The sequence below is a fragment of the Sphingomonas nostoxanthinifaciens genome (assembly GCF_019930585.1).
GTDB lineage: Bacteria > Pseudomonadota > Alphaproteobacteria > Sphingomonadales > Sphingomonadaceae > Sphingomonas_I > Sphingomonas_I nostoxanthinifaciens.
The window spans coordinates 2,206,672-2,430,299 of record NZ_CP082839.1 but is presented as its reverse complement, the minus strand read 5'-3'; the positions used below and the strand labels follow the sequence as shown (position 1 = coordinate 2,430,299).

The window sequence follows — 223,628 nt, the reverse complement described above, 5'->3', positions numbered from 1 at the left end:
ATCCTGTTCCGTCCGTTGGAGCGCGTGTGGCCGAAGCTCGCCTTCGAGCATAAGACGTGGGGCGCGGCCGAGCCGACCGATCCCAAGGCCGAGCACAAGCAGACGCTCGATCTCGGGAAGTGGAAGGCGACGGTCAGCTTCGGCCAGGGCCAGTTCGGCTTCGATCCGCCCAAGGGCAATCCCGAGTCGTCGGGCGGTGCGGTGATCGCCGAGCTTGGCCCCGACGAATATCTTATCACCGGCTATCATGCGCGCGTGTCGCTCGATCTCGCCGCGGCGAAGCCGGGCGAACACATGATCATCGATCGGATCGAGGAAGGCCATTATGACGAGGCCGGCCACTGGGTGTTCGATCGCCTGTGGAATGGCGACCAGACCGATTACGGCCTCAACTTCACCTCGGTGCCGCAACTGCTGAAGGTGAAGCTGGCGACCTATCGCTGAGCGCTCCCTCTCCCCTTGGGGGAGAGGGTTGGGGTGAGGGGTCGCGAGGCGTAGCCGAGCTTCCCTTGCTGGCGGCGGTTCACCCTCACCCAACCCTCTCCCCCAAGGGGAGAGGGCTTTCGGCGGCTCACACCAGCCCGCGGCCCTCGATGCGGAGGCCGGGTACGAACGCATCCGCCGCCGGCGCGGGCAGGGTGAGTATGAGCGTGTCGTCGCTCTGCTCAAACGGCACTGTGCCGCCGCCGTTGAGCGTCACCCGCTCGATCACGCCGCCAGCGGTCGCGCGGCGGCCGAGGCAGGCGATGCGCGTCGGGCCCGACGGCCAGTCGAGCAGGAACAGGTTGAGCCCGCCGCCGCCGGCGGTGATGCGCACGTCCTCGGCCGTGTAGGGCTTCATCGCGTCCTCGCTCTGCATCCCCTTGGGGGGCACGTTCGGCCCCTCGCCGAAGACGCGCCACGGCCGCGTGCCGTAGATGCCGTCGCCATTGATCGCGAACCAGCGCGCCAGATCGGCGAGGATCGCCATTTCGTCGCTATCGTGGGTGCCGTCGGCCTTGAGCGGCACCGACAGCATCAGGTTGCCGTTCTTCGACACGACATCGCACAGCCGCTGCACCACCGCCTTGGCCGATTTGTAGCCGTGCCGCTCCGCCAGCGGCCGATCGTAGAACCAGCTGCCGATGCAGGTATCCGTCTGCCACGCATGCGGCTTGATGTCGGCGGCGAAACCGCGCTCGACATCCTCGACGATGCCGGAGCGCTGATAGTCGCTGAGTTGTTTGGCAGTGACGACGACGTCGGGCGCACCATGCCATTCGACCGCGCGATTATAGAAATCGGCCGTCGCGTCGATCCCCGCCTGGCCGAGCGGCAGGCCGTAATCATCGAAATAGACCATGTCGGGCCGGTATTTTGCGACGAGATCCTTTTGCCGCGCGAGCCACTTGGCGGTGAAGGCCGCCCCACGCGGGCCGGGTGGGCTCCATTCGCGCCACACGCCGTCGCGCGCCTCGTGCCAAGCGTTCATCGCCTTGATCGAGCGGATGCCGTCGGGCGGCACGTCATAGGGGCCGGTATAGAGATCCTGCGGGTCGAGGCCCTCCCACCACGTGCCCGCGCCCTGATCCTTGCGCAGGCGAGCGGCATCGTAACGGACGCCGCGCATCGGCCCCTCGGAATCATAGCCATAAGCGGTCTGCCACCAGTGCCACGCATGCGAGCTGTGGTTGGAGACGCCGAAACGCAGACCTGCCGCGCGCACGACCTTTTCCCAGCCGCCGACGATGTCGCGCTTGGGCCCGACCCGCAGCGCGTTCCATTCGTGGTGCGCGCTGTCGAACGTATCGAGATTGTCGTGGTGGCAGGCGAGGCTCATGAAATAGCGCGCGCCGGCCTTCTTGTAGAGCGCGACCAAGGTCGCGGGTTCCCAATGCTCGGCCTTCCAGAGATTTTCGATCTCCATGAAGCCGGTCCGGCTGGGATGCCCGTAGGTCTTGACGTGGTGATCGTAAAAGGGGTTGCCCTGAACATACATCAGCCGGCCGTACCAGTCGCCGAACTGCGGCACGGCTTGCGCGCCCCAATGCGCCCAGATTCCGAACTTGGCATCGCGAAACCAGTCGGGAATGCGGTATGCACCCGCCAGCGAGCGCCAGTCGGGTGCGATCGCAGCCGACGCTGCCGATCGGATCAGCGCCGCGGAGGAGGTGGACGCGATGATCTGGCGGCGGGTGAACATGGCATCCTCGTTATGGCTTGGCAGTCGCGCGGCCGTAGCATAGGTGAAAATCAATATCACATGTGATTGATCGAGGATGGTAGGGGAGGTTAGTATGATCCGTGGGCTGGCCCTGCTGGCGGCCGTTTCGCTTGTCGCCGGTGCGGCGCATGCGCAGACCAAGGTCGATGGCGATCCTTATGAGGGCGATCCGGTCGGCATTGTCGAGAATCCCTGTCCGGATCATCCCAAGCCGACCGATCAGAACGGCTGGCACATGTGGAATCTGCACATGCTGACGCGCGATTTCGGCCAAATCTGCCGCTATCATGCCGCGAACGCGGCACTGAAGGCGTCGGGCACGCCGGTTCGCGTGGTCTTCATGGGCGATTCGATCACCGATAATTGGATCGGCAAGGATGCGTCGCTGTTCGCCGGCGGCCTCGTCGATCGCGGCATCAGCGGCCAGACGACGTCGCAGATGGTCGTTCGCTTTCGCGAGGACGTGATCGCGCTCAAGCCGAAAGCGGTGCACATCATGGCCGCCACCAACGACGTCGCCGGCAATACCGGCGCGGCGACGATGGAGACGGTGCAGGGCAATATCCGTACGATGGCGGAACTCGCCCGCGCGCACGGGATTCAGGTGATCCTTGCTTCGGTGCCGCCGGCCGCGGCCTTTCCGTGGAGCCCGGAGAAGAAGCCCGCGCCGACGATCATCGCGCTCAACCGTTGGCTGCGTGCCTATGCGGCGGAAAACGGCTTCGCCTATGTCGACTATCATGCCGCGCTTGCCGATGCGAACGGCGGCATGAAGCCCGGCCTGTCGAGCGATGGCGTCCATCCGGTCGAGGCCGGTTACGCCATCATGCGCCCGCTGGCGCTCGCTGCCATCGCCAAGACCATCGGCCAATAAGGAAGCAAGCATGAAGACTCGTTTCGACCGCTGGCTGCGTGCGGCTCTGATCGGCAGCGCGACCGCATTGTGTGCCGGCAACGCGCTCGCTGCTCCTCTTGCAACGCTGGACCGCTACGGCGCGCAGGTCGCGATCGAGCCTTATGCCCCCAACATCGTGCGCGTGACGATTGCGCTTGAGAAGGAGCGCGCCAACGCTGCCCCCGGCTATGGCGTCGTCGCGCAGGCCGATGCCGCCGGCTGGTCGCATCGTGCCGATGCGGGCGGCGACACCTTCGCGTCGTCGGCGATCAGCGTCACGGTCGCGCCCGGCCCGACGCCGCATTCGCCGAGCCAGATGGAGCGCTATTTCGCGCCGGCGCTGCCGCCGGTGTCGGTCACGGTGCGGGGTGCGGACGGGCATACCATCCTCGCCATGACTGGCTGGGACATGGCGCCGCACGACGTGAGCGGCGAGAAGACCTTTCGCATGGGCGCGAGCTTCACTGCGGCGGCGGACGAGCATTTCTACGGGCTCGGCCAGAACCAGGAGGGCACGCTCGACCTCAAGGGGCGGACGATCGACTGCCGTCACTGGTATGATGCACCGGCGGGCGAGCAGGTGTGCGTGCCTTATATGGTCAGCAGCCACAATTACGGCGTGCTGTGGGACAATCCTTCGGCGACCACCGTCTCCGCCGGCATGTTCGGCAGCACGCATTTCGCGTCGGAGGTGGGCGAGCGCGTCTCGTTCTTCGTCGTCACCGGGCCCAATACGGACGCGCTCTATGCGGGCTATGCCAAGCTGACCGGCGCCACGCCGCTGCCGCCCAAGGCCGCGTTCGGCCTGATCCAGAGCAAGGCGCGCTACGAGACGCAGGCCGAGCTGATGGCGGTGGCCGACGGCTATCGCCAGCGCAACCTGCCGCTCGACATCATGGTGCTCGACTGGTTCTACTGGACGCGGATGGGGCAGCTCGACATCGATCGCACCGCCTTTCCCGATCCCAAGGGCATGAACGACAAGCTCCATGCGATGGGGCTGCACAACATCATCTCGGTATGGCCGCGGTTCGAGCGCGAGGGGCGCTATTTCGACTGGCTGGCGTCGAAGGGCTGGCTGCTGCACGACAAGGACGGCAATCCGGTCGACGGCCTCGCGGTCCGTTTCGATCGCGCCGGCGGGCTGATCGACAGCACCAACCCCGAGGCGCGCAGCTGGTTCTGGGGCAAGATCCGCGACAATATCGCCAGCCAGGGCTTCGACTATTTCTGGCTGGACGAGACCGAGCCCGATCTGGTGCCCGACGGCGCTTTCTATTCGATCGGCTCGGGCGACCGCTATCACAACCTGTTCCCGCTGCTCCACACCAAGAGCGTGGCCGAGGGATCGGCCAAGGACCGGCCGGGCTTCCGCAACGTCATCCTGTGCCGCGCCGCCTATCTCGGCGCGCAGGCCAATGGCTGCCTGTTCTGGTCGTCGGACGTCCATTCGGACTGGGATGCGCTGAAGCGGCAGGTGCCCGCCGGGCTCGGCTTCACCGCCACCGGCATGGCCTATTGGAGCAGCGACACCGGCGGTTGGCAGACGCCCGGCGCGCACACGCCCGAACATGCGCCCTTGCTCGATCCGGCGGGCGCGACCGCGACCGGAAACGCGAACTACCCCGATTATCCGGAGCTGTTCACGCGCTGGTTCGAATATAACGCCTTCACGCCGACGCTCCGCATCCATGGCCAGCGGCCGGGCACGGCGCTGTGGGATTATGGCACGGCCGCGACGCCGGTGCTCGAGAAGTTCCTGCGGCTGCGTTACGCGCTGATTCCCTATCTGTACGGCCTCGCACGCGAGACGAGCGAGACCGGGGCGCCGTTCATGCGCGCTCTGTTCATGGATTTCCCGAAGGATCCGGCGGTCGCCACGATCGGCGACGAATATATGCTGGGCCGCGCCTTCCTGGTCGCGCCGGTGACCGAGCAGGGCGCCACCAGCCGCCGCGTCTACCTGCCCGCAGGATGTGACTGGTATGATTGGTGGACGAACCAGCGCCTGCCGGGTGGCCAGTGGATCACGGCCGCAGCGCCGATCGATCGCATCCCGCTCTACGTGCGCGCGGGCTCGATCGTCCCGCTGGGCGCGCAGGTGCCGAACACGATGACGCACCAGCCGATCGCGGAAATCCGCGTCTATCCCGGCGCCAATGCCAGCATGACGTTGTACGACGACGATGGAGTCAGCACCAAGGCCGGTAAGTCGGCGACATTGCGCTGGGACGATGCCGGCCGCCGCCTGAGCGCCAGCGGTGCGCTGCCGACCGGGCAGGATCCGGCCAAGCTGATGAAGGTGATGTGAGTGACGGCCGCCCGCTTTGCGCCGGGTCGTTTCGGCATTATCATCGGCCGCGGTCCAACGAGACCAGCAACGATAACGAATAGGTGGGGATGATGGCACAGTTTAACCGGCGCGACATCGGCAAGGGTCTCGGTCTTGCCGCCACGACCCTGGGAATGCCCGCGGCTGCGCGGGCGGCGATGCCGCGCGACGCATCGTTCCCGAGCGACTTCCAATGGGGCTGCGCGACCGCATCCTACCAGATCGAAGGCGCTGTGAACGAGGATGGGCGCGGCCCGACGATCTGGGACACCTTCTCCCACACGCCCGGCAAGGTCGCCAACGGCGAGAATGGCGACGTCGCCTGCGACAGCTATCACCGTTATGCCGAGGATATCGCGCTGCTGAAGGCGATGGGCGTGCGCACCTATCGCATGTCGGTGGCATGGTCGCGCATCTTCCCCGAAGGGCGCGGCAAGCCCAACCCGAAGGGCCTCGATTATTATAATCGCGTGGTCGACGGGCTGCTCGCCGCCGGGATCGAACCCTATGTCACCACCTTCCACTGGGATCTGCCGCAGGCGTTGCCGGGCGGCTGGCAGAACCGCGACACCGCTTACGCGCTCGGCGACTATGCCGGCTATCTGGCGAAGTCGCTGGGCGATCGCGTCCATAACTTCATGACGGTGAACGAGCTGCGCTGCTTCACCGACATCGGCCATATCGAGGGGCGCCACGCACCGGGGCTGAAACTGCTGCCGGCGCAGGGCAATCAGGTACGCCATCACGGCGTGCTGGCGCACGGGCTGGCGGTGCAGGCGATCCGGGCGAATGCGCGGCCGGGCACGCGGATCGGCCTCGCCGACAATACCAGCTTCTTCGTGCCGGTGATCGAGACGCCCGAGCATATCGAGGCGGTGCGCCGCGCCACGCGGGAGGAGAACGCCATGTTCCTCACCGCGATCATGGAAGGCAAATATCTCGACAGCTATCTCGCCGAGCAGGGCGCCGCCGCACCCAAGGTGCAGGCGGGCGACATGAAGATCATCTCCAGTCCGCTCGATTTCGTCGCGATCAACGTCTACACGCCGTCCTACGTTCGGTCGGACAGCGGGCCAAAGGGCTACAAGATCCTGCCGCATCTGCCGCAGAGCCCGCGCATGGCCTCGCCCTGGCTCTATGTCGGGCCGGAGGTCGGCTATTGGTCCGTTCGGATGGTGAGCGAGCTGTGGAAGCCCAAGGCGCTCTACATTTCCGAAAATGGCTGCTCAGCCGACGACGTGATGGCCGACGGGCGGCTCGATGACGCGGATCGCGTCATGTACCTGCGCAACTACATGACGCACTTCCAGCGGGCGGTCGCCGAGGGCTATCCGCTGAAGGGCTATTTCCTGTGGAGCCTGATGGACAATTTCGAGTGGGCCGACGGCTATTCGAAGCGCTTCGGCGTCCATTATGTCGACTTCGCGACGCAGAAGCGTACGCCCAAGCTGAGCGCGGCGTGGTATCGCGAGCTGATCCGCCGCAACGCCTTGGTCTGATGCATCGCCCGTGCCCCCGCATCGGCGGAGGCACGGGCAGCAGCGGTCAGCGATCGACCTGGAACATCGGCGAGCTGGCGACGATGTAGATGCCGGTCTGGGCTCGGCGGCGCGCCTGGAGCGTCGGCGACGGATCGGTCACCAGCATCATCGCCTTGCTGAGCGCGGCACGCTGGACGGTGGTCATCTGGTTGGCGAGCATCAGCAGGTTGATGCGATCGATGATCCCGTCGACATTGCTGCCGTACGCCTCCCACGACGACCAATCCTCGGCGGCGACGCCGGCACCCGGGATCCACGTCGGCGTGATATATTCGGCATGCGTGCTGTCGCCGCTCATCGTCCACTGCCACACGAAATTGTGGCGCTCGAGCACGAGGTTGACCGTCATCAGCTTGGAGGCCGGGCTGATGACGTTCTTGACGCCGGGCAGGGGGAAGTCGGGCGGATAGTCGCCGAACACCGATGCGGAGCGGAGATATTGCTGCCCCATCTGCACGTCGCGCAGCGTGAAGGCATAGCCGTCGCTCTTCATGCCGACCATGCGCGCGAGTGAAAGCGCGAGCATGATCGGATCCTTCAGCCGGCCGCCCAGCGTGGTGGTGTCGGGCGTGCGCGCCTCGGCATCGGTCAGCACAGCGCGGACCACCGCCTGCAGATCGCCCGTCACGCCCTTGCCGTTGTTGACGAAGACGTTGGCGACGCGGTTGATATAGTGCGCCGACGGGTTGGACTTGACCAAGGCTTCGATCAGGATGCGCGAGACGCGCGGCGCGGTCGATGGATGGCTGACCAGCCGCGCGACGACCGCATCAAGGTTGGCCTGCTGGCTGGCCCCTGCCGGGATCGTGGTGCCGAGGAAGGTCTTGGCGCCGCTGTCGAACGCGGCCGGATTGGCGACGAGCGCGGGGACGAGATCCCAGCTTTCATTCTGCGCCGGGTTGACGCCGGGCCAGCGGGCATAGGTCCAGCCGGTCAGCGCGCGCGCGACCTCGGTCACGTCCTTGGTGGTGTAGTTCGGCACCGTGGCGCCGGTCGAATCCTTGCGGATGTTGCCGCTGCCGTCGAGGCTGTTCGGCCCGATGCTGAATAGCTGCATCAGCTCGCGCGGCAGATTTTCGTTGGGCGCCGATTTGTCGCTGTCGGCAAGGTCGAGATAATAGGCCATCGCACCGCTGGTGATGACCGACTTGAGCAGATCGCCGAAATTGCCGAACGCGCCATCGAGCATGATCTGCTCGTAGCGGGCGAGGGCGGGGGTGTTGGTCACCTTCACGGCCGATACCGGCATCATATTGAACAAGGCGAATGCCACGCGCTGGCGGAGCTGGTCGTCCTTGCTGAGCGCGTCCGAGTAGAACCGCATCGCCGGCAGCAGCGAATCCCGATAGAGGCGGACGCAACTCGGCACCGACTTGCCGTCGGTGTCGCAATAGCTTTTGCGCTTGTCCATCGCGATGAGGTCGGTGAAGCTCGACGACTTCGTGGCGAACTGCTCGTCCAGCCAGCCATTGACGCCGAGCGTCTTGATCCGGGTGAATACCGCCGGCGTCGCACCGAATGTCGCCTGACGAGCCAGCCGGGCCGCATCCGCGTCGCTGACCGCCACCACCGTCGTCTTGGGCGCCGTGCTCGTCGTGCTGGGACTGGTTGTCGCGGTAGCCAGCGTCACCGCCGCCCCCACTGCAAGTACGCTCGCGGAACTGGCCGCGAACACCGTATTGTTTGCCACTATCTTTACGCCACGCTACTGGAGAACACCCGCACATCGCGCGCGGATGGAAGGCGAAGCGTCAGTTCTTTGCGGCTGATCGTCCCGGCTTCATCTGTCATGGAATGTACGGCCGGCGCGTTGACGCTTGTGAAAGCGGGTTGGTAAATGCGCCGGCAAATCAGAAGTATAGACAAAGGTCTAGGAAGAGGGCGTGTTGACGGCAAATCGGGAGAGCAGTCTTGCCCCGGTCGTAAAGACGATCCGGCGGCAGCATGCGTCGCCTAAAGTGTCGGAATGCGGATGAATGCGCGCGGCTCGATGGGGCTCGTCATCGATAGGGGCTTGCAGCGCGGCACCATCGGCCTCACCCTGTTCGCAATGATAGCACTGGGGGCAGCAGTGATTGGGGTGGGTGCGAGGCTGTCGTTCGAGCCGGTCGTCGAACGAAAGACGGGCGCGCGGGGCACATTTGCGACGTCGTAGGAATGTCGCGCCGATCGCCGCGGCGGTGCGCGTTCGGCTGAACGGTACAGCATGAGCCGGCGCACGCGCGACGCCCGTAGGATGCCGACGATCGCCGATGTCGCGTTGCAGGCAGGCGTGTCGCAGATGACCGTCTCGCGTGTCGTCCGTGGCGAGCCGAGCGTGCGCCCGGCGACGCGCGATGCCGTGACGCACGCGATCAAGGCGTTGGGCTACACCCCCAACCCCGCGGCGCAGATGCTTGCGGGCTCGCGCTCGATCCGTATCGGCCTGCTCTACAGCAATCCCAGCGGCGCCTATCTGAGCGAACTGCTGGTCGGCGGCCTCGATCAGGCGGGGCAAGCGGGCGCGCAGGTGGTGATCGTCAAGTGCGAGCCGGATCATCACGAGGGCGACGTCGTTCGCCAGCTGCTGGATAGCGGGGTCGACGGTCTGCTGCTGCCACCCCCCTTGTGCGACTCGCCCTTCGTGCGAGCGGCGCTGGCGGAGGCCGACGCGCCTGCGGTCGCCATCGCCACCGGCGCGGTCGCCGATCGGCTGTCGTCCGTCAGGATCGACGACTTCAAGGCGGCGCGCGTCATCACCGATCATATCGTGACGCTGGGCCATCGGCGGATCGGCTTCATCGTCGGCAATCCGAACCAGAGTGCCAGTCAGCAACGGCTCGAGGGCTATCGGGCGGCGCTGGAGGAGCATGGCCTGCCGTTCGATCCCGCTTTGGTGTCGCAGGGTCTGTTCACCTATCGCTCGGGGCTCGACGCGACCGAGCATCTGCTGGACCTGCCGCATCGCCCGACGGCGATCTTCGCCTCGAATGACGACATGGCGGCGGCGGCGGTGGCGATGGCCCACCGGCGCGGGCTGGACGTGCCGGGCGATCTTTCGGTCTGCGGGTTCGACGATACCGCGCTCGCGGTCACGGTCTGGCCCGAGCTGACCACCGTGCGGCAGCCGATCGCGGAGATGTCGCGCGCCGCCGTCGACATGCTGATCGCGCAGATCCGTCAGAGCCGTGCCGGCCAGGTCGTCGATGCGGAGCATCGCGTGCTGGATTTCACGCTCGTTCGCCGCCAGTCGGACGCCGCACCGCGCAAGGCAACGGCACCGGATTGATCGCTCGCCGGCTCATGCGCTTGGCCGCGGATGAATGGTGGCGCGGTTCGCACGGGAGCGCGGGCGGCATTGCCGCGTTCGCCTCTCCGTGATCTCATTCTGGAAGAAGCTCGCGGCCTTTTCGGGGCCCGGCTACCTCGTCGCCGTCGGTTATATGGATCCGGGCAACTGGGCGACCGATCTCGCCGGGGGGTCGGCCTACGGATACTTGCTGCTCAGCGTGGTATTGGCCGCGAGCCTGATGGCCATGCTGCTTCAGGCGCTTGCCGCCAAGCTGGGCATCGCCGCTGGGCTCGATCTCGCGCAGGCCTGCCGGCTTCATTATCGGCCGTCGGCGCGTGTCGCGCTGTGGTTGCTGTGCGAGATCGCGATCATCGCCTGCGATCTTGCCGAAGTGATCGGCACCGCGCTCGCACTGAAACTGCTGTTCGGAATTCCGCTGGTGATCGGCGTATGCCTTACTGCGGCCGACGTGCTGCTCGTGCTGGGTCTTCAGCGCAGCGGGTTCCGGTGGCTGGAACGCTTCATCATCGCATTGCTCGCGCTGATCGCCGGCTGCTTCATCGTCGAACTGGTGCTCGCGCGGCCGGAATGGGGCGCCGCCGCGGCCGGGCTGATCCCGCACCCGGATATCATCGCCGATCCCAGCAAGCTCTACCTTGCCATCGGCATCCTTGGTGCGACGGTGATGCCGCACAATCTCTATCTGCATTCGTCGGTGGTTCAGGCGCGCCGCATGAAGGAGGAGATCGGCAAGGCCGAGACGCTGCGCCTCGCGACGATCGACAGCACGGTCGCGCTGACGCTCGCTTTCTTCGTCAATGCCGCCATCCTGATGCTGGCGGCCGCGACCTTCCACGCCGCCGGCCGGACCGACATCGCCGATATCAGCCAGGCATTCCACATGCTGACCCCGATGCTCGGCGCGGGTGTCGCGAGTACCTTGTTCGCGGTGGCGTTGCTCGCCTCGGGCCAGAATTCCACGCTGACGGGAACGCTGGCCGGCCAGATCGTGATGGAGGGATTTGTCGAGCTGCGCATCCAGCCCTGGCTGCGACGGCTCATCACACGGTTGCTTGCGGTCGTTCCGGCCGCGTGCGTGGCGATCTGGTATGGCGACGGCGGCGAGACGCGGCTGCTGGTGTTGAGCCAGGTCATCCTGTCGCTCCAGCTTCCCTTCGCCGTCGTGCCGCTCGTGCGTTTCACCGGCGATCGCGCCATGATGGGCGAATTCGTCAACGGCCGCTGGCTGGGAATTGCCGCCCATGCGGTGGCGGCGTTGGTGATCGGCCTCAATCTGATCCTGCTGTGGAGCCTGCGTTAAACCGGCTCGGGCGCGCAAACGGAAACGGGCGACCGATTGCTCGGCCGCCCGTCCCACGGCGTGCAGGCGGGAAGGGGGAAGCCCGCGCTGCACAGCCAACCGTGAACGTCATGCGTCAGTTGCAGTAACGGACCCGCACATAGCGTCCGACATAGCCATCCCACCGCCACTGGCTGCGGCAATAGCCGGGTGCGTAGCCATAATAGCCGGGCGGCGGCGCATAATAAGCCGGCGCGTAGCCGTAATTGGGGGCGTAATAACCCCGGCCGTAACCGTCCGCGAGCGCGGCTCCGACTGCCAGGCCGGCGATACCTGCGCCGAGCGCCCAGCCGCCACCGCCGCCGTGCCAGCCGCCGCGATAGCCATAGCCACCACCGCGCCAACCGCCGCCGCCATGCCAGCCACCGCCACCGCCGTGCCAGCCGCGCGCTTCCGCCGGGGTCGTAACCGCCAGGCTGCTGCCCGCAAGCGCCAGCGCTGCTGCGCCGGCCGTCAAGATCTTGCCCATCGAAGCCTCCAAATCCGTCGGTGGAGTTTTCTCCATCGTCATCGACGCTGCTACGCCGATTCGGCTGAACCGCGTGGAAACTAGACGTTTATTTTCAGTTCAGTCGCCATGGCCTACCGGTCGCTGCGGGGTAGCGATCCGTGACACGATCCTGTACGGGTCGGCCTGCATGCCGATGTCGTTGGTCCCATCGCGCCCCTTCTTCGAAGATCGCAACCACGCCTTCTGGGTGCTGCAGTCGGCCGGATGGTCGGGCTATTTCGTCCTGCGCGCGCTCAGCGGGATCGCCAATGCGATGGGCTGGCTGTTCGTCGTGCCGACTGCGCTGACAACCGCGACCGGCTATTCGCTCACCCTGCTGATGTCGGCGGCCTATCGGCGGCTGTTCCGCATGCGGCCGGCGGTCACCTGGACGGTCTCGATCATCATCCTGTGTACGGCCTCCGCGGTTTTCTCGTCGATCGAGACGTGGGCGCATGCCACCTTCTACCGCACGGGGGCGATGCCGGAGGGGATTCAATTCCTCTCGGCGATCCTGCTCGATTTCTCGCTGCTGGCGGCGTGGTCGGCGCTCTACTACGGTATAAAGTTCTACATGCTGGTCGAGGAGCAGCGCATCCAGCTGCTGCGGCTGGAGAGCCAGGCCTCCTCGGCGCAGCTGGCGATGCTGCGCTATCAGCTCAATCCCCACTTCCTGTTCAACACGCTCAACTCGATTTCCACGCTGGTGCTGCTCAAGCATACCGAGCGCGCCAATGCGATGCTGTCGCGGCTCGCCTCGTTCCTGCGCTACACGCTCGTCAGCGAGCCGGAGGGCGAGACCCGCATCCGGCAGGAGATCGAGACGCTGAAGCTCTATCTCGACATCGAGAAGATGCGCTTCGAGGAGCGGCTGCGGCCGAGGTTCGACGTCGATCCGGCAGCGGCCGATGCGCTGCTGCCGTCTTTGCTGTTGCAGCCGCTGGTTGAGAATGCCGTGAAATATGCCGTGACCCCCAAGGAGGAGGGGGCCGACGTTGCGGTGATCGTACGCCGAATGGGAAATCGCGTTCACATCACGGTCAGCGACACCGGTCCAGGATCCAATGTAGGCCAGAACGACGGGGGCACGCGCCCCGTCCCTTCAACGGGCGTCGGTCTGGCGAACATCAGGGACAGGCTGGCTCAGGCATATGGTGGCGATCATCGGTTTGAAACCCAGGCCCGGCCCGATGGGTTCGATGTGACCATCGATATCCCTTACGTCGCCTGACGAGCCGAGGAACAGAAACTCCATGACGATCCGTACCATCCTGGTCGACGACGAGCCGCTCGCGATCCAGGGACTGCAGCTTCGGCTGGCGAAGCATGAGGATGTCGAGATCGTCGACACCTGCCTCAACGGGCGCGAGGCGATCCGCGCGATCAAGACACACAAGCCCGACCTGGTCTTCCTCGACATCCAGATGCCCGGCTTCGACGGCTTCTCGGTCATCCAGGGCCTGATGGAGGTCGAGCCGCCGCTGTTCGTGTTCGTGACCGCCTACGCCGATCATGCGCTGAAAGGCTTCGAGGCCGGTGCGGTCGATTATCTGATGAAGCCGGTCGACGACGATCGCCTTGCCGACACGCTGGAGCGTGTGCGCCAGCGCCTGTCCGAGAAGCGCGCGGCCGAAGAGGTGGTCCAGCTGAAGGAAGTGCTGGCGGAGCATGCGCCCGACGCGGTCGATGCGATGCCGGAAGGCGTCGAGGCGCCGGCCTCCAGCCGCTATGAAAAGCTGATCAACATCAAGGATCGCGGCCAGATCTTCCGGGTCGACGTCGATTCGATCGAGCGGATCGATGCCGCTGGCGATTATATGTGCATCTACACCGGCGACAACACGCTGATCCTGCGCGAGACGATGAAGGATCTGGAGAAGAGGCTCGATCCGCGCCGCTTCCAGCGCATCCATCGCTCCACGATCGTCAACCTCGATCTCGTCAAGCAGGTGAAACCGCACACCAACGGCGAATGCTTTCTCGTCCTCGATTCGGGCGCGCAGGTGAAGGTCAGCCGCTCCTATCGCGAGGTGGTTGCCCGCTTCGTGCATTGATTTGCATTAGCGCGGAACGTAAGCGCGGCCGATCGTTTCTACCTCTCGCACCGGGCGGCCAATGTGCATGCCGGGTCGGGGATGAACATCGGATCGATAGTGCAGTACGAAGACGTGACCGCCGAACAGTCGCCCCCCTGGGACGAATCGGAGCGGCTGGAAGCGCTCGTCCAGAGCGGTATCCTCGATACCGAGCCGGAGCAGGCATTCGAGGACGTCGTCCTGCTGGCCAAGACGATCTGCGACGTGCCGATCGCGCTGGTGAGCCTGGTCGATGCCGAGCGGCAATGGTTCAAGGCGCGGATCGGGGTCGATGTCCGCGAGACGCCGATCACGACATCGGTCTGCGCGATCGCGATCCGCGGCGCCGGGCTGTTCGAGGTGCGCGATCTCTCGATCGATCCGCGCACGGCCGACATGGCGCTGGTCTGCGGCGATCCCGGCATCCGCTTCTATGCGGGCATGCCGCTGGTCACCGGGGGCGGCATGCCGCTTGGCAGTCTGTGCGTCATCGACGTGGTGCCCCGTCCGGAAGGGCTTACCGGCCCGCAACGTGACGCGCTCGCCGCGCTCGCGCGTCGGACGATCGCGCAGATCGAGCTGGGCGCGCTGTTTCGCCAGCGCGAAATCGCACTCTCCGCCTCGCAGGGCATCGGCACCTGGGACTGGGACGTGCAGCGCGACCGCGTGGTGGCCGACGAGCGTTTCGCAAGTATCTATGGGGTTGATCCGGCGGTCGCGATCAACGGCGCGCCGATCGCCGAGTTTTTCGGGCGTGTCCATCCGGACGATCTGGAGCGCCTGAAGCGCGAGATCGACGCGGTACTGCGCAGCGGTGAGCCGTTCAGCAGCGAATATCGCCTGGTGCGCGCCGATGGATCGCCGCAGTGGTTGATCGCGCAGGGGCGGCCGATGCTCGACGGCGACGGCAGGCCGGTCCGCTTTCCTGGCATCAGCTTCGACATCACCGATCGCAAGAGCGTCGAGGCGCGCGCCGCCGCACTGCTGGAGCTCAGCGACCGCATTCGGGACGCCAAGGAGCCGGGCGATATTGCCGGTGTCGCCTGCGAGATCATCGGCAAGACGATGGGCGTCAGCCGGGTCGGTTATGGGACGATCGATCGCGCCGCCGAATTGGTGCGGATGGAGCGCGATTGGAACGCGCCCGGCATCCAGAGTCTGCCGGACGTCATGGAGTTCCGCGATTATGGCAGCTACATCGACCAGCTGAAGAAGGGCGAGACCGTCACCATCGCCGACGTGCACGACGATGCGCGCACGCGCGATACCGCCGAGATGCTGATCGGCGTGGCGGCGCATTCCTTCATCAACATGCCGCTGACCGAGCAGGGGGGCTTCGTCGCCTTGCTGTATCTCAATAATGCCGTCCCGCGGCATTGGCGCCCCGAAGAGGTCGCGTTCGTTCGCGAGGTCGCCGAGCGCGTGCGCAGCGCGACCGAACGCCGGCGGGTGGAGCAGGAACTCGCCGCGCTCACCGCCTCGCTCGAGGCACAGGTCGAGGCGCGCACCCACGATATGATGCGGATGGAGGAGCAGCTCCGCCACAGTCAGAAGATGGAGGCGGTCGGCCAGCTCACCGGCGGTCTTGCCCACGATTTCAATAATATGCTGACGGGTATTTCCGGCGCGCTGGAGATGATCCAGATCCGCGTCAAGCAGGGTCGCACCGGCGAGCTCGATCGCTACGCCGTCGCTGCGCAGGGGGCTGCCGCGCGCGCGGCGGCGCTCACCCACCGCCTGCTGGCCTTCTCGCGCCGTCAGACGCTCGATCCGCGCCCGACCGACATCAACCGGCTGGTCGTGGGGATGGAGGAGATCGTGCGCCGTACGATCGGCCCGCAGATCACGCTCGAGGTGGTCGGCGCGGTCGGCCTGTGGCCCGCAATCGTCGATCAGAACCAGCTCGAAAGTGCATTGCTCAATCTCTGCATCAATGCGCGCGATGCCATGCCCGACGGCGGCCGGTTGACGATCGAGACCGCCAACAAATGGCTCGACGAGCGCGCCGCGCGCGAACGCGATCTGCCGCCCGGCCAATATCTGTCATTGTGCGTGACCGACACCGGCACGGGCATGTCGATCGAGACGCAGGCGCGCGCCTTCGACCCTTTCTTCACCACCAAGCCGCTCGGCGAAGGCACCGGTCTCGGACTGTCGATGATCTACGGCTTTGTCCGTCAATCGGGCGGCCAGGTGCGGATCTATAGCGAGATCGGGCAAGGCACGACCATGTGCCTTTATTTCCCGCGCCATTATGGCACTGCCGATCGCGAGGATGAGCGGCGCAGCGTCGGCGACCTGCCACGCGCCGATGCCGGCCACACCGTCCTGATCGTCGACGACGAGCCGACCATCCGGATGCTGGTGACCGAAGTGCTGGAGGAACTGGGCTGCATCGCGCTGGAGGCGGGCGACGGCCCCGAGGCGCTGACGATGCTGCAGGGTCATCCCGAGATCGACCTGCTCATCACCGACGTGGGGCTGCCTGGGACGATGAACGGTCGTCAGGTCGCCGATGCGGCGCGGGCCCAGCGGCCGGAGCTGAAGGTGCTGTTCATCACCGGCTATGCCGAGAATGCGGTGATCGGCAACGCGCAGCTCGAGCCCGGCATGGAGGTGCTGACCAAGCCCTTCGCCATGGAATTGCTCGCCGCGCGCACCCGCGCGATGCTCGACGGCGAACGATAGCGCCGTCGCACCATGCTCCCTTTCACGGCAGCATGGTGCGATCGATCAGCGTGCCGGTTCAGCCGAAGCGTCCGGTCACGTAATCACGCGTGCGGCGCGAGCGCGGGCTGGCGAAGATTTCGGCGGTGGGGCCGAACTCGATCATCCGGCCAAGGAACATGAAGCCGGTATAATCCGAGATGCGGCTCGCCTGCTGAAGGTTGTGCGTGACGATGACGATCGTCAGATCCTTCTTGAGCTCGACCAACGTCTGCTCAAGCTTCGCGGTCGAGACCGGATCGAGCGCCGAGGCGGGCTCGTCGAGCAGCAGGATTTCCGGCTGGACGGCGATGCCGCGTGCGACGCACAGCCGCTGCTGCTGGCCGCCCGACAGGCCGAGGCCCGACGTGTGGAGCTTGTCCTTGACCTCGTCCCACAAAGCCGCGCGGGTCAGCGAGCGCTCGACGATCTCGTCCATCTCCGCCTTGTTGCGCTTATGGTAGAGGCGCACGCCGAACGCGACATTGTCGTAGATCGACATGGGGAAGGGCGTCGGCTTCTGGAACACCATGCCGACGCGCGCGCGCAACGCCGCGGCGTCGCCGCCGTCGAGCATGTTCTCGCCGTCGAGCAGGATCTGGCCCTCGGCCCGCTGGCCGGGATAGAGCGCGTAGATGCGGTTGAGGACGCGCAGCAGCGTCGACTTGCCGCAGCCCGACGGGCCGATCAGCGCGGTGATCTTGTTGCGCTCGATCGGCAGGTCGACGCCGTGGAGCGCGCGGTTCTGGCCGTAGAAGAACTCCAGCGCACGCGCCTCCAGCACCAGCCGGTCGGCAGGAGGCGGCGACATGAACAGCTCGTCGTCGGCCGAAGTCGACGGGGGCGTGGTGCCGATGGTCACGGTGTCGGTCATGGGCGGGTCTCCCGGGCCAGCGCGCGCCCGACGATGTTGATGGTGAGAACGGCGACGGCGATCAGCAATGCGCCGACCCAGGCCAGCCGCTGCCAGTCGTCATAGGCCGACAAAGCGAACTGGAAGATGGTGGTCGGCAGGCTCGCCATCGGTTGGGTGAGCTGGCTGTAATTGTTGTTGAGGTTGCCGAGGCTGGTGAACAGCAACGGCGCGGTCTCGCCCGAGATGCGGGCGAAGCCGAGCAGGCCGGCGGTGAGCAGGCCGGTGCGCGCCGACTTCCAGATGATCGTCCGGATGACGAAGGCGCGGCTGGCGCCCAGCGCCATGCCCGCTTCGCGCAATGCGCCGGGCTGGAGCGACAATATGTCCTCGGTCGTGCGCACCACGATCGGCGTGGCGAGGAAGGCCAGCGCCACCCCGCCGGCGAGCGCGGAGAAGCCGTGGAACGGCGCCACCAGCAGCTCGTAGACGAACAGGCCGATCAGGATCGACGGGGCCGAGATCAGCACGTCGTTGAGGAAGCGGATCACCGCGCCGTAGCGGGTGCCCGCGCCATATTCGGCAAGCCAGGTGCCGGCGAGGATGCCGACCACCAAGGCGATCGCCATGCCGAGCGCGCACATGATGATCGAGCCGACGATGGCGTTGCGCAGGCCACCGGGCGACCCGGGCGGCGGCTGGTCCATGGTGAAGATCTTGGCATCGATGCCCCCCACGCCCCGGGTGAGCAGGGTCCAGAGGATCAGCGCCAGGAAGGCGAGCGCGATCAAGGTCGCGATCCCGCACAGGACGACGAAGATGCTGTTGCCGATGCGGCGGCGCGCGGCGCGATCCATCAGTGCTTCTCCTCGCGCAGCAGGAGCCGGGCGATCGCCAGCACCACGAAGGTGATGACGAACAGCACGAAGCCCAGCGCGATCAGCGCCGAGGTGTGCATGTCGCTGGTGGCTTCGGCGAATTCGTTGGCGACGGTCGAGGCGATCGTCGATCCGCTGTCGAACAGCGAATGCGGGAAGCCGTGGGCGTTGCCGATGATGAAGGTGACCGCCATCGTCTCGCCGAGCGCACGGCCGAGGCCGAGCATGACCACGCCGATCATGCCGCGACGGACATAGGGGATCACGACCGCACGGATCACCTCGAACGGCGTGCAGCCGAGGCCGTAGGCGGCCTCGCGCACCTGCGGCGGCACCGTCATGAACAGCTCGCGGAACACCGCCGCCATATAGGGCAGGATCATAATCGCGAGGATCAGCGAGGCGGTGAAGATGTTCGCCCCGTTCGGCGTGCCGGCGAAGAGCTTGTCGACCCAGCCGCCGGGCGTCGCGTGCATCGCGATCGGCAGCTGGACGTGCGCGGCGAACCACGGTGCCAGCACGAACAGGCCCCACATGCCGTAAACGATCGAGGGGATGCCCGCGAGCAGCTCGACCGCGATCGCGATCGGCCGCGAAATCCGCGCGGGGCAAAATTCGACGAGGAACACCGAGACGCCGAGCGCCAGCGGCAGCGCGATGGCGAGGCTGAGGAATGCCGTGACCAGCGTGCCGGCGATCGGGCCGGCGGCGCCGTACACTTCGGTCACCGGGTTCCAGGTGGTCGAGGTGAGGAAACCGAAGCCGAACTGGCGGAAGGCGGGCAGCCCGCCGATGAACAGGCTGACGATCACGCCCGCCAGTGCCGCCATCAGCAGGGTGGCCGCGGCGAGACAGGCGGAGCGGAAGATGATCTCCCCGGTGGCATGACCGGGAGGCGCGCCACGCGGCGCTTCAAGGGCGGTACTGGCCATCGGGGTTCCGTATATGCGGGCGCCGGATCGGGTGATCGATCCGGCGCCCATGACGCTTACTTACTTAGCGACGAAGACGGGCTTGCCGTCGGCCATGACCGACTTGGCCCACTGCTTCTCGAGCAGGGTCTTCACGTTCGCCGGCAGGGGCACGTAATCGAGGCTTGCGGCCAGCGCGTCGCCCTTCTTGTAGGCCCAGTCGAAGAACTTGAGCACTTCGGCGCCCTTGGCGGCGTCGCCCTGCTCACGATAGACGAGGATGAAGGTGGTCGAGCTGATCGGCCACGCGGCTGCGGCCGGCTGATCGAGCAGCATCACGTAATTGCCCGGCGAACGCAGCCAGTTAGCCGAGGCCGCTGCCGCGCCGAACGACGGTGCGGTCGGGAGCGGCCACTTGCCGGCCTTGTTCTGCACCAGCGCGTAGGTGGCGTTGTTCTGCTTGGCATAGGCATATTCGACATAGCCGATCGAGCCGGCGGTCTGCTTCACGAACGCCGCGACGCCGTCATTGCCCTTGCCGCCCAGGCCGGTCGGCCACTGGACGCTGTCGCTGGCGCCGACCTTGTTGGCCCAATCCGCATTCTTCATCGACAGGAAGGTCGTGAAGACGAAGCTGGTGCCCGAGCCGTCCGAACGGTGGACGACGGTGATCGGCAGGTTCGGCAGCGGCACGCCCTTATTAAGAGCCGCGATCTCCGGCGCGTTCCAGCGCGTGACCTTGCCGAGGAAGATGTCGGCGAGCAGCTCGCCGGTCAGGTGCACCTGACCCGGCTTGATGCCCGGCAGGTTCATGACGGGAACGATGCCGCCGACGACCGTGGGGAACTGATAGAGGCCCGAGGCCGACAGTTCTTCCGGCTTCAGCGGCTTGTCCGACGCGCCGAAATCGACGGTCTTCGCCTTGATCTGCTTGATGCCGCCGCCGGAACCGATCGCCTGATAGTTCAGGCCGGTGCCCGACTGCGCCTTATAGGCTTCGGCCCACTTGACGTAGACCGGTGCGGGGAAGGTCGCGCCCGCGCCCGAAATGTCTGCGCCAACGGCGGTGGTGGCGAGGGCGAGACCGCCGACGCCAACGAAAAACAGCTTCTTCATGTGGGATCCCCTGACAGGCTGACGACCGCGCCGCCTCGCGCGTGAGATATTGTTGCTGTGTTACCCTTCCATGACAGGGGTTTCGTAACCCGCGTCCGGCGGTAGAAGCACGGCATGAGCAACGACCTCCCCGACGACGACATGAATCTCGATCCGGGCTTCGCCGACCGGTTCGAGCGGCAGTTCCGACCGCGCTGCCAGCTGTACCTGATCTCGCCCCCCGCGATCAACGACGGCTTCGTCGATCGGCTGGCCCGCGCGCTGGATGCCGGCCCGGTCGCGGCGTTCCAGCTTCGGCTGAAAGATATGGACGACCATATGATCGCGCGCGCGGCCGAGCCGCTGCAGCGCCTGTGTGCCGACGCCGACGTGACGTTCATCGTCAACGACAGCATCGCGCTCGCCAAAAGGCTGGGCGCCGACGGGGTGCATCTGGGCCAGGATGACGGCGATCCGCGCGAGGCACGCGCATTGCTCGGGCCGGCCGTGCAGATCGGCGTTACCTGTCACGACAGCCGCCACCTCGCGATGGATGCGGGCGAGGCGGGCGCAGACTATGTCGCGTTCGGCAGCTTCTATCCCACCACGACGAAGGAGACGCGGCACCAGCCCGAGCCGTCGATTCTCGGCTGGTGGTCGACCCTGTTCGAACTGCCTTGCGTGGCGATCGGCGGCATCACGCCGGCCAATGCGGCGCCCCTGGTCGCGGCGGGTGCGGATTTTCTGGCGGTCTGCGGCGCGGTGTGGAATGCCGCCGAGGGCGAGGAAGCGGCGGTCAAGGCATTTGCCGAGGTTCTGGCGGCCTGACCTATTCTACGTCATGCCGGACTTGTTCCGGCATCCACACCGCGACACATCATACCGATGAGGCAGCCCGTGCGGTGGACCCCGGAACGAGTCCGGGGTGACGTCTCTATGCTCTATAGCTACCGGTAGCTCACCACAGGCGAACGCGGCCGGTGTCCATGTGGACGAAGCCGTCCTTGGGATAATAGCCGACGCCGCCCGCCTGCATCGACAAAGCTGCCGAGCGCAGCGTCTCGAGCGCGACCCCCGGCATGCGGATGTCGGTGGCCTTGCCCAGCATGTGCTGGCTCTTCGAGGCGACGCCCGTATGCTCGCCGCCGCGCGCGCGCAGCGACGCATTGGTCTGCGGCGAGCGATAGCCCGAGATCAAGTCGAGCCTGGCCTGCGGCGCGAGGCCCAGCTTATCGCGCACGCCCGCGAGCAGCAGCATCAACGCCGGGTCCATCTGCGTGACCTCGTTGTTGCGCCAGTCGCGCAGGCCATGGTTCAGCTCGGCGAGCCCCTGATCGTCCCAGCCGTTCGCGCCATAGAAGCGCGCGTCGAACGTCTCGTTCGTATGGATGTTGCGAAAGGCGAGGCGCCGCTCGGTCGTGGCGGCAAACGCGCATTCGGTGATGAAAGTGGAGGCCGCAACCATCGCCAGCGCGCCGCCGATCAGTCGGCGGCGGCCGATATTCGTATCCAGCATTCGCAGTCCCGCTCCGTGTCGGAAAGAAACGCTTTCGGGAGCGTTCCAATCTTCGTGCCCGTGAACAAGATAAAGGATCGCACGCGTGAAAACATTAAGGGTTGCCGGCGTTTACCTTATGCTTGCCACGGTCTGTCCTGCTTCGATCGCGCAGAAGCCGGCGACGACGCCGATCGATCCCGATATCCTTAACCAGCAGGTGCTGCTCGATCGGCTGGGCTTCACCCCGGGGGTAATCGACGGTCATGCCGGCATGTCGCTGACGAAGGCGATCAAGGGGCTCCAGACCGCGCGCGGCGTGACCCCGTCTGGGACGATCGACGACGACACGCGCAAGCTGCTGGATGCCTATCACGATACGCCGGCGACGATCGACGTGACGCTGACGGCCGACGATCTGGCGGGCCCGTTCGTCGGGCCTATCCCCAAGAGCGAGGCCGCGCAGGCGAAGCTACCCTCGCTCGGCTATTCGGACGCGATGGAGGAGCTGGCCGAGCGCTTCCACACCACCCAGCCGACGCTGATCGCGCTCAACAGCCGCGATACCAAACTGGCGCCGGGCGTGACGATCAAGGTGCCGAACGTGCGCCCGGCCGCCAGCGCCTATCCCGACACGCTCAAGCCCGAATGGCGCGCGATGCTGGCCCAGCTCAGCGTCTCGTCGGATCAGCCGCAGGCGGCGAAGGTTGTGGTGAGCAAGAGCGAGGGCGTGCTGCGCGTCTATGACGATGGCGGCAAACTGGTCGCGCAATTCCCCGCGACGATGGGCAGTACGCACGACCCGCTGCCGATCGGCAATTGGAAGATCCTCGGCCGATCCTATCTGCCGAGCTTCCACTTCAATCCGAAACTGTTCTGGGATGCCAAGGCGGGGGAGACCAAGCAGACGCTCAAGGCCGGCCCGAACGGGCCGGTGGGCGTGGTGTGGATGGATCTCGACAAGCCGCATTACGGCATCCACGGTACGCCCATGCCGGAGAATATCGGCCGCACCGAAAGCCATGGCTGCATCCGCCTGACCAACTGGGATGCCGCGCGGCTGTCGCTGATGGTGAAGCCCGGCACGCCCGCGGTCTTCCAGGAATGACGCGGCTCGGCTGGATGCTGCTGCTGGGGTTCGCGCTCGTGATCGCGATCTTCGCGGCGTTGGTGCGCCACGGTCGCGCGCCGGTCGGGGTTCGTACGCCGGCCCCTGCGCCGGTCGCAGCGGCGGGTGGGCTGGTTGTCCCGGTCGCAGGCGTCAAGATAACGCAACTTGCCGATAGCTGGGGCGATGCCCGAGGCGGCGGAACGCGCGCGCATCACGCGATCGACATTCCGGCGGCGAAGGGTACGCCGGTCGTCGCCGCGGCGGCCGGAACGGTCGAGAAATTGTTCGAGAGCAAGGATGGCGGCCACACCGTCTATATCCGGCGCGACGACACAAGCTGGCAGGATTATTACGCGCATCTCGATACTTATACGGCAGACCTGCGCGAAGGCGTGAGGATCCGGCAGGGACAGCCGATCGGCACGGTCGGATCAAGCGGCGATGCCGACCCGAGCGCACCGCACCTCCATTACGAGATCCAGCGCATGGCGCCGGGCGAGCCTTGGTGGAAAGGCAGCGAGATCAATCCGTTCCCGATCCTCGCTCACTCGGCTTCATAAACCGGCGACGTCGCGCAGGTGGGTGATGCGGGCGGCGAACGTCGCCTCGAAGCCATGCGCGCGGCCGATCGCGGCGGCGTCGCGCGCCATACGGGCGAGGCGGGGGCGATCCGCATTCAGCGTGGCGATCGCCGCAGCCGCCTGCTCTGGGCGATCCATCGGCGTCGCGATCCCGGTCTCGCCGAGCGCCAGCACGCCGGCGAAGGCGGCATTGTCGTAGCCGACGATCGGCACCCCGCAGCCGATCGTTTCCAGATAGGTGCAGGATGGGTCCGCCTGCCGGTGCAGGCACAGGAACAGGTCGGTCCGATCCTTCAGCAGCGGGACCAGCTCCTCGTCGAACGGCACCCCGCCGTGGATGCGCACGGCATCGGCGATGCCCGCCGCAGCCGCTGCAGCGGCAATAGCGGGCTTGAGCGATCCCTCGCCATACAGGTCGAAGGTGAAGGCGATGCCGCGCTTCGCCAGCGCGGCGAGGGTCGGCACGAGATGGTCCGCGCCCTTCATCCGCTCCAGCCGGCCGGAAAAAGCCAGTCGCAGCGGACGGCCGGCGCGGATGGCGTCGGCCTTGGCGTCAACCTGTTCGGGCGTCGGCATCTGGTCGAGGCGCAGCCGGCTGTCGAAATACAGCATCGGCGATGGCGACATTGCGCGATAGGCGTCGAACGCCGGCGTGCCGTTTGCCTGCAGCCCGGCCGAGGCGCGGAACGCACGGCGTCGGCGGCGCTCGGTCTTGAGCGTCCACAGCGCCGATTTGAGCGCACCCAGCGACCAGCCACGGTCGAGCTGCAGGATGCGCAGCCGCGTCGCGAGCGTATATTCGATGATGAACACCAACGGCGTCGCGGTCCGCGCCGGAAGGTCGATGTCGAGATGGCTGTCGCCCGCCGCCAGCACCACCGCGCCCTCGTCCAGCAACGCGGTGGGCGGTAGGTCGCCCTCGAACGGTATCACTTTGAACGGCAGCTCCGATGGCAGATAGCTGCGGCCAAACGCGATCGCGCTTCGATCACCCACGCGCATCAGGCAATGGACCGGCCCCGGCCACAGATCCGCATAGAGGCTCAGCCCCTCGACCGCCTTGATGTCCATGAACAGGCGCTCGCCGTCATGCGCGAGCGGCACCGAGGGCAGCACGATCAGCGTGGGGTTCAAGGCGTGGGTCTCCGGTGCGTTGCGGTGCTACCCTAGACGCGAAATAGCTTCCAGCCGGCAAACATCCGCTCAACCGCGCTCAGTAGGGCGCGTCGTCGCCCGCTCCGACCGTCTTCGCCTCCGCCTCCGCGGTGCGCCCGCTGGCGAAGCCGAAGCGCAGAGGCACCGCCGTGCCGGGCGCGACCGCGCGATCGAGATCGAACAGCATCGCATGCCGTCCGCCCGGCGCGAACGCGACCTGCCCATGCGCCGGCACCGCGACGTCGGCGAGCGGTGCCATTGTCGTCATCGCTCCCATGCCTTTCATACTCTGGTGCATCTCGGTGCGGCGCGCGAGCGTACTCTCGATCTTGACCAGCCGTTCGTCGGCGCTGCCGCCCTCGATCGTGAAATAGCCGGCGGCGGGCAGACCGGCGACGGCGGGCAGGCGCACCCAGGCGCGCACCACCTTCGGGGCCGCGGCCTCGCGATGGCAGGCGCCGAGCAGCAGCAGGGCGACAAGGGCGGTACGCGCGATCATCATGGCCGGGTCTAGCGCCTCGGGAGGGTGCGTGGAACTCCCCTCGGTGGTACGCTTGCGATGGCCCGCGCCCACCCTATATCGCCCCCGTAACCGCTGCTGTCGGTCGTGCATTCGCCTGTTGAGGGGGTGCGTGCGCCAGCGGCTGGGTAGGGCAGAGACAAGAGGAAGATTATGGCCAAAGTCATCGGCATCGATCTCGGGACGACCAATTCGTGCGTCGCGGTCATGGAGGGCGGCAAGCCCAAGGTGATCGAGAATTCGGAAGGCGCGCGCACCACGCCGTCGATCGTCGCCTTCGCCAAGGATGGGGAGCGGCTGATCGGCCAGCCGGCCAAGCGCCAGGCGGTCACCAATCCCGACAACACGATTTTCGCGGTGAAGCGCCTCATCGGCCGCCGCTTCGACGATCCGATCACCAAGAAGGACACCGAGCTGGTGCCCTACCACATCGTGCGCGGCCCGAACGGCGACGCGTGGGTGCAGGCGGGTGGCCAGGATTATTCGCCGTCGCAGATTTCGGCCTTCACGCTCCAGAAGATGAAGGAAACCGCCGAGAGCTATCTCGGCGAGACCGTGACGCAGGCGGTCATCACCGTGCCGGCTTACTTCAACGACGCGCAGCGCCAGGCGACCAAGGATGCCGGCCGCATTGCCGGCCTCGAAGTGCTGCGCATCATCAACGAGCCGACCGCGGCCGCTCTGGCCTATGGCCTCGAGAAGAATGACGGCAAGACGATCGCGGTTTACGATCTGGGCGGCGGCACGTTCGACGTGTCCGTGCTCGAGATCGGCGACGGCGTGTTCGAGGTGAAGTCGACCAACGGCGACACCTTCCTCGGCGGCGAGGATTTCGACGCCAAGCTGGTCCAGTATCTCGCCGACGAGTTCAAGAAGGCCGAGGGCATCGATCTCACCAAGGATCGTCTCGCGCTCCAGCGCCTGAAGGAAGCGGCCGAGAAGGCGAAGATCGAATTGTCGTCGACGCAGACGACCGAGGTCAATCTGCCCTTCATCACCGCCGACGCGACCGGGCCGAAGCATCTCGTCAAGTCGATCACGCGCGCCGATCTGGAGCGTCTGGTCGACGACCTGATCAAGCGCACGATCGAGCCGATGCGCAAGGCGCTGGTCGATGCGGGCGTGAAGGCGGCCGATATCGACGAGGTCGTGCTGGTGGGCGGCATGACGCGCATGCCCAAGGTGCGCGAAGCGGTGAAGAGCTTCTTCGGCAAGGAGCCGCACACCGGCGTCAACCCCGACGAGGTGGTGGCGATCGGCGCGGCGGTGCAGGCGGGCGTGCTGCAGGGCGACGTCAAGGACGTGCTGCTGCTCGACGTGACGCCGCTCTCGCTCGGCATCGAGACGCTCGGCGGCATCATGACCAAGATGATCGATCGCAACACGACCATCCCGACCAAGAAGTCGCAGACCTATTCGACGGCCGACGACAACCAGAATGCCGTCACGATCCGCGTCTTCCAGGGCGAGCGTGAGATGGCGGCCGACAACAAGATGCTCGGCCAGTTCGACCTGATCGGCATCCCGCCCGCGCCGCGCGGCGTGCCGCAGATCGAGGTCACATTCGACATCGACGCGAACGGCATCGTCAACGTCTCCGCCAAGGACAAGGGCACCGGCAAGGAGCAGCAGATCAAGATCCAGGCTTCGGGCGGTCTGTCCGACGCCGACATCGACAAGATGGTGCGCGACGCCGAATCCTTCGCCGACGAGGACAAGAAGCGCCGTGCCTCGGCCGAGGCCAAGAACAATGCCGAAAGCCTGATCCACTCGACCGAGCGCCAGCTCGCCGACAATGGTGACAAGGTCGACGCGGCGCTGAAGGCCGAGATCGAGGCGGCGGTGGCCGAGGCCAAGGCGGCGGTCGAAAGCGACGACGCCGATCGCATGACCGAGAAGACCAACGCGCTGATGCAGGTGAGCATGAAGCTCGGCCAGGCGATCTACCAGCAGGAGGCTGCCGCCGGCGGCCCCGGTGCGGCGGGTGCGGCATCGCATGGCGAAGGCGGCCATGGCGACGATGTGGTCGACGCGGAATTTTCCGAGGTCGACGACAAGTAAGGTTGGAGTAAAAATGACCCTTTCCGTCATGCCGGCGAAAGCTGGCATCTCCTGTGGCGAGGCAAAGCCTCTGCTTCACGAGACCCCGGCGTTCGCCGGGGTGACGGCCGAGGGGGCGAAGCGGGGCGGGAATGGCTGAAGTCGATTATTACGAGCTCTTGGAGATCGAGCGCACCGCCGACGACAAGACGATCAAGACGTCCTATCGACGGCTCGCCATGCAATGCCATCCGGATCGCAATCCGGGCTGCAAGGATTCAGAATCCAAGTTCAAGGCGATCAGTGTCGCCTATGACGTGCTGAAGGATCCGCAGAAGCGCGCCGCTTACGATCGCTACGGCCACGCCGCCTTTCAGAGTGGCGGTGGCGGTGGCGGCGGACCGGGGTTCGAGGGCTTCTCCGACATTTTCGAGAATATCTTCGGTGAGTTCATGGGCGGCGGTCGCGGGGGGCGCGGCGGATCGTCGGTCCAGCGGGGCGCCGACCTGCGCTACGATCTCGAAATATCGCTGGAAGATGCCTATCACGGCAAGAGCGAGCAGGTACGGGTCGACGTCGCCGCCACGTGCGACGTGTGCGACGGCAGCGGCGCCAAGGCCGGCACCGCCGCGCGCGGCTGCCCGACCTGCCAGGGCCATGGCAAGGTGCGCGCGCAGCAGGGCTTCTTCGTGGTCGAGCGGACCTGCCCGACCTGTCATGGGCGCGGCGAGGTGATCGCCGAGCCGTGCACCGCCTGCCGCGGCGAGGGCCGGGTCGAGAAGTCCAAGACGCTCGAGGTTCGCATTCCGCCCGGCGTCGACGAGGGCACCCGCATCCGCATGTCGGGCGAAGGCGAGGCCGGCGCGCGCGGCGGGCCGGCGGGCGACCTCTACATCTTCCTCCACGTCCAGCGGCATTCGGTGTTCGAGCGCGAGGGCACGTCGCTGTTTGCGCGAGCGCCGATCAGCATCACTACCGCTGCGTTGGGCGGCACGATCACCGTCCCCGGCCTCGACAAGCAGCAGCACGAGATCCGCATTCCTGCGGGCATCCAGTCGGGCAAGCAGCTTCGTCAGCGTGGTGCCGGCATGCCGGTGCTGAATGGTCGCGGCCATGGCGACATGGTCGTGCAGATCGAGGTCGAGACGCCGACCCGGCTCACCTCGCGCCAGCGCGAGCTGCTGGAGGAATTCCGCGCCACCGAGACGGGCGAGGAATGCCCGCAGTCGAGCGGTTTCTTCGCGCGGCTGAAGGGCGTCCTCGGCGCGGACTGACCGCTAGCGATCGCCGGGCGAGCGCCACGGCACCAGTCGCGTGGTGAGCGAGACGAGCACGCGGGTATCGCCACCCTCCAGCTGTGAGTTGGTCCGGTGCAGCGGAACGGCCGCGCCCACGTCCAGCCGCGCGTGATCGCCCCACGCGATCCGGACGCCGCCGCCGGCCGACAGCAGCCGATCCCGCGCGAAGCCGCCGCCCTCGTTCGCCTGGCGGTTCCAAACCCAGGCGGCGTCGGCGAATGCGTAGGGCTGGAACGCAAAGCTGCTCGGCGATCGTGGGCTAAGCGCCCCCCGCCGCAATTCGACATAGCTGCCCGCACCGCTGTCGCCGACGATCACGCCGGGATCGTAGCCGCGCCCGACCGTGTAGGCGCCGCCCGAATATTGCTCGTAGCTGAGCAAAGGATTGAACGCATATTGCAGGCGCGGGCCCAGCGCGATCGTCAGGCGCCGCGTCAGGCGATAGTCGAGCAGGGCGGTAAGACGTACCAAAGTGGCGCTCGCATCCCCCTGCGGCCGGCTGGTCGCGGTGCAATTGCCGACGATCGGATCGAGGCAGGTCTGGCTCGCGCCGAGCACGCCGATGCCATGGCGTGCCTCCAGCGTGCCGATCGCGCGCCAGCGCGGCAGGCGCACGCCGTCGGGCGAGAAATCGTCGATCGATGCCGTCGCGCCGACGTCCAGCCGGCCATAGAGGACGCGCAACCTGTCGCGCGTATAGGGATCGCCGAACAGGTCGAGCTGCTGATCGATCAGGTCGACGCCCGCGACACCGCGCACGTCAAGGCGCTGCGACCGCTTGAACGGATAAGCGGCCTCCAGCGAGGCGACCAATGTCCGCGAACTCAGCGGATGGAAGCCGTCGCCGAGATCCGGTCGCGTCCAGGCGTAGGTGAAGCGGCCACCGACCGTCAGCCCCTCGCTGCCCAGGCGCATGTCGTAGCCGGCCTGCACGACGCTCTGTTCGTGAAACTGGGTGGTGTTGTAGAAGCCCAGTGTGAGGCGATCGCCCTGGCCGATCAGGTCGTTCGCCTGCAGGCTGAGCAGGCCGCCCCAGCGACCGACGGCGTGGCCGCCATAATCCTGCATGCTGGCGCTGATGATCAGCGGCAGGCGCGATGCGGTGACCTCGCCGATCACGTCGCCGGGCGCACCGCCGGCCGATCGCAACGTCAGGCGCACGTCGTAGCCGGGCAGGTCGCGCGCGAGCAGCAGGTAGCGTTCGGCCTGCTTCTGGTTGAATAACGGCTCGCCGACCAATTTGTCGAGATAGGCGGCGAGCAACCGCTCGGAGCGGCCCGCCCGCCCGCGCACCTCGATCCGCACCAGCCGCGCCATCAATACGTCGAACCGGACGACGCCATCGGTCACCTGTTGTGGCGGCACTTCCAGCGCGGCGACATAGCCCGCTTGTTGCAGGATCGCGGCGGCGGCGTCGCGGATCTCGCAGGCGGTGGACAGCGGCACCGTCTTGCCGAGGAAGCTTTCGTACGCCGGGCGCAGCGCCTCGGCCGGAAGCCCGCGAAGATGATCGAACGCGACGCCTTTCAGCGTCAGCGTCGTGTTGGCGAACGCCGGGCTCTCGAGCGGGCAGGGGGCGCGGGCGATGCCGCCGCGAACCGTCAGGTGCGACGGCGGCGTCGCCTGTGCGGGCGGCGCGGCGCGCTGGACCTGATCGCGCGTCGGCGGTGCGAGCGTGGTCGAGGGCACCGATTGGGCGGATGCGGAGCCGGACGCCGTTGCCGCCGCTATCGCCCACCATCGCATCGCCCGCATGCACAACCCTTCTTCGACCCGCTGTCGCGCGCGGTCCTCCCAACCGCCTGAGCCATGGGGTTACAGCATGTTGTGCGCCGCGTCTCCCGTCACCGACCGGCAAAGAGCATGGCGCAGGCGGCTCGCCGCGTCTATCTCGGGGCGATGCCTCGCCCCGCCGCTCACGGTCTGCCCACGCGCGACCAGATTCTCGACTTCATCACCAAGAGCGATGCGCCCGCGGGCAAGCGCGAGATTGCGCGTGCCTTCGGGCTGCACGGCGCGGACAAGGTGGCGCTGAAGGCGTTGCTGAAGGACATGGCCGACGAGGGGCTGATCGACAGCGCCCCCGGCCGCGCCTTCCACAAGATGGGCGGCGTGCCGAAGGTGACGGTGATGCGTATCGTCGATGTCGACGAGGACGGCCAGGCGTTCGCGGTGCCCGAAAGCTGGCATGGCGACGCCCCCGCGCCGCGGCTCCGCGTGATGGAGCGCGGCCGGCGGGAACCGCTCGGGCCCGGTGACCGCATCCTCGCGCGCACCGAGGAGGCAGGGCGCGGCCATGTCGCGCATCCGCTGAAGCGGCTCGCGCGCAACGCCGAACTGGTGCTGGGCGTGCTCCATGCCGAGGGCGATCGGCTGTGGCTGAAGCCGGTCGACAAGCGCGAGCGCCGCGAGCTGCCGGTGTCCGACGCCGGCGAGGCGCAGGCGGGCGACCTCGTGCTGGCCGAGAAGGCCGGCCGGCCGCCGCGCATCACCGCCAAGGTGACCGAGCGGCTGGGCGAGCCGTTTGCGCCGCGCAGCTTCAGCCTGATCGCGATCCACAAGTTCGGCATCCCCGACCGCTTTGCCGCCGAGACGCTGGCCGAGGCCGAGCGGATGGCGAAGCAGCCGCTAGGCGAGGGGCGCGAGGATCTGCGCCATCTGCCGATCGTCGCGATCGATCCGATCGACGCGCGCGATCATGACGATGCGGTGTGGGCCGCGCCCGACGATGATCCGGCCAATCCGGGCGGGTTCAAGGCGATCGTCGCCATCGCCGACGTCGGTTTCTACGTCCGCCCCGGCTCCGAGCTCGACCGCGAGGCGCGCAAGCGCGGCAACAGCGTCTATTTCCCCGATCGCGTCGTGCCGATGCTGCCGGAGACATTGTCGGCCGACATCTGCTCGCTGAAGGAAGGCGTCGATCGCGCGGCGATGGCGTGCCACCTCACCATTGCGGCGGACGGCAAGCTGACCGGCTGGCGCTTCACCCGCGCGGTGGTGCGGATCGCGGCGACCATCCCCTATGAGGAAGCGCAGGCGGCGATCGATCGCGCGAGCCCCTCGTCATCCCAGCGAACGCCGGGATCTCCCGAGGTAGAGAACCCGGCAGGAGATCGCGGCTTCCGCTGGGATGAAGGGCTGGTCGAAACCGCGCTCAAGCCGCTCTGGGCGTGCTGGGCGGCGTTGGCGAAGGCGCGCGATGCGCGCGCGCCGCTCGACCTCGACCTGCCCGAGCGGCGCGTGGTGCTGGACGAGAAAGGCCGCATCCTCTCGGTCGCTCCGCGCGAGCGGCTCGATGCGCACCGGTTGATCGAAGATTACATGATCGCGGCCAACGTCGCCGCCGCCAAGGCGCTTGAGGCGAAGAAGGCGCAGGTCATGTACCGCGTCCACGAGCCGCCGAGCCGCGAGAAACTGGTCGCGCTGAAGGAGTATCTCAAGACGTTCGGTGTCGAGTTCGCGCTGGGGCAGGTGGTGCGCCCGGCGACGTTCAACCATCTGCTCGAACGGATCGGCGAATCGGATTTCCGCCCGCAGATCATGGAGCAGGTGCTGCGCACGCAGACGCAGGCTTATTACGGGCCGGGCAATCAGGGCCATTTCGGGCTGGCGCTGGGCAGCTACGCCCATTTCACCAGCCCGATCCGCCGCTATGCCGATCTGCTGGTGCACCGCTCGCTGGCGGGGGCGTATCGGCTCGATCCGGCGGCGGATGCGACCCGTCTGTCGGAAAGCGACGCGGCCGACCTGTCGCGCGTGGGCGAACTGATCTCGGCGGCCGAACGGCGGGCGATGGAGGCTGAGCGCGAGACGATCGACCGCTACGTCGCCGCCTATCTCTCGGCGCATGTCGGCGAGGTGGTCGATACGCGCATCACCGGCGTGAAATCGTTCGGATTCTTCGCCACCGTGGTCGGCCTCGGCGGCGACGGGCTCGTGCCGGTGTCGACCCTGGGGGCGGAGCATTTCCGCTACGACGAGGGATCGCAGGCGCTGGAAGGCGAGACGAGCGGCGAGCGCTACACGCCCGGCATGCTGCTCAAGCTGCGGCTGGCGGAGGCCGACCCGATCGGCGGCGCACTGCGGTTCGAGCTGCCCGAGGGAGCGAGCCACATGCCGCTCCGTCGCGGAACACGCGATCGGCGCCCGGTCGGTCGTCGTGGTCGGCCGGCCAACATCCGCCACAAGGGCCGGCGCTAGGCGTCAGGCGAGCCGCGCCGGCAGCAGGCCGCGCACGGCATTGCCGACGTAGAAGCCGTCGCGCAGATCGTCGGCGGTGAGATCGGCCTCGATCGCCTCGCCCTGTTCGAGCAGACGCGCGCGCAGGATGCCGGGCAGCAGGCCGCGTGCTGCGGGCGGGGTGAGCAGCAGGCTGTCGCGGCGCACGAACAGATTGGTGAAGCTGCCCTCGGTCAACAGTCCGTCGCGGCGTGCGAACGCGACTTCGAACGTGCCAGCCGCCTTGCGCGCGTCATCGTAGAACAGGCGATCGTCGGTCTTGTGCGCGAGCCGGAAGTCGGACGGGTCCACCGGCAGCGCGACGATCCTGACATCGACCTCACCCGACGGAGGTGGCGGCAGCGCCGTCGATCCGACCTCGATCGCACCGCCGAAGGACAGGTGCAGGCGCACGCGCCGCCCCTCGGTGACGGCGGCGAGGTGCGCGTTCAGCGCCGCCACGATCCGTGACGGATCGAACGGCAGGCCGAGCAGGTCGGCGCTTCCCTGCATGCGGGCGAGATGCCGGTCGCGATCCACGATGCCTCGACCGGGCTCGAATCGCATCGTCTCGATCAAGCCGATCGGGCGCTGGCCGGCGGTCACGAACGCGCTCTTGGCGAGGCATTCGCGCCATTCGCGCTCGGCGGTCGAGTCCGCGACCACCGCCGAGCCCAGCCCGAACTTTGCCTCCTGCGATCCTGCCGGCATCGCCAACGTCCGGATCGCGACGTTCAAGCTGGCCGCCCCGTCGGGTGCGAACATGCCGATCGCGCCGGTGTAGAGGTTGCGTGGGCCGGTCTCGACCTCTTCGATCACCTGCATCGCGCGGACCTTGGGCGCGCCGGTGATCGAGCCGCATGGAAACAATGCCTCGACCAGATCGATCGCGTCGCGGCCGGGCGCCAGCGTCGCCGCGACGTCGGATGTCATCTGCAGGATCGTCGGATAGCGCTCGACCGCGAACAGCGACGGCACCCGCACGCTGCCGGCCACCGCGACGCGCGACAGGTCGTTGCGCAGCAGATCGACGATCATCAGATTCTCGGCGCGCTCCTTCGGGTCGCCGGCGAGCGCCGCCGCATAAGCGTCGTCCTCGGCCGGCGTTCGCCCGCGCGGCGCTGTGCCCTTCATCGGGCGGGTCAGCACCCTCCTGCCGTCAGTGCGGACGAAGAGTTCGGGCGAGCAGGAGAGGATCCAGCGCGCGCCGTCGTGGATCAGCGCGCCCCAGCGCGCCTGCGCGGCCATACGCAGCCGGCGATAGGCGGCGCGCGGATCGCCGAGCAATGCCGCGCGGCCGCGCACGCTCAAATTCGCCTGATAGATGTCGCCGGCGGCGATATAGGCCTGCACCCGGGCGAAGGCGGCTTCGTAGGCCGCCCGATCGGGTTCGATCTTTGGCGGGCCGATCCACGCTCCGGCAGGGTCGGGCAGCATCTGGTCGAGCGCGTCCGGCGGCAGTGCAATCGCCCGATCGAAGATGCCGAACCAGAGCAGTGGGTCCGCTTCGCTCGCCGCCGCCCGAGGCTCGAACGCATTGCCGGCGGCATAGCCGATCCAGCCCGCGGCATGGCGACCGCCGCGCGTTTCGGCGCGGATTCGCTGCAAAGCAGGCCCGATTTCGTCGCTGCGATGCACGGTGATGATCGCCACCGGATCACGAAACAGCGTCTGCCGGCCGCCCGCGCCCTGATCGTCGATGAGGACGAACGGGGCGTCGTGCGGGATCATCGCCGGCCTATGCCCGACGCCCTCCCGCCGCGCAATCGAGCCCGTCGGTCAGGCGCGGCGCGTCATCAGCGCATCATATTCGAGGATGCTGCCGCGCTCGGTGCGGCTGACGACGAACAGGTCGAGCAGCTCGAACCCCGCATCCTCATAGCAGGCGAGCGCATCGGTATAATGCGGCATACCGACATAGAGCGGCTCGACCGACAGCTCCGACTGGAGCAGGCGGATCCCCGGATGATTGCTCGCCCCGGCGAACACGCGCAGATCATAGCCTTGCGTGTCCATCTTCAGGAAGATGCGCGCGTCGCTGCCGATCCCCTCGGCATCCAGCACCTCCGCCACCGTCCGCACCGGCACCTCGGTCACCGCCGATGGCGCACCGTGGAGGAAGGTGAGGGCCGAGCTCAGCACTGTCTCCGGCCCGGTGCGGATCACGTTGAAGACGATCGTGCCGGCCGCTTCGCCCAAAGCGCAGTTGAAGCCGCGCCAGCCGGGATCGCCCGTTGTCTGCGCCTCCAGATGGGCGAAGGTGGCTGCGTCGGGCTCGAACGACAGGATCGTGCCGCGATAGCCGAGCATGCGCAGATGGCGAGCGTAGAAGCCGCGATTGGCGCCGACATCCAGCACGACGTCGATCCCGTGGCGCTTGATCTCGTCGATCGTGCGGGATTGCTGATGGACGTCCTGCAGGCGTCGGCTGCGCGGCAGCCTCGCCCCCATTGCCAGCGCCATATAGCCCGCGCGCACCGCGATCGATCCGGCCATGCATCCCCCCATCGCTGGCAGGCGGGCACCCCCGTGTTCCGCCTCCTGCAGCAACGAGGTAACATTAGTTGAAATACTCGCCCGCTGCGAGTCAAGAATATGCCTATATCTCCGACGGATGGTCTTGGCGCACGCCTGCGTTCGGCTGTCTGATGAAGTCGAGGAAGGCACGGAGCGGCGGCGGCACCAGACGGCGCCCGGGATAATAGAGGAACGGGCCCGAAAAGGGCTGCCACCACTCCTTCAAGACCGGCATCAGCGCCCCGCTTTCGAGATGCGGCCGCAGCCAATCCTCGAACAGGTGAACGATGCCGGTCCCGGCGATGGCGGCATCGACCACCAGATCGGCCGCGCCGCCGATCCGCACGATCAACTGCCCACTCGGCTCGACCCGCACGATCTCGCCCGCGCGCTCATATTCCCACGGGCTCGTCAGCGCGCCGCTGGTGAAGCGACCGAGGATGCAGGCGTGGTCGAGCAGATCGCGCGGATGCTGCGGCGTGCCGCGCGCGGCGAGGTAGCCGGGGGCTGCAGCGGTGGCGAAACATTGGACGCGCGGGCCGATCGGCACCGCGATCATGTCCTGCTCCAGCCGTTCGTCATAGCGAATGCCAGCGTCGCACCCCGCCTCGATCATGTCGACGAAGCTGTCGTCGACGATCACCTCCAGCTTGATGTCGGGATAGGTGGCGAGGAAGGGGGGCACGATCGCGGGCAGCACGAGCCGCGCGGCGCTGACAGGCACGTTGAGGCGGAGCGTGCCTGCCGGCCGATCGCGAAAGCCGTTCACGACCTCCAGCGCCGCGTCCACTTCGGCGAGCGCGGGCCCGAGCCGTTCGAGCAGACGCGCGCCTGCCTCGGTCGGCGTCACGCTGCGGGTGGTGCGGTGGAGCAGGCGGACGCCCAGCCGCGTCTCGAGCCGGCGCACGGCATCGCTCAATGCCGATGCGCTCGCGTCGCCGGTCCGCGCGGCGTCGCGGAAGCCTCGCGCACGGGCCACGGCGACGAAGGCATCGAGATCGCTCAATTCGGCCATTGTGCAATATTCCGTACAACCCGTGCAGATCATGCCCCGTTATCCAACAGGCGCTCAACACCCATTTGCGGCCGGCACTCAACAGGAGTTTCCGATGTCCAATCTCGATCAGGCCGGCACGTTCAACCTCGGCGACCGCGCGGTGAAACGACTCGGCTATGGCGCGATGCAGCTTGCTGGCCCCGGCGTATTCGGTCCGCCGAAGGATCGCAGCGAGGCGCTGGCGGTGCTTCGCGCCGCGGTGGAAAGCGGCGTCGATCACATCGACACCAGCGATTTCTATGGCCCGCACGTCGTCAACGAGATCATCCGCGAGGCGCTGGCGCCCTATGGCGACGATCTGACGATCGTCACCAAGATCGGCGCGAATCGCGGCCCGGACAAATCGTGGAACCCGGCCTTCTCGCGCGACGACCTGATCGGCGCGGTGCACGACAATCTCCGCAATCTCGGGCTCGACCAGCTGGCGGTGGTCAACCTGCGGCTGATGTTCGGTATTCACGGGCCGGCGGAGGGATCGCTCGAGGCACCGCTGACCGTGCTGGCGGAACTCCAGCAGCAGGGCCTCGTCCGCCATATCGGGCTCAGCAACGTCACGCCGACCCAGATCGCCGAAGGGCGGCGCATCGCCGAGATCGTGTGCGTGCAGAACCAGTATAATTTGGCCCATCGCGAGGATGATGCGCTGATCGACGAATTGGCGCGCGACGGCATCGCCTATGTGCCGTTTTTTCCACTCGGCGGCTTCACCCCGCTCCAGTCGGGCACTTTGTCGGCAGTGGCCGAGCGGCTGGGTGCGACGCCGATGCAGGTCGCGCTCGCGTGGCTGTTGCGGCGCGCGCCGAACATCCTGCTGATCCCCGGCACTTCGTCGCGCGCGCACCTGCACGAAAATCTCGCGGCGGCGGAGATCGACTTGTCGCCCGAGGTGATGCGCGAGCTGGACGGAATCGCCGGCAGCGCCGCCTGAGGCGCCTGCCTTAAAGCGTCGCCGCGATCGCGCGTGCGGCGGCATCGGGATCGGCCGCCTTGGTGATGGGGCGGCCGATCACGAGGATCGAGGCGCCATTGTCGAGCGCCTGGCGCGGCGTCATCACGCGTTTCTGGTCGGCCGTGCCCGCATCGACGGGGCGCACGCCCGGCACCACGAAGAAGCCGTCGCGCCAGCGCCGCCGCGCCGCCGCCACCTCGAACCCCGAACAGACGATGCCGTCGAGCCCCGCCTCGGCGCACAGATCGGTCAGCCGCTCGACCTGCGCGTGCGTATCGCCGGTGATGCCAGTGGCGGCGAGATCGCTGCCGTCGAGACTGGTCAGCACCGTTACGCCCACCACGCGGGTGCTCGGCGGCGCGGCCGCTTTCGCATCCTCGAGCATGGCGCGGCCGCCCGAGGCGTGGACGGTCAGGATCGACGGGGCGAGATGGTGCAGCGTCTGCACCGCGCTCGCGACGGTGTTCGGGATGTCGTGCAGCTTAAGATCGAGAAAGATCGGCAGGCCAAGCGCCGCCATCTCGCGCACGCCGTGATGTCCATGCGCACAGAAGAATTCGAGCCCGAGCTTGAGCCCGCCGACATGATCGCGCACGCGCCCGGCGAGCGCCACCGCGCGCGCAAGATCGGGCGTGTCGATCGCCACATAGACCCGGCTCGTCATCAGTCGGCCCGCGCCGGCGTGATGCCGGGTTCGGCGGTCGTATCCACCGGATTGTAGATGGCCGGCGGTACCGGCTCGATCGAAAGCGGAACGGCAGCCGGGCTGCGCCGCTGGTCGCGCCAGCGCATCGCCTTGTGCCAGATCAGCAACGGCAGGAACCCGGCGAGGAAGGCGATCAGCAGCAGCACCGGCAGCTTCACGTCCGCCTTCAGATCACCGAACAGACTGACCGTCACCGGCACCCAATTGTGGAACGAGAACACCACCACCACCACGGTGACCGCGATCCAGAAAAGGGTACGCAGGAAGCCCATGCGCGCCTGATTAGGCGGGATCGCGCGCGCGCGCCAGCACTCCCGTTACGCAGGCGGTTGTATGGTCGCTCCAACGGGGCTATGTTCCTGCTTCGTTCAACGCCGGAGGATCAGCTTGGCACGCGTCCAGCGCCGATATGCCTGTCAGCTTTGCGGGAGCGTCGCGAGCAAATGGCAGGGGCAATGCGTCGATTGCGGCGAGTGGAACACCTTGGTCGAGGAGGCCGGCGGCGTGGTGACCCCGTTCGCCGCGAAGCACGATCTGCGCGCGGGCGGCCGCGCGATCACGCTGTCGGGGCTCGATGCGGACGTCGCGCTGCCGCCGCGCCTCGCGACCGGCATCGCCGAGCTCGATCGCGCGCTGGGCGGCGGGCTGGTCGCGGGTTCGGCGACCTTGATCGGCGGCGATCCGGGCATCGGCAAGTCGACCCTGCTGCTGCAGGCTGCCGCGCGACTGGCGAGCGCGGGCACCCGCGTCGCTTACATTTCGGGCGAGGAGGCGGCGGATCAGGTGCGGCTGCGCGCGCGCCGCATGGGGCTCGGCCACGCGCCGGTCCAGCTTGCCACCGCCACCTCGGTGCGCGACATCCTCACCACGCTGGACACGGGTGCGCCGCCGGCCTTGCTCATCATCGATTCGATCCAGACGATGCATTCCGACCTGATCGATGGCGCGCCGGGCACGGTCAGCCAGGTGCGCGCTTCGGCACAGGAACTGATCCGCTACGCCAAGGAACGCGGCACCGCTTTGGTACTGGTCGGCCACGTCACCAAGGACGGCACAATCGCCGGCCCGCGTGTGCTGGAGCATATGGTCGATACCGTGATGGCGTTCGAGGGCGAACGCAGCCATCAATATCGCATCCTGCGCGCCGTGAAGAACCGCTTCGGCGGCACCGACGAGATCGGCGTGTTCGCGATGGCGACGCAGGGCCTGGAGGAGGTCGCCAACCCCTCGGCCTTGTTCCTCACCCAGCGCGGCGAGGCGATCAGCGGGGCGATCGTCTTTCCGGCGATGGAGGGAACGCGGCCGGTGCTGGTCGAAATCCAGGCGCTGGTGGTGCGGCTGGCGAGCGGGGCGACGCCGCGCCGCGCGGTGGTCGGCTGGGACAGCGGGCGACTGGCGATGATCCTCGCGGTGCTGGAGGCACGCTGCGGGCTCAGCTTCTCGACCTGCGAGGTGTATCTCAACGTCTCGGGCGGCTATCGCATCGCCGATCCGGGTGCCGATCTGGCCGTGGCAGCAGCTTTGGTCTCGGCGCTGGCGGAGCGGCCGCTGTCGGCCGACGCGGTCGCATTCGGCGAGGTCGCGCTGTCGGGCGAAGTGCGCGGCGTGGCGCATGGCGCGTTGCGGCTGAAGGAAGCGGCCAAGCTCGGCTTCGGCCGCGCGCTGCTGCCCGCTGCGATGCGCGAGGATGGCGGCGCACTCACGCTCAACGGCTTCACGACCGTAGGCGCGCTGGTCGATCACCTGCTGGGCCGCTGATTGCCACGGTGGCCCGGCGCGGCGTCTACGATCAATTGATCGGCGGCAGGCAGACCATCATCTCGCTCACCACTTCGGAATTGGCCCGATATTCGGCGACGAACGCGTCCCAGCCAGCGTCATGCTGGTTCTGCGGCACGTTGTGGGCGTGAAGGTGCAGCGTCATCACCTGATCCGACGCGACATGCGGCCCCTGCGGACCGGGGACCAGCACCGGCGCGATCACCTGGCGATCGGCGGTGAAGCCGTGATCGGCATACCATTTGCTGTGATCGGCCACCGCTTTTGCGAGGCCGGCCATCGAGCCGCCCGGCTTGATCTTGCTGATGCGCAGCAGCGCGGGGTCACCGGTCGGGCAGACGTTGTTTTGCGCGGCGACGGGCGCGGCGACGGCGATGGTCGCCAGAATGGCAAAACACAATGGCGTGCGAGGCATGATCCTTGCTCCTCTCCTGATGCGGCGACGTTACTTCGCCGCTATGACAAAGCCGCGTCTGCCGCGCTCGACCATAAGCCGGCTGCAAGCTAGACGCATGCCATGCTGACCGCGCTCGATATCTTCGTTCTGCTCCTGATCGGCGGGGGTGCCGTGCTCGGCCTGGTGCGCGGCTTCGTGACCGAGATATTATCGCTGTTCGCATGGGGCGCGGCGATGTTCGCGCTGAAGCTGCTTCACACGCCGGCCACGCATGCGCTGACCGGCTTCACCCACAGCGAGGGCGGCGCGGCGGTGCTCGCCTTCCTGCTGGTGTTCGGCGTCACCTTCTTTCTCGGCAAGATGATCGCTGCATCGCTCGGGCGACGCACGCGTCAGTCGGTGCTGGGGCCGGTGGATCGACTGCTCGGGCTGGGCTTCGGTGGTCTCAAGGGGCTGCTGGTGGCGACCGTGCTCTTCCTCGGCATCAATCTCGCCTACGATACCGTATTCGGCGGCACCTCGGCGCGGCCGCAATGGCTGCGCACCGCGCGCACCTATCCGTTACTGAATGCGAGCGGGCGCGCGGTGGTCGATTTCGTCCACCGTCGCCGCGGCGATCCGGTGCCGCAGTCCGGCTTCGGCAACGAAAGCGCCCCGGCGGGCTGACGCGGGCGCCACGGCTTCCTAGATAAGGCGCATGACGGCGGCGCTCTACAATCCGACTATCCTGCGGCTCGCGACGAGCATCCCCCATCACCAGCGCCTCGATGAAGCCCAGGGCTCGTCCGAGCGCCGGTCGCCGGTGTGCGGCAGCCGCATCACCGTCGACGTCGCGATGGACGATGCCGGTCGCGTGACGGCGCTGGGGCAGGAGGTGCGCGCCTGCGCGCTCGGCCAGGCCTCGGCCGCGTTGATGGGCGCGCATGCCATCGGCCGCGACCGCGCCGAGCTGGAAGCCGCGCGCGATGCGCTCGCCGCCTTCCTCGCCGGCACGCGCGACGATCCCGGCGATTGGCCGGGGCTCGAAATCTTCGCGCCCGCGCGCGCCCACAGCGCGCGCCATGCCTCGATCCGGCTTGCATTCGAGGCGGTGACGGAAGCGGCGGCGCGAGCGGAGGCCGTTGCGGGCCAGCAAAGCAGCGCGGTCTAGCGGCTCGACCTTCCGCCGTCGGCTCGGTACAGCCGCACGCATGCGCGACGATCACGACGAACGCCGCTTCGCCCGCCCGGCGGAGCAAGGCGCATGACCGGCACCCTGCTCAGCGCAGGCGTGGTGATGCTGGGCGCGGCGCTCGGCTGCGTGCTGCTGTTTCGCAAGTTCGGGCTGGGCGCCACGCTCGGCTATATCGTCGCCGGTGCGCTTATCGGTCCGCAGGCGCTGGGGCTGGTCGACGGCGCCGAATCGAAGCTTGGCATCGCCGATCTCGGTATCACATTGCTGCTGTTCATCGTCGGGCTGGAACTCAACCTCACCCGGCTGTGGCGGCTGCGGCGCGACATCTTCGGCTTCGGCCTCGTCCAGGTCGTGATCTGCGGTCTCGCGCTCGGCGGCGTGGTATGGCTGGTCGGATTCTCGCCGGCGGCGGCGCTGGCGCTGGGCCTGCCGCTGGCATTGTCCTCGACCGCGCAGGTGCTGCCGATGCTGCGTTCGGCCGGCCGGCTCAACACCCCGTTCGGCGAGCGCGCTTTCTCGATCTTGCTGTTCCAGGATCTGTCGATCGTGCCGCTCATCACGATCGTCGCCGCACTGAGCCGCGCGCCGGCCGATCCGGGTGCACCGCCCGGCTGGCTGCTCGGCCTCTACACGATCGGCGCCGTCGTCGGGCTGGTGGTCGCCGGCCGCTATCTGCTCAACCCCTTGTTCCGCCTGATCGGCGGCATGGGCGAGCGCGAATTGTTCGTCGCGGCCGGGCTGTTCACCGTGGTCGCGGCGGCGGCGGTGATGGAGAGCCTGCACCTGTCGACCGCGCTCGGTGCGTTCGTCGCCGGCGTGATGTTGGCGGATTCGCCCTACCGGCACGAGCTGGAGGTGGACGTCGAGCCGTTCCGCACCGTGCTGCTCGGCCTGTTCTTCATCGCGATCGGCATGAAGCTCGACCTTCATGCGATCGAGGCGCGGCCGATTTTCGTGCTCGGCCTCGCGGTAGCGGTGGTGGCGGTGAAGGCGTTCCTGATCTTCCTGATCGCGCTCCTGTTCGGGGTCGAGCGGCGACCGGCGCTCGCGCTCGGCCTGCTGCTCAGCCAGGGCGGCGAGTTCGGCTTCGTGCTGTTCGGCCAGGCGGCAGCGGCGCAACTCGTCCAGCCGCAGGCGGCAAGCCTGCTCGGCGCGGTGGTGACCTTGTCGATGGCGACCACGCCGTTCCTGATGATGGTCGCGCGTCGCTTCAACCGCGCCGCGATCACGCCGATGCGCGAGGATCTGGAGGGGCCGGATCATGCCGATCACGCCGCGGCGATCGTCGTCGGCTATGGGCGCTTCGGGCAGACGATCGTGCAGATGCTGCTCGCCGCCGACATTCCGGTGACGGTGATCGACAGCGATGCCGAGATGATCGACACCGCGGCGCGGTTCGGCGTCAAGGTCTTCTACGGCGACGGCACGCGGCTGGAATTGCTGCAGCAGGCCGGCGGCGACGAGGCGCGCGCGATCATCTTCGCGATGGACAAGGACCAGCTCGACCGCGACGAGCTCGAGACGGCGCTCAAGGCATTCCGTCAGGCCGCGATTTTCGTGCGCGCTTATGATCGGCGCACGCTCATCAGCTATCGCGGGCTCGATACGGCGATGGTGATCCGGGAATTGTTCGAGAGCGCGGTGGTGATGGGCCGCAGGGTGCTGGCGACGCTGGGCGTCGCCGAGGATCAGGTCGCGAAGATCGAGCGTCGCTATCGCGCGCGCGACAAGGAGCGGCTGCTCGTCCAGGCCGAAAAGGGCATCTTCTCGCCCGAGGCGATCGCCGCGTCGCGCGCGCCACTGGCGCTGGGTGAGCCCGAGCTGTGAGCCGTGCCATATTGCTGCGCGTCGCCGCCTGCTCGGGCGCGCTGGCGGTGATGGCGGGGGCGTTCGGCGCGCATGGCGCATCGGGCAAGGCGGCGGACTGGCTGCGCATCGGCGCGCAATATGAGATGGTGCACGCCGTCGCCGCATTGATCGCCGCACGGATCGCGCGCGGCCCGCTGGCGGCGTGGCTGCTGCTCGGCGGCTCGCTGCTGTTCGCCGCGACGCTCTATGCGATGGCGCTGGGCGGCCCGCTGTGGCTCGGCGCGGTCACGCCGCTGGGCGGTGCGGCGATGATCGCGGGATGGATCGTGCTGGCGGCAGGTGCGTTCGCACCGCCGACCGATCACGATCCGGAGACTAGGCCGTAGACTCATAAGCGCGTAGCCACAGTCGCATTGAAGCGAGCTGAACCATAGCGAGGAAGTTTGCGGCGAGCTTGTCGTAACGAGTGGCGATGCGCCGGAAGTGCTTCAGTTTGCTGAAGAAGCGCTCGACCAGATTGCGCTCGCGATAGAGCTGCTTGCTGAAGCATGGTTTCCATTTGCGATTGGATTTGGCCGGGATGTTGGGCACTGCGCCTTGGGCCTCGATAAGGCCGCGGATGCCATCGGCATCATAAGCTTTGTCCGCGAGTACGATGGTTCGCGGACCGAGACGGTCGAGCAGGTGATACGCGGCGGGGCTGTCATGCGCCTGCCCGGCGGTCAGGCCGAGCCGGATTGGGAGCCCTTGCGCGTCGACGACTGCGTGGATTTTGGTCGTGAGGCCGCCCCGTGAGCGACCGAGACAATGATCTGGATCCCCCTTTTTGCCGTCGCGGCCTGCTGGTGGGCGCGAACGGAGGTGCTGTCGATCATCTGGATGTTGCCGTCATGTGCGGCGGTGATGGCGTCCATCATTCGATCCCACACGCCCGCCTTCCGCCATCGCACGAAGCGGTTGTAGCAAGTCGTGCGAGGGCCGTAGCGCTCGGGCAGGTCACGCCACGGCGCACCGGATCGCAGCACCCAGAAGATGCCATTTAGCACGCGCCGGTCATCTACGCGCGGCACGCCTCGCGGTTTGTTGGGCAGCAGCGGCTCGATCACTCGCCACTCGAAGTCTGTCAGATCATATCGGCTCATGCCGAAGCTGAATCACAATCTGGCTCGGCGTGAAAGCGGGTCGGCGGCTCCGCCGGCACTAGCTTTTTCCGGTGTAGCTCATGAGGTAAGATCTGCGGATGGACACCCGATCGCGCACGCTGCCTGCTCATATCAGCGACAAAGTTCGTGAAATGCCAGAGACCTCTTATGGCAGCACCCGCGTGATCGTGACGCTCGATGACGGCAGTCGCGTCCGTGATGTCCATGTCGCTTGGGCAACGGAAGTGGTCAGGGTCGGCCAGCAGGATGATATTACGTTTGATGCCTCACGGGTCGTAAACATCGAACTTCAAAGCCCCGCGTAGATCACCCTTTTATGGGTTCACGACCTAGACGATGAAGATTCTTATGCTCGCTTTGGGTGCGGCGACGCTGGCCATGCCGGCAATGGCGCAGACGATCGACTGGAAGACGGCCGGCCATGTCGAGATCGCGATGACCAATCACGGCTTCACGCCGCGTAAGATCGTGCTCGATCCCGGCGCGCCGTACATCGTGCGTGTCGTCAATCCATCCGACCGCACGCACAATCTGGTCGCCAAGGAATTCTTCGCCGCTACGCGCGTCGATCCGCGCGACCGCGCCGTGGTCGATATGGACAATCTGAAGCTGGCACCCGGCGAGCATGTGACGATCCACCTGATCACGCCGAAGACGCACGGCGCGCGCTATCCCTTCCACAGCTCGCAGATCGTCGACGCGGCGAGCGACCTCGACGGCAATTTCTTCATCCGCTGACGGTTCAACGCTCCGCGTCGAGGAATCGCGCGACGTCGGCCAGCGCGACGTCGCGCGCCAGGAAGGTGCGACCGATGCCGTGCGCGAGCAGGAAGGGGAGGCGTCCGCCTTCCATCTTCTTGTCGTGCGCCATGTGGGCGACGAGCGTCGCGCCTGACGCATCGACATGTGCCTCGGCCAGCGTCGTCGGCAAGCCGGCGCGGGCGAGGTGGTAGCCGACACGCGCCGCTTCCTCCTCGGCGCACAGGCCCAGCGTGGCGGAAAAGCGGAACGCCAGCGCCGTGCCGCACGCCACCGCTTCGCCATGGAGCAGCGTGTCGGAGAAGCACGTCTCGGCCTCCAGCGCGTGACCGAACGTGTGGCCGAGGTTGAGCAAGGCGCGCGTGCCGGTCGTCTCGCGCTCGTCGGCGGCGACGACGCGCGCCTTGGCGCGCACGCTGTGTGCGATGGCGTGGGTCAGTGCGTCGGTGTCGCCGGCCAGTAAGGCGGGCGCGTTGGCCTCGCACCATGCGAAGAAAGCCGGATCGTCGATCAGCCCGTATTTCACCACCTCGGCATAGCCCGAGCGCAATTCGCGAGCGGACAGCGTCGCCAGCGTCGCCGGATCGATCAGCACCAGATCGGGCTGGTGGAACGCGCCGACGAGGTTCTTGCCGGCGCGGCTGTTGATCGCGGTCTTGCCGCCGACCGAGCTATCGACCTGCGCGAGCAGGCTGGTCGGCACCTGGACGAAACCGCAGCCGCGCTTCAGGATCGCCGCGGCGAAGCCGACCAGATCGCCGATCACGCCGCCGCCCAACGCCACGATGCGGTCGCTGCGCTCGACGCCGAGGTCCAGCAGCTGGTCGGTCAGTTCTTCCAGCACCGCCCAGCTCTTGGTCGTCTCGCCCGGCGGCAGCACGATCGCCTCGATCGCGATATCGCCGAGTCCGACGGTGAAACGTTCGAGCTGCGCCGCTGCGACGTTGGCATCGGTGACCACCACCAGCCGGCCGCCGCGGGTGAAACGGGCGAGGTGCGTCGCGGCGCGATCGAGCAAGCCATGCTCGATCAGGATGGGATAGGTGCGGGCGCCAAGCCCGACTTCGACCTCGATCATCGTTGCAGGATCTTCATGATCGCGTCGACCGTCGCCTCGTGCGGCAGCGGCCGACTGTGGATGTGGATGGGGGCCAGCGCGTAGATCGGATTGCGAACCGCCGCCAGTTCGGCCAGTCGGCTGCGCGGATCGCCGCCGGCGAGCAGGGGCCGCGATCCGGCGCGCCGTGCGACGCGCTCGGCCAGCACGTCGATATCGGCATCCAGCCAGACGGCGGTGGTGCGTTCGAGGATCAGCGCACGTGTCGCCTCGTGCATGAAGGCGCCGCCGCCGGTGGCGATCACCTTCGGCCGACCGTCGATCAGCCGGGTGATGACGCGCCGCTCGCCGTCACGGAACTGCGCCTCGCCATAGCGCGAAAACATCTCCGCCACGGTCAGGCCGGCGGCGCGCTCGATCTCGTGATCCGAATCGACGAACGGCAGATGCAGGCGGTGCGCGAGGCGCCGGCCGACGGTCGACTTGCCCGCGCCCATCAATCCGATCAGGACGATCGGCCTGCGCGGATCGTATGTCGGATCGGACGAGGCGGGGTGCATGGCGGCAGGGGCTATACACAGGCACCCCGGCTCGGGCAAAAGCCCGCCCGAGGGCCACCTGCGCCCGTCAGTCTAAGGATTTGTCTTTCGTGTCGCGACCGCTGCTGATCCTGCTCATCCTCGTCGTGCTGGTCATGGGCATCCTGTTCGGGCTGGCCTCGCTCGACCGTGAGGTGCCGGTCAGCCACGTGGAGCAGCCGGTGACGAATGTCGCCACGCACTAGACGCATCCTCGCAGCGCTGGGCGCTGGCGCGGGATTGTCGATCGCCTTGCCGGCGCTCGGGCAGGATGCGCCGCAATCGCTGCTGCCGCCCGGATTCGGCACGCCGGCGCCCGCGCCGCGCGTGCAGCCGACTCCGCCGCCGCGCCCCACGCCGGCGCGTCCGGATGCGGCCGTGCCGCCTGCGCCCGCGGCGCCGCCCGTACCGGCCGAGCCCGCATCGCCCGGTCCGCCGCCGGCACCGGGTGCGGACGAGGGTGTCGCCGTCTCCGATGCGACTGCCGGCCAGCTCGACGCGCTGGTCGACGCCGTCACGGCGCAGTCCGAGGAGATGCCCGACGCTGCCAAGCGTTCGCTCGACCTTATTGGCGTCGAGCCGGTCTATGGCGAGGATGCGTTCGGCGACGCCGATGGCCGCTATCTCGCGACGCTGATGCGGCGGCTGCAGGCGCCGATCGCCTCGCGCTGGGCCGAGGTGATGCTGCGGCGCGTGCTGCTGGGCGCGACTCCCGCGCCGCGCGGCGAGGGCCAGGCCGACTGGGTCGCCGATCGCGCTGCCCTGCTGCTGCGGCTGGGCGAGGCGGATGGTGCGCGGATGCTGGTGCAGGGCGTCGATATCGACGCGTTCAGCCCGCGTCTGCGTCGCGTGGCGATCGGCACCGCGCTCGCCAATGCCGATCCGGGCGGGCTGTGTCCCTTGCCCGATGGCAGCGAGCAGATCGGCGACCAGCCCGCCTGGCCGATGATCCGCGCAATGTGCGCGACGCTCGCTGGTGACGAGGCGACCGCCAACGCGACGATCGGCCGCGGCGTGCGCGGCGACTTCATCGATCATGCGCTCGCCGAGAAACTGGTGGCAGCGGGCGGTGGCGGCCGGCGCGAGGTGACGATCGACTGGACCGGCATCGATGCGCTGACCGACTGGCGTTTCGGCCTCGCCAGCGCACTCGGCGTCATCATCCCGCAGCCGTTGCTCGACGCGGCGCCGGCATGGTTCACCGCGTGGCTGGCGCGCGCGCCGATGCTGGCGGCGTCGGATCGTGTGGCGCCGGCACGCGTCGCGGCGGCCCTGGGCCCCGAATCGGCGGCGAACCTCGTCGATCTCTATGGCCGGGTGATGGACGAGAGCGGCGATCCCGATACGGCGAGCCCGGCGGGGCGGCTGCGCGCGGCCTATCGCGGCGACGACGAGGATGCGCGCCTGTCCGCGCTCCACAGCCTGTGGGATGCATCGCCCAAGGGCGTGGAGGGCGAGCGCGATCGCTACGCCGGCATGATCCTGACCGGGCGCGCCGCGGCCTTGATCGCGCCGACGAACGACCGGCGCGACGAGGTGGCGCCGCTGGTTTCGGCCATGCTGGCGGTGGGGCTCGATCGGCAGGCGGAGCGCTGGGCGCAGGTTGCGGCAGCCGCGGGGGGATCGGACGGCGATCGTGCCTGGTCGATCCTCGCGGTCGGCGCCGAGCGGCCGATGGCATCGACGACGCCGGCGCGCCTGAAATCGTTCGCCAAGCGGGCAGGCACGTCGGGCGCGGATCGCACCGCGATGCTGGCGGCAGCGCTGGCGGGGCTCGGGCGGCTCGCCCCGGCGGACGCTCAGGCGGCGGCGACGGCGGCGGGCGTGTCGCTGGGCGGAACGACGCCTTATGCCGCCGCGCTGCGCCGCGCTGTCGATGCGCACGAGGTCGGCACCGTCGCCCTGCTGGTGGCGGTCGGGATGCAGGATCCGCGCTGGGCCGCGATCCCGCCCGCCGACTTCTACCGCATGATCGCCGCTTTGCGCGCGGTCGGGCTGGAGCCCGAGGCGCGGATGATCGCCGCCGAGGCGATGACGCGGCTGGCGTGAGCGACCGCGCGCTCATCGACCGCTTCCTCGAGATGATGGCCGCCGAGGCCGGTGCCGCCGTCAACACATTGCTCGCCTATCGCCGCGATCTCGAGGGCGCATCAGAGGAACTTGGCGGCCGGCTGGCGGAGGCCGACGGCGCGGCGCTCACCCGGCTCGGGGCGGTATGGCTGCCGCTGGCGCGATCGACCGTGGCGCGCAAGGCGTCGGCGCTGCGCCGCTTCTTCGGTTTCCTCGCGGAGGAGCGGCTGCGCGACGACGATCCGTCGGATGCGCTGCCGCGGCCCGGCGGTGCGCAGACGCTGCCGCGTATCCTCGATCATGGCGAGGTCGACGCCTTGTTCGCGGTGCTGGAACAGCGGCTGGCCGACAATCCGACGCCCGCCGACCTGCGGCTGTCGGCGCTGGTCGAGCTGCTCTACGGATCGGGCCTGCGCGCGACCGAGTTGGTCTCGCTGCCGCGCCACCTGCTGCGCCGCGACCAGCCCTACGCCATCCTACGCGGCAAGGGCGGGCGCGAGCGGCTGGTGCCGATCTCCGATCGCGCGCGCGCGGCGGTGGCGGCCTATGCCGCGACCTTGCCGGCGGATGCGGCGTGGCTGTTCCCCTCGGGCAAGGCGCATCTCAGCCGGGTGCGGCTGTTCCAGCTCGTCCGCGCGCTGGCGGGTGCGGCGGGGATCGCGCCCGAGCGGGTGAGCCCGCACGTCCTGCGCCACGCCTTCGCCACGCACCTGCTGGAGGGCGGGGCGGACCTGCGCGCGCTGCAATCGATGTTGGGCCATGCCGACATCGCCACCACCCAGATCTACACCCATGTCGACAGCCGCCGGCTGGTCGAGCTGGTCAATCAGCGTCACCCGCTCGTTGACGCCGGGCGCCCACGCTCCTAACCGCCCGCAATGGTCGCATTCCTTGAATTCGAGAAGCCGATCGCCGAGCTTGAGGCGCGTATCGTCGAGCTGCGCGATACCGCCAGCTCCAACGAGGGGGCGATCGACATCGACGCCGAGGTCGGGCGCCTCGCCGTCAAGTCGGACAAGTTGCTGCGCGAGACCTATGCCAAGCTGACGCCGTGGCAGAAGACGCAGGTCGCGCGCCATCCCGAACGCCCGCATCTGAAGGACTATCTGGCGGGCTTCGTCGACGATTTCATGCCGCTGGCGGGCGACCGTGCTTTCGCCGACGATCAGGCGATCATCGGCGGCCTCGGCCGCATCGCCGGGCGCCGCGTGATGGTGATCGGGCACGAGAAAGGCGAGGATACTGCCAGCCGCATCCGCCACAATTTCGGCATGGCCAAGCCCGAGGGCTATCGCAAGGTGATCCGCCTGATGACGCTGGCCGAGCGCTTCGGCCTGCCGGTGGTCACTCTGGTCGACACCGCCGGCGCCTTCCCCGGTGTGCAGGCCGAGGAGCGCGGCCAGGCCGAGGCGATCGCGCGCTCGACCGAGCGCTGCCTGACCTTGTCGGTGCCGATCGTCGCGGCGATCGTGGGCGAGGGCGGTTCGGGCGGCGCGGTGGCGCTGGCCGCCGCCGACCGCGTGCTGATGTTCGAGCATGCCATCTATTCGGTGATCTCGCCCGAGGGCGCCTCGTCGATCCTGTGGCGCACCGCCGACAAGGCGGCCGACGCGGCCGAGGCGATGAAGATCACCGCGATCGACCTCAAGCGCCTCGGCGTGGTCGATCGCGTGGTGCCGGAGCCGCTGGGCGGCGCGCAGCGCGACCCGGCGGCGGCGATCGCCGCGCTGGGCGGCGCGATCGCCGAGGAGCTGGCGGTGCTGACGGCGGAGCCGCAGGCGGCGTTGATCGCGCAGCGGCGGCGCAAGTTCCTGACGATCGGCTGAGGCCGAGCGCAAAAAAAAGGGCCGGCACGCGGTCTGCGCGCCGGCCCGTTCAGGTCAACAGGACGTCAGATCAGCTGACGTTCATGTTGTTCGACACGTTGGTGAACGTGTTCTTGAGCTTACCACCCAGCGTGGACATCGCGCCGATCGCGGCAACCGCGATCAGGGCTGCGATCAGACCGTATTCGATCGCGGTCGCGCCCTTGCTGTTCTTCAGAAAGTTACGGATATACTGCATACTCGGTCTCCTCGCGACGTTCGATCGGTCCCTTACCCGGCGCCGGTTTCCGATGTTTGGACCAGCCCGAATCCTTTAGCGCGACGGGGTTTCCGAACACTTAATGATGTAAAATTCAGAATGGCTCGGCAGCGGCTACCTTGTTGGAAACGTTGCTCCACGCCCCGTGGGTCGAACTGCCGAGCGCGCTGACCCCGCCGACCATCACGACGAAGATCAGCGCGAGGATCAGTCCATATTCGATCGCCGTCGCGCCGTCCTGCGCGCGCAGCAGCTTGCCGATCAGCCGTGTGATGCCCATTGCGGTGCCGCCCCTCATGTCCCCGGTCGGCCTGCATAGGGCGCCGGTGTAAAGAAAGACTGTATTCCATGTTTTTGCTGCCGGTCGTCGCGGTCGCCCTGGTCGATGCCGACGGCCGCGTGTGCGTGCAGCAGCGGCCGGAGGGCAAGCCGATGGCCGGGCTGTGGGAATTTCCGGGCGGCAAGATCGAGCCCGGCGAGACGCCCGAGGCCGCGCTGATCCGCGAATTGCGCGAGGAATTGGGGATCGATACCGAGGCCGCCTGCCTCGCCCCCGCCACCTTCGCCAGCGCGCCGCTGGGCGAGCGGCATCTTCTGCTGATGCTCTACGTCTGCCGCAAGTGGCGCGGGCTGCCGCGGCCGCTGGAGGGCGGCGCGCTGCGCTGGCTGCGCCCGCTGGAGCTGCACGCGCTGGCCATGCCCCCCGCCGACCGCCCGCTGATCGGCCTGCTCGAGGCGCTGCTGTAGCGCGCCCGCCGCCGCGCCGGCTGCGCGGAAGGTGACAAAGGTGACACTACGTCAGGGGTGGGTACGCTCCCCGCGCGGGGTGAATGGCGTCGATCGAGCGAATGCCGGGCGAGGCGCAGGGCAGCCTTTGACGCGCGGGCGAAGCGGCGAGGGGATCGATCGGGCATGACGGCACGCTCCTCGATTGCAGCAGGAGCCTGACCATCTGACGCGCGAAATCCTACTTTGCAAGCGGAATGTTCGATATTTGTTCTGCTGCTCGTGGCCGCCGCTCAGGACGAACGGGCCGCTTGTCCAACGCCTATCCTGTCGCGGCCGGCCGGCGCCCACGTTACCCCCGCAGCGCCGCCATCACCTTGCGCGCCCGCTGTCGCGTGTGCCGCGCAACCTCGATCGACAAACCATGCGCCGACAACTCCGTGCGCTTGACGTCGATCAGCGTCACGTCGCCCGCGGCGGACAAGGTGTGGAGCCCCTCGACATAAGGCGCGAAGGCGGGCGGGGCCGTGATGCGCGTGCCGAGCTCGCATTCCACCCGGTCGGGGGTCAGGACAGGCAGGCGCAGCGCGCCAATCGCGCCGCCATAGGTGGTGCTGCAATCCTGCACCGGCAGCACCGGCACGCCGTCGATCACGCGGATCGTGCCGCCGGGCCGGGCGGAGGCATTGTCGACGCGCACCGGATTCTGCGGATGCGGGCGCCACGGGCCGCGCAGCCGCTCGGCATAGGAGATGTGGAGCGAGGCCATCTTGTCGGGCTCGCGCGAGGCGGAGGTGTAGAACAGCCACCACAGGCCGTCATGCCACAAAGGCGTCGCGTCGACCGGCACGTGATCCAGTTCGACGCGGTGGCTCGCCTCCCAGCGGCGCGGGAAATCGACCGCGCGATAGAAAGTGAGGCCGCCGCTGCGATGCGCCTCGGGCAGCATCCACGTCTCGCCCTCGGCCTCGAACACCTGCGGGTAGGAGAGGTGCCACGGCTCGGCGAGGCACAAAGCGCGGTCGCGCAGGGTGAAGTCTGCATCGTAGCTCAGCACCTCGATCGCGCCGATGCGCACGCGATAATCGTAGGTCTCGACGAAGACGTGGAGCAGCCCGTCGCGCCACAGGCCGAACGGATCGGCGAGGAAGCGGAACGATCCCATCGGCGGCAGCCAGTGGCAGGGCAGGCCCGCCACCGATCCGCGCGCGACGATCTGCTCGAACGGCGCGGCGATGATGGCCGGGCGCCAGATATCCTTACGAAGCGGCATGCCGCCCCCCTCGCACCATGGCCGGCTGGCGGCAAGATGGGCGGGGTCGGGCGGTCGTCAGGCGGCGGCCGCCGGCAGCGACGGCGGCGCCAGCGTGCCGAGGATCGCGCGCGCGGCGCGATCGGCCGACGGTTCGTCGGTCAGGTCGAAGCTGCGCTGGAACAGCTCGCGCTGCACCGGACAGTACGATTCGTGCTGCGCCAGCGCGCGATCCAGCGCCGCGCCGAGATCGTCCGGGTTCGCGATCACCTCGCCCGCGCGCCAGTGCAGGTAATTGGGATCGTCGGCATGATCGACGCCGTGGCTGTTGAGGAACAGGGCCGGGCGCGGGCGATAGAGGAATTCGTAGATCTGGCTGCTGACGTCGCCCAGATAGAGATCGGCCATCATCGTATAGGTCATGTCGGTCGAGGCGTTGCTGCCGAGATCGACATGGATGTTGGGCGCATCGCGGAAGCGATCCTCGACGATGCCCGGCCGATCGATGCGCAGCCAGTCGATCGTCAGCACGAAGCGGCGGTGAAACAGCATGACGTGCGGCGCGAAGATCAGATTGTAGCGACCGTCGCGCAGGAAGAAATCGAGCACCTGCCGGCCATGCCTGTACCATGACGACAGATGCGGCGAGGGGTGCGGATTGTAGAGCACCACCGGCTTCGACGGATCGGCGAACAGGGCGGGAGCGCCGGTCTGGCCGACCAGATCGAACTTGGGATAGCCGACCGTCGCCAGCTTATCGGCCGGGATGCCGGCCTCGTGGATCAGCCGCTCGGCGATCTTGGGACCGGAGACGAGGATCTGGTCGAAGCCGGCGCTGGCCTTGTCGAAGCCGATCGCGCGATCGCCCGCGCCGTGACGGGTGTGGACGATACGCAGCGCGTCGAGCCCGTAGCGCGTCTTGAGCAGCAGCGAGGTCTTCTCCGCGACCACCAGCATGTCGAGCCCGCGGAAGAAATCGAGATTGTCGCGATAGACGGCGAGCTTCGACACCGGGACGACCGCCTCCAGCCAGCGCGCGGCGACGCGGCTGGCGCGGCGGGTGAGGCCGAGCTGGACCAGCGGCACCGCCACGCCCGATTTCGCGGCGAGGCGGCGCACCTCGGCCGTCAGCCGATCGTTGGTGGTGGCGATCACCACGCCCACCTCGGGCGCGATCCGCATCAGCGCGAGCGCGATCGGCAGCGAATGCGCGACCTGATGCACCTGATCGTGGTTGAAGAAGAAGCCGATCTTCACGGGCCTATGACGCCATGATGGTGTGACACACGCAGCCCGTTACCGGAAAAGCCGCGGATCCGGAACGTGGCGCGGCCGGCGCTGGTGACGCGTGCATCCGCCGCGCCGAGCGGCTATCGCCACGCGCAATGTCCGTCGCGCAGAATTCGTCCTCACCGCAACAGCTTGCCGACCGCCCGGTGCGCGAGCGCTCGCCGGTGGCGCGCATCTTCCTCAATGTCGGCCACCTGCTCACCGGCAAGGCGGCGGCGGGGCTGCTGAGCCTGGTCTACCTCGTCATCGTCGCGCGCGAGCTGGGCGCGTCGGGCTATGGCGTCCTCGTGCTGGTCAACGCTTATGCGGTGCTGATCGGCAGCGTCTTCGCCTTTTCGGGCTTTCACGGCGTCGTGCGCTACGGCGCGCTGGCGCTGGAGCGCGCCGACCATGCGGGGCTGGCACGGCTGATCCGGTTCATGGCGCTGGTCGAGCTCGGCTGCGGCGCGGCGGCGGTGGCGGTGGCGGCGATCGGCGTGCCGCTGATCGGGCCGCGGCTCGGCTGGTCGCCGCAGGCGATGCGCATCGCCTTGCCTTATGCGTTCGCGGTGCTGGCGACGGTGCGCGCGACGCCGCAGGGCGTGCTCCAGCTCGGCGGCCGCTTCGATCTGGTCGGGCTGCACCAGACGGTCTCGCCGGTGGTGCGACTGGTCGGCACGCTGATCGCGTGGCGGGCGGGCGGGGGCCTCACTGCCTACCTGGCGGTGTGGCTCGCCTCCGCGCTGGCGGAATGGGTGGCGATGTGGCTGCTGGCGTGGCCGGTGTGGCGACAAATGCTCGACGGACAGCCGTTGTTCGGTCCATGGCGCGACGTGGGCCGCGACAATGAGGGCTTTCTGCGCTTCATCCTCACCACCAATTTCGACATCACGCTGCGCGAGCTGGCGCCCCAGCTCGTGCCGCTGACGGTCGGCTGGATGATGGGCCCGGCGGCGGCGGGGCTGCTGGCGCTGGCGCAGCGCGCGACCAACGTGCTGCAGCAACCCGCGGTGCTGCTGGCGAGCGGCAGCTATGCGGTGCTGGCCGATCTGGCGGCGAAGGGCGGCGGGCAACGCCTGCGCCGCGCGGTGTGGCGCAGCGTCGGGCTGACCGCGATCGGATCGGCGGCGGTGCTGACCGCGCTCGTCTTTGCCGGCGGCCGCCTGCTCACCGCGATCGGCGGGGGCAGCTTCGGCGGCGGCACGCGGCTGATGCTGCTGGTCGCGGTCGGGCGCGCTCTGTACCTCACCACCGTGCCGCTGGGCGCCGCGCTCACCGCGCTCGGCCGGCCCGATCGCTCGGTGACGGCGGCCTTGGTCGGCAACGTCCTGCTCTACCCGCTGCTGCCGCTGATGCTGCTGTGGCTCGGGCCCGAGGGCGCGGGCTGGCATGCGATGCTGCAGATGGCGGCGGCGTCGGCGCTGCTGGTGCGCTTCTTCACCTCCACCGTGCGCGAGGCGGCATGAGCGACGGCCTCAAAGCGGTCTTCCTCGCCGAGCAGCGCATGCTGCTGCGCCTGCTCACCGCGCGGCTGCGCGATGCCGATGCGGCGCAGGACGTGCTGCAGGATCTGTGGCTGAAGCTGGAGAGCCTGCCGTCGGGCCCGGTCGCCGATCCGGCGGCCTACCTGTTCCGCATGGCGAACAATCTCGCCTTCGACCGGCGCCGCTCGGAGCAGCGCCGCTCGGCGCGCGACGGGGCGTGGGTCGACGTCCAGTCCGACGCGTCGGATTTCCCGACGGCGGAGGAGGCGTTGCTGTCGCGCGAGACGTTGGGGCGGCTGCAGGCGGCGCTGGACGGGCTGCCGCCGCGCACCGCCGCGATCTTCCGCGCCTATCGGTTCGAGGGGACGCCGCGCAAGGACATCGCCGTCGCCGAGGGCATCAGCGTCAGCGCGGTCGAGAAGCATCTTCACCGCGCCTACAAGACGGTCCAGACCTTCGTCGCGGAAAACGGTGTGGACATCGCATGACAGCGACGTCTGCATTGGTGAAGGGGATTAGGACGTGAGCAACTCGCTCGAAACCGCGATGGACGAGGCCATCGCCTGGCATCTCGGCCTGGAGCAGGCCGGGGAGCAGGGCTGGCACGATTTCATCGTGTGGATGGAGGCCGATCCGGCGCATGCCGAGGCCTATGACCGCCTGACCTTGATGGACGGCGATCTGGTCGCACCGCCGCAGGAGGCTGCGCCGGCCGCGCCCGTGCGCGCGCTGCCGACGCCGATGCGGGGCCGCCATTGGCAGCGCTGGGGCGGGGCCGCGGGGGGGCTCGCCGCGGCCGCTGCGGTGGCGTGGTTCGCGATCATGCCCGCGACGGTCGCGCCTTATGCGCTGGAGACGATGCCGGGCATGCACCGCACCGTCACACTGGCCGACGGCACGCAGGTGCAGATGAACGGCGGCACGCGGCTGGTGCTGGACCGCAATAATGCGCGTGTCGCGACGCTGGATCGCGGCGAGGCGATCTTCAGCGTCGTGCACCATGCCGACCACCCGTTCGAGGTGCGTTCGGGCGGCGTGACGCTGCGCGACGTCGGCACCGTGTTCAACGTGGCGCGCTCGGGCGATCGGCTGCAGGTGGGCGTCGCCGAGGGCGAGGTGATGTTCCAGCCCGAGCATGAGGCGGTCTCGATCAAGCGCGGCATGCAGCTGGCGGTGAACGAAGCCGCCGGCGAGGCGAAACTGACCCCGATCGATGCGGAAAGCGTCGGTGGATGGTCGCATGGGCGGCTCGATTTCCACGACGCCGCGCTGTCGAGCGTGGCCGACGATGTCAGCCGCTCGACCGGCGCCGCGCTGAAGGTGTCGCCCGACATGGCGGGCCGGCACTTCACCGGAACGTTGCGGCTCGACCGCTCGCCGGAGGAAATCGCACGCAGTCTCGCGGCTTTGGCCGATGGCGTCGCGATGCGGGATGGACCGGGCTGGATGATCTCGTCTAAATCGGACGGTGCACCTTAGGTCTCTGCTACCGGTCATAATTGCCGCGATATCGTCGCAGACGGTGCTGGCAGCGTCGTCGCGTCATGATTTCGCGGTTCCCGCAGGATCGCTTGGCGGGGCGCTGGCGCTGCTCGCGCGGCAGGCCGGGATCGATATCGGCGGCACCGACGCGCAGCTCGATCGCATCGTGTCGCGCGGCGTTAACGGCAGCCTGACCACCGATCACGCGCTCGGCCGCCTGCTGGCGGGCACCCCGTTCGCGGCGCAGATGGTGGGGCCGGGCACGTATCGCCTCGTCGTGCGCGCCGCGCCGCGGCCGGCCGCCGCTGCGCCGCCGCCGCCGCCCGATCGGGATCGGGTGCGCCTGGCGCTCACATCGCAGCCGCGCGATTCCGGCAGCGGCGAGATCGTGATCCGCGGCGGCAAGCGCGACCTGCCGCTCGCCACCTATCCCGGCAGCGCGACCGTGATCGTGCTGGGCGGCGACGCGCTCGGGCCGCACGGGGTCGACAGCCAGGATTATCTGCTGCGCCAGTCGCCGATCCTGCAATCGACCGAGCTCGGCACCGGCCGCGACAAATATTTCATCCGCGGCGTCGCCGATTCGAGCTTCACCGGGCCCACCCAGGCGACCGCCGGCACCTATTTCGGCGAGGTGCGCACCGCCTATAGCGGGCCCGATCCCAACCTGAACCTCTACGACGTCGAGCGGGTCGAGATTCTCGAGGGGCCGCAGGGCGCGCTCTACGGCGCGGGCTCGCTCGGCGGCGTCATCCGCCTCTCGCCGCATCCCGCCGTGCTGGACGCGGCGGAGGCGTCGGCCGAGGTCGGCGTCAGCAGCACCGCGCATGGCGGCATCGGCTACGATACCGCGGGCATGGTGAATTATGCGCCGTGGCGCGATCGTGTCGCGATCCGGCTGGTCGCCTATCGCACGCGCACCGCCGGCTATATCGACGATCCGGGCCGTGGCCTCAGCGACATCAATCCGCTCACTGAAAGCGGCGGCCGCGCCGTGGTGCGCGTGCGGCCGGCCGACGGCTGGACGATCGACCTCGGCGGCATCATCCAGACGAGCCACGAGCCCGACCTGCAATATGCGCTGGCCGATCGCGCGCCGCTGACGCGCATGTCGGCGGTGCCGCAGCCGTTCGAAGACAATTACAAGATGGGCCGCGTCATCGTCATCAAGCAATGGAGCAACGGCCTGCGCTTCGTCTCCGCTACGGCGCGCGTCTCGCACGATTTCGACCAACGCTTCGACGCCACGCGCATCGGCCATTTCAACATCCCGATCGTCTATGACGAGCATGACAGCATCCGCCTGACGACGCAGGAGGCGCGGCTGTCGCGGACGATGGCCGACGGCGACGGCTGGCTGGTCGGCGTGGCCTATGTCCACGACACCACCGGCAAGTCGCGCCAGTTCGGCACGCTGACCAGCCCGCGCGAACTGATCGGCGTGACCGACCGCACGCAGGAGCGGTCGGCCTTTGCGAGCGGCACCTTCCATCTGTTCGACGGGTTGCTGGTCAGCGGTGGGCTGCGCTACACCAGCGCGCGCATGGACGGCGACCCGTCGACCACCTCGCGCGGCAATTATATCCGCGGCCAGACCACCTCGCGCGCCGATCCGCAGGTTGGCGTGTCCTATCGGCTGACGCGCCGCCTCGTCTCGTTCGTCCAGTATCAGCAGGGCTTCCGGACCGGCGGCCTTGCCGTCTCCAACAGCGTCGGCCGCGTGCAGAATTACGAGGATGACAAGCTATATGTCGGCGAGGCCGGCCTGCGTCTGGTGCGCACCGGCACCACCGGGCTGGCAGCGGTGGCGGCGGTCTCCTACGCCAAATGGAAGGACATCCAGGCCGATCTCATCTCGAACCAGGGTTTCCCCTACACCGACAATGTCGGCGACGGGCGGATCGTCGCGTTCGAGGGCACGCTCGACTGGGTGCCGGTCGCCGCGCTCCGGCTGACCGGCGGCCTGTTCCTCAATCGCAGCCGCCTCACCAATCCTCGGCCCGCTTACATCGCCTCGGGCAGCCGCCCGTTGCCGGACACGCCGCCGGTATCGGCCACCGGGAGCGCCACCTGGTCGCACCAGCTCGGCACGCGAACGCTGCAGCTGCGCGCCAACATGCGCTATGTCGGCAGTTCGCGGCTGGGGGTCGGCCCGGTGCTCGATCTGCCCTACGGCAATTATGTCGAGACCGGCGCGGCGGCGTCGCTGAAGCTGGCGCGCTACACATTGTCGCTGGGCGTCGACAATCTGGCGGACGTGCGCGGCAACCGCTTCGCGGTGGGCAATCCGTTCGGCATCGCGCAGCGCGACGAGGTCACGCCGCTGCGCCCGCGCACGGTAAGGCTTGGCGCGAGCGCGAGCTTCTGACAGTCAGGGCGCGACGAACCTGCGGGAGACGAGGATGAAGCGCCGTTCCTTTCTGGCCGCCGTACCGGCCGCCGCCATCGCGGCGCCGCTGCTGGCGCAGAAGGCGAGCCCGTCGGGCACCCCGTCGACCGAGGGTATTCCCGAAGGATTCCAGCCCCCCGACGCGACGCGCTTCCTTCGGCCCGACGTCCATGCCGGCGATCGGCCGGTCGGCGCGAGTTTCGGGTCGCGCTCGCCGGTCTGTGGCTGTTCGGGTGCGGCCGGATCGGCGCATCCGGTGGCGACGATGGTCGCGATCGAGATCTTGAAGAAGGGTGGGTCGGCGGTCGACGCGGCGATCGCGATGAACGCGGCGCTCGGCTTCCTCGAACCGACGTCGAGCGGCGTCGGTGGCGACTGCTATGCCCTGCTGTGGGATCCGAAGCTCGGCAAGGTCGTCGGCATCGCGGGATCGGGCCGCTCGCCGCAATCGCTGACGCTCGACATCGCCCGTTCGCGCGCGAAGAACGGCGCGCTGCCGCCACTCGGCGCGGTCGCGGTCTCGACGCCCGGCGCGGTCGATTGCTGGTGGTCGCTCCATCAGCGCTACGGCAAGCTCAAATGGGCCGAGGTGATGGCGCCGGCGATCGCGCTGGCCGAGCAGGGCGTGCCGGTGCCGCCGCTGATCGCCACCGCGATCCGCGCGTCGATCCGCAAATTCGCGAGCGCGGGTTCGGGGGTCGAGGATCCGACCAACGCGGTCAAGACGTGGGCACCCAAAGGCAAGACGCCCGATATCGGCGGGGTCTTCCGGAATCCCGATCTCGCGCGCACCTATCGCATGATCGCGGAGGGCGGGCGCGATGCTTTCTATGAAGGCCCGATCGCACGCACGATCGACGCTTACTTCAAGCGGATCGGCGGCTGGCTGTCGTACGGCGATCTCGCGCGCCATCGCAGCGAGTGGGTCGAGCCGCTGTTCACCACCTATCGCGGGGTCGGCGTCCACGCGATGGGTGCCAACACGCAGGGGCTCGCGACGCTGCAGATGCTCAACATCCTCGAGCATTTCGACCTGCGCGGCGCCGGCTTCCAGTCGGCGCTGTCGATCCACCTGCAGGCCGAGGCCAAGCGCCTCGCTTATGCCGATCGCGCGCGTTTCTATGCCGATCCGCACTTCTCCAAGGTGCCGTTCGAGTGGCTGGGCTCGAAGGATTATGCCGCGCAGCGCGCCAAGCTGATCCGGCCCGATCGCATCCTCGATCCGGTCTATCCGGGCGAGGCGCCGAGCCATGGCGACACGACCTATTTCTCCTGCGCCGACAAGGACGGGATGATGGTGTCGATGATCCAGTCCAACTTCCGGGGCATGGGCTCGGGGCTCGTCGCCGACGGGCTCGGCTTCATGTTCCAGGATCGCGGCCAATTGTTCAGCCTGCAGGACGGCCATCCCAACATCTATGCGCCCGGCAAGCGGCCGTTCCAGACGATCATCCCCGGCTTCGCCACCAGGGACGGCAAGCCGTGGATGGCGTTCGGCGTGATGGGCGGCGACATGCAGCCGATGGGCCAGACGCAGATCATGGTGAACCGCGTCGATTATGGGCTCGACGCGCAAGCGGCGGGCGACAGCCCGCGCTGGCATCATGAAGGCTCGGCGCAGAGCATGGGCGAGGATGCACCCGATCTGCCCAAGACCGGCCTGCTGCGGCTGGAAAGCGGCGTGCCCGACAAGGCGCGCAAGGCGCTGGCCGATATCGGCTGGACGATCGGCAGCCCCGAGGGCGGCTTCGGCCGTTACGAATGCGTCGAGCGCACCATGCCCGACGGCGAGCGAGTCTATGTCGGCGCGAGCGAGATGCGCGCCGACGGCTGTGCATTGGCATATTGAGGACGATTCCGATGTTTCGATCGATCGACGACACCATCTCCGTCAGCGTCCAGATCTCCCCCGGGGAGGTCGCGGCGGCGAAGGCGCAGGGCTTCACCACCATCATCAACAACCGCCCCGACGACGAGCAGCCCGGCCAACCCCGCGGCGCGGAGATTGCGGCGGCGGCGCAGGCGGCGGGACTGGCCTATGTCGCGATCCCGGTCGACCATTCGGGCTTTTCCGAGCCGCAGGTGGTGGCGATGGCCGATGCGCTCGCCGCAGCCGACGGGCCGGTGCTGGCCTTCTGCCGATCGGGCACGCGCTCGACCTTCCTGTGGGCGCTGGCGCGCGGGCGGATGGGCGACGACGGCGATGCGCTGATCGCGAAGGCGGCCAATGCCGGCTACGACATCTCGCCGCTGCGCGCGATATTGAGCGCGTAGGCAGCCGCCTGCTTCGACGGCCCTTCGCCGGCGTCGAGCGGGGTTCGGTCACGCGAGCGATGGCGTGTTTTCCGGGCGGCTCTGGCCGCACGGCGGCCTTGCCGCGCTCGGCGAATATGCCTCTTTCGTTTACAGATATGCGCGTCGCGGACGGCTGTCCGGGCGGCCGCGCCGGCGTGTTCCGGCAGGCCGTTGTTATCATGCGATAATATTACGGGCATTAGCCATTTAACCGTGAAAGTCGTGTTAACATCTTAATAATCCTGTTTATATCGATATGGTTATCTCTTTCCGTAAATAAAGTGCTCCCGCGGCGATATGCTTACCAGTATTACCAAAGGACAGATGACATATGGATTGGACAATCCATGACTATAATGGTCATCGTAAGTATCTTACAATTGAAGAGACCAAGCAATTTCTGGCGCAGGCTGCGCGATGCGATCCGCTCGTTCACAGTTTCTGTTGCTTTCTGGTTCGCACGGGATGCAGAATTTCGGAGGCTTTGTCGCTTACGGCGGAGAATATCGATTTTGCGGCGCAGCAGGTGATAATAAAATGTCTTAAGAAAAGGCAGAAGCAGGTCTTTCGCGCGGTCCCGCTACCGCGGATCTTCCTCGACAAATTGCGGGGATGGTTCCGTACGGGCGTATTGCCTACGCAGGGACTGCTTTGGCCATGGTCGCGCATGACTGGCTATCGGCGCGTTCGCGAAGTCATGGCGCGCGCCCGCATCGTGGGTGAACATGCTTCGCCCAAGGGATTACGGCACGGCTTCGGCGTGCGCGCGATCCAATCGAACGTTCCACTGAACCTGGTGCAGCGTTGGCTCGGCCACGCCGACATCAAGACGACGGCGATCTATACGAGCGTGATCGGGCCCGAAGAGCGGGCAATCTCCGCCAGGATGTGGAAGCCCTCGGCCGAAGCAGCGTCCGCCAACGGCCTGTAATGGGCCGGTCCAATCCGCGCTAGGCGGCATTCAGCGGCGGTGATGCGCCGATAGCCACCGAGCGGCATCGGCATCCCGCCACATTCAACGGCTCGGCGCGAGCGAGGGAATATCCTCGGTCGCCCGGCCGCATGCCCGTTGCCGGGCGTCCCGATCGGCGGCAACCGCCAATCCCTCGCGACCCCCGCTACGAGGTCGGCATCGCCCCGCGTCGACGCGGGCCTGCCCGATCGGCAATTCCCATTCCAGCCACCGCTTCCGCGCCGCCGCTTCGATGCCGCAGCGCCGCCGATCACTTGTCGCCGAAACGGATTTAACCTGATGGCGGCGCTAACCATTTTCGTGCAAAACCCACCATGCCCGTAACAAGATCGGGCGGGTCGCTGCGTCCTGGGGGGACGCGGCGCTGGATGGAGAGGAGGATTGGCAACGGAAGCAACTATTTAGCTTCTGGAATTTGATATCCGGCAAATCGCGCTGTGCCGCCAGCGTTTACAACGCCCCGGATATCGATCGACTCACGCTGACAAGGGGGTAAGCCAATGACTTATAATAGAAAGTCGTGTGACACTTTAACCAATTCTGTCTCAATCCGCAATAGGCAGATGTCTTTTCATTGACTTCCAATGAGATAGGCACTGGTTGGATGCCTTCGTCCATAGCCTTACTCGTTTGTTCATCATGTTTACTGCTTCGATCCGCGACCTCGAGCGATGGCCGGGGCGCTTCATCCATTTCGGTTTGAATGCTCCGAACCGGCGCAGGCCGCTCGTCTTCCCACATGCGCGCGGCGATCTCGCGCTCTTCGGGTCCCATCACGCTGGTATAGATCGCGGTGGTCTTGATGTCGGCATGTCCGAGCCAGCGTTGAACCAGGTTCAACGGCACCTGCGACTGGACCGCCCGGACGCCGAAGCCGTGGCGCAGTCCCTTCGGGGTCGCATGGCTGCCATGGACCGCAGCCTCCTCCATCACCTCGCGAATGCGGCGGTAGCCGGTCATGCGCGACCACGGCCAGAGGCGCCCCGAACGCGATACGCCCCTGCCAAGTAACTGTTTCAACTTGGTTAGTAGGCTCGACGGCAAAGGAACGGTGCGGAAGATCTGCTTCCCGCGCTTCTTCAGGCATTCAATGACGACCTGTCGCGCCTCGAAGTCGATATTGGTCGGGCGCAGCGCCAGCGCCTCCGAAATCCGGCAGCCGGTAACGGCCATCAGCCAGCAGAAGCTGTGGACTGCCAGTGGCCGGCGGCGGGCACACGCCAGGAAGGCGTTGGTCTCGTGCCGGGTCAGATATTTTCGCTCGGCGAGGCTGGTGTACATCGTCCGTTCCGACCCGCCGGCTTTCGGTGTCGGCGACGCGACGGCGACGGCGCGCCGGCCGCCGGCCGGCGCCCCGGCCGGCGCTGTTACAGAATTGGTTATTCCGTCTCGGACTCGGCGCGTGGGCACGGCGGGTGACGGGGAGTAGCGTATGCGAGAGAATGAACGTGGGCGAAGCGGCATCCACATGTCCGCGCTGCCGTTCCGCGCGAAAGGGCGATCGGTGCGCCGGGCCGTCCGCGACGGATCCGCTGGCCGAGCCGCGCTGCAGCCCGGCTGGCTGAGCGTCGCGCTCGGCCGACGCAGCCCCGGCACCAAAACCCGTCCGACCCGCAGCCCGCTGGCGATCGCGCGCGCCGCGTCGCCCTATTTGTCATCTCTCTGGGGGATCCAGTCGATGAATTACCAGTTTCCCGCCAATTCCATCAACGCCGAGCATTCGGCGTCCGCGCGATTGATCGAGGCGCAGTCGGCGGGCTTCGGCGCAGATATTGGGCGGGCGGGTCGCGGCGAAGCGCTCTCGCCGGCGTGGCTGTATGCCGATGACGGACGCGATGCCGCGCCGCTCGGGCCGCGTGGCGAACTCCGCTTCTTTCGTGGGGTGATGTTCGTCGCGCCCGGATGCCTGCTGATGTGGGTCGGCATCTACGCGCTCATCCGGTGGCTGGCGTGACATACGCCCTCCGCGCGATGGGTGAGGCTTACGCACCAGCAACGCGATCGTCGCCAGCGGCGCGGTTGCCGCGGCGGCGGCCGGAAGCCGTCGCCTCGCTGTCGCTCGACGACGCGCCCGATCCGTCGCGCGCAGGCAAGCGGGCGGCCGATCGGTCGGCGACGATGGCCGCGGACCTTGGCGTCGACCTGTCGGGCGCGAGGCGCTCGCAACTGGCGGATCTGGCGCTCGAGCTGCGCGGCGCAGTATCGCGCGGCGACGAGGCGGAGCGCCTCGCGACGATCGATCGGGTCGCCGAAGAGCTGTTCAAGCTGTCCGGCGATGCCGTGATCGATGGCGGCCGCGAGGCCTGGATAAAGGTCATCCAGCAGCGCCTCGGCCTCCGCCATCGCCGCGGCGCGGCGCTGCTGGCGCATCTGCTCGATCATCCCAACCAGACGCAAACGCCCGCCGCGATCGCGCGCGCATTGGGCACGAAGGGCACCACCTTCGCTGTCCAGAAGGTCTATGTGCACTGGCTGCGCGTCGCGCTGCGCGAGCGCGGGCTCGGCAATTGCATCGAGACGGTGCATCGGGAGGGATATTACCTGCCGGCGCGCGCCGTGCCGCCGATCCTGGCCCTGCTGGTATGACGCCATGCCCGGCCGCTGGATTGAGCCGGGGCATCCTCGCACTGGCGGCCATGCCTGCCGCGCTGGCCGTTCCCGGCGCCGCATCTGCCGGGACATTGGGAGTCCGTGTCGAGATCCAGCTGCAGGTCACGCCCGGCTGCAGCTTTTCGTCGGGGACGAGCGACGTCGCCATCGCGGATGCGACGCTCAGCTTCGGCTCGGCCACCGCCGAGGGCGACCAGCCCGTCGACAGTAGCGGCGCGTCGGCGTCCGGTGGATCGGTGCTGAGCGTGTCCTGCTCGAACACTTACACGCATGCGGCGGCGCCGAGCGTCACGGTCGATAGCGGCATGCACGGCGAGGGCGGCCAGCGCTACATGACCAGCCCCAGCGGTGCGCGCATCCCGTACCAGCTATTTCAGGATCAGGGCCGCAATATTCCCTACGATCCGACGACGGGGATGCAGTTGGCGATCCCGACCGCGGGATCGGCCGTGCCTATTCCAATCTATGGTCGTGTGACGCGGACTGCCGGTCTGCCCGATGGTCATTACACGGATATTGTCACGCTTACTCTCACTTACTGATCGGGGGATCGGGGCTCGTGCGTACATTGTTGTTTGGCGGCGCTGTGCTTGCAGCGTCGATCGGTACACCATTGCCGGCGGCGTCGCTTCGACTGTCGCCGATCGGCATCGAGATTCCGGCCGCGCAGCGTGCATCGTCGCTGACCGTCGCCAACATCGATCCCGACCCGGTGAGCATCCAGGTTCGCGTCTTCCGCTGGTCCCAGCCCGGCGGCAAGGATCAGCTCGAGCCGGCGACGGACATTATCGTCAGCCCACCGGTCGCGACCATCCCCGGCGGCGCATCCTATACCGTCCGCGTCGCACGGCTGGCGATGCGGCCGATCACCGGCGAGCAAAGCTATCGGCTGGTGATCGACGAGATTCCGAAGCCGTTCGACCCCAACAAGGGCCCGCGCGGCGTCGCGGTGGTGCTGCGGACGTCGATGCCGGTCTTCATCCAGACGGGCGAGGGCGCCAGCCATCTGGTCTGGTCGCTCTGGCAGGATGGCGCTGGCCTCCATGCCGAGGTCAGGAATGATGGCCAGCGCCACGCGCGGATTTCGGCGCTGGCGGTCGACGCGCAGGGCGTGCGGCTCGACGCCGACCAAGGCGGGCTCAATCCCTATGTGCTGACGGGGACGACGCGCCGCTTCGACCTGAAGCCCGCCGCCGGCCAGACCTTGCCGCCGCTGGCCGGCAAGACCGTCGCGCTCACGGCAAAGAACGGAGACGAGCCGATCAAGGAAGCCGCTCTTGTCGGGGCGCGGTGACGATGGCCGTGGCCGCATCGGCGGAATGCGAACGCGACGATGGGGCGCGCTGCTCATGGTCCTGTCCAGCGCACCGGCAGCGGGGGCGGCCGTGGGCAACGACCCGGCGGCCGCCCGCGTGACGAAGACGGAGATGCAGGCGGCGGGAGAGGCAGGCTCGGCCGAGCCGCGACCGCCGCCGAAGCCCGGCGCGCAGCCGGTGCTGATGGTGCTCGACGCGACCGTCAACGGCGTCGAGACAAGCCAGCTGCTCACCGTGCAGCGCCTGCCCGACGGCGCCTTCCTCGGACTGGCCGAGGAGCTTCGCAAGCTTCGGATCAAGCTCGCGCCGGCGACGCGCCCGACGGACTATGTTCCTTTCTCCGAACTGGGCATCGCCGCGCGCTACGACGAGGCGAACAGGCGATCGCGCTGACCGTGCCGGTCGAGCGGCTGCAGACCTATGTCGTCGGTCTCGGCGGCGACCGGACGCCGACCAATCTCGACGCGATCCACTCGCTGTCGGGGGTGCTGCTCAATTACGGGGTCTATGCCCAGCACGTTCCGGGCGCGACGAGCGTGAACGGCAATTTCGAGGCGCTAGCGATGACGCCGGCCGGCGTCGTCACGCTCTCGGGCATCGTCGACAGCCAGCGCAGCTATGGCAGCGGCCATGCGACGCGGCTCGACACAAGCTGGCGGCTGATCGATCCACGCGCCATCCGGTCCTACCTCGTCGGCGACTTCACCAGCAACGCGCTGGCATGGACGAGCAGCGTGCGCCTCGCCGGCTTCCAGATCGCGAGCGCGTTCGACCAGCGGACCGACATCGTCACCACCGCGCTTCCGCAATTTTCGGGGTCGGCGGCGTTGCCGTCGAGCCTCGATCTCTACGTCAACCAGCAGAAGGTCTATTCCGGGCAGGTGCCGTCGGGTCCGTTCGACCTGCGCGCGCTGCCGTTCGTGTCGGGCGGTGACGTCCGCCTCGTCACGACCGACGTCACCGGCCATCAGTTGGAGATCAGGAAGTCATTCTATTACGTCGCCCAGCAGCTTCGTAAGGGCATCCTGCAATATTCGATCGACGTCGGGGCGCCACGTCTCGATTACGGGCTGAAGTCGTTCGACTATGATCGCACGGTCTTCGCCTCGGCGGATGTCCGTTACGGCGTGGACGGCGCGCTCACGGTGGAGGGCCACGCCGAAACGTCGGCCGATGGCCTGGGCGAGGCGGGCTTCGGACTGGTCAAGTCGATCGGCGGCAGGGGCGCGCTGACCGGATCGTTCGCCGCCAGCCGGTATGACGGCCACACCGGCGCCAAATATACGATCGAAGGGCAGGCGCAGGTCGCCGGGCTTCGCCTGTTCGCCGGCACCGAGCGGACGATCGGCCAATATTTCGATCTCGCGCGCGTCTCGATCCTGCGCAGCGCGCGCAGTTCGGGCGCGTCGGCGGCAGACTCGGCCAGCTATGCGGCCAGCGCGCAGGCGACCATCCTCGATCGCGCCGGGCTGTCGTTCACGCCGTGGATCGATCCGACCGCGATCAGCGTCAGCTATAATCGCGTGGTCATGCCCGGATCGACGATGCGGACGGGCAGCCTGTCGCTATCACGCGAGCTTGGCAGCCGGCTCAGCCTCTACGCGAACGGCTTCATGGATTTCGGCAACCAGCGCCGGGTCGGGCTGTTCGCGACGCTCAATCTCCGGCTCGGCCGCAAGGTCAATGTCAGCGGCGGCCTGAACCGCGATGCCGCGCGCACCGGCTATCGCCTGCAGGCCACCAGCGCGACCGGCCAGCGCCAGGGCGATCTTGGCTGGGGCCTGTCCGACGAGGAGTTCGACCACGGCGGGGCGCAGCGCACCGGCTATGTCAGCTATCGCGCGCCGCAGGCGCTCGTCCGGGCGCAGGTCGACGACTATGGCGGCCAATGGCGCGAAAGCGCGCAGATCGAAGGCGCGATCGTCGCCGCGGGCGACGGCGTGTTCGTCGCCAACCGCGTGGGCGATGCCTTCGCGATCGTCCGCAACGCCGGCCCCGGCGTCGAGGTGATGCAGGGCGGCATGCGCATGGGCAAGACCGATGCCGGCGGCCATGCCTTGCTGCCCGAACTGATCCCTTATTACGAGCAGGAGATATTGATCGATCCGACCAGCCTTCCCGACGGGTGGGAGGCCGCCGCTACCCAGCGCACCGCCGTGGCCGGCTATCGCCAGGGCGCGGTGGTCGATTTCGGCGCGCGGCCGGCGCATGGCGCGGTGCTGACGATCGTGCGCCCCGACGGCGCGCCGATCGCCGCCGGCTATACCGTCCGCCTCGACGGGGGCGAGCAGGCGGTGGTCGCCTATGACGGCGAGGTCTATCTGCGAGGGCTGGGCGCACGGAACCGCGTGACCATCGATCTGGGCCCCGAGGGAATCTGCGCGGCCGAATTCGCCTACGACCCGAAGGGGCCGCCCCAGCCGCGGATCGGGCCGCTCACATGCCGATGATCGCGCGCCGCCGCCTCCTGCGCGCCCTGCTCGGTGGCGCTCTCGCCTGGGCCGGTGTGGCCGATGCGCAGGACGTCGTCCCGTCGCGGACTTTGGTGCCGTTGCTTTCGGGCAGCAGCGCATCGCATATGCTGGGCCCGGCCCGGCGCGGATCGCAGGGGCGGCCGCGCCAGATCGGCCGGCTGTTCGTCGAGATCGATCTCGTCTCCGCGTGCGACATCTCCACCGCGCACGGCGCGCCGCTGGTCCATTGCTCGCCCGGCATCCCGTTCGACGTCTCGACCCGCGCCGGATCGGCGCGCGTCGCGGTGACCTATTGATGCGCCTGCTCAACGTCCTCGCCGGCCTGTGCCTGTTCGGCGCGATGCTGCTCGGCGCCGCGCCGGCGGCCGCGCAGACCGCGACGCTGGGGACATGCTCGGCGACCCTGCCGGCGTCGGACGGCAGCTATGTGGACGCCACGCCGCCCCAGGTCGGCATGCAGGTGCAGATCAGCTGCAGCCCCGCGGCATCGTCGGACGCGCAGACGATCGACGTCTGCATGAAGCTGACCGGCGGCGGCTCACGCCAGGCGGTCCGATCGGGCACCAGCGATGCGATCGGCTATACGGTGACCTATCGCGACAATGGCGGCGCGTTCGATGCGATCGCGGACGGCAGTTACGTCCTAACCACGATCGTCGCGCTGTCCGCGACCGCGACGTCGCTGGACACCAGCAGCACGCTGCGCGCCGACCATTTCGCCACCCAGCCGCAGGTCGGGGTCGGGACATATGCCGACCAGCTTGCCGGCGCGATCTATCTGGCGACAGACGGGCATGGCTGCGACGGCAGCACGGGTCGGCTGACCTCGGACGTCGCCTTCACCGGCGCGCTCAGCGTCGTCTACGGGCCGTATTGCAGCATCGCCTCGACCTCGACGGTCGCGTTCGGGACGCTGCCGGGCACCGGCCGGGTTGCCGGCGACGTGGCGGGCCTTGGCGGCGTGTCGGTCGATTGCGTGCGCGGCACCGCCTACACCATCTATCTGGGCGATGGGGCGCATCGGATCGCCGGGGGCAACCGCCAGATGGCGAACGGCGATGCCCTGCTGCCCTATCAATTGTACAAGGACGACGGCACCGTCTGGGACGAAACCGGGATGGATACCGGGATCGTCGGCGGCGCCGGCGGCGTGAGTGCGACCGGCACCGGCAATGCCGTGCTGGCCAGCGTTCATGGCAAGATCGACGACGGCACGCTCCTGCCTGCGACCGGCAGCTACGCGGACACGGTCCGCGTCACTGTCGCATATTGAGATGCGCCTCCACCCCATCCCGGCCCATGCGGATCATCGCGATGGCCGAGATTTCGTCCGGCCGACGACCGTCCGGCGAACGCCCGCTCGCGCGCCCCGCGCCCGCGGTTCCTCAACGCAAAGGATTTGAAATGAAGAAGGTAATTGCGGCGCTCACGATCGCCGGATCAATATTCTCAACCGCCGCCAATGCGGTGTCGGCGACGTCGACGCTCAACATCAGCGCCACCGTCCCCAATAGCTGCACGCTGGCGACCGGGAGCAATGCGGCAGACATGGCTCTGGGCAGCATCGCGCCGGACACGCAGGCGGTTTCCGCGACGGCAACGACGATATCGTTCACCTGCACCAATGGCACCAGCTATTCGGTGACGGCGGACGATGGAGTGAACTCGGTCACCGCGGGTGCACGCCGGATGAAAGGCCTCGTCGCGACCAACTTCCTGGATTACACCCTCTTGCAGGGCACGACCGGCAATGTTGCCTTCGCCAATCTGACGGACCAGACCGCCGACGGCACGCAGAAGGATCTGAGCTTCCGCATCAGCGTCCCGGCTGCGGCGACCGGCACGTACCGGACGGCCGACACCTATTCGGACACCGTCACGCTCAGCATCGCCTATTGATCGCGCGGATCATGTGCGGGGGGCCGCTTCGGAAATGTCGGCGAGCGATGATGCGCGCATCGCCGGTACGTTGGTCGGAGATTCCATCGCGAGGGGGCGGCCCCCTCGCTTCTAGAGGTCGGGCAGGCGCTGCTGCGCGCGGCCCCAGTCGCGCAGCGGCCCGGCGGCGCGATCGAGCAATTCGGCCGCGTCGGCGATGGTGAAGCGCGCGGCGGTGTCGATCGTCTCCAGCTCGTCCCAGCCGACCGGCGCCGCTACCGGTGCGTTGGGCCGCGCCCGCGCGGTATAGGGCATGACCGCGGTCGCGCCACGCTGGTTGCGCAGCCAGTCGAGGAAGATGCGGCCGCGCCGCTCGACCTTCTTCATGTTGGCGGTGAAGCGTTTCGGATGCGCCTCGCTGATCGCGAGCGCGAAGCGGTTGGCGAAATCCTTCACCTCGGGCCATGCCCGGCCGGCGTCGAGCGGCACGACGACGTGGACGCCCTTGCCGCCCGACAGCATCGGCCAGCTCGCCAGCCCCATCTCGCCCAGCACGTCGCGTAACTGCATGGCGGCGTGGCGCACCTCGACGAAGCCCAGCCCCTCGTCGGGATCGAGATCGAACACCAGCCTGTCGGGCTTCTCCACATCGGCGACCTTCGAGCCCCAGCCGTGAAACTCGATCGCGCCCATCTGGACGCAGGTGAGCAGCCCGCGCGCATCGTCGAGATAGAGATAGGGCTCGTCATGCCCGTCCTTCTCGCGGATCGGCACGTGGCGCACGGCATCGCCGAAGCTGCCGGCATCGTGCTTCTGGAAGAAGCATTGCTTGGCGCGCCCCTGCGGGCAGCGGACGAGGCTGGTCGGGCGATCGCCCAGCCAGTCAAGGATCGGATCGGCGAGGCGGGCGTAATAGTCCGCCAGCGCGCCCTTGGTGATGCCGCTCTCCGGATAGATGACGCGATCGGGATTGGTGATCGTGACCCCAGCCATGTCGGGCGTCGTCGCGCTGGGGGCAGGCAGCGGCGTTTCGAGCACCACCTCGGCCTGCGGCTTGTCGTCACGCAGCGCGATGAAGCTCGGGTGGCGCAGCACGCCTTCGTCGGTCACCTCGGTGAAGGCGATCTCGGCGACAAGCTGCGGCGTGATCCAGTGCGCGCCGCGCACCGCCGCGCGCGGCGCCGCGACCGGCGCGGTCTTGCGCGCGAGCGGCGTCATGCGATCGAGCAGCAGGTCGATCGTCTTCATGTCGAAGCCGGTGCCGACCTTGCCGGCATAACGCAGCGCGTCGCCATCGTGCACGCCGAGCAGCAACGACCGGAAACCGCGACCCTTGTCACTCGGCGTCCAGCCGACGATGACGAATTCCTGCCGGCGCAGGCATTTGATCTTGAGCCAGCTCTGGGTGCGGCGGCCGACGCGATAGGGGGCGTCGGCGCGCTTGGAGATGACGCCTTCCATCCCTTCCTTGCACAGCCTTTCGAACAGCTTCTCGCCATTTCCTGTGATATGATCTGAATAATGGAGCGGGGCCACGACACCCTTCAACAGCGCCGCCAGCCGCTCCTTGCGCGCGACATTGGGGAGGGCGGTCAGATCCTCGCCGTCGAGCGACAGCAGGTCGAACGCGAAGTAAGCGAGCGTGCCGCTGCCGTCCTTGAGGCTCGCCTGCAGCGCCTGGAAGCTGGGTCGGCCATCCTTGTCGAGCGCGACGACCTCGCCGTCGATCAGCGCCGCATGGGGCAGGGCCGCCGCGGCGGCGACGACTGGGCCGAACCGATCCGACCAGTCGAGCCCGGTGCGCGTATAGGCTTTGGCCGTGCCGCCGCCGACCGCGATCAGCGTGCGGTAGCCGTCATATTTCACCTCGTGCAGCCATTCCGTGCCGGTCGGGACGTGATCCACCAGCGTGGCGAGTTGGGGTGCCTGGAAGACGGGCATGGCGCTGTTCTTCTCGTCAGCCCGGCGCAGGCCGGGATCCAGGACGGCGGCGTGGTCGCTTTTCCGGGCGCTCCGCGACCTGGATCCCGACGTTCGTCGGGATGACGAAGGAGGGGATGCCACAACTTCCGAAGAACCCAGTGCATCTCCCTGTTTCGACTGCCATTCGCGGGCGCCACCTTTGCCCTGTGCGATCTCCGCCATGGTGCGGCCGGTCGTGACCGAGGTGAGCGCGCGGTCGACCAGATCGCCGCTGCCGCCGGCATGGTCGTCGGCGATCTTCCGCAGCAGCCAGTTTTCGTGCTTCTCGTTCCCGCGCGGCTTCAGCCGGATCATCAGCCATTCGCCCTTCATCCGCGCGCCATCGAGCGTGAAGTGGAGATGACCCTCGGCGAGCGTCTTGCGCGGATCCTTGCCGGGCACCGGCGTCCACGTGCCGCGATCCCACAACATCACCGTGCCGCCGCCATATTGGCCCTTGGGGATCGTGCCCTCGAACGTGGCGTAGGAGAGGGGGTGATCCTCGGTCCGCACCGCCAGCCTCTTGTCGTCGGGATCGAGCGAGGGGCCGCGCGTCACCGCCCAGCTTTTCAGCACGCCGTCGAGTTCCAGCCGAAAATCCCAGTGGAGGCGGGTGGCGTCGTGCTTCTGCACCATGAAGAGGTGGCCGCCGTCGCTGGCGAGCGTGCCGGCGGGCTCGGCCGTCTGGGTGAAGTCGCGCTTGGCGTTGTAGGTCGCGAGCGGATCGGCGGCGGTGGTGGCTGCCTTACGGGCCATCAGCGCTCTCCCGTGGGGAGAGGGTTGGGTGAGGGGGTGCAACGGTGCAGCCGAAGTGCACGCTGGCGACGTGGGAACCCCTCACCCCGACCCTCTCCCTGTGGGAGAGGGAGAGGTTGGGCGAGGATCATCCCGCCGCTCGTTTGCGCGCAGCCGGCTTGCGTGCGGCGGGCTTCGCCGCTGCCTTCTTGGCAGCGGCCGGCTTGGCCGCACGCGTCTTCGTCGGCGCGGGCTCGTCGTCGCCATCATTCGCCGCCGCCTTCCCGCCCTTCTCGAGGCTGCGCTTGAGCGCCGCCATCAGGTCGACCACGTTCGAGCCGCGCGACTGCGCCGCGGGCTCCTCGTCGGCCTCGATCGTCTTGCCCTTGCGCTTGCGCTCGATCAGCTCCTTGAGCGCGTCGACATAGCGGTCGTGATAGTCCGACGCGTCGAACTTGGCGCTCTTCTTCTCGATCAGGGTCGTCGCCAGATCGAGCAGATCCTCTTCAGGCTTGGTGTCGGGAATGTCGCGGAAGTAGCTGACCGCCTTGTTGACTTCATCCGAATAGCGCAGCGTCTCCAGTACCATGCCGCGCCCGCACGGCTTGAGGCTGACGACATATTCGCGGCCGCGCAGCGCGAGCTGGCCGAGCCCGATCTTCTTCTGCCGGCGCAGCGCCTCGTGCAGTACGATGAAGGCCTCCTCGGCCAGATCGTCGGCGGGCACGACATAATAAGGCTTGTCGTAATAGATGGCGTCGATCTCGCTCTGATCGACGAACTGGGTCAGTTCGAGCGTCTTCTTGCTCTCCAGCTTGACCCCCTCGATCTCCTCGTCGTTGAGGAGGACATATTTGCCCTTCTCATATTGGAAACCCTTCACGATCTCCTCGGGATCGACCGGGCCGATGCCGGGCGCGACCTTCTCATATTTGATGCGCTTGCCCGACGGTTCGTGGATCTGGTTGAACGCGATCGACGCGCCGGCGCGCGTGGCCGAGTAGATCTCGACCGGAATGGAGACCAAGGCCAGCCTGATCTGCCCCTGCCAGTAGGCGCGCGCGGCCATGATGCGATCCCCGTCGTTGCGAACGTGAATCAAACCGCGAGATGCGCGGCGGTTCCGGCACTCGCGCTTTGTTCCTGCCGCTGCTAACCGGATCGGCGATGACCGACACATCCGACCAGATCGTCGACGCGCCCTTCGACAGTGCCCTGTCCGAGCGTTACCTCGTCTACGCGCTGTCCACGATCACCGCGCGCTCGCTGCCCGACGTGCGCGACGGGTTGAAGCCGGTCCACCGCCGGCTGTTGTGGGGCATGCGGCTGCTGCGGCTGGATCCGGCGTCGGGGTACAAGAAATGCGCGCGCGTCGTCGGCGACGTGATGGGCAAATATCACCCGCACGGCGATGCCTCGATCTACGATGCGATGGTGCGGCTCGCCCAGCCGTTCGCGTTGCGTTACCCGCTGGTCGACGGGCAGGGCAATTTCGGCAATGTTGACGGCGATAACGCCGCGGCGATGCGCTATACCGAGGCGCGGCTGACGCAGGCGGCGATCCTGCTGATGGAGGGTCTGGACGAGGCGACCGTCGCCTTCCGCCCGACCTACAATGGTGAGGAAGAGGAGCCGGAGGTCTTCCCCGGCCTGTTCCCCAATTTGCTCGCCAACGGCGCCGCCGGCATCGCGGTCGGCATGGCGACATCGATCCCGCCGCACAATCTGGCCGAACTGGTCGATGCCGCCGTCCACCTGATCGACCAGCCCGAGGGCGATCCGCGCGAGTTGATGCGCTTCGTTACCGGACCGGATTTCCCCACCGGCGGCATCGTCGTCGACAGCCCGGCGGCGATCGCCGAGGCCTATGCCACCGGGCGCGGCGGCTTTCGCGTGCGGGCGCGCTGGTCGATCGAGGATCAGGGGCGCGGCACGTGGGTCGCGGTGGTCAGCGAGATCCCGTACCAGGTGCCCAAGGCCAAGCTGATCGAGCAGATCGCCGGCCTCATCAACGACAAGAAATTGCCGATCCTCGCCGACGTGCGCGACGAGAGCGACGCCGCGATCCGCATCGTGCTGGAGCCGCGCAGCCGCACGGTCGATCCGCAGACATTGATGGACAGCCTGTTTCGACTGACCGAGCTCGAAACGCGCGTATCGCTCAACCTCAACGTGCTCGACAAGGAGCGCACGCCGCGCGTCATGTCGCTGAAACAGGCACTTGCAGGCTGGATCGATCACCAGTTCGAGGTTCTGCTCAAGCGCTCGCAGCACCGGATGGACCGGATCGCGGACCGGGTCGAGCTGCTCGACGGCTATCTCGTCACCTATCTGAACCTCGACCGGGTCATTCAGATCATCCGTGAGGAAGACGAGCCAAAGCCCGTGCTGATGGCCGAATTCGAGCTGAGCGACCGACAGGCCGAGGCGATCCTCAACATGCGGCTGCGCTCCTTGCGCAAGCTGGAGGAGATGGAGCTGCGCAAGGAGCGCGCGCAGCTCGACAAGGAAGCGCAGGGACTGGCGGAGCTGATCGGCAGCCCGGCGCGCCAGCGCACGCGGCTCAAGCGCGATCTCGCCAAGCTGCGCGAGCGCTATGCTCCCGAGACCGAGCTTGGCCGCCGCCGCACCACGATCGAGGAGCAGGGGCCGGCGCGCGAAATCCCGCTGGAGGCGATGATCGAGCGCGAGCCGATCACCGTCATCCTGTCGCAGCGCGGCTGGATCCGCGCGATGAAGGGCCATACCGATCTCGCTTCGGCCGAGACGCTGAAGTTCAAGGAGGGCGACGGCCCCGCCTTCGCCTTCCACGCGCAGACCACCGACAAATTGCTGCTGATCGCCGATACGGGCCGCGTGTACACCCTGGGATCCGATCGGCTGCCCGGCGGTCGCGGTTTCGGCGAGCCGGTGCGGCTGATGATCGATCTCGAGGCCGATGCGGGCGTTCTCGCTTTGCTGCCGCTGCGCGCGGAGGAGCGACTGCTGCTGGCGGCGAGCGACGGCAAGGGCTTCGTCGCCGCCGCGCGCGAGATCGTCGCGGAGACGCGCAAGGGGCGGCAGGTGGTCAACGTCCGCGCGGGCGCCAAGCTGAAGGTCGCGCGGCCGATCGCGACCGATCACGATTATGTCGCGGCGATCGGCGACAATCGCAAATTGCTGGTCTTCCCGCTCGCCGAGCTGCCCGAGATGGTGCGCGGGCAGGGGACGCAGATCCAGCGCTATCGCGAAGGTGGCCTCTCCGACGTGGTGACGTTCGTGTTCGCCGCCGGCCTGTCGTGGCCGATGGGCGGCGGTAGCGGACGGGTGCGGACCGAGGCCGATCTCAGCGCGTGGCGCGCGGCGCGCGGCGCGGCCGGCCGGATGCCGCCGACCGGCTTTCCCCGCGACAATCGCTTCGGAAGCCTGACCGAAGTTAGACAAACGGAAGCTTAACCTTTCCGCAGTAGCGAATATTGCGATGTATTACAGTCGGATCAGCCGCGGCGCCTGCGATCCGCCGCGCTGGCGGGCGGCGTTCCCCGCCTGCGCCGCCACAGCCGGCTCCGCAATTTCCGATCTTCGCCAATATTATCTCGATGCGATCCATATCCCCGCCGCGGTGGTGGTCTTGGAAGACAGCGAGCCACGGCTGCGCGCATCCAATGCGGCGTTCGATCGCGCTGTCCTGGGTTCAGCGGCCTCACCCGCGACCGACGTGCTGGCCTTCGCGCTCCAGCGGTTCCTGACCGGCGATGCCGAGCGCGAGGATCTGCTGTGGCAGCAGCCGGGGGTAGGGGGGCGCCACTTCCGGGCACATCTGTCGCGCATGCCGGAATATGGGCCGCACGCCCGGCGCGCGATGCTGAGCCTGGTCGATCGCACCGCCGAGGTCGAGACGGCGCGCTCGCTCCGCGCCGAGATGCTGCACGACAGCCTGACCGGCCTGCCCAATCGCCTTGCGTTCGGCGAGGCGATCGACGCCGCGATCGAGCCCGACGAGGGGCAGGAGACGTTCGCCGTGCTGGCGCTCGATCTCGTCCGCTTCAGCCGCATCAACGAGAGCATCGGCTCGCTGGCGGGCGACGAACTCATCATCACCGTCGCGCGCCGGCTGGTCTCGGCATTGCGCGAGGGCGACATGCTGGCGCGGATCGCCGGCAACGAATTCGGCGTGCTGATGAAGCTGGTCGATGGGCCGGGCGACGCGCTCCATGCCGCGCGCCGGCTGCAGGCGACGCTGGCGACGCCGGTCCGCCTCAACCAGCTCGACATCCGGGTCGACTGCGCGGTCGGCTGCGCGATGCTGAACGATCGCGCGCCGACCTCCGCCGACATCGTCCGCAACGCACAGGTCGCGCTCAAGCGCGCCAAGAAGACCGGTCGCGTCGAGGTCTACCAGCCCGAGCAGATCAACCAGGCGCGCCGCCGCTTCAGCCTGGAAACGGACCTCCGCAGTGCGATCGACAATGGCGACCTGCGACTGGTCTTCCAGCCGCTCGTCTGCCTCGAAAGCAACGCCGTTTCAGGTTTCGAGGCATTGGCGCGCTGGACGCATCCCGAGCATGGCGAGATCGCGCCGACCGAGTTCATCTCGGTGGCGGAGGATTGCGGCCTGATCGTGCCGCTCGGCCGCTGGGCGCTCGGCGCCGCCGCGCGCACCGTGGCGCAGTGGGACGCGGCAGCGGGGAGACGCCTGCCGGTCCGCGTCGCGGTCAACGTCTCGGCGGTGCAGCTGGCGCGCGATTCGCTCACCGACGCGGTGGCGAGCGCAATCGATGCCGCCGGCATCGGCGGCGACCGGCTGACGCTGGAGCTGACCGAAAGCTCGATCGTCGACGATCCCGATGGCGCCAACCGCGTGCTGAGCGCGCTGCACGAGCAGGGCTGTCGCGTGGCGATGGATGATTTCGGCACCGGCTTCTCCAGCCTCGCCTCGTTGCAGAAACTGCCGATCGACATCCTCAAGATCGACCGCAGCTTCGTCGCCGACATGCGCACCAACCGCGATTCGGTGGCGATCATCCGTGCCGTGCTGGGTCTCGCGCAGGCGCTCGCAATGTCCACCATCGCCGAGGGCATCGAGGATGCCGAGACGGCGCGGACGCTGGCGATGCTCGGCTGCACCACCGGCCAGGGCTATCATTTCGCGCGGCCGCTGGCGGCGGACGCCGCGCTGGCTCACCTGCTCGCGTCGACCGCCTGAGCCACGCGCTCGCGCGCGATCGCCAGCACGCGATCGACATCGGGAAAGCCCTCCGCGATCCATTGGCGCTCGATCGCCTGCAGCGTCGCCGCGACGAGCGGTCCGGCCGACAATCCCATGCCGACCAGCTCGCCGCCTTTCAGGGGCAATGACGGCGGCGTCCAGCCGGCCAGCGCCGCCAGCCCATGGCTCGGGTCGTCGGCGCGCAGCAGCAGCCGGTCGCGCGCGCCCTCGCTGCCGATGCGGTGGGCGAGCGCCTGCGGCGTCGCGCCGAGATCGGCGTCGGCAGCGACGACGAGGCGCTTGCGCTGGGCGTTGGAAAGGCGGAGCCGCGCCGCGACGCCGTCGACCAACGATGGGTCGGCTGGGAGCAACGCGGACAGACGGCGCAGCGCATCGCCGGGCGGGGCGAGCGCCTGTTCGCGGGCCACCAGCCGTTCGAGCCGCTCTACGCCGTCCGCGTCGATCTCGGGCAGGATCGGCGCGAGGATGCCGTGCCGCGCCATCGTCGCGATCGTCGGGGTGGGATCGTCCACCGCCAGCAGCTTGAGCATCTCCTGCGCGATCCGCTCGCGCGAGAGCGTCATCAGATCGTTGGCGCGCGCGGTGCAGGCGTCGAGCCCCGGCGCATCGGGCGCGCCGCGACCGAAACGGGCGTGGAAGCGGAAGAAGCGCAGGATCCGCAGATGATCCTCGGCGATGCGCCGGAGCGGATCGCCAATGAAGCGCACCCGGCCGGCCGCGACGTCGTCGAGACCGCCGAAATAATCGTGGATGGTGCGCGCGAGCGGATCGGCCGAGAGCGCATTGATCGTGAAGTCCCGCCGCGCGGCATCCTCCTGCCAGTCGTCGGTGAAGGCGACTTCGGCGTGGCGGCCGTCGGTCGAGACGTCGCGGCGCAGCGTCGTCACCTCGACCGGGCCGTCGGGCAGGACGGCGGTGATCGTGCCGTGGCGGATGCCGGTCGGCACCGCGCGGAAGCCGGCGGCGCGGATGCGCTGCTTCACCGTCTCGGGCACGAGGCAGGTGGCGAGATCGATGTCGGCGACCGGCAGGCCCAGCAACGTGTCGCGCACCGCGCCGCCGACGTAGCGCACGTGGCCATCCCGCGCGCCGAGCGCGTCGGCCAGCCGCGCGAGGCTGGGACGGGCGGCCCAATCGGCGGCGGGCAGGATCATGCGAAATTCGCCAGCCGCTGCGACAGATCGACGATCAAGGCGGCGGTGATGCCCCAGATGCGCCGTTCCTGCCATTGTATCTCGTGAAAGCGCCGCTCGCGCCCGCCGAAGGTGGCGCTGCGCTCGACCTGGTTGGCGGCGGCGGTGACGAAGGCGAGCGGCACCTCAAACACTGCCGCAACCTCTGCCTCGGACGGCATCAGCGCGAGATCGGGCGGCACGACGCCGACCACCGGCACGATCGCGTAGCCCGATCCGGTGAGATAGGGATCGGCGGTGCCGACGATCTCGACCGATGCGGGATCGAGCGCGATCTCCTCCTGCGCCTCGCGCAATGCGGCGGCCACCGGCGAAGGGTCGCCGGGGTCGATCCGGCCGCCGGGAAAGGAAATCTGGCCGGCATGGCGGCGCAGGTGCGGCTGGCGCAGCGTCAGGATCACACCCGGCTCGGGCCGGTCGGTGATCGCGATCAGCACCGCCGCCGGCGTGGGTTCGCCGGGAAAGTCCAGGTCGTCGCGGCCCATCACGACCCGATGCGCGGCATCATCCAGGGCGGTACGCAGCCGCTGCGCCAGCATCGTCATCCGGCCAGCGCCATGAATGAACCGTCCGACCACAGGCCGAGCGGATCATGCCCCTCGGCGATGGCGAACTCCGCGAGCTCGTAGAAGACCGGGCGTGCGACCAGCGCCTCGAGCCCATCGCGCACGGCGAGATAAGGGATGCCGTCCCGCATCGTCAGCAAATGGTCCGGCCCGGCGATCACCCACTCGTCGGTGTTGAGGCGAAAGGCGATGCGTCGCGCGACACCGTCGCCTTCGCTCCTGGCCTCGACGGCGACGAAGGCGGCATCCTCGACCGCGATGTCGAGCTTCTCGGCCGGCGTGACGAGGACGTGGCTGCCGTCCGCCTCGCGCCGCAGGATGGTCGCGAACAGACGCACCATCGCCGGGCGGCGGATCGGCGCGCCCTCGTGATACCAGGTGCCGTCGCGGGCGATGCGCATGTGGCTGTCGCCGCAATGCGTCGGGTTCCACGCGGCCACCGGCGGCAGCCGCCGCTCCGCCACGTCGCGCGCGATCTCGGCCAGCGCGAGGCCTGACGGATCAAGGGGAGGTGCGGTCTCCGGCATCGCCGCTGGCGTTAGCGCCTTTGCGCGGTGCGCGTCACCCCCGCACGACCCGCGATCAGCGGCGGGGGGTGAGCATGCCGGTGGCGGGCAGCGTGCGCCCGTGGGTGCGGGCGAGCAGCCGGTGGCGCTCGACCGGGCCGGGCACCTGCCAACCTCCGGTCGCCGCGTCGCTGAAGCCGAAGAAACGGCCATAATATTCGGGATCGCCGATCAGGACGAGCGGGTCGCCGCCCTCGGCGCGCGCGATCATCTCGTTCATCAGCGCGCGGCCGAGCCCGCTGCCCTGGCGTTCGGGCGCGATCGCGACCGGGCCGACCAGCACCAGGGGCGTCTGCGCGCCGTCGGCGGCGGTGAGCGCCACCGGCCAGCTTTGCAGCGAACCGGCCAGCTTGCCATGCTCGTCCAGCGCCGCCAGCGACAGCCGCGCGATCGGATGCATGCCGGCGCGGATGCGATAGGCGGTCCGGCGGTGGCGATCGATCCCGAACGCGGTGTCGAGCAGCCGCTCGACATCCAGCGGATGCGCGCGGTCCAGCGGGACGATCTCGGGCAAGGCGATGCTGTGGGCCATGAACGCGCGCGCCCTTAGCGGTTGTCGCGCGTGAGCGCCACGGCTAACGCCGCCGCCATGACGCCCGAATTCGGATCCCCGCGCACCGCGATCGTCACGGGCGGCGCCCGACGGCTGGGCAAGGTGTTCGCGCGCGCGCTCGCCGCCGACGGCTGGACGCTGCTGATCCACTATCACGAGTCCGCCGGCGAGGCGGAGGCGCTGGCGGCCGAGATCGGCAGCGGCGCACGCACGGTGCAGGCCGATCTTTCCAGCGTCGAGGGGCCGGCGCAGGTGATCGCGGCGCTTGCCGGCATGCCGCCCGCCGCGATGCTGGTGAACAGCGCCTCGCGCTTCGCCGAGGACGGGTTCGGCACGATGACGGCGGCGAGCTTCGACGCGCATGTCAGCGCCAACGTGCGCGGCCCGGCCTTGCTCACCCAGGCCTTCGCGGCGGCGGTGCAGGCCGGAGCCGGCGCACTGGTGGTCAATCTGCTCGACGCCAAGCTCGCCCAGCCCAACCCCGATTTCTACAGCTACACGCTGTCGAAGATCGCGCTGGCGGGTGTGACCGAGCTGTCGGCACGCGTGCTGGCGGGGCGCGGCATCCGCGTCTGCGGGATCGCGCCGGCGGTGACATTGGTCTCGGGCAAACAGACGCGCGAGGATTTCGAGGCGGTCCACCGCATGAACGCGCTCGGCCGGGGGGTCGAGGCGGACGATCTGGTCGCGGCGCTCCGTTTCATCGTCGCCAGCCCGCGGCTTACCGGCCAGACCATCACCGTCGATGCGGGCCAACGCTTCCTCGCGCTGCCGCGCGACGTCCAGTATATGAAACAGGATCAGGCATGACCGAGATACCACGCCTCGACGGGCTGGTGCCCGATGCGCTCGCACCGCGGACGCATCGCGTCTTCCTGCGGGGCTACGACGTGCCGATCGATATCGGCTTCCACGATTTCGAGGTGGGCACGCCGCAGCGCGTGCTGGTGACGGTGGAGGTGTTGCTGGACGCCGCCGCCTTTGCCGCGACCGACGAGGTGGCGGCGGCGTGGAACTACGATTTCCTGCGGACCGAGATCGGCCGCATCGCGCGTTCCCGCCGCTTCAACCTGCAGGAGACCTTCGTGCGCGAGGTCTATGCCTCGATCGCGGCACGGCATGGCGTGACGGGCCTGCGCGTGTCGGCGTGCAAGCCCGACATTTATCCCGATTGCGAGGCCGTCGGGGTCGAGCTGTCGTCGTTCTGAGGCCCTGACCGATCCAGGCTGGTCGGCCCGGATCGATCGGGTCCAGGCCGGTCAGGCGATGGCGTGGATCGCCTGCGCCGCGCCGGCGATGATCGCCGCCCACAGCGCCGCCGTCGTCACCACGATGAACGCGAGCGTCCGGCGCGGGGACCATTTCTCGATGTCCTGCATCGCGCCCAACTGGGCGTGACGCTCGATCCGATCCTGCAGGATGCGGGCGGGCGAGGCGATCGCCGTGGCACCGTCGGCGCTGCGCGGGGCAGGCCGGGCGTTGGATGTTTCATAGTCCGGGCGAAGTTTTGCGAGCGGCATTGGGCACCTCCAGCTCGTCTGATGCGCCCGTCATCGTTACGGGCTGTTCAAAACCTCTGGTTTACGCCCGGTTCACCCTAATGGCGTCGTTTGGAGGTCAGCCGATCGAAGACCACGCGCCGGCGATCTCGCCGAGCATGGTACGCGCTTCGTCGAGCGTGGCGGCGCGTTCGGGGCCATAGGTCGCGATCAGCCGGCTGGATTGGCGATAGACCCGGCCGAGGTTGCGGGCGATGTCGCCGCCGCGCTGGCGATCGAGCCCGGCCTCGAGCCCCTGGATGATCGAGACGACCTGCGACTGGACGCCGCCATGGCGCATGGTGGTGCCGGTGCGTTCGGCCGCGCGCAGCGTGTCCAGCCCTTTGAGCAGCTCGTCGAACAGGATGGCGACGAGGCCGTGGGGCGACGCGCCTTCGATGCGCGCCTGGACATCGACGTCGCGATAGCGGCCGGCCGGAGCGCCGTAACGGGAAGGGGCGCCGAACATCAGTTGGTGCTCTTGGTCCAGACGGCCACCTGCTGCGTCAGGTAGCTCTTGATCGAGTTGTAGTTGGACACGCGGGTGGTCATCGCCGTGAACTGGGTGGTGAGCTGCGCCGAATAGGCATCCTCGCTGGCCTGCAGCGTAGTGCGTTGCGTGGCGAGATCCTTCTGGGTGTCGGTCAGCTGCGTGCTGAGCGTATCGAGCGCGCCGTTGGTGGCGCGCAGCGCGTCGCGGATCGCCTTGAGCGCTCCGCCCAGGCCGGGATCGACCGTGATCGTCGCGCTGGCGACGTCGCCCTGCGGTTCGATCACCAGCCCGCTCGCGCTGGAGGTGACCGAGGCATAGACGGTCGAGCCGGTCGTGATGCCCTTGGTGGTGCCGAACGTCGCCTGCGCCGACGACGTGCTGGTCTGCGCCGTCACGCCGCTGACCGCATAGGTGCCGGGCGCGACCGCGCCCATCGCGCTCGTGATCTTGATGAGCGGGCTGCTGCTGTGCTGGGTCGGGTTGAACATCGCCTCGACCGCGTCGGGATAATTCTGGAGCGCGGTGGTGAGCGTGGCCGAGTTGAGCGACAGCGTGCCGTCGAGGTTGGTCGAGACGCCGATCTCGGCGAGGCTCGATGGGCCGCCCGACGAGTTGAGGACGGTGGAACTCAGCTTGGCGAGCTGGTTCATCATCTGCTGGATGGCGGTATTGCCGTAGAGCGGGCCGGCGGCGGCGGAGGCGGTGGGCGCGGCGGTGGCCGTGGCGATCTCCGCCTTCATCGTGTTGTAGGCGCCGACGAAGTCGCTTACCGCCTGGCTGATCGCCGCGGTGGGGACCGAGGCGCTGAGCGATATGGTGGTGCCGGGTTTGGCGGCGACCAGGCTGAGCGTCACGCCGGGGACGACGTCGGACACCGTGTTCGTCGCACGCGTGATGTTGACGCCATCCATGCGGATGATCGCGTCCTGCGCCGCCTGCGCGGTGGTCATGCCGGTCGTGCTGGTCGTGCCGTAGGCGAAGCGCGACAGGCCCGCCTGCGCATCGGAAGCGGGCGCCAGCGTGAATGACGGCGTGCTGCCGTCGGTGTTGGTCACCTCCAGATGCGCGCCGTTGCTGTCGGTGACGACATTGGCGGTGAGGCCGAGGCCGGCGCCGGTGATCGCGCTCGCCAGCCCATTGAGATTGTCGTTGCTGCTGTCGATCGTCAGCGTTTTTGACGTGCCGCCGTTGGTCAGCGTGAAGCTGCCCTGGCCGACCGACGCCGTAGTCGCGTCGGTGAGCGAAGCCGAACTGACCGTGCTTCCCGAGAGCGTCATGCCGCTTGCACCGCTGGTGAAGCGCTGCAGGCTCGCATCCGCGCCCGCACTGGCGGTCAGCGTGAAGGCGTTCGCCGCGCCGGTCGCGCCCTTCAGCACGAGGCGCGCGCCGGTCGAGTCCGTGACGATGCTGGCGGTGACGCCGCTCGATGTCGCGTTGATCGCGCGGGCGAGGCCGGCAAGCGTGTTGTTGGTCGAGTCGATCGTGACCGTGAAGTTGGTCGTGCCGTTGTTGAGCGTGAGCGTGCCGGTGCCGATCGCGCTGCCGCTGTTGGTGAGGTAGGCGGAGACGAGGCTCTGCGCCTGCGCGATCTGCCGCACCTCGATCTGCGACGAGAGGTTGGAGATGCTCGCGCCGGCCTGCGCGGTGGCGGTCAGGACCGTGCTGTCGGAGCTCGTGACCTGCGTGTTCAGCGTACCGCCCGAGACCAGGCTCGAGAGCGCGGACGCGAACGAATCGATGCCGCCGGTCAGCGTGCCGAGCGAGCTGATCTGCGCGGTGTTGTTGGTTTCCTTGGTGCTGAGCGCCTGCTCCTTGGCGGAGAAGGTGGCCTGCGTCAGGTTGGTCGTGAGCGACGAGGTGTCGATGCCCGATCCCGCATTCAGCGAGGTCAGGATCGAACTGCCGGCCGACGCGAGCGTCGACGTGGTCGTCGCCGCGGCGGTGCTGCTGGTGGCTGTGGTGCTGCTCGTCGTGGTCATGGCTGTGTCCGGTTAACGGCGGCGCACGGCGCGCGTTAAGTGCTTGCGCCGTCCATGGTTAAGAACGGGTTGCATTACCGTTCTCATCGAACCTAGCTGCCTCGGGCACGTCGATCTGCGGCTGGACGACGCCGTCGGCCATCGCGCGGTCGAGATTGAAGACGAACGCCAGGACGGTCGCGACGGCGATGTAGAGATCGTCGCGGATCAGCATGCCCTCGCGGCTGGTGAAGTAGATGGCGCGGGCGAGCTGCGGGTAGGACAGGATCGGCACGGCGTGCGCATCCGCCAGCTCGCGGATCGCTGCGGCGGTGGCCCCGCGGCCCTTGGCGACGACGATCGGCGCCGAATCGAAGCCGGGGCGATATTGCAGCGCCACGGCGAAATGGGTCGGGTTGGTGAGCACGACGCTGGCCTGCGCCATCGCCTTGCGCGCGCCGCCGGAGAGGAGCTGGTGCTGCTTGCGGCGCAGCGCCATCTTCACGTCGGGCGAGCCTTCGGTCTGCTTGTGCTCATCCTTCACCTCCTGTTTCGTCATGCGGAGGCGGCCGGCACGCTGGATAATCTGCGCGGGCAGGTCGAAACCGGCGATCAACGCCAGCGCCAGCGCCATGACGAGGATGGCGCTGGAAAAACCGTGGCCGATCGAACCGATGGCGCTGACGAAATCCTGCCGGCCCAGCCCCATGATCGATGGCATGCGGCTGCGCAGCAGCCACCACGCGACGAGGCCCAGCACCAGCACCTTGGCCAGGCCCTTGCCGAGCTCGATCAGGCCCTGCACGCCGAACACGCGCTTCATGCCGGTGAGCGGATTGATCTTCTCGGCCTTGAACCCGAGCGCGCTCCAGCGGAAGCCGAGCGAGCCGAGCATCGCGGGCGTGCCGATCGCCGCCACCAGCGTCAGCCCGAACAGGGTGGCGAGCGGCAGCAGGACGGGCAGCAGCAATGCGAGGAAGGCGCGCAGCGGATCGAAGCCGACGATGTCGCCGCTGTCGAAGGTGAGGCCACGGCGCAGCATCTGCTCGCACGATCCCACCATCCACGGGCCGGCCAAGGCGATCCACGCGGCACCGGCGAGAATGACCAGCGCGGTGCCCAATTCGCGCGACTGGAGGACGTCGCCCTGCTCGACGGCGTCGTTGCGCCGCTTGGCGGTCGGGGCTTCGGTCTTCTCGTCGCGATCCGGTGTATCGGCCATGCGCGGGGGATGCGCGAAGAAGGTTAACGCTACGTTAGGAGAGGTTGCAAATTTCGCACCGATGCAGGGCTTAACCTGTGCCACTCGGCGAGATAGAGCAGCATCTATGACCCATATCGCGCCGATCCGCTCCGCTTTGTTCCTGCCGGCCTCGAACGCGCGGGCGGTGGCCAAGGCGCGGACGCTCGCCTGCGATCTCGTCATCCTCGATCTGGAAGACGCCGTGGCCGAGGGGGACAAGGCCGAGGCGCGCGCCGCCGCGGTGGCGGCGTCGAACGAGAATTGGGGCGATCGGCTGCTCGCGGTGCGGTTGAACGGCGCGGAGAGCAACTGGCACGATGCCGATCTCGCGGCGGTGGCGCGCCTGCCCGGGCTCGACCTGATCGTGCTGCCGAAGGTCGACGATCCGCTCGCCGTGCGCCATGTCGGCGAGCGGGCGGGCATGCCGATATTGGCGATGATCGAGACCGCCGCCGGGGTCTATGCCGCGCGCCAGATCGCCGCGGAGCATGCCGTGGCCGGGCTGATCGCGGGGGTGAACGACCTTGCCGCCGCGCTGCGCATTCCGGTCGGGGCGGGGCGCGCGGCGCTGGAGCCTTCGCTCCACCTGATCCTATTGGCCGCGCGCGCGGCGGGCAAGCTGGCGCTGGACGGTGTCTACAACCGGCTGGACGATGCCGAAGGGTTCGCCGCCGACGCCAGGGCCGGGCAGCGCGCCGGCTTCGACGGCAAGTCGCTGATCCACCCCGACCAGATCGAACCGTGCAACCGGCTGTTCGTGCCGAGCGAGGCCGACATCGAGGAAGCGCGTGCGCTGGTGGCGGCGGCGACCGGCGGCGCGGAGCGGTTTCGCGGTCGAATGATCGAAACATTGCACGTCGATAGCGCCCGAACGCTGCTGGCACGCGCCGACGTGGCCTAGCGCCGCCGGGAGCGGCAGCCTATATGGCCGCGAATCCTTCTCGCCTGTCACCACGGGGATTCATGAACATCGAGCTCGGTTTGACCTTCGACGACGTGCTGCTTCGGCCCGGCGCGTCCGATATCGTGCCGAGCGGCGCCGACACGCGCAGCCGGGTAACGCGCGACATCGCCCTGACCATCCCGATCCTGTCGGCGGCGATGGACACGGTGACCGAGGCCGACATGGCGATCGTCATGGCGCAGCTCGGCGGCATCGGCGTGCTCCATCGCAACCTCGAGGTCGACGAGCAGGCGGCGGCGGTGCGCGCGGTCAAGCGGTTCGAGAGCGGCATGGTGGTCAACCCGATCACGCTGCGCCCCGACGACACGCTCGCCGATGCGCGCGCGCTGATGGAACGGCACCGCATCTCGGGCTTCCCGGTGGTGGAGGCCGACGGCACGCTGGTGGGCATCCTCACCCATCGCGACATGCGCTTCGCCGATGCGCCGGAACAGCCGGTGGCGGAATTGATGACGAGCCAGAACCTCGTCACCGTGCCCGCCGGGGTCAATACCGGCGAGGCGCGTCGCCTGCTCCACCAGCGGCGGATCGAGAAACTGCTGGTGGTGGACGAGGCCTATCGCTGCGTCGGCCTGATCACCGTCAAGGATATCGAGAAGGCGGTCACCTACCCGAACGCGACCAAGGATGGGTCGGGCCGGCTGCGCGTGGCCGCCGCGACGACGGTGGGCGACAAGGGCTTTGCGCGCACCGAGGCGCTGATCGACGCCGAATGCGACCTGATCGTGATCGATACCGCGCACGGCCATAATCGCGACGTGGCGCGCGCGGTCGAGCGGGTGAAGCGCCTGTCCAACTCGGTCCAGATCATCGCCGGCAACGTCGCGACGGCGGAAGCCACGCGCGCGCTGATCGATGCGGGGGCGGACGGCATCAAGGTCGGCATCGGCCCCGGATCGATCTGCACCACGCGGGTCGTCGCCGGTGTTGGCGTGCCGCAGCTTACCGCCGTGATGGAAGCAGCCGAGGAGGCGTGGAAATCCGGCGTGCCGGTGATCGCCGACGGCGGCCTGCGCACCTCGGGCGATGTCGCCAAGGCGCTGGCGGCGGGCGCGTCGTGCGTGATGATCGGCTCGCTGCTCGCCGGAACCGATGAGGCGCCGGGAGAAACCTTTCTTCATCAAGGACGTGCGTTCAAATCCTATCGCGGGATGGGAAGCCTGGCGGCGATGACGCGCGGCTCGGCCGATCGCTATTTCCAGCAGGACGTGCGCGACCAGCTCAAGCTGGTGCCCGAGGGCATCGAGGGGCAGGTGCCCTATAAGGGCCCGGCGCGCGAGGTGATCCACCAGCTGGTGGGCGGCGTGAAGGCGGCGATGGGCTATACCGGCGCGGCGACGCTTGCCGAGCTGCGCGAGAAAGCGCGGTTCGTGCGCATCACCAATGCCGGTCTGCGCGAGAGCCACGTCCACGACGTGACGATCACGCGCGAGTCGCCCAATTATCCTTCGCTCGGCTAGGTGGCCGCGCCGGGACCACGCAATTGACCCCTGCAGCACGGGTGCAGGCCGCGATCGAGATCGTGGATGCGGTGCTGGTCGCCGCGCGCACCGGGGGAGCGGCGGCCGACACGCTGATCGCGCGTTACTTTAAGGTCCGCCGCTTCGCCGGATCGACCGACCGGCGCGAGGTGCGCGAGCTTGCTTATGCGGCGATCCGTCGCGCGGGCCAGCCGCCTGTCAGCGGGCGGGCGGCGATGATCGGCCTCGCCGGCGATCGTCCGGAGCTGGCGGACCTGTTCGACGGCAGCCGCCACGGGCCGGCGGCGATCGATCCGGCCGAGCCGGTTGCCCCCGCCGGCGTGGCGCCCGACTGGCTGGTCGGGCGCCTGACCAAGGCGCTGCCCCCTGACGAATGGCCCGCGCTGATGGCGCGCGCGCCGCTCGATCTGCGCGTCAACCGGCTAAAGGCCGATCGCGAGGCGGTGCTTGCCCTGCTGCCGGACGCGGTGCCCGGCCTGCTCAGCCCCGACGCGCTGCGCCTGCCCGAGGGCACGGCGGTGGAGGCCACCGGCGCCTTTCGCGACGGTCTGATCGAGGTGCAGGACGAGGGCAGCCAGCTGATCGCGCTCGCCTGTGCCGCGCAGCCGCGCATGACCGTGGTCGATCTCTGCGCCGGCGCCGGCGGCAAGACGCTCGCGCTCGCCGCGATGATGGATGGCGAGGGGCGGCTGGTCGCCTGCGACGTCGATCGCGGCCGGCTGGCGCGATTGTGGCCGCGGGCCGAGCGGGCCGGCGTCGGCCGTATCGAGACGCGCCTGCTCGACGGTGGCCGCGAGACCGAGGCGCTGGCCGATCTGGCGGCGCAGGCCGACGTCGTGCTGGTCGATGCGCCCTGCTCGGGCACCGGCACGTGGCGGCGCAATCCCGAGGCGCGCTGGCGGCTCTCGCCCGCCCGGCTCGATCGGCTGGTGGCGATGCAGCAGCATGTGCTGGAGCTTGCGGCACCGCTGGTGCGCCCGGGCGGCCGGCTGGTCTATGCGGTCTGCTCATTGCTGGCGGAAGAGGGGCGCGACCGCATCTCGGACTTCCTCGCGAGCAATCCGCACTGGTCGGTGGTGTCGTCGGTCGCGGCGGGGCATCCGGCGGGCGCCGGGCGGCTGCTGACCCCGGCAAATGACGGCACCGACGGCTTTTTCGTCGCCGCCCTGACTGCGCCATGCTAGAGGTCAGGGCTTCGCCCCTCGTGGAGCTCCTGATGCGTTTTTCCCCTGCCGCGCTCGCCCTTGCCGCCACGCTGGCGACCCTGTCCAGCAGCAGCATGGGGCAGAAGCCCGATGCGCAGATCGATCCGCGCAGCATGGCGTTGCTGGCGCAGGGCGAGGGGCTGCTGAAGGCCGGCAACACCGCCGGGGCCGAGGATGCGCTGGAAACCGCGCTGGCGGTCGATCCGCGCAACCGCGCCGCCTTCGTCGCGCTGGGCCATGTCGCGACCGCGCAGAATTTGCCGGGCAAGGCGGTGCGCTTCTATCGCAGCGCGCTGACGCTCGACCCCAATGACGTTTCGGCGCTGGCCGGGCAGGGCGAGGCGATGGTGCAGAAAGGTGCGGTCGAGCGTGCCAAGGTGAACCTCGCGCGGATCAACCAGCTCTGCAAGGCGCCGTGCGCGGTCTCGACGCAGCTTGCGGCGGTGATCGCGAAGGGGCCGCCGCCGGCGGTGCAGACTGCGCAGGCGACCGCGACGGTTCCGCCCAAGGGCCAGGAACAGGCGACGCAGAAGCAGCAGAAGCCGTAAGGATCGCTCAGCGCGCCAGCGTGCGTGCGATCGCGACGAATTCCTCGACCGACAGCGTCTCGGCGCGGCGCGTCGGGTCGATGCCCAATTCGGCCAGCGCCCCCAGCGCGCCGGGCAGGCCCTTCAGGCTCTGCCGCAGCATCTTGCGCCGCTGACCGAAGGCGGCGCCGGTCAACGCCTCCAGCACCTTGGGCGTGACGCCGTCGGGCTGCTCGGCCGGCACGATGTGAACCACCGCCGACATCACCTTGGGCGAGGGTACGAACGCCGAGCGATGCACCGGCAACGCGATGCGCGCGTGCGTCCGCCACTGCGCCAGCACCGCCAGCCGGCCGTAGGCGCCGGTGTCGGGCCGGGCGACGATCCGCTCGGCCACTTCCTTCTGGAACATCAGAGTCAGCGAGCGCCACCAGGGCGGCCATGCAGTCGTGCCGAGCCAGCGGACGAGCAAAGCGGTGCCGACATTGTAGGGCAGGTTGGCGACGATGTGCGCGCCGCCGGCAAGGGCGAGCTCGTCGATCGCCAGCGCGTCGCCCTCGATCACGCGCAGCCGGCCCGGCGCGGCCTCGCCCAGCTCGGCGAGCGCGGGCAGGCAGCGGCGGTCGCGTTCGACCGCGATCACCTCGGCCCCGGCGCCGAGTAATGCGCGGGTGAGGCCGCCCGGCCCCGGCCCGACCTCGTAGACCAGGGCACCGTCGAGCGGCCCCGGCACGCGCGCGATCCGATCGAGCAACTGGCCGTCGAGCAGGAAGTTCTGCCCGAGCGATTTTTCGGCCGAAAGGCCATGGCGCGCGATCACCTCGCGCAGCGGAGGAAGGTCGGCGAGGGTCACGCCGTGCGCGCGCGATACTCCGCGCACTGGGCGGCAAGGCGGATGGCGGCGATCATCGCGCCCGGATGCGCGCGATCCTGCCCGGCAATGTTGAAGGCGGTGCCGTGATCGGGCGCGGTCCGCACGATCGGCAGGCCGAGCGTGATGTTCACGCCCTCGTCGAAATGGAGCGTCTTGATCGGGATCAGCGCCTGATCATGATACATGCAGAGCGCCGCATCATATTGGCGCCGTGCGCGATCGTGGAACATCGTGTCGGCCGCCAGCGGTCCGACCACGTCGATGCCCTCCTCGCGCAGCCGTTCGACCGCGGGCGCGATCACGTCGATCTCCTCGCGGCCCAGCGCGCCGCTCTCGCCGGCATGCGGATTGAAGCCGGCGATGGCGAGGCGCGGGCGGGCGATGCCGAAATCGCGCACCAGCCCGCGATCGGTCGTGCGTGCCTTGGCGAGGATCAGCTCGACGGTGAGGATGCCGGCCGCGTCGCGCAGCGGAATGTGGGTCGTCACCGGCACGGTGCGCAGCGACGGCCCGGCGAGCATCATCACGGCATTGTCGCGCGAGATGCCGCAGCGTTCGGCGACGAATTCGGTCTGCCCCGGATGGACGAAGCCGATATCGTAGAGCTGAACCTTGGCGACGGGCGCGGTGACGATCGCAGCCGCGGCGTTCGAGCGGGTGAGGCCGACCGCCAGCTCCAGCGAATCGAGCGAACAGCGCGCACCGGGCAGGTTCGGCTCGCCGGGGATGATCGCGCCCGCATCCTCGACCTGGATTACGGGCAAGGCCTCGGCGAAACAGGCGCGCGCGGCGGCGGGATCGGTGATCCGCGCGATCGGCCCGTCCCAGACGGCCGCGATCGACCGAGGATCGCCGACGGCGAAGAACGGCGGCAAGCCTTCCTCGACCCGCGCCGCCCACGCCTTGGCGGTGATTTCCGGCCCGACCCCGGCAGGGTCGCCGAGCGCCACCGCGAGCGGGGGGCCGGGATCAGCGATAGTCGATGATCGCATCGCGGCGCAGGTCGCGCAGGTAGCGGCGCGCACGCATGTTCACGCGCTCGTCCGACATCTGCGTCTGGATCTGCTCGAACGTGGGGATGCTCGCCGTTTCCGGGTCGTCGCGGCCGCACACCACCAGCGCGTGTACGCCGTCGGTCGAGGAGCCGAACGGCGGCGACGATTCGCCGACGCGCAGGTTGAGCATGATCGGCTGGAGCGGGGCGGGCAGGTCGCGCACCTTGACCGCGTCGTTGTCGATCACCTCGGCGTTCATCGCCTTGGCGAATTCGGCGACCTTGCCGCAGCCCTGCAGTGTCTTCAGCCCGTCGGAGAAAGCGGTGACCTTCGGCTGCGCCTGCTCGCGGCTGACATTGGCCGGGAAGGTGATCGTGAGCTGCTTCAGCGAAAGGACCGCATCGCGCGGATCGGCCATCAGCACCTGGCGCTTGTCGATCAGCGCGATGATCGAAAAACCGCCCGAAATCGGGATCGGCGCGCTGACCGTGCCGCTCTGCATCTGCGGCAGGACGTTGGCGAGCGCGTCTGGCAATTGCTGGGCACGCACCCAGCCGAGGTCGCCGCCGACCGCTGCGGTCGACGCTTCGGAATATTGGCGGGCATAAGCGACGAACGAGGCGCCCTGGCGGACCTGCTCGACGATGCGGTTGGCGTTGGCCTCGACCTGCGCCTGCGTGACCGGGGTCGCCGACAGATAGATTTCGCCGACATGATATTCGGGCTGGCCCTTGGCGGCTTCCAGCCGCTTGATGACCTGGGTCACCTCTTCGTCGCTGATGCTGACGAACGGCTCGACCTCGCGGCTCAGCACGCGGCGCCACGCGCTCTCGCCCTCGATCTGGCGCTTCAACGAGGCGGGCGACGAGCCCACCGAGCGGACATAGTCGGAAAACTTGTCGGGCGTCATCTTGAACTGCTGGCCGACGCGCGCGTAGCTGTTGTCGATCTCGCTCTTGTCGATCGTGATCTTGTTGGCCTTGGCCTCGTCGATCTCGAGCGTCTCGTCGATCAGGTTCGACAGCACCTGCAGGCGCAGCCGCTGCCGCTCCTCGTCCGAGACCTTGCCCTGATTGGCGACGAGCACCAGCGCGAGCCGCTGATCGATGTCGGTCTCGGTGATGATCGTGCCGTTGACGATCGCGGTCGCCTTGCGGATCGCCGGATCGGGCGGTGCCAGCAATTGCACGTCGTTGGGGAGATCGAGCGGACCCGTCGTCTCCTGCGCCATCGCCGGAAGCGGCGCCATCAGAATGGCCGCCCCCATCAGCGCGGCCAACGCACGCTTACCCTTACCGTCCACCGTCAAAACCCGCTCCGTCCCTGATCCGCCGTCGAGCCGCCCCCGCTAGGCTCGTACGGCTGAACCGCTGCTTAGCGGCCAACGTTCTTCAAGGCCAGCCGCAAGCTGAACGTGCTGCCGCGTCGCGCGTCGCCGGTGGGATCGTAATCCCGGCGCCAGGTGAGGCCGAGCGAGATGCACTCGTTTTCGTAGACGAGGCCGACGCGGTCGCGCACCGGCGAGAAGCCGTCCGAGAGCGAGGTGGGATCGTCGCTGCGCTTCGTGAGGTCGATCACCGTCGAGCCGAAGATCGACCAATAGCGCGCGATCTGGATGCGGCCGGCAAACCGTACTTCGCTATCGTCGCGCAGGTCGGCGATCGTCGGGTCGATGTCGCGGTTGAGGCGGAGATAGCCGACCAGGAAATAGGTGTTTCGCGTGCCGACGGTCGCGTCGAACTCGCTGCGGCGGACGGCGAGCGTGGACTTGTCGAGGCGGAACCGCTCGGTGAACTCGACGAAATTGCCGTATTTGACGGTGACGCGGCCGACATAGTCCGAAAATTGCCCCGAGAGCCCCGTGCCCGAGGGCAGGATCGTCGGTTCCGTGCTCAGGCGGTAGCTCTGGCCGATGACGCCGTGCACCTCGAATGCGGGCCGGGTGTAGTTCCACTCGGCACCATAGGTGACGCGGCTGGAATCGTCCCACCGGTCGTAGCCCGAGAAGCGGTTGAGCGCGAACAGGTTCGAATCTTCCAGATCGACCGCGCGGCTGTCTTCGTCGGGGATCGTGACGTTCTTGGTGTGCGGCTGGCCCACGAACTGCACGCGCGGGACGATCTGCTGCGTGCCGCCGAACAGCTCGCCCACGAACGGCCAACGCATGTCGACCGCGACCAGGCCGATGCCGCGCGTCTGCCAGCCATTCTGGCCGCGATAGGCGACGATGTCGGTCTCGCCCGCGCCGGCGGTATGGTAGACGTCGCCGCGGCCATAAGCGGTGAACGTCACCAGCTGGCCGAGCGGGGTGAGCTTGGTGAGATCCCAGCGCAGCCCGGCGAAGGCGCGCTGCGTATCCTGTCCCTCGGTGCGGGTGAGCGCGAGCGTGTTGAGCTCGGCCTGGAAGGTGCCGCCGAGCCACGGATCCTTGACCCGGCGGCGATAGTCGATCTCGGGCATCGCGATCGGCTGCTGGCCCTGCGAATAGCCGGCGCGGATTTCCTGCACGAACCAGCCGGCGATCGACAAATAGCTGTCGTCGTCGATGCGTTCGGCGCGAATGGTCGAGCGCAGCCGGTCGTCGTTCGAAATATCGAAGCGCTTCATGAAGGTGCGGTCGGTTTCGGCGCGGATGGCGGCGTGGATCGTCCAGTCCGGCCCGAGCTGCCACGTGCCGTTGGCGTCGATGAAGCCGCGCAACCCGTGATTCTTGTCGCCCGGCAAGGGGTTGATGCTGGCCGGCAGGCGCGAGCCGGCCGTCACCATGCCGCGGATCTGATAGGCACCGATCTGGTCGAGGTTGCGGTAGAGCAGTTCCAGCGCGGGGGGCACCGCCGAATAGACGTGCGGCGTCACCGTCAGGTCGCGGTTGGGCGCGAGCTGGAGATAATAAGGCAGATCGAGCTCGACGCCGGTCGCCTTGCTGACCTGCATGTTCGGCAGCAGCAGCCCGGTGCCGCCGCCGCCATTGCCCGATCCGTCGGGGTGCGAGAAGCCGGGCAGCGCCATCACCGTCAGCCCGAACAGGCGGAAGCGTGCATCGCGATAATAGATGCGGTGCTTGCCCTGATCGAGCACCACGCGCACCGCGGTGATCTGCCACGACGGCGTCTTCGGGCAATCGCTGGCATCGACCACGCGGCACGGCGTGTAGGCGGCGCGATCGAGGGTCGTGCGATCGCCGTCCTTCGTGCTGTGGCGCGCCGCCAGCCGGCCGCCGTCGGCCAGTACCAGCAGCAGATTGTCGGCAACGCCGTTCTTCATGTCGTCGGTCAAATCGATCTGATCGGCGTAGGTGGTGTCGCCGCCGGGGCTGACGGTCGCGACGTTGCCGCTCGCGACGATGCGCCCGGTCTTGCGGTTCCACACCACCTTGTCGGCGCGCAGGCGGCTGCCGGCGCGCAGCATCCGCACGTCGCCGGTCGCGGTGGCGATATCGTTGTCGTCGTCGTAGGAAAGGTCGGTCGCCGAGAAGGTGATCTGCTGATCGTCGGTCGGCGTCTCGGTATCGCCGCTGGTGGCGGGCGGCGCGACCGGCCGTGCGGCGAGATCCTGCGCGACGGCGGGCGCAGCCAACGCGATTGCGACCGCCAGCAGCGATGCATGCGCGACGTCCGTCCGCTTCCCCCTTGTTCCCCGCCGCATTGGCGGCCGATATCGCAGCCGCCCCAGTGTCGCAATCTTGTAAAATCGCCACGTTGCGCCGCTTTGCGATGCGCGTCCGCCGTCCTAGATAGAGCGTTCAATCGGAAAGGCTTCCTCCTTGATCAGCATCACGCTCAGCACCGGCCGCAGCGCCGGCACCGCCGCCCTCGCTTTTCCCGCCGCCGGCGGTGCCGTGCCCGAAGCGGCGCTGGGCGAGGCGGCGACGATCGCCAAAGCGGCGGCGTCGGGTGCGGCGTTTGCGGGCGAGCCCGGCGCGGTGGTCGGGCTGCACGCGCCGTTCGAGGGCGCGGTGCGGCAGATCCTGCTGTTCGGCACGGGCGACGCGGAGCGCGCCGGCAGCGCGCTCGCGGCGCGGCTGCTGACTTCGGGCACGACGGCGCTGACGGTGGACCTGACGAGCCTGCCGGCCGCCGATCGGCCGGCCTTCGCCGCCGGGTTGGCGCTGGGCGCGAGCCTGCGCAGCTGGCGGTTCGACACCTATCGCACGAAGCTGCCGGCCAAGCAGAAGCCGACGCTGACCTCGGTCGAGATCGTCGTCGGCGACCAGCTCGCCGAGGCCGAGGCGGCATGGGCACCGCTGGATGCCGTCGCGCAGGGCGTCGCCTTCACGCGTGGGCTGGTGGCCGAGCCGGGCAACGTCATCTATCCCGAAAGCTTCGTCGAGCGCTGCCAGGAGCTCGCCGCGCTGGGCATCGGCATCGAGGTGCTGGACGAGGCGGCGATGCAGGCCGCCGGCATGGGCGCCCTGCTCGGCGTGTCGCAGGGCTCGGAGCGCGAGGCGCGCCTGCTCGTCCTCACCTATGACGGCAGCGGCGGCATCAAGGAGCCGGTCGCGTTCGTCGGCAAGGGCGTGACGTTCGACACCGGCGGCATCAGCCTGAAGCCCGGCGCGGGCATGGAAGACATGAAGTGGGACATGGGCGGCGCGGGCGCCGTCGTCGGCACGATTAAGGCGATCGCCACGCGCAAGGCCAATGCGCACGTCATCGGCGTGTGCGGCCTCGTGGAGAACATGCCCGACGGCAAGGCGCAGCGGCCGGGCGACGTCGTCACCTCGATGTCGGGCCAGACGATCGAGGTGATCAACACCGACGCCGAGGGCCGGCTGGTGCTGTGCGACGCGATCACCTGGGTGCAGCGCAAATATCAGCCGAAGACGATCGTCGATCTGGCGACGCTGACCGGCGCGATGATCATCAGCCTCGGCCACGAGCATGGCGGCATCTTCTCGAACGACGACACGCTGGCCGAAGGCCTGCTCGCCGCCGGGCGCGGCGTCGGTGAGAAGCTCTGGCGGATGCCGCTGGGCGATGCCTATGACAAGATGATCGACAGCCCGATCGCCGACATGAAGAATATCGGCGGGCGCGAAGCCGGCTCGATCACCGCCGCGCAGTTCATCCAGCGCTTCGTCGACGAGGGCGTGAAGTGGGCGCATCTCGACATTGCCGGCATGGTATGGGCCGCCAAGCCCGGCACGATGTGGGAGAAGGGCGCGACCGGCTACGGCGTGCGCCTGCTCGACCGCTTCGTGGCGGACGTGCTGGAGAAGTAACTCCCGTTCTCTGCGACATGTATCGTCACCCCGGCGTAGGTCGGGGTCCAGGCAGCGGGCGTTGCGCGATCTGGATCCCGGCCTGCGCCGGGATGACGGCATGGGCTACAGATACGGCCTGACCGTGTAGCGCACGGTCGAAACCGCGCCGTCGCGTCGAATGCCGAGTGCCACTTCGCGCCCGGGCGGCTGGTTGGTCCGCACGATCGCCTCGGCAAGCGTCGGCGGATCGACCACGACGTCGCCGGCGCGCAGCCCGGCGGCCGCCGCCGGGCTGCCGGTGCCGACCACCGTCACCGCCACGGTGCCGTCGTCGGTACGGTCGAGCCAGATGCCCGCCGGCCGATAGCGGTCGGGCGGAACCGGCCGATCGTTGCGCGTCGCCCACACCTTGCGCAGGCGGATGTCGGTCGACAGCGCGAGCAGCTGAAGCAGCGACAGGCCGATCACGCCGTCATGGTCGCTGAACCGGCTGCTCTGGTCGGGATCCATCACCGTCACCAGCGGCCGGTCGATCGTCAGCGGCCCAAGCTGGACGGGCCCCATCCGCATGACGCGACTGAGCTTCGCGGCGCGCCCGCCGAAGCCCCCGGTGGGCTCGATCGCGAACGGCGTCGTGTCGTCGAACAGGCGATTGGCGCGCGCGGCGTGCGAGAAGAGCAGGATGCCGCCGGGCGCGCCGGTATCGCAGACGAGCCGGTACGGCTTGCCGGCGACGTAGGCGGTGACCTCGATCTTGTCGGACCACAGGCCGCGACCGTCGCCGCCGATGAAGCGCGAGTCGAGCAGGGTCATGTCCGGTGCCGTCGGCCGCCCGCTCGGCCAGAGCCGCCACTGGCCCGCAGCCAGATCGATATCGCAGTCGCGCCCGGTGAAGATGCCCGCCGCCAGCAGCCCCGCCGCATCGGGCGGCAGGCCCTGCTGGAAATCGTAAAGGACGAACAGGGTGAGGGGGATGCGGAGCGCGCCGCCGATCACCAGATCGTCCGCCGCGACGATGTCACCGGCCACCTGCCTCTTGCCGAGCCCGCCGACGACCTGCCCGCCCTTCACCGGCAGCTTCAGCGCATGTGCGATTTCGGGGCGCAGGAAGTTGCGCGGGGCGCCGGTATCGACACAGAACAGGCGCGGACTGTCCTTGCCGATCGTCGCCGCCACCCACAGACGCGCATCCTCGATGAGGATCCGGGTGGTGATCGGCGGCTTCGCCTCCGCGCGGGCAGGCGCTGGTGCCAGCAGGCCGGCGGCGGTCGCGGCGATCGCCTGTCGGCGCCCCAGGGTCAGCATGTCCGCCACGCCGCCATGATGGCGGCGGCGACGGACCCGGGCAAGCCCCGCTAGTCGCGCTTCAGCAGGAACACGGCATGTTCGGCGAGCAGGTTGGCGGCGGCGGTGCCGATGCGCTTGCTGCCGCGCAGGAACCACGCATCCTCGACGCGGATGCCGCTTTCCGCCACCAGCGCGCGGAAATCGTCGATCGTCAGATGATGGATGTCCTGCGTCTCGTACCACGACACCGGCAGCGCCTTCGTCACCGGCATGCGGCCGCCCCACATCAGCCCCCAGCGCACGCGCCAGTAAGCGAAATTGGGGAAGGAGACGAAGGCGCGGCGGCCGATGCGCAGCAGCTCGGCCAGAACCTGATCCGGGCGGCGCGCGGTCTGCAGCGTCTGGCTGAGGATCGCATAGTCGAACGCATCGTCGGGATAATAAGCAAGGTCGGCGTCGGCATCGCCCTGCACCACCGACAGGCCGCGCGCCACCGCCAGCGCGACGTTGGCCGGATCGAGCTCCAGCCCGCGCACGTCGACATGCGCCTTGCGCAGCACCGCCATCAGGTCGCCGTCACCGCAGCCGATGTCGAGCGCGCGGCTGCCGGGCACGACATGCTCGGCGATCAGCGCGAGATCGGGGCGCAGGTTCACGGCGCGCCGGCGCGGAGGAAGCCGTCGATCATGCCGAACAGCTCCGGCACCTCCAGCAGGAAGCTGTCATGTCCGAATGGTGCGGTCAGCTCGACGAAGCTGACGGCGCAGCCGGCCGCGTTGAGCGCATGCACGATCGCGCGCGATTCGGAGGTGGGGTAGAGCCAGTCGGTGTCGAAGCTGGCGATGCAGAAGCGCGTGGCGCTGCCGCGAAAGGCGTTGGCCAGCCGGCCGCCATGCTCCTGCGCCAGATCGAAATAGTCCATTGCGCGGGTGATGTAGAGATAGGAGTTGGCGTCGAACCGGTCGACGAAGCTGATCCCCTGATGGCGCAGATAGCTCTCCACCTGGAAATCGGCGTCGAAGCCGAAGCCGACCTGCCCGCGATCCTGCAGCTTGCGCCCGAACTTGTCGTGCATCGCCGCTTCGGACAGGTAGGTGATGTGCGCCGCCATCCGCGCGACGGCAAGGCCCGCGGCCGGCGCGGCGCCGGTGCCGTAATAGTCGCCGCGCTGCCAGTTGGGATCGGCCATGATCGCCTGGCGGCCGACCTCGTGGAAGGCGATGTTCTGCGCCGAATGGCGCGCGGCGCTGGCGATCACCACCGCGCTGCGCACGCGCCTGGGGAAGGTCGCCGCCCATTCGAGCACCTGCATCCCGCCCATCGAGCCGCCGACCGCCGCCGCGAGCACGGGCACCTCGAGGTGGTCGAGCAGCAGGGCCTGCGCGCGCGCCATGTCGCGCAGCGTGATGACCGGGAAGGCCATCGCATAAGGCTGGCCGGTCTTCGGATCGATCGTGGCGGGGCCGGACGAGCCCATGCACGATCCGAGCACGTTGGCGCAGATGATGAAGTGGCGTGCCGGATCGATCGGCTTGCCCGCGCCCACCATCCGCGTCCACCAGCCCGGCTTGCCGGTGCGCGGGTGGATCGAGGCGACATGCTGGTCGCCGGTCAGCGCGTGGCAGATCAGGACGGCGTTGCCCTTGTCGGCGTCGAGCGTGCCGTAGGTCTCGTAGGCGATCTCGATCCCGTCGAGCGTCGCGCCGCCGTCGAGCGCGAACGCGCCCGGCAGCCGCACGTGCCGCGCGAGGCCGAAGCGTTGATCGGTCGAGGCTGCGAGCGTCGCCATGGAAGGGGCAAGCCGCTAGGATCGGCGGCGATGCGTGTCAACGCGCAGCGGCCACGCCCGACCGGTTGCCATGGGCTGCCGATCCTCTAAACCGCAGCCCCCATGAGCAGCCCTTCGCCCAAGCCGTGGATCGACGCGATCGCACCCTACGTCCCCGGTCGTTCGACCACCGACGACGGCCGTCGCGTGCACAAGCTGTCGTCGAACGAGAATCCGCTCGGAACCAGCCCGGCGGCGCGCACCGCTTATGCGGCGCATGCGGCTTCGCTCGAACGCTACCCCGACGCGAGCGCGCATGATCTGCGCGCGGCGATCGCCGCCAAGTTCGGGCTGGATGCCGAGCGCGTGATCTACGGGCAGGGGTCGGACGAACTGCTCCATCTCGCCGCCGGCGCCTTCGCCGGGCCGGGCGACGAGGTGATGTTCGTGCGCTACGGCTTTTCGGTCTATCCGATCGCGGCGCGGCGGGTGGGGGCCGAATTGGTCGAGGTCGACGATCGCGATTATGCGACCGATGTCGACGCGCTGCTGGCAGGCGTGACGCCGCGGACGCGGGTGGTGTTCGTCGCCAATCCGAACAATCCCACCGGCACGTACAGTTCGCGCGAAGAGATTGCGCGGCTGCATGCCGGGCTACCGGCGGATTGCCTGCTGGTGCTCGACCAGGCCTATACCGAATATCTCGACCCCGAGGACGATGACGGCGCGCTGGAGCTCGCCAAGTCCGCGCCGAACGTGCTCGTCACGCGGACATTCTCGAAGATCCACGGGCTCGCCGCCGAGCGGGTCGGCTGGGGCTATGCCGCCGCGCCGATCGTCGAGGCGCTGCACAAGATCCGCGCGCCGTTCAACATCACCACCGGCGGACAGGCGGCGGCGATCGCCGCGCTGGCGTCGGACGATTTCGTCGCGGCGAGCCACGATCACAATCTCCGCTGGCGGACGTGGCTGGAGGCCGAGGTGGCGTCGCTCGGCAATGCCGGCCTGTCATCGGTGCCGAGCAAGGCGAACTTCATCCTCGTCCTGTTCGAGGGCAAGCTGACCGGCGAGGCGGCCTATCATGGCCTGATGGAGCGCGGCTACATCACGCGCTGGCTGCCGGGGCAGAAATTGCCGCACGCGCTGCGCATCACGATCGGCACCGAGGAAGAGATGCGCGGGCTCGCCGCCGCGTTGCGCGAACTGGTCGGGCAGGCGGGCTGATGCTGCCGTTCGCGCGGGTGACGGTGATCGGGCTGGGCCTCATCGGCTCGTCGATCGCGCATGCGGTGCGGGCCAACATGCCGACGGTGCGCGTGACCGGCTTCGACGGCGATGCGGACGTGCGCGCGCGCGCACGCGCGATCGACCTGTGCGACGATGTTGCCGACGGCGCCGGCGCGGCGGTGATCGACGCCGATCTCGTCATGCTGTGCGTACCGGTCGGCGCGATCGGCACGGCGGCCGAGGCGATCGCCGACGATCTGCCCGCCGATGCGGTGGTGAGCGATGTCGGCGGCGCCAAGGCGTCGGTCGCGGCGGCGATGCGCGCGGCGCTGCCGGCTGCGACGATCGTGCCGGGCCACCCGGTCGCGGGCACCGAGCAATCCGGGCCCGACGCGGGCTTCGCCACGTTGTTCAAGGGCCGCTGGTGCATCCTGACGCCCGACGGCGACACCGATCCGGCGGCGGTGATGCGCGTCTCGACCTTCTGGGAACGGCTGGGGGCCGAGGTCGAGATCATGGACGCGCGCCACCACGATCTGGTGCTGGCGGTGACGAGCCACGTGCCACACCTGATCGCTTACTCGATCGTCGGCACCGCTTCCGATCTGGAGGAAGTGACGCAGTCGGAGGTCATCAAATTCTCCGCCGGCGGCTTCCGCGACTTCACCCGCATCGCCGCGTCCGATCCGACGATGTGGCGCGACGTGTTCCTCAACAATCGCGAGGCGGTGCTCGAGGTGCTGCAGCGCCTGACCGAGGACGTGACGATGCTGCAGCGCGCGATCCGCTGGGGCGACGGCGACGCTTTGTTCGACCTGTTCACCCGCACCCGCGCGGTGCGACGTTCGATCATCGAGCAGGGGCAGGACGACGCCCGCCCCGATTTCGGGAGACCGCACGAATGAGAGCTTGGTCGATACTGCCGCTGCTGCTCGCCGCCACGCCGCTGGCAGCACAGGCGCCGACGCCGGTGCGCCCCGATTATCAGAGTTCGCCCGAGCGACGGACGGTGCAGGACAAGGATTGGGGCCAGTGGCTCGGGCCGTTCCGTGCCAAGCTGGTGCCGAGCCTGATGCAGGATTTCGGCGAGCGCTATCTTTACGCGCCCGCCGATGCCGCGCTCGCGCCGCCCAAGCCCGGCGAACAACGCGTGGTGTTCTTTGGCGATTCGATCACCGACAAGTGGGATCTGACGGCGAGCTTTCCCGGCAAGCCCTACGTCAATCGCGGCATCGGCAGCCAGGTGACCGCGCAGATGATCCTGCGCTTCCATCAGGACGTGATCGCGCTGGATCCGGCGGCAGTGGTGATCCTCGCCGGCGTGAACGACGTGCAGGGCTTCCTGCAGGTCCAGACGGCCGAGCAAATCGAGACCAATTACGAAACGATGGCCGATCTGGCCGATCGCCACGGCATCAAGGTGGTGTTCGCCTCGGTCCTGCCCGTCAGCAACTATACCGAGCAGTCCAAGGACGTGCTGAACGAACGGCACCCCGAGGAACTGCGCGCGCTGAACGCCTGGCTGCGGCAGTTCTGCAGCGAGCGCGGCTATGCGTTTGCCGATTATTATTCGGTGCTGGCGGACGATCACGGCCTGCTCGCGCGCGGGCTGAGCAAGGATGGGGTCCACCCGCTCGCCGAAGGCTATGCCCGCATGGCGCCGGTCGCCGAGGCGGCGATCGAGCGCGCGCTGGCGAGCCGGGCTTCGGACGCGCGCAAGCGGCGCTAGATCGGCTCAGTGCCCGATCAGTGCCGAGGCGCGTCGCAGCAGGAACTTGTTATATTCGCGGAGCAAGGCGACGAGGCCGGGCTCGCTCGGCACGGCATCGGTCACGATCCGCACGCCGCGCACGGTGTGACCCAGCTCGAAACGGGCGCGGCGCATATGCCAGTCGGTCGTGACCAGCCGGATCGAATGATAATCATGCTGGGCGATCCACGCGGCGGTCTCGGCCGCGTTGGAGCGGGTGTCGACGGCGGTGCGGCCGAGATCGACCGCGTCGCGCAGGTCGACGGGGATGCGATAGAGGCTCGCCATCTCCGCCTCGGTCACGCGTGGATCGACGCCCGAGATCAGCATCCTCCGCGCCTCGCCCGCTGCCAGCGCCTGCGTCCCGCGCTGGACCCGCCCCGGTCCGCCGGTGAGCACGACGATGCCGTCGGTGCGGTCCGGGCCGGCGGGGCGGGGCAGGTCGATCGAGAACAGCACGAACCCGCCGGTCCAGAGCAGCACGAGGGTCGCCAGCAGGCGCTGGATCATGGTCGCCGCGCGAGCGAGAGTAACGTCGTCGCCATCGCCGCGGTCGCGCACAACATCGTCGCGACCAATGCCGTCGTGACCAGGCCGCCGGCCATGCCCCAGCCGAGCTGCCCCGCCGCGCCGAGCAGCAGCAGGGCCACCGCAAGTGCGCCGCCGAGCCCCGCAAGCGTATCGAGCGCGGGATCGTGCAGCATCGTCCGCGCGATCCGCGCATCTTCCGCGCCAAGCTCGCGCAGCAAGGTGACGGTGACCGCGCGCCGCGACAGCCGATCGCGCGCGATGGCGACTGCGCCGCCGATCAGGCTCATGCCGGCGACCAATGTCGCGAACAAAGCGAGACGGTGCAGCGGCGACGGCGCGCTCGCGGGTCCGCGCGGTTGCATGGCGGCATCGCGCACCGGCGCCAGCGCGCGGCCAAGCGCGGCCTCGCTTGCATCGGCGGCGAGGGTCACCTCGATCAATGCCGGCAAAGCCGGCTGGTCGGCGGGGAGCGGCCCGGCCATGTCGGCAAGCGCGGACGGATCGACCTGACGCGCCGCACGGACGCCGGGCTGAGCGCGCAGGATCGCAATCGCCTTGTCCGCATCCGCCGCGCGCTCAGCGTCATCTGCCGCAACGACCTGAACCATCAGCCGCGGGGGTGCCGCTGCGGTGGCGTGCGCCAGCGCGGCGGCAAGCAGCAGGAGCAGACTGCATCCGCCGACCAGCAAAACGAGCGCGCTCGGCCTGCGCCGGACGGGCAGGAGTGGGGCGGCGATCCGCATCATGCCGTCGCCAGCCGCGCGGCGGGATGCCGCAGCGTGCCCACCGGATCATCGAGCCGGCCACGCGCCAGCCGGATCAGCCCGGCATCGCGCACCCGCCCGATCAGCGAGAGATCGTGCGTCGCGACCACCACCGTCGTGCCGGCGCGATGGAGCGCATCGAGCAGGTGGATCAGCCGCGCCGCCAGCTCGGCATCGACATTGCCGGTCGGCTCGTCGGCGAGGATCAGCTCGGGCCGGCCGATCACCGCGCGGGCGATGCCGACGCGCTGGCGCTCGCCGGCCGAAAGCGCCTCGGGCCGCGCGGCGGCGCGCGTCGCGAGGCCGACCCAGTCGAGCATCTCGCTCACCTGCGCGCTGATCTGCGCCTCGTCGAGCCCGGCGATGCGCAGCGGCAAAGCGATATTGTCGAAGCTGGTGAGGCCCGGAACCAGCACGGCATCCTGATGCACCATGCCCAGCCGACGGCGCAGCGCCGGCAGCCGCGCCCGCGGCACGCCCGCCAGATCCTCTCCGAACAGGCGGACGATGCCGCGGCTTGGCCGCACGCCGCCGCCGATCAGCCGCAGCAGCGAGGTCTTGCCCGCACCCGACGGCCCCACCAGAAAGTGGAATGAGCCGCGCGCCAAAGTAAGGCTCAGGTCCGAAAGCGCCTCGGCGCCGGTGCCGAAACGAAGCCCGACATTCTCGATCTGGACGATGCCGGCCATCGCCGTTTGCCTAAGCTCCTGTATCGGGGTGCAGCGACCGCCATGGCACGCGGCGGCGGCTCGCGTAAAGCGCAGGCCGGTGCGGCTCGGCGCGGGATCGGGTCGTCCGTCCCGATCAGCACTCGACGACGTTGACGGCGAGCCCGCCGAGCGCGGTCTCCTTGTAACGCTCGTTCATGTCGGCGCCGGTGCGGCGCATCGTCTCGATCACCTGGTCAAGGCTGACGCGGTGCGTGCCGTCGCCGAGCAAGGCGAGCCGCGCCGCCTCGATCGCCTTGATCGCGCCGACGGCGTTGCGCTCGATGCACGGCACCTGGACGAGGCCGCCGACCGGATCGCAGGTGAGGCCGAGATTATGCTCCATGCCGATCTCGGCGGCATTCTCGATCTGCGCGTTGCTGCCGCCCATCACCGCCGCCAGGCCGGCCGCCGCCATCGAGCAGGCAACCCCGACCTCGCCCTGACAACCGACCTCGGCGCCGGAGATCGAAGCATTCTCCTTGAACAGCGAGCCGACCGCGGCGGCGACCAGCAGGAAACGCGCGACGCCGTCTTCGTTCGCGCCGGGAACGAAGCGCTCATAATAACGCAGCACCGCCGGTACAATTCCGGCCGCACCGTTGGTCGGCGCGGTGACGACGCGGCCGCCGGCGGCATTTTCCTCGTCACCGCCAGCGCCCAGAGGTTGACCCAGTCGATCACCGACAGCGGATCGGACAGCATCCGCTCCTGCCGTGCGATCAGCTTCGCATGCACTTCGGGCGCGCGGCGGACGACCTTCAGCCCGCCGGGCAGGATGCCGCGCTGGCCGATGCCGCGATCGATGCAGGCCGACATCACGCGCGTGATCTCGGCGAGGCGAGCGCGCACGTCGGCCTCGGGCGTCAGCGCCAGCTCGTTGGCGAGCGCCACCTCGGCCAGCGACTGGCCGGTGCGCTCGGCCAGCGCCAGCAGCTCTGCACCGGAGCGATAGGGGAAGGGGATGTCGGCCAGCGCGCCGGGCGGGGCGTTGGCGGCGACCTGCGCCTCGTCCACCACCGCGCCGCCGCCCACCGAATAATAGACCCGTTCGGCGAGCAGCGCGCCCTCGGCATCGAACGCCGAGCAGCGCATGCCGTTCGAGTGGAAGGGCAGTTTCTCGCGTTGGTGGAACAGCAGGTCGGCCGCCTCGTCGAACGCGATCGGGTGGACGCCGCCGACCAGCATGCGACATTCCGATCGGATCGTTGCAAGCGTCGCGTCGGCCTCGTCCGGGGCGACCTGGTCCGGGCTGAACCCCGCGAAACCCAGCAGCACCGCGCGATCGGTGGCGTGCCCCTTGCCGGTCAGCGCGAGCGAGCCGTAGAGATCGCAGGTCAGTCGCGCGGTCGTTTCGAGCAGGCCGGCATCGCGCAACAGCGTGACGAAGCGGCATGCCGCCGTCATCGGCCCCATCGTGTGCGACGAGGAAGGGCCGACGCCGATCTTGAACAGGTCGAACACGCTGCAGGTCATCGCGCCTTCGATAGTCGATGCGCGAAGATACTCCAGACAAAGCGTGAATCATGTCGCATAAGGTAACAATGTTCGTCTGTTCGGGATCGCCTGTTGGCTGCGCCCCGTAGCGCCGGGGTGCTGCTCTATCGTCGGACCGGCGCGGTGCCGGAGGTGCTGCTGGTGCTGCCCGGCGGCCCGTTCTGGCGCGGCCGCGACGTCGGCGCATGGCAGATTCCCAAGGGCGCGATCGAACCGGGCGAGACGCCGCTCGCCGCCGCGATCCGCGAGGTGGGGGAAGAATTGGGCGTCACGCTGACCGACGTGCCACGCCCGCTCGCGCAGGTGCGACAGGCCGGCGGCAAGTGGGTGGAGGCGTTCACGCTCGAACAGGATGTCGATCCGGATGCGGTCGTCAGCATCACGTTCGAGCTCGAATGGCCGCCGCGTTCGGGCCGGATGCGGTCTTTCCCCGAAGTCGCCGCCGCGCGTTGGTTCACGCTGGATGCGGCGCGGCGGATGATTCTGTTGAGCCAGGCGCCGCTGGTGGAGGCGATCGCGCAAATCCTGCATTGAACGGACCTTACAGGAATTAATCATATCCGGATCGGCATGCAGTTCGCCTGCATCGAGCCGCCGCCACGGTCCGGATCGGACCAAGACCCTCGCGGAAGGAAGGAATTTGCGAACCGACCCCGTGGCTTAGCTGCCTGCATCAAATGCAGGGAAGTGTGGAACATGAGTGTTGAGACCCCCCGGACGCGCGTGACGGCGGCAGAGTTCGTCCGCCGTTTCGGCTGCTGGCAGGAAGAGGCCGTCCAGCGTCCCGTCTACGTGACGCATCATGGGCGTGATCGCCTGGTGATGCTGTCGGTCGCCTCCTATCAATCGTTGCGCGGGCGTTCGACCGGCGAGGCCAGCCAGCGGCCGCCGCTCGAGCCGATGCTCGAACATATGACCGAGGGCTTCTTCGCGGTCGATCAGGCGTTCCGTCTGGTCGAGATCAACGCGGTCGCGGCGGGTTATTTCCGTCTGGTGCGCGGCGCCGCGCTCGGCCTGCGCCTGGCCGACGAGGTATCGCGGCTCGACGGCTCGCTGCTGATGGGCCACCTGATGCGCGCGGTCGCGGCGGGCGAGATGGCCAATTTCTCCACGCCGTCGCCCTGCTATTCCGGGCGCGTGCTGCATCTTCGCGTGTTTCCGCATGGCGACGGCGCGGCGTGCCTGATGCGCGACATTACCGAGGAGATCGAAGGGCAGCGGCGCTGCGACGCCGATGCGGCCGGCATGGCGGCGTTGACGATCCATGGCGGCGTCGGCCGCGCTCGCCTGTCGGCGCGCGGCACCTTCGTCGAGGTCGACGAGGCGCTGGCCGGCATGGCGGGCTTCGCGTCGCAGATGCTGGTACGTGCGCGCCTGGTCGACGTGCTGCCGCTCGATCGCCGCGTCGCCGCGTCGAGCGAGCTGGAAGCCGTCATGAGCGGTGGCGGGGCACGCGCATTCGATACGGCTTTGCTGGTCAATCGCGGCGACGAACTGCCGGTGCGCATCGCGCTGGCGGCGCAATATGGCGAGCGCGACGGCGACGGGGCGGTGGTGCTGGTCTCGCGGCGGTAACGCAGCCAGCCGTCATTCCCGCGCAGGCGGGAATCCATTCGCGCAACCGCCGCCATAGTTCATCACGGCCGGACAATGGATCCCCGCCTGCGCGGGGATGACGACTATGGGGGGATGCGCCCGCCCAAAAAGAAAGGGCCGCCCGTCATGACGACGGGCGGCCCTTTCTGCTTTGTCGTCGGAGCGGGGCGTCAGCCCTGCGCCGGCTCCTCGGCTGCGATCTCGCCCGGCTCGGCGTTCGGATCGTAGGCCTCGGTGAAGCCGGCTTCGTCGCGCTCGAACATCTGCGCACGGACGTCGACGCCCTGCGCCTGCAGTTCGGCTTCCTCGGGCGAGCGGGCGACGTTCACCTTGATCGTCACCGACACTTCCGGGTGCAGCGAAACCTTCACCTGGAACAGGCCGATCGCCTTGATCGGCTTGTCGAGCACGATCTGGCTCTTGCCAACCTTGACGCCGTCCTCGGCAAGCAGTTCGGCGAGGTCGCGTGCGGACACCGAGCCGTAGAGCTGGCCGGTGTTCGACGCCTGCCGGATCAGCAGGATGGTCTTGCCATCGACGCCCTTCGACGCCGCCTGCGCGTCGCCGCGCCGGTTGGCATTGTCCGCCTCGATCTGGGCGCGGTTCGCCTCGAAGACCTTCTTGTTGGCCTCGTTGGCGCGCAGCGCCTTCTTGCGCGGCAGGAGATAGTTGCGGGCGAAGCCGTTCTTGACCGAAACGACGTCGCCGATGGCGCCGAGCTTCTCGACACGCTCGAGCAGGATCACGTCCATGGGCTCGGCTCCTTACTTAACGATGTACGGAAGCAGCCCGATGTGACGGGCGCGCTTGATCGCCTGGGCGAGTTCGCGCTGCTTCTTGGCGGAAACCGCAGTGATGCGGCTGGGAACGATCTTGCCACGCTCGGACACGAAGCCCTGCAGCAGACGAACGTCCTTGTAATCGATCCGGGGAGCGTCCTTCGCGGAGAAGGGGCAGCTCTTGCGGCGGCGGAAAAAGGCGCGGGCCATGGTTTCTGTCTCCCTTACGCGGCCATGTCGCGGTCGTCGCGGCGCGGACGATCGCCGCGCTGCTCGCGCTGGCGGTCACGCTCCTGACGGCGCATCATTGCCGACGGACCCTGCTCATGCGCATCGACGCGAATGGTCATGTAGCGGATCACGTCCTCGTTGATCGCGGTCTGGCGCTCCAGCTCGGCGATCACGCCCGCGGGCGCGTCGATCTCGAGCATCACGTAATGCGCCTTGCGGTTCTTGGCGATGCGATAGGCGAGGCCGCGCAGGCCCCAGGTCTCGGTCTTGACGACCTTGCCCTGTCCTTCTTCGACAATCTTGGTGGCGGTTTCCGCCAGTGCGTCTACCTGTGCCTGCGCCAGATCCTGGCGCGCAAGGAAGACATGCTCGTAGAGAGCCATGTATCTCGTCTCCATGCCGATCGCTGACACCGCCCCATGCGGTGCCCCTCCGGCCGTCGTTCAAAATGCGAAACGGGTGGAAGCACGAGGCTCCACCCGATCCGCGACCTATGTCGCATCGGCGCGCGAAAGGCAAGCGGGTTGCGTTGGCGCGCCCGCTGCCTCTAACGGCACATATCCGTCATGCTGGCGTGGGCCGGCATCTCCCGCGGCGGAGCGTGGGCATCGTCTCACGAGGCCCCAGCCTTCGCCGGGGCGACGCATTCGGATTGGAGAGAGCATGCGAGCCTTCATCTTTCCCGGCCAGGGCAGCCAGGCAGTCGGCATGGGCGTGGCGCTCGCCCAGGCGAGCGCGGCGGCGCGTGCCGTGTTCGAGGAGGTCGACGACGCGCTCGGCCAGAATCTGTCGCGGCTGATGGCCGACGGCCCGCCCGACGATCTCACGCTGACCGAGAACGCCCAGCCTGCGATTATGGCGAACGCCATTGCGACGTTGCGCATGCTGGAGATCGAGGGCGGGGTGCGGCTGGCCGACAAGGCCGCGTTCGTCGCCGGCCACAGCCTCGGCGAATATAGCGCGTTGTGCGCGGGCGAGGCGTTCGATCTTCCCACGACCGCACGCCTGCTGAGGCTGCGCGGGCAGGCGATGCAAGCGGCGGTGCCGGTGGGCGAGGGGGCGATGGCGGCTCTGCTCGGCGCCGACTTCGCGCTGGCCGAGGCGATCTGCGCCGACGCGGCGCAGGGCGAGGTCTGCCAGGCGGCCAACGACAATGGCGGCGGGCAGGTCGTGATTTCGGGGGCGAAGGCGGCGGTCGAGCGGGCGATGGCGCTCGCCAAGGAGCGCGGCGTCAAACGCGCGCTGCCGTTGCCCGTGTCGGCGCCGTTCCATTGCGCGCTGATGCAGCCGGCCGCCGACGCGATGGCCGAGGCGCTGGCGAGGGTCGCGATCCGCGCGCCTCTGGTGCCGGTCTACGCCAACGTCACCGCCGCTGCGGCGGTCGATCCCGACACGATCCGTGGCCTGCTGGTGGCGCAGGTGACCGGCACCGTGCGCTGGCGCGAGAGCGTCGAGGCGATGGTCGCGGCGGGCGTCGGCGAGTTCGTCGAGTTCGGCGCCAAGGTGCTCGGCCCAATGGTCAAGCGCATCGCGCCCGACGCGACTGCGACCAGCCTGGTGACCGCCGCCGACGTCGAGGCGTTCGCGGCCTCGCTCTGATGCCGACCGGTGCCCCGACTTGTTCCGGGGTGCAATTGACGGCTAGGCGCGATCCTCGAGATGGATGCCGGAACCAGTCCGGCGTGACGGGAGTGGATGGATGTTCGACCTTTCAGGCATGACCGCGCTGGTGACCGGCGCGTCCGGCGGCATCGGCTCGGCGATCGCCAAGGGGCTGGCGGCGCAGGGGGCGACCGTGGCGCTCTCCGGCACGCGCGCCGAGGCGCTGGAGCAGGTGGCCGCGGGCATCGATGGCGCGAAGGTCGTGCCCTGCAATCTTTCGGACAGCGCGGCAGTCGAGGCGCTGGTGCCCGCCGCGATCGAGGCGCTGGGCGGCAAGCTCGACATCCTCGTCAACAATGCCGGCATCACCCGCGACAATCTCGTCATGCGGATGAAGGATGACGAGTGGGATCAGGTGATCGCGGTCAACCTTGAAGCGGCATTCAGGCTGATCCGCGCCGCCGCGCGGCCGATGATGAAGGCGCGATTCGGGCGCATCGTCACGATCACCTCGGTGGTCGGTCACACCGGCAATCCCGGTCAGGCGAACTATGCGGCATCGAAGGGCGGCCTCACCGCCATGTCGAAGGCGCTGGCGCAGGAACTGGCCAGCCGGCAGATCACGGTCAATTGCGTGGCGCCGGGCTTCATCGGCTCGGCGATGACCGATGCGCTCAACGAAGCCCAGAAAGGCACCATTCTCAGCCGCATCCCGGCCGGCGCGCTGGGCACGGGCGAGGATGTGGCGGCGGCGGTCGCCTATCTCGCCAGTCGTCAGGCGGGCTACGTCACCGGCCAGACGATCCATGTCAACGGCGGCATGGCGATGGTCTGACCGGCGTGCGCGCCGATGTGCGCGCATGGGGCTCTTGCAGCGGCCAAGCGGCGCGGCTAGGGCGACGCGAAATCAAGACTAGGAAGGCTAATCCATGAGCGACACCGCCGAGCGCGTGAAGAAGATCGTCGTCGAGCATCTCGGCGTCGAGCCCGAGAAGGTCACCGAGGATGCGAGCTTCATCGATGATCTCGGTGCCGACAGCCTCGACATCGTCGAGCTGGTGATGGCGTTCGAGGAAGAATTTGGCGTGGAGATCCCCGACGACGCGGCGGAGAAGATCACCACCGTCAAGGATGCGATCACCTATATCGACACCAACAAGGGCTGAGGCTTTCGCCCGAGGCCTTCGAACGGCCCTCCGACCCGAAGGGTGTCGGGGGGCCGTTTCGTTTTGACGACGACCGATAACAGAAGCAGGAGTGTGCCATGCGCCGCGTGGTGGTGACCGGATTGGGGCTCGTGACGCCGGTGGGCGCGGACGTCGAGACGGCGTGGGCAAACATCGTCGCCGGTCGATCCGGCGCGGGCACGATCGCGCGCTTCGACGCGTCCGACCAGAAATGCCGGATCGCATGCGAGGTGAAGCCGGCCGATCACCCATGGGGTTTCGATCCGGGCAAGCGCGTCGACCACAAGGTGCAGCGCCAGGTCGATCCGTTCATCGTCTACGGCATCGATGCCGCCGGCCAGGCGCTCGAGGATGCCGGGCTGACCGAGCTGACCTACGAACAGTCGATCCGCGTCGGCTGCTCGATCGGCTCGGGCATCGGCGGCCTGCCGGGCATCGAGAGCGAATCGATCGTCCGCTACGACAAGGGGCCGAGCCGCGTCTCGCCGCACTTCGTCCACGGCCGACTCATCAACCTGATCTCGGGCCAGGTCTCGATCAAATATGGTCTGCGCGGTCCGAATCATGCAGTCGTCACCGCCTGCTCGACCGGCGCGCACGCGATCGGCGACGCCGCGCGCATGATCGCGATGGACGATGCCGACGTGATGCTGGCGGGCGGCTCGGAAGGCGCGATCTGTCCGCTGGGCATCGCTGGCTTCGCGCAGGCACGCGCGCTGTCGACCGCGTTCAACGACACGCCCGAAAAGGCCAGCCGTCCCTACGACCGCGACCGCGACGGCTTCGTGATGGGCGAGGGCGCGGGCATCGTCTGCCTCGAGGAATATGAGCATGCCAAGGCGCGCGGCGCCAAGATCTATGCCGAGGTGATCGGCTATGGCCTGTCGGGCGACGCCTATCATGTCACCGCGCCGCATCCTGAAGGCGACGGCGCGTTCCGTTCGATGCAGATGGCGTTGCGCAAGGCGGGGCTGGAGCCTAAGGACATCGATTATATCAACGCCCACGGCACCTCGACCCCGCTGGGCGACGAGCTGGAACTGGGTGCGGTCCGCCGCCTGTTCGGCGACGCCATCGCCGATGTCTCGATGTCGTCGACCAAGTCGATGATCGGCCACCTGCTCGGCGGTGCCGGCGCGGTCGAATCGATCTTCTGCATCCTCGCCATGCGCGACCAGATCGTGCCGCCGACGATCAACCTCGATCATCCGAGCGAGAGCTGCGAGGGCGTCGATCTCGTTCCGAACGTTGCCAAGAAGCGGCAGGTGCGCGCGGTGCTCAATAACAGCTTCGGCTTCGGCGGCACCAATGCCAGCCTCGTGATGCGCACGGTTTAAGCGACAGGCCGAGGGGTGTAGGCTTAAACCGATGGCCAAGCGTTCCCCTCGTCGTGGGCTGGGTTGCCTCGTCGTGATCCTGCTGCTCGTGCTGGCGGTGGCCGGCGCGGGCTGGCTTAGTTTCTATCGCAACTGGACCGGGCCCGGCCCGGCCAAGCACCCGACCGCGGTGGTGGTGCCGCCGGGATCGAGCCTCGCCGCCGCCGCGCGCGAGCTGGAGAAGCAGGGCGCGGTGCGCTCGACCACCGGCTTCCTGCGCTTCGCCCGCCATTTCGGCACGCCCGGCCCGATCCGCGCCGGCGAATATGAAGTTGCGCCGCACATGAGCGCGCGCGACATCCTCGATCTGCTGCAGAGCGGTCGCACGGTACAGCGGCTCGTCACGGTGCCCGAGGGGATGCCCGCGATCGAGGTCTATGAGCGGCTGATGGGCGAGAAACTGCTCACCGGCCGGATCGCGGCGCCGGCCGAGGGCTCGGTGCTGCCGGGCACCTACAGCTTCCAGCGCGGCGAGCCGCGCGCGGCGGTGCTGAAGCGGATGCAGCAGGCGATGACCAAGGCGCTCGACCAGCTGTGGATGACGCGCAAGGCCGACACGGTGGTGAACAGCAAGGAAGAAGCGGTGACGCTCGCCGCGATCGTCGAGAAGGAGACGAGCGTGCCGGCCGAACGGCCGATGGTCGCGGGCGTCTATTCCAACCGCCTGCGCAAGGGGATGCGGCTGCAGGCCGACCCGACGATCATCTATCCGATGACGCAGGGCAAGCCGCTCGGCCGGCGCATCAAGCTGTCCGAGGTGCGCGCGGTCAACGACTACAACACCTACGCCATGGCCGGCCTGCCCAAGGGGCCGATCACCAATCCGAGCCGCGAGTCGATCGCGGCGGTGCTGGCGCCGGCGACCACCGATGCGCTGTATTTCGTGGCGGACGGAAAGGGTGGCCACGTTTTCGCGACCGACCTCAAGGACCACAACGCCAACGTCCAGCGCTATTACAACCTGCGCAAGGCCCAAGGCGCGCGCTGAGCGATTTGGCACGGCATCGTGCTCCTGCGCAGGCAGGAGCCCAGGGTTGCGGCATGGATGTTTGCAGCTCTGGACTCCTGCTTTCGCAGGAGCACAGCAGATGTCGCTAAAGCCGCAGGCCGTCTGCCTCGGGCAACCCCGCCATCAGGTTGAGGCTCTGGACCGCGGCGCCCGCCGCGCCCTTGCCGAGATTGTCGAGCGCGGCGACGAGCCGCGCCTGCTGTCCGTCGGCACTCCCGAAGACGAACAAATCGAGCCGGTCGGTATTCGCCAGCCGCTCGACCGCCAGCGTGGCGGGATCGTAGGCGTCAATCACGCGCACCACCGGCGAGCCGGCGTAGAAATCCTTCAACGTCGCGCGCAATGTCGCGGGGACGTGCGTGCCCGGCATCGCGCCGAGCATCAGCGGCACCTCGACGATCATGCCGCGCAATGTATCGACCACCGCCGGCACGAAGAGCGGCGGATAAGTGAGCCCGCAATGCGCTCGCATTTCCGGCACATGCTTATGGCCGAGCCCGAGCGCGTAAGTGCTCCAGGCCGGCGCGGCCGCGCCAGCACTCTCATAGTCGGCGATCATCGCCTTGCCGCCGCCCGAATAGCCCGAGACGGCGTTACAGGTGAGCGGCCAGTCGTGCGGGATAAACCCGGCCCGCACGAGCGGCGCCACTAAGGCGATGAAGCCGGTCGAGTAGCAGCCGGGATTGCTGACGCGCGTCGCCTCGGCCACGCGCTGCCGCCCCGAAAGTTCGGGAAAGCCGTAGACCCAGCCCGGCGCGGTGCGGTGCGCGGTCGAGGCGTCGATCACGCGGGTGCGCGGATTGTCGATCAGCGACACCGCCTCGCGCGCCGCATCGTCCGGCAGGCACAGCACGACGATATCGGCATCGTTCAGCGCCTCGCGACGGGCCGAGGCATCCTTGCGCCGCTCCTCGGGCAAGGTGAGCAGCGCAAGGCCGGGCCGGTCGGCCAGCCGCTCGCGGATTTCGAGCCCGGTCGTGCCCGCTCCGCCATCGATGAAGATCGTCGTCGTCACTCTGTCAGTCTCCGGCGCGCGGAAATGGGGTGGTCGTGGAGCGGTTGCAAGCGCGCGACCACATCGGCCAGCGGTTCGACCGTCACCGCCATCCAGTAGGCATTGGCATGGATCAGGTGCGTCGCGTCGACCATCAACCCGACATGACCGGGGAAGAAGATTAGATCGCCGCGGCGCAGCGGCTCGTCGACGGTCAGCGCGTCGCCGAGCGCGTCGCGCTGCTGGTCGCTGTCGCGCGGTGCGGCAATGCCGGCGAAGCCGAACGCCACCTGCACCAGCCCGGAGCAGTCGATCCCGTCGCCGCCGCGCCCGCCCCACAGATAGGGCGCGCCGATCAGCCGTTCGGCGACGGCGACCGGGTCGTTTTCGATCTCGTCGAGCGGCGCTGCGTGGCGGCGGTGGACGAAGCCGCGCTCGACCCGCAGGAAATCGCCCTCGTCCGACACGGCCGCCAGCCGCGCGCCGATCGGCAAAGCGGCAAGGGCGGGTGCCTTGATCGTCGGTCGTGCGAAGACGAGGCCGAGCGGAGCGTCGATGCGATGCGTTGCGGTCGCGACCGGCCCCAGCGCTGCGGCAGGGACGTAGCCGACATAATCGTCGTGCAGGCAGCGGCCCCACGCCCATGCGCCGACCCGATCGAGCACGGCGAAGCCCTCGCCATGGACCAGTTGCGTGACCGCGACGGCATCGGTCGAGGGCGATGCGCGCACCATCGCCATGTCTGCTGCGCAATGGCATTCGTCCGCGCGCGCATAATGTGGCGCGAGCATGCGCCCCGCCAGCCTTATGTCGGCGATGTCGCCGCGATAGGCGTTGACGCGCGGATCGAGCCGGATCGACGGACCGGAGAGCGCGAACGCCTCAGGCCGCGGCGGTGCGCAACTGGCGACGGATCTCGGTGGGGGCGCCGCCTTCGTCGATGAGTCCGCCGAACCCTTCAAGAAACTTCGCCCCTATTTCGGTCGGCGCGATGAAGATGTTGCGGCGATCCGCCTCGTCACGCTCGCGGCGCAGATAGCCCAGGGCGCCGAGCGTGTTCAAGGCGCGCGTGACCACCGGCTTCGATACGCCGAGCGATTGGGCGAGCCCACGCACGGTGTGCGGGCCGGAGGTGAGATAGACCAGCAGCAGCAAAGCCATCTGCCGGTTGGTGAGATCGGGTTGTCCCGATCGGACATAGCCGACGAGGGTCTGCATCCATCCCGAAAGGGTCGTGTCGTGCATCATATGCCGGCGCCTCTAATCCTAAGTCCCGAGCTCCCCCTTTTTCGATGACTTACAACACGCGGTTGGCGCGATCGTTTCATGGCCGTCAGTATTCTGTTGTGATCTCATCCGAAACGGGCGCGTAACATTGCGAACGCGGCACGCAGACCGAGCGCGTCGCCGCCCTTCGGCCGCCCCGGCCGCGCGCTCGGCGACCAGGCGAAGGTGTCGAGATGCGCCCACGCCACACCCTCCGGCACGAAGCGTTGGAGGAACAAGGCGGCGGTGATCGCGCCGGCGAATCCGCCCTGGCCGGCATTGTTGATGTCGGCGACGTCGGATTTCAGCATCTCGGTATAGGGCGCCCAGAGCGGCAGCCGCCACAACGGATCGGCGGCAGCGGTGCCGGCGGCGAGCAATGCGTCCGCCAGCGCATCCTCGTTGGCGAACAGAGCCGGCAGGTCGGGGCCGAGCGCCACGCGCGCGGCCCCGGTGAGCGTCGCGAAGTCCAGCATCAGCGCGGGCTTGCCTTCCGCCGCCTTCGCCAGCGCATCGCCGAGGATCAGCCGCCCCTCGGCATCGGTATTGCCGATCTCGACATGCAGGCCGGCGCGGCTGCGCAGGATATCGCCGGGGCGGAAGGCGTCGGCCGAAATGGCATTCTCCACCGCCGGGATCAGCAGGTGCAGTCGCACCGGCAGGCGCGCGCCCATCACCAGCCCGGCCAGCGCCAGCGCGTGCGCCGCTCCGCCCATGTCCTTCTTCATCAGCAGCATGCCCGACGACGGCTTGATATCGAGCCCGCCCGTGTCGAAGCACACGCCCTTGCCGACGATGGTGATGCGGGGATGGGCGGTATCGCCCCACTCCAGCTCGATCAGGCGCGGCGCGCGGGCGCGGGTGGCGGCGCGGCCGACCGCGTGGATCATCGGATAGCCCTCGGCGAGCGCGTCGCCCTGCGTGACGGTGAGCTTCGCGCCATGTGCCGCTGCGACGCGCTCGGCAGCCTCGGCCAGTTCGGCCGGACCCATGTCGCCGGCCGGTGTGTCGACCATGTCGCGCACCAGCGCCACCGCCTGCGCCAGCCGGACGCGCGCATCGATGCGTGCGGGATCGGCGGTGAGGAGGATGCGCGGCGCGGACGGAGCGGGCGACTCGCGGTAACGATCGAAGCGATGCTGTGCGAGCAGCCAGCCGAGCGTCGCCTCGCCCGGGTCGCTGGCCTGAAGCCGATAGATGCCCTCGGGCAGCTTGGCGGCGGCGGTGGCGAGCGACCATGGATCGTCGGGCGCCTCGACGCCGGCCGCCGCGCTCCAATCGTCCGCGCCGTCGCCGGGCAGGATGACGAGGCTGTCCGCTTTCGCCTTGAACTGTGCTGCGGCCACCGCCGCACGCGCGCGCGGCGGCTGGGCGGCGAGCCACGCCTCGAAGCCTGCAGCGGTGATGCGGTGGAGGATGCGGGCGGGCTGGCCCTTGTCGGCGGCGAGGAGAGCGGCAAGATCGGTCATGCGCGCTTCTAGAACCGGATCGGCGACGGCGGAAGCATAACGTGCCGCGACGCGCGTGCTGCCCGTCAGCGCGGCAGCCGGCTGACGATATTCTGCCGCTGGCCTTCGGCGGTCCTGGTCGCATCGCTGGCGTAAAGCGCCTTGAGGAATGCGCGATCCTCGCGCGTGAGCCCTTCTGGAGCGTTCGTGGACAGGCTGGTATTCCGGTAGAGCGACAGGATCGACGGCGCGTGGCTGAAATCAGCGTCGAGCCGCGGGCGCGACAGACCGACCATCGCGATATAATCGGCCAGCTCGTCCCAGGTGGCGCCGACGATATGATCGGGATCGAGCAGGATCACCGCGAGCGTCGCGCTCTCGCGCGTCGCGAGCTTCAGGCGCGAGGCATAAGCGGTCGTTCCGGCAGTGGCCGGCGCGCCGTTACCGCCGATCGAGCCGTCGGTGGTCACGCTTGCATGGAACCACCGCACCGCACGCGGCGCGCGCAGCGTGTCGAGCTGGTGGCGGGGCGGCAGCGCCTGACCCCAATTGCGCCCCAACGCCGGGTGCCGACTCACGAGGCGCGCGACGTAATCATCGGTCTGCGGCACCGAAAGAATGAGAATGTTCGGCTGGCAGTTGCCGTGGTCGAGCGGAATATCCAGCTCGCTGGCGATCGACTGCACACGCCGGATCAGGAAGCGGCCATAGGCTTCCGGCAATCCGACCGTGGCCGGGCAGATCGGGTCGTTCCAGCGGGTGAGCTGCTGGCCGTAATAAGCATCGGTGAGCGACTGCACGAAGGCGCGCCGCTCGGCCGGGGTGCGTCCAGTCACCTCGATATCGGCCGGCGCGGCGGGCTTGGGCGGATCGGACGACTGCGCCGACGCGGCGCCCGCCAGCATCGCCAAGCCTAAGAAGAGCGCGCGACTCGTTCCCATGCAGGAATGATATGGCTCCGTCCGTCGGGCGACAAGCGGCAGGCGGGCGCCGCCGGTCGATGCTCCGCTCGCCACGTTACGTCTTCGGTGCGGGCGGCGGCGCCGAGCGCAGGCCGAGCCCCGGCAGCATCCACCGCGGCCCCGGGGCAGGCCCCCGGCAGCGGCGGTGTCGCGGCGATCGCCCTGCCGTCGGCGAGCGCCGCGACCGCCTTGGCCTTGACCTCGGCATAATCGGGTGCGTCGGCGCCCAGCGGCTGCTTCACCGGGCCCAGCGTCGAATGGCCGCCACATGTGTAGAGGTCAACGAACCAGACGTGCGCGGGTGCGGGCTGGCCGGGCTTGGCGAGCGCGGTGCCCAGTTGGAGCGCGGTGCGATCGTCGGTCAGCATGATCGCGACGGGGTAGGCGGACGTATCGTCGGGCGTGACGACGAATTCGACCATGCGGTGGAAGCCACCCTGATCGAATTCGGCCTGATAGGCGTCCACGCGCGCCGCGCCGGTGCGGAAGCTTTCCACCTTCCTGCCGGCCCGCGCCAGTTCGCCGTCCTGCGCCGCGAGCAGGGCAGCGCGATCGGCGGCGAAGGCCGGGGCGTCGCCGAGGCCCTGATCCGCGCGCAGCCGGATCGCGCCCGCCAGCGCGCTCAGCCCATGTTCGGGATGGACCGCGACGTTCGCCAGCATCGCGCGGGCGGTGACCCAATCCTGCTCGCGTGCGGCGATGTCGGCGCGCATGACGTGGGCGATGTAGCTCGCATTGCCGTCGACCGGACAATTCTCGATCGGCGCCAGGGCGATGCGCGCCTTGGCCGGATCGTTGGCGCCCATCGCCGGGATCGCCGTCCGCAGCGCGGCCTGGATGTCCGCCGGGGCGCACGGGCCCAGCGCGGTTGCCGAGATGCTCGACGCGAACAAGGCGAATGCAATCATCGACGGCCTCCCGATAGCCCCGACGGCCTAACGCGCCGCACGGGCGGCGGGAAGCTCAGGCGACCGGCAAGCCGTACAGATCGTGCTCGTCGGCATCCTCGACCAGCACCCGCACGAAATCGCCGGGCTGGAGGCCGTGCGTGTCGCGCAGGAACACCTCGCCGTCGATATCGGGCGCGTCGGCCTTGGAGCGGCCCGTGGCGCCGCCCTCGTCGTCGGCGGCATCGATGATGACGTCGATCGTGCGGCCGATCTTCGCCTGCAGCTTGGCGGCCGAGATGCGCGCGGTCAGCTCCATCAGGCGGGCATAGCGCTCCTCCTTGACGGCCTCGGGGACCGCGCCGGGCAGATCGTTGGCGGCGGCGCCGGCCACCGGCTCGAAGCGGAAGGCGCCGACCCGGTCGAGCTGCGCTTCCTCGAGCCACTGCAGCAGATAATCGAAATCGGCCGCGGTTTCGCCGGGAAAGCCGACGACGAAGGTCGAGCGGATCGTAATGTCGGGGCAAATCGTGCGCCAGTTCGCCAGCCGTTCCAGCACCTTGGCGTCGTTGGCGGGGCGCTTCATCGCGCGCAGCACCGACGGCGCGGCATGCTGGAACGGAATGTCGAGGTAGGGCAGCACCTTGCCCTCGGCCATCAGCGGAATGATGCGGTCGACGTGCGGATAGGGATAGACGTAATGGAGCCGCACCCATGCGCCGAGCTCGCCGAGTGCCGCCGCCAGATGCGTCATGTCGGCGCGCAATTCGCCGCCTTTCCACGGCCACGATGCGTGGCGCAGGTCGAGCCCGTAGGCCGACGTATCCTGGCTGATGACGAGCAATTCGCGCGTGCCCGCCGCGACCAGTTTCTCCGCCTCGCGCAGGATCGCGTCGGGGCGGCGGCTGACCAGATCGCCGCGCAGCGCCGGGATGATGCAGAAGGAGCAGCGGTGGTTGCAGCCCTCCGAAATCTTCAGATAGCTGTAATGGCGCGGCGTAAGCTTCAGGTCGCGCTCGGGAATGAGATCCAGATAGGCAGAGGGCGGGATCGGCGCCGCCTCGTGCACCGCGCCGACCACCTGCTCATATTGATGCGCGCCGGTGACGGCGAGCACCTGCGGGAAGCGGGCACGGATGGTCTCGGCTTCCTTGCCCATGCAGCCGGTGACGATCACGCGGCCGTTCTCGGCGATCGCCTCGCCGATCGCCTCGAGGCTTTCCTCCTTGGCGCTGTCGAGGAAGCCGCAGGTGTTGACGAGCACGATGTCGGCCCCGGCATAATCCGGCGACATCTTGTAACCATCGGCGCGTAGCTTGGTGAGGATACGCTCGGAATCGACGAGATTCTTCGGACAGCCGAGCGACACCATGCCGACCTTGGGCGGGGAGGGGAGGATGGTTGCCATAGGGAAGCGCGCCACATAGCGTCGCGCGCACGCTTTTGCGAGAGGGTGGAATGATGCGCCGTTTTATCGTTGGATTGGTGGCGCTGGCCTCGGCCTTCGGTCCGGCCCTCGCGCAGGTGCCCGAGGAGCCCAAGGCGGGCGATACCGCGCCGGTCGATTACAGCCAGCCCGCGAGCTGGATGTGCCGGCCGGGCACGACCGAGCCGACCTGCGTCGCTGGGCTGGATGCGGTGACGATCGCGGCCGACGGGCACAAGACGGTGACGCCGTGGCAGCCGGCGGCCGACCCCAAGATCGACTGCTTCTACGTCTATCCCACCGCGTCGCTGGACCAGACGCTGTACAGCGACCTGACGCCCGACGGCGGCGAGAAGCGCTCGGTCCATGCACAGTTCGCGCGGTTCGGGTCGGTCTGCCGCACCTTCGCGCCGCTCTATCATCAGCTGACGATGGCGCATCTGCGCTGGCGGATGGCCAATCCCGGCAATGGCGATCTCACCGCGTCGTTCGCCTTGCCCTATCGCGACATTCGCGATGCATGGCGCAGCTATATGGCGCACGACAATCACGGGCGCGGAGTCGTGCTGATCGGCCACAGCCAGGGATCGATCCTGCTCAAGCGGCTGATCGCGGAGGAGATTGACGGCAAGCCGGCGCAGAAGCTGCTGGTCGGCGCCTATCTCGCGGGCAATCCCGATCTGGATCAGGCGAGCTTCAAGGCGATCCCCGCCTGCCATGCGACCGGGCAGGTCGGCTGCATCGTCGCCTGGTCGAGCTATCCCGCAACCGCGCTCGATGGCGCGCGCGCCTTCGGCAAGGGGCGGCTGGGGCAGGCACCGCTGTGCGTCAATCCGGCGGCGATCGGCGGCGGCCGTGGCGCGCTGAAGCCTCTCTTCAGCAAGTCGCCATCGATGCCGGCGGGTGATCCGCCCTTCTTCGAGCCGCTGGGCGCGCTGACCGCCGAATGCGTCACCGACGAGCGCGGCAGCGTGCTGGCGGTGCGGATCGAGCAGGGGTGGTTTCAGTCGATGATGGAACGCATCTTCGGCGAATTCTCACGCACGCCCGGCTGGGGCATCCACCCGCTCGACATCAGCCTGGTCGAGGGCAATCTGCTCGACCTGGTTAGCGCGCAATCGGCGGCGTGGGAGAAGAAGGGGCGCTAGCCTGCCCGGCGCAGAGACCGATCGGGCTGGCGTACGGGCGACGCTCCGTCGGGAGCGTCGCCGCGCATTCGGGTGTCAGGCGAACGCAACCCTGGTGTTCCGACGACGCATGGCCGATCCGACCATGCCGAAGCCGCCGATGAACAAGGCCCAGCTGGCAGGCTCGGGCACCGCAAGGCTCGACACCAGATTGTCGCCGAGCGCCATGTGGACCTGGGTGGTCTGGGTCAGTGTCTCGTCCGAAAGCAATTGGCCGAGCGCGGACGAGATCCTGAATCCGAAGATCGTCACCGCATCGTCGCGCCCGGTATAGTTCAGCGAGGGCGGTGCGGGATCATAGTCCGCTACCAGCACCGCCAGCGCGCCGGCATTCTGCGCATTGTGGATCTTTTCGGCGAACAGGCACGTGCCGCGGCTGAGCAGCACGATGTGCCCGGCGACGCCGCTGCCGAAATCGCCGGCATCACAGCCGAGCGACAGCCCGTAAGAGCCATCGCTGCCGGCCAGGCGGAAGATCGTGCCGGTGACGTCGGCGACCGAGGGGCCGATGATGTGCGGCCCATCGAGATAATAGACCGGGCTCGCAATGCCGTAATCGGTCCCGGCGCTATATCCGGTCGGTGTTGGCGAAAGCTGCTCGAACAGCGAATCGGCGTATGCCGGCGCGGCCGCCAGCAGGCCCGCGATAAGCGCCGCATGATGTATCTTCACGATCGTCCCCCTTGCCAAGCTTATGGGGAGATGACCGGGATAAGCGGCCTTTTATTCCGACCGCGCGGCGCTTTTCGCGCTCGCCGGCAGCATCGTGCGCGGATCGACCGGCTTGCGGCCGGCGCGCAGCTCGAAATGCAGCTCGGGTTCGGGCGCCGAGCCGGTCGCGCCGACCTTGCCGAGCGTCTGGCCGCGCCGCACCGCCTGTCCGCGCGCGACGTTCAGGCTCTGCGCATGGCCGTAGGCGGAGAGGTAGTTGCCGCCGTGGCGGATCAGGACGAGCTGGCCGAAGCCGGCGAGGCTGCCGGCATAAGCCACCACGCCGTCGGCGGTGGCGACGAACGGCGTTCCCGCCGCCGCCGCAATGTCGATGCCGTCGTTGCGGCCGCCATTGGCCTGCGGGCCGAAGGTGCGGAGGATACGGCCCTCGACCGGCCAGCCAAACCGGCCCGGCGCAGCCTCGGGCGGGGGCGGGGCGACCGGCGTGGTCGGCGCGATCGCCTCGGCGGCCTTGCGCGTCGGCGCGGCCGGCTTGGCCTTCTCGGCCTTGGGCGCCAGCGCGGGCTCGCCGCCGGTCACCAGATCGTCGATGTCGATGTGGAAGGCGGCGGCGCGCTCTTCCAGCGTCATCTTGGCGGCCTCCTTCGCGCTCGGCAGCAGCAGGCGCTGGCCCTCGCGCAGCTGGTAGGGCGGCTCGAGATGGTTGAGCTCGGCGATGCGGTGCCACTCGACACTATAAGCGCGGGCGATGGCGATGCCGCTCTGCCCCTTGGCGACGCGGTGATAACGGCCGGCGGGGATCTTCAGCCGCTGGCCAAGCCGCAGGCGGAAGGGCGGTTCGAGCGCGTTCGCCTGCGCGATCGCGTCGGCCCCGGCGCCCGTTCTCGCCACGATCAGCCCGAGCGTGTCGCCGTCCTTGACGACGTAGCTGGATGCCACGACGTCCCTGGCCGCGGGCGTGACCTTCGCGGCTTCCCACGCCGGCGGGTTGTCCGACGCGGCGGCGATCGTCGCCAGGCCCGCCAGCAGGAGCCCGGCCACGCGCATCACAGGTAGATCTGCTCCAGCGCCGCGCGCGACGCCTGATGGGTCAGGTCGAGATGCAGCGGCGTGACGGTGACATAGCCCTGCTCGATCGCCTCGAGATCGGTGTCTGCCTCGGGCGTGCAGACGACGCGACCGAGATTGAGCCACCAATAATCGAAGCCGCGCGGATCCTTGCTCTTTTCGAGCTGCGGGCGGCCATAGTCGCGCAGCCCCTGCGCGACGACCTTCACGCCCTTCACCGCATCGGCGGCGATCGGCGGGAAGTTGATGTTGACGAGCGTGCGCGGTGCGAGCGGCGTTTCCAGCAACGGCGCCAGCACCTTGTGCGCCCAATGCTCGGCCGCATCGAACGCGACGTCGAAGCCCATTCCCTCGTGCGCGTAACGCTGGCTGAGCGCGATCGAGCGGATGCCGGCGAGCGCGCCCTCCATCGCCGCGGCGACCGTCCCCGAATACAGGCAATCCTCGCCCAGATTGGCGCCACGGTTGATGCCCGACAGGATCAGATCGGGGCGCCTGTCGGGCATGATCTCGGCGAGCGCCATGATGACGGCGTCGGTCGGCGTGCCGCTCACGGCGAAGTGGCGCTCGTCATAGCTGCGCATTCGCAGCGGCTGGGTGAGGGTGAGCGAGCGGCCTTTGCCCGATTGCTCCTCCATGGGGGCCACCACCCACACATCGTCGGAGAAGGTGCGGGCGATCTGCTCCAGCAGGCGGATGCCGGCGGCGCCGATGCCGTCGTCGTTGGTGACGAGGATGCGCATCAGGCGGCGACCAGCCGCTCGACGCCGCTCATATACGGCTTGAGCGCCTCGGGCACGATCACCGATCCGTCCTCCTGCTGATAATTTTCCAGCACCGCGACCAGGGTCCGGCCCACTGCGAGGCCCGAGCCGTTGAGCGTGTGGACGAACGCCGTGCCCTTCGCCTCGGCCGGCCGGTAGCGTGCGTCCATCCGCCGCGCCTGGAAGTCTCCGCAGTTCGAGCAGCTCGAAATCTCGCGATAGCGGCCCTGGCCGGGCAGCCACACTTCAAGGTCGTAGGTGCGGCGCGCCGAGAAACCCATGTCGCCGGTGCAGAGCAGCATGCGCCGATAGGGCAGGCCGAGCAGTTCCAGCACGCCTTCGGCGGCGCGGGTCATGCGCTCATGCTCAGCCTCCGATTGATCAGGGGCGGTGATCGAGACCATCTCGACCTTCTCGAACTGGTGCTGGCGGATCAGCCCGCGCGTGTCGCGCCCGGCGGCGCCCGCCTCCGAGCGAAAGCATTGGGTGAGCGCGGTGAAGCGCAGCGGCAGCGCCGTTTCGGCAAGGATCTGCTCGCGGACGAGGTTGGTCAGGCTCACCTCGGCGGTGGGAATCAGCCAGCGGCCGTCGGTGGTGCGGAACAGATCCTCGGCAAACTTGGGCAGTTGCGCCGTGCCGAACACCGCCGCGTCGCGCACCATCAGCGGCGGCGCGACCTCGGTATAGCCGTTGGCACCGCTCTGCGTGTCGAGCATGAACTGGCCGAGCGCACGGTGGAGGCGCGCCATGCTTCCGCGCAGCACGGTGAAGCGCGCGCCGGCGATCGCCGCACCCGCTTCGAAGTCGAGGCCGAGCGGCGGGCCGAGATCGGCATGATCCTTCGGCGGGAAGCTGAAGACGCGCGGCTCGCCCCAGCGGGCCAGCTCGACATTGTCATTCTCGTCTGCGCCCTCGGGCACGTCGGCGGCGGGCAGGTTGGGAAGGGCGGCGAGCGCGGCATCGAGCCCTTCGCCGGCGGCGGCAGCTTCTGTCTCCGCCTCTGCCATCCGCGTCTTGAGGCCGGCGACCTCGTCCATCAGCGCCTGCGCGCGGGCGTCGTCCTTCTGCGCCTTGGCCTGGCCAATCGCCTTCGACGCTTCGTTGCGGCGTGCCTGGAGCGTCTGCGCCTCGGTCAGCCGGGCACGACGATTCTCGTCGAGCTGGAGCAGCCCGGCGGCAGCAGGCGCGAGGCCGCGCCGCGCGAGGCCGGCGTCGAAAGCGGCGGGATCGTCACGGAGGGCGCGGATATCGTGCATGGCGCCCGCCTCATGGCGTGGGAGCGATCCGCCCGCAACCCTCGCTCGGCCCGGCGCGTTGGCGGGGTCCAGACCGAAAGGATCATTTCATGCATATTCCCCACGATGCCCGCATCCTCGTCGCCGACGGCGCGAAGATGCTGTTCTTCCGCAACGAGGGTGATGCGCAACAGCCGAACCTGCAGGTCGTCGCCGCCGAACAGCAGGCAGACGAGGCCGATCGCGACATCAAGAGCGCGCCCGCCGGCCGCATGCCCGGCGGCAACAATGCCGACGAGAGCGATTTTCATCAGCAGGCCGAGGATCGCTTCGCGGTCGAAGCGGCCGAGCGCGTCAATCGCGGCGCGCTGGCCGACGAGTTCGAGACGCTCATCATCGTCGCGCCGCCGCGCACGCTGGGCGAGTTGCGCCGGCACTTCCATGCCAAGGCGCAGGCGAAGATCACCGCTGAGATCGCCAAGGATCTGACCAATCATCCGGTCGACCGGATCGAGGCGGCGTTGCTCGATTACACCGCATCCTAACGGTTCATCGTAATCGTGCCACCATCCATCCGCTGAAAAGGTGGCGCAATGCATCTTCGTCGCCAAATCCTCATTGTGTCATTCGTGAAACAGAGGAGAGTAAAGATGAAGATCTTTGCGATTGCGCTGGCTTCGACCGCGCTGATGGCCGCACCTGCATTTGCTCAGGATAGTGGCACGACTACTCCAGCGGCCGCCACGACGGCGGCGGCACCGAACGTGACTGCCGGCGCAACGGTCAGCGATACGAGCGGCGCGCCAGTCGGCACGATCGACTCGGTCGCCGGTGGAAACGCCGTCATTTCGACGGGTACGGCGAAGGCGTCGATCCCGGTGTCGTCCTTCGCCCAGGGCGACAAGGGCCTCGTCATCGGCATGACCAAGGCCGATCTCGAGGCGGCCGTGAACAAGGCGTCCAAGCCAGCCGAGATTGCGGTCGGCACGCCGGTGAAGGGCCCGCAGGGCGGCGATGTCGGCAAGGTCGCGGCGATCACCGGCAATCTGGTGACGGTCGAGACGCCGACCACCAAGGTCCAGTTGCGGAAGACCGCATTCGCCCAGGCGCAGGGCGGCGCGCTGATGATCGGCATGACCGCCGAGCAGCTCGACGCGGCGGCCAAGGCCGCGAGCGGCAAGGGCGCAAGCTAGGCTCTTGCCTCGTCATTCGGACGATCCGGCGCGCGGTTGTGCAAGAACCGCGCGCCGACGCTTGTCCGGTCTGGTTCTGATTGGTATGGGCCCCCCGGGCAAAGGCGGGAGCGCCGGGGGCGCGCTCCCCATCGGGGTGGATGGCGCGTTATGGCTACGGCTGTGAGTATCCAAGAGCGGGACGAAGATCACTTAAGCATGGAGATCGGACCGGATTATCGGCCTACGCCGTCCGAGCCGTTCATGAACCCGCGTCAGCAGACGTATTTCAAGCGTAAGCTGCTGGATTGGCGGGATTCGATCCTGCGCGAGTCGAAGGAGACGCTGGCGCAACTGCAGGTCGATTCGCTGCGGGAGCCGGACGTCACCGATCGCGCCTCGAGCGAGACCGACTGGTCGATCGAACTGCGTACGCGCGATCGCCAGCGTAAGCTGATCGCCAAGATCGACGCGGCCATTCGCCGCATTGCCGAGGGCGAATATGGCTATTGCGAAGTGACCGGCGAGCCGATCTCGCTCGCCCGGCTCGAAGCACGGCCGGTCGCGACGATGACGGTCGAGGCGCAGGAGCGGCACGAGCGCAACGAGAAGATCTCCCGCGACGAATAAGACGAACGGATGGCCGGCTTAACGGCTTGTCATCCATTTTAGGCCATTGCTGGTCTGAAGCCCAAATCGTCGAGGAACACGTGGATCATCAGTCTGTCCCTGATCGCGAGCAGGAGGGCGAACACGCCCATCTGCGCAGCGAGCCGCGGGACAGCATGTTCCTCATGGCAGTCCTGCGCCGCCTTGGCGGCATCGACGTCACCGTCAAGGTGCGCAATCTCTCGCCCGGCGGGATGATGGCCGAGGCGCCGGTCAGCTTCTCGCGCGAGGAACGGATCGAGGTGGACCTGCGCGGCATCGGCCCCGTGCCGGGCCGCATCGCGTGGACCGCGAGCGGCCGCATCGGTGTCGCGTTCGACAACCCGATCGATCCCCGTCTCGCGCGCAAGCCGGTCACCGGCGCGCCCCAGCCGCAACTGGTCAAGCCGTCGCGCCAGATGTGGCGGCCCGGGCTGCGCTGAGGCCGAAGCGCTTCGGTTATCGCAGGCGCCGATCGCGCATCGGCCTGCTTCTCCTCCAATGCGTTGACGCCGGCGCTGCTGCGCCGCTATAGGCGCGCGCAGGCGGCCGTCTTCGGGCCGCCTTTTGCTTTTCCGGAGCTTTTTTCCGCCAGCGACGCATTTGCCCGAAGGAGTCCCTACCGATGACGATCACGCCCCTGATGCCCGTTTATCCGCGGTGTGGCGTGCGTCCGGTGCGCGGCGAGGGTGCGTATCTGTTCGGCGAGCAGGGCGAGCGCTATCTGGATTTCGCCAGCGGCATCGCGGTCAACATCCTCGGCCACGCCCATCCGGCGCTGGTGAAGGCGATCGCCGATCAGGCGGCGACTTTGATGCACGTGTCGAACCTGTACGGCAGCCCGCGGGGCGAGGCGTTTGCGGAGAAATTGGTCGAGCGCACCTTTGCCGACACCGTCTTCTTCACCAATTCGGGCGCCGAAGCGGTCGAATGCGCGATCAAGACCGCGCGGCGTTATCATTATGCCGACGGCCATCCCCAGCGGCATCGCATCATCAGCTTCTCGAACGCCTTCCACGGACGGACGCTCGGGACGATTTCCGCGACCGACCAGCCGAAGATGCGCGACGGGTTCGAGCCGCTGCTGCCCGGTTTCACCGTCGTGCCGTTCAACGATCTCGCCGCGGCCGAGGCGGCGATCGGCCCCGATTGCGCGGGCTTCCTGGTCGAGCCGGTGCAGGGTGAGGGCGGCGTGCTGCCCGCCACCCCGGAATTCCTGAAGGGCCTGCGCGCACTGGCCGACGCGCACGGCCTGATGCTGATCCTCGACGAGGTCCAGTGCGGCTATGCCCGCACCGGCGCCTTCTTCGCGCACGAGCATTACGGGATCACGCCCGACATCATGGCCGTGGCCAAGGGCATTGGCGGCGGTTTCCCGCTCGGCGCATGCCTCGCCACCGAGAAAGCGGCGAAAGGCATGGTGATCGGCACGCACGGATCGACCTATGGCGGCAACCCGCTCGCGATGGCGGCGGCTGAGGCGGTGTTCGCGATCGTCTCGACCCCGGAATTCCTCGTGGGCGTACAGCGCAGCGGCGACCGGCTGCGCCAGGCGCTCGAACAGATGATCCCGAACCACGATCATCTGTTCGAAAGCGTGCGCGGCATGGGCCTGATGCTCGGCATCCGGATCAAGACCGATACGCGCGCCTTCGTGGCGCATCTGCGCGACAATCACGGCCTGCTGACGGTAGCCGCCGGCGACAATGTCGTGCGGATCCTGCCCCCGCTCAACATCGATGACAGCCACATCGCCGAGTGCATCGAGAAACTGTCCGCCGCCGCGCGCGACTATCAGGTGCCGGCAGCGGCATGACCCGGCATTTCCTCGACCTCGCCGACGCCGGGGCGGACGGTCTCCGCACGATGCTGGACGAGGCGCGCGCGCGCAAAATGGTGCGCACGGGTTGGCCCAAGGGCCGGCCGGACGTCGATCGCCCGCTCGACGGCCATGTGCTGGCGATGATCTTCGAGAAGAACTCGACCCGCACGCGCGTGTCGTTCGACATGGCGATGCGCCAGCTCGGCGGCACGACGATCGTGATGGACGGTGGATCGATGCAGCTCGGCCGCGGCGAGAGCGTGGCCGATACCGCGCGCGTGCTGTCGCGTTATGTCGACGCGATCATGATCCGCACCGACGATCATGCCAAGCTGGTCGAGCTGGCGCGCCACGCCGACGTGCCGGTGATCAACGGCCTGACCGATCACAGCCATCCCTGCCAGATCATGGCGGACATGCTGACCTTCGTCGAACGACGCGGGCCGCTGGAGGGCACGCGCTGGGCGTGGCTGGGCGACGGCAACAACGTGCTGCACTCGATCATCGAGGCGGGCAGCCTGCTCGGCTTCGACGTGGCGGTCGCCTGCCCCGAGGGCTACGAGCCCGCCGCCGACGTGATCGACAGCGCGCGCCGCGCCGGCAACCGGCCGCCCTTGCTGACGCGCGATCCGCGCGAGGCGGTGGCGGGTGCCGACGTGGTCGTGACCGACACCTGGATCTCGATGGGCCAGGCGCATGCCGAGGAGAAGCTTGCGGCGATGGCGCCCTATCAGGTGACGCCCGCGCTGATGGCCGACGCCGCACGCGACGGCCTGTTCCTCCACTGCCTGCCCGCGCATCGCGGCGAGGAGGTCGCAAGCGAGGTGATCGACGGCCCGCGCTCGGCGATCTGGGACGAGGCCGAGAACCGCCTGCATGCGCAGAAGGCGGTGCTGCTGTGGTGCCTCGGCAAGATCTGAGCGGATTTGAAAAGCCGGCGCCGGCGCCCATATCGCGGCCATGACTGCCCCCGATATTGACCAGGTTCTCGGCTTCACGCTTCCGGCGCGGCATGCGCGCGGACGGCTGACGCGGCTGTCGGCGACGCTCGACGAGATCCTTTCCGCGCACGGCTATCCGCCGGCGATCGAGCGGGTGCTGGCCGAGGCGCTCGTTCTTACCGCTTTGTTCGGCACGACCTTGAAGGAGGCGGCCGGCCAGCTCACGCTGCAGGCGCAGACCAAGGGCGGCGCGATCGACCTGCTGGTGTGCGACTATAAGGCCGGGGTGATGCGCGGCTATCTGCGCCACGATGCCGCGCTCGTCGCGTCGCTGCCGGCCGAGCCGTCGCTCACCGACCTGTTCGGCAGCGGCTATCTTGCCATCACCTTCGATCAGGCGGTGTCGGGCGAGCGCTATCAGGGCATCGTCCCGCTGGAGGGGGCATCGCTGGCCGAGGCCGCGCAATCCTATTTCAGCCAGTCCGAGCAGATCCCCAGTCTGGTGCGGATCGGCGTCGCGCGCGGCGCCGATGGTCGACTGATCGCCGGCGGCCTGATGCTCCAGCATCTGCCCGAGGGCGAGGAAGGGCGCGACCGACTGCACACGCGGCTCGATCACCCCGAATGGTCGCACGTCGCGGCGCTGGGCGGCAGCGTTCGGCCCGAGGAACTGGCCGATGCGGCGCTGCCACTGCAAACCCTGCTGTGGCGGCTGTTCAACGAGGATGAGGTGCGCGTGCTGGAGCCGATGGCCGTGCGCCATGCCTGCCGCTGCGATCCCGATCATTTCGCCCGTGTGATCGCCCGCTTCCCCGCCGAGGAGCAGGCGACAATGGCCGACGAGGCGGGCACGATCCACGTCCATTGCGAGTTTTGCGGCAGCAGCTACGCGATCCAGGCCGCCGCAGCCTGAACCCGTTAAGCCGCGGTTTAGCATGTTTGCGCTAGGACAGTGATCGTGCCGCTTTGGCACAGTCCTCCCTAGTGGCCGTGACTGGCCGATCTGGGCCGCCTTTCGAGGCGGCCCTTTCTTCGTCGAGCGGTCTTGGCGATTGCGTGAGAGACGCAGACCGCGAGCCGCTTGGAAGCGTCGGCGCTTTCCCCTATCTGGCGCGGCATGACGACATTGCAGGATCGTGCCCGCGGCGCCGTGGTGGTGCTGGTTTCGGGCGGGTTGGATTCGATGGTAGTGGCCGGGCTCGTGCGCGAGGCCGGGCACGATCTCGTTGCGCTCACGATCGACTATAACCAGCGTCATCGCGTCGAACTGGCGGCGGCCGAGCGCGTCGCGCAGGCGCTGGGCGCCGTCCGCCACATCGTGCTGCCGCTCGACCTGACGCGCTTTGGCGGGTCGTCGCTGACGTCGGACATGCCGGTGCCAAAGGGGGGCGTGGCGCCCGGCATCCCGTCCACCTACGTGCCCGCGCGCAACACCATCTTCCTCAGCCTCGCGCTCGGCATGGCCGAGGCGAGCGGCGCGCGCGACATCGCGATCGGGGTCAACGCGCTCGATTATTCGGGCTACCCCGATTGCCGGCCGGAATTCGTCGCGGCGTTCCAGGCGCTCGCCAACCTGGCGACCAAAGCGGGGGTCGAGGGCGCCGGCTTCGTCATCCACACGCCGTTGCTGCACATGACCAAGGCCGACATCGCGCAGGAAGCGGCGCGGCTGGGGCTCGATGCCGGGATGAGCTGGTCCTGCTACGATCCGCAGGGCGACCTGCATTGCGGTCGCTGCGACAGCTGCCGCCTGCGCGCGAAGGGCTTCGTCGAGGCAGGGCTACCCGATCCAACCCGTTACGCCGCCGCGCCATGAGCTATGCCGTCAAGGAGATGTTCCTGACGCTGCAGGGCGAGGGCGTACAGGCGGGGCGGCGCGCGGTGTTCGTGCGCTTCGCCGGGTGCAACCTCTGGTCAGGCCGCGAGGAGGATCGGGCGGACGCTGCCTGCACCTTCTGCGACACCGATTTCGTCGGCATGGATGGCACGCTGGGCGGCCGCTATCGCGATGCCGCGTCGGTGGCGGGGCAGGCGGCGGATTTGTGGGGCGAGGGTGGCCCGACCGGAGGAAAGCGCTTCGTCGTGCTGACCGGCGGCGAACCGCTGCTGCAGGTGGATGATCCGCTGATCGCCGCGCTGAAGGGCGAGGGTTTCGAGATCGCGGTCGAGACCAACGGCACGATCGCGGCGCCAGCCGGGCTGGACTGGATCTGCGTCAGCCCCAAGGCGGGCAATGCGGTGGTGCAACGATCGGGCGACGAACTGAAGATGGTGTGGCCGCAATCGGGGCTCGACCCGGCCGCGATGGAAGGCTGGGCGTTCGATCACCATCTCGTCCAGCCGCTCGACGGGCCCGATCGCGATGCCGCGTCCGACGCGTGCATCGCATTCGTGCTGGCCCGTCCGCGCTGGCGGCTGTCGGTGCAGACGCACAAGATGCTGGGCCTGCGCTAGCGCCGGCCCAGCACGCTTATTTCTTGCAGGGCTTCACGCGGCCCTTCTTGTCGAAGCAGACCGGATCGAGGTCGGTCGGATCGGCGACAGGCAGATTGCCGCTGCCCGCAAAGGCGAAGGCGGCGTCGCCCACCGGCACGAGACTGTTGCGCAGCTCGCGCATGCGCGCGACGGCAACGCCGCCAAGCTCGCCGCGCGGATGCACCATCGTGTCGCGCCCGATCGACGCAGAGATGTCGCAGAAGCTCATCTGCGCCTTCAGCGTCGAGAAGCCATTGTAGGTGCGCGTGGTATATTGATCGAACGCGGTCGCCGCGGTCTTCGGGCTCACCCGTTTGAAATAGGCTTGCAGCGTCTTGTACGCGCCGTTGAGCTCGACCGCATGCTGGCGCAGCATGTTGTTGTAGAGTTCCACCGTACGGAGCTGCGGCGCGAACTGGCATTGCAGGGCGGCGACGTTGAGCCCGGCGCGCAGCGTCCACAGCAGGTTCGCCTGCGCTTCCTTCGAGGTGGCGCCGGCCAGCGGAATCACCACCGTCGGGTCGTCACCCGATGCGGGCGTACCCACCATCGCCGGTGGCGACCAGAACAGATAGGCATCAGCCGGCGCAACCGCCGTCGATGCCAGCGCCACCCCCACGGCCATACCCACCGTCGCGCGCAACCCGGCTCGCTTCATTCATCATCCTCGCTCCGGTCCGAATCCCGAACCGCCCACCCGCCGCCGGCGAGCCCGTGCGGCCCGCATGCGATCGAACGTCCTGACTAAGCGGCTTTCCGCGCGACGGATAGGGGCCGTGAAACGGTCTGGCGCTGCGACGAGTCGCCATGACGTTCCGGGTGCGACGTGGATCGCCGCCGTTGATCGCGTCAAGCGGTCGTTTCGCCGTACCGGATGCGGTGCATCTCGCCGCGCGGCGGCTGGCATTCCGTCAATCGCTGGTGTAGGCGCGCCTGCGCACCGTGCGGGTGTGGTGAAACTGGTAGACGCGCCGGACTCAAAATCCGGTTCCGCAAGGAGTGTCGGTTCGACCCCGACCACCCGCACCATCCTTCCCGGCCGACCGGCCAACGAGAGCGCCCCGCCGACGTGGACGAGCTGACGATCAGGCGCACCGAGCCGCGCGATGCCGAAGCGATCTGGGCGATCATCGGCCCAACGATCGCCGCCGGCGAAACCTACGCACTGCCGCGCGACATGGACCAGGCAGATGCGCTCGCTTACTGGACCGGTGCCGATCGCGAGACGTGGGTCGCCGAGGCGGACGGCACCGTGATCGGCACGTATTATCTGCGCGTCAATCAGGCCGGGGGGGGCGCGCATGTCGCCAATTGCGGTTACATGAGCGCCACCGCGGCGACCGGCCGGGGCGTCGCGCGACGGATGTGCCTGCACTCGTTGGCGCGCGCGCGCGAGGTCGGCTTCCGCGCGATCCAGTTCAACTTCGTCGTCAGCACGAATGTGCGCGCGGTGCGGCTGTGGGAGCATCTGGGGTTCGCGATCGTGGGGCGTCTGCCGGCGGCGTTCGATCATCCGACGCTCGGCCAGGTCGATGCGCTGGTGATGTTCCAGACGCTGGACGCCCCGGCGGTCGTCGAGTGCGAGATCGAGATACAGCATGGTGATTGACGAGATCGACCGACGCATCCTGCGTGCGGTGCAGGCCGACGGGCGCATCACCAATCAGGATCTCGCGGCGCTGGTCGGCCTGTCGCCGTCTGCCTGCCACGAACGGTTGCGGCGGCTGCGCGAAAGCGGCCATATCGTCGGCTTCACCGCCTTGCTCGATCCCGCCAAGCTGGACCGCGCCTTGGTGGTGTTCGTCGAGGTGCTGCTCAACCGCACGACCGACGACATCTTCAAGGATTTCGCCGATGCGGTGCAGCGCCTGCCCGAGGTGCTCGAATGCTATATGGTGGCGGGCGGCTTCGATTATCTGATCAAGATGCGGATGCGCGACATGGCCGCCTATCGCCGCTTCCTCGGCGAGACGCTGAGCCGTTTGCCGAGCGTCCGCGAGACCCGCACCTACGCCGTGCTGGAAGAGGTCAAGAATACGACCTTGCTGCCGGTTTAAAGCCACGCTTTTCGCATGCAACCGAACGGTGGCAGCGACGTTGAGATCGCCGAAATGCCATGTCGCCGAACCGGGCATAGGGGAGAGCATGCATGGCCGAGCAGCCGGTAAGTCTCGCAAAGTGGATAATCGCCGTGCGTGACGCGCGCAGCGAATACTTCAATCCCAAATTATTTGACGAAGATTCTTGGGAGCTGCTGCTCACCCTGTACATCGCCGCCGAGGAGGGGCGGACAGTGAACCGGGCCGAAGTCATGCAGCATACGGTGACGTCGGCCGCCACGCTCGACCGCTGGATCAAGATCCTAGCATCCGAAGATCTGCTGACCGAGCCAGCCGACGATGACGAGACGCTGTGCCTCACCCGCAACGGGCACACGCGCATGCACAATCTGCTCGCCAAGACCGTTCCCACGCCACCGGGGGCGTAACGCCTTCGACGAATGCTGGAACCAGGGCCCCCGCGCGCCGGCTTGCGGCCGACGCACGGGGTGGGGGGTCAGGGTTGCACGGGCAGACCGTCGGGCCGGCCCATGCGCTTCTTCTCGGACGAGACCGTCTCGGCCACCTCCTGCAGCAGGCGGTGCGCGTCGTAGACGATGCCGTCCTTGATCGTATATTTCACGCCGCCGACGCGCTCGACCTTGTTGGTCTTGGGATTGAGCCGCAGGAAACCGCTGCCGTAGAGTGTCTTCAGGTTCGCCAGCGGGTTTTCGGGCGCGATCACCAGATCGGCGAGCATGCCCGGACGCACGATGCCGACCGGCGGCGCCTCATGCTTCGGCGACCACAAGGTCTCGGCGCCGTTCTTTGTGGCGGTACGGATCACCTCGAGCGGAGTGAAGCCCGCCTCGCGGAACAGTTCCAGCTCCTCGATGTAGGCGAAGCCGTACAGCTTCCAGATGAAGCCCGAGTCGGTGCCGATCGTGACGTGGCCGCCCATATTCTTGTAGTCGTTGATGAGCGTCATGAACTTCTTGTAGAAGTTCTTCCAGCGGACCTCGTCGTCGGTCGTCCAGTCGTAGAAATACGAGCCGTGATTGTCGCGTGTCGACTGGAAATAATCCCACAGCTCGGGCGTGGTGTAGACCGAGTGCCAGTCGGCATTGCGCGCGCGCATCAGATCGCGCGAGGCGGCGTAGATGTTGAAGGTCGGGTCGAAGTTGACGTGGTTTGCCTTCTGCTCGGCCAGATAGGCGATCCACTGCGGCGAGCCCGGCTCGTAGCTCTGATCGAACAGGTCGGCGACGCTGCCGAAGCGATCCTGCTCGTTATTATAGTCATAGTCGCTGCGGAACTTCTGGATAGTCGCATCCTTCAGCAGCGACTCGAAGTGGCCGTAAAAGTGGGTGACCGTGTCAAGCCCGGCCTCGCCCGCCTGGCGCGCATTGAAATTGGCGACGCCGTTTTGCGACAGATGGGCGACGGTGCCCATGTTGTGCTTGTGCGCCTCGTCGATCGCGGCGGACGTGATCTCCGGGGTCTCGTTCGGACGGTTGAAGAACTTGATGCCGTCGATATTGTTCTTCGCGGCCCACTGCACCCAGGCGCGCGCCTTCTCGACGGTGTCGACCGTGCCGCCGCTCCAGCCGGCGCCGAGCGTCTGATAGTTGAAGATGCGCGGTGCGGCGATCTCGTTGCGCGCGGAGCGGTTCTTCTCGCTCGAGGCCATTTCGGGCGACGCAAGCGGCACGCCGCGCACCGTCGTCACGCCGTGCGCCAGCCAAAGCTTGTAATTATAGCCGAGGTCGGGTGCCTTGTCGGTGCCCGCGCCGTGGACGTGGCAGTCGATGAAGCCCGGCATCACGTACATGCCGTGCGCATCGATCTCGTAATCCGCGTCGCGCGGCTCGCGATCGGCCTTCATCGGCAGGCCCGGCCAGCCGGCCTGATTGACCGCGACGATGCGGTTGCCCTCGATCACGATGTCGATCGGCCCCATTGGCGGGCCGCCCGAACCGTCGATCAAGGTCGCGCCGCGGATCACCAGCTTGCGGAACGGGCCGACGCTTTCGCTGGAGTTGCGCGCGGGGGCGGGGCCCCAGCTGCCCTTGAGCGGGCTCTTTACCGCCGCCGAAGGCGCGGCGGGCGCAACCGTCTGCTGCGCCAGCGACACCGACGCGCCCACCAGCGCCATTGCCGCGCCCGCGGCCAATCCCAACAACTTCTTCCGAACCATGCGCGATCAATCCTCAATCAAACCAAATTGCGCGCCGCATACGACATGCATACGGCCCACCTCGCTCACAACTTCACGAACGACCATTCCTTCGTATAGGGCACGAAGCTCATGCGGTAACCGGTATCCTTGCCGGTCACGATATTGTCGCTCCAATTATAGCCGACGCCGCCTTCGGGATCGTACAGCCCCGGCTCTTCCGAGAAGACCGAGTTCTGCTTGAGCACGGTGCGGTCGCCGAGCGCGATGTAGGGCGGATAATGGCCCTCGCTCGCCTCGCCGTGGCCGGGACGGTGGTAGATATACTTCTGCATCCCCTCGTCGACCTGATATTTATGGATGGCATAAGCGATGTCGCCGCACACCGCGCCCTCCTTCTGCATGTCGCGCTGGATGTCGCAGCAATGCTGGGTGACCTCCCACATCTTCGTGCCATGCGCGTCGAACTTGCCCGCCTGATCGGCGATCTGGAACATGCGGTAATTCTCGCCGCCGCAATTGCCGATCATGGCGACGGCGATGATCTGCAGCGGCTGGTTTTTCAGGATGCGCGAATAATAAGGCTGGTTGGGATGCGGGTAGCTATTGGTGCGGCCGGCGCGCACCGCCGCATGCACGGCGGATCCGACGCCGCGGTTCATCAGCCCGCCGGCCAGATCGAGATCCTGATAGAGCGTGTCGCTGAGCCACAATTCGGTGGCGAGCTGTAGCTCCAGATCGGTGATGTCGGTGCCGTAGGTCAGCAGATAGTCGCGCGCGAAGGCATGGCCGCGATCGGTATAGGTATAAGCGCGGCTCCACAGCGCCAGTTCCTCGGGGGTCTTGGTGATGCGGATGTCGCGGATCAGGTCGGCGATGTTCACCGGCTCGATATTGGGCATCACTTTCTTCAGCTTGGCGAGCTCGGACGGATAGAGTTCGCCATCGATGCCGATCTTGGTGCCCTGCACGCCCTTGTCGCGCACGCCCTCCAGCATGAATTCCATCATGTCGACGCCGGGTGCGGTGACGACCTTGCCCTCGTTGGGGAAGCCGCCCGGCGCGTGGGGGAAGTCGAAATAGATCTTCTCGCCGCCGAACCAGCCGGCGCGCACCAGCTGGTTGTCGATGACGGGGTGGAAATACCACGGCGCCTGATCGTCCTTGTTCATGAAGGCGACCTGCGGGCGCTCGGTCGAGCGATACCAATAGCCGGTGAAATATTGGACGTTGACCGGCTGACGCAGCAGCACCGCCTGCACGCCGCGCTCCGCCGCCATCGCGAACAGTAGGTTCATCTGGCGGCGATGCCAGTCGGTCGACAGCATGTCGTAGGTGGCCGGCGCCGGCGGTTGATCCTTGCCGCCATAATGACGCGGCAGCAGCAAAGCCTCGCTATGCTTCTTGTAGCCGGCCTTGAGCTTTCCGGTGACGGAATTGGGGGAGGTGGGCGAGGTCGCGGTCTGCATCGCCGCCACCTTGTCGGTCCGGCTCATCAGCGCGCTGCCGACGAGGCCGAGCGCCGAATATTTCATCACCTTGCGCCGCGTCTGATCGAGCGAGTCCGTCATGTCCCACCTCCCCACGTGAACGATGCCTAAGCGTGCCTCATCTCACGGCCGCACGAGCGCGTCGGGCAGGCCGCGCTTGCGCTTCTCGGCCGCGACCATGTCGGCCACCTCGGCGAGCAGCTTCTTGGCGTCGTAAACAATGCCGTCCTTGACCGTGTAGCTGACGCCGCCGACCCGCTCGAGCTTGTGGGTCTGCTCGTTGAGGCGCAGCGCGCCGGTGCCGTAGAGCGTCTTGAAATTCTGCAGCGGGTTTTCCTTCACGATCACCAGATCGGCGAGCTTGCCGACGCGAACCGTGCCCATCTCCGGAACTTCGCCCTTCGGATCGGCGAGCGTCAGCGCGCCGTTGAGCGTGGCGGCGGTGACGACCTGCAGCGGGTTGAAGCCGGCTTCCTGGAACAGTTCCAGCTCCTGGATATAGCCGAAGCCATAGGTCTCGAAGATGAAGCCGCTGTCGGAGCCGGTCGTCACGCGGCCGCCCATATTCTTATAGTCGTTCATCAGGCGCATGAACTTCCAGTAGAAGTTCTTCCACTTGATCTCGGTCGCCGTGGTCCAGTCGTAGAAATAGGAGCCATGATTCTCGCGCGACGACTGATAGAAATCCCACAGCTGCGGCATCGTATATTTGTCGTGCCAGTCGGCGTTGCGCATCCGCATCAGATCGCGCGAGGCGAGGTAGATCGTCATCGTCGGATCGAAGACGACATGGTTGGCCTTCTGGTGGGCGAGATAGGCCATCCATTCGGGCGAGCCCGGATCATAGCTTTGCGCCGCCAGATCGGCCACATCGCCGAAGCGATCCTGCTCGTTATTGTAATTATAGTCCGGGCGGAAATCCTGGATCTGGCCGTTCTTCAACAGCGATTCGAAATGGCCATAATGGTGGGTGACGGTATTCAGCCCGACATCACCCGCCTCGACCGCATCCATCCGGCCCTCGCCGGTGGCGGAGAGGTGCGAGACGGTGCCGATATGCATCTTGCGCGCTTCGTCGCAGAGCGCGGCGAAGGTGTCGGGATCCTGATCGGGGGTGTTGAGGATCTTGACGCCGTCGATGCCCTGCTTGGCGGCCCAGTCGACCCACGCGCGCGCCTTGGCGGGGGTGTTGACGACGCCGCCGGTCCAGCCCTTGCCCTCGCCGGGGCGCTGATAGGCGTAGATGCGCGGCGCCACGATCTCGTTGCGGGCCGAACGTGCCTTCTCGCTCAGCGAGGTTTCGAACGGCGCCAGCGGCACGCCGCGCACCGTGGTCACGCCGTGGGCGAGCCAGAGCTTGTAGGTGTAGCTGAGATCGGGCGCCTTGTCGGCGGTCGAGCCGTGGACGTGCATGTCGATGAAGCCGGGCAGCACGTACATGCCGCTGGCATCGACCTCGTAATCGGCGTCGTAGGGCGGCCGGCCGGACTTGAGCGCGAGGCCCGGCGTGCCCGCCTGCTTGATCTCGGCGATGCGGTTGCCCTCGATGATGATATCCACCGGGCCGCGCGGCGGCGAGCCGCTGCCGTCGATCAGCGTGACGCCGCGGATGACGAGGCGGCGGAACGGCCCCATGCCTTCGCCCTTCTGGCGGGCCGGGGCAGGAATGGCGGTGCTCTTCTCGGGCCGCTCGGCGGCGACGAACGTGCCGGGGGCGGGTTGGGGCGTGCCCTGGGCGAGGGCGGCGACCACCGGGGCGATGAAGGCTGCGGCCAGCGCCGCGGAGCCGAGATAGGTGCGAAGCGAGCGCATCGATCGAATTCCCTGCTTGATCGGCGGCGCCGCGCGCGGCCGATACGAAAAGGACGCCGCCCCGGGAGGCGGCGTCCGTAGCGTCATCAGAACTTGTGCATCAGGTTGATGCCGAAGGTCCGTGGCGGCAGGCTGTACGTCAGCGTCTGCCCGGTCGTGTTCGAGCTCGTGCTCTCGCTCACGATCGCCACCGTGTCGGCAAGGTTGTTGACGTAGAAGTAGGCGCCCCATTCCTCGTCATGGCCCTGCACGCCGACGCGGGCGTTGCCGACCACGTAGGAGGGCAGGTGGCGGCGCGTCGTGTCGGTCGGCGCGATCGTGCTGTACGATCCGCCGACGCGGTTCGCATCGGTGTGCAGGAACAGGTCCACCGAGCCGGTCAGCGGGCGGACATATTCGAGCGAGCCGCCGGCCGTGACCTTCGGCACGTACGCCAGCTGATCGCCCTTGCGGCCGGTCGTGCCGCTGGCACCGATGAAGCTGTTGAGCTGATCCTTGGTCAGATAGGCGTCGGTGTAGCCGAGGTTAGCCGACAGCGTCAGGCCGCGCATCAGCGTCGCGGTCAGTTCCGCCTCGCCGCCATAGATGCGCGCCGCGCCGGCATTCGTGATGAAGCCGAACACCGACGTCAGGCCCGACGTACGGCCCGAAACCTGGATGTTGTCCCAGTCGATCCGGTAGCCCGACAGGTTCAGGTAGACGCCGCGCGTCACCGTCGCCTTCACGCCAACCTCATAGTTCCACAGGCTGTCCGACGTGTAAGGTGCCAAGTTGGCGGGGAGGCCCACCACCTGGTTGACGCCACCCGGGCGGAAGCCCTGCGCCGCCTGCGCATAGACCAGCAGGCCCGGCTTGGCCTGCCACGACAGGTTGAACTTGCCGATGACGCCGTCTTCCTTCGACTTGGCGACCGTCTCCGGCGTCACGACCGAGCCGTAATGGATCTGGCCGACGTCGATGCGGCCACCCACCGTCTTGTGGTAATTATAGTAACGCGCGCCCGCGGTGAACGTCAGGTCGGGCATGATCTTGTAGGACAGTTCGAGGAAGGCGGCGAACTGCTTGAGATGATCGTCGATCGTGCGATCATATTTGATGTTCTGCGCGACGAACGGCAGCAGGCTGCCCGTCGTCGGGTCCGCCAGCAGCAGGGTCGAACGCACCGAGGACTTGCGGTTCTCGCCAAACACGCCGGCTGTCCAGTTGAAGCGGCCGGTGCCGGGCGAGCTCAACCGCAGCTCGTTCGTCCAGTCGTGGACATATTGCGGCTGATAGAGGCTCGACGAGTAGAGCGCGCGCGTATCGGTCAGGTAGCCCGACAGCTCGCCGGTGGTGCAGGCGCGCGTCTTGGTGAGATAGGTCTGGCAGCCCGCGGCGTTGTCGCGACCGAGGAAGGTGTTGGAAACGTCGCCATCGGTGATCTTGTTGCGGTCGAAATAGGAGGTTACCGCGGTCAGGGTCGCGAAGTCGAGATCATAGTGCAACGTACCGGAATACATGCGGTCGGTATCGTAATTGCCCGACTCCGCGCGTGCATTGGTGGTATAGGGCGTGCCCGTCTCGAGCACCCAGCGCGGCGACCCGGTCGCGACCTTCTGATAGTAAGCGGCGAGGTCGATCGTCAGCCGCTCGGTCGGCGTCAGGCGCACCAGCGCACGGCCGCCATAGGAGTGGCCGTCGTTGATGTCGTGCAGGCCGAGCCGGACGTTGTCCACATAGCCGGCGAACTTCTGGTAGAAGCCGACGAGGCGCACCGCGATCTTGTCGTCGATCACCGGCAGGTTGACCATGGCGTCGACCGAGCCGCCCTGCTTGCCATGCTGGACGCTCTGGCCATCGAGGCTGACGGCTGCTTCGATCTTGTCCATCTTCGGCTTGGCGAAGATGACGCGGATCGTACCGCCCATCGAGCCCGAGCCGAACAGCGTACCCTGCGGGCCGCGCAGCACCTCGGCACGTTCGACGTCGAACAGGCGGAAGTCGGGGGTGGAAGAGGCAGCGTCGCTGGTCGTGCCGACCGAGCCCGCAACCGGGCTTTCGTCATAATAAACGCCGACGGTCGGCTCGCCGGCCGCCTGGATGCCGCGGATCAGGACGCGGCGCTGACCGGGGCCGCTATCGATGATGCGCAGGCTGGGCGCAGAGCGGCTGAGATCGGTGAAGCTGGTGTTGCCGGCCTTGGCGAGCGAGTCACCGGTGACGGCCGAAATGGCGAGCGGCGTATCCTGGACGCGCGTGCTGCGCTTCAATGCGGTGACGACGATATCGCCACCATTGGCCGAACTGTCGGCCGGTGCAGCTTGAGCAGAGCCGGTCGTCGTATCGGCGGCCTGAGCATGGGCACCGGTCGCTACGAATATGCTCGAGCCGGCGAGCAGAGCGGTAAGCAAAGACGACCTGTTCGGCCCCGACCTGTTAGGCCGCGGACCGCTCTTCAACGTTGCAATCACTTCACCTGTCCCCTTGTTTGACTGGCCCCGTGGGGTGGTTCCTCCGCTCGACAGTGGCTGCTATTTCGTTGCTGCAGCCTACCCATCAGCGGTGCTACCGTATCATTAGCCAAGACGAAGGTGCTTCGATAATATGACAATTTGGGGAAATAAGTTTCAGGCCTGAACGACTAGCGCCGGCGAAAATTCCGAACGCGACGAATGTCGCCAACGCGATGGCTGGCGCGGCGTCCACGGCGAGGCGCCGTGATTCGCGCAAGCGGCGGCCATTCGGCCGATCATGAAGATGAACGGCGCTGGAATGGGCCCAGCCCGATGCGGGCATGCGCGCGGAATGGTCTCGGCCGGCGCGCCGCTCGAACAGATCGCTAGAGGCAGTCGAGCCGCGCCAGCGTTTCCCGAATGGCGGCATCATAGGCCGGGCTCACCTCGCGCAGCGGTGCCCGCACGAAGCCCGCAGGCACACCGCGCAGGCGAAGCGCCGCCTTCAACACAGCGGGCCCGGAGCCGAAGCGCCCGGTCAGCTCGGGGGTGTACCAATCCTCCAGAATGGCGCGGTCCTTGCGGCCACAGGCGCGCGCGGCAGCGATGTCGCCGGCCCAGAGGTGATTGTAGAAATCGGGCTGGACGCGGCCGAGCACGCCGCCCGCGCCCATCGTGCCGTCGCCGCCGCGCGCCTCCAGCAATGCAAGGCCATGCTCGTCCATGCTGTGGCCGAATATGCGGACGGTGTCGTTCAGGCGGAAGAACGTCTCGGTGAAACGGCGCAGATCGCTGGTGGACTGCTTGATGGCAACGACATTGTCGATCCCTGCCAGGCGCTCCAGCAACGCCACCGGCATGTCGATCGCGGTGCCGGGTGGCCAATTGTAGATGCACACCGGCAACGGCGAACCGGCGGCGACCTCGGTATAGAAGCCGAACAACTCGTCTTCGTTCGGTCGGATGTAGGGAGGCGGCGTCACGAGGATGCCCTCGAAACCCTGTGCCGCGGCATGTACGGCAAAGGCGATCGTCTCGCGCGCGGTGAAGCTGCTGCAACCGGCGATCAAAGGCAGCTTATCCGCGAGTTGCGCGCCCGCCGCACTGAACAAGGCGGCGCGCTCGTCGGCCGACATGCTGGTCCATTCGCCCGTCGTGCCGGCGAGGATCAGCCCGTGCATGCCCTCGGCATGCAGCCATTCCAGCATAGCGCCCAGCCCGCCGAGATCCAGCGCACCATCGGCCGCGAACGGCGTCACGATCGCCGGGATATAGCCGCGCCAGCCCACACGCGCGCGTTTGTCGCTCAACTCCAATCCCCTCTCGGCCGTCCGGCGGACGCGGTTTCGCTCTCCCGCATTTGCTTGTGGACAGGCGCCCGAGATGCATCAAGCGCGATCACCCGTCCAGATCGTTGCGTCCCGCGCAAACGACCGCCATGCTGCCGCCAACGAGGAGGACGGTGTTGCTGGATAATGCGCTGGCCTATTTCTACGAGGCCGCCAATCTCGGCTCGATGCGGCTCGCCAGCGAGAAGATCGGCGTCGCCGTGTCGTCGATCAGCCGGCAGATCGCGCAGCTCGAACAGGAACTCGGTACGCCGCTGATCGAGCGCGGCCGCCGCTCGATCCGCCTGACCGAGGCCGGACGGATGACGGTCGATTTCTACCGCGATCAGCTCGCCGATCGCGAGGCGCTGATGAACCGGCTGCGCGACCTGCGCGAGATGAAGACGGGCCGGATCGATCTCGCGGTGGGCGAAGGGTTCCTCGGTCGTTCCTTCTCGCAGGCGGTCGATGCATTCCAGCGGCGCAACCCCGGCATCGCGCTTTCGGTGCTGAGCGGCACGACCAGCGAGATCGTGCGGATGGTGCTGGAGGACGAGGCGCATATCGGCATGATCTTCCACACCTCGAACGAGCCCAAGATCCGCACCCGTGCGAGTATCGCCCAGCCGCTCGAGGTGCTGTGCGCGCCCACCCATCCGGCGGCGGCGTTCGCGGCGCTGACGCTGCAGGATCTCAAGGCGTTCCGCATCTGCCTGCCGCCGCCGGGCTTCGGCATCCGGCGGCTGCTCGGTGACGCCGAGAAGCGCGCGCAGACGTGGCTCGACGCGGCGGTGACCACCACCTCGCTCCACCTCATGCGCGATCTCGCGCGGTGGGGCCGCGTGGTGACGGTGCTGCCGCGGATCGCCGCCGTGGCCGAGCTGGAGGAAGGTGCGCTGGTCTCGCGGCCGCTATTGGACGCCGAACTCGAGCATTCGACGGTCAGCCTGATCCACCGCATGGGGCGGCAGCTCGACGGCGCGCCGGCGCGGCTGCTCGGCCAGCTCGAGGCGCGGCTCAAGACATGGACCGAGGCCGGCCGCTGAGGCGATCGCGGGGAGGGCGCCGGGCGTCCTCCCCGTTACCTGCTCAGAATTTGTAGCCGACCGTGACGCCGACCGTGCGATAGGACGGCTCCACCTGCACGCCGCTGTAGAACGCCTTCTCATAGGCGTTGGCGAAGTAATGCGCGTCGAACAGGTTCTGGACGTACACCACCGCGCGCACCGGCCCGATATCGGTGCCGAGCCGCAGGTTGACGTTGTGATAGCTCGGCGAGATGAACGGGTAGACGTAATAACGCAGAGCATATTGCGACGACAGCATGCTGCTGCGGTAATTCCACTCCGCGCGCAGGAAGACGTCGGCGGTCGACGACAGCGGATAAGTATATTGCCCCTGCGCTCCGAGCGTCCATTTCGGCGCGCCGACCAGCGGTTTGCCGCTCGCATCGAGCACCGCACCATCGACCAGCGCGTTGGTGTAGTTGCGATATTTGGCGTTGTCGTAGCCGATCTGGCCGCCGATCTTGAATTCGTGCGTGACGGCGAAGTCGAAGCTCGCCTCGGCGCCGTAGCTGCGCGCGCTGGCCGCATTGGCGATGCCGCTGACGCTGAGCAGCTGACCGGTGGTGGGGTTGATATACTGGAACTTGATCGTCTCCTGAACGTCGCGCCAGTCCATGTAGAAGCCGGCGATATCGATGCGGAGGCGCTTGTCGAACAGCTCGAACTTGGTGCCGGCCTCGTAATTCCAGAGCGTCTCGGGCTTAAATGAATTGGCGAGGTTGACATTGTTGCTGGTCTGCGTGCCGCCCGACTTGAAGCCCTTGGAGATGGTCGCATAGAACATCAGGTCAGATTGCGGTTTGTAGGTCAGCGTGAATTTGGGCGACCAGTCGTGGAAGGTCGCCGCGCGGTCGTTGACGCCGGTCAAGAGCGCGTTGGATCGCGTCTGCGAGACGTTGCTGTTGCGCTCCCATGAATAACGCAGGCCGGCGGTGAAAGCGAGTTTGCTGGTGATGTTGGCGGTCGCCTGGCCGAAGCCGGCGACATAGCTGGTGGCGCTGTTGGAGGTGAGGCCGGTCGCCTCCAGCCCTTGGCAATGTCCGCCGGTCGCCGCGGGGCAGAGCGGGCTTTCCGACCCGTCGAACGTGCTTTGCAGCGTGCCGCCGGTATCGCGGCCGCCCGACACGCCGGCGCTCCAGTCGAGGAAATGACTGCCGTTGGATTGGACACGCAGCTCGCCGCTGGTCGAGCGCCGCTTGAGATAGAAGCTCTCGTAGAAATAATCGTGGCTGCCGCCGTCGACGTCGCCATAGTTGAAGACGGTCGAGGTGACGTGGCCGCCGACGCCGGTGATCGAGACCGGGCCCAGATCCCACACCGCGCGAGTGCTGACATATTGATATTTGCTGCCGACCTGCTGCGGCCGATTGTAGTTTACGCGATCGTCGTTGCCCGGATAGAAGCCGACGCCATCCGGATTGCCGATCAGGCCCGGGGTCGATTTGTAGTAGACCGACGCCCAGGTGGCGGTGACGAAGCCGGTCGGCACGCCGTCGCGCATGCCGTCCTTCTCATTCGAATAGCTGTAGGTGAGATCCCAGGTGAAGTTCGGCGCTGGCGTCAGTCGTGCCTCGATCCGGCCGGTGTAGAATTTGGTGTTGTTGCCGCCGCCGATCGGGTTGATGTTCTTGATGAAGCCGTCCGACTGCTCATACTGGCCCGAGCCGCGCAGCGCGAGCAGGCCGGAGATGATCGGCACGTTGAGCACGCCCTGCACGCGCTTGGTGTCGAAGCTGCTGTAGCTGCCCTCGACCTCTCCTTCGAACCGGTCGACCGGCTTCTTGGTGATCACGTTGATCGCGCCGCCGACCGAGTTGCGGCCGAAATAGGTGCCCTGCGGCCCGCGCAGGATCTCGATCCGGTCGAGATCGACGATCTGCGGATTGCTGGTGCCGGCGGCGACGTTGAACTCGTCGATGTAGAAGGCATAGGATGCCTGCCGCACGTCGGCATAGGGGTTGAGCTGGTTGGAAATGCCGCGCAGCACCAGATCCTTGCGGTCGCGCGAGCCGTTCGACTGGAAGCTGACGTTGGGCGTCAGCGAGAAATAGTCCTGAACGCTGCGGATATTCTGATCCTTCAGCGTCTGGCTGGTGACCGCGGTGATCGCGATCGGTACGCTCTGGATCGATTCCTGGCGGCGTTGCGCCGTGACGATGATGTCGCCGCCGCTGCCGGCGGCGGTGGCGCTCGCGGTCTGGTCGGCCGGCCCGGCGTTCGTCGCCGCAGTCTGCGCGTGTGCAGCCCCGGCGGTCAGTGCGGCGACGGCTGCCGATGCCCGGAGCAGGTACGTGATCGTGTCGAAACGTGCCATGTCATGTCCCCTTCATGGTTACGGCCCGCGCCACGTCGTTCGTGTGCGCGCAGCCAAGCGCGTCAGTTCATTGTTTCCAGCAGGTCGGCTCGGCCGCGGCCGTGGCTTCGTCGAGCGGGGTGCGGACGAGCGTGATCGCGGCGATCTTGCCGCCCTTCAGCACCGCGTCGCCTGCGGCGATCACGCACGAGACCTTCCCGCCGCCGCGCGAGCGGATGATGTGGTAGGTGTAGATGCGGTCGCCCGCCTGAAAGACGTCCTTGAACGGCACGACGATCTCGACCTCGCGGCCGCTCGCCTGGATCTTGCGGAAATGCGCGATCCATTCGGGAATGCCGTGGATCACGGTCTTGCCCTCCAGCGTCAGCGTCGCGTCGGGCGTGAAGAATTGCGCGAAGCCGGCGGGGGTGAAGCCGTCCGGCCGCTTGAATGCGCCGTCCCACCATTGGAACATGCGCGACAGCGCGTCTGTCGTCGGCACTGCCGCGGTGGCGGGCAGGGCAAGCAAAGCGGCCGTGGCCGCAGCGGTGAGAAAACGCCTCATGCCAACTCCTCGCGTCGTGGAAATCCTATAGGTCTAAAGCATCTCCGCCTGCGGAGACCGCGTCGGCCGCCTCATTCGGCCAGCCGGCCGGTATCGTCGTCGCGCACCACCCGACCGGCCTTCATCACCAGGCTGATCGTCCGCAGTGCCGAAATATCCTTCACCGGATCGGCGCCGACGGCGACGATGTCGGCGAACTTGCCGGGCTGGAGGCGCCCGGTCTGATCCTCCATCTTGAGCAGCTCGGCGGAGCGGATCGTCGCCGCTTGCAGCGCCTGCAGCGGGGTCATGCCGGCTTTCTGATAGAGTTCGGCCTCGGCGACGGTGGCGGTGGTGCCGCCGTTCGGCTCATACGGCATCTGATCGGTGCCGAGCGCGATCTTCACGCCGATCCGGATCGCATTCTGCAGCATCGCCCAGTGATCCTTGCCGGTGCTGTCGACGCGGGCGAGGTACCAATCGGGCGAGCCGATCTTCTTGTAGAATTCGCGCGCACCGGGCTGGCTGACGACCATCGTCGGCACCAGCCACACGCCCTTGGCCTTCATCTCCTTCAACGTCGCTTCGTTGAGGTGATAGCCATGCTCGAAGCAGTTGATGCCGAACTTGAGCGCCTGCGCGGCCGCCTCGTTCGAGCCGTTATGCGCCGTCACCGGAATGCCGTTGCGGTGCGCCACCTCGATCAGGACCGACATCTCCTCGTCGGTCATCGGCGCGGCAGAGATGCTGCCATGCGTGTCGGCGATGCCGCCGGAAATGGCGATCTTGATCCAGTCGGCGCCGCGCTTGATCTGTTCGCGTACCGCCTTGGCGAGCGCATAGGGGCCGTCCGCCTCCCACGATCCATGGCCGCCGGTCGGTACGATCACCTCGCCCGATGCCTTGATGCGCGGCCCGATCACCTCGCCGCTGTCGATCGCGCGGCGCAACACGAAGTCGTTGCCATGATCCTCGCCGACCAGCCGCACCGTGGTGACACCCGAGAGAAGCGAGCGGCGGGCATTGTCCGCCATGCGCAGCACCTCTTCAGGGTCGGTCTCTTCGGCGAGCGCCGCGCCGGCCGCGCCAGGCAGCTTGAGACCCAGATGGACGTGCGTATTCATCAGGCCGGGGACCAGCCACTTGCCGCGCACCGATACGGTCTGGGCACCCGCCGGGACGGCGACGCTGCTGCCGGGGCCGACGGCGGCGATCTTGCCGTCCTGCACCAGCACGGTCGCGTTCGGCGTCTCGCGTCCGGTATCGACATCGACCACCGTGCCGCCGACCAATGCGACAATCGACGGCGGTGCAGGCTGCGCGGCGACCGCCACGGGAAAGGCGAGCGCGCTGCTCGCGAGGATGAGCCGAGCAAAAAGCCCCATTTGTGCGACCCCTTTTTTGTGACATTCCCGTTGCGCAGAGACTGCCGGAACGTTTCGATCACACAATGCATGAGATGGGCCGCGTTTGTTGCGCTGAATGCAAGATAATTGAAACAGTCGGGCGCAGGCGGGGCGCAGAGCGCGGTTAAACGGCGGAAATCAGCGGGGTTTGCGCATGTGGATCGGATGCGTGCGATATGCTGCAATGCCGTTGAAATAGCCGGTGGCCGCGTCATGCTGCCGGAAAGGGCAGGCATCGGGGACATGATGGAACAAGGCACGGGCGTCACACGGCGGCAGGCAGTGGCTTTGGCGGGCGCGGCATTGGTCGCGCGGCCGGCATTTGCGGCGGTAAACGACGATGCGGGCCGGCTGCACGCCTTGCTCGATCGTGCATCGAAGGCCGAGGAAGCCCGCGCGCCGCTCTCGGCCACGCGCCGCGCGCCGGCGTTCGTCGATCCGCTTGCCGACGACTACGCCCGCGCGCTGGGCGCTGAGCGCGCGGCCGACGCAGCGGCGCTGAAGGGGATCGATCGGACGCGGCTCGATGTCGGCGACCGCATCGCCTTCGACGTGTTCGGCTATCAGACCAAACGCTCGCAAGAATTTGTCAGCAGCGGCGCTTTCGATGTGGCGCGCCGCGCGCCGCTCGATCCGTCGTTCGGGCTGCAGGTCGAGTTTCCGGACTTCGTCGCCGCCACCGCGCCGTTCAAGACGAATGCCGATTACGAGGCGGGGCTGCAACGCCTCGACGGTTTCGCCGGCTATCTCGACGAGACGATCGTGCGGTTGCGCGAGGGGCTGGCGCGCGGCCAGGTGCAGAACCGGGTGGTGGTGAAGGCGGTGCTAGCCGAGGTCGACGCCGTGCTCGCCCAGCCGGTCGAGCAGAGCCCGTTCTATGCGGCGGTGACGAAGCTACCGACGGACATGCCGGCCGCCGAACGCGCCCGGCTGACGGCGGCCTATCGCGCGGCGATCACCGGCAAGGTGCTGCCCGGCTATGCCCGCTGGCGCAGCTTCCTCAACGACACCTACGCCCCGCGCGCGACCGAGGCGCCGGGCCGCTGGGCGATGAAGGACGGCGCGTTGCTCTACGCCGCCGAGCTTCAGCGCCATACGACCACCACCACGCCCGCCGACGCGATCCACCAGCTCGGCCTGTCGGAGGTCGCGCGCATCCTCGGCGAGATGGAGCGGGCCAAGGCCGCGACCGGCTTCGCCGGCGATCTCCACGCTTTCTTCGACTATATCCGCACCGATCCGCGCTTCTACTGCAAGACGCCGGAGGAATTGCTCGGCCGCTTCAAGGCGATCGAGGCGAAGATCTGGCTGTCGATCCCCAAGCTGTTCGCGCACCGCCCCAAGGCGCCGTTCAGCGTCCAGCCGCTGCCGACCCTGGGCGGCCAGCGCGGCACCGGCTATTACCGGCCGGGGCCGCCCGATGGCGTGACGCCGGGCGTCCTCTATTTCAACATGGCGATGTTGGGCACGCGGCCGATCCCGACGCTGGAGACGCTGACGCTGCACGAGGGCATTCCGGGCCACCACTTCCAGATCAATCTGGTGCGCGAGAATATGAAGCTGCCCGATTATCTGCGCCTGCGCCAGGGCGAGAACTTCACCGCTTATACCGAGGGGTGGGGGCTCTATTCGGAATCGCTCGGCCGCGAACTGGGCATGTTCGGCGATCCGTATCAGTGGTTCGGCCATCTCGACATGGAGATGCTGCGCGCGGTGCGGCTGGTGGTCGACACCGGCATCCACGCGCAACGCTGGGATCGGCAGCGCGCGATCGATTATATGCTCGCCAACACCTCGATGGCGCCGCACGATGTGGCGGTGGAGATCGACCGTTACATCGCCGCGCCGGGGCAGGCCTGCGCCTACAAGATGGGCGAACTGAAGCTGCGCGCGCTGCGCGAGCGCGCCACCACGGCGCTGGGCGGCCGGTTCGACATACGCGACTATCACGATCAGGTGCTCGGCACCGGCGCGCTGCCGCTGCAGGTGCTGGAGGCGAAGATCGACGGCTGGATCAAGGCGGGCGGCGGCCCGGCATATTCGGGCTTCTGATGGCGGAGGCGCGGCCCGCCCGCCGACATCGTCTCGTCCTGCTGCTGCCGTTCGTCTGGCAGCTCGCGCTCGCCCCGGTCGCCAACGGCGTGACCTGGCGCCCGTTGGGGCTGCCGTTCCAGATGGTGTGGCAGATGGCGGGCGTGCTCGTCGCTTCGGCCGCGATCGCGTGGGTGTTCGGGCGCGACGAAGCGGCGGGCATCGACGCGGATGACGCGGCATGATCGTGTTCGTCGCCGGGCTTGTGCTGCTCGCCACGATGGCGGGCGCGATCATTTATGGCCGCCGGCAGGCGCGCGCGCAGTCGGTCGAGGAGTGGGCGATCGGCGGGCGGCGACTGGGCCTGTTGATCTTCTGGTTCGTCAATGCGGGCGAAATCTACACGACCTTCGCCGTGCTCGGCATCTCCGGCTTCGCCTGGGCTTATGGCGCGCCGGCCTATCTGTCGTTCACCTCGGTCTCGCTCGCGTCTGCGGTCGCTTACTGGCTGATGCCGCGCGTGTGGGCGGCGGGGCGGCGCGACGGGCTCGTCACGCAGGCGGATTTCTTCGCGACGCGCTACTATGCGCCGTGGCTGGGCGTGGTGGTCGCCATCGCCGGGCTGTTCGCGACGATCGTCTATGTCGAGGTGCAACTGACCGCGTTGAGCCTTGTCCTCCAGCTGACCGTCGGGGCGGGGGCGGGCAAGACGCTGAGCGTGATCCTCGCCGCCGTGCTGATGCTGGCGTTTGTGTTCCTCGCCGGGCTACGCTCGGCGGCGTTCGCGGCGGGGGTGAAGGACGTGCTGATGATCCTGCTGGTGGTGGCACTCAGCCTGACCGTCGCCGGGCGGATGGGCGCGACATCGTTGTTCGACGTGTTCGCGCGGGCAGAGGCGCTGCGGCCGGGCATCGGCGCATTTCCCGGTGCGCAGCCGGCGGCGGGGCTGTCGACCACGTGGTTCATCACCTCGGCGCTCAACGTGGCGGCGAGCACGTGGTTCTTCCCGCACATGTTCCAGCTGAGCTACGCCGCATCCGGCCCGCGCGCGCTGCGGCAGAATGCGATCTGGCAGCCGCTCTATTCGCTCTCTTATTTCTTCATCATCCTGCTCGGTTTCGCGGTGCTGGTGGCGGGCGTGCAACCGCCGGCCGGCGACCCCAATGCCGCATTGCTGACCTTCGTCGCGCAGCGTTATCCTGCATGGCTGGTCGGGCTGATGGCGGGCACCGCCTGCCTGCTCGCACTCGTGCCGGGGTCGGTGCTGCTGATGACCTCGGGCACGATCTTCGCGCGCAACATCGTCGCGCCGCTTACCGGGCGGCATGGCGACGATCTGCGCATCTCGCGCCTGTCGATGATCGGCTTCGCTGCGATCGCCGTCTATCTGACGCTCGGCGCGAGCCAGTCGATCGTGAAGGTCGGCCTGTCGGCCTATGCCTCGATCGGGATGCTCGCGCCGGGGGCGGTGCTGGCGCTGATCTGGCCGCAGCGTGCGCGCGCATCGGGCGTGCTGGCGGGGCTCGCCGTCGGCTATTGCGCGCTGCTGCTGCCGGCGGCGCAGGCCTTGTGGAAAATATTGTTGCCCGAGTGGGAGCCGGGGTTGATCGCGCTCGCGCTCAACCTCGCCACCGTGTTGCTCGTCGGCCTTGCAGCCCCGCGCGCGGCGGGCCAGCCGGCAGGGGCATGAGCATCCGCGTCGACGTGCTGGTGATCGGTGCCGGGCTCGTCGGCGCCGCAACCGCCTGGCATTGCGCGCGCGCCGGTGCGACTGTGCTGGTGGCCGACGCCGCCCACGCCAATGCGGGCGCGTCGGGCCAGAATGCCGGTTCGCTCCACTTCCAGATCGAGCGCCGCTTCCTCGAGAATGGCGAGCGGCTGGCCGAGGACGCATCGCGGATCACGGCACTCAGCCGCCTCGCCATCGACGATTGGGATGGACTGGAGATGGCGCTCGACGCCGATCTCCACGTCCGGCGCGAGGGCGGCCTGATGGTTGCGGAATTGCCCGAGGAACTCGCGCTGCTCGAAACCAAGGTGGTGCGCGAGCAGGAAGCGGGCCTGCGCACCCGATTGATCGACGGCGACGAGGCCCGGCGGATCGCGCCTTATCTGAGCCCGGATATCATCGCCGCCGCTTTCCTGCCCGACGAGGGCCATGCCGATCCGCGCGCGGTGACGCCCGCTTTCCTGCGCGCCGCGCGCATGCTGGGCGCGGAGGTGGCCTATGACGCGCCGGTGCAGGCGATCCGCAAGCGCCAGCGCTTTGAGGTGGAGCTGTCGGGCGAGACGGTGATCGCCGATCGGATCATGATCGCCGCCGGAGCGTGGAGCCCGCGCATCGCCGCGCTCGCCAATCTGCACCTGCCTTTATTCCCGGTGGGGCTGACGATGAACGCGACCGAGCGGGTCGCGCCGATCGTGCCGCACCTGGTGCAGCATGTCGGGCGGCGGCTGTCGCTGAAGCAAACGCATGCCGGCAACATCCTGATCGGCGGCGGCTGGCCGTCGCGGTTGCGGCTGGGGGCGGACGGCGCGTTCGATCCGGGGTTGCGGCCCGATCCGCTGCCGGCTTCGCGCGACGGCAATTTCCGCGCCGCCATCGCCACCGTGCCCGCGATCGCCGACATGAACCTGCTGCGGAGCTGGACCGGCGTCACCGCCATTTCGGCAGACCAGTTGCCGATCGTGGGCGAGATGCAGCGCATGCCCGGCCTGTTCGTCGCGGCCGGCGGCTCGGCTTTCACGCTCGGCCCGACCTTCGCGCGGCTGGCGGCGCGGCAGATGCTGGAGTGGGACCGCGCCGAGGCCGACGAGGAACTGGCGATCATCGCGCCCGCGCGCTTCGAGCATCTCAACGGGTTCATGGGATGAGCGGCCGGATCGAAACCGGCGTCGCGCGCGCCGACGCCGTCACCATCTGGATCGACGGCGCGCCGGTGCAGGCATTCCCCGGCGAGACCGTGCTGGCGGTGCTCGCCGCCAGTGGCCGGACGGCGCTGCGGGTGGATCGGCAAGGCGCGGCGCGCGGTGCGTGGTGCAACATGGGGACGTGCAGCGAATGCTTCGTAAGCGTGCGCAGCGGCGGGATCGAACGCCGCCTGCGCGCTTGCCTCACCCCGATCGCCGACGGCATGACGGTCGAGACCGGCGCCAATGGGTGAGTTCGATCTGCTGGTGATCGGCGGCGGCCCGGCCGGGATGGCGGCGGCGCGCGCGGTGGCGGCTGCGGGCTTGTCGGTCGCGGTGGTCGACGAGCAGCAGCGGCCGGGTGGCCAGATCGCGCGCCAGCCGCCCGCGTCGTTCGTCGTCACCGGCTGGCTGCCGGGCACAGCCTATCGCGCGGTCAAAGCCGAGGTCGCGGCGTTCGAGATTGCGCGTGGGCTGACTTGGCTCGGGGGTCGATCCGCCATCGGCGTGGCGCGCAACAATGCGGGCTTCCTCGTCGATCTCGCCGGCGCGGACGGGGTGGAGCAGGTAGCGGCACGGCGCCTGCTCGTCGCCACCGGCTGCTACGATCTGCCGGTGCCGCTGCCGGGCTGGACGTTGCCCGGCGTGATGTCGGCCGGTGCGGTGCAGACGTTGGTCAAGGCGCAGCAGGTGGTGCCAGCCAATCGGATCGTGCTGGCGGGCACGCACCCGCTGATGCTGGTCGTCGCCGCGCAGATCGTGGCGGCGGGCGGCGAGGTGGCGCTGGTCGCGTTCGATCAATCGCGTGCGGCGATGGGAGCCGCCCTCGGCCGCCATGCCGTGACGGCCCTGCGCAACCTTGGCGTGTTGGGTACGGCCGCCGCGGCCCTGCACCTGCTGCGGCGACACCGCGTGCCGGTACGCTATGGCCAGCCACTGCACGGGATCGAGGGCCCGGATCGCGTCGCGGCCGCGCGCTTCGACGGCGAGCGCATCGCCTGCGATGGGGTGGCGCTATGCTATGGCTTCGTGCCGCAGTCCGATCTGCCGCGGATGCTCGGTGCCGCAGTCGCATGGGCAGGCCCGTGCGGCGGCTGGCGAACGCTTCACGACGCGCGGATGGCGAGCAACGTTCCCGGCCTGTGGATTGCCGGCGAGACGAGCGGGGTCGCGGGTGCGGCGTCGGCGCTGGTGGAGGGGCGGCTGGCCGCGCTCGACATCCTGCGCGACGCGGGCCTCGCCCCCGATGCCGATCGGCGCGCACGTCCGCTGCTGCGCGAGCGCGCGCGGCTTGGCCGCTTCGCCGCGCTGCTCACCGAACTGTCCGACCCGAGTGTCGCGCTCGATCGTGCACAGCCGCCCGAGACGATCCTCTGTCGTTGCGAGGACGTTACCCATGGCGAGATCGAGGCGGTATTGCCTGAGGCGGAGGCTGCCAATGCGGTCAAATTGCTCACCCGCTGCGGCATGGGCCTGTGCCAGGGGCGCTCGTGCGAGGGAGCGTTGCTCCGTCTGATCGCGCGCAACGGCGGGCTGTCGGCGGGCAGCGCCGGTGGCTTCACCGCGCGCTATCCGGCGCGGCCGGTGCGGATCGGCGACCTGATCGAGCCGCGCACCGTTGCGGCCCCCGCAACGAACTCGCGCGCATCATGAGCATTGAGCCGCGCCGATGCGGCGGCCAGACTGCCTGTCACGCCAGAGGGAACCGAAGCCGATGCCAGATACCGACGCGCCGCGCCTGATCGCGGCCGATCACGTCTCTTTCACCGTCGCCGATCTCGATGCGGCGGTCGCTTTCTATGCCGACGCGTTCGGCGCGACCGAATTGTTCCGCATGGGACCGCTGGTCGGCGCGGAGATCCCGCCGCTGGCGGATGGGCGCGACTGGATGGGCGCGCATGTCGGCGTGGAAGGCGCGACGCTCACGCTTGCGATGCTGAAGCTCGCCGACAATCTGAACCTCCAGCTCGTCCAGTATGACGCCCCGGCCGGTCGCGGCACGACGCATCCGCGCGTGTGCGACATCGGTGGCCACCACCTCGCGCTGCGCGTCGACGACGTCGACAAGGCACGCGCATGGCTTGCCGCCAAGGGCTGCACGGTGATGGAGATCATCGAGATTCCGGCCGGGCCGCTCGCCGGCAAGAAGAATCTCTATTGCCGCGATCCCTTCGGCAATCCGCTCGAAATCGTCGACTGATCAACACAAGGAGCCCTGACATGCCGATCGAGCGCATCAATCCCGCCGCCCTCTACGACGCGGTCGGCTACGGTTTCTCGCATGCCACGCTGCAGGATGGCGGACGCACGCTCCATCTCGCCGGGCAGGTGGCGTGGGACAAGGATCATCAGGTGGTCGGTGCGGGCGATCTCGGTGCGCAGACCCGCGCCGCGCTCGCCAATCTGAAGGCGGTGCTGGCCGAAGTGGGCGCGACGCCGGCCGACATCGTCCGCTTGCGCACCTACGTGGTCGATCACAGCCCCGACAAGCTCGGTGTGGTGCTGCCCGAAATCGGTGCCTTCTACGAGGGCGCGGTGCCAGCGCCGAACACGTTCATCGGCGTGCAGGCGCTGGCGCTGCCCGATTTCCTCGTCGAGATCGAAGCGATCGCGGCGGTCGCATGAGGCGCGCGCTGGCATTTGCGTTGTCGATCGGGGCGGTCGCGGCGCCAGTGGCGGCCGCGCCGCCGGCGACCTTTTCCGCACCGGTGCAAAGCGACGTGCTGACGCGCATGTTCGTGTGGTGGAACGGTGCCTTCAAGGATCCGCAAGGGTTCACCGCCGACGCGTTCGGGCGCTACTTTACCGCCGACGGGGCGATGCGGATCAATGGCACCGAACGCGCACGCGGGCTGCCGGCACTGGCCGCCCGTTTCAGGATGATCCAGGCGCATGCGCAGGCGGTGGAGATCAAGCTGCCGTTCGCGCAGGCCTTCTCCTCGCCCGACGGCACCAAGATCTTCACCTATCACCTGATCGATGCGGTCGAGGGCGGGAAGCCGGGCCACGAGATGGTGATGGGCTATGCGACATTGCGCGACGGCAAGATCGCGCTGATCGACTTCCTCAGTGTCGAAGGCCAGCCGGGACCGTTCACCCGCTGATCAGGCGGCCGCCATCGCGCAGGCGAGGGCTGCCCCATTCTCGTCGGCTAGTGCCGCCGCCCGGAACGCCGCGATACGCGTGGCGGCTTCGGGATGGCCGACAAGGTCGCGCGCGGCGCCAGCGATCGCCTCGAACCGGGCAAGGCCGCGCTCGAACGTGTCCGAATATCCTTTGACCAGGTCGCGGGCGGCGATCAATTCGGCAGCAGCCGCGCGATCGGTGGCGGCGAGCGCATCGACCAGCGCCAGCCATGAGATGATCCGCGCCTGTTCCTCGGCATAGCGCAACGTGGCGCGGCGGATCACGCGCATGCCCGCGAGCAAGCGCAGCAGCAGGAACCAGCGCAGGCGCGTCGTCTCGACATGGCGGCCTCGCTTGAACAACGGCTCCAGCATGCGGGTGAGGCGCGGACGGTCGAGGATGAAGCGGGCGATCGCCGCCGGCAACGTCTCGCACACTTCGCGCAGGCGGGGGTGCATGTAATCGGTGACGGCCATCACCTGATCGGGCGCGAGCCGTACCTCGCCGGCGACGCGCGCGCTGCGGGTGGCGCGCACCTTCAGATCGGCGACGCGGATCGTGTCTTCATAAGCCATGGCGAGCGCGAGATGGCGCGCGGCCTCCCCTGTCAGCCGCCGGTCATCGTTGTCGTCGTCGCGCGCGGCGAGCGCCGCCAGCCGATCGAGATAGAGATCGGCATAAGCACGGTCCTGATAGTCCATCAGCCGGCGCACACCCTCGATCGCTAGCGGCCATGCCTGCGCTGGCAGCTCGGCCTCGATCCGTGCCTGCAGCGCGCGCCCGGCTTCGGTCGTCGGCGCGGGGGGCGCCGTCACCTCGACGGCCGCGACCGGTTCGCCATCCTGCGCGCGGGTGAGCCCGAGCCCGAAGCCCGCGAGATTGGCGGGCACCGCCTTGCCGCCATGGCGGATCGCCGCCTCGAACGCTTCGCGCGCGAACGGCAAAGCCGCGCTGCCCGCCAGCGCGCCGAACATGATCGCGCTGATGACGCTGCCCGATTGCGCGGCGGCGGCGGCCATGTCGAAACGGATGAAACGCCGCGCACGTCGCTCGGCCGCGTCGAGGATGCGTTCTGCCGCGCCGCGCCCGTCGCCCAGCGCCACCTTTTCGGAGATGGCGTAGATACGGTGGGTCGAGCCGATCAGCGTCGTCCGATCCTCGCTGACGAAGCCGCGCAGCACCGCGCGCCCCGCCTCCATCAGCTCGGAGGCGATCACGATGTCGACATCGCCCGGCACCGGCATCATCGCCAGCACCGGATCGGGCCGGTTGGCGCCGGGCGCACCGGCCCTCACCAGCTCGATATAATAGACCGTCGAGCCGGTGCGCTGCGCCACGCCCGGCACCGATGTGCCCTGCGCGACATAGCCGTTGGCGCGCGCGAGCTGCTGGATCCATTCGGCGAGCACGCCGCCGCCTTCGCCGCCGAGAGCGAGAATGGCGATCGTGATGCGGTCGCGGTCGGTGGGGAGCGCAAGATCCATCAGAAGGCCCGCGCGGCGATGCCTTGGGCGTGGCGCCGCTGCAGCCAGCCGATCACCGCGCCGCGTGCGCGCGCCTTGAGGCGGTCCCAGCGCGTCGGGTTGGTGACGATGCGCGCCTTGTAGAAGGAGGGGCAGAGGATGGCGGCATGCGCCACCTCGCCGCAATTGCCGCAGCCGACGCAGCTATTGTCGATGTGCGTCACCGGATGCGTGCGCAGCGGATCGGGGTTGGGCCGGATGCTGAGCGAGGGGCAGCCCGACAGGCGGATGCAGGCATGATCGCCGGTACAGGTGTCGGGATCGACCCCGAAGCGCTCGCGCACCACGCGCTTGCCCTCTTTCGCCGCCTTGGCGAGCAGCGGCCTCTCGCGCCGCTGCTTGTTGAGCATGCATTCGGATTGCGCGACGATCAGCTTCGGCCCCGCCTCGGGGCTGGTCAGCGCCTCGCGGAGCGTGTCGCGCATCTTTGCCACATCGTAGGTGCGGGAAAGGGTGCGCGCCCATGTGACGCCGATGCCGCGTGCCGCGCGCTCGATCGGGTGGTTGGTCGCGCGCGTGTCGTTGCGGGCGCGCGATGACAGGATGTCCTGTCCGCCGGTCGCGGCCGAATAGCCGTTGTCGACGACGATCGTCACCGTCTCGTCCTGGTTGAACACGGCGTTGCCGAGGCCGGAGGTGAGCCCGTTATGCCAGAAGCCGCCATCGCCCATCATCGCCACCGCCCGCTTGCCGGCGGGCTTGAATGCCGAGGCGGCGGCGGTGCCGAGGCCATAGCCCATCGTCGTGTTGCCGATGTGGAAGGGCGGCAGGATCGAGAAGAGGTGGCAGCCGATGTCGGCCGAGACGTGCAGCTCGCCCAGTTCGCGCTGGACGAGCTTCATCGCCGAGAAGATCGGCCGCTCGGGGCAGCCCGTGCAGAAGCCGGGCGGGCGGCCCGGCACCGCCTTGGCCAGCTCGGGCTCGGCGGCCGGCGCGGGTAATGACTCGGGCGCGCGCTCCGGCGCGTAGGCACGCAGGAAAGCGACGACGCCGTCGCGCAGCACCTGCCCCGTATATTCGCCGGCACGCGGCATGATGTCCTTGCCGACGATCCCCGTCTGCAGGTCGGCGCGGCGCATCAAAGTGTTGAGCTCGTGCTCGATGAATTCGGGCTGCCCTTCCTCGAGGATCAGCACCGCGGACTTGCCGGCGCAGAAGGCGGTCACTTCCGCGGGGATCAGGGGATAGGTGACGTTGAGGCAATAGACCGGCACCTGCATCGCGCCATAGGCGTCGGACAGGCCGGCCAGCTCCAATGCCCGGTTCAGCGTGTTGAACAGGCCGCCCTGGACGATGATGCCGATCGTGTCCTGCGCGGGGCCGAACCATTCGTTCAGCCGCTGCTCGGCGACAAAGCGCTGCGCGGCGGGCCAGCGCTGCTCGACCTTCTCGACCTCGTGCACGAACACGGCCGGGGGCAGCACGATACGGCCGACGTCGCGGCGCGGATTGGCGGCGGCCTCGCCGACGGTCATCGACGGGCGGCGGTTGTCGCGCGCGACGAAGCTGCCGGTCATGTGGCAGCTGCGCACGCGCATCTCGATCATCACTGGCGTGTTCGACGCCTCGGACAGCTCGAAGCCCTTTTCGACCATTGCGACGATCGTCGGCAGGTTGGGACGCGGATCGATCAGCCACATCTGGCTCTTCATCGCGAAGGCGTGGGTGCGCTCCTGCATGATCGAGGAGCCTTCGCCATAATCCTCGCCGACGATCACCAGCGCGCCGCCGGTGACGCCGCCGCTGGCGAGATTGGACAGCGCGTCGGACGCGACGTTGGTGCCGACGACCGACTTCCACGCCACCGCGCCGCGCAAGGGGTAATTGACCGATGCCGCCAGCATCGCGCCCGCCGCCGCCTCGCTCGCATTCGATTCGAAGTGGACGCCCAGTTCGCGCAACAGCGGATCGGCGTCGGCGAACACGTCCATCAGATGGCTGATCGGCGAGCCCTGATAACCGCCGACATAAGCGACCCCCGCCTGCAGCAGTGCCTTGGTGACCGCGAGGATGCCCTCGCCCTCGAACGTCTCGCCCGCGCCGAGGCGGAGTTTCTCGACCTCTTTCTTGAACGAGCGTTCGGCCACGATCCTATCCTGCGACCAAGGCGAGCACGCGTAACGGGCTGCCCGAGCCGCCCTCGATCTTGAGCGGTGCCGACACGATCACCGCGCCGGTCGGCGGCAGCTGGTCGAGATTCTGCAGGCATTGCAGGCCGTAGCGGCCGGCGCCGTGGAACAGGGTATGCGCGGGGTAGGGCGGGTTCATCAGATGCGCCTGGCCGGCATCGGTGCCGATCGTCTCGACGCCGAAGCCGTGCGCGTCGCGCTCCTCGATCAGGAAGCGGCACGCCTCGGGATCCGGGCCGGGCGTGTGCGCGCCGTCGGGCTGGCGATTGGTGTAGGCGTCGCCCGTGCGCTTCGACCAGTCGGTGCGGAACAGCACCCACGATCGTGGCGGAATGCGGCCATGCGCCGCCTCCCACGCCTCGATGCCCTCGCGCGTGAGCGTGAAATCGGGATCGGCGGCGCATTCGGCCGAGCAGTCGATCACCACGGCCGGCGCGATGAAGTTGCGCGGCGCGATCGCGTCGACTGTATTGTCGGCCAGATCCCTGCCGGTCACCCAATGGACAGGCGCGTCGAAATGCGTGCCGGTATGCTCGCCGACCGTGAAATTGTTCCAATACCAGGCGACGCCGCGATCGTCGTAGCGCGAAATCTCCTCGCGCTTGAACCCGGCCGTCTGGCCGAACGGCTCGGGCAGCACGAGCAGCGGCGTGTCTTCCGACAATGTCTGGGTGAGGTCGACCGTCCGGATCGCGCCGCTGGCGATCGACTCGGCGAAGTGGGTGAGCGTGGCGAGCGACATGAGACGGCCCCCGATGTTCATGTGGAACGAGCAGAGGCTGACGGATGAAACGTGCAGGTGCAAGTAAAAAGCGCGGCATCGTTGCCGGGCCTTGGCTGCTTCGGTAAGGCTGGGGCCTATGGGGCAGGGGCGGGACGACAATCGCAGGCTCGGCGATCCGGGGACGCCGGCATTTTGCGTCGATAAATATCCCTTCTTTCTGCTCAACCGGCTGGTGAGTCGCTACAACGGCGCGCTCGAGCCGCGGCTGCGCGCGATCGGCCTCGATATCCCGAGCTGGCGCGTGCTGATGATCCTCGGCGAGCGCCATCCGCGCGGCGTCCGCGATCTCGCCGAGGCGGCGGTGATCCCGCTGTCGACCATGACGCGCATCGTGCAGCGGATGGCGGCTGCCGATCTGGTCGCGTCCGGCCCCAGTGCGGACGATGCGCGGGTGACGTTGGTGGCATTGACGCCGCACGGCGAGGCGACGCTGGAGAAAGCGCGCTCGGCCGCTTCGCCGCTCTATACGCGCATCATCGCCGGCCTGTCGGCCGCGGACTTCGACCAGCTGACGCACTTGCTCGATCAGCTCTACGTCAATCTCGCCGAAGGCTGACGCTCCGGGCCTTGCGCGCTTTACCGGGAAGCTTTAGCCTTAAAACAAATGGAGGTCGCACATGCGGGTGGCGTGTTTGGGTGGCGGTCCGGCGGGGCTCTACTTCGCGATCTCGATGAAGCTGCGCGATCCCGCGCACGACATCGTCGTGGTCGAGCGCAACCGCGCCGGCGACACGTTCGGCTGGGGTGTCGTCTTCTCCGACCAGACGCTCGACAATCTGCGCGCCAACGATCCCGAGAGCGCCGCCGCGATCGCGGCCGAGTTCGCGCATTGGGACGATATCGAGGTGGTGGTCGGCGACCATGTCGAGCGATCCGGCGGCCATGGCTTCATCGGCATCGGCCGCAAGCGCCTGCTCAACGTGCTGCAGGACCGCGCCCGCGCGCTCGGCGTGCGACTGGAGTTCGAGACCGAATTCGACGAGGATCTGTCGCGTTGGGCCGGCTACGATCTGATCGTCGCGGCGGATGGCATCAACAGCCGCATCCGCTCCGCTTATGCCGATCGCTTCGGGGTCGATATCGAGACGCGCGCCAACAAGTTCGTCTGGCTGGGAACACCGCACCGCTTCGACGCCTTCGCCTTCCTGTTCGAACAGACCGGGCATGGCTGGATCTGGGCGCACGCCTACCGTTTCGAGGATGGCTGCTCGACCTTCATCGTCGAATGTTCGGAGGCGACCTGGGCTGGGCTGGGCTTCGATCGCATGGATCAGGCGGAGACCGTCGCCGCGTGCGAACGCATCTTCGCGCGCCATCTGGGCGGGGCGCCCCTGCTCACCAATCTGGGCCATCTGCGGGGCTCGGCGGCGTGGATCAACTTCCGCCGGGTGCTGTGCGACCAATGGTCGTTCGACAATGTCGTGCTGCTGGGCGACGCTGCCCACACCGCGCATTTCTCGATCGGTTCGGGCACCAAGCTCGCACTGGAAGACGCGATCAAGCTGGCCGAGGTGATGAGCCGGCCGGGCGTCGCCGCCGATCGCGCACGGCTGAACGCGGCGCTCGGCGAATATCAGGCGGAGCGCCATACCGAGGTGCTCAAGATCCAGAATTCGGCGCGCAACTCGACCGAATGGTTCGAGACGCTCGATCGTTACATCGGCTTTGCGCCCAAGCAGTTCGCTTACTCTTTGCTCACGCGCTCGCAGCGTGTCAGCCACGAGAACCTGCGGCTGCGCGATCGCGCATGGCTGTCCGGCATCGAGCGCTGGTTCGCCGAACAAGCCGGCGCCGAGGCCAATGACGAGCCACCGCCGATGTTCGCGCCCTACCTGCTGAACGGGTTGAGGCTCGCCAATCGCGTGGTGGTGTCGCCCGTGCTCACTTACGCGGCCGCGACCGATGCGACGCCGACCGATTTCCATCAGGTCCATTATGGCGCACGGGCACTCGGCGGCGCAGGGCTGATCGTCACCGAGATGACGGCGGTCGCCGCCGACGGCAGGATCACGCCGGCATGCCCCGGCCTCTATGACGACGCCCATATCGCGGCGTGGCGCCGGATCGCGACCTTCGTGCACGCCAACAGCGCGGCCAAGCTCTGCGTCCAGCTTGGCCATGCCGGCGCGCGCGGCGCGACCGAGCCGGGATTCACCGCGCCCGATCGACCGCTGGCGAACGGCGGCTGGCCTTTGCTCGCGGCATCGGCGCTCCCCTACAAGCCCGGCAGCCAGACACCGGCAGCGATGACGCGTGCCGGCATGGACGATGTCCGCGACGCGTTCGCAAGGGCGGCGGAGCGGGCCGATGCGGCCGGCTTCGACATGATCGAGCTGCAGGCCGGGCATGGCTTCCTGCTGTCGAGCTTCATCACGCCGGTGCTGAACCGGCGCGACGACGACTATGGCGGCAGCCTCGAAAACCGGCTGCGCTTTCCGCTGGAGATTCTCGCCGCCGTCCGCGCCGCATGGGGACCGGACCGGCCGATCGCGGTGCGCATCTCCGCCAACGACTGGGTGGGCGAGTCGGGGGTCACCCCGGCCGAAGCGGTCCGCATCGCCTGCGCGCTGCGCGACGGCGGCGCGGACCTGATCGACGTCTCGGCGGGCGAAACCGCGCCCGGCGCGCGCCCAGTCTATGGCCGCATGTTCCAGACGCCCCTGTCCGACCGGATCAGGAACGAGGGCGGTTGCGCGACGATGGCGGTCGGCAACATCTTCGAGCCGGATCACGTCAACTCGATCCTGGCAGCCGGTCGCGCCGATCTGGTCGCGCTCGGCCGCCCGCATCTTGCCGATCCGGCCTGGACGATGCGCGCGGCGGCGGCGGCCGGTTATCGCGGGCTCGCGATACCGCCGGCCTATGCGTTGGGGCAGGCGCAACTCGCATGGACCTTGCAACAGCGGACGAAACCGGCATGAGGATCGCTTATGCCCGATCGGGGCAAAGGGGCTGAAGAGTGACCGGGCACATCCGGGAGAAGCATGACGGGGCGCTCGCCGGGCGCATGGATGTGCGCGTATGGCTGCGGCTGCTGAGCTGCTCGACGATCATCGAGAAGCGCTTACGCCGTCGGTTCGTCGCGCAATTCGACACGACGCTGCCGCGTTTCGACGTACTCGCGGCGCTCGATCGCTCCCCCGAGGGCGTGGCGATGGGCGCGCTCTCGCGGGCCTTGCTCGTCTCGAACGGCAACGTCACCGCACTCGTGCGCCAGCTCGAATCGGACGGAATGGTCGATACGCGTCCCTCGACCGATGATCGCCGCTCGTCGATCGTCGCTCTGACCGCGCAGGGCCGCAGCCATTTCGCCGAACTGGCGGCGGCGCATCATGCCTGGATCAAGGCGATGTTCGCCGGAATGCCGGGCGACGATCTGGCGGGGCTCTATCGATTGCTGGCGACGCTCAAGGGCTCGATCGGCGCCGAAGACGAGGATGGTGAATGACGTTCGTGTCGCAACAGCAGGTTCGCTTCGCGCATGTCGATGCGGCCGGCATTGTCTTCTATCCGCGCTATTTCGAGATGTTGAATGCGGCGGTGGAGGACTATTTCGCCGCGGTTGTCGGCATCGATTTCGCCGAGATGCATCTTCGCCGCGGCCTCGGCGTGCCGACGGTGAAACTGGAAAGCGAGTTCACCGCGCCGAGCCGGCTGGGCGACCTGCTCGACTTCGAGCTGGAGGTGGTGCGGGTCGGGCGAAGCTCGCTCGAGCTCGCGATCGCCGTCCGCTGCGGTGTCGAGCCGCGCTTCCGCGTGCAGGTGGTGCTGGTGTGCATGCAGCTGGACGGCGGTCGCGCGGTGGCATGGCCCGCCGACATGCGCCCGCGCGTGCAGGCCGAGGCGGCGTAGCGCTCGCCTTCGACTAGGCTCCGTTCGCCCTGAGCCTAGTCGAAGGGCAAGCGCTGCGCTTACCAAGTGCGTTGACTTCGCTCAGCCCGCCACGATCGGATGGCGGAGCGTGCCGATGCCCTCGACGCCGCATTCGACCACGTCGCCCGGCCACAGCCATTCCTGCGGCGTGCGGCCCGCGCCGACGCCTTCGGGCGTGCCGGTGGCGATGATGTCACCGGGCTCCAGCGTGATGCCCTGGCTGATGTCGGCGATGAGTTCGTCGACCTTGAACAGCATGTGGCTGGTGTTCGAGCGTTGCTTCTCGACGCCGTTGACCGTCAGCCACAGGTCCATCGTCTGCGGTTCGGGCAGTTCGTCGGCGGTGACGATGCACGGGCCCATCGGCGCGAACGTGTCCTGGCCCTTGGAGTAGATCCACTGCCCGGCGCGGCGGTTGTCGCGCGCGCTGACATCGATCATCACCGTGTAGCCGAATACGTGAGCCAGCGCGTCGGCGCGTTCGACGCGCTTGGCGGTGGTGCCGATCACCGCCGCCAGCTCGACCTCCCAGTCGAGCTGCTGCGTGATCGCGGCAACGTGAACGATCGGTTCGCCCGGCGCGATCACCGTGGTCGGTGGCTTGGAGAAGATCACCGGCTTCTTCGGCAGATCGGGCGAGGTGTCGAGCGCGGCCGCGCTTTCCGCGACATGGTCGATATAGTTGAGACCGATTCCGAAGATGTTCTTGCGCGGGCGCGGGATGGGCGCGAGCAGCCGGACGTCGGCGAGCGGCAGCGCGCCGCCCACCGGCCAGCGCCCTTTCGCCTCGTCGAGCAACGCCGCAAGTTCGGCCAGCGCCACCGGCCCCAGTTCGATGAAGTCGAGCATCCGCGACGGCAGGGCGACGCCGGCGCGCGCGCCCAGCATGGCCACGTCGACCACCAGCCGGTCGACCAGCACGCCGAGGCGGCTCTCCGCTTCGACCGAGGCGCGATAGGACACGAGACGCATGACTAACCTTTCAACAGGGAATCAGGAGAGGACCGGCTGGCGGCCGTCATTGTCGGCCAGCCCTTCGGCACGGTAGAGGCCGAGCGCGCGCATCATCGGCAGATCGTGGAACGAGAAGAGGCAGGCGTCGTCGCTCGCCGAGCCATTGGCATGTTCGTGCCACATCCACGACGGCACGACGAAGATGTCGCGCTCTTTCCAGTCGAGCCGCTTGCCGCCGACGATCGAATAGCCCGACCCCTTGGCGCATTGATAGACGAACGAGCCGACCTCGCGGTGCGCCTTGGTATGCTCGCCCGGCCGCAGCAACTGCATCGATGCGCCCATCGTCAGCATCGGCGGTCCGCCGGTGAAGGGGTTCACATAGTCCATGTGGATGCCGTCATAGGGCGAACCGTCGGTGACGCGCGCATATTTGACCAGCGCCTCGTAGGTCGGCTCCCACTCATATTTGAGCAGGGGCGAATAGCGCTTCGACCACGTCTCGCCCGCCGGCTTGAGCGCCGGATTGCCCCACGTCGCGGTGGAATCGTCGATCGGGAAGGGGACCGCCTGCTGCAGGTCGGGATGAACCTCGTAGAAGTTCGCCTCCAGCGCGTTCATCAGCGGGATGTCGAGCCCGTCCTGCCAGGTGCAGACCGTGCCGCCCGCCTCGACGCCATGTTCGTGCCAGGTGCCGTTCGGGGTCAGGACGAAATCGTTGCGGCCGAGCGTCACCTTATGGCCGTCGACATTGGTGAACGCGCCTTCGCCTTCCATGATGAAGCGCAGCGCGGACGCCGAATGGCGGTGGCTCGACGCCATCTCGCCGGGCGCCATCACCTGGATGCCCGAATAGAGCCAGCCGACTGCCGCGGTCACGTCGCGCCGTCCGGGATTGGCGAGATAGACCACGCGGCGCCCCGCCTGCTCGGGCGTGACGAGATCGAGCGCGCGCAGCACGTGATCGCGCAGGCCGTCATAATGCCACACGATCGGCACCGAGCCCGACACCGGCTCCCACGGCTCGATCTTGTTCGCGACCGTCCACAGCGCGCCGGCATGCTGCGCCTCCAGATCGCGGTAAAAATCGACGAGCGCGGCGGTGTCGGCGACGTTGGCGCGGCCAGCGACCTCCTCGCGAAATTGATCGTAGCTGTCGGTCGCCATGCGTGCCTCCCGATTTGTTATAGGGCTAAAATATCTTGCGCCCGGCTGTCAACGCAGTGCAGGATCGTATACGCCCAATCGGCAGCAGCGGGAGACGAAAGTGACGCGGTACAAGGCGGCGGTCGTGCAGTCGGCGTCGGTGCCGTTCGATCCGACCGGCTCGGCGCGCAAGGCGGCGGCGATGATCCGCCAGGCGGCGGGCGAGGGCGCACGGCTGGCGGTGTTTCCCGAGGTGTTCCTCGGCAGCTATCCCAAGGGCGCGTCGTTCGGCACGCCCGTCGGCATGCGCAAGCCGGGGGGGCGCGACGATTTCCGCCGCTATCACGGAGGCGCGATCGACCTCGACGGGCCGGAACTGGCGATCGTCGCCGAGGCGGTGGCGGAGACCGGCCTGTTCGTGGTGATCGGCTGTCTCGAGCGCGACGGCGGCACGCTCTATTGCACGGCCCTGTTCCTCGACGGCGACAAGGGGCTCGTCGGCAAGCATCGCAAGCTGATGCCGACCGGTGCGGAACGGCTGATCTGGGGCTTTGGCGATGGATCGACCATGCCGGTGTTCGAGACGTCGCTCGGCCGGATCGGCGCGGTGATCTGCTGGGAGAATTATATGCCGGCGCTGCGGCTGGCGATGTACGATAAGCAGGTCAGTATCTATTGCGCGCCGACCGCGGACGATCGCGACACATGGCCCGCCTCGATGCAGCATATCGCGCTGGAGGGACGCTGCTACGTTCTTTCCGCCTGCCAGCACATCACGCGCGGCGCATTCCCGCCCGATTACGATTGCGCGCTGGGCGATGATCCGGCGACCGTGCTGATGCGCGGCGGCAGCCTGATCGTCAGCCCGCACGGCGCGATCCTCGCCGGGCCGAGCTACGAGCCCGAGACGATCCTCTATGCCGACATCGATCTCGGCGAGGTGGTGCGCGGCAAATATGATTTCGACGTGGTCGGCCATTATGCCCGGCCCGACGTCTTCCGGCTGAGCGTGGACGAAAGCCCACGCGCGGCGGTCGTCCGGCACGGCTGAGGCGGACGATGGACTTCGACATGCGCGCGCTGCCGCGGGCGAGCCGCTACAAGATCCTCGGCTCGTGCATCACGCCGCGGCCGATCGCGTGGGTGACGAGCCGCAGCGCCGACGGGACGGTCAACGCCGCGCCCTACAGCTTCTTCAACGCACTGGGCGACGATCCGCCGACGATCGCGCTCGGCCTGATGCAGCATGGCGAGGCGCGGCTGAAGGATACCGCCGCCAACATCCGCACCTCGGGCGAGTTCGTCGTCAACCTGGTCGACGAGGCCCATGCCGCGGCGATGAACCTCACTTGCATCGACGCACCGCCGGGGGTGAGCGAGGCGGAGATGGCCGGGCTGGAGCTGGCGCCGAGCGTCGCCGTGGTACCGCCGCGCATCGCGACTGCGCCAGCCAGCTTCGAGTGCCGTCTGCTCCACGCGATCGAGACCGGGCCGCACCAGCTGGTCGTGATCGGCGAGGTGGTTCATGCGCATGTCGCCGACGCGTTCATCATCGATCGCGAGCGGCTCCACATCGACACGCTGGCGATGAACCTGATCGCGCGGATGCACGGCGCCGGCTGGTACAGCCGCCAGACCGACCTGTTCCAGATGACGCGGCCGCGCTGGGCCGAGCGCACGGCGGCGAACGAACCTTGATCCACTGAACGGGGGAAGACCATGACGAAGCGGGGGCTGATGGTACGGTTGTTGGCGGCGGGGGTCGCGCTGGCGGCGATCTGCGCACCGGTCGCCGCGCAGCCGGTGGCGCCGGCGACCGAGCCCTATAGGCCGACCCATCCGATCGCGATCGTCGGCGGGCAATTGCTCGACGGCAATGGCGGCGCACCGCTGACCGGCCAGACCGTGCTGATCGAGGGCGAGAAGATCGTCGCGGTCGGCCCTTCGGCGTCGATGCACATTCCGGCCGATGCCGAGCGGATCGACGCGACCGGCATGACGGTGATGCCCGGGCTCATCAATTCGAACCAGCATATCCAGCTCAACCCGATCTTCCCCGCGCCGGCCGCGAACCTGCCGCTCGACCAGATCCGCGCCCGCTGGGAGGCGAACTTCGCCGACATGCCGAAGAAGGCCTACGTCTACCTGATGCAGGGCGTGACGACGATGCGTCAGACCAGCGGGCCGTTCAAACGGCTGGTGCCGATCAAGCATCAGATCGACGCCGGCGAGATCCCGGGCCCGCGCATCATGCTGGGCGGTGCGCTCATCATGAGCCCGCAATTCTTCAACGCCTATATCAAGGAAGCGAAGACGCCGCCCGACGCCGTCGAGTGGATGCGCAACGATTTCGCTTACTACGTGCTCGACGACATCGACAAGGATACCGAGATCCTGAAGGGCGGGGATTTCGCTTATTGGAAGCTGTATCTGGCCGACGAGGAGTATGACGGCAAGAACGACTTCTCCGACGATCAACTTCACTTCATCATCGCCAAGGCGCACCGCAACGGCAAGAAGATCGACGTCCACGCCCATGCGTCGAACGAAGGGCTGCGGCGCATCCTGAAGTTCGACATCGATACGCTCGAGCATCCGTTCTACGGCAATTTCAGGATCGATCCGGACATCGCCGAAACCGCTGCGAGGAAGAACATCCTCTCGACCACGCTGCTGCGCGTGATGGTGACGGGCGCGGACTTTGCCGAAGATCCGAACAAGCTCGACGAGACGAACTACATCATGTCGATGACGCCGGAGCAGTATCGCGTCGCGCTCGACTATCGCGACAAGATGCTCGCCAACAAGGCGTCGCCCGACAGCAAGGGCTTCCCCATGTACGACCGGCGGGCGCGTCACGCCGACATGGGCGTGCTGCCGCCGCTGGAGAAGAACGGGCCAAGCTATACCTCCCAACTCGCGGCGCGCGACACCTCCTATGCCAATATGCGCCTGTTCGTGTCCAAGGGGGCGAAGCTGACGATGGGCACCGACACGCCGTCCTTCCTCAATTTCCAGCAGGAGGATCCCAATGCGCGCGAGATGATGGATCTCGAAAAGATCGGCGGCATGACGCCGATGCAGGTGATCGTCACCTCGACGCGCAACGGCGCGCAGGCGCTGGGCATGCTCGACACGCTCGGCACGGTCGAGAAGGGCAAGCTGGCCGACGTGATCGTCGTCGCCGGCGACCCGCTCAAGGACATGGGCGCGATGAAGCGTGTCGCCTACGTCATCAAGGGCGGGGTGCGCTTCAAATGATCGGCGCGCTGCTGCTGGCGGGGCTGGCCGCCGCCGCAACGCCCGCCGCGATCGAGGGGAACTGGGTCGCACGCGATTATACGCCCAAATCGGGCGTCGCCTTTCCGCTGCGCGGGGCGATGATGGTGCAGGGCGACATGTGGTCGCTCACCTATCTCGTCATGGTCGACGGCAAGGCGCAGCGCGCCTTTGCCGAGACCGGCCGCTTCACCCGCCAGGGCGATACGCTGGCGCTGGGCGGCAACGTCGCGATCTACTCCTACGCGCCGGCCGTCCCGGGCCTGTGGGAACAGCCCGAGCGGATGATCGCTTTCCCGGAGGATGGCGGCAAGCCGGTGACGGCGGCGGTCAAGGTTTCTGGCGACGTGCTGACAATTACCTATGGCAGCGGCAGCGTGATGACCTTCCTCAGGCGATAGGCGCGCGCTCGGCCTCGGCGCGGGTCGCCAGCCCGGATGATACGGCGCGTGCTTTCGCCTGGATGCGACGAACGGAAATGGAACGCCTAACCGTCCGCCGCGTCGTACCTATATCAGAATCAGGAAGCATGGTTGCCCGATTGCGGGCCGGTTGCGGAGCGCGTGAGATGAAGAAGTTCGGTAAATTGCTCGGAGCGGTCGCAGCGGCCGCGATGCTGGTCGCGCCTGTGGCAGCACAGCGGGGCGGCGGCCATGGCGGCGGCGGAGGCGGCGGGTTTCACGGCGGCGGTGGTGGTGGCGGCTTTCACGGCGGCGGCGGCGGCGGTGGCTTCCATGGCGACGGCGGCGGTTATCACGGTGGTTATGGCGGCTATCGTGGCGGCGGCTACCGCGGTGGCGGCTGGGGCGGCTATCGCGGTGGTTATGGCTACGGCTATGGTTTTGGTGCGGGGTTCGGGCTTGGCCTGATCGGCGGCTATGGCTGGGGCGGCTATCCCTATGGCGGATGGGGCGGCGGCTATTACGATTATTATGACGATCCGGTCGCCTATGCGAGCCCGAGCTATTATGCCGATCCCGAGGTGGACAGCGCGCCGTTCCCCGACGCCGACGCGCCGCCCCCTGCCTATCAGGGAGGCTATGCGGCACCGCAGGGCTATCAGGGCGGTTACGCCGCGCCACAGGGATATCAGGGCGGCTATGCCCCGCCGGCAGCCCAGCAGCAGGCGCCCGACGGCGAGCATTGCCCGATGTACTGGGATCAGGCGAGCGGCCGCTACCTCGCGCGCTGTAACTAAGACGCGGCACGGTGTCGGCTGGGTTCAGGTGGGCGCGTCGCCCGCCGTCCAGCCGCGCCGGCGCAGCACAAGCAGATAATAAGCCGCCGAGCCGACGATCTGCGCACCGGTGACGATCAGCCCCGGTCGTCCCTCGTCCGGATCGAGCCAGTTCAGCCACGTCACGTAAGCAAGCGCCGCGCCCGCGACGATCGGTGCGAGCGGGAAGAGTGGCATGCGATACTGCGCATGCGCGGTCGCGCCCGATTGTCGCCCGCGCACGACGGCGAGGCCGATCCCCGCATAGATCGCGATCAGACCCGTGCCGCTCAGGACGAGCAGAAAGCGGAGCGGGACGAAGCAGCAGCCGATGCCCACCGCGCCCGCGAACAGGGTTGCCTTCGCCGGCGATGCGAAGGACGGATGGACCGCTGCCAGCCACGGATCGACCCGACGGCCCCACGCGCGATCGCGCCCCGTCGCGTAGAGGAAGCGCGCGGTGGCGAGGATGCCCGCGATGATCGCGTTGACGATCGCGATGTCGACACCCAGCGCGACCCAGCGCGCGAGTCCCAAGCCGCCATAATCCCGCACCAGCAGGCCGAACGGGTCGTTCGCCGTTAGAAATCCGGGAAGATCACGCGCACCGATCAGTCCGGCGATCACCGGCCCGCCTTCGAGCAGGAGCGTGGCCGCCAGCGCCAACAGGATGGTGCGCGCAATCCGGCGTGGCGCGTCGTGCATCTCTTCGCCGAAATAGACCGCCGCCCCATAGCCGTTGAGCGCGAAGATCGCGATCGACGTCGCCAATCCGATCGCTCCGGCCGACGCCGGCACGAGCCGGCCGGCGGCGAGCATCAGCGGGTGGAGCAGCATCCCGTCGAACGCGCGGCCAGGGTGGAGCAGCCCCAGTGCAGCGACGATCGCCAGCGTGAGCCCCTCGATCGCGAGGAAGATGCCGGTCACGAGCGCGTTCACCCGCACGTTGAGTATGCCAAGCAGCGTCGCGAACGCCATCGCCGCCACCGCGACCGGCACGGTGGGCAGCCCCGGCCAGAAAGCGCCCGCCACCGCAGCGATGCCGAGCGCGGCGACTGGCGGAAAGAGCAGATTGTTGAACAGGTTGATGCCGAGCATCACGAAGCCGGCGAGCGGCCCGAGCGTGCGGGCCACCATCACATATTCGCCGCCGGCCGCCGGCCATGCCGACGACAGTTCGGCGTAGATGAAGGCGGTGGCGACGCACACGATCGCTGCCAGCGCGAGCGCCCACAACGCGCCGGTGCCCGCCACCTGCAGCATGCCCGGCACGATCACGAACACCGACGAGGCGGGTGTCGCCACCGATAGCGTCAGAAACAGCACGCCCGCCGTGCCGAGGCAGCGCCGCAGGGGCACAGACGAGAAAGGGTCGCGCATTCCCTCGTTTGACGCGCGGCGCAGCGCGCGTGAACCGGAAATCTACATGCGCGCGCCGATGCGACGCCTCAGGCGTCGACGAACACCACCCAGGCGGCGAAGTCGGGGCTCATCGTGACGAAGCGGTGTTGCACCAGCCGTGGCACGAAGGCGATCTGGCCCGCGCCGAACGAGCGGGCCTTGCCCTCGATCTGCAGCGTCGCGTGGCCGCGCGCGCCGATATAGATTTCGTCGCGCTCGTGGCTCGTCTGGCGATCGACCCCGCGCGGCGCGAAGATCATCACCGACAGGCCCGGCCGGTCCATCAGCGTGTTGAACCACGAGCCGTCGGGCCATTGGGTCGAGCCGGCAAGCGGCAAAGGCGCAATCGCCTCGGCCAACCCGATCACCCGTGCTTCCATCATTGTCTGGGGAGCCCTGTCACTTGCGAATAGACGACCAGCCAATGGCCGTCTCGTCGGGCGAACATGTCGGAAAAGCGGAAATGTTCGGTGAACGGCTGGCCATTGGCGTTGCCTTTCAGCCAGGCTTCGCCCCCAATTACAGCCACATCGGACTGAACGCGCAGCAAGAGCGGGTCGTGGACGACCAACGGCTCCAGTTTGACGCCCGGTGCGGTGAAGCCGTCGATGAAATCCTGCTTGCCGCCGACGCGGCCCGATCCGCGCACGAACAGGAATTCGGGCGCGATCATCGCCTCCAATGCCGTGCGGTCGCCGCGGACCTGCGCCTGATCGAACGCGGCGGCGGCGGCGCGCAGATCGGCGGCGTCATCGGCGGCAAGCGCAGGCGCGGCGAGGAGGGCGGCGGCGAGGAGGAGTGGGCTGGTGTGCATTTGACTGTCCTGAACCCGCTCCCCATGTTTGCCAAGGCTGGGCCGCCGGGCTATCGGCCGGCGCAAATTCGCCAGCACTGAAATCCGGAGTCTCGACCACATGGCCGCGCAATACGCCTTCGTCATGAAGGACATGACCAAGACCTTCCCCGGCGCGCCCAAACCCGTGCTGAGCAACATCAACCTGCAATTCTACCAGGGTGCGAAGATCGGCATCGTCGGCCCCAACGGCGCCGGCAAATCGACGCTGATGAAGATCATGGCCGGCATCGACAAGGAGTTCACCGGCGAGGCATGGCCGGGCGACAACATCACGGTCGGCTATCTGGCGCAGGAGCCGCAGCTCGATGCCTCCAAGACCGTGCTGGAGAACGTCAAGGATGGCGCGCGCGAGGTGGCCGACATGGTCGATCGCTTCAACGCCATCTCGGCCGAGATGGGTGATCCCAAGGACGACACGGATTTCGACGCGCTGATGGACGAGATGGGCGTCCTTCAGGAGAAGATCGATGCCGTCGACGGATGGACCCTCGACAACCAGCTCGAGATCGCGATGGAGGCGCTGCGCTGCCCGCCGTCCGACTGGCCGGTCGAGCAGCTTTCGGGCGGCGAGAAGCGCCGCATCGCGCTCACGCGTCTGTTGATCCAGAAGCCCTCGATCCTGCTGCTCGACGAGCCGACCAACCATCTCGATGCCGAAAGCGTGGCTTGGCTCGAGAAGCATCTCGCCGACTATCCGGGCGCGGTGCTGATGATCACCCACGATCGCTATTTCCTCGACAACGTCGTCGGCTGGATCCTCGAGATCGATCGCGGCAAATACTTCCCGTACGAGGGCAATTATTCGACCTATCTCGAGAAGAAGTCGAAGCGCCTGGAGCAGGAGGAGCGCGAGGAGAGCGGTCGCCAGAAGGCGATCAAGGACGAGCTCGAGTGGATCCGGCAGGGGGCCAAGGCCCGCCAGACCAAGTCGAAGGCGCGTATCGCCAAGTTCGACCAGCTGGTCGAGGCGCAGCAGAATCGCGCGCCGGGCAAGGCCCAGATCGTCATCCAGGTGCCCGAGCGCCTCGGCGGCAAGGTGATCGACGTCGAGAACATCTCGAAGAGCTTCGGCGACAAGAAATTGTTCGAAGGGCTGTCGTTCATGCTGCCGCCGGGCGGCATCGTCGGCGTGATCGGGCCGAACGGCGCGGGCAAATCGACCCTGTTCAAGATTCTCACGGGGCAGGAGACGCCCGACGAAGGCACGGTCGAGGTCGGCTCAACCGTGCGCATGGGCTATGTCGACCAGAGCCGCGACCACCTCGACGCCAAGAAGAACGTCTGGGAGGAAGTGTCCGAGGGCCACGATTATGTGAAGGTCAACGGCCACGACATGTCCACGCGGGCCTATGTCGGCGCGTTCAACTTCAAGGGGCAGGATCAGCAGAAGAACGTCGGCAAGCTTTCCGGCGGCGAGCGCAATCGCGTCCACATCGCCAAGATGCTGAAGCGCGGCGGCAACGTGCTGTTCCTCGACGAGCCGACCAACGACCTCGACGTCGAAACGCTCGGCGCGCTGGAAGAAGCGATCGAGAATTTCGCGGGCTGCGCGGTGGTGATCAGCCACGACCGCTTCTTCCTCGATCGTCTCGCCACCCACATCCTCGCCTTCGAGGGCGACGCCCATGTCGAATGGTTCGAGGGCAATTTCGAAAGCTATGAAGAAGACAAGCGCCGCCGCTTCGGCGACGCGGCCGATCGCGCCGGCGCCGGCGCCTACAAGAAGCTCACGCGCTGATCCGGGGCGGCGTCGCGATGAGCATCGAGACGCTGGCCGAATGGCTCGAACGCGAGGGCATCGTGGCCTCCGAAGGGCCGGGTGCGATCGCCGATGTCGAGCGGGTGCGCGGGCTGCTGATCGCGGCGGCGCGGTCGCGGCGGACAGTGAGCTATTCCGAGCTGCTCGGCCTGCTCGGCCACCGCTTCACCCGCCCCAAGATGCGCGCTTTGTGCAAGACACTCGACGCGGTCGAGGCGACCGAGGACGGTGACGGGCTGGCGGTGCTGGTCGTTCGCGAAGGCGACGGACTGCCTGGACAGGGCTGGTGGATCGCCGCTGCGGCGCAAGGCTATCAAGGGCCCTGGACGGGCGCCGGCGCCGATGCGCACGTCAAGGCGCTGCAGGAGCGGCTCTTTGATCGGTGGCGACCGAGCAAGTAACGCGGTGATCGCCGAGTCAGAGCGATCCGGTCTCTACCCTCAGACCGACAATGGTCATCGCGGTGATCGTCTCGCCGAATGCCACCCCCGCCCGCTCCCGGAACACCGAATCAGCGGGCGACCATAATAAGTGGACTCGACGGGCTGCCACGTCGACCACCCAATATTCGGGCACACCATTCTGCGCGTAAAGCGCAGCCTTCTTGCCCAGATCGTTGGCCAAAGTGGCGTCAGCGATCTCGACGAGCAAGGCAACCGACGCGAGCGGGACGGGGCCGTCCCCCTCCGGTTCCGCGGTCAGCACGATGTCTGGCTCCGGCACGCTATGTGGCGGCATTGCGACCGACGGCTCGATCATCATCTCCAGCCGGGACGCAATTTTCCCGAGCGCCGCATCCAACGCAACCGCAAGCCGCGACTTCAGCCGGGCGTGCGGCCGATGCTGCGCATTCATGAAGAAGATTTCCCCGTCGATCAGCTCGGTCTTGCCATAGTCGGCGAAAGCATCCGATGCGTCGAGCAGCAAATAATCCTCGACACGCAGCTTCAATGGCAGCGGAGTGATGTTGAGCGGCTGCTGCTCGGTCATGACGGGAAGGCTAACATGATCCCGAGACGCGGCCAATGCCGCGCCCCCGGGGCATTCATCGGCGATCAATAATAATCGGCGGGGTTGGGCGGCGGCATGTCGCACGCGCGCTGCTTGCCCTTCTTGCAAGCCATCACCTGCACGCGCCATACCGCCATGGCGTCGGCATAGGCACGCTGCTGGCGGACATAGCGGATGTTGGTGCGATCGACTGCCATGTCGTGCTTCGCGAGTGCGTCCATGTAGGCGGCGCGATCGGCATCATATTGCGCCTGCGCTTCGGGTGAGGGCTGGCCGGCGGTTGCGGCCTGCGCTTGCGCGGCGCCGGCCGCCTGCGCGTTGAGCGACTGGACGGCGGGCTGGCTCTGCGCGTCGGCCGCGGCCTGGCCGGGCATCGGCGTGGCGGCATAGCCGCGCTGATACTCTTCCTGCGGCGTGCGGCCGATATTGTCGGTGCTCTGCGCCTGCAGCGCGGCGAGGGGGCTCGCCGCCAGCAACAGGGCGAGCAAAGGCTTGGGGGACATGGTCACGCTCTCCTCGACTTCGATGCCGCGACAACGTCAGCGTCGAAGGCGCGTTCCTCCCGAAGCGTTCAGGTGGCGGGTGCGAAGCTGCCCGTAGCCTCGTCGAGCAGGTGGAGCACGCCGTCGGCGATGGCGAAATAGGCGCCGCGCAGCCGCAGCGTGCCGGCCGCCTCGCGTTCGGGCACGCTCGGGAAGCTGCGGAGATTGGCGAGGCTGACCTTGACCGACTCGAGCTCCAGCGCGCGCGCCGCTTCGGGCCCAGTGCCGCAGCGCTCGACGACGCGGTCGCGCGGCGCGTCGAGCAGCGAAGTCCAGCGCGCGATATAGCCGCCGCGCCCCGGAGGCGCGCCCTGGAAGGCGTGGGTGAGCGAGGCCTGCACGCCACCACAGCCGCCATGCCCCATGACGACGATCTCGGCGACCTCGAGCTGTGTCACCGCAAACTCGATCGCCGCCGACACGCCATGATAGCCCTCGGTCGGATCGAGTGGCGGCACGAGGTTGGCGATGTTGCGCACGACGAAGATCTCGCCCGGCGAACAATCGAAGATCTGCGCCGGATCGACACGGCTGTCCGAGCAGGCGATGACGAGCGCGAAGGGCCGCTGCCCTTCGGCCAGCTCCGCCCAGCGCGCGCGTTGCTTTGCCCAGTCATTACGGCGGAAGCGGTGATAGCCGGCCAGCAGCGGCGCGAAGGCGGGATCGTCCTCGGTCATGCGCGCGTGGTAGCTGGTGGTGGCGAGGGGTGGCAAGCGGGCATGGCGCGCGCTATCTAGCCGCCATGACCGAGCCGCTTCCCGCAAGCCCCGCGCCGCGCGCGCGCAAGCCCGACTGGATCCGGGTGAAAGCCCCCACCAGCGCGACCTTCCAGGAGACGCGCCAGCTGATGCGGCGGCTCAACCTCGCCACCGTGTGCGAGGAGGCGGCCTGCCCCAACATCGGCGAGTGCTGGACCAAGAAACACGCCACGGTGATGATCCTCGGCGACACCTGCACGCGCGCCTGCGCCTTCTGCAACGTCAAGACCGGCATGCCGCGCGCGATCGACCCGCTCGAGCCGCAGCATGTGGCCGACGCCGCCGCCGAGCTGGGGCTGGAGCATATCGTCATCACCTCGGTCGATCGTGACGATCTGAAGGATGGCGGCGCCAGCCAGTTCGTGAAGGTGATCGAGGCGCTGCGTCGCTCGACCCCCAAGACGACGATCGAGATCCTGACGCCGGACTTCCGCAACAAGCACGAGGCAGCGGTCGAGGCGATCGTCGCCGCGCGGCCCGACGTCTACAATCACAATCTGGAGACGGTGCCGCGCCTTTACCCGACCATCCGGCCCGGCGCGCGTTACTATGCCTCGCTGCGTCTGTTGGAGAGCGTGAAGCGGCTCGATCCGTCGATCTTCACCAAGTCCGGCATCATGGTCGGGCTGGGCGAGGAGCGGCTGGAAGTCCATCAGGTGATGGACGACATGCGCTCGGCCGGCATCGATTTCCTGACGATGGGTCAATATCTCCAGCCGACGCCCAAGCATGCCAAGGTCGCCGATTTCGTGACGCCACAAAGCTTTGCCGCTTATGGCGCGATCGCGCGCGCGAAGGGCTTCCTGCTCGTCGCCGCCTCGCCGCTGACGCGGTCGAGCTACCATGCCGGCGAGGATTTCGAGCGGATGCGCGCCCCGCGCCAGGCGCAATTGGAGCGCGTGCCGGCTTGAGCCTCGCATCGGTGCGCGCGTGGCTGACGGCGCACGCGCCCGATTTGCCGATCATCGAGACCGAGGCGAGCACGGCCACCGTGATCGAGGCGGCCGCCGCGCTCGGGGTCGAGCCCGGCCGGATCGCGAAGACGCTCGCCTTGCGGGTCGAGGGCGAAATCCTGCTCGTGGTGACGCGCGGCGATGCCCGGATCGACAATGCCAAGTGCAAGGCTTCATTCGGCGGCCGCCCGCGCATGCTGCCGGCGGAGGAAACGCTCGCGGCGACCGGCCATCCGGTCGGCGGCGTATGTCCGTTCGGGCTGGCGACGCCGCTGCCGGTCTATTGCGATGTGTCGCTGCAGCCTTACGATCTGGTCTATCCGGCGGCAGGATCGCTCACCAGCTCGGTCGCGGTCGCGCCGGGGCGTCTGGCCGAACTGGTCGCGAAGCGCTGGGTCGACGTCTGTACGATCCGCGAATGAGCCCGTGCGGCGGCGTGTTGCGGGCACGGGCGGCCATCGGTAAAGCGTGGCACGTTGGTTCCGTAGCTCAGCAGGATAGAGCAGCGAATTCCTAATTCGAAGGTCGCGCGTTCGAATCGCGCCGGGACCACCACCATAAGCCTGCCGCCGCGGATCCACCGCGGCCTGGGCGCGCGGAGCAGTAAGCGAATGTCCACCGCCCATGCCATGTCGGTCGACCGCCCGTTCGGTGCGCGCGCGCCTGCTTGCGTGACGAGCGCGGCTGGGGCGGCTGCCATGACCGAGGCGCGCGCAGGGTAGGATGCCGCAACATTCCGAGACGCGCCGGCTGCCTTACTCGCCCGAGCAGATGTTCGATCTGGTCGCCGATGTCGGCCGTTATGCCGAGTTTCTGCCGTGGGTGGCCGCGGTGCGCGTGCGTTCCGACAGCGAGACCGAGATGGTCGCCGACCTGATCGTCGGCTTCAAGGCGCTGCGCGAGCGCTTCACCTCGCGCGTGCAGAAGCAGCGGGCCGACAGCATCCATGTCGATTATGTCGACGGGCCGCTCGATCACCTGCGCAACGAATGGCGTTTCCGGCCGGACGGGCAGGGCGGCTGCCTGATCGATTTCTCGGTCGATTTCGCCTTTCGCAGCCGCATTTTCGAGGCGATTGCGGGGCAGATGTTCGGCTCGGCGCTCCGCCGCATGATCGGTGCGTTCGAGACGCGCGCCGCGGCGCTTTACGGTGTCGGGATGGCGAGCGAGTCGGCCGAAGGCAGCAGCAGCTCGAGCGCGCACAGCGCCGCCTGAAGTCGCACGCCGCTCCGGCCGAGATCGCCGAACTGGCGGTGGTCGGTGACGGCATGCTCGGGATCGTCGCCGCGGCGGGCGCGCGCGAACACGACCGTGCCGACCGGCTTCTTCTCGCTGCCGCCACCGGGCCCGGCAATACCGGTGATCGCGACGGCGACGTCGCTGCCCGACCGCTCGACCGCGCCGTGCGCCATCGCCCAGGCAGTGGCGAGGCTGACCGCGCCGAACGTCTCGATCACGTCCTGCGCCACACCCAGCAGCGCGGTCTTGGAGCCATCGGCGTAGGTGATGAAGCCCGCGTCGAACACGTCCGAAGAGCCGGCAATCTCGGTCAGCGCGGCGCTGACGAGGCCGCCGGTGCAGCTCTCCGCCACCGAGATGCGGCGGCCGGCGGCGCGGTTCTCCTCGATCACGCGCTGGGCGAGTTCGACGAGCTTATCGGGCAGGATGGTCATGGGGCGACGCTTCCGGAAGGACAGATGCTGAGGATACCGGCGATGCCCTTGCCCTTGCGATCGGCGATCGTGGCGGCCAGCGCGGCGAGCCGGCCGACGTCGCGGCCCGAAAGCGCGGCGGCGTCGGTGATCGCCTCGTCGGCGGTCTGGCAATCGCGCGGGCTGACCTGCTTGGCAAGCAATTCGGCCAATGCGGGTTCGGCGAGGGTACGGATCAGATCCGAATTCATGTCGGCCGGCATCGGCTGACCGAGGAACTGCGCGAAGACCCGCGCGATCGCGCGTCGTGCCTCGGGCCACGCCGCCGCCGCGTCCGGGCGGTAACGATCGGCCAGCGCCATGGCGTTGACGCTGAGATATGCGTTCGGCGGCAGGTTTGCCCGGCAGCGATCGGCCAGCCGCTCGACCAGGCTCGGCAACGCGAAGGTGACGAGCGCCGCCGCTTGCGTGCGCGGGACGCAGACCATTGTCTGCGCCTGCGTGAATCCAGGCATCGCCGCCAGCATCAGCATCGCGCCGAGGCGCTTCATGCCGCATCCTCGGGCAGACGGACGGTCGCGAGCGCCTGCGCGGCGATGCCCTCGCGTCGGCCGGTGAAGCCGAGTTGCTCGGTGGTCGTCGCCTTCACGCTGACCTTGCTCTCCGCCAGGCCCAGGATTGCGGCGATGCGCGCGCGGATCGCCGGGCGGTGCGGGCCGACCTTGGGCGCCTCGCAGATGATCGTCACGTCGACATGGTCGATACGGCCGCCGGCCTCGACCACCAGATTGCGCGCATGCGCCAGGAAACGGTCCGACGCCGCACCGCGCCATTGCGGATCCGACGGCGGGAAATGCGTGCCGATATCGCCGTCGCCGATGGTGCCGAGCAGCGCATCGGTAATCGCGTGCAGCGCAACGTCGGCGTCCGAATGGCCGGCGAGCGCATGGCTGTGCGGGATGGTGATGCCGCCAAGCTGGATCGAGTCGCCATCGGTGAAGGCGTGGACATCGAACCCCAGCGCCGTGCGCGATACCATCAGCGGTGCGAGCCGCCGCTCGGCAGCGGCAAGGTCGGACGCCTGCGTGAGCTTGTCGAGCAAAGGCGAGCCCTCGACCGTCGCGACGACGCGCCCCAACGCGCGCAGCATCTGCGCATCGTCGGTCGCTTCGCGGGCGGGATCCCACGCGGCATGCGCGGCGCGGATCGCATCGGCGCGGAATGCCTGCGGCGTCTGCACCCGGACCAGTGCCTCGCGAGGGACGGTCGCGCCGAGCGTCGCGCCATGCTCGGCCAGCGTGTCGGCGATCGGCAGCACGGGCACGGCGCCATCGGCCGCGTCGAGACTGGCGAGCAATCGGTCGATCACCGCCATCGGCACGAATGGTCGCGCGGCGTCGTGGATCAGGACGCGGTCGGCGTCGATCGCGGCCAGCCCGGCCAAGACCGAGTCGCGGCGCGTGGCTCCGCCCGTAACCGGCGGCGGCAGCATGCGGCTGCCGATCGCGCCGGCGTAGAGTGCCTCCTGCCCAGCGCCGATCACCACCTGGATGCGGCCGATCGCACTATGCGCGCCCAGCGCATCGATCGCATGCGCCAGCACCGGCTGACCGGCGATCGACTGATATTGCTTCGGAAGTTCACCACCTGCCCGAAGGCCCTGCCCGGCGGCGACGATGAGGGCTGCGGTTCGCTGCTGCATCACGCGAGCCCTAGAGCCTGATCGGCTTCGGTGGAAGCGCCTTGCGGCGACCGCCGAAAACGTGAACCTTCGGCAGACCCCCCGGCCACCTATGTTCACGGCGCAGCACGATATACGCCTGCGACGATCAAGGTCTAGGTACGTCACAGGATCGGACAAACCCCGCGGACTGCGTACCAGAATTACCATCACGCAACTTACTGCGAGGCAAACCTATATCAGCTTCGGCTGGGGCTGCCCAGCGGCGAAATACATGAAAATCCTGCACTTGCGAGTTACGCTCTGGGCGTAACGTTCTGACCACTTCGACAGCGCCGGTCAGGCAGCCGCCTCACGGGCCTGACGCAGTGCGTCGGCAAGCAGGCGGAACTCCTTGTCACGCGGCGAACCGGCGCGCCAGACGAGTGCGATCCGCCGCGACGGGTGTGCCGCATCCAGCGGGCGCGCCACCACGCGTGTGTGATCGAGAATGCCTGCCTTGATGGCCATTTCGGGCAGCATCGTCACACCAAGCCCGTTGTCGACCATCTGCACCAGTGTGTGCAGCGATGTGCCCATCATCGTCGCTTCGGCCCGCAACTCGGGCCGGTTGCAGGCGGCGAGCACATGATCCTTGAGGCAGTGGCCGTCTTCCAGCAGCAGCAGCTGGCGCTCGTCGATGCCGCTGGCGGGCACGATGTCGGGCATGCCCTCCGCCTGCTCGGCGGAGACGGCGACGAACAGCCGATCGGTGAACAGGTCGACATGCTCGATTTCGCCGCATGCGTAAGGCAGCGCGAGCAATACGCAATCGACATGGCCGCGATGCAGCGATTCGCAAGCCGCTCCCGACGTCTCCTCGCGCAGGTAGAGCTTGAGGTCGGGCCATTCGCTGCGCAGTCGGCCCAGGACGCGCGGCAGCATGAACGGCGCGATCGTCGGGATGACGCCCATGCGCAGCTCGCCGGACAACGGCTTGCCCGCCGCCTTCGCAAGCGCGGCAAGTTCTTCGGCCTGTCGCAGGACGCGCTCACCCTTTTCGGCGATCTTCAGCCCCAGCGGCGTGAAGCGCACGACGCGGCGCGTTCGCTCGACCAGCGTGATGCCGAGCAGCGACTCGAGCTCGCGCAACCCCGCCGACAGCGTCGACTGCGTCACGTAGCAGGCGTCGGCCGCGCGACCGAAGTGCCCCGTGTCGCGCAACGCGACAAGATATTGAAGCTGCTTGAGCGTCGGCAGGTAAGTGGCCATTAAGTGTCCAAATCGATCAGCGTCGCGCGATTTAATCAATTAGCGCATTGCGTGCGATGCAGCAAAGGCCCCTGTGTCGGCGTCTGCCGATACCATATCATATAGTCCTCTCCGCACCCCCCTGTAGCGGAGAGGGCTCGGGCGGGGGCGGTTCTTCCCCCCAGGACCTGCCGTCCTCGCCCACCTTCAATGATCGTCGACGATCGTGCGGCGGCGCAGCGGCGGCTCCCGGCCGGTATCCGCCATTTCCATGATCTTGGCGCGCAATTGGGCGCGTTTCTCGTGGATCGAGGCGATGACCGGCCCCATCGCGACGCCCAGATCCACCAACGCCGCCTCGGAAAGCTGGAGCGACGATTCGATGGTCTCCGGCACGGCGTCGGTCGCCCCGGCGCGATAGAGCTGCGCCGCATGATTCGGGTCGCGCGCCCGGGCGACGATCGTCAGATCGGGGTGGGCGTCGCGCAGCCGCGCCGTCAGTCGGACAAGCTGGACCGGATCGTCCATCGTCAGCACCACCGCGCTTGCGCTGCCCGCTGCCAGATGGTCGATCATGCCCGGCCGCGTGATGTCACCGAAGATCACCTGATAGCCACGCTTTCGCGCCGCGCGCACGGTATCGGCATCCGCATCGACCGCCAGATAGGGCAGCTCGTGCGCATCGAACATCTGCGCGACCAGCCGTCCGACCCGGCCGAAACCGACGATCAGCGCGCGGCGCGCATCGTCGCTCACCGGCGGGACCGCCTCGGCCTGGTGGCGATCGACGCCGAGCGCGAGGCGGCGTCCCGCCATCGCCAGCAGCGGCGTGATGGTGAGCCCGATCGCGGTGACGATCTGCCAGAATGCAGCGGTCTCACGATCGATCATCCCGACCGCCGATGCGGTGCCGAGGACGATCAGCGTGGTTTCCGACGGCGCCGACATCAGCAGGCCGGTCTCGAGGCTCACGCCGCGTTCGGCGCCGCGCACGCGGAGCAGCAGGCCGGTCACCAGCGTCTTGACCGCCACCACGGTCAGGACGGCAGCCGTAAGCGCCGGGCCGAACCGCCCGACCACGCGCAGGTCGAGGCTCATGCCGACCGTGATGAGGAACACGCCGAGCGCCAGGCCCTTGAACGGCGCGGTCATCAGTTCGACCTCGCCATGATAGTCGGTCTCGGCGATCAGCACGCCGGCGAGCAGCGCGCCCACGATCGGCGACAGCCCTGCGGCGCTGGTGGCGAGGCTCGCGAGGATGACCACCAGCAGGCTGGCAGCGAGGAACAGTTCGGGGCTCTTGGTGCGCGCCGCCTGCGCGAACAGCCGCGGCAACAGCCACCGGCCGCCCACCAGGAGGACGCCGACCGTCACGCCGCCGAGCGCGAGCGTGCGCGCCACCTGCCAGCCGCCGCCTTCGCCCCCGTGCGGCGCGAGCGCACCAAGCGCGAAGATGATCGGCACCAGCGCCAGATCCTCGAACAGCAGCATGGCAAAGGCGCGCTCGCCGACCGGACCGCGCGTGCCGGCGATCGGCAGGACGAGCGCGGTCGATGACAAGGCCAGCGCCATACCGAGCCCGAAGGCGCTCTGGATCGTCTGGCCCGCGAGCCAGAACCCCATCCCGAGCAATATCGCGCTGCCGGCCAGTTCCGCCGCGCCGAGCCCGAACACCGCGCGCCGCATCGCCCACAAGCGGCGGAACGACAGTTCCAGGCCGATCGAGAAGAGTAGCATGACGATGCCCAGCTCGGCGAACGGCTCGATCGCGTGCGGGTTGGTGATGGTGACCCATGATAGCCAGGGCGCGCGTCCGACGAAGCTGCCCAGCCCGGCCGGTCCGACCGCGATGCCGACGAGGATGAATCCGATCACCGGGTTGATGCGCCAGCGGGCGAACGCCGGGATCACCACGCCTGCGGCGCCAAGGATCACCAGCGCATCGCTGAAGCCGGTGGGGTTGAAGGCGGAGGCCATGACGCGTTGTCGCCGCCCGGGCGCGCAAGGTCAAACGGTGCTGCGAGGCACCTCATGGCGGTCAAGCAGTAGGATTGTTGCGCCTCCGCGGCGTTCGGCTAGACGGATGCCATTCCCGTGGAGGCTTCCCATTGCGTTCGTTCGGCTTTTTGTCTGCTGCCCTGCTTCTCCTCTCCGGCACGGCACTCGCCGGGGCGACCCCCGCGACGCGTGCGGCGACCGCCGAGCATGACCGGCTGATTGCCCTGTTCGCAGCGAGCGACGAGGCGAGCCTCCGACGCAATCCGCTCAACGCGCTCCAGCGCGGCGACCTGCGCTATGCGGATCGGATCGGCGATCCGTTCAGCGATGCGCACTTCGATGCCGAGCGCGCCGCCACGAAGCACGATCTGGCCGCATTGCACGCCATCGGCCGGGCGAAGCTCGATGGCACCGATCGCATCGCCTACGATACGTTCGAATGGGGCCTGCAGAACGACCTTGCGCTGCTCGACGATCCGACGCTGACCGAGATCGCCAAGGTCACGCCGATCGACCATTTTCAGGGCATCCACATCTGGTATCCCGACATGGCGTCGGGCAAGGGCGCGGCGCCGTTCAAGACGGTCGCGGATTATGACAGCAACCTGGCCCGCAACCGCGCTTATGCGAAGCTGTTGATCGAGGCGATCGGCCGCTTCCGCCAGGGCATCGCCGCCGGCATCGTCGAGCCGCAGCTGGTCGTGCGCAACATGATCGACCAGTTCGATGCTCAGATCGGGCAGGGGGTCGAGGGTTCGACCTTCTATGGGCCGGCGACGATGTTCCCGGCGACCATCCCCGCCGCACAGCAGGCGCGGCTGCGCGCCGCCTATGCCGCGCAGGTGCGCGATGTCCTGATCCCGGCCGAGCGGCAGCTGCGCGACTTCCTCAAGGCTGACTATCTGCCGGCCGCGCGGCCGAGTGTCGGCCTGTCGGGGATGAAGGGCGGCGATCTGTTCTACGCCTATCAGATCCGGTCCAACACGACGCTGCCGCTGACCGCAAAGCAGGTTCACGAAATGGGGCTGGCCGAGGTCGCGCGCATCCGCGCCGAATTGGCGGAGGAGCAGGCGAAGGTCGGCTTCAAGGGCAGCCCGCAGGAGTTCTTCACCTATCTGCGCACCGCACCGCGCTTCCAGCCCAAGAGCGCGGCCGAACTGCGCGACGGCTTCTTCGCGATCAAGACGCGGGTCGAGCAGCGGCTGGGCGAGCAATTCTCGACCTTCCCGCGCACGCAACTCGAGATCCGGCCGGTGCCGGCCTACCAGGAAAAGACCGCCGCCGGCGGATCGTACAATTCGGGCACGCCCGACGGTTCGCGGCCGGGTGTCTTCTATTATAACAGCTATGATCTGCCATCGCGCCTGACGTGGGAGATGGAGACGTTGTTCCTGCACGAAGCCGAGCCGGGGCATCATTTCCAGATCAGCCTGGCGCAGGAAAATGCGGCGCTTCCGCCCTTCATGCGGTTCGGTGGCAACACCGCCTTCGTCGAGGGCTGGGCGCTCTATGCCGAAAGCCTGTGGCGCGAACTCGGCATGGAAACCGATCCGTGGCAGCGCATCGGCGGCCTGAACGACGAGATGCTCCGCGCGATGCGGCTGGTCGTCGACAGCGGTATCCATGCCTATGGCTGGAACCGCGACCAATCGATCCGCTACATGCTCGACAATTCGCCCGAAAGCGTCACCGACGCCACCGCCGAGGTGGAGCGTTACATCGCCATCCCCGGCCAGGCGCTCGCCTACAAGGTTGGTCAGATGACCATCGCGCGCTGCAAGGCGAAGGCGATGGCGGCGCTGGGCAGTCGCTTCGATCCGCGCGCCTTCCATGCGCAGGTGCTCGATACCGGCGCGTTGCCGATGGGCGTGCTCGAACGGAAGATCGACGCCTGGATCGCCACGCAAAAAGCCGGTTGAGAATCATGCAATCGCGCTGACAGTCTACGCAATCTTCTCCCGGTGCACTTTTCGGAATAGGGGGGTAAGGGGATCGCGGATTTCAAGGAACTAAGCCGGATGATGGTGACGAAAGGGGCGCTGGGGGCAAAGGCCAGAGCGATCGCGGCGCTTGCGCTGGTGACGTGTCTGACCGGCTGCTCGGGCATGCTGCTGGACCCGCAGGGCCCCGTCGGGCTGCAGGAGCGGCAGATCCTCTACAATTCGCTCGGCATCATGCTGGTCATCGTCGTCCCGACGATCATTGCCACCTTCTGGTTCGCCTGGTGGTATCGCGCCGACAATAAGCGCGCGCGCTATTTGCCCGACTGGGCCCATTCGGGTCGCGTCGAACTGGTCGTCTGGTCGATCCCGATCGTCGTCATCCTGTTCCTGGGCGGCGTGATCTGGGTCGGCAGTCATCGTCTCGACGTGTTCAAGCCGCTGGATTCGAAGATCAAGCCGGTCGAGGTGCAGGTCGTCGCGCTCGATTGGAAGTGGCTGTTCATCTATCCGGAGCAGGGCGTGGCCAGCGTCAACAAGCTGGTGATGCCGGCCGGCGTGCCGGTGCATTTCACGCTCACCTCCGCGAGCGTGATGAACGGCTTCTTCGTGCCGCAGCTCGGCTCGATGGTCATGGCGATGAACGGCATGGCGACGCAGGTCTCGCTCCAGGCCGACAAGCCCGGCACCTATTATGGCGAATCCACGCAGTTCAGCGGCGACGGCTTCTCCGGCATGCATTTCGAGGTGGACTCGGTGCCCGCCGCGCAGTTCGCGCAATGGGCGTCCGGCGCGCATGGCGCGGGCCCGGTGCTCGACGGCGCAGGCTATGCCGAGCTGTCGAAGCAGAGCGAGGACGTGAAGCCGTTCACCTATCGCGCGGTCGATCCGCGCCTGTTCGACGCCATCACTACGCAGAAGCTGCCGTCGGCCCCCGGGCCGCAGGTCGGCCGGCCTGATGCGACCGTTTCACCCCGCTCGGAGAGCTGAACAGATGCTCGGTAAGCTAGACTGGTCGGCGATCCCGTTCGATCAGCCCATTCCCCTCATTGCCGCTGGCTGCGTCGGGCTGGGTGTACTCGGCGTGCTCGCGCTGGTCACCGTCAAGGGCTGGTGGCCCTATCTCTGGCACGAGTGGCTGACGAGCGTCGACCACAAGCGCATCGGCGTGATGTACATCATTCTCGCGGTGCTGATGCTGCTGCGCGGCTTTGCCGATGCGATCATGATGCGCTCGCAGCAGCTGTTCGCGATGGGAAGTGCCCATGGCTATCTGCCGCCGGAGCACTTCAACCAGGTCTTCTCCGCCCACGGCACGATCATGATCTTCTTCGGCGCGATGCCGTTCGTGATCGGCCTGATGAACTTCGTCGTGCCGTTGCAGCTCGGCGTGCGTGACGTTGCCTTCCCAACGCTCAACTCGACCGGCTTCTGGCTGACGGCAAGCGGTGCGCTGCTGGTCAACATCAGCCTCGTCATCGGCGAGTTCGCGCGCACCGGCTGGCTGCCTTATCCGCCGCTCAGCGAGCTGAAATATTCGCCCGGCGTGGGCGTCGATTATTATCTGTGGGCGCTGCAGATATCGGGGGTCGGCACGCTGACCGCCGGCATCAACATCGTCACGACCATCCTCAAGATGCGCGCGCCCGGCATGAACTATCTGCGCATGCCGATGTTCTGCTGGACCAGCCTTGCGTCCAACATGCTGATCGTCGCCGCGTTCCCGATCCTGACCGCGACGCTCGCGATGCTGCTGCTCGACCGTTACCTCGGCTTCCACTTCTTCACGAACGAAGCCGGCGGCAACATGATGATGTTCGTCAACCTGATCTGGGCGTGGGGCCATCCCGAGGTCTACATCCTCGTCCTGCCCGCGTTCGGCATCTTCTCCGAGATCTTCTCGACCTTCTCGCAGAAGCCGCTGTTCGGCTATCGCTCGATGGTCGCGGCGACCCTGTTCATCGTCGCCGTGTCGTTCGTCGTGTGGCTGCACCACTTCTTCACGATGGGTGCGGGCGGCGACGTCAACGCCTTCTTCGGCATCGCCACATCGATCATCGCGGTCGGCACCGGCGTGAAGATCTACAACTGGCTCTTCACGATGTACGGCGGCCGCGTGCGGCTCGAAGTGCCGATGTTGTGGTCGCTGGCGTTCGTCGTGACCTTCACCGTCGGCGGCATGACCGGCGTGCTGCTCGCGGTGCCGCCGGCGGACTTCGTGCTTCACAACTCGATGTTCCTGGTAGCCCACTTCCACAACGTCATCATCGGCGGCGTCGTCTTCGGCGCGCTGGCGGGCTACGAATATTGGTTCCCGAAGGCGTTCGGTTTCCGCCTGCACCCAGGCTGGGGCAAGGCCGCCTTCTGGCTGTCGGTGACGGGCTTCCTCGCCACCTTCATCCCGATGTACATGCTCGGCCTGGACGGCATGACCCGCCGACTGCAGCATGTTGACCATGTCGAATGGGGCGCACTGATCGCGGCTGCCGCGATCGGCGTTGCGATCACCGCGGCGGGCGTGGCCGCGCAGGTCATCCAGCTCGTCGTCAGCATCATGCAGCGCGACAAGCTGCGCGACGTGACCGGCGACCCGTGGAACGGCCGCAGCCTGGAGTGGGTCACGCCGTCGCCGCCGCCGTCGTTCAACTTCGCGGTGACGCCCGACGTGCATGGCGAAGAGGCCTATTGGGGCATCAAGCAGGCGGCGATCGAGCGTCAGCGCCTGGCCGACGAGCCCGATTATCAGCCGATCGAAATGCCGCTCAACAGCGCCACCGGCGTGGTCGTGGCCTTCTTCACCACGATCATGGGCTTCGCGCTGATCTGGCACATCTGGTGGCTGGTCGCGGTGTGCTTCGTGGGCGCCTACGGCACGTTCGTGTGGTTCGCCTGGCGCGACCATGACGAATACGAAATCCCGGCCGCCGAAGTGGCGCGGGTCGATCGCGGCCGCCGTGCATCGCGCACGACCGAGTGGCTGGCCGAACTGGGGAGCCGGGCATGAGCGCGCAGGTAATGCATGGGCATGATGCCCCGCACGGGCACGACGCGCTTGGCCACGGCCATTCGGAAGCGCGTGGTCACGGCGAGGGTGGACCGGCACCGAAGCGGGTGATCGTCGGCTACGGCTTCTGGATCTTCCTGCTCAGCGACATCGTCATGTTCTCCGCCTTCTTCGCGGCTTATGCCGTGCTGGCGGGGGCGACGGCGGGCGGCCCGACCGGGCGCGAGCTGTTCGATCCCACCCGCGTGGCGATCGAGACGGCGTTCCTGCTGGCGTCCAGCTTCACCTGCGGCCTGTCCTACATCGCCGCCCACAATAAGAGCCAGATGCAGACGCAGCTGTGGCTCCTGCTCACCGGGCTGCTCGGCCTCGCCTTCGTGGTGCTGGAGGTGCAGGAATTCTGGGAGATGATCGAAAAGGGAGCGGGGCCGCAGCGCAGCGCCTTCCTGTCGTCCTTCTTCGCGCTCGTTGGCTGCCACGGCCTGCACGTCACCCTGGGCGGCCTGTGGCTGGGCACGATGATGGCGCAGGTGTGGGTCAAGGGCTTCACCCAGCCGATCATGCGTCGCCTGCTGTGCTTCAACCTGTTCTGGCACGCGCTCGACATCATCTGGGTCGCGCTGTTCACGATCGTCTATCTGATGGGAGCCGGCGCATGAGCCACGGTCATCACGACGAATATGATGTCGACGATGCCGCTCCAGGCGACGAGGTCGCCAGCGGTACGGACTCGCACGGCATTCGCGTCTACGCGATCGGCCTGTTCCTCGCGACGCTCCTCACGATCGGGTCCTTCTGGGTCGCGGGCTCCAGCATGGTGTGGGGTCCGGGTATCCCGTCGGCGCTGATCGCACTGGCGGTGGCGCAGATCGGCGTCCACCTCGTCTTCTTCCTGCACATCACCAGCGGGCCCGAGAACACCAACAACACCATCGCGCTCGCCTTCGGCTTCACGATCGTGCTGCTGGTGGTGGTCGGCTCGATCTGGATCATGCACCATCTCGACCACAACATGATGCCGATGTCGCAGATGATGCAGATGCAGCGCTGAGGCTGTTCAGCCGCGATCAACCCGCCTAGGCGCTTTGGCCCTGACACAATTTTCGGGGACCAAGCGCCATGTGCGGGATCATCGGTATCGTCGGCAAGGAAGAGGTGTGCGGGCGGCTGCTCGCAGGGCTGCGGCGGCTCGAATATCGCGGCTATGACAGCGCCGGCGTCGCCACCGACCATGACGGGCTGATCGACCGCCGCCGCGCACCGGGCAAGCTCGACAATCTCGCCGCCGTCCTTCACGCCGATCCGCTGCCGGGCACCACCGGCATCGCGCACACGCGCTGGGCGACGCACGGTGCGCCGACCGAGGACAATGCCCATCCGCATGCGACCGGCGAGGTCGCAGTGGTCCACAACGGCATCATCGAGAATTTCAAGCCGCTGCGCGAGGAGTTGCAGGCGCGCGGCCATGTCTTCACCAGCCAGACGGATACCGAGGTGGTGGCCCATCTCGTGTCCGAACAGGTGGAGCAGGGGGCCGAGCCCGCCGCCGCCGTCGCGGCGGTGCTCAAGCGGCTGCATGGCGCCTTCGCGCTCGCCATCCTGTTCCGCCAATATCCCGACATGCTGGTCGGCGCGCGGCTCGGCTCGCCGCTGGTGGTGGGGTTCGGCGACGGCGAGACCTATCTCGGCTCGGACGCGCTCGCGCTCGCGCCGCTCACCCAGCGCATCTGCTACCTCGAGGAGGGCGACTGGGTCGTCATCACACGCGACGGCGCGCGCATCTTCGATCGCGACGACAGGCCGGTCGAGCGACCGATCGTCCTGTCCGGCGCGACCGACATCGCGCTGACCAAGGGCAATCACCGGCACTTCATGCTCAAGGAGATTTACGAGCAGCCGATCGTGGTGGCGCAGACGCTGCGCTCGTACCTGCGCCGGCTGGAGGGCGAGCTGGCGCTGCCGACCGAGGGCTACGACCTGTCGGCGGTCAAGCGCGTGACGATCGTGGCGTGCGGCACCAGCTTCTACGCCGGCATGGTCGCCAAATATTGGTTCGAGCAGTTTGCGCGCGTGCCGGTCGACATCGATGTGGCGAGCGAGTTTCGCTATCGCGCGCCGGTGCTGGAGCCGGGCGGGCTGGCACTGTTCATCAGCCAGTCGGGCGAGACCGCCGACACGCTGGCGGCGCTGCGCCATGCGCGCAGCGAGGGCCAGACGATCGCCTGCGTCGTCAATGTGCCGACCAGCACCATGGCGCGCGAGGCCGATCTCGTGCTGCCGACCCATGCCGGGCCGGAGATCGGCGTCGCCTCGACCAAGGCATTCACCTGTCAGCTCGCAGTGCTGGCCGCCTTCGCCGCCAATCTGGCGCGCGCCAAGGGGCGGCTGAGCCAGGAGCAGGAACGCGCGCTCGTCCGGCATCTGTCCGAGGCGCCCGCCGCGCTCAACGGCGCGTTGGCCTATGACGAGGCGATCCACGAGGTGGCGGCCACCATCGCCGGCGCACGCGACGTGCTGTATCTGGGACGCGGGCCGGATTATCCGCTGGCGCTGGAGGGTGCGCTGAAGCTCAAGGAAATCAGCTACATCCACGCCGAAGGTTATGCGGCGGGCGAGATGAAGCATGGGCCGATCGCGTTGATCGACGATCTTGTGCCGGTGATCGTGATCGCGCCGTCCGGCCCCCTGTTCGACAAGACCGTGTCGAACATGCAGGAGGTGCAGGCGCGCGGCGGCAAGGTCGTGCTGATCTCCGATTATGACGGCGTCGCAGCGGCGGGCGAGGGGTGCATGGCGACCATCACCATGCCGAAGGTCCACCCGCTGATCGCGCCTCTGGTCTACGCCGTGCCGGTGCAGCTTCTGGCCTACCACGTCGCGGTCGCGAAGGGCACCGACGTCGATCAGCCGCGCAATCTGGCGAAGTCCGTCACGGTCGAGTGACGATCGCGTTCGCGATCGAGGGATGCCCTGGGGGGCGGGCATCCCTCGATCGCCGGCACGCGCTAGACGCTGCGCGCCATCAGAATTCGGCGGTGACGCCGAAGGTGAAGGTCCGGCCGCTCGTCGTGTAGACCTCGGTGCGGTTGGCGGTCAGGTCGGCGAATTGCTGGATCGGCTGGTTGGTGATGTTGATCGCGTCGACCACCAGCCGCAGGTGGCTGTTGATGTTGAGGTGCGCCTGCGCATCGACATTGTTGGTCGCGCGGATGCCGTCGCCGACATTGCCGCCGCTGCCGGCGCTGGTGAGGTATCGGCTGCGATAGGCGGTCGAGATGCGCGCGCCCCAACGATCCGTGTCGTAGTAAAGCGTCGCGTTCGCCGCCCATTTAGACAGGTTGAACAGCGGGATCCGCACCGTTACGCCGTTGATGATCGCCGACTGGTGGCCATCGAACCACGTGCCGTTGGCGTTGATGCCGAGATGCCTGAGCGCGCCCGGCAGGAAGGTGAAGTCGTGCTGCAGCCCGGCCTCGACGCCCTTGATGCTGGCGCCGGGGCCGTTGATCGGCTGGCTGACGTCGAACAGGGTGTTGCCGTCCTCGCCCTGCACCAGCAGCGACAGCGGCAGCCCGGTCTGGCTGTAGGGGATCTGCTTGGTGGTCGAGGTCGTGAAGCTGTCCATGCTCTTGTAGAAGAAGCTGAGCGACGCGAAGCCGTTGCGATCCATGTAATATTCCAGCCCGCCCTCGGCCGAGGTGGCCTTGTACGGCTTCAGGAACGGATTGCCGAAGCTGGCGCTGCCGCCATTGGGCCGCGTCGTCAGCGTGCCGGCCGCCGCCAGATCGGACAGCGCCGGCCGGTTGACGTTGCGGTTGACGCTGACGCGCGCGATCAGCTCGTGCGTCAGGCTGAGCGCGAAATTGGCGGCGGGCAGCCAGCCATGGCTGTTGGTGGTGATCGATACCGGCTGCAGCACGGTCGCGCCGCTCACGACCGTCGCGAGATGCCCTGACGAAGTGAGATCGGTCGAGTAATAGCGCACGCCCGCATTGGCACGCAGCCGCATCCCGAAGACCAACGTGTCGAGATCATATTGCGCGTAGCCGGCCCACGTCTCCTCGGCGACGCGATAGTCGCTGCCGGCGGTCAGATAGCTGGCGTTGAGGTTTCGCGGATCACCAATCAATGAATAAATGCCATCGATATTGCCGACGATGTACGGGATCTGCGAATCCCGGCCGATCACCTCCTTCAGATTGTCGGGAATAACCGTGTCGTTCGGCACATTGTGGAACACCTTGTTGGTGTAGGTGTAGCCGCTGTTGGTGAAGTGCTTATATTCGCCGCCAGCTTCGAAGTGCGAGGTGTCGCTGAGCTTGTAATCGCCGCTCAATTTGCCGTTGGCATATTTGTTCGTGATCGCATTTTCCTGCGTATCCAGCCGCATCAGCTGCCACTGGCCGGGATCGGTGACGTCGAAGCCGTAGCTGTTGACCGGCTCGGTCGGGCGATTGTCGAAGCTGAAGCCGTGATTCTTCGACTCCATGAACACCTTGTCGAACACCGGCTGGCGGAAGTTCGACTGCTCGTAACCGCCCAGCGCGCTGAACTTGAGCCGGTCGGTCGCCTGCCAGCTCGAATTGAGCACCGCCTGATAGAAATCGGTGTGGTTCTCGACTACATGATGCTCGCTGCGCTGGTCGACGCCGGTATAGCTGCCTGCCTCTAGCGTGTTGCCGACGATCGTCGCCGACTGGATCACCTGCGTGCCGCCGATCGGGCTGCCGGTCAGCGCGTTGGAGCCGGCGGCGGCGATGGCATAATCGTCGCGATGATCCCACAACCGGCCGTAGAGCAGATCGAGATCGATCTTGAAGGCGCCGGGATGATATTGCAGCGCGCCGGTGACGCCCAGCCGCTTGCGATCGGTATACCAGGTCGATGGCGATTCGGCCTGCGGAGCATAGATCGTGCCCGACTGCAGCAAAGCGCGCGTCGCGGGATCGATATTCGGCCCGATATTGGCGGGGTTATACTTGACCTGGCCCCAGCCCCAGTTGCGATAGCCATATTCGTTGCTCTTGATCTGCGAATAAGCGACCGAGATCAACGCGCCGAAATCGCCCCAGCGATCGGATGCGAGCGCGACGACGCGCGGGGTGACGCCGCTGGTGTTGGTGTTGGTCTGCCCCTGCGCCGAGACGACGAACTTGGCGCCCGAATAGTCGAACGGCTTGGCGGTATAGAGCTGCACCGTGCCGGCGATGCCACCTTCGTCCTGATCGGCGGCGTAGGATTTCTGCACCGAGACGCGGTTGAACAGTTCGGACGCGAACAGGCTGAAGTCGAACGAGCGGGTACGGCTGACGCCGCCGCGATTGTCCATGCCCGACGCGGTGTTGCCGAGCACCTCCATGCCGTTGAGCTGGGTGCGGGTGAAGTCCGCACCGAGGCCGCGCAGCGTGATCTGGCGGCCCTCGCCGCTGTCGCGGTTGATCGTCACGCCGGGAATGCGCTGGAGCGATTCCGCGAGGTTGAGATCCGGGAAGGAGGCGATGTCCTGCGCGAGGATATCGTCCTCGGAGCCGATCGCGTTGCGCTTGTAATCCTGCGCCAGCCGCAGGCTTTCGCGATAACCCTGCACCAGGATTTCGTCGGGAGAGCCCGCCGTCTGGCCGCTCTCAGGGCCGATACCGGCGCTCAGCTCTGCCGCCGTGGAGGCCGCGGCCACCGGCGCGCGGCGGCGCTGGGTAGGGTCCGGGCGCAGCACCGCCACGTCTCCCTCGATCGCGGCGGCGAGCCCCGTGCCGCGCAGCATCAGGTCGAGCGCCTGGCGCGCGCCGTGCGTGCCGGAGACGGCAGCGCTGCGCTTGCCCTCGGCCGCATCGGGCGCGACCACGACCTGCACGCCGGTGGTGCGCGAGAATTGCGACAGGCTGGCGCGCAGATCCCCCGCCGGGATCGCGAAGCTCGCCTCCCGGTCGAAGGCGGCGGTCTGGCCATAAGCCGGTGCGCAGGTTGCTGCCGCGGCCAAGGCCACGGCAAGGCTAAAGGTGGTCGATCCGATCGGCCGTCGCATGTCTGTCCTCCGCTCGCCGCGATGTGCGGCCCCCCACGGAAGACGGGCACGGCCCCGAACCCGGACAAACTTTTTTTCGAGCGGTCAGTCGCGCGTGGCGGCGGCCGGCTGGAGACGGATGCGGTCGCCATCGCGCACGACCGTGAAGCCGTAGGCGCCGCCGATCACGCGAAGCAGCCGTGCCGGATCGTCGAGCCGGAAGCGCCCTGCGATCGGGAGCGCCGCCAGCCGCGCCGGCGGCGGCAGCACCAGCGGTCCGGTGCCGCGATCGAGCGCCTCGACCACGTCGCCGAGGCGCATGCCCTCGGTATCGAGCCAGCCCTCGCGCCAGTCCTGCTGCGCCGGGTCGAACAAGGTCGGTCGATCGATCGTGCCGTCGCGATAGCGCGATCGCCAGCCCGCACGGACGACGACGCCCGCCGAGCCCGGTGCGGTGCCGGCGAAGCGCACCGCGCCGCGATAGACTTCGAGCTCGACCTGCCCATGCATGCGGTCGACGTCGAAGGCCGTCCCCAGCACTCGCCCGTTGACCGCACCGGCGGTGACCACGAACGGCCGCTTGGCGTCGTGCGCGACGTCGAAGAAGGCCTGGCCCTCGGCGAGCTCGACCGTCCGCCGGTCGCGGTCGAGCGTCACGTCGAGCCGGGTGGCGCCGTTCAGCCGCACGCTCGATCCATCGGCGAGGTGGACCAACCGCTGTTCGCCGCGCGCGGTGCTGTAGTGGATCGTCGTCGGGGCGGGCGTCTGCAGCTGCATCCAGCCGCCGAGGCCGAGCACCGCCGCCAATGCGACCGCCGCCACCGAGCCGACTGCCCGTCGGCGGTTCGCGCGCATCGCCCGCACCTGCTCGTTCGACAGACGGCCGAACGCCGCTACCTCAGTCAGCGCTTCGGCCAGCGCAGGATCGTCAGCGGACGCGCGCCGATCGGAAAGCCGGTTCCTGTCGATCGCGGCTACCATTCGAGCGCAAGTCCTCGCCGTTCCAGCGCGTGGCGCAAGTCGGCGACGGCGCGCGTCACGTGCTTCTCCACCGCGGCGCGACTGAGATCAAGCTCTGCGGCGATCGTCGCGACCGCATCGCCATCGAGCCGCTGGCGGGTGAACACCTCGCGTCGGAGCGGTGGCATATGGCGAAGGGCTGCGACCAGCACGTCCACCCGCTCGCGATAGGCCAGCACCTCGTCGATCCGCGGCGCGGGGCAGGGGATCTCGTCCGCCAGTTCGACGCGCGTCGGGGCGGTGCGGGCACGGCGCAGGTAATCGTGGATCAGGTTGCGCGCGATCGCGAAGCAGAAGGCGCCGACGTTGGCGACCGTGCGGGTGCGGCCATAATCGTACAGGCGCAGATATGTCTCCTGCACCAGATCCTCGCTCGCATGCGAATCGCGCAGTCGCCCCTCGACGAAGCGCGACAGCGATCGGCGCAGTTCGAGATCGGCGAGCGGCCGGGCGCAATCCATTGCCGGCGCAAGCTCGGTCATGCCCGCACTCCGTTTTTCGCGGCATGCCGCGTCGGACGATTCCCCATCATCTGCCGGCCCCTGATCGCTCCAGAACGGCCTTAAAAATGTAAGATGAAGTCTGCATGACACCCCGCATCCGTTCCGGAGGCCCGATGATCCGTGTCCTGTTCTCTGCGCTGCTTGTGGTCGCGATGACCGCCAGCCTGCCATCCGGCGCTGCGGCCGAGCGGCCTTCGTTCAGCTTCGGGGCGATCGCCGACTGCCAGTTCGCGGCCGAGCCCGATGCGCCGCCGCGGCTCTATCACACCGCGCCGGACAAGCTGGCCGAGGCGGTGACGCGGTTCGATGGCGAGAAGCTGGCGTTCGTCACCCACTTGGGCGACTTCATCGATCGCGACTGGGTCAGCTACGACGTGTTGCTGCCGATCGTCCGACGCTCGCACCATCCGTGGCGCTTCGTGCTCGGCAATCACGATTTTGGCGTGCCCGACGCGCAGAAGGCGGCGGTCCCGGCCAAGCTCGGTATGCCGGCGCGCTATTACAGCTTCACCAAGCACGGCTGGCTGTTCATCGTCACCGACGGCAACGATCTCAGCAGCTACGCCTGGCCCGAGGGCAGTGCCGAACATGCACGCAGCATGGCCGCGCATGCCGGCCTCTATGCCGACAAGCCTTTATGGGACGGCGGCATCGGCGACGTGCAGATGAGGTGGATCGACGCACAGCTTACCCATGCCGACGCCGCGGGACAGAAGGCGGTACTGCTCAGCCACTTCCCGCTCTATCCGGCCAACCCGCACAATTTGTGGAATGCCGATGCGATGCTGGCGCTGCTCGATCGGCATCCGTCGGTCAAGATGTGGCTCGACGGGCATAATCACGAGGGCAATTACGGGCTGCGCAACGGCATCCACTTCGTCAATCTGAAGGCGATGCTCGATACGACCGAGACCGCTTATGCGCGGATCGACATGTTCGCCGACCGGATCGAGGTCCACGGCTTCGGCCGCCAGCAGGACATGGTTTTGCCGCTACGCTGAACGCCCGTACGCATCAGCCGCCGCCCGACGTCCCGGCCCGCCGAAAGCCGGCGGTCAAGGCGAGCCAGGTCACGACGCCGCCGAGCAATGCGCCATAGGCCATCTTGACGAGCAGGCAGGGCAAAGCCGGCAGCGTCCCCGCCGATCCGCGCGTGGCCAGCCACGCCGCACCCCCGGCGACGATGGTCGCGACGATCGCTGTCGCAACGGCGCGGAGGACGAACGGCCGGCGCGGGAGGCCGAATGCGCGCGCCATCAGCAGGCCGGGGACGAGGCTCCCCATCAGCGCGACCATGAAGGTCTGCGGCAGCACGTCGACGCGCAACGTGGCGATCTGCGCCGGGCGGCCGAGGCCGAACACGATCAGGAAGAAGATCAGGCTCAACGCCGTGTTGATCGCCGCGCTGATCGTGCATTCGCGGAGCAGATAGCGCCCGCGGGCTGGCGACACACCGACACCCATCACCGTTGCTCGATCAAAGTCACCGGCCCGATCAATCCCGACGGACGCAGCGGGGCGTCGGGCAGGTAGGTCGGCGCGGCGACGAAGGCGACCTTGGTCACGCCCGGCTGGGCATCGCCGATCAGGCGGTTGGCCCAGAGGTTGGCGACGTTCACTTCGATCAGGTTCGCGCCCTTATGGGCGGCAGCGCCGATGTCGATGCGATAGGGTGCGTGCCACAGTGTACCGACCGAACGGCCGTTGACGCGGACCTCGGCCACGTCGCCCACTCGGCCAAGATCGAGCAGCAGCTTGGTGCCGGCCGTGCGGCGGGGCACGGCCAGAGTGGAGGCATAATGCGCGACGCCCGAGAAATAGCGGACGCCCGATTGCGCTTGCTCGTTCAGCGGTGCGAGCGCCGGAAGCGTGAGTTCAGCAGGAGCGCCGCGATTGGCCTGGAAGGAAATGCGCCATGGAGCGGCCGCCGTTGCGATCGTCCGCTCGATCGGCGGTACCACCGTCTGCGCGCGATCCGGCGTCGGGCGACGGAACACCACGAACAACGCCTCCTCGGGCGCGAAGTGCAGCGGAACCGCGGTGACCGCTCCCTCCTGCCGCCACGTCGTCGCTGCGACCGTTCCGCTATCGGCGTGCCAGATCTCCGCCGCGCGCCCGCCGACGCGGAAGCGAGCCGTGATGTCGAGTGGCCGCCCGGCCCGGTTGACGAGGAAGTAGATGTCGCCGTCGGTGGTCGCGCGATGCTGGAAAGGCACGTCCGCAGGGTCGGCCCCCGAGACTGCCACGTCCGGGCCGATGCCCAGCCCGGTCAGCACCGCGCCGGCATCGTCGCCGATTACCGCCCGATGTGTGTCGGATTGGGCGGTTCCCTGCGGCCATAGCCGCTTCACCAGCGCCGCAAACGCGGCGGGGTCGTCGCCTAGCGACGGCGTCTGGCGGGGCGGTTTGCCGACGACGGTCGCGCCCGCGTCGATCAACGCCGCGATATGGCGCAATGTCGGCAAGGTCATACGCGCGCTGGTGCCGCCGAGATAGAGGGCGCGATAATGCGCGCCCGCGGGGGTGACGATCTCGCGCCCGTCGACGCGCATTTCGGCATCGATCATGTCGGCGTCGACGAAATCGAAGCCCCGTCCGATGGGAAGATCGTCCGGTAAACCATTGAGAAATAATGCGGTGAGCGGCGCCTCTTCGCCATGGAAGTAAGCGATGTCGGCGACATGGCTGCCCTGCTGGAGCAGGAAGCTGGAGCGGGCGAGATAGTCGACCCACGGCCGCGCCATCTCCGCCCACGTCTCGTGGCGGTTGAAGAACTGGCCGAAGATGGCGAGGCTCAGCCCCGGTTCCTTGTCGTCCATCGGCGAGTGCGGCGAGGTGTGCACCACCGGGCGGCTCACGCCCAGCACGAACTCGAGATCGGCGATCGGCTTCAGGTCGACGGGGGCATAGGCCCAGGGCGAAAAGCTGCTGGTGAAGGATTCGGCGGCGACGACCGGACGGCCATAGACATGCGCGACCGATGCGGCGCCGAGCACGTCGCCGACCAAAGTCGGCCGCGGCGTGCCGCCGTGCGGGAAGGCCCACATCGCCGCCATCGGCACGTCGGCATGCGACCGCATCGCGAGATCGTCGCCGAGCTGCGGCCGCCCATTCTCCAGCGCCTCGCCATAGAGCGTCAGCTTATGGTCGTGGGCCACCTGCCCGATCGTGCCGTAATGCTCGCGCGCGAGCAGATCGGCGAGGGTGCGGCGGTAATCGTAGAGGAAGCGGTCGCTCTCCACGCGCGATCCGACCACAGCACCGGTGAGCGCCGGCAGCCACGGCCGGGGATCGTAACCACGCAGCGCCTTGAACGCATCGAGCATCTGCGGCGTCCAATTGGCGTCGCCCGCCTCGATACTGTCGGTCACCAGTGCGTTGATGCCGCTTCCATCAGCTCGCAGCTGATCGCGGTAAGTATCGAGATAGGTGGCGAGATAGCGGCGCACCGCGGCGCCATCATATTTGTCGACCTCCAGCCCGGTCGCTTCGTGTGTCGCGGGGTGGTTGGTGGTGCCGACCAGCGACCAGCCGAGCCGCACGATCCGCCACCGGCCGGCGGGCGGGGTCCAGTCGAGCCTTCCGTCGGGCTTCAGCCGGTCGGAGATGTCGATCACTCGCGCGGGCGCGATGCCGGGTTCATCAGGCGCGTCGCTGGCGAGCGCGTAATAATCGGGCACGGTGGCGAAGCCGGCCTTGGCCTCGAAGCGGTCGATCCGCTCCTCGCCGGCGAGGCGTAGCGTGCCGATGCTGATCGTCGTGGGCGCCGGGCCGCTGGGAAACACGCCGCCGGCGATCGCACCCGGCGCAGGTGGCGCAAGCCCCGGCGCAGGCGGTACGTGGTTGGCGGCGAAGACGAGCCTGAAATGGCCGGCCGTGATCGGCGCGAAGGCGATCGTCGTCGGCACGTTGGTGAGCGGCAGGGTGGCGACCTGTTTCCACTGACCGGCGACCTGCGCTTCGAGCGTGGGCAGAAACTCCGGATCGCCAAACGGCGGCACCGCATTGGGCACGAACAGCGTTACGGCGCGGATTGGCTGCGCCTTGGGAAATGCGATGTCGATCATCGCAGGCTGCGCCGCCGTGCCGCGCGGAATGGCGACGGCGGTATCCTCGCGCGCATCGACTAGCAGGCGTGCATCAAGCACTTTGCCATCCTGCGCAGTCATGTTCGGCAGCGCGAGCGATGCGTCCGCGATCGGATAGGCAAGGACAGCGATCGCCCCGGCCGCCTGGCCCTTCGGGGCTGCATTGCCGCCCTCGAACGCCGCCAGCGCATCGAAGAACGGCGCCGTACCGTAGGGACCGGTGTTGGCGGGCAATGGCGGCAACGGTGCAGCCACCTTACGGCCGCCCTGCACCTCAAGCTCGCTCCAGACGAGCTTCTTCATCGCGTCGGCCGGCGGGACCCACGGGCCGCCCGTCTCGCTCCAGCCGGGGGAGGAGGCGATGGCGATCTCGAGGCCCAGCCGGTTGGCCGTGTCGACCGCATGCGCGAACGCCGCCTTCCACGGCGGGCTCATGTAGATCAGCCGCTGCGGCACCACCTGCGGCGTGCCGAGCGAGGCGTCGAACGTCTGGACCCCGCCGAGCCCGACGCGCTTCATCCATTCGAGATCCTTGGTGATCCCATCCTCGGTGATGTTGCCGTTGAGCCAGTGCCACCACGTCCGCGGCCTCGCCGAGGCGGGCGGATCGCGGAAGCCGTCGCGCAGCGGATCGACGCCCTGCGCGACCGCCACGTGCGAGGCGGCGGCCAGCCACGCCGCGGCCAGCACCCGGCCGAAGTCGCGTGCGCTCACTTCGCCTTCCCCAGAAAGCCCTGCGTCGCCAGCCACAGGCGGAACTCGTCGAGCACGAGCGTCGTGGTCGTACCGGGGCGGCCCATGCCGAAGCCGTGATCGCCATGCGTGTAGGCGTGCAACTCGACCGGCACGCCGGCCTTGTGCCACGCCTCGACGATGCCGAAACCCTGACGGCCGAAAAGAGGATCGTCGAGCGCGAGCGCCGCGAACATCGGCGGCGCGCCCGCCGGCACCGCGATGGCGCGCATCGGGCCGTAAATATAGCCGAAGAAGGCCGGGCGGTCCGCGCCTGAACCGGTGAGGACGGCCTGCAGCGTCGTCATCGCACCCGCCGAAAAGCCGATCATGCCGACCCGCGCGGGATCGATCCGCCACCCGGCCGCGCGGCTGCGCAGCAGCGCGAGCGCGCGCAGTGCATCCTGGGGTGCGCGCGGCTCCGAGATATCCGCCACCTCGCCCGTCGCGGCGACCGGGGCCATCCGCTCCGCCACCACGCGCATGAACGCCTGGTCGTCGGTGGGGGTAGGGTTGAGCCGGTATTTGAGGACGAAGGCGGCGACGCCATGATCGGCGAGCCAATGCGCGATCTGGAAGCCCTCGCTATCCATCGACAGCGACAGGAAGGCACCCCCCGGCGCGACCAGCACCGCCGCGCCGGTCGCCTTCGCCGGATCGGGCAAAACGGGCGTGATCGTCGGCTCGCTGACATTGCGCACGATCCGGCCGCTCATGTGCGTCCCGTCCGGAAAGTCGCCGATCAGCGTATCCCAGTTTTCGGCCGCCTGCGGCTTGGGCGGCGATCCTGCGGGGTAGAGCGGGATCGCACCGGCGCTGCTCGGCGGCGCGATCCGCTCCAGCCGGAAGCGGGGGCCGGCGGGCTGCGCCGCCAGCATGGTAGGCGCGAGCAAGGCGGCCGCGGCGAGCAGATGCTTCCACATCACAGGCTGTTCCTCCGGGCGATGGCGGCTAGGATGGCCGAACTCGGCTTGGGCGTGCGGCGGAAGGTGACGGGGTCGAGCGTGCACAGCCCGAAGTGGACGCGATAGCCGAACACCCATTCGAAATTGTCGACCAGCGACCAATGGACATAGCCCTGCACCGGGACGCCGTCCGCCATCGCCTGCCGTAATCCGGCGAGTGCGGCGGGGATCAGGCGGGCGCGGAGCGTGTCGTCGTTGGTGCCGACGCCATGTTCGGTGACGATGATCGGCACGCCAGTCGCCTGATGGGCGTAGCGCACCGCGCCTGCCAGCGAGAGCGGGTAGACCTCCGCACCCGAATAATTGACCTCGGCGCCCTTCGGCACCGGCAGCTTGCCCGAGGCCGTCCAAACCTGCCGCTCGTAATTCTGCACGCCGAGGAAGTCGTCGCCGCGCACGGCCTCCAGCCACGGCCCGTAGAGCTTGGCGCGCATTGCATCGCGCATGCTGCCGGGGCCGGCCGCCTGATCGTCGAACATCGAGAGGCTGACGCCCACCGGCAGGTCCGAGCGGACCGCCTTGATCGCGGCGCCGCCGGCCTTGTGCCCGGCGATCAGGTTGATCGTCGCCTGGGGCACGTCCTCCAGCATCATCGCATTGGCGGCGGCGAACTTGGCCGACCCGCAGGCCCGCGCGGCGGCTGTGAGCATCGCATTCTGCCCGGCGATCACCGGCGGCGGCAACACCACCGACAGGATGCTCATGATGTTGGGCTCGTTCAGCGTCGTCGCGTGGCCGATATCCTGCGCCAGATGGCGTGCGGCCCGATCGCAGAAGCGGCCGAACAGCTTCGGCGCCTCGGGATTGGTCCACCCGCCGAGTGCGGAGAACCAGCGCGGCGCGGTGAAATGGTTGAACGTCACCATCGGGTGCAGGCCGCGCGCGCGGCAGCCCGCGACGATCGCCTTGTAATGATCGAGCATCGCGATCGAGAACAGGCCGGGCTCCGGCTCGATCCGCGCCCATTCGAGGCTGAACCGATAGGTGTTGAGCCCCATCGATCGCACCAGATCGAGGTCGGTCTGCCACAGAGCGAAGCTGTTGCACGCGTCGCGCGACGGCTCGGTGTAGATGGTTGGCTTCACATTCTCCATCAGCCAGGAGTCGCTGTTGACGTTGTTGCCCTCGACCTGATGGCCGGCGGTCGCGGTGCCCCACAGGAAGTTGGCCGGGAAGGCTCCGCCGCCCGTGGCCGGAGCGGCGAGCCCGCGCGTGGCACCCGCCGCCGAGATGGCAGCGAGCATCGTCCGTCGATCGATCATGGCAGGGGCTCCTTGGGATGGTCGCTCGCGACATCGGCGATGAAGGCGAGCATCGCCTCGGCCAGCCGCGTGTCCCGGCCGCCGATGTGATAAGCGAGGCTGAAATGGTTGTGGCCGGACAGGATGCGCGTCGCCGGCAGCGTGCCGTGCCGGGCGAGCCGGGCGGCGAGCAGCGAGACCAATTCCTCCTGGAAGCGCGGCGGATCATATTCGGCGCAGGCGAGGAGCAGCGGCAATGCCGTGTCGACCATCGCCGCGAGCGGCCGGCGCGTCGGATAATCCGATGCCGGGCCGTAATAGAGCGTGTCGCGCTCATCGAGCGGCGTGAAGCCATAGAGGCCCGACAGCAGGATCGCGCCGCGTACCCCCGCCGGATCGGGCCGCAGCCGCAGCGCGGTCGCAATGTGCGTCGACCCCGCCGACGTGCCCGCCAGCACGATCCGCGCGGGATCGCCGCCATGGTCGGACGCCTGTGCGCGCAGCCAGTCGATTGCGCCGTTCACGTCCTCGCCGCCCGCCGGCCACTGATTGTCGGGTGCGAGGCGGTAGTTCATCACCGCGCCGACCATGCCGTTGCGTGCCGCCCAGCGCCCGACATGGGCGTTGAATGGATGATTCTCGCTCGCTTTCTCGCCGCGCAGAAAGCCGCCGCCATGCACCCACAAAAGGACGGGCGCCGGCGCGCTGCCCTCGACGCGCGCATAAACGTCGAGCTTCTGTCGTGGATCGTCGCCATAGGCGACATCAGCCGCAGTGACCGGCTGGTCAGCGGCCAGCCTGTCCTGCTCGCCGCGATAGAGCGCATAGACCGCCGCCAGCATGTCGGGCCCGAGCTGGCGGCCCATTGCGGCGATCGCGCGCCGTTCGTCGGGTGGCTGCGACGCCATTCTGCCCCTCCTCAGAACTTGGCGTCGACGCTGAGGCCCACCTGGCGGAACGAGGATGGCCCGTAGATCGCGCCGACATTATCCGCGCCGTTATAAGGCAGGCTGCTCTGCATGAGCAGCGGTTCGTGGACGTTGAACAGGTTGCGCGCGAACACCGCCAGCGCGAAGCGATCGTCCGCGGTGCGTGCGCCCAGCCGGCCGCCCATCACCCAGTGCGGCAGGTAAGTGGTGTCCCTGATCTGGTTCGCCTCGTAGCGGACGCGCGACTTCCACACCGCGTCGGCGGCGATGAAGCCCTTGAACCGATCGGTGATCGGATGCTCATATTCGCCCGAGAAGGTGAACTTGTACTTGGGCGCATAAGCGAGCTGGCTGCCGCCGATGTTGGTGCCGTCGGTGCCGATGAAGCTGGTCGGGTAGGTCGCCTTGGTGTAGATGAAGCCGGTATTCACCGACAGGCCCTGGAACACACGACCGAACAGATTGACCTCGCCGCCGCGCGTCTTCACGCCGTCGATGTTGGAAGTCAGGCAGTTGATGACGCCGGTGGTCGCGACCACCGTGCACTGCTGTGCCTGATAGCCCTGCACCTTGGTATAATAAGCGTTGATGTCGAGCACCCAGCCACCGAACAACGTGCTCTTGACGCCGACCTCATAATCCATCGGCACTTCCGGCCTCACCACATAAGGTGCGAGGGGAAGCGATGGCGTCGCGATCTGTCCGCCCTTGTAGCCGCGCGAGGCGGTCGCATAGGCCATGGTGTTGCGCATGAGATCGTATTGCGCGCCGAAGCGATACGAGATGCGCTCGGTGCTCAGCCCCTCATGCTGGTAGTTGTTGGTGGTGCCGATATCGAGATTGTAGCGATCGAGCGTCAGATCCTCGCCGGTGAAGCGGCCGCCGGCGATCAGGCGCAATTTGGGCGTCACATGCAACGTGCCCTGGCCGAAGATTGCGAGCGACTGGTCGGTGATCGTGTCGTTCGCACCGAGCGACGTCTGGATCGGGATGATGAATCCCGGCACCGGCTGCAGCCGCACCGTCAGCCCTTCGGGCGCGCGCCGCTCGCGCTGGTTCGAGTAGAAGGCGCCGATCGTATATTCGAACGTCTGGTTGCTTGGCGACGTGAGCCGCAATTCCTGCGTGAACAGGCGCAGGCGGCGGTCGACGGCAAGGTTCTGCACCTGCAGCTCGAACGGATCGGCGCGGAACACGTTGGTCGCCGCACCGAAGCCCTGATCGACGTTGCGTCGATAGGCGGTGATCGAGGTCAGGTCGAACGGCCCGGCGTCATAGTCGACCTGCACCGATGCGCCGTAATTCTTGCTGCGATCGGCGAAGGTCTGGCTGGTGCAATAGTCACGATTGCCGACGCCGGGCGTCACGCCGCAGCTTGCCAGCCGTGCGGTCAGACCAACCGGATCGACGCCCGCGCCGCCGAGGAAGGGGCCGGGGCCGCCAGTCTTGACGAAGGTGAAGAAGTCGCCGCCATTATTGAAATATTGGTGGGTATAGTCGCCGATCAGGTTGACCGTCAGGTCGCTCGACGGCCGCCACAATAGCCGCGCGCGGAAGCCGTAGCGGTTATTGTCGTTGAGATCGCCCGTGGTGGCGTTGCGATCGACGCCCTGGCGGCGATTGAGCAGGCCGGACACGCGGATGGCGGCATCCTCGCTCAGCGGCATGTTGACGACGCCCTGCACGATCTGGTCGCCATATTTGGAGCCGGCGGTGCCCGCGTCGGACAATTCGCTGTGCACGCGCGCGCTGAAGCGGGTGGGGTCGGGGGCGTTGGTGGTGATGTTGATGACGCCGGCCGAGGTGGTCAAGCCGAACAAGGTGCCCTGCGGGCCCTTGAGCACCTCGATCCGCGACACGTCGAACAGGTCGCCGATATTGGCGTTGCCCTGGCTCACCTGATCGACGACGATGCCGACCGAGGCGACCGCGCCGGCCGAGAACGTCTGCGTGCCGATGCCGCGGATCGCGCCGCCGCCGCCCGTATTCTGCCCCGGTGCGCCCGAGATTTCGAGCGAGGGAGAGATACGGCTGAGATCGTTGACGGTGTTGACCTGCTGCCGTTCGAGCTGCGCCTGATTGGCGACGGTGATCGAGATCGGCACGGTCGCTACGCGCTCCTGCCGTCGCTGCGCGGTGACGACGATCTCGGCAACTGCGGAAGTATCGGTGCTGCTTTGCTGGGCATTGGCGGACGCGGCGCTTTGCTGCGCGCGCGCGGCGGTCGCGCCCGCCAGCAGGCTGGCGGAGGCGAGAGCGGTGATGGCTATGTTTTTCATTGTTTTCCTCTCCTGATGCCGGCCCGTCAGTGGAGCCGTTGTTCATCCAGTACGTGGTTCCGAAGCGTACCGACCGGGCCGATCGCGATCTCGACGCGGTCGCCGTCCTTCATCCAGAGCGGCGGCTGGCGCTTGGCGCCGACCCCGCCCGGCGTTCCGGTGGCGATGACGTCGCCGGGCAGGAGAGGGGTGAAGGCGGAGACGTAGGCGATGATCTTCGCGATCGGGAAGATCATGTCGCGGATCGGCTGGTCCTGCACGATCGCGCCGTTCAGCCGCGTGACGACATGGACGTCGGCGAGGTCGCCGGCCTCGTGCGGCGTCACCAGCTGCGGGCCGAGCGCGCCGGTGCCGGGGAAGTTCTTGCCGGGGGTGAACTGGCTCGTATGCCACTGCCAGTCGCGGATGCTGGCATCGTTGAAGCAGGCATAGCCGGCGACATGGTCGAGCGCATCGGCCTCCGCGATCGCCCGGCCGCCGCGGCCGATCACCACCGCCAGCTCACCCTCATAATCCAGATTGGTCGAGACCGGCGGCCGCAGGATCGGCTGCCCGTCGGCGACGAGCGTGTCGGCGAAGCGGGTGAAGATCGACGGATGATCGACCTTCGCGCGGCCGGTCTCCTGGCGGTGGCTCTCGTAATTGTGGCCGACGCACAGGATCTTCGCTGGATTGGGGATCACCGGCAGCAGCAGGATGTCCGCCAGCGGCAGCCGGGTCGCGCCGCCGAGGGTCGCCAGCATGCCGTCGGCGAGCGCGGCCTTCAGATCGGCCGGCGCGCCCGGCTCGGCACCGAGGTCGATCACCTGATCGCCCTCGACGCGACCGTAGCTTGCGGCGCCGTCGCGGCGTCGGAAACTCACGTAAGCCACCTAGCTGTCTCCCTGCTGATATGCGGCTGCGCCCGCCTTGGCGCAGGCTTCGTCGATGTCGGGCCGGTCGCCGCTCACCCCGATCGCGCCGACGAGCGCGCCGTCGCGATCGTGGATCAGGATGCCGCCGGGCGAGAGCGCGAGTGCCCCGCCGGTCGCGATCGTGACGCTCGTGAAGAAGGCCGGATTGTCGGCGGCGCGCGCGGCGATTGCGCGCGTATCGGTGCCCATGCCCAGCGCGCCATGCGCCTTGGCGCGGGCAATATCGAAACGGAACAGGCTGGCGCCGTCCTCGCGCGCGAAGGCGACGGGATGCGCGCCCGTGTCCAGCACCATGACGGCCACCGGCGCGGCGTCGGCAGCGCGCGCCGCCGCGAGCGTCGCCGTCACCGCCGCCTGCGCAACCGAAAGCCTCATGCGACCGGCTCCCGCTGCGGGCAGAGATGCAGCACCGTACGCGCGCTTTCGATCAGCGCGGCGAGATCGTCGCGGGCCGTGCCGAATACATAGGCGTCGGGCCGCACCAGCACCGCGCGGACGTCGCGTTCGGACAGCCAGCGGGCCAGGGTTCCGTCGTCGCGCACCGTCGCGACCTCGATCACGGCAACATCGAGCGGTGCCAGCGCCGCACGGACGCGCGCGAAATCTGCTTTCCGCGCATCATCGGCAACAAACAGACGCCATCCGCCGCCCGTCACGTCATCCAACAGCCGCTGCCTGCCGCCGGCCTCGACCCATGGCTGCACGAAGCGCTCGCCCGCGCCGGGTGTCTCGGCCGCGACGACACCGTCGCGATAGGCGGGGATGAGGTCGGCCGCTGTGCCGGTTGCGCCGGCGCGAGCCCGCATGCGCATCGCCGCGTCGCGCACGGCGGCGCGTTCCGGATCGAGTTCGCAGATATACCGCCCCGCCTCGATCGCCGCGGTGACGACGCTGCGGACATGCGGATCGCGCTCGACGCCGTAGCTGTCGAGCAGCCTGGGTGCAGCGAGCCCCCGCACGACCAGCGCCAGCTTCCAGATCAGGTTCGAGACATCGCGCATGCCATGGCACATGCCCTGGCCGAAGAAGGGCGGCGTCTGGTGCGCGGCGTCGCCGGCCATGAACACGCGGCCCTGCCGCCACCGCTCGACGATCAGGCCGTGAAAGCGATAGGTCGCCGCGCGCAGAATGGTGTGCGGAACGCCGTCGAGATAGGGCGCGAGCAGCCGCGCGACCGCCTCCGGCTGCATCATCGCCGCATCGTCCTCGCCCGGCAGCAGCATGAACTCCCACCGACGGACGTTGCCGCGCCCCGGCACGATCGTCGTCGGGCGCGCGGGATCGCACATCATCACCGAAAGCTGCTGCAGATCGGCTTCGGACGGCACGTTCCACAGATCGGGGAAGCGAACCGCGCCTTCGACCTCGACGTCGACAACCAGCCACGGCTCCTCGAACTGGAGATCCTCGAGCGGGATATCGAGCGCTTTGCGCACGCCGCTGCTTGCCCCGTCGCATGCGATCAGCCAGCGCGCCCGCGCGCTTCCGCCGCCCCCAAAGCGCAGGGTGACGCAATCCGCATCCTGATCGAAGCCGGTCAGTTCGGTGCCCAGCCGCAGCGTGGCGTTGGCGTAGCGCGCGATACCGTCGCGCAGCCGATCCTCGAGCTCGGGCTGATAGAAGAAGTAATCGTTGGCCCAGCCAAACGGCTTGGGGCGCCCGGCCGTGCCCATGTAGCGGATCACGCCATGATCGGCGCCGACATGCAGGTGGCCCTCGGTTTCGCGCATCCCCGGCTCGATCGCGTCGACCAATCCCACCGTCTGGAACAGGCGCATCATCTCATGATCGAGATGCACGGCGCGGGGCAGGGGATGGGGATCGGCTTCGCGGTCGATCACCAGCACCGACAAACCGGCTTCGGCGGCAAGGTTTGCCGCCAGCGCGCCGACCGGCCCACAACCGACCACCGCCACGTCGAATTCGGGCTGCACGTCCAAGAACATCCTCCTGGCCGGTCGTCGCCGGCCCGGCGGATCAATGACGCCGGAGGATCATGCGTGTAAAATAATCAATTTGGGTAGTAGTATAGGTTTGGCCTATAGACCTATTCTTCGACCAGCGCCGCGCTGAAGCGCTGGGCGAGATCGCTCAGCGGGCGGCCGCGCAATGTGCGCATGCCGATGCTGCGATTGAGTTCGACATCGGCGATCGGAATGGCGCGCAGCACGCCCATCGCCAGTTCGGGCGCCACCACCCCACGCGGCAGTACCGTCACCCGGGCGCTGCGACGCACGATTTCCTTCGAGGTGAGCAGCGAGTCGCACCGGATCACGTCGAGCGGCATCGGCGTCTCCGCGGCGAGGAACAGCGCCTCGATCTGACGGTGAAAAGCGCCGGCGACGCGCGGCAGCACCCAGGTAAAACGCTCGAGCGCGGCGAGCGACACGCTCGGCCCCAATTCGGTGTGTACACGGCCGACGATCAGCGCGAACGGGTCGCGCGCGAGGCTCGTTTCCTCGATGTCGTCGGGCGGCGACTGGACGCCGGTGGTGACGAGCGCGATCTCGATCTCGCCGCGGCGGAGCAGATCGATCAGCTGCGCGTCGGATCGTTCGATGACGTGCAGGCTCATCCGCTCGTCGGGTCGCATGCGGGCGATGGCGGCGGGCACGAGGCTGACCAGCGCGCCGGGCGTGCCGCCGACGCGCAGCGGCCCGGCCAGCCCCATCCGGGCCAGTCGCACCGCTTCGTCGGCATCGCGCAGCAACGCCTCCATCATCTCGGCGCGCCGCATCAGCGCCTCGCCAGCGGGGGTGAGGGTCACGCCCTTGCGCCCGCGAACCAGCAGCTCGCCGCCGACGCTGCGCTCGAGCTGGGCGACCGCGACCGATACCGAGGGTTGCGCCACGCTGAGCCGGCGCGCGGCGGCGCTGATCGAGCCATCCTGGCAAACCGCGAGGAAGATACGGAGAAGACGGGGATCCATCGTCATTCGAGCGCGCCTGTTCCGGTCAGTTCCATAATCCTCTCCTATAGCTATCCCCAAGATCGCTATTTGTCAGAGGGGATTGGAGCGGTCCATAGATGCCGACAGAACAAAGAGAGGAGAGGCGAGATGCACCCGTGCGGCGCGGCGACGCGCGACCGATGAGCGCGAACTTTGCGATCTCCGCGCTGCGCAGCGTCGATCTGGTCGTCCCCGATCTGGCGGCGGCGCTCGATTTCTACACCCACGTCTGGGCGCTGGAGCCGGTGCATCACAGTGGCGGCAGCGCTTGGCTGCGCGGCACCGGCGCCGATACGCAAATCCTTGCGCTTCACGCCGGTGACGCCCCTGCGATGCGCTCGATGACGCTGCGTGCGCGCGACCGTGACGCGCTCGACGACGTCGTGGCGCGCGCCCGCGCGCACGGTTGCCACGTCGAGACCGCGATCGAACTGGACGAGCCGGGCGCCGGGCGCGCTTTGCTGATCCGGGATATGGCGGGTCGCACGATGCGGGTCGTCGCCGACGATGCCGCGCGCTTCGCCGACGATCCGCTTGCCGACCATCCGGAGCGGCTGGCGCACGTCAACATCAACAGCGACGATGTCGCGCGCGACCAGGCCTTCTTCACCGACGTGCTCGGCTTCCAGCTGACTGATCGTTCGAAGATGATGGCGTTCGTGCGCACCAATCGCGATCATCACTCGATCGTGATCGCCGAAGCGCCGGTCAACACGCTCAACCACGTCGCCTTCAACCTGCCCAGTTGGGAGGGGGTGATGCGCGCGTCGGGCCGGACGATCGACGCCGGCCTGCCGATGGGCTGGGGCGTCGGCCGCCACGGCCCCGGCAACAACGTGTTCGCTTACTTCGTCGATCCGTTCGGCATCGTCGTCGAATATACCGCCGAGGTGCTGCAGGTGGACGAGCATTATCGCGTGCGCGGCCCCGACGAATGGACGTGGCCGCCGGGCAGGACCGACCAATGGGGCATCGCCCCGCCCAAGAGCGAGGCATGCAAGCGGGCACAGCTCGCCATTCCCTTCGCGTGATCCAGAACAGGAGAGGATCGATGACCGACCAGACCACGCTTCCCGGCCTCGAGCCCTATATCTTGCGCGCCGGCGAGGGCATTTCGCACCTCGTCGCCAATCAGATCGTCCGCACGCTGGCAGGCGTCGAGCAGACGGCCGGCGGCTTCGGCGCGGTAGTATGCGACTGTCCGCTCGATCGCTTTCCGGTGCCGATGCACTGGCACGAGCGCGAGCATGACACCTGGTTCGTCACGCGCGGCAAGCTGCAGGTGTGGTGCAACGACGGCAGCCGCATCCTCAGCCCCGGCGACTTCGCTTATGTGAAGCCGCGCGACACGCACAGCTACCAGAGCGTCGCTCCGCGCAGCCAGTTCTTCGGCATCGTCGCCCCCGGCGGCTGGGAGCAGTTCTTCGCCGATGCGGGCGAGGTGTGGGGCATGACGGCGCTGCCGCCGTCGGACCGGCCGATCAATTTTCCGAAGCTCGGCGCGGCCATCGCCAAGCATGGCATCATGCGCGTGGACGAGGCGGTCTACGGGCCGGCGACCCCGATCGGGGAGGGCGATCAGGCGCTGCCGGGCGAGCATCGCTCCTTCTTCCTGGAGGCGAGCTTCGGGCCGCGCGGGACGCTGGCCGGCCATCTCGTTACAAGCGTGCTCACGGCGGCCGAAACCAACGGCATGGTTGAGATGCGCGTCGTCGAGGGCGGACGCGATGCCGCCATGCCGACGATGCATCACGCGGCAACGCACGTCTTCCTCTACGTGCTGGACGGGCTGGTCGAACTGACGCTGGACGGCGAGGGGCTCCGGCTGACGAGCGGCGACGCCGCCAACATCCCGGCCGGCACACCTTATGCAACGCGTATCGCCAGCGGCAGCGCGCGCTGGATCGTGGCGAGCGCCAATGGTGACGGCACCTCCTTCTGGAGCCGGGCGGCGGCGGACGCGCCGACCTACTCGCACCCGATGACGGTCGACCGCGACGCCGATCTCGCCCGCCTGCGCGCGCTGACCGACATCGACGTCGTGATCGCGTAAGCCTAGCGGATACGCCGATCGCCGAGGCTGACGCGCGTGTAGAGCATGAAGCTCTTCACGCCGTCGCCGCCATAGGTCGGCACCAGCCGCTGCGGATAGGCATAGGCGCTGACCAGGCCGCCGAGCGCGAGGCGGACGTCGCCGGTGACCGACAGCTCGTATTGATAGCCGAGGCTCATCTTGTTGACCGGGATCACCTGGCCGTGGAGCGGGCTGGTGTCGTCGAACAGTTCGCTCTCGTCCTCGCGCTCGACGCGGGCGAAGACCGTGTGGCGGTCGGCCCACCGCAGCGCGCTCTCGGCCAGCCAGCCGTTGAGCGCCGGGCCGGGCTGCTCGTTCTTGATGCTCCACGCGACCGTGCTCGCCCAATTGGCGCCGGGACCGAGCGGCAGGTTGTAGCTTGCCGATGCGGTGGTGCGCTGCTCGTTCACCTCCGGGTGCAGCTGCTCGGGCGAATGGAGGAAGCCGGTCGAGGCCTGGAGCGAGAGGTTGCGGGTCGGGTTCCAGAAGATGCGGACGGACCAGCTGTCGAGCGCGGGCGTCTCGGCATCCCAGCGATATTGGTCGGGCTCACGGCCCTTGAACGCGCTCGCCTCGATCTTCCACGTGTGCGTCGAGAAGCCGCCGGTGACCACGCCCCACGTGATGTGGGTCGAATCGAACCAGTGATGGCCGATCGGCGCCTCTGGATTGTCCATCCCCGAGATGCGGTGCATGAAGGTCGGCGGCCCCAAGGCAGGCTCGCCCGGCAGGCCTGCGTAGAGGTACAATGCCCGGCCCTCGCCGATATCGTGCGCGTAGCTGGCGGCCAGTTCCATGAACAGATCGTGCGGATGCTGGCGATCGACCAGCTCGGTGCGGCCGTTTGCCGTCTCGCCGGTCGCGAACAGCAGGGGGTAGCCGGCGGCGCCCATCACCGGATCGAGCGAGAGCATTGCGCGCAGCCCGAACCGGCCATGGTCGCCCACCGGCCGCGCCGCCATCAGCATCGCCATCGATTCCACGAAAGTCTTGGTGTCGCCGCGCGGGCCGCCCTGATTGTCGTAGACGAGGGTCGCGTTGCCCTGCGCCATCGCCATCCAGCTGCCCGCGTGGATCATCGTCGCGTAGAGCGGTGAGCTCTCCGGCTGCCACGCCGTGCCCGACGCCTCGCGGTTCATCGCGAACGGGCCGAGCGTGGCGGGCATCGCCATGGCGTGCCCCTCCATCGCGGCCATCGGCATGTCGGCCGGCATCTGCCCGTCGTGGCTCATCTGCCCGTCGTGCATCGGCGCCATGTCCATCGCCGGCGGCGTGGCGGTGGCACTGCTTTTGGCCGGCGGCGGGGCAGGTCGATCGTCCATGCCCGGCATGTCCATATACGCGTGCGGATCCATCTGCGCGGCGGCGGCGGCAGGGATCAGCGCGAGCAGGAGTGCCAAAGGGATCGTCTCGATGCGCAGGGTCATCGCACGATCATCCAGATCGCCATCGCGACCATCATGACATTCTCGACCAGCGAGACGAAGCCGAGCGGCACGTTCGAGCCGCCGCCGACACAGGCGCAGCTGAGTTCGCGCCGGTCAAGGTAGACCGCCTTGAACACCGATACCGCGCCGATGCTGCCGATCACCAGCGCGACCGGCACGGAAAGCCATTTCATCACGCCCGCGGTCATCAGCACCCCTGCGAGCGCCTCGAGGAATGGATAGGCATAAGCATACGGCACCCAGCGCCGCGCCAGCAGGTCGTAGTTCAGGAACATGGTGGAGAAGCGCTCCACGTCCTGCAGCTTCAGGATCGCCAGCACGCACATCGACAAACTGATGAACCACATCGCAGCCTGAACCGTGGCGGGCGTGCCGAGCGTGGCCATGCTTGCCGCCGCCGCCATCAGCGCCGTCATCGCGAACACGGCAGCGACCGGACGATAGCTCTTCGCGCCCGCCGCCGGCGCACTGCTGCCGAAGAAGCGCGCGAGATCGTCGTTGCCGCCGATCCGCACCCCGCCGATGAAGGTCTGCGGCGTGGTCTTCACGTCGTGCTCCGCCTTGAACGCCGCCGTCTCCGGCTGGGTGCGCAGCCAGCGGTCGTCGACATGGTAGCCGTGCCGCTCGAGCTGCCACTTCGACTTCAGCCCATGGGGGCAGACGTGCCCCGGCATGACCATGCGATAGAGGATGGCGGTGCGGTCGTCGGCGGTATCCATCGGTGATCCCCAGATGCCGGACGCTTGCCCGGCCGAGCATCGCGGCGATATAGCCTCCGTACCACGGTACGGAGTCAAGCATGGCGGCGATGACGATTGCGGGGCTAGCGCGCGAGGGCGGCGTCGGCGTGGAAACCGTCCGCTATTATCAGCGCCGCGGCTTGCTGGCGAAGCCCGATCGTCCCTACGGCGCGGGCGGCGGTGGCACCCGCCGGTATGGCGACGCGGACGTTCGTCGCCTCTGCTTCATCCGCACCGCGCAGGGCGCCGGCTTTTCGCTGGATGAGATTGCCGACCTGATGGAACTCGATGCGTCGCGCGATCGCGGCCGGGCGCGGGAGATTGCGCGGGAGCGGCTGCGCGAACTGGATCGACGCATTGCGGACCTGCAGGCGGCGAGGAGCTGGCTGAGCCGCCTCGAGGACGAGTGCACCGCGAGCGCGGTTGGCCCGTGCCCGATCCTGCTCGCGCTCGAAAATTGAGCGAATCCGGCGGACAAGCCTATTTCGGGCGCGATTGCGTCCACAGGCGCATGCCTTCCCGTCGCACGACAGCGGCAATGTTGCGCGGCGTCAGATCGTTGCGCGCGCTGCCCGGATAGATGATCGTCGTCACGTCGGACGAGATGCTCTGTCCCTCGTCATCGACCCGGCTGCACACGCCGCGCTGGTCCTTGGTGGCGCATTGCTCCTTGCCCAGCGCGCGATGCAGCGCGAGCGATCCCTCGCCCAACTTGCTGTAGGGGACCGTGTCGGCGACGATGACCGGCACGACGCGCCCGTTCGCGATCACGACGCCGAAGTCGCCGACGTGCACGCCGGTCAGGCGGGCGAACTCACCCGCGACGTCGGGCGGCCCCGCCTCGGGGATGACGACGTAGGGCACGGCATCGGCATCTACCGGCACCTCGCGGCCCGCCGCGTCGGTCAGCATCAGCGAGGTGGGGCACTGGTCCATGCGGCCATGGTTCGGCCCGCAGGCGAATGCCGAGCCGTCGAGATCGACTGCGAGCTTCGAGACATAGGCGATCGCCCCGCCCGGCAGACGACGCAGCGCCGTGACGCGATTGGGGTCGCCCGCGCACCCCCGCGTGTAGCGCGATCGGTAACCGCGGAAGCTGCCTTCATCATCGCACAGTGCGAACTGGCGGCGGTAATTCTCGCTGATCGGCTCGCCCGAGGGAAGGTCGACGCCCACAGGCCATGGGCGTGCCGCCACCGATGGCGTCGCGGTTGCGGCGACGCCCAGCATGATTGCGAGCAGCTTCATCGAGAGCATCAAGAATGTCCGTGCCGGTAAAGCCGCGTCCAACGGTTTCGGTGCAGCTTTGGGCCCTTCTTGATGCGATCCGCTTGGGATAGCATCGCGGCATGAGCCATCGACGTATCGCGCGGCAGACGATCGCACGCTTTCTCGCGGTATTTGGCGGGATCGGGCTTGCCTTCAGCCCTGCGGCGGCCGGCACCGTGGCGATCACGTTCGACGACCTGCCGATCTTCGGCCTGCATGCGACGGCAACGGAGGCGGGTGCGATCACCACCGGGTTGCTCGACGGCTTTCGCAGCCATCACTGGCAGGTGACGGGCTTCGTCAACGAGATTCAGCTGGCTGGGCCGGATCGCGAGCAACGGATCGGCCTGCTGCGGCGCTGGCTGGATGCCGGCATGGATCTGGGCAATCACAGCTATTCGCACCTCTCGCTGACCAAGACGCCGCTCGACGCCTACATCGCCGATGTCGCGCGGGGCGAGGCCGTCACCCGCGTGCTCGATCGGGAGCATGGCAAACAGGAGCGATGGTTTCGCCACCCCTATCTCGAAACGGGGCCGACCTTAGCGATCCGCCACGGTTTCGAGGCGTGGCTGAAGGATCACGGATATCGGGTCGCGCCGGTCTCGATGGAGAATTCCGACTGGGAATTCGCTGAGCCCTACGACGCCGCGATCGCACGTCACGATGAGGCGCAAGCGGCGGCGATCCGGGCGGCCTATCTCGATTATACCGCCGCGGCGCTGCCCTGGTATCGTAAGGCTGCCGTGACGCTGCTGGGGCGGGAGCCGGCATTCGTCCTGCTGCTGCACGCCAGCCGGCTGAACGCGGCCAGCATCGACGCGCTCGCGGCGATCCTCGACGCAAACGGGCTCCGATCGGTCACGCTGGATCGCGCGATGCGCGACCCGGCCTATCGCATCGCGGACGATTATGTTGGCCCCGATGGCGACGAATGGCTCACCCGCTGGTCGCTGACGCTCCATCGCGACCTGCCTTATGCCAGCCTGCCCAAGGTGCCCGCGTGGATCGCCGATCTCGACCAGAAGATCGAGACCGCCGCTCCCGACGCCCAGGCGCCGCCGGTGAAGTGAAAACTTCGGTCCGATTCCTGCGGCTTCCGTTGTCGTGGCGCGCGGGTCGGGCCTACAGAAAGCCCATGCGTACTCATCGGTCGATCCTCCTCCTGGCCCTCCTGCTGGCGGGCTGCCACGGTGGCGCGGCGCCGAAATCGTCGCCGGTCGGCAACGGCGCGCCGGGGTCGCTCATCGTCGCCGAGGCACCCGATGCGCAGTCGCGCCGGATCGTGGCGGCGGCCGATGCCTTCCTTGCCATTTCGGGGCAGCGGGTGCCCATCCGGTCCACGAGGTGGTGCAGAACGCCTACATCACGCTCGCGCCGGGGACGATCGGGCTCCAACTCGAGCTGACGGCCGGACCCAAGGTTGCCGGCACGATCATCGCCGCGCTGGATGCGAACGGCGACCGCAAGGTCGCTCAGGCCGAGGCCCGCGCCTTTGCCGATCGGGTACTCTCGGCTTCACGCCTGACGGTCGACGGACATCCGCTAAGCCTTCGCGTGGTCTCGGCCGACGTGCCATCCTACGCCGCGCTGCTGGGCGCGCATGGCACGATCAAGATCGTGGCGACGGCGCGCTGGGCCGACCGCCCCGGCACCTCGACCCTGATCTATCATAACGGCTACAGCCCGGCCGAAAGCCGTTGTGATGCCAACATCTTCATGAAGCAGGCGAACAGCCCTAGCTATCGGGTCATCGCGCAGCAGCGAAGCGATGACGGGCGCAGCCTTGTCGTCCGATATGCGACCTCGCGGGTCTGACGACTAGGCCTGCTCTTCGACATCTCCGGCCATATCCTCGCCTTCCGGCACCTGCCCGGTCGGCACCGACAGGACGACATCGCCGCTCGCGGCCGGACTTTTGGGTAGTGCGGGCGGCGGCACATCGGGCCGAGCAGGGCTTATCCCATGCAGGCCATCGATCTCGGCCTGGCGTCCGCGCAGGAATTGTTCGCGCCGCCGGGCATAAGGATCGTCGGCTTCGCGCGCTGCCTGAAGATCGTCGTCGGAGCGGACGCGCCGGCCGAGCGCGTTCAGCGTGCCGGTGCTGAGCGAATAGAGCAGCCGATTGAATGGCGCGCCGACCGCCAGCGGAAGAACGAGCCGATCCACCCCGCCGCCGATTGCATCCCGCACGGTGGTGGGCCCGATCAGGGGCAGGAACAGATAAGGCCCCGCCGCCACCCCATGATAGCCGAGCGCATCGCCGAAGCCGTTCGGGCGGCGCGGCAGGTTGAATGGGCGGCGCTTGGCGACGTCGAACAGCCCGCCCACTCCGGCGACCGAGTTGATGACCAGCCGTCCGGCGGTCTCGGCGGCTTTGCCCGGCTTAAATTCCAGCAGGAAGCTGATGATCACGACCGGCTCGCGCGTGTTGTTCAGGAAATTTCGGATGCCATCCTGAACCGGCACCGGCACCGTGCGTGCATACCCCATCGCCACCGGGCCGACGACGGCATCATCGACGTCCTGCGCGATGGCGAAGGACTTGGCGTTGACCGCGACCAGCGGATCGGCGCGGGTGGAGCGATGTCGCGCGTGGACCACGATTTCGTGCTCGTCCGCCATAGGCCGGGCATCGGCCCGTCGCGGGGCAGCGCCGCCCTGATCCTCGATCGTCGCGTGTCGTTCTTCCACCGTCGAAACGGCCGTCGGCGGCGCGCCTGCTACGGCGGCGTCGAAGCTCATCGCCATGACGACAAAGGGAATCAAGTGCACTGAGGATCCTTCGAGGTGCCCAGACCAGTAGACGCCTCCAGCCGAGCTTTTCCGCATCAAAGCGGGCATATCTCAACCACCCTTACGACGCTCGTCACCCGGGGCGCGAACCGCGGCTCTGGACGTGCGCGTGCGTAGGAAAGGCGATGGCCATATCATCACGGCCTGATAGAGCGGGAAGGCGATGAACAAGCATACCGCGCTCTCCGTCCTGGTCTTTGCGGGCGCTGCGTCGATCACGCGGTTCACCTTTCAGCACTTTGCGACGCGCTGGCAGATGATCCTCTTCTGGCTGGCCGCTGCGCTTTATCAATTCGTGGTACGCCCCGTTCGCCACGAAAGCATATCGGCCGTCAATTTCGCGCTTACCGGCGTGGCCGCGATGATGGCGATCTGGATGGTGCGGATCGTCACCGAAGGCCGCATCTGATCGCGGCGAAGCGATGGGCCGATCCTAACGCGTCGGGACCAGCTGCGCTGCTGCATCCAGCCGCTTCTGCCGGTTCCTCCGCTTCTTCAGGCGGCGACCGAAATAGAG

At 67.9% G+C, this 223,628-nt stretch carries 215 protein-coding genes, 2 tRNA genes and 1 pseudogene (2 of these 218 only partly in view); 115 read left to right on the top strand and 103 right to left on the bottom strand.

Going from position 1 to position 223,628, the window contains the following annotated elements; all coding sequences use genetic code 11:
• Nucleotides 1-444 carry the 3' portion of a DUF5597 domain-containing protein gene (locus tag K8P63_RS11565; protein ID WP_223796186.1) on the top strand. Its footprint begins 1,167 nt before the window's first position, so only the last 444 of its 1,611 coding nucleotides appear in the window; its start codon lies beyond the left edge, outside the window; it ends in the stop codon at nt 442-444.
• A gap of 127 nt (nt 445-571) precedes the next feature.
• Here K8P63_RS11565 and K8P63_RS11560 read toward each other — a convergent pair whose 3' ends face one another.
• The gene (locus K8P63_RS11560) at nt 572-2,182 is read right to left on the bottom strand and encodes an alpha-L-fucosidase (RefSeq protein ID WP_223796185.1); all 1,611 of its coding nucleotides are present in this window, start codon (nt 2,180-2,182) and stop codon (nt 572-574) included.
• A gap of 94 nt (nt 2,183-2,276) precedes the next feature.
• Between K8P63_RS11560 and K8P63_RS11555 the strand changes: the two genes are divergently transcribed.
• From K8P63_RS11555 to K8P63_RS11545, 3 genes are all read left to right on the top strand, one after another.
• A complete protein-coding gene (locus tag K8P63_RS11555; protein WP_223796184.1) occupies nt 2,277-3,077 on the top strand; it encodes an SGNH/GDSL hydrolase family protein in 801 nt (266 codons plus the stop codon).
• Between the two features lie 10 nt (nt 3,078-3,087).
• On the top strand, nt 3,088-5,409 hold the full coding sequence (locus K8P63_RS11550) for a glycoside hydrolase family 31 protein (protein ID WP_223796183.1): 2,322 nt from the start codon (nt 3,088-3,090) through the stop codon (nt 5,407-5,409).
• Between the two features lie 92 nt (nt 5,410-5,501).
• Entirely contained in the window at nt 5,502-6,929 is a 1,428-nt protein-coding gene (locus tag K8P63_RS11545; RefSeq protein WP_223796182.1) for a GH1 family beta-glucosidase, read from the top strand.
• A gap of 46 nt (nt 6,930-6,975) precedes the next feature.
• Here K8P63_RS11545 and K8P63_RS11540 read toward each other — a convergent pair whose 3' ends face one another.
• Entirely contained in the window at nt 6,976-8,661 is a 1,686-nt protein-coding gene (locus K8P63_RS11540; protein ID WP_223796181.1) for a DUF1800 domain-containing protein, read from the bottom strand.
• A 516-nt stretch (nt 8,662-9,177) separates the two neighbouring features.
• Here K8P63_RS11540 and K8P63_RS11535 point away from each other — a divergent pair.
• The gene (locus K8P63_RS11535; protein ID WP_223796180.1) at nt 9,178-10,239 is read left to right on the top strand and encodes a LacI family DNA-binding transcriptional regulator; all 1,062 of its coding nucleotides are present in this window, start codon (nt 9,178-9,180) and stop codon (nt 10,237-10,239) included.
• Between the two features lie 37 nt (nt 10,240-10,276).
• A complete protein-coding gene (locus K8P63_RS11530; RefSeq protein ID WP_223796179.1) occupies nt 10,277-11,563 on the top strand; it encodes an Nramp family divalent metal transporter in 1,287 nt (428 codons plus the stop codon).
• A gap of 115 nt (nt 11,564-11,678) precedes the next feature.
• Here K8P63_RS11530 and K8P63_RS11525 read toward each other — a convergent pair whose 3' ends face one another.
• Nucleotides 11,679-12,071, bottom strand: a complete 393-nt coding sequence (locus tag K8P63_RS11525) for a hypothetical protein (protein ID WP_223796178.1) — start codon at nt 12,069-12,071, stop codon at nt 11,679-11,681.
• Between the two features lie 169 nt (nt 12,072-12,240).
• On the opposite strand from K8P63_RS11525, the gene K8P63_RS11520 reads away from it, so the two are divergent.
• From K8P63_RS11520 to K8P63_RS11510, 3 genes are all read left to right on the top strand, one after another.
• On the top strand, nt 12,241-13,323 hold the full coding sequence (locus K8P63_RS11520) for a sensor histidine kinase (protein WP_223799808.1): 1,083 nt from the start codon (nt 12,241-12,243) through the stop codon (nt 13,321-13,323).
• Between the two features lie 22 nt (nt 13,324-13,345).
• Nucleotides 13,346-14,146: a LytR/AlgR family response regulator transcription factor gene (locus K8P63_RS11515; RefSeq protein WP_223796177.1), complete on the top strand. Its 801-nt coding sequence runs from the start codon at nt 13,346-13,348 to the stop codon at nt 14,144-14,146.
• A gap of 99 nt (nt 14,147-14,245) precedes the next feature.
• Nucleotides 14,246-16,855, top strand: a complete 2,610-nt coding sequence (locus tag K8P63_RS11510) for a GAF domain-containing protein (RefSeq protein ID WP_223796176.1) — start codon at nt 14,246-14,248, stop codon at nt 16,853-16,855.
• A 58-nt stretch (nt 16,856-16,913) separates the two neighbouring features.
• Here the strand turns inward: K8P63_RS11510 and pstB are convergent, their stop codons facing one another.
• From pstB to pstS, 4 genes are read right to left on the bottom strand one after another with little or no spacing between them, the layout of a single operon-like run.
• Nucleotides 16,914-17,747, bottom strand: a complete 834-nt coding sequence (gene pstB / locus K8P63_RS11505; protein ID WP_223796175.1) for a phosphate ABC transporter ATP-binding protein PstB — start codon at nt 17,745-17,747, stop codon at nt 16,914-16,916.
• The gene (pstA, locus tag K8P63_RS11500) at nt 17,744-18,583 is read right to left on the bottom strand and encodes a phosphate ABC transporter permease PstA (RefSeq protein WP_223796174.1); all 840 of its coding nucleotides are present in this window, start codon (nt 18,581-18,583) and stop codon (nt 17,744-17,746) included. The genes pstB and pstA overlap by 4 nt, the downstream gene beginning before the upstream one ends.
• Nucleotides 18,583-19,536: a phosphate ABC transporter permease subunit PstC gene (pstC, locus tag K8P63_RS11495; RefSeq protein ID WP_223796173.1), complete on the bottom strand. Its 954-nt coding sequence runs from the start codon at nt 19,534-19,536 to the stop codon at nt 18,583-18,585. Before pstC ends, pstA begins: the two co-directional genes overlap by 1 nt.
• A gap of 60 nt (nt 19,537-19,596) precedes the next feature.
• Entirely contained in the window at nt 19,597-20,631 is a 1,035-nt protein-coding gene (gene pstS / locus K8P63_RS11490; protein WP_223796172.1) for a phosphate ABC transporter substrate-binding protein PstS, read from the bottom strand.
• Between the two features lie 114 nt (nt 20,632-20,745).
• Between pstS and thiE the strand changes: the two genes are divergently transcribed.
• Nucleotides 20,746-21,438, top strand: coding sequence for a thiamine phosphate synthase (gene thiE / locus K8P63_RS11485; protein ID WP_223796171.1), 693 nt, complete (start codon nt 20,746-20,748; stop codon nt 21,436-21,438).
• A 130-nt stretch (nt 21,439-21,568) separates the two neighbouring features.
• Here the strand turns inward: thiE and K8P63_RS11480 are convergent, their stop codons facing one another.
• Nucleotides 21,569-22,126, bottom strand: a complete 558-nt coding sequence (locus K8P63_RS11480) for a DUF882 domain-containing protein (RefSeq protein ID WP_223796170.1) — start codon at nt 22,124-22,126, stop codon at nt 21,569-21,571.
• A 118-nt stretch (nt 22,127-22,244) separates the two neighbouring features.
• Between K8P63_RS11480 and K8P63_RS11475 the strand changes: the two genes are divergently transcribed.
• Nucleotides 22,245-23,213 carry a L,D-transpeptidase family protein gene (locus K8P63_RS11475; RefSeq protein WP_223796169.1) on the top strand — a complete coding sequence of 323 codons (969 nt, stop codon included), beginning with the start codon at nt 22,245-22,247 and terminating at the stop codon, nt 23,211-23,213.
• Nucleotides 23,210-23,776, top strand: a complete 567-nt coding sequence (locus K8P63_RS11470; protein ID WP_223796168.1) for a M23 family metallopeptidase — start codon at nt 23,210-23,212, stop codon at nt 23,774-23,776. The genes K8P63_RS11475 and K8P63_RS11470 overlap by 4 nt, the downstream gene beginning before the upstream one ends.
• Here K8P63_RS11470 and K8P63_RS11465 read toward each other — a convergent pair.
• Together K8P63_RS11465 and K8P63_RS11460 are read right to left on the bottom strand one after the other, a co-directional pair.
• Entirely contained in the window at nt 23,771-24,931 is a 1,161-nt protein-coding gene (locus K8P63_RS11465) for a glycosyltransferase (RefSeq protein WP_223796167.1), read from the bottom strand. The two genes, K8P63_RS11470 and K8P63_RS11465, sit on opposite strands and share 6 nt — an antisense overlap.
• A gap of 79 nt (nt 24,932-25,010) precedes the next feature.
• Nucleotides 25,011-25,451: a copper chaperone PCu(A)C gene (locus tag K8P63_RS11460; protein WP_223796166.1), complete on the bottom strand. Its 441-nt coding sequence runs from the start codon at nt 25,449-25,451 to the stop codon at nt 25,011-25,013.
• 174 nt (nt 25,452-25,625) lie between these two features.
• On the opposite strand from K8P63_RS11460, the gene dnaK reads away from it, so the two are divergent.
• Nucleotides 25,626-27,533 carry a molecular chaperone DnaK gene (dnaK, locus tag K8P63_RS11455; RefSeq protein ID WP_223796165.1) on the top strand — a complete coding sequence of 636 codons (1,908 nt, stop codon included), beginning with the start codon at nt 25,626-25,628 and terminating at the stop codon, nt 27,531-27,533.
• Nucleotides 27,534-27,664: 131 nt separating this feature from the next.
• Nucleotides 27,665-28,786 carry a molecular chaperone DnaJ gene (gene dnaJ / locus K8P63_RS11450; protein ID WP_223796164.1) on the top strand — a complete coding sequence of 374 codons (1,122 nt, stop codon included), beginning with the start codon at nt 27,665-27,667 and terminating at the stop codon, nt 28,784-28,786.
• 3 nt (nt 28,787-28,789) lie between these two features.
• Here dnaJ and K8P63_RS11445 read toward each other — a convergent pair whose 3' ends face one another.
• The gene (locus K8P63_RS11445; protein ID WP_223796163.1) at nt 28,790-30,565 is read right to left on the bottom strand and encodes a ShlB/FhaC/HecB family hemolysin secretion/activation protein; all 1,776 of its coding nucleotides are present in this window, start codon (nt 30,563-30,565) and stop codon (nt 28,790-28,792) included.
• 108 nt (nt 30,566-30,673) lie between these two features.
• Here K8P63_RS11445 and K8P63_RS11440 point away from each other — a divergent pair, with 108 nt between their 5' ends.
• Nucleotides 30,674-33,010: a ribonuclease R family protein gene (locus K8P63_RS11440; protein ID WP_223796162.1), complete on the top strand. Its 2,337-nt coding sequence runs from the start codon at nt 30,674-30,676 to the stop codon at nt 33,008-33,010.
• 3 nt (nt 33,011-33,013) lie between these two features.
• Here the strand turns inward: K8P63_RS11440 and pabB are convergent, their stop codons facing one another.
• The 3 genes from pabB to K8P63_RS11425 all read right to left on the bottom strand — a co-directional run bounded on the left by pabB (nt 33,014) and on the right by K8P63_RS11425 (nt 36,560).
• Nucleotides 33,014-34,759 (bottom strand): aminodeoxychorismate synthase component I, encoded by a 1,746-nt coding sequence (gene pabB, locus K8P63_RS11435; RefSeq protein ID WP_223796161.1) that lies wholly within the window; start codon nt 34,757-34,759, stop codon nt 33,014-33,016.
• Between the two features lie 48 nt (nt 34,760-34,807).
• Nucleotides 34,808-35,524 carry an FkbM family methyltransferase gene (locus K8P63_RS11430; protein WP_223796160.1) on the bottom strand — a complete coding sequence of 239 codons (717 nt, stop codon included), beginning with the start codon at nt 35,522-35,524 and terminating at the stop codon, nt 34,808-34,810.
• Nucleotides 35,525-35,627: 103 nt separating this feature from the next.
• Nucleotides 35,628-36,560 carry a LysR family transcriptional regulator gene (locus tag K8P63_RS11425; RefSeq protein WP_223796159.1) on the bottom strand — a complete coding sequence of 311 codons (933 nt, stop codon included), beginning with the start codon at nt 36,558-36,560 and terminating at the stop codon, nt 35,628-35,630.
• Nucleotides 36,561-36,654: 94 nt separating this feature from the next.
• Between K8P63_RS11425 and K8P63_RS11420 the strand changes: the two genes are divergently transcribed.
• The gene (locus tag K8P63_RS11420) at nt 36,655-37,530 is read left to right on the top strand and encodes an aldo/keto reductase family oxidoreductase (protein ID WP_223796158.1); all 876 of its coding nucleotides are present in this window, start codon (nt 36,655-36,657) and stop codon (nt 37,528-37,530) included.
• 10 nt (nt 37,531-37,540) lie between these two features.
• On the opposite strand, the gene pyrF is transcribed toward K8P63_RS11420, so the two are convergent.
• Both pyrF and K8P63_RS11410 read right to left on the bottom strand, forming a co-directional pair.
• On the bottom strand, nt 37,541-38,215 hold the full coding sequence (gene pyrF / locus K8P63_RS11415) for an orotidine-5'-phosphate decarboxylase (protein WP_223796157.1): 675 nt from the start codon (nt 38,213-38,215) through the stop codon (nt 37,541-37,543).
• The gene (locus K8P63_RS11410; RefSeq protein WP_223796156.1) at nt 38,215-38,529 is read right to left on the bottom strand and encodes a hypothetical protein; all 315 of its coding nucleotides are present in this window, start codon (nt 38,527-38,529) and stop codon (nt 38,215-38,217) included. The genes pyrF and K8P63_RS11410 overlap by 1 nt, the downstream gene beginning before the upstream one ends.
• Nucleotides 38,530-38,644: 115 nt before the next feature.
• Here K8P63_RS11410 and radA point away from each other — a divergent pair, with 115 nt between their 5' ends.
• Entirely contained in the window at nt 38,645-40,015 is a 1,371-nt protein-coding gene (gene radA / locus K8P63_RS11405) for a DNA repair protein RadA (RefSeq protein WP_223796155.1), read from the top strand.
• Between the two features lie 31 nt (nt 40,016-40,046).
• On the opposite strand, the gene K8P63_RS11400 is transcribed toward radA, so the two are convergent.
• Nucleotides 40,047-40,451: a hypothetical protein gene (locus tag K8P63_RS11400; RefSeq protein ID WP_223796154.1), complete on the bottom strand. Its 405-nt coding sequence runs from the start codon at nt 40,449-40,451 to the stop codon at nt 40,047-40,049.
• A 105-nt stretch (nt 40,452-40,556) separates the two neighbouring features.
• On the opposite strand from K8P63_RS11400, the gene K8P63_RS11395 reads away from it, so the two are divergent.
• The 4 genes from K8P63_RS11395 to K8P63_RS11380 all read left to right on the top strand — a co-directional run bounded on the left by K8P63_RS11395 (nt 40,557) and on the right by K8P63_RS11380 (nt 43,802).
• Nucleotides 40,557-41,099, top strand: a complete 543-nt coding sequence (locus K8P63_RS11395; RefSeq protein ID WP_223799807.1) for a CvpA family protein — start codon at nt 40,557-40,559, stop codon at nt 41,097-41,099.
• Between the two features lie 31 nt (nt 41,100-41,130).
• The gene (locus tag K8P63_RS11390) at nt 41,131-41,583 is read left to right on the top strand and encodes an iron-sulfur cluster assembly scaffold protein (RefSeq protein ID WP_223796153.1); all 453 of its coding nucleotides are present in this window, start codon (nt 41,131-41,133) and stop codon (nt 41,581-41,583) included.
• A gap of 93 nt (nt 41,584-41,676) precedes the next feature.
• Complete coding sequence (locus K8P63_RS11385; protein ID WP_223796152.1) at nt 41,677-43,434, top strand: cation:proton antiporter domain-containing protein; 1,758 nt, start codon at nt 41,677-41,679, stop codon at nt 43,432-43,434.
• A gap of 50 nt (nt 43,435-43,484) precedes the next feature.
• A complete protein-coding gene (locus K8P63_RS11380) occupies nt 43,485-43,802 on the top strand; it encodes a DUF423 domain-containing protein (RefSeq protein WP_223799806.1) in 318 nt (105 codons plus the stop codon).
• Here K8P63_RS11380 and K8P63_RS11375 read toward each other — a convergent pair.
• Nucleotides 43,792-44,558, bottom strand: a protein-coding gene (locus tag K8P63_RS11375) for an IS5 family transposase (protein ID WP_223796151.1) whose coding sequence is annotated in 2 segments (ribosomal slippage) — nt 43,792-44,246 and nt 44,246-44,558 — 768 coding nt in all. Because the reading frame shifts where the segments join, the coding sequence is not laid out codon by codon here. The genes K8P63_RS11380 and K8P63_RS11375 overlap by 11 nt on opposite strands.
• Before the next feature lie 98 nt (nt 44,559-44,656).
• Here K8P63_RS11375 and K8P63_RS11370 point away from each other — a divergent pair.
• Nucleotides 44,657-44,884 (top strand): hypothetical protein, encoded by a 228-nt coding sequence (locus K8P63_RS11370; RefSeq protein ID WP_223796150.1) that lies wholly within the window; start codon nt 44,657-44,659, stop codon nt 44,882-44,884.
• Nucleotides 44,885-44,915: 31 nt separating this feature from the next.
• Nucleotides 44,916-45,317, top strand: coding sequence for a cupredoxin domain-containing protein (locus tag K8P63_RS11365; RefSeq protein WP_223796149.1), 402 nt, complete (start codon nt 44,916-44,918; stop codon nt 45,315-45,317).
• 4 nt (nt 45,318-45,321) lie between these two features.
• Here K8P63_RS11365 and aroB read toward each other — a convergent pair whose 3' ends face one another.
• On the bottom strand, nt 45,322-46,416 hold the full coding sequence (gene aroB, locus K8P63_RS11360; RefSeq protein ID WP_223796148.1) for a 3-dehydroquinate synthase: 1,095 nt from the start codon (nt 46,414-46,416) through the stop codon (nt 45,322-45,324).
• Nucleotides 46,413-46,955 (bottom strand): shikimate kinase, encoded by a 543-nt coding sequence (locus K8P63_RS11355; protein ID WP_223796147.1) that lies wholly within the window; start codon nt 46,953-46,955, stop codon nt 46,413-46,415. The genes aroB and K8P63_RS11355 overlap by 4 nt, the downstream gene beginning before the upstream one ends.
• A gap of 89 nt (nt 46,956-47,044) precedes the next feature.
• Here K8P63_RS11355 and K8P63_RS20785 point away from each other — a divergent pair, with 89 nt between their 5' ends.
• The 4 genes from K8P63_RS20785 to K8P63_RS11340 are packed head-to-tail and all read left to right on the top strand — an operon-like array spanning nt 47,045 to nt 50,869.
• Nucleotides 47,045-47,179 carry a hypothetical protein gene (locus K8P63_RS20785; protein WP_263282629.1) on the top strand — a complete coding sequence of 45 codons (135 nt, stop codon included), beginning with the start codon at nt 47,045-47,047 and terminating at the stop codon, nt 47,177-47,179.
• Nucleotides 47,163-49,022, top strand: coding sequence for a hypothetical protein (locus K8P63_RS11350; protein ID WP_223796146.1), 1,860 nt, complete (start codon nt 47,163-47,165; stop codon nt 49,020-49,022). The genes K8P63_RS20785 and K8P63_RS11350 overlap by 17 nt, the downstream gene beginning before the upstream one ends.
• A gap of 32 nt (nt 49,023-49,054) precedes the next feature.
• Nucleotides 49,055-49,912 carry a tyrosine-type recombinase/integrase gene (locus K8P63_RS11345; RefSeq protein WP_263282725.1) on the top strand — a complete coding sequence of 286 codons (858 nt, stop codon included), beginning with the start codon at nt 49,055-49,057 and terminating at the stop codon, nt 49,910-49,912.
• 9 nt (nt 49,913-49,921) lie between these two features.
• Nucleotides 49,922-50,869, top strand: coding sequence for an acetyl-CoA carboxylase carboxyltransferase subunit alpha (locus K8P63_RS11340; protein WP_223796144.1), 948 nt, complete (start codon nt 49,922-49,924; stop codon nt 50,867-50,869).
• Between the two features lie 70 nt (nt 50,870-50,939).
• On the opposite strand, the gene K8P63_RS11335 is transcribed toward K8P63_RS11340, so the two are convergent.
• Complete coding sequence (locus tag K8P63_RS11335) at nt 50,940-51,107, bottom strand: Flp family type IVb pilin (RefSeq protein WP_223796143.1); 168 nt, start codon at nt 51,105-51,107, stop codon at nt 50,940-50,942.
• Nucleotides 51,108-51,222: 115 nt separating this feature from the next.
• The gene (locus K8P63_RS11330) at nt 51,223-51,408 is read right to left on the bottom strand and encodes a Flp family type IVb pilin (RefSeq protein WP_223796142.1); all 186 of its coding nucleotides are present in this window, start codon (nt 51,406-51,408) and stop codon (nt 51,223-51,225) included.
• 68 nt (nt 51,409-51,476) lie between these two features.
• Here K8P63_RS11330 and K8P63_RS11325 point away from each other — a divergent pair, with 68 nt between their 5' ends.
• The gene (locus K8P63_RS11325; RefSeq protein ID WP_223796141.1) at nt 51,477-51,875 is read left to right on the top strand and encodes a (deoxy)nucleoside triphosphate pyrophosphohydrolase; all 399 of its coding nucleotides are present in this window, start codon (nt 51,477-51,479) and stop codon (nt 51,873-51,875) included.
• A 331-nt stretch (nt 51,876-52,206) separates the two neighbouring features.
• Here the strand turns inward: K8P63_RS11325 and K8P63_RS11320 are convergent, their stop codons facing one another.
• On the bottom strand, nt 52,207-53,127 hold the full coding sequence (locus K8P63_RS11320) for a glucosamine inositolphosphorylceramide transferase family protein (RefSeq protein ID WP_223796140.1): 921 nt from the start codon (nt 53,125-53,127) through the stop codon (nt 52,207-52,209).
• Between the two features lie 57 nt (nt 53,128-53,184).
• Complete coding sequence (locus K8P63_RS11315; protein ID WP_223796139.1) at nt 53,185-54,363, bottom strand: hypothetical protein; 1,179 nt, start codon at nt 54,361-54,363, stop codon at nt 53,185-53,187.
• A gap of 128 nt (nt 54,364-54,491) precedes the next feature.
• Here K8P63_RS11315 and K8P63_RS11310 point away from each other — a divergent pair, with 128 nt between their 5' ends.
• From K8P63_RS11310 to K8P63_RS11280, 7 genes are all read left to right on the top strand, one after another.
• Nucleotides 54,492-55,841 (top strand): lipopolysaccharide biosynthesis protein, encoded by a 1,350-nt coding sequence (locus K8P63_RS11310; protein WP_223796138.1) that lies wholly within the window; start codon nt 54,492-54,494, stop codon nt 55,839-55,841.
• Nucleotides 55,838-56,347, top strand: coding sequence for a sigma-70 family RNA polymerase sigma factor (locus K8P63_RS11305; protein WP_223796137.1), 510 nt, complete (start codon nt 55,838-55,840; stop codon nt 56,345-56,347). Before K8P63_RS11310 ends, K8P63_RS11305 begins: the two co-directional genes overlap by 4 nt.
• 34 nt (nt 56,348-56,381) lie before the next feature.
• Nucleotides 56,382-57,338, top strand: coding sequence for a FecR family protein (locus K8P63_RS11300; protein ID WP_223796136.1), 957 nt, complete (start codon nt 56,382-56,384; stop codon nt 57,336-57,338).
• 43 nt (nt 57,339-57,381) lie between these two features.
• Nucleotides 57,382-59,709, top strand: a complete 2,328-nt coding sequence (locus tag K8P63_RS11295; RefSeq protein ID WP_223796135.1) for a TonB-dependent receptor — start codon at nt 57,382-57,384, stop codon at nt 59,707-59,709.
• Between the two features lie 34 nt (nt 59,710-59,743).
• A complete protein-coding gene (locus tag K8P63_RS11290; RefSeq protein ID WP_223796134.1) occupies nt 59,744-61,579 on the top strand; it encodes a gamma-glutamyltransferase family protein in 1,836 nt (611 codons plus the stop codon).
• An 11-nt stretch (nt 61,580-61,590) separates the two neighbouring features.
• Nucleotides 61,591-62,004 carry a TIGR01244 family sulfur transferase gene (locus K8P63_RS11285; protein WP_223796133.1) on the top strand — a complete coding sequence of 138 codons (414 nt, stop codon included), beginning with the start codon at nt 61,591-61,593 and terminating at the stop codon, nt 62,002-62,004.
• A gap of 352 nt (nt 62,005-62,356) precedes the next feature.
• Nucleotides 62,357-62,956 (top strand): tyrosine-type recombinase/integrase, encoded by a 600-nt coding sequence (locus tag K8P63_RS11280; RefSeq protein WP_223796132.1) that lies wholly within the window; start codon nt 62,357-62,359, stop codon nt 62,954-62,956.
• A gap of 492 nt (nt 62,957-63,448) precedes the next feature.
• Here K8P63_RS11280 and K8P63_RS11275 read toward each other — a convergent pair whose 3' ends face one another.
• On the bottom strand, nt 63,449-64,279 hold the full coding sequence (locus K8P63_RS11275; RefSeq protein WP_223796131.1) for a tyrosine-type recombinase/integrase: 831 nt from the start codon (nt 64,277-64,279) through the stop codon (nt 63,449-63,451).
• 187 nt (nt 64,280-64,466) lie between these two features.
• Between K8P63_RS11275 and K8P63_RS11270 the strand changes: the two genes are divergently transcribed.
• The 9 genes from K8P63_RS11270 to K8P63_RS11230 all read left to right on the top strand — a co-directional run bounded on the left by K8P63_RS11270 (nt 64,467) and on the right by K8P63_RS11230 (nt 71,297).
• Nucleotides 64,467-64,952, top strand: coding sequence for a hypothetical protein (locus K8P63_RS11270; RefSeq protein WP_223796130.1), 486 nt, complete (start codon nt 64,467-64,469; stop codon nt 64,950-64,952).
• A gap of 65 nt (nt 64,953-65,017) precedes the next feature.
• Nucleotides 65,018-65,584, top strand: coding sequence for a helix-turn-helix domain-containing protein (locus tag K8P63_RS11265; RefSeq protein ID WP_223796129.1), 567 nt, complete (start codon nt 65,018-65,020; stop codon nt 65,582-65,584).
• A 20-nt stretch (nt 65,585-65,604) separates the two neighbouring features.
• Complete coding sequence (locus tag K8P63_RS11260) at nt 65,605-66,150, top strand: Csu type fimbrial protein (protein ID WP_223796128.1); 546 nt, start codon at nt 65,605-65,607, stop codon at nt 66,148-66,150.
• Nucleotides 66,151-66,167: 17 nt separating this feature from the next.
• On the top strand, nt 66,168-66,902 hold the full coding sequence (locus K8P63_RS11255; protein ID WP_223796127.1) for a fimbrial biogenesis chaperone: 735 nt from the start codon (nt 66,168-66,170) through the stop codon (nt 66,900-66,902).
• Nucleotides 66,903-66,993: 91 nt separating this feature from the next.
• Nucleotides 66,994-67,317 carry a hypothetical protein gene (locus K8P63_RS11250; protein WP_223796126.1) on the top strand — a complete coding sequence of 108 codons (324 nt, stop codon included), beginning with the start codon at nt 66,994-66,996 and terminating at the stop codon, nt 67,315-67,317.
• 2 nt (nt 67,318-67,319) lie between these two features.
• Entirely contained in the window at nt 67,320-69,374 is a 2,055-nt protein-coding gene (locus K8P63_RS11245; RefSeq protein WP_223796125.1) for a fimbria/pilus outer membrane usher protein, read from the top strand.
• Nucleotides 69,365-69,694 carry a hypothetical protein gene (locus K8P63_RS11240; protein ID WP_223796124.1) on the top strand — a complete coding sequence of 110 codons (330 nt, stop codon included), beginning with the start codon at nt 69,365-69,367 and terminating at the stop codon, nt 69,692-69,694. Before K8P63_RS11245 ends, K8P63_RS11240 begins: the two co-directional genes overlap by 10 nt.
• On the top strand, nt 69,694-70,671 hold the full coding sequence (locus tag K8P63_RS11235; protein WP_223796123.1) for a Csu type fimbrial protein: 978 nt from the start codon (nt 69,694-69,696) through the stop codon (nt 70,669-70,671). Before K8P63_RS11240 ends, K8P63_RS11235 begins: the two co-directional genes overlap by 1 nt.
• Before the next feature lie 131 nt (nt 70,672-70,802).
• A complete protein-coding gene (locus K8P63_RS11230) occupies nt 70,803-71,297 on the top strand; it encodes a Csu type fimbrial protein (RefSeq protein WP_223796122.1) in 495 nt (164 codons plus the stop codon).
• 111 nt (nt 71,298-71,408) lie between these two features.
• Here the strand turns inward: K8P63_RS11230 and ligD are convergent, their stop codons facing one another.
• Nucleotides 71,409-73,994, bottom strand: a complete 2,586-nt coding sequence (gene ligD, locus K8P63_RS11225) for a DNA ligase D (RefSeq protein ID WP_223796121.1) — start codon at nt 73,992-73,994, stop codon at nt 71,409-71,411.
• A gap of 127 nt (nt 73,995-74,121) precedes the next feature.
• The gene (gene ku / locus K8P63_RS11220) at nt 74,122-75,042 is read right to left on the bottom strand and encodes a non-homologous end joining protein Ku (protein WP_223796120.1); all 921 of its coding nucleotides are present in this window, start codon (nt 75,040-75,042) and stop codon (nt 74,122-74,124) included.
• Nucleotides 75,043-75,140: 98 nt separating this feature from the next.
• Here ku and parC point away from each other — a divergent pair, with 98 nt between their 5' ends.
• Together parC and K8P63_RS11210 are read left to right on the top strand one after the other, a co-directional pair.
• Nucleotides 75,141-77,408, top strand: coding sequence for a DNA topoisomerase IV subunit A (gene parC / locus K8P63_RS11215; protein ID WP_223796119.1), 2,268 nt, complete (start codon nt 75,141-75,143; stop codon nt 77,406-77,408).
• 25 nt (nt 77,409-77,433) lie between these two features.
• On the top strand, nt 77,434-79,158 hold the full coding sequence (locus K8P63_RS11210; RefSeq protein WP_223796118.1) for a putative bifunctional diguanylate cyclase/phosphodiesterase: 1,725 nt from the start codon (nt 77,434-77,436) through the stop codon (nt 79,156-79,158).
• Here K8P63_RS11210 and K8P63_RS11205 read toward each other — a convergent pair.
• Genes K8P63_RS11205 through K8P63_RS11190 form a run of 4 tightly spaced genes read right to left on the bottom strand, consistent with a single transcriptional unit; the run spans nt 79,134 to nt 82,039 of the window.
• A complete protein-coding gene (locus K8P63_RS11205; RefSeq protein WP_223796117.1) occupies nt 79,134-80,336 on the bottom strand; it encodes a CCA tRNA nucleotidyltransferase in 1,203 nt (400 codons plus the stop codon). The two genes, K8P63_RS11210 and K8P63_RS11205, sit on opposite strands and share 25 nt — an antisense overlap.
• Nucleotides 80,333-80,920, bottom strand: coding sequence for a CoA pyrophosphatase (locus K8P63_RS11200; RefSeq protein WP_223796116.1), 588 nt, complete (start codon nt 80,918-80,920; stop codon nt 80,333-80,335). The genes K8P63_RS11205 and K8P63_RS11200 overlap by 4 nt, the downstream gene beginning before the upstream one ends.
• Nucleotides 80,917-81,468, bottom strand: a complete 552-nt coding sequence (locus K8P63_RS11195) for a DUF1285 domain-containing protein (RefSeq protein WP_223796115.1) — start codon at nt 81,466-81,468, stop codon at nt 80,917-80,919. Before K8P63_RS11195 ends, K8P63_RS11200 begins: the two co-directional genes overlap by 4 nt.
• A 55-nt stretch (nt 81,469-81,523) precedes the next feature.
• A complete protein-coding gene (locus K8P63_RS11190; RefSeq protein ID WP_223796114.1) occupies nt 81,524-82,039 on the bottom strand; it encodes a GNAT family N-acetyltransferase in 516 nt (171 codons plus the stop codon).
• Between the two features lie 30 nt (nt 82,040-82,069).
• Here K8P63_RS11190 and K8P63_RS11185 point away from each other — a divergent pair, with 30 nt between their 5' ends.
• Complete coding sequence (locus tag K8P63_RS11185) at nt 82,070-82,870, top strand: SDR family NAD(P)-dependent oxidoreductase (protein WP_223796113.1); 801 nt, start codon at nt 82,070-82,072, stop codon at nt 82,868-82,870.
• Nucleotides 82,867-83,268, top strand: a complete 402-nt coding sequence (locus tag K8P63_RS11180) for a dihydroneopterin aldolase (protein WP_223796112.1) — start codon at nt 82,867-82,869, stop codon at nt 83,266-83,268. The genes K8P63_RS11185 and K8P63_RS11180 overlap by 4 nt, the downstream gene beginning before the upstream one ends.
• 51 nt (nt 83,269-83,319) lie before the next feature.
• On the opposite strand, the gene K8P63_RS11175 is transcribed toward K8P63_RS11180, so the two are convergent.
• The 4 genes from K8P63_RS11175 to flhB form a co-directional block, all read right to left on the bottom strand.
• Entirely contained in the window at nt 83,320-83,580 is a 261-nt protein-coding gene (locus K8P63_RS11175) for a hypothetical protein (protein WP_223796111.1), read from the bottom strand.
• Nucleotides 83,581-83,677: 97 nt separating this feature from the next.
• Nucleotides 83,678-84,067 (bottom strand): flagellar export chaperone FliS, encoded by a 390-nt coding sequence (locus tag K8P63_RS11170; protein ID WP_223796110.1) that lies wholly within the window; start codon nt 84,065-84,067, stop codon nt 83,678-83,680.
• Nucleotides 84,067-86,070, bottom strand: coding sequence for a flagellar filament capping protein FliD (gene fliD, locus K8P63_RS11165; protein WP_223796109.1), 2,004 nt, complete (start codon nt 86,068-86,070; stop codon nt 84,067-84,069). The genes K8P63_RS11170 and fliD overlap by 1 nt, the downstream gene beginning before the upstream one ends.
• Before the next feature lie 58 nt (nt 86,071-86,128).
• Entirely contained in the window at nt 86,129-87,271 is a 1,143-nt protein-coding gene (flhB, locus tag K8P63_RS11160) for a flagellar type III secretion system protein FlhB (protein WP_223796108.1), read from the bottom strand.
• A 106-nt stretch (nt 87,272-87,377) separates the two neighbouring features.
• Here flhB and K8P63_RS11155 point away from each other — a divergent pair, with 106 nt between their 5' ends.
• The 4 genes from K8P63_RS11155 to K8P63_RS11140 all read left to right on the top strand — a co-directional run bounded on the left by K8P63_RS11155 (nt 87,378) and on the right by K8P63_RS11140 (nt 91,490).
• Entirely contained in the window at nt 87,378-88,193 is an 816-nt protein-coding gene (locus K8P63_RS11155) for an HpcH/HpaI aldolase/citrate lyase family protein (protein ID WP_223796107.1), read from the top strand.
• A gap of 62 nt (nt 88,194-88,255) precedes the next feature.
• Complete coding sequence (guaB, locus tag K8P63_RS11150) at nt 88,256-89,716, top strand: IMP dehydrogenase (protein WP_223796106.1); 1,461 nt, start codon at nt 88,256-88,258, stop codon at nt 89,714-89,716.
• A gap of 23 nt (nt 89,717-89,739) precedes the next feature.
• The gene (locus K8P63_RS11145) at nt 89,740-90,921 is read left to right on the top strand and encodes an RsmB/NOP family class I SAM-dependent RNA methyltransferase (protein WP_223796105.1); all 1,182 of its coding nucleotides are present in this window, start codon (nt 89,740-89,742) and stop codon (nt 90,919-90,921) included.
• A 32-nt stretch (nt 90,922-90,953) separates the two neighbouring features.
• Entirely contained in the window at nt 90,954-91,490 is a 537-nt protein-coding gene (locus K8P63_RS11140; RefSeq protein WP_223796104.1) for a tetratricopeptide repeat protein, read from the top strand.
• 7 nt (nt 91,491-91,497) lie between these two features.
• On the opposite strand, the gene rsmA is transcribed toward K8P63_RS11140, so the two are convergent.
• From rsmA to K8P63_RS11120, 4 genes are all read right to left on the bottom strand, one after another.
• Nucleotides 91,498-92,322, bottom strand: a complete 825-nt coding sequence (gene rsmA, locus K8P63_RS11135; protein ID WP_223796103.1) for a 16S rRNA (adenine(1518)-N(6)/adenine(1519)-N(6))-dimethyltransferase RsmA — start codon at nt 92,320-92,322, stop codon at nt 91,498-91,500.
• On the bottom strand, nt 92,319-93,335 hold the full coding sequence (gene pdxA, locus K8P63_RS11130; protein ID WP_223796102.1) for a 4-hydroxythreonine-4-phosphate dehydrogenase PdxA: 1,017 nt from the start codon (nt 93,333-93,335) through the stop codon (nt 92,319-92,321). The genes rsmA and pdxA overlap by 4 nt, the downstream gene beginning before the upstream one ends.
• Nucleotides 93,313-94,605: a peptidylprolyl isomerase gene (locus tag K8P63_RS11125; protein ID WP_223799805.1), complete on the bottom strand. Its 1,293-nt coding sequence runs from the start codon at nt 94,603-94,605 to the stop codon at nt 93,313-93,315. The genes pdxA and K8P63_RS11125 overlap by 23 nt, the downstream gene beginning before the upstream one ends.
• Nucleotides 94,606-94,712: 107 nt before the next feature.
• Nucleotides 94,713-96,983 (bottom strand): LPS-assembly protein LptD, encoded by a 2,271-nt coding sequence (locus tag K8P63_RS11120; RefSeq protein ID WP_398287455.1) that lies wholly within the window; start codon nt 96,981-96,983, stop codon nt 94,713-94,715.
• A gap of 121 nt (nt 96,984-97,104) precedes the next feature.
• Between K8P63_RS11120 and K8P63_RS11115 the strand changes: the two genes are divergently transcribed.
• Nucleotides 97,105-98,559, top strand: a complete 1,455-nt coding sequence (locus tag K8P63_RS11115; protein ID WP_398288892.1) for a leucyl aminopeptidase — start codon at nt 97,105-97,107, stop codon at nt 98,557-98,559.
• A 105-nt stretch (nt 98,560-98,664) separates the two neighbouring features.
• On the opposite strand, the gene K8P63_RS11110 is transcribed toward K8P63_RS11115, so the two are convergent.
• Genes K8P63_RS11110 through metX form a run of 3 tightly spaced genes read right to left on the bottom strand, consistent with a single transcriptional unit; the run spans nt 98,665 to nt 101,617 of the window.
• Nucleotides 98,665-99,846, bottom strand: coding sequence for an aspartyl protease family protein (locus K8P63_RS11110; RefSeq protein WP_223796099.1), 1,182 nt, complete (start codon nt 99,844-99,846; stop codon nt 98,665-98,667).
• Between the two features lie 50 nt (nt 99,847-99,896).
• Complete coding sequence (gene metW / locus K8P63_RS11105) at nt 99,897-100,484, bottom strand: methionine biosynthesis protein MetW (RefSeq protein ID WP_223796098.1); 588 nt, start codon at nt 100,482-100,484, stop codon at nt 99,897-99,899.
• Nucleotides 100,481-101,617 carry a homoserine O-acetyltransferase MetX gene (metX, locus tag K8P63_RS11100; RefSeq protein WP_223796097.1) on the bottom strand — a complete coding sequence of 379 codons (1,137 nt, stop codon included), beginning with the start codon at nt 101,615-101,617 and terminating at the stop codon, nt 100,481-100,483. The genes metW and metX overlap by 4 nt, the downstream gene beginning before the upstream one ends.
• 102 nt (nt 101,618-101,719) lie before the next feature.
• Here metX and hisC point away from each other — a divergent pair, with 102 nt between their 5' ends.
• The 3 genes from hisC to K8P63_RS11085 are packed head-to-tail and all read left to right on the top strand — an operon-like array spanning nt 101,720 to nt 104,552.
• The gene (gene hisC, locus K8P63_RS11095) at nt 101,720-102,820 is read left to right on the top strand and encodes a histidinol-phosphate transaminase (RefSeq protein ID WP_223796096.1); all 1,101 of its coding nucleotides are present in this window, start codon (nt 101,720-101,722) and stop codon (nt 102,818-102,820) included.
• The gene (locus K8P63_RS11090) at nt 102,820-103,728 is read left to right on the top strand and encodes a prephenate/arogenate dehydrogenase family protein (protein WP_223796095.1); all 909 of its coding nucleotides are present in this window, start codon (nt 102,820-102,822) and stop codon (nt 103,726-103,728) included. The genes hisC and K8P63_RS11090 overlap by 1 nt, the downstream gene beginning before the upstream one ends.
• Nucleotides 103,725-104,552, top strand: coding sequence for a GDSL-type esterase/lipase family protein (locus tag K8P63_RS11085; protein WP_223796094.1), 828 nt, complete (start codon nt 103,725-103,727; stop codon nt 104,550-104,552). The genes K8P63_RS11090 and K8P63_RS11085 overlap by 4 nt, the downstream gene beginning before the upstream one ends.
• A 6-nt stretch (nt 104,553-104,558) precedes the next feature.
• Here K8P63_RS11085 and K8P63_RS11080 read toward each other — a convergent pair whose 3' ends face one another.
• The 4 genes and pseudogenes from K8P63_RS11080 to K8P63_RS11065 all read right to left on the bottom strand — a co-directional run bounded on the left by K8P63_RS11080 (nt 104,559) and on the right by K8P63_RS11065 (nt 108,051).
• Nucleotides 104,559-105,083: a YdcF family protein gene (locus K8P63_RS11080; protein ID WP_223796093.1), complete on the bottom strand. Its 525-nt coding sequence runs from the start codon at nt 105,081-105,083 to the stop codon at nt 104,559-104,561.
• The gene (locus tag K8P63_RS11075) at nt 105,080-105,847 is read right to left on the bottom strand and encodes a hypothetical protein (protein WP_223796092.1); all 768 of its coding nucleotides are present in this window, start codon (nt 105,845-105,847) and stop codon (nt 105,080-105,082) included. The genes K8P63_RS11080 and K8P63_RS11075 overlap by 4 nt, the downstream gene beginning before the upstream one ends.
• The gene (locus K8P63_RS11070) at nt 105,847-106,557 is read right to left on the bottom strand and encodes a cell division ATP-binding protein FtsE (RefSeq protein ID WP_223796091.1); all 711 of its coding nucleotides are present in this window, start codon (nt 106,555-106,557) and stop codon (nt 105,847-105,849) included. Before K8P63_RS11070 ends, K8P63_RS11075 begins: the two co-directional genes overlap by 1 nt.
• A 115-nt stretch (nt 106,558-106,672) precedes the next feature.
• Nucleotides 106,673-108,051, bottom strand: a pseudogene (locus K8P63_RS11065) (L-serine ammonia-lyase).
• Between the two features lie 93 nt (nt 108,052-108,144).
• Here K8P63_RS11065 and K8P63_RS11060 point away from each other — a divergent pair.
• The gene (locus K8P63_RS11060; protein ID WP_223796090.1) at nt 108,145-108,606 is read left to right on the top strand and encodes an NUDIX domain-containing protein; all 462 of its coding nucleotides are present in this window, start codon (nt 108,145-108,147) and stop codon (nt 108,604-108,606) included.
• A gap of 162 nt (nt 108,607-108,768) precedes the next feature.
• Nucleotides 108,769-109,647, top strand: coding sequence for a PAS domain-containing protein (locus K8P63_RS11055; protein ID WP_223796089.1), 879 nt, complete (start codon nt 108,769-108,771; stop codon nt 109,645-109,647).
• Nucleotides 109,648-109,838: 191 nt separating this feature from the next.
• Here the strand turns inward: K8P63_RS11055 and rplI are convergent, their stop codons facing one another.
• The 3 genes from rplI to rpsF are packed head-to-tail and all read right to left on the bottom strand — an operon-like array spanning nt 109,839 to nt 111,061.
• Entirely contained in the window at nt 109,839-110,420 is a 582-nt protein-coding gene (rplI, locus tag K8P63_RS11050) for a 50S ribosomal protein L9 (protein ID WP_223796088.1), read from the bottom strand.
• A 12-nt stretch (nt 110,421-110,432) separates the two neighbouring features.
• Nucleotides 110,433-110,657: a 30S ribosomal protein S18 gene (rpsR, locus tag K8P63_RS11045; protein WP_011950937.1), complete on the bottom strand. Its 225-nt coding sequence runs from the start codon at nt 110,655-110,657 to the stop codon at nt 110,433-110,435.
• A 14-nt stretch (nt 110,658-110,671) separates the two neighbouring features.
• Entirely contained in the window at nt 110,672-111,061 is a 390-nt protein-coding gene (gene rpsF, locus K8P63_RS11040) for a 30S ribosomal protein S6 (protein ID WP_223796087.1), read from the bottom strand.
• Between the two features lie 280 nt (nt 111,062-111,341).
• Between rpsF and fabD the strand changes: the two genes are divergently transcribed.
• The 5 genes from fabD to mltG all read left to right on the top strand — a co-directional run bounded on the left by fabD (nt 111,342) and on the right by mltG (nt 115,831).
• Entirely contained in the window at nt 111,342-112,277 is a 936-nt protein-coding gene (gene fabD, locus K8P63_RS11035) for an ACP S-malonyltransferase (RefSeq protein WP_223796086.1), read from the top strand.
• A 100-nt stretch (nt 112,278-112,377) separates the two neighbouring features.
• Nucleotides 112,378-113,115, top strand: coding sequence for a 3-oxoacyl-[acyl-carrier-protein] reductase (fabG, locus tag K8P63_RS11030; protein WP_223796085.1), 738 nt, complete (start codon nt 112,378-112,380; stop codon nt 113,113-113,115).
• Between the two features lie 94 nt (nt 113,116-113,209).
• Nucleotides 113,210-113,446, top strand: coding sequence for an acyl carrier protein (locus tag K8P63_RS11025; RefSeq protein ID WP_223796084.1), 237 nt, complete (start codon nt 113,210-113,212; stop codon nt 113,444-113,446).
• A 98-nt stretch (nt 113,447-113,544) separates the two neighbouring features.
• The gene (gene fabF / locus K8P63_RS11020) at nt 113,545-114,804 is read left to right on the top strand and encodes a beta-ketoacyl-ACP synthase II (RefSeq protein WP_223796083.1); all 1,260 of its coding nucleotides are present in this window, start codon (nt 113,545-113,547) and stop codon (nt 114,802-114,804) included.
• Between the two features lie 31 nt (nt 114,805-114,835).
• A complete protein-coding gene (gene mltG, locus K8P63_RS11015) occupies nt 114,836-115,831 on the top strand; it encodes an endolytic transglycosylase MltG (protein WP_223796082.1) in 996 nt (331 codons plus the stop codon).
• Nucleotides 115,832-115,937: 106 nt separating this feature from the next.
• Here mltG and argC read toward each other — a convergent pair whose 3' ends face one another.
• From argC to rimO, 7 genes are all read right to left on the bottom strand, one after another.
• The gene (gene argC, locus K8P63_RS11010) at nt 115,938-116,867 is read right to left on the bottom strand and encodes an N-acetyl-gamma-glutamyl-phosphate reductase (RefSeq protein ID WP_223796081.1); all 930 of its coding nucleotides are present in this window, start codon (nt 116,865-116,867) and stop codon (nt 115,938-115,940) included.
• Nucleotides 116,864-117,637 (bottom strand): C40 family peptidase, encoded by a 774-nt coding sequence (locus tag K8P63_RS11005; protein ID WP_223796080.1) that lies wholly within the window; start codon nt 117,635-117,637, stop codon nt 116,864-116,866. Before K8P63_RS11005 ends, argC begins: the two co-directional genes overlap by 4 nt.
• A gap of 91 nt (nt 117,638-117,728) precedes the next feature.
• Nucleotides 117,729-118,091: a MarR family winged helix-turn-helix transcriptional regulator gene (locus tag K8P63_RS11000; protein WP_223796079.1), complete on the bottom strand. Its 363-nt coding sequence runs from the start codon at nt 118,089-118,091 to the stop codon at nt 117,729-117,731.
• A gap of 107 nt (nt 118,092-118,198) precedes the next feature.
• Nucleotides 118,199-119,581 (bottom strand): leucyl aminopeptidase family protein, encoded by a 1,383-nt coding sequence (locus tag K8P63_RS10995; RefSeq protein WP_223796078.1) that lies wholly within the window; start codon nt 119,579-119,581, stop codon nt 118,199-118,201.
• 65 nt (nt 119,582-119,646) lie between these two features.
• Complete coding sequence (locus K8P63_RS10990) at nt 119,647-120,465, bottom strand: hypothetical protein (protein WP_223796077.1); 819 nt, start codon at nt 120,463-120,465, stop codon at nt 119,647-119,649.
• Nucleotides 120,466-120,473: 8 nt separating this feature from the next.
• Entirely contained in the window at nt 120,474-121,430 is a 957-nt protein-coding gene (locus K8P63_RS10985) for a hypothetical protein (protein ID WP_223796076.1), read from the bottom strand.
• A 55-nt stretch (nt 121,431-121,485) separates the two neighbouring features.
• A complete protein-coding gene (gene rimO, locus K8P63_RS10980; RefSeq protein ID WP_223796075.1) occupies nt 121,486-122,817 on the bottom strand; it encodes a 30S ribosomal protein S12 methylthiotransferase RimO in 1,332 nt (443 codons plus the stop codon).
• 53 nt (nt 122,818-122,870) lie between these two features.
• Here rimO and K8P63_RS10975 point away from each other — a divergent pair, with 53 nt between their 5' ends.
• Complete coding sequence (locus K8P63_RS10975) at nt 122,871-123,983, top strand: DUF3089 domain-containing protein (RefSeq protein ID WP_223796074.1); 1,113 nt, start codon at nt 122,871-122,873, stop codon at nt 123,981-123,983.
• A gap of 75 nt (nt 123,984-124,058) precedes the next feature.
• On the opposite strand, the gene K8P63_RS10970 is transcribed toward K8P63_RS10975, so the two are convergent.
• The 4 genes from K8P63_RS10970 to serS are packed head-to-tail and all read right to left on the bottom strand — an operon-like array spanning nt 124,059 to nt 127,782.
• A complete protein-coding gene (locus K8P63_RS10970; protein WP_223796073.1) occupies nt 124,059-124,694 on the bottom strand; it encodes a PA domain-containing protein in 636 nt (211 codons plus the stop codon).
• Nucleotides 124,695-124,745: 51 nt separating this feature from the next.
• On the bottom strand, nt 124,746-125,741 hold the full coding sequence (locus tag K8P63_RS10965; RefSeq protein ID WP_223796072.1) for a M23 family metallopeptidase: 996 nt from the start codon (nt 125,739-125,741) through the stop codon (nt 124,746-124,748).
• Nucleotides 125,741-126,505 carry a 5'/3'-nucleotidase SurE gene (gene surE / locus K8P63_RS10960; protein ID WP_223796071.1) on the bottom strand — a complete coding sequence of 255 codons (765 nt, stop codon included), beginning with the start codon at nt 126,503-126,505 and terminating at the stop codon, nt 125,741-125,743. The genes K8P63_RS10965 and surE overlap by 1 nt, the downstream gene beginning before the upstream one ends.
• Entirely contained in the window at nt 126,505-127,782 is a 1,278-nt protein-coding gene (gene serS / locus K8P63_RS10955) for a serine--tRNA ligase (protein ID WP_223796070.1), read from the bottom strand. The genes surE and serS overlap by 1 nt, the downstream gene beginning before the upstream one ends.
• Before the next feature lie 89 nt (nt 127,783-127,871).
• On the opposite strand from serS, the gene K8P63_RS10950 reads away from it, so the two are divergent.
• The 9 genes from K8P63_RS10950 to queE all read left to right on the top strand — a co-directional run bounded on the left by K8P63_RS10950 (nt 127,872) and on the right by queE (nt 134,798).
• Nucleotides 127,872-128,306, top strand: a complete 435-nt coding sequence (locus K8P63_RS10950) for a host attachment family protein (RefSeq protein ID WP_223796069.1) — start codon at nt 127,872-127,874, stop codon at nt 128,304-128,306.
• 105 nt (nt 128,307-128,411) lie between these two features.
• Complete coding sequence (locus K8P63_RS10945; RefSeq protein ID WP_223796068.1) at nt 128,412-128,954, top strand: hypothetical protein; 543 nt, start codon at nt 128,412-128,414, stop codon at nt 128,952-128,954.
• A 198-nt stretch (nt 128,955-129,152) separates the two neighbouring features.
• A complete protein-coding gene (dksA, locus tag K8P63_RS10940; protein ID WP_398288890.1) occupies nt 129,153-129,563 on the top strand; it encodes an RNA polymerase-binding protein DksA in 411 nt (136 codons plus the stop codon).
• A gap of 155 nt (nt 129,564-129,718) precedes the next feature.
• A complete protein-coding gene (locus tag K8P63_RS10935; protein ID WP_263282628.1) occupies nt 129,719-130,024 on the top strand; it encodes a PilZ domain-containing protein in 306 nt (101 codons plus the stop codon).
• A 182-nt stretch (nt 130,025-130,206) separates the two neighbouring features.
• Complete coding sequence (locus tag K8P63_RS10930) at nt 130,207-131,397, top strand: aspartate aminotransferase family protein (protein ID WP_223796065.1); 1,191 nt, start codon at nt 130,207-130,209, stop codon at nt 131,395-131,397.
• On the top strand, nt 131,394-132,323 hold the full coding sequence (gene argF, locus K8P63_RS10925) for an ornithine carbamoyltransferase (RefSeq protein WP_223796064.1): 930 nt from the start codon (nt 131,394-131,396) through the stop codon (nt 132,321-132,323). The genes K8P63_RS10930 and argF overlap by 4 nt, the downstream gene beginning before the upstream one ends.
• 40 nt (nt 132,324-132,363) lie before the next feature.
• On the top strand, nt 132,364-133,257 hold the full coding sequence (gene hslO, locus K8P63_RS10920; protein ID WP_223796063.1) for an Hsp33 family molecular chaperone HslO: 894 nt from the start codon (nt 132,364-132,366) through the stop codon (nt 133,255-133,257).
• 204 nt (nt 133,258-133,461) lie between these two features.
• Nucleotides 133,462-134,160: a 7-cyano-7-deazaguanine synthase QueC gene (queC, locus tag K8P63_RS10915; protein ID WP_223796062.1), complete on the top strand. Its 699-nt coding sequence runs from the start codon at nt 133,462-133,464 to the stop codon at nt 134,158-134,160.
• Nucleotides 134,157-134,798 (top strand): 7-carboxy-7-deazaguanine synthase, encoded by a 642-nt coding sequence (queE, locus tag K8P63_RS10910; protein ID WP_223796061.1) that lies wholly within the window; start codon nt 134,157-134,159, stop codon nt 134,796-134,798. Before queC ends, queE begins: the two co-directional genes overlap by 4 nt.
• Before the next feature lie 16 nt (nt 134,799-134,814).
• On the opposite strand, the gene K8P63_RS10905 is transcribed toward queE, so the two are convergent.
• Nucleotides 134,815-135,477 (bottom strand): hypothetical protein, encoded by a 663-nt coding sequence (locus tag K8P63_RS10905; protein ID WP_223796060.1) that lies wholly within the window; start codon nt 135,475-135,477, stop codon nt 134,815-134,817.
• Between the two features lie 286 nt (nt 135,478-135,763).
• Here K8P63_RS10905 and K8P63_RS10900 point away from each other — a divergent pair.
• The 4 genes from K8P63_RS10900 (at nt 135,764) to K8P63_RS10885 (ending at nt 137,307) form a co-directional block, all read left to right on the top strand.
• Nucleotides 135,764-135,848 (top strand) — tRNA-Leu (locus K8P63_RS10900).
• A gap of 40 nt (nt 135,849-135,888) precedes the next feature.
• On the top strand, nt 135,889-136,428 hold the full coding sequence (locus K8P63_RS10895; protein WP_223796059.1) for a GNAT family N-acetyltransferase: 540 nt from the start codon (nt 135,889-135,891) through the stop codon (nt 136,426-136,428).
• Entirely contained in the window at nt 136,418-136,876 is a 459-nt protein-coding gene (locus K8P63_RS10890; RefSeq protein WP_223796058.1) for an Lrp/AsnC ligand binding domain-containing protein, read from the top strand. The genes K8P63_RS10895 and K8P63_RS10890 overlap by 11 nt, the downstream gene beginning before the upstream one ends.
• 92 nt (nt 136,877-136,968) lie before the next feature.
• Nucleotides 136,969-137,307, top strand: coding sequence for a hypothetical protein (locus K8P63_RS10885; protein WP_223796057.1), 339 nt, complete (start codon nt 136,969-136,971; stop codon nt 137,305-137,307).
• A 68-nt stretch (nt 137,308-137,375) separates the two neighbouring features.
• On the opposite strand, the gene K8P63_RS10880 is transcribed toward K8P63_RS10885, so the two are convergent.
• The 5 genes from K8P63_RS10880 to K8P63_RS10860 all read right to left on the bottom strand — a co-directional run bounded on the left by K8P63_RS10880 (nt 137,376) and on the right by K8P63_RS10860 (nt 146,078).
• The gene (locus tag K8P63_RS10880; protein WP_223796056.1) at nt 137,376-139,055 is read right to left on the bottom strand and encodes an amidohydrolase family protein; all 1,680 of its coding nucleotides are present in this window, start codon (nt 139,053-139,055) and stop codon (nt 137,376-137,378) included.
• A gap of 65 nt (nt 139,056-139,120) precedes the next feature.
• Nucleotides 139,121-140,605 (bottom strand): M24 family metallopeptidase, encoded by a 1,485-nt coding sequence (locus K8P63_RS10875; protein WP_223796055.1) that lies wholly within the window; start codon nt 140,603-140,605, stop codon nt 139,121-139,123.
• Between the two features lie 42 nt (nt 140,606-140,647).
• Complete coding sequence (locus K8P63_RS10870) at nt 140,648-142,336, bottom strand: amidohydrolase family protein (protein ID WP_223796054.1); 1,689 nt, start codon at nt 142,334-142,336, stop codon at nt 140,648-140,650.
• An 86-nt stretch (nt 142,337-142,422) separates the two neighbouring features.
• A complete protein-coding gene (locus K8P63_RS10865) occupies nt 142,423-144,726 on the bottom strand; it encodes a TonB-dependent receptor (RefSeq protein ID WP_223796053.1) in 2,304 nt (767 codons plus the stop codon).
• Nucleotides 144,727-145,154: 428 nt separating this feature from the next.
• Nucleotides 145,155-146,078 carry a dihydrodipicolinate synthase family protein gene (locus K8P63_RS10860; RefSeq protein WP_223796052.1) on the bottom strand — a complete coding sequence of 308 codons (924 nt, stop codon included), beginning with the start codon at nt 146,076-146,078 and terminating at the stop codon, nt 145,155-145,157.
• A 155-nt stretch (nt 146,079-146,233) separates the two neighbouring features.
• Here K8P63_RS10860 and K8P63_RS10855 point away from each other — a divergent pair, with 155 nt between their 5' ends.
• Complete coding sequence (locus K8P63_RS10855) at nt 146,234-147,142, top strand: LysR family transcriptional regulator (protein WP_223796051.1); 909 nt, start codon at nt 146,234-146,236, stop codon at nt 147,140-147,142.
• A gap of 43 nt (nt 147,143-147,185) precedes the next feature.
• On the opposite strand, the gene K8P63_RS10850 is transcribed toward K8P63_RS10855, so the two are convergent.
• The 3 genes from K8P63_RS10850 to K8P63_RS10840 all read right to left on the bottom strand — a co-directional run bounded on the left by K8P63_RS10850 (nt 147,186) and on the right by K8P63_RS10840 (nt 151,385).
• Complete coding sequence (locus K8P63_RS10850; protein WP_223796050.1) at nt 147,186-149,477, bottom strand: TonB-dependent receptor; 2,292 nt, start codon at nt 149,475-149,477, stop codon at nt 147,186-147,188.
• Nucleotides 149,478-149,544: 67 nt separating this feature from the next.
• Nucleotides 149,545-150,021 carry a hypothetical protein gene (locus K8P63_RS10845; protein ID WP_223796049.1) on the bottom strand — a complete coding sequence of 159 codons (477 nt, stop codon included), beginning with the start codon at nt 150,019-150,021 and terminating at the stop codon, nt 149,545-149,547.
• Nucleotides 150,022-150,092: 71 nt separating this feature from the next.
• A complete protein-coding gene (locus tag K8P63_RS10840; protein ID WP_223796048.1) occupies nt 150,093-151,385 on the bottom strand; it encodes an amidohydrolase family protein in 1,293 nt (430 codons plus the stop codon).
• A 267-nt stretch (nt 151,386-151,652) separates the two neighbouring features.
• Between K8P63_RS10840 and K8P63_RS10835 the strand changes: the two genes are divergently transcribed.
• The 9 genes from K8P63_RS10835 (at nt 151,653) to K8P63_RS10795 (ending at nt 159,451) form a co-directional block, all read left to right on the top strand.
• A complete protein-coding gene (locus K8P63_RS10835; RefSeq protein ID WP_223796047.1) occupies nt 151,653-153,458 on the top strand; it encodes a DUF885 domain-containing protein in 1,806 nt (601 codons plus the stop codon).
• Entirely contained in the window at nt 153,458-153,682 is a 225-nt protein-coding gene (locus K8P63_RS10830; RefSeq protein WP_223796046.1) for a DUF3311 domain-containing protein, read from the top strand. The genes K8P63_RS10835 and K8P63_RS10830 overlap by 1 nt, the downstream gene beginning before the upstream one ends.
• Nucleotides 153,679-155,127 carry a sodium:solute symporter family protein gene (locus tag K8P63_RS10825; protein ID WP_223796045.1) on the top strand — a complete coding sequence of 483 codons (1,449 nt, stop codon included), beginning with the start codon at nt 153,679-153,681 and terminating at the stop codon, nt 155,125-155,127. The genes K8P63_RS10830 and K8P63_RS10825 overlap by 4 nt, the downstream gene beginning before the upstream one ends.
• Nucleotides 155,124-156,311 (top strand): NAD(P)/FAD-dependent oxidoreductase, encoded by a 1,188-nt coding sequence (locus K8P63_RS10820; protein ID WP_223796044.1) that lies wholly within the window; start codon nt 155,124-155,126, stop codon nt 156,309-156,311. The genes K8P63_RS10825 and K8P63_RS10820 overlap by 4 nt, the downstream gene beginning before the upstream one ends.
• Complete coding sequence (locus K8P63_RS10815; protein WP_223796043.1) at nt 156,308-156,601, top strand: (2Fe-2S)-binding protein; 294 nt, start codon at nt 156,308-156,310, stop codon at nt 156,599-156,601. The genes K8P63_RS10820 and K8P63_RS10815 overlap by 4 nt, the downstream gene beginning before the upstream one ends.
• The gene (locus K8P63_RS10810; RefSeq protein ID WP_223796042.1) at nt 156,594-158,000 is read left to right on the top strand and encodes an FAD/NAD(P)-dependent oxidoreductase; all 1,407 of its coding nucleotides are present in this window, start codon (nt 156,594-156,596) and stop codon (nt 157,998-158,000) included. Before K8P63_RS10815 ends, K8P63_RS10810 begins: the two co-directional genes overlap by 8 nt.
• A gap of 61 nt (nt 158,001-158,061) precedes the next feature.
• Complete coding sequence (locus K8P63_RS10805) at nt 158,062-158,547, top strand: VOC family protein (protein ID WP_223796041.1); 486 nt, start codon at nt 158,062-158,064, stop codon at nt 158,545-158,547.
• A gap of 20 nt (nt 158,548-158,567) precedes the next feature.
• A complete protein-coding gene (locus tag K8P63_RS10800) occupies nt 158,568-158,972 on the top strand; it encodes a RidA family protein (RefSeq protein ID WP_223796040.1) in 405 nt (134 codons plus the stop codon).
• Nucleotides 158,969-159,451, top strand: a complete 483-nt coding sequence (locus K8P63_RS10795) for a hypothetical protein (protein ID WP_223796039.1) — start codon at nt 158,969-158,971, stop codon at nt 159,449-159,451. The genes K8P63_RS10800 and K8P63_RS10795 overlap by 4 nt, the downstream gene beginning before the upstream one ends.
• On the opposite strand, the gene K8P63_RS10790 is transcribed toward K8P63_RS10795, so the two are convergent.
• From K8P63_RS10790 to K8P63_RS10780, 3 genes are read right to left on the bottom strand one after another with little or no spacing between them, the layout of a single operon-like run.
• Nucleotides 159,452-160,957, bottom strand: coding sequence for an indolepyruvate oxidoreductase subunit beta family protein (locus K8P63_RS10790; RefSeq protein WP_223796038.1), 1,506 nt, complete (start codon nt 160,955-160,957; stop codon nt 159,452-159,454). It abuts the gene before it with no gap.
• Entirely contained in the window at nt 160,957-163,083 is a 2,127-nt protein-coding gene (locus K8P63_RS10785) for a thiamine pyrophosphate-dependent enzyme (RefSeq protein WP_223796037.1), read from the bottom strand. The genes K8P63_RS10790 and K8P63_RS10785 overlap by 1 nt, the downstream gene beginning before the upstream one ends.
• Nucleotides 163,084-163,087: 4 nt before the next feature.
• A complete protein-coding gene (locus K8P63_RS10780) occupies nt 163,088-163,867 on the bottom strand; it encodes a cyclase family protein (RefSeq protein WP_223796036.1) in 780 nt (259 codons plus the stop codon).
• A gap of 118 nt (nt 163,868-163,985) precedes the next feature.
• On the opposite strand from K8P63_RS10780, the gene K8P63_RS10775 reads away from it, so the two are divergent.
• From K8P63_RS10775 to K8P63_RS10760, 4 genes are all read left to right on the top strand, one after another.
• Nucleotides 163,986-164,465: a MarR family winged helix-turn-helix transcriptional regulator gene (locus K8P63_RS10775; protein WP_223796035.1), complete on the top strand. Its 480-nt coding sequence runs from the start codon at nt 163,986-163,988 to the stop codon at nt 164,463-164,465.
• A 61-nt stretch (nt 164,466-164,526) separates the two neighbouring features.
• Nucleotides 164,527-166,830 (top strand): bifunctional salicylyl-CoA 5-hydroxylase/oxidoreductase, encoded by a 2,304-nt coding sequence (locus K8P63_RS10770; RefSeq protein WP_223796034.1) that lies wholly within the window; start codon nt 164,527-164,529, stop codon nt 166,828-166,830.
• A gap of 38 nt (nt 166,831-166,868) precedes the next feature.
• Entirely contained in the window at nt 166,869-167,357 is a 489-nt protein-coding gene (locus K8P63_RS10765) for a MarR family winged helix-turn-helix transcriptional regulator (protein WP_223796033.1), read from the top strand.
• Nucleotides 167,354-167,761, top strand: coding sequence for an acyl-CoA thioesterase (locus tag K8P63_RS10760; RefSeq protein WP_223796032.1), 408 nt, complete (start codon nt 167,354-167,356; stop codon nt 167,759-167,761). The genes K8P63_RS10765 and K8P63_RS10760 overlap by 4 nt, the downstream gene beginning before the upstream one ends.
• Before the next feature lie 81 nt (nt 167,762-167,842).
• Here the strand turns inward: K8P63_RS10760 and K8P63_RS10755 are convergent, their stop codons facing one another.
• Complete coding sequence (locus tag K8P63_RS10755) at nt 167,843-168,754, bottom strand: fumarylacetoacetate hydrolase family protein (RefSeq protein WP_223796031.1); 912 nt, start codon at nt 168,752-168,754, stop codon at nt 167,843-167,845.
• Between the two features lie 21 nt (nt 168,755-168,775).
• Nucleotides 168,776-169,903 carry a cupin domain-containing protein gene (locus tag K8P63_RS10750; RefSeq protein ID WP_223796030.1) on the bottom strand — a complete coding sequence of 376 codons (1,128 nt, stop codon included), beginning with the start codon at nt 169,901-169,903 and terminating at the stop codon, nt 168,776-168,778.
• 100 nt (nt 169,904-170,003) lie between these two features.
• On the opposite strand from K8P63_RS10750, the gene K8P63_RS10745 reads away from it, so the two are divergent.
• The 5 genes from K8P63_RS10745 to K8P63_RS10725 all read left to right on the top strand — a co-directional run bounded on the left by K8P63_RS10745 (nt 170,004) and on the right by K8P63_RS10725 (nt 174,359).
• A complete protein-coding gene (locus K8P63_RS10745; protein ID WP_223796029.1) occupies nt 170,004-170,933 on the top strand; it encodes a carbon-nitrogen hydrolase family protein in 930 nt (309 codons plus the stop codon).
• Nucleotides 170,934-170,953: 20 nt separating this feature from the next.
• Nucleotides 170,954-171,580: a flavin reductase family protein gene (locus tag K8P63_RS10740; protein WP_317629305.1), complete on the top strand. Its 627-nt coding sequence runs from the start codon at nt 170,954-170,956 to the stop codon at nt 171,578-171,580.
• A gap of 39 nt (nt 171,581-171,619) precedes the next feature.
• Nucleotides 171,620-173,143, top strand: coding sequence for an amidohydrolase family protein (locus K8P63_RS10735; protein ID WP_223796027.1), 1,524 nt, complete (start codon nt 171,620-171,622; stop codon nt 173,141-173,143).
• Nucleotides 173,140-173,562, top strand: a complete 423-nt coding sequence (locus tag K8P63_RS10730) for a hypothetical protein (RefSeq protein WP_223796026.1) — start codon at nt 173,140-173,142, stop codon at nt 173,560-173,562. Before K8P63_RS10735 ends, K8P63_RS10730 begins: the two co-directional genes overlap by 4 nt.
• 167 nt (nt 173,563-173,729) lie before the next feature.
• A complete protein-coding gene (locus tag K8P63_RS10725) occupies nt 173,730-174,359 on the top strand; it encodes a hypothetical protein (protein WP_223796025.1) in 630 nt (209 codons plus the stop codon).
• Nucleotides 174,360-174,383: 24 nt separating this feature from the next.
• On the opposite strand, the gene K8P63_RS10720 is transcribed toward K8P63_RS10725, so the two are convergent.
• From K8P63_RS10720 to K8P63_RS10710, 3 genes are all read right to left on the bottom strand, one after another.
• Nucleotides 174,384-175,757 (bottom strand): APC family permease, encoded by a 1,374-nt coding sequence (locus K8P63_RS10720; RefSeq protein ID WP_223796024.1) that lies wholly within the window; start codon nt 175,755-175,757, stop codon nt 174,384-174,386.
• A 68-nt stretch (nt 175,758-175,825) separates the two neighbouring features.
• A complete protein-coding gene (locus K8P63_RS10715) occupies nt 175,826-176,146 on the bottom strand; it encodes a cupin domain-containing protein (RefSeq protein ID WP_223796023.1) in 321 nt (106 codons plus the stop codon).
• An 11-nt stretch (nt 176,147-176,157) separates the two neighbouring features.
• The gene (locus K8P63_RS10710) at nt 176,158-176,727 is read right to left on the bottom strand and encodes a nuclear transport factor 2 family protein (protein WP_223796022.1); all 570 of its coding nucleotides are present in this window, start codon (nt 176,725-176,727) and stop codon (nt 176,158-176,160) included.
• On the opposite strand from K8P63_RS10710, the gene ettA reads away from it, so the two are divergent.
• Together ettA and K8P63_RS10700 are read left to right on the top strand one after the other, a co-directional pair.
• Nucleotides 176,693-178,372 carry an energy-dependent translational throttle protein EttA gene (gene ettA / locus K8P63_RS10705; protein ID WP_223796021.1) on the top strand — a complete coding sequence of 560 codons (1,680 nt, stop codon included), beginning with the start codon at nt 176,693-176,695 and terminating at the stop codon, nt 178,370-178,372. The two genes, K8P63_RS10710 and ettA, sit on opposite strands and share 35 nt — an antisense overlap.
• Nucleotides 178,373-178,389: 17 nt before the next feature.
• Nucleotides 178,390-178,794 (top strand): ribose-phosphate pyrophosphokinase, encoded by a 405-nt coding sequence (locus tag K8P63_RS10700; RefSeq protein WP_223796020.1) that lies wholly within the window; start codon nt 178,390-178,392, stop codon nt 178,792-178,794.
• A 16-nt stretch (nt 178,795-178,810) separates the two neighbouring features.
• Here K8P63_RS10700 and K8P63_RS10695 read toward each other — a convergent pair whose 3' ends face one another.
• The 3 genes from K8P63_RS10695 to K8P63_RS10685 form a co-directional block, all read right to left on the bottom strand.
• Complete coding sequence (locus K8P63_RS10695; RefSeq protein WP_223796019.1) at nt 178,811-179,383, bottom strand: Uma2 family endonuclease; 573 nt, start codon at nt 179,381-179,383, stop codon at nt 178,811-178,813.
• Nucleotides 179,384-179,448: 65 nt separating this feature from the next.
• The gene (locus tag K8P63_RS10690; protein WP_223796018.1) at nt 179,449-179,913 is read right to left on the bottom strand and encodes a hypothetical protein; all 465 of its coding nucleotides are present in this window, start codon (nt 179,911-179,913) and stop codon (nt 179,449-179,451) included.
• 62 nt (nt 179,914-179,975) lie between these two features.
• Nucleotides 179,976-180,623, bottom strand: a complete 648-nt coding sequence (locus K8P63_RS10685) for a carbonic anhydrase (protein ID WP_223799804.1) — start codon at nt 180,621-180,623, stop codon at nt 179,976-179,978.
• Nucleotides 180,624-180,688: 65 nt separating this feature from the next.
• Between K8P63_RS10685 and lipA the strand changes: the two genes are divergently transcribed.
• From lipA to K8P63_RS10665, 4 genes are all read left to right on the top strand, one after another.
• Nucleotides 180,689-181,615: a lipoyl synthase gene (gene lipA, locus K8P63_RS10680; protein ID WP_223796017.1), complete on the top strand. Its 927-nt coding sequence runs from the start codon at nt 180,689-180,691 to the stop codon at nt 181,613-181,615.
• The gene (locus K8P63_RS10675; RefSeq protein ID WP_223796016.1) at nt 181,612-182,079 is read left to right on the top strand and encodes a YbaK/EbsC family protein; all 468 of its coding nucleotides are present in this window, start codon (nt 181,612-181,614) and stop codon (nt 182,077-182,079) included. Before lipA ends, K8P63_RS10675 begins: the two co-directional genes overlap by 4 nt.
• Nucleotides 182,080-182,135: 56 nt before the next feature.
• Nucleotides 182,136-182,212: transfer RNA gene (locus tag K8P63_RS10670), tRNA-Arg, on the top strand.
• A 168-nt stretch (nt 182,213-182,380) separates the two neighbouring features.
• On the top strand, nt 182,381-182,872 hold the full coding sequence (locus tag K8P63_RS10665; protein ID WP_223796015.1) for a type II toxin-antitoxin system RatA family toxin: 492 nt from the start codon (nt 182,381-182,383) through the stop codon (nt 182,870-182,872).
• Here the strand turns inward: K8P63_RS10665 and K8P63_RS10660 are convergent.
• The 5 genes from K8P63_RS10660 to K8P63_RS10640 form a co-directional block, all read right to left on the bottom strand.
• Complete coding sequence (locus K8P63_RS10660; RefSeq protein ID WP_223796014.1) at nt 182,803-183,330, bottom strand: CinA family protein; 528 nt, start codon at nt 183,328-183,330, stop codon at nt 182,803-182,805. The genes K8P63_RS10665 and K8P63_RS10660 overlap by 70 nt on opposite strands.
• Nucleotides 183,327-183,860 (bottom strand): hypothetical protein, encoded by a 534-nt coding sequence (locus K8P63_RS10655; protein WP_223796013.1) that lies wholly within the window; start codon nt 183,858-183,860, stop codon nt 183,327-183,329. The genes K8P63_RS10660 and K8P63_RS10655 overlap by 4 nt, the downstream gene beginning before the upstream one ends.
• The gene (locus tag K8P63_RS10650) at nt 183,857-185,011 is read right to left on the bottom strand and encodes a bifunctional 2-C-methyl-D-erythritol 4-phosphate cytidylyltransferase/2-C-methyl-D-erythritol 2,4-cyclodiphosphate synthase (RefSeq protein ID WP_223796012.1); all 1,155 of its coding nucleotides are present in this window, start codon (nt 185,009-185,011) and stop codon (nt 183,857-183,859) included. The genes K8P63_RS10655 and K8P63_RS10650 overlap by 4 nt, the downstream gene beginning before the upstream one ends.
• Before the next feature lie 318 nt (nt 185,012-185,329).
• Entirely contained in the window at nt 185,330-186,241 is a 912-nt protein-coding gene (locus tag K8P63_RS10645) for a hydrogen peroxide-inducible genes activator (protein WP_223799803.1), read from the bottom strand.
• Between the two features lie 186 nt (nt 186,242-186,427).
• Nucleotides 186,428-188,197, bottom strand: a complete 1,770-nt coding sequence (locus K8P63_RS10640) for a cation:proton antiporter domain-containing protein (RefSeq protein WP_223796011.1) — start codon at nt 188,195-188,197, stop codon at nt 186,428-186,430.
• Between the two features lie 131 nt (nt 188,198-188,328).
• Between K8P63_RS10640 and K8P63_RS10635 the strand changes: the two genes are divergently transcribed.
• From K8P63_RS10635 to glmS, 6 genes are all read left to right on the top strand, one after another.
• Entirely contained in the window at nt 188,329-190,137 is a 1,809-nt protein-coding gene (locus tag K8P63_RS10635; RefSeq protein ID WP_223796010.1) for a DUF885 domain-containing protein, read from the top strand.
• A gap of 99 nt (nt 190,138-190,236) precedes the next feature.
• A complete protein-coding gene (gene cyoA / locus K8P63_RS10630) occupies nt 190,237-191,148 on the top strand; it encodes a ubiquinol oxidase subunit II (protein WP_223796009.1) in 912 nt (303 codons plus the stop codon).
• Between the two features lie 4 nt (nt 191,149-191,152).
• The gene (gene cyoB, locus K8P63_RS10625; protein ID WP_317629304.1) at nt 191,153-193,162 is read left to right on the top strand and encodes a cytochrome o ubiquinol oxidase subunit I; all 2,010 of its coding nucleotides are present in this window, start codon (nt 191,153-191,155) and stop codon (nt 193,160-193,162) included.
• Nucleotides 193,159-193,821 (top strand): cytochrome o ubiquinol oxidase subunit III, encoded by a 663-nt coding sequence (gene cyoC, locus K8P63_RS10620; RefSeq protein ID WP_223796007.1) that lies wholly within the window; start codon nt 193,159-193,161, stop codon nt 193,819-193,821. The genes cyoB and cyoC overlap by 4 nt, the downstream gene beginning before the upstream one ends.
• Nucleotides 193,818-194,213, top strand: coding sequence for a cytochrome o ubiquinol oxidase subunit IV (gene cyoD / locus K8P63_RS10615; protein ID WP_223796006.1), 396 nt, complete (start codon nt 193,818-193,820; stop codon nt 194,211-194,213). The genes cyoC and cyoD overlap by 4 nt, the downstream gene beginning before the upstream one ends.
• A gap of 68 nt (nt 194,214-194,281) precedes the next feature.
• Nucleotides 194,282-196,105, top strand: a complete 1,824-nt coding sequence (gene glmS, locus K8P63_RS10610; protein ID WP_223796005.1) for a glutamine--fructose-6-phosphate transaminase (isomerizing) — start codon at nt 194,282-194,284, stop codon at nt 196,103-196,105.
• 79 nt (nt 196,106-196,184) lie between these two features.
• On the opposite strand, the gene K8P63_RS10605 is transcribed toward glmS, so the two are convergent.
• The 3 genes from K8P63_RS10605 to K8P63_RS10595 all read right to left on the bottom strand — a co-directional run bounded on the left by K8P63_RS10605 (nt 196,185) and on the right by K8P63_RS10595 (nt 200,665).
• Complete coding sequence (locus K8P63_RS10605) at nt 196,185-199,184, bottom strand: TonB-dependent receptor (RefSeq protein WP_223796004.1); 3,000 nt, start codon at nt 199,182-199,184, stop codon at nt 196,185-196,187.
• A gap of 84 nt (nt 199,185-199,268) precedes the next feature.
• Nucleotides 199,269-200,144 (bottom strand): FecR family protein, encoded by an 876-nt coding sequence (locus K8P63_RS10600; RefSeq protein ID WP_223796003.1) that lies wholly within the window; start codon nt 200,142-200,144, stop codon nt 199,269-199,271.
• A complete protein-coding gene (locus K8P63_RS10595; RefSeq protein WP_223796002.1) occupies nt 200,138-200,665 on the bottom strand; it encodes an RNA polymerase sigma factor in 528 nt (175 codons plus the stop codon). Before K8P63_RS10595 ends, K8P63_RS10600 begins: the two co-directional genes overlap by 7 nt.
• 134 nt (nt 200,666-200,799) lie before the next feature.
• Between K8P63_RS10595 and K8P63_RS10590 the strand changes: the two genes are divergently transcribed.
• On the top strand, nt 200,800-201,687 hold the full coding sequence (locus K8P63_RS10590; RefSeq protein ID WP_223796001.1) for a metallophosphoesterase: 888 nt from the start codon (nt 200,800-200,802) through the stop codon (nt 201,685-201,687).
• A 13-nt stretch (nt 201,688-201,700) separates the two neighbouring features.
• Here the strand turns inward: K8P63_RS10590 and K8P63_RS10585 are convergent, their stop codons facing one another.
• The 10 genes from K8P63_RS10585 to K8P63_RS10540 form a co-directional block, all read right to left on the bottom strand.
• Nucleotides 201,701-202,150: a hypothetical protein gene (locus K8P63_RS10585; protein ID WP_223796000.1), complete on the bottom strand. Its 450-nt coding sequence runs from the start codon at nt 202,148-202,150 to the stop codon at nt 201,701-201,703.
• Entirely contained in the window at nt 202,150-205,488 is a 3,339-nt protein-coding gene (locus tag K8P63_RS10580; RefSeq protein ID WP_223795999.1) for a glycosyl hydrolase, read from the bottom strand. Before K8P63_RS10580 ends, K8P63_RS10585 begins: the two co-directional genes overlap by 1 nt.
• Entirely contained in the window at nt 205,485-206,429 is a 945-nt protein-coding gene (locus K8P63_RS10575) for an alpha/beta hydrolase (RefSeq protein WP_223795998.1), read from the bottom strand. Before K8P63_RS10575 ends, K8P63_RS10580 begins: the two co-directional genes overlap by 4 nt.
• The gene (locus tag K8P63_RS10570; protein ID WP_223795997.1) at nt 206,429-207,733 is read right to left on the bottom strand and encodes a family 1 glycosylhydrolase; all 1,305 of its coding nucleotides are present in this window, start codon (nt 207,731-207,733) and stop codon (nt 206,429-206,431) included. Before K8P63_RS10570 ends, K8P63_RS10575 begins: the two co-directional genes overlap by 1 nt.
• Entirely contained in the window at nt 207,730-208,620 is an 891-nt protein-coding gene (locus K8P63_RS10565; protein WP_223795996.1) for an alpha/beta hydrolase, read from the bottom strand. Before K8P63_RS10565 ends, K8P63_RS10570 begins: the two co-directional genes overlap by 4 nt.
• A gap of 11 nt (nt 208,621-208,631) precedes the next feature.
• A complete protein-coding gene (locus tag K8P63_RS10560) occupies nt 208,632-210,920 on the bottom strand; it encodes a TonB-dependent receptor (RefSeq protein ID WP_223795995.1) in 2,289 nt (762 codons plus the stop codon).
• 26 nt (nt 210,921-210,946) lie between these two features.
• On the bottom strand, nt 210,947-211,792 hold the full coding sequence (locus tag K8P63_RS10555) for a fumarylacetoacetate hydrolase family protein (RefSeq protein WP_223795994.1): 846 nt from the start codon (nt 211,790-211,792) through the stop codon (nt 210,947-210,949).
• Nucleotides 211,793-212,209 carry a GlcG/HbpS family heme-binding protein gene (locus tag K8P63_RS10550; RefSeq protein WP_223795993.1) on the bottom strand — a complete coding sequence of 139 codons (417 nt, stop codon included), beginning with the start codon at nt 212,207-212,209 and terminating at the stop codon, nt 211,793-211,795. It lies immediately after the preceding gene.
• Complete coding sequence (locus tag K8P63_RS10545; protein ID WP_398287417.1) at nt 212,206-213,774, bottom strand: bifunctional 3-(3-hydroxy-phenyl)propionate/3-hydroxycinnamic acid hydroxylase; 1,569 nt, start codon at nt 213,772-213,774, stop codon at nt 212,206-212,208. Before K8P63_RS10545 ends, K8P63_RS10550 begins: the two co-directional genes overlap by 4 nt.
• A 107-nt stretch (nt 213,775-213,881) precedes the next feature.
• Nucleotides 213,882-214,769, bottom strand: coding sequence for a LysR family transcriptional regulator (locus K8P63_RS10540; RefSeq protein WP_223795992.1), 888 nt, complete (start codon nt 214,767-214,769; stop codon nt 213,882-213,884).
• 155 nt (nt 214,770-214,924) lie between these two features.
• Between K8P63_RS10540 and K8P63_RS10535 the strand changes: the two genes are divergently transcribed.
• Both K8P63_RS10535 and K8P63_RS10530 read left to right on the top strand, forming a co-directional pair.
• Nucleotides 214,925-215,815 (top strand): VOC family protein, encoded by an 891-nt coding sequence (locus K8P63_RS10535; protein WP_223795991.1) that lies wholly within the window; start codon nt 214,925-214,927, stop codon nt 215,813-215,815.
• A 20-nt stretch (nt 215,816-215,835) separates the two neighbouring features.
• Complete coding sequence (locus K8P63_RS10530; protein ID WP_223795990.1) at nt 215,836-216,837, top strand: cupin domain-containing protein; 1,002 nt, start codon at nt 215,836-215,838, stop codon at nt 216,835-216,837.
• Between the two features lie 2 nt (nt 216,838-216,839).
• On the opposite strand, the gene K8P63_RS10525 is transcribed toward K8P63_RS10530, so the two are convergent.
• Nucleotides 216,840-218,285: a hypothetical protein gene (locus tag K8P63_RS10525; RefSeq protein WP_223795989.1), complete on the bottom strand. Its 1,446-nt coding sequence runs from the start codon at nt 218,283-218,285 to the stop codon at nt 216,840-216,842.
• Nucleotides 218,282-219,025 carry a MauE/DoxX family redox-associated membrane protein gene (locus K8P63_RS10520; protein WP_223795988.1) on the bottom strand — a complete coding sequence of 248 codons (744 nt, stop codon included), beginning with the start codon at nt 219,023-219,025 and terminating at the stop codon, nt 218,282-218,284. Before K8P63_RS10520 ends, K8P63_RS10525 begins: the two co-directional genes overlap by 4 nt.
• Nucleotides 219,026-219,105: 80 nt before the next feature.
• Here K8P63_RS10520 and K8P63_RS10515 point away from each other — a divergent pair, with 80 nt between their 5' ends.
• Nucleotides 219,106-219,507: a MerR family transcriptional regulator gene (locus tag K8P63_RS10515; RefSeq protein ID WP_223795987.1), complete on the top strand. Its 402-nt coding sequence runs from the start codon at nt 219,106-219,108 to the stop codon at nt 219,505-219,507.
• 19 nt (nt 219,508-219,526) lie between these two features.
• On the opposite strand, the gene K8P63_RS10510 is transcribed toward K8P63_RS10515, so the two are convergent.
• Nucleotides 219,527-220,294 carry a glycoside hydrolase family 75 protein gene (locus K8P63_RS10510; protein WP_223795986.1) on the bottom strand — a complete coding sequence of 256 codons (768 nt, stop codon included), beginning with the start codon at nt 220,292-220,294 and terminating at the stop codon, nt 219,527-219,529.
• Nucleotides 220,295-220,395: 101 nt separating this feature from the next.
• Here K8P63_RS10510 and K8P63_RS10505 point away from each other — a divergent pair, with 101 nt between their 5' ends.
• On the top strand, nt 220,396-221,388 hold the full coding sequence (locus K8P63_RS10505) for a polysaccharide deacetylase family protein (RefSeq protein WP_223795985.1): 993 nt from the start codon (nt 220,396-220,398) through the stop codon (nt 221,386-221,388).
• A 277-nt stretch (nt 221,389-221,665) separates the two neighbouring features.
• Nucleotides 221,666-222,133 carry a hypothetical protein gene (locus K8P63_RS10500; RefSeq protein WP_223795984.1) on the top strand — a complete coding sequence of 156 codons (468 nt, stop codon included), beginning with the start codon at nt 221,666-221,668 and terminating at the stop codon, nt 222,131-222,133.
• Between the two features lie 3 nt (nt 222,134-222,136).
• On the opposite strand, the gene K8P63_RS10495 is transcribed toward K8P63_RS10500, so the two are convergent.
• Complete coding sequence (locus K8P63_RS10495) at nt 222,137-223,090, bottom strand: MlaA family lipoprotein (protein ID WP_223795983.1); 954 nt, start codon at nt 223,088-223,090, stop codon at nt 222,137-222,139.
• Between the two features lie 184 nt (nt 223,091-223,274).
• On the opposite strand from K8P63_RS10495, the gene K8P63_RS10490 reads away from it, so the two are divergent.
• Nucleotides 223,275-223,520, top strand: coding sequence for a hypothetical protein (locus K8P63_RS10490; RefSeq protein ID WP_223795982.1), 246 nt, complete (start codon nt 223,275-223,277; stop codon nt 223,518-223,520).
• 24 nt (nt 223,521-223,544) lie between these two features.
• Here K8P63_RS10490 and K8P63_RS10485 read toward each other — a convergent pair whose 3' ends face one another.
• Nucleotides 223,545-223,628: the 3' portion of a PepSY-associated TM helix domain-containing protein gene (locus K8P63_RS10485; RefSeq protein WP_223795981.1), read on the bottom strand. The gene runs 1,068 nt beyond the window's last position; 84 of the gene's 1,152 nt are visible here — the last part of the coding sequence; its start codon lies off the right edge, out of view; the stop codon is at nt 223,545-223,547.

Excerpts from the sequence above, each read along its gene's own strand:
- K8P63_RS11560 (WP_223796185.1), bottom strand. The coding sequence starts at position 2,182 with ATGTTCACCCGCCGCCAGATCATCGCGTCCACCTCCTCCGCGGCGCTG.
- K8P63_RS11555 (WP_223796184.1), top strand. The coding sequence starts at position 2,277 with ATGATCCGTGGGCTGGCCCTGCTGGCGGCCGTTTCGCTTGTCGCCGGT.
- K8P63_RS11550 (WP_223796183.1), top strand. The coding sequence starts at position 3,088 with ATGAAGACTCGTTTCGACCGCTGGCTGCGTGCGGCTCTGATCGGCAGC.
- K8P63_RS11545 (WP_223796182.1), top strand. The coding sequence starts at position 5,502 with ATGGCACAGTTTAACCGGCGCGACATCGGCAAGGGTCTCGGTCTTGCC.
- K8P63_RS11535 (WP_223796180.1), top strand. The coding sequence starts at position 9,178 with ATGAGCCGGCGCACGCGCGACGCCCGTAGGATGCCGACGATCGCCGAT.
- K8P63_RS11525 (WP_223796178.1), bottom strand. The coding sequence starts at position 12,071 with ATGGGCAAGATCTTGACGGCCGGCGCAGCAGCGCTGGCGCTTGCGGGC.
- K8P63_RS11520 (WP_223799808.1), top strand. The coding sequence starts at position 12,241 with ATGCCGATGTCGTTGGTCCCATCGCGCCCCTTCTTCGAAGATCGCAAC.
- K8P63_RS11515 (WP_223796177.1), top strand. The coding sequence starts at position 13,346 with ATGACGATCCGTACCATCCTGGTCGACGACGAGCCGCTCGCGATCCAG.
- pstB (WP_223796175.1), bottom strand. The coding sequence starts at position 17,747 with ATGACCGACACCGTGACCATCGGCACCACGCCCCCGTCGACTTCGGCC.
- pstA (WP_223796174.1), bottom strand. The coding sequence starts at position 18,583 with ATGGATCGCGCCGCGCGCCGCCGCATCGGCAACAGCATCTTCGTCGTC.
- pstC (WP_223796173.1), bottom strand. The coding sequence starts at position 19,536 with ATGGCCAGTACCGCCCTTGAAGCGCCGCGTGGCGCGCCTCCCGGTCAT.
- pstS (WP_223796172.1), bottom strand. The coding sequence starts at position 20,631 with ATGAAGAAGCTGTTTTTCGTTGGCGTCGGCGGTCTCGCCCTCGCCACC.
- thiE (WP_223796171.1), top strand. The coding sequence starts at position 20,746 with ATGAGCAACGACCTCCCCGACGACGACATGAATCTCGATCCGGGCTTC.
- K8P63_RS11480 (WP_223796170.1), bottom strand. The coding sequence starts at position 22,126 with ATGCTGGATACGAATATCGGCCGCCGCCGACTGATCGGCGGCGCGCTG.
- K8P63_RS11475 (WP_223796169.1), top strand. The coding sequence starts at position 22,245 with ATGCTTGCCACGGTCTGTCCTGCTTCGATCGCGCAGAAGCCGGCGACG.
- K8P63_RS11470 (WP_223796168.1), top strand. The coding sequence starts at position 23,210 with ATGACGCGGCTCGGCTGGATGCTGCTGCTGGGGTTCGCGCTCGTGATC.
- K8P63_RS11460 (WP_223796166.1), bottom strand. The coding sequence starts at position 25,451 with ATGATCGCGCGTACCGCCCTTGTCGCCCTGCTGCTGCTCGGCGCCTGC.
- dnaK (WP_223796165.1), top strand. The coding sequence starts at position 25,626 with ATGGCCAAAGTCATCGGCATCGATCTCGGGACGACCAATTCGTGCGTC.
- dnaJ (WP_223796164.1), top strand. The coding sequence starts at position 27,665 with ATGGCTGAAGTCGATTATTACGAGCTCTTGGAGATCGAGCGCACCGCC.
- K8P63_RS11445 (WP_223796163.1), bottom strand. The coding sequence starts at position 30,565 with ATGCGGGCGATGCGATGGTGGGCGATAGCGGCGGCAACGGCGTCCGGC.
- K8P63_RS11440 (WP_223796162.1), top strand. The coding sequence starts at position 30,674 with ATGGCGCAGGCGGCTCGCCGCGTCTATCTCGGGGCGATGCCTCGCCCC.
- pabB (WP_223796161.1), bottom strand. The coding sequence starts at position 34,759 with ATGATCCCGCACGACGCCCCGTTCGTCCTCATCGACGATCAGGGCGCG.
- K8P63_RS11430 (WP_223796160.1), bottom strand. The coding sequence starts at position 35,524 with ATGGCCGGATCGATCGCGGTGCGCGCGGGCTATATGGCGCTGGCAATG.
- K8P63_RS11425 (WP_223796159.1), bottom strand. The coding sequence starts at position 36,560 with ATGGCCGAATTGAGCGATCTCGATGCCTTCGTCGCCGTGGCCCGTGCG.
- K8P63_RS11420 (WP_223796158.1), top strand. The coding sequence starts at position 36,655 with ATGTCCAATCTCGATCAGGCCGGCACGTTCAACCTCGGCGACCGCGCG.
- pyrF (WP_223796157.1), bottom strand. The coding sequence starts at position 38,215 with ATGACGAGCCGGGTCTATGTGGCGATCGACACGCCCGATCTTGCGCGC.
- K8P63_RS11410 (WP_223796156.1), bottom strand. The coding sequence starts at position 38,529 with ATGGGCTTCCTGCGTACCCTTTTCTGGATCGCGGTCACCGTGGTGGTG.
- K8P63_RS11400 (WP_223796154.1), bottom strand. The coding sequence starts at position 40,451 with ATGCCTCGCACGCCATTGTGTTTTGCCATTCTGGCGACCATCGCCGTC.
- K8P63_RS11390 (WP_223796153.1), top strand. The coding sequence starts at position 41,131 with ATGACGGCGGCGCTCTACAATCCGACTATCCTGCGGCTCGCGACGAGC.
- K8P63_RS11385 (WP_223796152.1), top strand. The coding sequence starts at position 41,677 with ATGACCGGCACCCTGCTCAGCGCAGGCGTGGTGATGCTGGGCGCGGCG.
- K8P63_RS11380 (WP_223799806.1), top strand. The coding sequence starts at position 43,485 with ATGGCGGGGGCGTTCGGCGCGCATGGCGCATCGGGCAAGGCGGCGGAC.
- K8P63_RS11370 (WP_223796150.1), top strand. The coding sequence starts at position 44,657 with ATGGACACCCGATCGCGCACGCTGCCTGCTCATATCAGCGACAAAGTT.
- K8P63_RS11365 (WP_223796149.1), top strand. The coding sequence starts at position 44,916 with ATGAAGATTCTTATGCTCGCTTTGGGTGCGGCGACGCTGGCCATGCCG.
- aroB (WP_223796148.1), bottom strand. The coding sequence starts at position 46,416 with ATGATCGAGGTCGAAGTCGGGCTTGGCGCCCGCACCTATCCCATCCTG.
- K8P63_RS11355 (WP_223796147.1), bottom strand. The coding sequence starts at position 46,955 with ATGCACCCCGCCTCGTCCGATCCGACATACGATCCGCGCAGGCCGATC.
- K8P63_RS11350 (WP_223796146.1), top strand. The coding sequence starts at position 47,163 with ATGTCGCCACGCACTAGACGCATCCTCGCAGCGCTGGGCGCTGGCGCG.
- K8P63_RS11345 (WP_263282725.1), top strand. The coding sequence starts at position 49,055 with ATGATGGCCGCCGAGGCCGGTGCCGCCGTCAACACATTGCTCGCCTAT.
- K8P63_RS11340 (WP_223796144.1), top strand. The coding sequence starts at position 49,922 with ATGGTCGCATTCCTTGAATTCGAGAAGCCGATCGCCGAGCTTGAGGCG.
- K8P63_RS11335 (WP_223796143.1), bottom strand. The coding sequence starts at position 51,107 with ATGCAGTATATCCGTAACTTTCTGAAGAACAGCAAGGGCGCGACCGCG.
- K8P63_RS11330 (WP_223796142.1), bottom strand. The coding sequence starts at position 51,408 with ATGGGCATCACACGGCTGATCGGCAAGCTGCTGCGCGCGCAGGACGGC.
- K8P63_RS11325 (WP_223796141.1), top strand. The coding sequence starts at position 51,477 with ATGTTTTTGCTGCCGGTCGTCGCGGTCGCCCTGGTCGATGCCGACGGC.
- K8P63_RS11320 (WP_223796140.1), bottom strand. The coding sequence starts at position 53,127 with ATGCCGCTTCGTAAGGATATCTGGCGCCCGGCCATCATCGCCGCGCCG.
- K8P63_RS11310 (WP_223796138.1), top strand. The coding sequence starts at position 54,492 with ATGTCCGTCGCGCAGAATTCGTCCTCACCGCAACAGCTTGCCGACCGC.
- K8P63_RS11305 (WP_223796137.1), top strand. The coding sequence starts at position 55,838 with ATGAGCGACGGCCTCAAAGCGGTCTTCCTCGCCGAGCAGCGCATGCTG.
- K8P63_RS11290 (WP_223796134.1), top strand. The coding sequence starts at position 59,744 with ATGAAGCGCCGTTCCTTTCTGGCCGCCGTACCGGCCGCCGCCATCGCG.
- K8P63_RS11285 (WP_223796133.1), top strand. The coding sequence starts at position 61,591 with ATGTTTCGATCGATCGACGACACCATCTCCGTCAGCGTCCAGATCTCC.
- K8P63_RS11280 (WP_223796132.1), top strand. The coding sequence starts at position 62,357 with ATGGATTGGACAATCCATGACTATAATGGTCATCGTAAGTATCTTACA.
- K8P63_RS11275 (WP_223796131.1), bottom strand. The coding sequence starts at position 64,279 with ATGTACACCAGCCTCGCCGAGCGAAAATATCTGACCCGGCACGAGACC.
- K8P63_RS11270 (WP_223796130.1), top strand. The coding sequence starts at position 64,467 with ATGTCCGCGCTGCCGTTCCGCGCGAAAGGGCGATCGGTGCGCCGGGCC.
- K8P63_RS11240 (WP_223796124.1), top strand. The coding sequence starts at position 69,365 with ATGCCGATGATCGCGCGCCGCCGCCTCCTGCGCGCCCTGCTCGGTGGC.
- K8P63_RS11235 (WP_223796123.1), top strand. The coding sequence starts at position 69,694 with ATGCGCCTGCTCAACGTCCTCGCCGGCCTGTGCCTGTTCGGCGCGATG.
- K8P63_RS11230 (WP_223796122.1), top strand. The coding sequence starts at position 70,803 with ATGAAGAAGGTAATTGCGGCGCTCACGATCGCCGGATCAATATTCTCA.
- ligD (WP_223796121.1), bottom strand. The coding sequence starts at position 73,994 with ATGGCCCGTAAGGCAGCCACCACCGCCGCCGATCCGCTCGCGACCTAC.
- ku (WP_223796120.1), bottom strand. The coding sequence starts at position 75,042 with ATGGCCGCGCGCGCCTACTGGCAGGGGCAGATCAGGCTGGCCTTGGTC.
- parC (WP_223796119.1), top strand. The coding sequence starts at position 75,141 with ATGACCGACACATCCGACCAGATCGTCGACGCGCCCTTCGACAGTGCC.
- K8P63_RS11210 (WP_223796118.1), top strand. The coding sequence starts at position 77,434 with ATGTATTACAGTCGGATCAGCCGCGGCGCCTGCGATCCGCCGCGCTGG.
- K8P63_RS11205 (WP_223796117.1), bottom strand. The coding sequence starts at position 80,336 with ATGATCCTGCCCGCCGCCGATTGGGCCGCCCGTCCCAGCCTCGCGCGG.
- K8P63_RS11200 (WP_223796116.1), bottom strand. The coding sequence starts at position 80,920 with ATGACGATGCTGGCGCAGCGGCTGCGTACCGCCCTGGATGATGCCGCG.
- K8P63_RS11195 (WP_223796115.1), bottom strand. The coding sequence starts at position 81,468 with ATGCCGGAGACCGCACCTCCCCTTGATCCGTCAGGCCTCGCGCTGGCC.
- K8P63_RS11190 (WP_223796114.1), bottom strand. The coding sequence starts at position 82,039 with ATGGCCCACAGCATCGCCTTGCCCGAGATCGTCCCGCTGGACCGCGCG.
- K8P63_RS11180 (WP_223796112.1), top strand. The coding sequence starts at position 82,867 with ATGACCGAGATACCACGCCTCGACGGGCTGGTGCCCGATGCGCTCGCA.
- K8P63_RS11175 (WP_223796111.1), bottom strand. The coding sequence starts at position 83,580 with ATGCCGCTCGCAAAACTTCGCCCGGACTATGAAACATCCAACGCCCGG.
- K8P63_RS11170 (WP_223796110.1), bottom strand. The coding sequence starts at position 84,067 with ATGTTCGGCGCCCCTTCCCGTTACGGCGCTCCGGCCGGCCGCTATCGC.
- fliD (WP_223796109.1), bottom strand. The coding sequence starts at position 86,070 with ATGACCACGACGAGCAGCACCACAGCCACCAGCAGCACCGCCGCGGCG.
- flhB (WP_223796108.1), bottom strand. The coding sequence starts at position 87,271 with ATGGCCGATACACCGGATCGCGACGAGAAGACCGAAGCCCCGACCGCC.
- K8P63_RS11155 (WP_223796107.1), top strand. The coding sequence starts at position 87,378 with ATGACCCATATCGCGCCGATCCGCTCCGCTTTGTTCCTGCCGGCCTCG.
- guaB (WP_223796106.1), top strand. The coding sequence starts at position 88,256 with ATGAACATCGAGCTCGGTTTGACCTTCGACGACGTGCTGCTTCGGCCC.
- K8P63_RS11140 (WP_223796104.1), top strand. The coding sequence starts at position 90,954 with ATGCGTTTTTCCCCTGCCGCGCTCGCCCTTGCCGCCACGCTGGCGACC.
- pdxA (WP_223796102.1), bottom strand. The coding sequence starts at position 93,335 with ATGCGATCATCGACTATCGCTGATCCCGGCCCCCCGCTCGCGGTGGCG.
- K8P63_RS11125 (WP_223799805.1), bottom strand. The coding sequence starts at position 94,605 with ATGGGGGCGGCCATTCTGATGGCGCCGCTTCCGGCGATGGCGCAGGAG.
- K8P63_RS11120 (WP_398287455.1), bottom strand. The coding sequence starts at position 96,983 with ATGCGGCGGGGAACAAGGGGGAAGCGGACGGACGTCGCGCATGCATCG.
- K8P63_RS11110 (WP_223796099.1), bottom strand. The coding sequence starts at position 99,846 with ATGCTGACCCTGGGGCGCCGACAGGCGATCGCCGCGACCGCCGCCGGC.
- metX (WP_223796097.1), bottom strand. The coding sequence starts at position 101,617 with ATGGCGACGCTCGCAGCCTCGACCGATCAACGCTTCGGCCTCGCGCGG.
- hisC (WP_223796096.1), top strand. The coding sequence starts at position 101,720 with ATGAGCAGCCCTTCGCCCAAGCCGTGGATCGACGCGATCGCACCCTAC.
- K8P63_RS11090 (WP_223796095.1), top strand. The coding sequence starts at position 102,820 with ATGCTGCCGTTCGCGCGGGTGACGGTGATCGGGCTGGGCCTCATCGGC.
- K8P63_RS11085 (WP_223796094.1), top strand. The coding sequence starts at position 103,725 with ATGAGAGCTTGGTCGATACTGCCGCTGCTGCTCGCCGCCACGCCGCTG.
- K8P63_RS11080 (WP_223796093.1), bottom strand. The coding sequence starts at position 105,083 with ATGATCCAGCGCCTGCTGGCGACCCTCGTGCTGCTCTGGACCGGCGGG.
- K8P63_RS11075 (WP_223796092.1), bottom strand. The coding sequence starts at position 105,847 with ATGCGGATCGCCGCCCCACTCCTGCCCGTCCGGCGCAGGCCGAGCGCG.
- K8P63_RS11070 (WP_223796091.1), bottom strand. The coding sequence starts at position 106,557 with ATGGCCGGCATCGTCCAGATCGAGAATGTCGGGCTTCGTTTCGGCACC.
- K8P63_RS11055 (WP_223796089.1), top strand. The coding sequence starts at position 108,769 with ATGAGTGTTGAGACCCCCCGGACGCGCGTGACGGCGGCAGAGTTCGTC.
- rplI (WP_223796088.1), bottom strand. The coding sequence starts at position 110,420 with ATGGACGTGATCCTGCTCGAGCGTGTCGAGAAGCTCGGCGCCATCGGC.
- rpsR (WP_011950937.1), bottom strand. The coding sequence starts at position 110,657 with ATGGCCCGCGCCTTTTTCCGCCGCCGCAAGAGCTGCCCCTTCTCCGCG.
- rpsF (WP_223796087.1), bottom strand. The coding sequence starts at position 111,061 with ATGGCTCTCTACGAGCATGTCTTCCTTGCGCGCCAGGATCTGGCGCAG.
- fabD (WP_223796086.1), top strand. The coding sequence starts at position 111,342 with ATGCGAGCCTTCATCTTTCCCGGCCAGGGCAGCCAGGCAGTCGGCATG.
- fabG (WP_223796085.1), top strand. The coding sequence starts at position 112,378 with ATGTTCGACCTTTCAGGCATGACCGCGCTGGTGACCGGCGCGTCCGGC.
- K8P63_RS11025 (WP_223796084.1), top strand. The coding sequence starts at position 113,210 with ATGAGCGACACCGCCGAGCGCGTGAAGAAGATCGTCGTCGAGCATCTC.
- fabF (WP_223796083.1), top strand. The coding sequence starts at position 113,545 with ATGCGCCGCGTGGTGGTGACCGGATTGGGGCTCGTGACGCCGGTGGGC.
- mltG (WP_223796082.1), top strand. The coding sequence starts at position 114,836 with ATGGCCAAGCGTTCCCCTCGTCGTGGGCTGGGTTGCCTCGTCGTGATC.
- K8P63_RS11005 (WP_223796080.1), bottom strand. The coding sequence starts at position 117,637 with ATGCTCGCGCCACATTATGCGCGCGCGGACGAATGCCATTGCGCAGCA.
- K8P63_RS11000 (WP_223796079.1), bottom strand. The coding sequence starts at position 118,091 with ATGCACGACACGACCCTTTCGGGATGGATGCAGACCCTCGTCGGCTAT.
- K8P63_RS10995 (WP_223796078.1), bottom strand. The coding sequence starts at position 119,581 with ATGACCGATCTTGCCGCTCTCCTCGCCGCCGACAAGGGCCAGCCCGCC.
- K8P63_RS10990 (WP_223796077.1), bottom strand. The coding sequence starts at position 120,465 with ATGCTGGCGGGCGCCGCGTCGGCGCAGTCGTCCGATCCGCCCAAGCCC.
- K8P63_RS10985 (WP_223796076.1), bottom strand. The coding sequence starts at position 121,430 with ATGATTGCATTCGCCTTGTTCGCGTCGAGCATCTCGGCAACCGCGCTG.
- rimO (WP_223796075.1), bottom strand. The coding sequence starts at position 122,817 with ATGGCAACCATCCTCCCCTCCCCGCCCAAGGTCGGCATGGTGTCGCTC.
- K8P63_RS10975 (WP_223796074.1), top strand. The coding sequence starts at position 122,871 with ATGCGCCGTTTTATCGTTGGATTGGTGGCGCTGGCCTCGGCCTTCGGT.
- K8P63_RS10965 (WP_223796072.1), bottom strand. The coding sequence starts at position 125,741 with ATGCGCGTGGCCGGGCTCCTGCTGGCGGGCCTGGCGACGATCGCCGCC.
- surE (WP_223796071.1), bottom strand. The coding sequence starts at position 126,505 with ATGCGCATCCTCGTCACCAACGACGACGGCATCGGCGCCGCCGGCATC.
- serS (WP_223796070.1), bottom strand. The coding sequence starts at position 127,782 with ATGCACGATATCCGCGCCCTCCGTGACGATCCCGCCGCTTTCGACGCC.
- K8P63_RS10950 (WP_223796069.1), top strand. The coding sequence starts at position 127,872 with ATGCATATTCCCCACGATGCCCGCATCCTCGTCGCCGACGGCGCGAAG.
- K8P63_RS10945 (WP_223796068.1), top strand. The coding sequence starts at position 128,412 with ATGAAGATCTTTGCGATTGCGCTGGCTTCGACCGCGCTGATGGCCGCA.
- dksA (WP_398288890.1), top strand. The coding sequence starts at position 129,153 with ATGGAGATCGGACCGGATTATCGGCCTACGCCGTCCGAGCCGTTCATG.
- K8P63_RS10935 (WP_263282628.1), top strand. The coding sequence starts at position 129,719 with ATGTTCCTCATGGCAGTCCTGCGCCGCCTTGGCGGCATCGACGTCACC.
- K8P63_RS10930 (WP_223796065.1), top strand. The coding sequence starts at position 130,207 with ATGACGATCACGCCCCTGATGCCCGTTTATCCGCGGTGTGGCGTGCGT.
- argF (WP_223796064.1), top strand. The coding sequence starts at position 131,394 with ATGACCCGGCATTTCCTCGACCTCGCCGACGCCGGGGCGGACGGTCTC.
- hslO (WP_223796063.1), top strand. The coding sequence starts at position 132,364 with ATGACTGCCCCCGATATTGACCAGGTTCTCGGCTTCACGCTTCCGGCG.
- queC (WP_223796062.1), top strand. The coding sequence starts at position 133,462 with ATGACGACATTGCAGGATCGTGCCCGCGGCGCCGTGGTGGTGCTGGTT.
- queE (WP_223796061.1), top strand. The coding sequence starts at position 134,157 with ATGAGCTATGCCGTCAAGGAGATGTTCCTGACGCTGCAGGGCGAGGGC.
- K8P63_RS10905 (WP_223796060.1), bottom strand. The coding sequence starts at position 135,477 with ATGAAGCGAGCCGGGTTGCGCGCGACGGTGGGTATGGCCGTGGGGGTG.
- K8P63_RS10890 (WP_223796058.1), top strand. The coding sequence starts at position 136,418 with ATGGTGATTGACGAGATCGACCGACGCATCCTGCGTGCGGTGCAGGCC.
- K8P63_RS10885 (WP_223796057.1), top strand. The coding sequence starts at position 136,969 with ATGGCCGAGCAGCCGGTAAGTCTCGCAAAGTGGATAATCGCCGTGCGT.
- K8P63_RS10880 (WP_223796056.1), bottom strand. The coding sequence starts at position 139,055 with ATGGTTCGGAAGAAGTTGTTGGGATTGGCCGCGGGCGCGGCAATGGCG.
- K8P63_RS10875 (WP_223796055.1), bottom strand. The coding sequence starts at position 140,605 with ATGACGGACTCGCTCGATCAGACGCGGCGCAAGGTGATGAAATATTCG.
- K8P63_RS10870 (WP_223796054.1), bottom strand. The coding sequence starts at position 142,336 with ATGCGCTCGCTTCGCACCTATCTCGGCTCCGCGGCGCTGGCCGCAGCC.
- K8P63_RS10850 (WP_223796050.1), bottom strand. The coding sequence starts at position 149,477 with ATGGCACGTTTCGACACGATCACGTACCTGCTCCGGGCATCGGCAGCC.
- K8P63_RS10845 (WP_223796049.1), bottom strand. The coding sequence starts at position 150,021 with ATGAGGCGTTTTCTCACCGCTGCGGCCACGGCCGCTTTGCTTGCCCTG.
- K8P63_RS10840 (WP_223796048.1), bottom strand. The coding sequence starts at position 151,385 with ATGGGGCTTTTTGCTCGGCTCATCCTCGCGAGCAGCGCGCTCGCCTTT.
- K8P63_RS10835 (WP_223796047.1), top strand. The coding sequence starts at position 151,653 with ATGGAACAAGGCACGGGCGTCACACGGCGGCAGGCAGTGGCTTTGGCG.
- K8P63_RS10830 (WP_223796046.1), top strand. The coding sequence starts at position 153,458 with ATGGCGGAGGCGCGGCCCGCCCGCCGACATCGTCTCGTCCTGCTGCTG.
- K8P63_RS10825 (WP_223796045.1), top strand. The coding sequence starts at position 153,679 with ATGATCGTGTTCGTCGCCGGGCTTGTGCTGCTCGCCACGATGGCGGGC.
- K8P63_RS10820 (WP_223796044.1), top strand. The coding sequence starts at position 155,124 with ATGAGCATCCGCGTCGACGTGCTGGTGATCGGTGCCGGGCTCGTCGGC.
- K8P63_RS10815 (WP_223796043.1), top strand. The coding sequence starts at position 156,308 with ATGAGCGGCCGGATCGAAACCGGCGTCGCGCGCGCCGACGCCGTCACC.
- K8P63_RS10810 (WP_223796042.1), top strand. The coding sequence starts at position 156,594 with ATGGGTGAGTTCGATCTGCTGGTGATCGGCGGCGGCCCGGCCGGGATG.
- K8P63_RS10805 (WP_223796041.1), top strand. The coding sequence starts at position 158,062 with ATGCCAGATACCGACGCGCCGCGCCTGATCGCGGCCGATCACGTCTCT.
- K8P63_RS10800 (WP_223796040.1), top strand. The coding sequence starts at position 158,568 with ATGCCGATCGAGCGCATCAATCCCGCCGCCCTCTACGACGCGGTCGGC.
- K8P63_RS10795 (WP_223796039.1), top strand. The coding sequence starts at position 158,969 with ATGAGGCGCGCGCTGGCATTTGCGTTGTCGATCGGGGCGGTCGCGGCG.
- K8P63_RS10790 (WP_223796038.1), bottom strand. The coding sequence starts at position 160,957 with ATGGATCTTGCGCTCCCCACCGACCGCGACCGCATCACGATCGCCATT.
- K8P63_RS10780 (WP_223796036.1), bottom strand. The coding sequence starts at position 163,867 with ATGTCGCTCGCCACGCTCACCCACTTCGCCGAGTCGATCGCCAGCGGC.
- K8P63_RS10775 (WP_223796035.1), top strand. The coding sequence starts at position 163,986 with ATGGGGCAGGGGCGGGACGACAATCGCAGGCTCGGCGATCCGGGGACG.
- K8P63_RS10770 (WP_223796034.1), top strand. The coding sequence starts at position 164,527 with ATGCGGGTGGCGTGTTTGGGTGGCGGTCCGGCGGGGCTCTACTTCGCG.
- K8P63_RS10760 (WP_223796032.1), top strand. The coding sequence starts at position 167,354 with ATGACGTTCGTGTCGCAACAGCAGGTTCGCTTCGCGCATGTCGATGCG.
- K8P63_RS10755 (WP_223796031.1), bottom strand. The coding sequence starts at position 168,754 with ATGCGTCTCGTGTCCTATCGCGCCTCGGTCGAAGCGGAGAGCCGCCTC.
- K8P63_RS10750 (WP_223796030.1), bottom strand. The coding sequence starts at position 169,903 with ATGGCGACCGACAGCTACGATCAATTTCGCGAGGAGGTCGCTGGCCGC.
- K8P63_RS10740 (WP_317629305.1), top strand. The coding sequence starts at position 170,954 with ATGCGCGCGCTGCCGCGGGCGAGCCGCTACAAGATCCTCGGCTCGTGC.
- K8P63_RS10735 (WP_223796027.1), top strand. The coding sequence starts at position 171,620 with ATGGTACGGTTGTTGGCGGCGGGGGTCGCGCTGGCGGCGATCTGCGCA.
- K8P63_RS10730 (WP_223796026.1), top strand. The coding sequence starts at position 173,140 with ATGATCGGCGCGCTGCTGCTGGCGGGGCTGGCCGCCGCCGCAACGCCC.
- K8P63_RS10725 (WP_223796025.1), top strand. The coding sequence starts at position 173,730 with ATGAAGAAGTTCGGTAAATTGCTCGGAGCGGTCGCAGCGGCCGCGATG.
- K8P63_RS10720 (WP_223796024.1), bottom strand. The coding sequence starts at position 175,757 with ATGCGCGACCCTTTCTCGTCTGTGCCCCTGCGGCGCTGCCTCGGCACG.
- ettA (WP_223796021.1), top strand. The coding sequence starts at position 176,693 with ATGGCCGCGCAATACGCCTTCGTCATGAAGGACATGACCAAGACCTTC.
- K8P63_RS10710 (WP_223796022.1), bottom strand. The coding sequence starts at position 176,727 with ATGTCCTTCATGACGAAGGCGTATTGCGCGGCCATGTGGTCGAGACTC.
- K8P63_RS10700 (WP_223796020.1), top strand. The coding sequence starts at position 178,390 with ATGAGCATCGAGACGCTGGCCGAATGGCTCGAACGCGAGGGCATCGTG.
- K8P63_RS10695 (WP_223796019.1), bottom strand. The coding sequence starts at position 179,383 with ATGACCGAGCAGCAGCCGCTCAACATCACTCCGCTGCCATTGAAGCTG.
- K8P63_RS10685 (WP_223799804.1), bottom strand. The coding sequence starts at position 180,623 with ATGACCGAGGACGATCCCGCCTTCGCGCCGCTGCTGGCCGGCTATCAC.
- lipA (WP_223796017.1), top strand. The coding sequence starts at position 180,689 with ATGACCGAGCCGCTTCCCGCAAGCCCCGCGCCGCGCGCGCGCAAGCCC.
- K8P63_RS10665 (WP_223796015.1), top strand. The coding sequence starts at position 182,381 with ATGCCGCAACATTCCGAGACGCGCCGGCTGCCTTACTCGCCCGAGCAG.
- K8P63_RS10660 (WP_223796014.1), bottom strand. The coding sequence starts at position 183,330 with ATGACCATCCTGCCCGATAAGCTCGTCGAACTCGCCCAGCGCGTGATC.
- K8P63_RS10655 (WP_223796013.1), bottom strand. The coding sequence starts at position 183,860 with ATGAAGCGCCTCGGCGCGATGCTGATGCTGGCGGCGATGCCTGGATTC.
- K8P63_RS10650 (WP_223796012.1), bottom strand. The coding sequence starts at position 185,011 with ATGCAGCAGCGAACCGCAGCCCTCATCGTCGCCGCCGGGCAGGGCCTT.
- K8P63_RS10645 (WP_223799803.1), bottom strand. The coding sequence starts at position 186,241 with ATGGCCACTTACCTGCCGACGCTCAAGCAGCTTCAATATCTTGTCGCG.
- K8P63_RS10640 (WP_223796011.1), bottom strand. The coding sequence starts at position 188,197 with ATGGCCTCCGCCTTCAACCCCACCGGCTTCAGCGATGCGCTGGTGATC.
- cyoA (WP_223796009.1), top strand. The coding sequence starts at position 190,237 with ATGATGGTGACGAAAGGGGCGCTGGGGGCAAAGGCCAGAGCGATCGCG.
- cyoB (WP_317629304.1), top strand. The coding sequence starts at position 191,153 with ATGCTCGGTAAGCTAGACTGGTCGGCGATCCCGTTCGATCAGCCCATT.
- cyoC (WP_223796007.1), top strand. The coding sequence starts at position 193,159 with ATGAGCGCGCAGGTAATGCATGGGCATGATGCCCCGCACGGGCACGAC.
- cyoD (WP_223796006.1), top strand. The coding sequence starts at position 193,818 with ATGAGCCACGGTCATCACGACGAATATGATGTCGACGATGCCGCTCCA.
- glmS (WP_223796005.1), top strand. The coding sequence starts at position 194,282 with ATGTGCGGGATCATCGGTATCGTCGGCAAGGAAGAGGTGTGCGGGCGG.
- K8P63_RS10605 (WP_223796004.1), bottom strand. The coding sequence starts at position 199,184 with ATGCGACGGCCGATCGGATCGACCACCTTTAGCCTTGCCGTGGCCTTG.
- K8P63_RS10600 (WP_223796003.1), bottom strand. The coding sequence starts at position 200,144 with ATGGTAGCCGCGATCGACAGGAACCGGCTTTCCGATCGGCGCGCGTCC.
- K8P63_RS10595 (WP_223796002.1), bottom strand. The coding sequence starts at position 200,665 with ATGACCGAGCTTGCGCCGGCAATGGATTGCGCCCGGCCGCTCGCCGAT.
- K8P63_RS10590 (WP_223796001.1), top strand. The coding sequence starts at position 200,800 with ATGATCCGTGTCCTGTTCTCTGCGCTGCTTGTGGTCGCGATGACCGCC.
- K8P63_RS10585 (WP_223796000.1), bottom strand. The coding sequence starts at position 202,150 with ATGGGTGTCGGTGTGTCGCCAGCCCGCGGGCGCTATCTGCTCCGCGAA.
- K8P63_RS10575 (WP_223795998.1), bottom strand. The coding sequence starts at position 206,429 with ATGTGGAAGCATCTGCTCGCCGCGGCCGCCTTGCTCGCGCCTACCATG.
- K8P63_RS10570 (WP_223795997.1), bottom strand. The coding sequence starts at position 207,733 with ATGATCGATCGACGGACGATGCTCGCTGCCATCTCGGCGGCGGGTGCC.
- K8P63_RS10565 (WP_223795996.1), bottom strand. The coding sequence starts at position 208,620 with ATGGCGTCGCAGCCACCCGACGAACGGCGCGCGATCGCCGCAATGGGC.
- K8P63_RS10560 (WP_223795995.1), bottom strand. The coding sequence starts at position 210,920 with ATGAAAAACATAGCCATCACCGCTCTCGCCTCCGCCAGCCTGCTGGCG.
- K8P63_RS10550 (WP_223795993.1), bottom strand. The coding sequence starts at position 212,209 with ATGAGGCTTTCGGTTGCGCAGGCGGCGGTGACGGCGACGCTCGCGGCG.
- K8P63_RS10540 (WP_223795992.1), bottom strand. The coding sequence starts at position 214,769 with ATGACGATGGATCCCCGTCTTCTCCGTATCTTCCTCGCGGTTTGCCAG.
- K8P63_RS10535 (WP_223795991.1), top strand. The coding sequence starts at position 214,925 with ATGAGCGCGAACTTTGCGATCTCCGCGCTGCGCAGCGTCGATCTGGTC.
- K8P63_RS10530 (WP_223795990.1), top strand. The coding sequence starts at position 215,836 with ATGACCGACCAGACCACGCTTCCCGGCCTCGAGCCCTATATCTTGCGC.
- K8P63_RS10525 (WP_223795989.1), bottom strand. The coding sequence starts at position 218,285 with ATGACCCTGCGCATCGAGACGATCCCTTTGGCACTCCTGCTCGCGCTG.
- K8P63_RS10520 (WP_223795988.1), bottom strand. The coding sequence starts at position 219,025 with ATGGATACCGCCGACGACCGCACCGCCATCCTCTATCGCATGGTCATG.
- K8P63_RS10515 (WP_223795987.1), top strand. The coding sequence starts at position 219,106 with ATGGCGGCGATGACGATTGCGGGGCTAGCGCGCGAGGGCGGCGTCGGC.
- K8P63_RS10510 (WP_223795986.1), bottom strand. The coding sequence starts at position 220,294 with ATGAAGCTGCTCGCAATCATGCTGGGCGTCGCCGCAACCGCGACGCCA.
- K8P63_RS10505 (WP_223795985.1), top strand. The coding sequence starts at position 220,396 with ATGAGCCATCGACGTATCGCGCGGCAGACGATCGCACGCTTTCTCGCG.
- K8P63_RS10490 (WP_223795982.1), top strand. The coding sequence starts at position 223,275 with ATGAACAAGCATACCGCGCTCTCCGTCCTGGTCTTTGCGGGCGCTGCG.